The 173,293-nt window shown below is 53.7% G+C and carries 133 protein-coding genes and 1 tRNA gene; 68 read left to right on the top strand and 66 right to left on the bottom strand.

The window, feature by feature from the left end:
- The first annotated feature begins 725 nt into the window (after window positions 1–725).
- The 8 genes from SD69_RS07585 (at window position 726) to SD69_RS07620 (ending at window position 6,997) form a co-directional block, all read left to right on the top strand.
- The gene (locus tag SD69_RS07585) at window positions 726–1,322 is read left to right on the top strand and encodes a hypothetical protein (protein WP_157471630.1); all 597 of its coding nucleotides are present in this window, start codon (window positions 726–728) and stop codon (window positions 1,320–1,322) included.
- Window positions 1,323–1,376: 54 nt separating this feature from the next.
- Window positions 1,377–1,826, top strand: coding sequence for a hypothetical protein (locus SD69_RS07590; protein ID WP_157471631.1), 450 nt, complete (start codon window positions 1,377–1,379; stop codon window positions 1,824–1,826).
- A 124-nt stretch (window positions 1,827–1,950) separates the two neighbouring features.
- A complete protein-coding gene (locus tag SD69_RS07595) occupies window positions 1,951–2,307 on the top strand; it encodes a hypothetical protein (protein ID WP_041522739.1) in 357 nt (118 codons plus the stop codon).
- Window positions 2,308–2,405: 98 nt separating this feature from the next.
- A complete protein-coding gene (locus tag SD69_RS07600; protein ID WP_041522740.1) occupies window positions 2,406–2,744 on the top strand; it encodes a DUF3630 family protein in 339 nt (112 codons plus the stop codon).
- Window positions 2,745–2,845: 101 nt separating this feature from the next.
- A complete protein-coding gene (locus tag SD69_RS18735; RefSeq protein WP_157471632.1) occupies window positions 2,846–3,217 on the top strand; it encodes a hypothetical protein in 372 nt (123 codons plus the stop codon).
- A gap of 44 nt (window positions 3,218–3,261) precedes the next feature.
- Window positions 3,262–3,783, top strand: a complete 522-nt coding sequence (locus SD69_RS07605) for an outer membrane protein assembly factor BamE (RefSeq protein ID WP_232301163.1) — start codon at window positions 3,262–3,264, stop codon at window positions 3,781–3,783.
- Window positions 3,784–3,927: 144 nt separating this feature from the next.
- Window positions 3,928–4,206: a hypothetical protein gene (locus SD69_RS07610; RefSeq protein ID WP_041522741.1), complete on the top strand. Its 279-nt coding sequence runs from the start codon at window positions 3,928–3,930 to the stop codon at window positions 4,204–4,206.
- A 1,558-nt stretch (window positions 4,207–5,764) separates the two neighbouring features.
- Complete coding sequence (locus SD69_RS07620; protein ID WP_198144069.1) at window positions 5,765–6,997, top strand: Vgb family protein; 1,233 nt, start codon at window positions 5,765–5,767, stop codon at window positions 6,995–6,997.
- Window positions 6,998–7,165: 168 nt separating this feature from the next.
- Here the strand turns inward: SD69_RS07620 and SD69_RS07625 are convergent, their stop codons facing one another.
- Window positions 7,166–8,149 (bottom strand): GGDEF domain-containing protein, encoded by a 984-nt coding sequence (locus SD69_RS07625; RefSeq protein WP_041522743.1) that lies wholly within the window; start codon window positions 8,147–8,149, stop codon window positions 7,166–7,168.
- Between the two features lie 809 nt (window positions 8,150–8,958).
- Between SD69_RS07625 and SD69_RS07630 the strand changes: the two genes are divergently transcribed.
- Entirely contained in the window at window positions 8,959–11,295 is a 2,337-nt protein-coding gene (locus tag SD69_RS07630) for a beta-propeller domain-containing protein (protein ID WP_041522744.1), read from the top strand.
- 252 nt (window positions 11,296–11,547) lie between these two features.
- Window positions 11,548–11,862, top strand: a complete 315-nt coding sequence (locus SD69_RS07635; RefSeq protein ID WP_052480970.1) for a YciI family protein — start codon at window positions 11,548–11,550, stop codon at window positions 11,860–11,862.
- Window positions 11,863–11,880: 18 nt separating this feature from the next.
- Here the strand turns inward: SD69_RS07635 and SD69_RS07640 are convergent, their stop codons facing one another.
- A complete protein-coding gene (locus SD69_RS07640; protein ID WP_041522745.1) occupies window positions 11,881–12,150 on the bottom strand; it encodes a hypothetical protein in 270 nt (89 codons plus the stop codon).
- Between the two features lie 155 nt (window positions 12,151–12,305).
- On the opposite strand from SD69_RS07640, the gene SD69_RS07645 reads away from it, so the two are divergent.
- The 7 genes from SD69_RS07645 to SD69_RS07675 all read left to right on the top strand — a co-directional run bounded on the left by SD69_RS07645 (window position 12,306) and on the right by SD69_RS07675 (window position 19,189).
- A complete protein-coding gene (locus SD69_RS07645) occupies window positions 12,306–12,764 on the top strand; it encodes a hypothetical protein (protein ID WP_041522746.1) in 459 nt (152 codons plus the stop codon).
- Between the two features lie 47 nt (window positions 12,765–12,811).
- On the top strand, window positions 12,812–13,657 hold the full coding sequence (locus SD69_RS07650) for an MOSC domain-containing protein (RefSeq protein WP_041522747.1): 846 nt from the start codon (window positions 12,812–12,814) through the stop codon (window positions 13,655–13,657).
- 392 nt (window positions 13,658–14,049) lie between these two features.
- On the top strand, window positions 14,050–14,643 hold the full coding sequence (locus SD69_RS07655) for a PepSY-associated TM helix domain-containing protein (protein ID WP_157471633.1): 594 nt from the start codon (window positions 14,050–14,052) through the stop codon (window positions 14,641–14,643).
- A 25-nt stretch (window positions 14,644–14,668) separates the two neighbouring features.
- Window positions 14,669–15,175, top strand: coding sequence for a DUF2271 domain-containing protein (locus tag SD69_RS07660; RefSeq protein ID WP_198144070.1), 507 nt, complete (start codon window positions 14,669–14,671; stop codon window positions 15,173–15,175).
- An 18-nt stretch (window positions 15,176–15,193) separates the two neighbouring features.
- On the top strand, window positions 15,194–16,015 hold the full coding sequence (locus SD69_RS07665; protein WP_041522749.1) for a DUF4198 domain-containing protein: 822 nt from the start codon (window positions 15,194–15,196) through the stop codon (window positions 16,013–16,015).
- 6 nt (window positions 16,016–16,021) lie between these two features.
- On the top strand, window positions 16,022–17,533 hold the full coding sequence (locus SD69_RS07670) for a flavodoxin domain-containing protein (protein ID WP_052480971.1): 1,512 nt from the start codon (window positions 16,022–16,024) through the stop codon (window positions 17,531–17,533).
- Window positions 17,534–17,848: 315 nt separating this feature from the next.
- Complete coding sequence (locus SD69_RS07675; RefSeq protein ID WP_041522750.1) at window positions 17,849–19,189, top strand: DUF2130 domain-containing protein; 1,341 nt, start codon at window positions 17,849–17,851, stop codon at window positions 19,187–19,189.
- 48 nt (window positions 19,190–19,237) lie between these two features.
- Here the strand turns inward: SD69_RS07675 and SD69_RS07680 are convergent, their stop codons facing one another.
- The gene (locus tag SD69_RS07680) at window positions 19,238–20,335 is read right to left on the bottom strand and encodes a DUF481 domain-containing protein (RefSeq protein ID WP_157471634.1); all 1,098 of its coding nucleotides are present in this window, start codon (window positions 20,333–20,335) and stop codon (window positions 19,238–19,240) included.
- 754 nt (window positions 20,336–21,089) lie between these two features.
- The gene (gene ppnN, locus SD69_RS07685; RefSeq protein ID WP_052480973.1) at window positions 21,090–22,520 is read right to left on the bottom strand and encodes a nucleotide 5'-monophosphate nucleosidase PpnN; all 1,431 of its coding nucleotides are present in this window, start codon (window positions 22,518–22,520) and stop codon (window positions 21,090–21,092) included.
- Between the two features lie 442 nt (window positions 22,521–22,962).
- Here ppnN and SD69_RS07690 point away from each other — a divergent pair, with 442 nt between their 5' ends.
- The 9 genes from SD69_RS07690 to SD69_RS07730 all read left to right on the top strand — a co-directional run bounded on the left by SD69_RS07690 (window position 22,963) and on the right by SD69_RS07730 (window position 30,502).
- Window positions 22,963–23,886, top strand: a complete 924-nt coding sequence (locus SD69_RS07690) for an urease accessory protein UreD (protein WP_232301164.1) — start codon at window positions 22,963–22,965, stop codon at window positions 23,884–23,886.
- Window positions 23,887–23,965: 79 nt separating this feature from the next.
- Window positions 23,966–24,268, top strand: coding sequence for an urease subunit gamma (gene ureA, locus SD69_RS07695; RefSeq protein ID WP_041522751.1), 303 nt, complete (start codon window positions 23,966–23,968; stop codon window positions 24,266–24,268).
- Window positions 24,269–24,276: 8 nt separating this feature from the next.
- Window positions 24,277–24,582: an urease subunit beta gene (locus SD69_RS07700; RefSeq protein WP_041522752.1), complete on the top strand. Its 306-nt coding sequence runs from the start codon at window positions 24,277–24,279 to the stop codon at window positions 24,580–24,582.
- Between the two features lies 1 nt (window position 24,583).
- Window positions 24,584–26,287, top strand: coding sequence for an urease subunit alpha (ureC, locus tag SD69_RS07705; RefSeq protein ID WP_041522753.1), 1,704 nt, complete (start codon window positions 24,584–24,586; stop codon window positions 26,285–26,287).
- A gap of 10 nt (window positions 26,288–26,297) precedes the next feature.
- Entirely contained in the window at window positions 26,298–26,816 is a 519-nt protein-coding gene (gene ureE, locus SD69_RS07710; RefSeq protein WP_041522754.1) for an urease accessory protein UreE, read from the top strand.
- A complete protein-coding gene (locus SD69_RS07715; RefSeq protein ID WP_041522755.1) occupies window positions 26,816–27,484 on the top strand; it encodes an urease accessory protein UreF in 669 nt (222 codons plus the stop codon). The genes ureE and SD69_RS07715 overlap by 1 nt, the downstream gene beginning before the upstream one ends.
- A gap of 16 nt (window positions 27,485–27,500) precedes the next feature.
- Window positions 27,501–28,115: an urease accessory protein UreG gene (gene ureG, locus SD69_RS07720; RefSeq protein WP_041522756.1), complete on the top strand. Its 615-nt coding sequence runs from the start codon at window positions 27,501–27,503 to the stop codon at window positions 28,113–28,115.
- 23 nt (window positions 28,116–28,138) lie between these two features.
- A complete protein-coding gene (locus SD69_RS07725; RefSeq protein WP_041522757.1) occupies window positions 28,139–28,369 on the top strand; it encodes a hypothetical protein in 231 nt (76 codons plus the stop codon).
- A 204-nt stretch (window positions 28,370–28,573) separates the two neighbouring features.
- Window positions 28,574–30,502, top strand: a complete 1,929-nt coding sequence (locus SD69_RS07730; RefSeq protein ID WP_041522758.1) for an FG-GAP repeat protein — start codon at window positions 28,574–28,576, stop codon at window positions 30,500–30,502.
- A 77-nt stretch (window positions 30,503–30,579) separates the two neighbouring features.
- On the opposite strand, the gene mgrA is transcribed toward SD69_RS07730, so the two are convergent.
- The 3 genes from mgrA to SD69_RS07745 form a co-directional block, all read right to left on the bottom strand.
- Window positions 30,580–31,593: an L-glyceraldehyde 3-phosphate reductase gene (gene mgrA / locus SD69_RS07735; protein WP_041522759.1), complete on the bottom strand. Its 1,014-nt coding sequence runs from the start codon at window positions 31,591–31,593 to the stop codon at window positions 30,580–30,582.
- Window positions 31,594–31,729: 136 nt separating this feature from the next.
- Window positions 31,730–32,647 carry a cysteine synthase A gene (gene cysK, locus SD69_RS07740; protein WP_041522760.1) on the bottom strand — a complete coding sequence of 306 codons (918 nt, stop codon included), beginning with the start codon at window positions 32,645–32,647 and terminating at the stop codon, window positions 31,730–31,732.
- Between the two features lie 171 nt (window positions 32,648–32,818).
- Window positions 32,819–34,072 carry a hypothetical protein gene (locus tag SD69_RS07745; protein WP_157471635.1) on the bottom strand — a complete coding sequence of 418 codons (1,254 nt, stop codon included), beginning with the start codon at window positions 34,070–34,072 and terminating at the stop codon, window positions 32,819–32,821.
- Between the two features lie 245 nt (window positions 34,073–34,317).
- On the opposite strand from SD69_RS07745, the gene SD69_RS07750 reads away from it, so the two are divergent.
- Window positions 34,318–35,259, top strand: coding sequence for an HPP family protein (locus SD69_RS07750; RefSeq protein ID WP_041522761.1), 942 nt, complete (start codon window positions 34,318–34,320; stop codon window positions 35,257–35,259).
- A 78-nt stretch (window positions 35,260–35,337) separates the two neighbouring features.
- A complete protein-coding gene (locus tag SD69_RS07755) occupies window positions 35,338–35,838 on the top strand; it encodes a YgjV family protein (protein WP_041522762.1) in 501 nt (166 codons plus the stop codon).
- A gap of 97 nt (window positions 35,839–35,935) precedes the next feature.
- Here the strand turns inward: SD69_RS07755 and SD69_RS07760 are convergent, their stop codons facing one another.
- From SD69_RS07760 to SD69_RS18040, 7 genes are all read right to left on the bottom strand, one after another.
- On the bottom strand, window positions 35,936–36,502 hold the full coding sequence (locus SD69_RS07760; RefSeq protein ID WP_041522763.1) for an outer membrane beta-barrel protein: 567 nt from the start codon (window positions 36,500–36,502) through the stop codon (window positions 35,936–35,938).
- 634 nt (window positions 36,503–37,136) lie between these two features.
- Window positions 37,137–38,291 carry a pectate lyase family protein gene (locus SD69_RS07765; protein ID WP_041522764.1) on the bottom strand — a complete coding sequence of 385 codons (1,155 nt, stop codon included), beginning with the start codon at window positions 38,289–38,291 and terminating at the stop codon, window positions 37,137–37,139.
- An 86-nt stretch (window positions 38,292–38,377) separates the two neighbouring features.
- On the bottom strand, window positions 38,378–40,543 hold the full coding sequence (locus tag SD69_RS07770; protein WP_041522765.1) for a DUF1349 domain-containing protein: 2,166 nt from the start codon (window positions 40,541–40,543) through the stop codon (window positions 38,378–38,380).
- 73 nt (window positions 40,544–40,616) lie between these two features.
- Complete coding sequence (locus tag SD69_RS07775) at window positions 40,617–43,589, bottom strand: TonB-dependent receptor (protein WP_041522766.1); 2,973 nt, start codon at window positions 43,587–43,589, stop codon at window positions 40,617–40,619.
- Window positions 43,590–43,867: 278 nt separating this feature from the next.
- A complete protein-coding gene (locus SD69_RS07780) occupies window positions 43,868–44,917 on the bottom strand; it encodes a class I fructose-bisphosphate aldolase (RefSeq protein WP_041522767.1) in 1,050 nt (349 codons plus the stop codon).
- Window positions 44,918–44,944: 27 nt separating this feature from the next.
- Window positions 44,945–46,225 (bottom strand): 6-phosphofructokinase, encoded by a 1,281-nt coding sequence (locus SD69_RS07785; RefSeq protein ID WP_041522768.1) that lies wholly within the window; start codon window positions 46,223–46,225, stop codon window positions 44,945–44,947.
- Between the two features lie 464 nt (window positions 46,226–46,689).
- Window positions 46,690–51,465: a family 16 glycosylhydrolase gene (locus SD69_RS18040; RefSeq protein WP_052480974.1), complete on the bottom strand. Its 4,776-nt coding sequence runs from the start codon at window positions 51,463–51,465 to the stop codon at window positions 46,690–46,692.
- On the opposite strand from SD69_RS18040, the gene SD69_RS18920 reads away from it, so the two are divergent.
- A complete protein-coding gene (locus tag SD69_RS18920) occupies window positions 51,431–51,895 on the top strand; it encodes a hypothetical protein (protein WP_198144071.1) in 465 nt (154 codons plus the stop codon). The two genes, SD69_RS18040 and SD69_RS18920, sit on opposite strands and share 35 nt — an antisense overlap.
- An 850-nt stretch (window positions 51,896–52,745) precedes the next feature.
- Window positions 52,746–56,363, top strand: a complete 3,618-nt coding sequence (locus tag SD69_RS18420) for a di-heme oxidoredictase family protein (protein WP_198144072.1) — start codon at window positions 52,746–52,748, stop codon at window positions 56,361–56,363.
- 129 nt (window positions 56,364–56,492) lie between these two features.
- Here the strand turns inward: SD69_RS18420 and SD69_RS07805 are convergent, their stop codons facing one another.
- Window positions 56,493–59,636, bottom strand: coding sequence for a TonB-dependent receptor (locus tag SD69_RS07805; protein ID WP_041522770.1), 3,144 nt, complete (start codon window positions 59,634–59,636; stop codon window positions 56,493–56,495).
- Window positions 59,637–59,985: 349 nt separating this feature from the next.
- Here SD69_RS07805 and SD69_RS07810 point away from each other — a divergent pair, with 349 nt between their 5' ends.
- Window positions 59,986–61,140 carry an endonuclease/exonuclease/phosphatase family protein gene (locus SD69_RS07810; RefSeq protein ID WP_041522771.1) on the top strand — a complete coding sequence of 385 codons (1,155 nt, stop codon included), beginning with the start codon at window positions 59,986–59,988 and terminating at the stop codon, window positions 61,138–61,140.
- A 213-nt stretch (window positions 61,141–61,353) separates the two neighbouring features.
- Here the strand turns inward: SD69_RS07810 and SD69_RS19055 are convergent, their stop codons facing one another.
- Window positions 61,354–65,562, bottom strand: a complete 4,209-nt coding sequence (locus SD69_RS19055) for a pectate lyase family protein (protein WP_052480975.1) — start codon at window positions 65,560–65,562, stop codon at window positions 61,354–61,356.
- Window positions 65,563–66,556: 994 nt separating this feature from the next.
- On the opposite strand from SD69_RS19055, the gene SD69_RS07825 reads away from it, so the two are divergent.
- A tRNA-Pro gene (locus SD69_RS07825) sits at window positions 66,557–66,630 on the top strand.
- 47 nt (window positions 66,631–66,677) lie between these two features.
- The gene (locus SD69_RS07830) at window positions 66,678–68,081 is read left to right on the top strand and encodes a hypothetical protein (RefSeq protein ID WP_041522773.1); all 1,404 of its coding nucleotides are present in this window, start codon (window positions 66,678–66,680) and stop codon (window positions 68,079–68,081) included.
- On the opposite strand, the gene panB is transcribed toward SD69_RS07830, so the two are convergent.
- From panB to dksA, 9 genes are all read right to left on the bottom strand, one after another.
- A complete protein-coding gene (gene panB, locus SD69_RS07835) occupies window positions 68,078–68,899 on the bottom strand; it encodes a 3-methyl-2-oxobutanoate hydroxymethyltransferase (protein ID WP_041522774.1) in 822 nt (273 codons plus the stop codon). The genes SD69_RS07830 and panB overlap by 4 nt on opposite strands.
- A gap of 10 nt (window positions 68,900–68,909) precedes the next feature.
- On the bottom strand, window positions 68,910–69,596 hold the full coding sequence (locus SD69_RS07840; protein WP_084591515.1) for a deoxynucleoside kinase: 687 nt from the start codon (window positions 69,594–69,596) through the stop codon (window positions 68,910–68,912).
- Window positions 69,597–69,627: 31 nt separating this feature from the next.
- Window positions 69,628–70,131, bottom strand: a complete 504-nt coding sequence (folK, locus tag SD69_RS07845) for a 2-amino-4-hydroxy-6-hydroxymethyldihydropteridine diphosphokinase (RefSeq protein WP_041522775.1) — start codon at window positions 70,129–70,131, stop codon at window positions 69,628–69,630.
- 4 nt (window positions 70,132–70,135) lie between these two features.
- The gene (pcnB, locus tag SD69_RS07850) at window positions 70,136–71,467 is read right to left on the bottom strand and encodes a polynucleotide adenylyltransferase PcnB (protein ID WP_041522776.1); all 1,332 of its coding nucleotides are present in this window, start codon (window positions 71,465–71,467) and stop codon (window positions 70,136–70,138) included.
- Between the two features lie 783 nt (window positions 71,468–72,250).
- The gene (locus tag SD69_RS07855; protein WP_052480976.1) at window positions 72,251–73,657 is read right to left on the bottom strand and encodes a sigma-54-dependent transcriptional regulator; all 1,407 of its coding nucleotides are present in this window, start codon (window positions 73,655–73,657) and stop codon (window positions 72,251–72,253) included.
- 7 nt (window positions 73,658–73,664) lie between these two features.
- A complete protein-coding gene (locus SD69_RS07860; protein WP_041522778.1) occupies window positions 73,665–76,700 on the bottom strand; it encodes an ATP-binding protein in 3,036 nt (1,011 codons plus the stop codon).
- Entirely contained in the window at window positions 76,697–76,867 is a 171-nt protein-coding gene (locus tag SD69_RS18925; protein WP_198144073.1) for a hypothetical protein, read from the bottom strand. Before SD69_RS18925 ends, SD69_RS07860 begins: the two co-directional genes overlap by 4 nt.
- A gap of 14 nt (window positions 76,868–76,881) precedes the next feature.
- A complete protein-coding gene (gene gluQRS, locus SD69_RS07865) occupies window positions 76,882–77,781 on the bottom strand; it encodes a tRNA glutamyl-Q(34) synthetase GluQRS (protein ID WP_041522779.1) in 900 nt (299 codons plus the stop codon).
- 83 nt (window positions 77,782–77,864) lie between these two features.
- Window positions 77,865–78,308 carry an RNA polymerase-binding protein DksA gene (gene dksA, locus SD69_RS07870; protein WP_041522780.1) on the bottom strand — a complete coding sequence of 148 codons (444 nt, stop codon included), beginning with the start codon at window positions 78,306–78,308 and terminating at the stop codon, window positions 77,865–77,867.
- A gap of 273 nt (window positions 78,309–78,581) precedes the next feature.
- On the opposite strand from dksA, the gene sfsA reads away from it, so the two are divergent.
- On the top strand, window positions 78,582–79,301 hold the full coding sequence (gene sfsA, locus SD69_RS07875) for a DNA/RNA nuclease SfsA (protein ID WP_041524570.1): 720 nt from the start codon (window positions 78,582–78,584) through the stop codon (window positions 79,299–79,301).
- Here the strand turns inward: sfsA and SD69_RS07880 are convergent.
- The 5 genes from SD69_RS07880 to SD69_RS07900 all read right to left on the bottom strand — a co-directional run bounded on the left by SD69_RS07880 (window position 79,291) and on the right by SD69_RS07900 (window position 83,244).
- A complete protein-coding gene (locus SD69_RS07880; protein WP_041522781.1) occupies window positions 79,291–79,626 on the bottom strand; it encodes a Rieske (2Fe-2S) protein in 336 nt (111 codons plus the stop codon). The genes sfsA and SD69_RS07880 overlap by 11 nt on opposite strands.
- Window positions 79,627–79,631: 5 nt before the next feature.
- A complete protein-coding gene (locus SD69_RS07885; RefSeq protein ID WP_041522782.1) occupies window positions 79,632–80,720 on the bottom strand; it encodes a S1C family serine protease in 1,089 nt (362 codons plus the stop codon).
- Window positions 80,713–81,603, bottom strand: a complete 891-nt coding sequence (htpX, locus tag SD69_RS07890) for a protease HtpX (protein WP_041522783.1) — start codon at window positions 81,601–81,603, stop codon at window positions 80,713–80,715. The genes SD69_RS07885 and htpX overlap by 8 nt, the downstream gene beginning before the upstream one ends.
- A 403-nt stretch (window positions 81,604–82,006) precedes the next feature.
- Window positions 82,007–82,789, bottom strand: coding sequence for a cyclic nucleotide-binding domain-containing protein (locus SD69_RS07895; RefSeq protein WP_041522784.1), 783 nt, complete (start codon window positions 82,787–82,789; stop codon window positions 82,007–82,009).
- A 176-nt stretch (window positions 82,790–82,965) separates the two neighbouring features.
- Window positions 82,966–83,244, bottom strand: coding sequence for a TfoX/Sxy family protein (locus tag SD69_RS07900; RefSeq protein WP_041522785.1), 279 nt, complete (start codon window positions 83,242–83,244; stop codon window positions 82,966–82,968).
- A gap of 311 nt (window positions 83,245–83,555) precedes the next feature.
- On the opposite strand from SD69_RS07900, the gene SD69_RS07905 reads away from it, so the two are divergent.
- The 4 genes from SD69_RS07905 to cysE are packed head-to-tail and all read left to right on the top strand — an operon-like array spanning window position 83,556 to window position 87,366.
- Window positions 83,556–84,296, top strand: coding sequence for a M15 family metallopeptidase (locus SD69_RS07905; RefSeq protein ID WP_232301166.1), 741 nt, complete (start codon window positions 83,556–83,558; stop codon window positions 84,294–84,296).
- A 10-nt stretch (window positions 84,297–84,306) separates the two neighbouring features.
- Window positions 84,307–85,698: an MFS transporter gene (locus SD69_RS07910; RefSeq protein ID WP_052480977.1), complete on the top strand. Its 1,392-nt coding sequence runs from the start codon at window positions 84,307–84,309 to the stop codon at window positions 85,696–85,698.
- A 54-nt stretch (window positions 85,699–85,752) separates the two neighbouring features.
- Window positions 85,753–86,448 (top strand): HAD family hydrolase, encoded by a 696-nt coding sequence (locus SD69_RS07915; RefSeq protein ID WP_041522786.1) that lies wholly within the window; start codon window positions 85,753–85,755, stop codon window positions 86,446–86,448.
- A gap of 60 nt (window positions 86,449–86,508) precedes the next feature.
- A complete protein-coding gene (gene cysE, locus SD69_RS07920; RefSeq protein ID WP_157471637.1) occupies window positions 86,509–87,366 on the top strand; it encodes a serine O-acetyltransferase in 858 nt (285 codons plus the stop codon).
- Here cysE and SD69_RS07925 read toward each other — a convergent pair.
- Window positions 87,363–87,587, bottom strand: a complete 225-nt coding sequence (locus SD69_RS07925; protein ID WP_041522787.1) for a hypothetical protein — start codon at window positions 87,585–87,587, stop codon at window positions 87,363–87,365. The genes cysE and SD69_RS07925 overlap by 4 nt on opposite strands.
- Before the next feature lie 297 nt (window positions 87,588–87,884).
- Between SD69_RS07925 and SD69_RS07930 the strand changes: the two genes are divergently transcribed.
- On the top strand, window positions 87,885–88,592 hold the full coding sequence (locus tag SD69_RS07930) for a hypothetical protein (protein ID WP_041522788.1): 708 nt from the start codon (window positions 87,885–87,887) through the stop codon (window positions 88,590–88,592).
- Window positions 88,593–88,685: 93 nt separating this feature from the next.
- On the opposite strand, the gene ppa is transcribed toward SD69_RS07930, so the two are convergent.
- Together ppa and SD69_RS07940 are read right to left on the bottom strand one after the other, a co-directional pair.
- Window positions 88,686–89,216, bottom strand: coding sequence for an inorganic diphosphatase (gene ppa, locus SD69_RS07935; protein ID WP_041522789.1), 531 nt, complete (start codon window positions 89,214–89,216; stop codon window positions 88,686–88,688).
- Window positions 89,217–89,311: 95 nt separating this feature from the next.
- Window positions 89,312–90,142: an FHA domain-containing protein gene (locus SD69_RS07940; protein ID WP_041522790.1), complete on the bottom strand. Its 831-nt coding sequence runs from the start codon at window positions 90,140–90,142 to the stop codon at window positions 89,312–89,314.
- A 149-nt stretch (window positions 90,143–90,291) separates the two neighbouring features.
- Here SD69_RS07940 and SD69_RS07945 point away from each other — a divergent pair, with 149 nt between their 5' ends.
- From SD69_RS07945 to SD69_RS07970, 5 genes are all read left to right on the top strand, one after another.
- Window positions 90,292–90,597: a SelT/SelW/SelH family protein gene (locus SD69_RS07945; protein ID WP_052480979.1), complete on the top strand. Its 306-nt coding sequence runs from the start codon at window positions 90,292–90,294 to the stop codon at window positions 90,595–90,597.
- 112 nt (window positions 90,598–90,709) lie between these two features.
- Window positions 90,710–93,304, top strand: a complete 2,595-nt coding sequence (locus SD69_RS07950) for an efflux RND transporter permease subunit (RefSeq protein ID WP_041522791.1) — start codon at window positions 90,710–90,712, stop codon at window positions 93,302–93,304.
- A gap of 1,407 nt (window positions 93,305–94,711) precedes the next feature.
- A complete protein-coding gene (locus tag SD69_RS18930; RefSeq protein ID WP_052480980.1) occupies window positions 94,712–95,893 on the top strand; it encodes a hypothetical protein in 1,182 nt (393 codons plus the stop codon).
- Between the two features lie 143 nt (window positions 95,894–96,036).
- Complete coding sequence (locus SD69_RS07965; protein ID WP_041522793.1) at window positions 96,037–96,465, top strand: hypothetical protein; 429 nt, start codon at window positions 96,037–96,039, stop codon at window positions 96,463–96,465.
- 6 nt (window positions 96,466–96,471) lie between these two features.
- Window positions 96,472–96,798 (top strand): hypothetical protein, encoded by a 327-nt coding sequence (locus tag SD69_RS07970; protein WP_041522794.1) that lies wholly within the window; start codon window positions 96,472–96,474, stop codon window positions 96,796–96,798.
- 279 nt (window positions 96,799–97,077) lie between these two features.
- Here SD69_RS07970 and SD69_RS18045 read toward each other — a convergent pair whose 3' ends face one another.
- From SD69_RS18045 to leuS, 6 genes are all read right to left on the bottom strand, one after another.
- Complete coding sequence (locus tag SD69_RS18045; protein ID WP_052480981.1) at window positions 97,078–97,926, bottom strand: DUF3014 domain-containing protein; 849 nt, start codon at window positions 97,924–97,926, stop codon at window positions 97,078–97,080.
- Window positions 97,927–98,144: 218 nt separating this feature from the next.
- On the bottom strand, window positions 98,145–99,230 hold the full coding sequence (locus SD69_RS07980; protein ID WP_052480982.1) for an SGNH/GDSL hydrolase family protein: 1,086 nt from the start codon (window positions 99,228–99,230) through the stop codon (window positions 98,145–98,147).
- Window positions 99,231–99,232: 2 nt separating this feature from the next.
- Window positions 99,233–99,982 (bottom strand): GDSL-type esterase/lipase family protein, encoded by a 750-nt coding sequence (locus SD69_RS07985; protein WP_041522795.1) that lies wholly within the window; start codon window positions 99,980–99,982, stop codon window positions 99,233–99,235.
- 29 nt (window positions 99,983–100,011) lie between these two features.
- Window positions 100,012–101,061, bottom strand: a complete 1,050-nt coding sequence (gene holA, locus SD69_RS07990) for a DNA polymerase III subunit delta (protein WP_041522796.1) — start codon at window positions 101,059–101,061, stop codon at window positions 100,012–100,014.
- Window positions 101,042–101,560, bottom strand: a complete 519-nt coding sequence (locus SD69_RS07995) for an LPS-assembly lipoprotein LptE (protein WP_041522797.1) — start codon at window positions 101,558–101,560, stop codon at window positions 101,042–101,044. The genes holA and SD69_RS07995 overlap by 20 nt, the downstream gene beginning before the upstream one ends.
- Before the next feature lie 12 nt (window positions 101,561–101,572).
- Window positions 101,573–104,035, bottom strand: coding sequence for a leucine--tRNA ligase (gene leuS / locus SD69_RS08000; protein ID WP_041522798.1), 2,463 nt, complete (start codon window positions 104,033–104,035; stop codon window positions 101,573–101,575).
- Between the two features lie 294 nt (window positions 104,036–104,329).
- Between leuS and rplU the strand changes: the two genes are divergently transcribed.
- From rplU to proB, 4 genes are all read left to right on the top strand, one after another.
- The gene (gene rplU, locus SD69_RS08005) at window positions 104,330–104,641 is read left to right on the top strand and encodes a 50S ribosomal protein L21 (RefSeq protein WP_041522799.1); all 312 of its coding nucleotides are present in this window, start codon (window positions 104,330–104,332) and stop codon (window positions 104,639–104,641) included.
- Window positions 104,642–104,656: 15 nt separating this feature from the next.
- Window positions 104,657–104,914 carry a 50S ribosomal protein L27 gene (gene rpmA, locus SD69_RS08010; RefSeq protein ID WP_041522800.1) on the top strand — a complete coding sequence of 86 codons (258 nt, stop codon included), beginning with the start codon at window positions 104,657–104,659 and terminating at the stop codon, window positions 104,912–104,914.
- A gap of 162 nt (window positions 104,915–105,076) precedes the next feature.
- Window positions 105,077–106,291, top strand: coding sequence for an Obg family GTPase CgtA (gene cgtA / locus SD69_RS08015; RefSeq protein WP_041522801.1), 1,215 nt, complete (start codon window positions 105,077–105,079; stop codon window positions 106,289–106,291).
- A 36-nt stretch (window positions 106,292–106,327) separates the two neighbouring features.
- Entirely contained in the window at window positions 106,328–107,449 is a 1,122-nt protein-coding gene (gene proB, locus SD69_RS08020; protein WP_041522802.1) for a glutamate 5-kinase, read from the top strand.
- Between the two features lie 67 nt (window positions 107,450–107,516).
- Here the strand turns inward: proB and SD69_RS08025 are convergent, their stop codons facing one another.
- From SD69_RS08025 to SD69_RS08040, 4 genes are all read right to left on the bottom strand, one after another.
- Window positions 107,517–108,866, bottom strand: coding sequence for an alpha/beta hydrolase (locus SD69_RS08025; RefSeq protein ID WP_052480983.1), 1,350 nt, complete (start codon window positions 108,864–108,866; stop codon window positions 107,517–107,519).
- Window positions 108,867–108,880: 14 nt separating this feature from the next.
- Window positions 108,881–109,837, bottom strand: coding sequence for a hypothetical protein (locus SD69_RS08030; protein ID WP_052480984.1), 957 nt, complete (start codon window positions 109,835–109,837; stop codon window positions 108,881–108,883).
- Between the two features lie 67 nt (window positions 109,838–109,904).
- Entirely contained in the window at window positions 109,905–111,776 is a 1,872-nt protein-coding gene (locus tag SD69_RS08035) for a GMC family oxidoreductase (RefSeq protein WP_041522803.1), read from the bottom strand.
- A 15-nt stretch (window positions 111,777–111,791) separates the two neighbouring features.
- Window positions 111,792–114,338, bottom strand: coding sequence for a hypothetical protein (locus tag SD69_RS08040; protein ID WP_041522804.1), 2,547 nt, complete (start codon window positions 114,336–114,338; stop codon window positions 111,792–111,794).
- Window positions 114,339–114,817: 479 nt separating this feature from the next.
- Here SD69_RS08040 and SD69_RS08045 point away from each other — a divergent pair, with 479 nt between their 5' ends.
- The 4 genes from SD69_RS08045 (at window position 114,818) to SD69_RS08060 (ending at window position 118,810) form a co-directional block, all read left to right on the top strand.
- Window positions 114,818–115,570, top strand: a complete 753-nt coding sequence (locus SD69_RS08045) for a hypothetical protein (protein ID WP_041522805.1) — start codon at window positions 114,818–114,820, stop codon at window positions 115,568–115,570.
- A gap of 163 nt (window positions 115,571–115,733) precedes the next feature.
- Entirely contained in the window at window positions 115,734–116,702 is a 969-nt protein-coding gene (locus SD69_RS08050; protein ID WP_232301167.1) for a phosphoribulokinase, read from the top strand.
- A 30-nt stretch (window positions 116,703–116,732) separates the two neighbouring features.
- Window positions 116,733–117,590 (top strand): HAD-IIB family hydrolase, encoded by an 858-nt coding sequence (locus SD69_RS08055; protein WP_052480985.1) that lies wholly within the window; start codon window positions 116,733–116,735, stop codon window positions 117,588–117,590.
- Window positions 117,590–118,810, top strand: a complete 1,221-nt coding sequence (locus SD69_RS08060) for a glycosyltransferase family protein (protein WP_041522806.1) — start codon at window positions 117,590–117,592, stop codon at window positions 118,808–118,810. Before SD69_RS08055 ends, SD69_RS08060 begins: the two co-directional genes overlap by 1 nt.
- A 37-nt stretch (window positions 118,811–118,847) precedes the next feature.
- On the opposite strand, the gene SD69_RS18050 is transcribed toward SD69_RS08060, so the two are convergent.
- Window positions 118,848–119,642: a helix-turn-helix transcriptional regulator gene (locus tag SD69_RS18050; RefSeq protein ID WP_052480986.1), complete on the bottom strand. Its 795-nt coding sequence runs from the start codon at window positions 119,640–119,642 to the stop codon at window positions 118,848–118,850.
- Between the two features lie 66 nt (window positions 119,643–119,708).
- On the bottom strand, window positions 119,709–120,500 hold the full coding sequence (locus tag SD69_RS08070) for a helix-turn-helix transcriptional regulator (RefSeq protein WP_041522807.1): 792 nt from the start codon (window positions 120,498–120,500) through the stop codon (window positions 119,709–119,711).
- Window positions 120,501–120,692: 192 nt separating this feature from the next.
- Between SD69_RS08070 and SD69_RS18055 the strand changes: the two genes are divergently transcribed.
- Together SD69_RS18055 and SD69_RS08080 are read left to right on the top strand one after the other, a co-directional pair.
- On the top strand, window positions 120,693–126,350 hold the full coding sequence (locus SD69_RS18055) for an MBG domain-containing protein (protein ID WP_052480987.1): 5,658 nt from the start codon (window positions 120,693–120,695) through the stop codon (window positions 126,348–126,350).
- 3 nt (window positions 126,351–126,353) lie between these two features.
- Window positions 126,354–128,021 carry a ShlB/FhaC/HecB family hemolysin secretion/activation protein gene (locus tag SD69_RS08080; RefSeq protein ID WP_041522808.1) on the top strand — a complete coding sequence of 556 codons (1,668 nt, stop codon included), beginning with the start codon at window positions 126,354–126,356 and terminating at the stop codon, window positions 128,019–128,021.
- Window positions 128,022–128,084: 63 nt separating this feature from the next.
- Here SD69_RS08080 and SD69_RS08085 read toward each other — a convergent pair whose 3' ends face one another.
- From SD69_RS08085 to SD69_RS08095, 3 genes are all read right to left on the bottom strand, one after another.
- A complete protein-coding gene (locus SD69_RS08085) occupies window positions 128,085–130,073 on the bottom strand; it encodes an alpha/beta hydrolase family protein (RefSeq protein WP_052480988.1) in 1,989 nt (662 codons plus the stop codon).
- A 158-nt stretch (window positions 130,074–130,231) separates the two neighbouring features.
- Entirely contained in the window at window positions 130,232–131,983 is a 1,752-nt protein-coding gene (locus tag SD69_RS08090) for an alpha-amylase family glycosyl hydrolase (protein ID WP_052480989.1), read from the bottom strand.
- A 189-nt stretch (window positions 131,984–132,172) separates the two neighbouring features.
- On the bottom strand, window positions 132,173–132,712 hold the full coding sequence (locus tag SD69_RS08095; RefSeq protein WP_041522809.1) for a gluconokinase: 540 nt from the start codon (window positions 132,710–132,712) through the stop codon (window positions 132,173–132,175).
- Between the two features lie 125 nt (window positions 132,713–132,837).
- Between SD69_RS08095 and gntR the strand changes: the two genes are divergently transcribed.
- On the top strand, window positions 132,838–133,878 hold the full coding sequence (gntR, locus tag SD69_RS08100; protein ID WP_041522810.1) for an HTH-type transcriptional regulator GntR: 1,041 nt from the start codon (window positions 132,838–132,840) through the stop codon (window positions 133,876–133,878).
- 27 nt (window positions 133,879–133,905) lie between these two features.
- Here the strand turns inward: gntR and SD69_RS08105 are convergent, their stop codons facing one another.
- The 6 genes from SD69_RS08105 to pdsR all read right to left on the bottom strand — a co-directional run bounded on the left by SD69_RS08105 (window position 133,906) and on the right by pdsR (window position 141,642).
- On the bottom strand, window positions 133,906–136,263 hold the full coding sequence (locus SD69_RS08105) for a GH36-type glycosyl hydrolase domain-containing protein (RefSeq protein ID WP_041524586.1): 2,358 nt from the start codon (window positions 136,261–136,263) through the stop codon (window positions 133,906–133,908).
- An 80-nt stretch (window positions 136,264–136,343) separates the two neighbouring features.
- Window positions 136,344–137,735 carry an MFS transporter gene (locus SD69_RS08110; protein ID WP_041522811.1) on the bottom strand — a complete coding sequence of 464 codons (1,392 nt, stop codon included), beginning with the start codon at window positions 137,733–137,735 and terminating at the stop codon, window positions 136,344–136,346.
- A 173-nt stretch (window positions 137,736–137,908) separates the two neighbouring features.
- Window positions 137,909–138,196 (bottom strand): DUF413 domain-containing protein, encoded by a 288-nt coding sequence (maoP, locus tag SD69_RS08115; RefSeq protein WP_052480990.1) that lies wholly within the window; start codon window positions 138,194–138,196, stop codon window positions 137,909–137,911.
- Window positions 138,197–138,379: 183 nt separating this feature from the next.
- Complete coding sequence (gene rpsT, locus SD69_RS08120; protein ID WP_041522812.1) at window positions 138,380–138,646, bottom strand: 30S ribosomal protein S20; 267 nt, start codon at window positions 138,644–138,646, stop codon at window positions 138,380–138,382.
- Between the two features lie 99 nt (window positions 138,647–138,745).
- Window positions 138,746–140,950, bottom strand: coding sequence for an ATP-binding protein (locus tag SD69_RS08125; protein ID WP_041522813.1), 2,205 nt, complete (start codon window positions 140,948–140,950; stop codon window positions 138,746–138,748).
- Window positions 140,947–141,642, bottom strand: a complete 696-nt coding sequence (pdsR, locus tag SD69_RS08130; protein ID WP_041522814.1) for a proteobacterial dedicated sortase system response regulator — start codon at window positions 141,640–141,642, stop codon at window positions 140,947–140,949. Before pdsR ends, SD69_RS08125 begins: the two co-directional genes overlap by 4 nt.
- A 107-nt stretch (window positions 141,643–141,749) precedes the next feature.
- On the opposite strand from pdsR, the gene SD69_RS08135 reads away from it, so the two are divergent.
- The 3 genes from SD69_RS08135 to SD69_RS08145 are packed head-to-tail and all read left to right on the top strand — an operon-like array spanning window position 141,750 to window position 145,803.
- Window positions 141,750–143,504 (top strand): DUF3592 domain-containing protein, encoded by a 1,755-nt coding sequence (locus tag SD69_RS08135; protein WP_084591518.1) that lies wholly within the window; start codon window positions 141,750–141,752, stop codon window positions 143,502–143,504.
- Complete coding sequence (locus SD69_RS08140) at window positions 143,501–144,949, top strand: C13 family peptidase (RefSeq protein ID WP_052480991.1); 1,449 nt, start codon at window positions 143,501–143,503, stop codon at window positions 144,947–144,949. The genes SD69_RS08135 and SD69_RS08140 overlap by 4 nt, the downstream gene beginning before the upstream one ends.
- Window positions 144,950–144,963: 14 nt before the next feature.
- The gene (locus SD69_RS08145; protein ID WP_041522816.1) at window positions 144,964–145,803 is read left to right on the top strand and encodes a hypothetical protein; all 840 of its coding nucleotides are present in this window, start codon (window positions 144,964–144,966) and stop codon (window positions 145,801–145,803) included.
- Between the two features lie 164 nt (window positions 145,804–145,967).
- On the opposite strand, the gene SD69_RS08150 is transcribed toward SD69_RS08145, so the two are convergent.
- The 10 genes from SD69_RS08150 to SD69_RS08195 form a co-directional block, all read right to left on the bottom strand.
- Window positions 145,968–146,627: an NADPH-dependent FMN reductase gene (locus tag SD69_RS08150; protein ID WP_041522817.1), complete on the bottom strand. Its 660-nt coding sequence runs from the start codon at window positions 146,625–146,627 to the stop codon at window positions 145,968–145,970.
- Window positions 146,628–146,790: 163 nt separating this feature from the next.
- Window positions 146,791–147,150: a Na+/H+ antiporter subunit G gene (locus SD69_RS08155; protein ID WP_041522818.1), complete on the bottom strand. Its 360-nt coding sequence runs from the start codon at window positions 147,148–147,150 to the stop codon at window positions 146,791–146,793.
- 21 nt (window positions 147,151–147,171) lie between these two features.
- Window positions 147,172–147,441, bottom strand: a complete 270-nt coding sequence (locus tag SD69_RS08160; RefSeq protein WP_041522819.1) for a K+/H+ antiporter subunit F — start codon at window positions 147,439–147,441, stop codon at window positions 147,172–147,174.
- On the bottom strand, window positions 147,426–147,941 hold the full coding sequence (locus SD69_RS08165; RefSeq protein WP_041522820.1) for a Na+/H+ antiporter subunit E: 516 nt from the start codon (window positions 147,939–147,941) through the stop codon (window positions 147,426–147,428). Before SD69_RS08165 ends, SD69_RS08160 begins: the two co-directional genes overlap by 16 nt.
- Complete coding sequence (locus tag SD69_RS08170; RefSeq protein ID WP_041522821.1) at window positions 147,934–149,469, bottom strand: monovalent cation/H+ antiporter subunit D; 1,536 nt, start codon at window positions 149,467–149,469, stop codon at window positions 147,934–147,936. Before SD69_RS08170 ends, SD69_RS08165 begins: the two co-directional genes overlap by 8 nt.
- On the bottom strand, window positions 149,466–149,807 hold the full coding sequence (locus SD69_RS08175) for a Na+/H+ antiporter subunit C (RefSeq protein ID WP_041522822.1): 342 nt from the start codon (window positions 149,805–149,807) through the stop codon (window positions 149,466–149,468). The genes SD69_RS08170 and SD69_RS08175 overlap by 4 nt, the downstream gene beginning before the upstream one ends.
- The gene (locus SD69_RS08180; protein ID WP_041522823.1) at window positions 149,807–152,644 is read right to left on the bottom strand and encodes a monovalent cation/H+ antiporter subunit A; all 2,838 of its coding nucleotides are present in this window, start codon (window positions 152,642–152,644) and stop codon (window positions 149,807–149,809) included. Before SD69_RS08180 ends, SD69_RS08175 begins: the two co-directional genes overlap by 1 nt.
- A 419-nt stretch (window positions 152,645–153,063) precedes the next feature.
- Window positions 153,064–153,612, bottom strand: coding sequence for a DUF3833 domain-containing protein (locus SD69_RS08185; protein ID WP_041522824.1), 549 nt, complete (start codon window positions 153,610–153,612; stop codon window positions 153,064–153,066).
- 47 nt (window positions 153,613–153,659) lie between these two features.
- Window positions 153,660–154,691 carry a phospholipase A gene (locus SD69_RS08190; RefSeq protein ID WP_198144074.1) on the bottom strand — a complete coding sequence of 344 codons (1,032 nt, stop codon included), beginning with the start codon at window positions 154,689–154,691 and terminating at the stop codon, window positions 153,660–153,662.
- A 103-nt stretch (window positions 154,692–154,794) separates the two neighbouring features.
- A complete protein-coding gene (locus tag SD69_RS08195) occupies window positions 154,795–155,748 on the bottom strand; it encodes a hypothetical protein (RefSeq protein ID WP_041522825.1) in 954 nt (317 codons plus the stop codon).
- A 485-nt stretch (window positions 155,749–156,233) separates the two neighbouring features.
- Here SD69_RS08195 and SD69_RS08200 point away from each other — a divergent pair, with 485 nt between their 5' ends.
- From SD69_RS08200 to SD69_RS08210, 3 genes are all read left to right on the top strand, one after another.
- A complete protein-coding gene (locus SD69_RS08200; protein WP_041522826.1) occupies window positions 156,234–157,439 on the top strand; it encodes an efflux RND transporter periplasmic adaptor subunit in 1,206 nt (401 codons plus the stop codon).
- Window positions 157,439–160,579, top strand: coding sequence for an efflux RND transporter permease subunit (locus tag SD69_RS08205; protein WP_041522827.1), 3,141 nt, complete (start codon window positions 157,439–157,441; stop codon window positions 160,577–160,579). Before SD69_RS08200 ends, SD69_RS08205 begins: the two co-directional genes overlap by 1 nt.
- 99 nt (window positions 160,580–160,678) lie before the next feature.
- Entirely contained in the window at window positions 160,679–161,233 is a 555-nt protein-coding gene (locus tag SD69_RS08210) for an NADPH-dependent FMN reductase (RefSeq protein ID WP_041522828.1), read from the top strand.
- A gap of 57 nt (window positions 161,234–161,290) precedes the next feature.
- Here the strand turns inward: SD69_RS08210 and SD69_RS08215 are convergent, their stop codons facing one another.
- Complete coding sequence (locus SD69_RS08215) at window positions 161,291–162,208, bottom strand: response regulator transcription factor (RefSeq protein WP_041522829.1); 918 nt, start codon at window positions 162,206–162,208, stop codon at window positions 161,291–161,293.
- On the bottom strand, window positions 162,195–165,581 hold the full coding sequence (locus tag SD69_RS08220; RefSeq protein WP_041522830.1) for an ATP-binding protein: 3,387 nt from the start codon (window positions 165,579–165,581) through the stop codon (window positions 162,195–162,197). Before SD69_RS08220 ends, SD69_RS08215 begins: the two co-directional genes overlap by 14 nt.
- 542 nt (window positions 165,582–166,123) lie before the next feature.
- Here SD69_RS08220 and urtA point away from each other — a divergent pair.
- From urtA to SD69_RS08255, 7 genes are all read left to right on the top strand, one after another.
- A complete protein-coding gene (urtA, locus tag SD69_RS08225) occupies window positions 166,124–167,302 on the top strand; it encodes an urea ABC transporter substrate-binding protein (RefSeq protein ID WP_408606045.1) in 1,179 nt (392 codons plus the stop codon).
- Window positions 167,303–167,413: 111 nt separating this feature from the next.
- Complete coding sequence (gene urtB / locus SD69_RS08230) at window positions 167,414–168,340, top strand: urea ABC transporter permease subunit UrtB (protein ID WP_041522832.1); 927 nt, start codon at window positions 167,414–167,416, stop codon at window positions 168,338–168,340.
- Window positions 168,341–168,352: 12 nt separating this feature from the next.
- Complete coding sequence (gene urtC, locus SD69_RS08235) at window positions 168,353–169,513, top strand: urea ABC transporter permease subunit UrtC (RefSeq protein ID WP_041522833.1); 1,161 nt, start codon at window positions 168,353–168,355, stop codon at window positions 169,511–169,513.
- Window positions 169,510–170,259, top strand: coding sequence for an urea ABC transporter ATP-binding protein UrtD (urtD, locus tag SD69_RS08240; RefSeq protein WP_041522834.1), 750 nt, complete (start codon window positions 169,510–169,512; stop codon window positions 170,257–170,259). Before urtC ends, urtD begins: the two co-directional genes overlap by 4 nt.
- Before the next feature lie 10 nt (window positions 170,260–170,269).
- Window positions 170,270–170,959, top strand: a complete 690-nt coding sequence (gene urtE / locus SD69_RS08245) for an urea ABC transporter ATP-binding subunit UrtE (RefSeq protein WP_041522835.1) — start codon at window positions 170,270–170,272, stop codon at window positions 170,957–170,959.
- A 65-nt stretch (window positions 170,960–171,024) separates the two neighbouring features.
- Complete coding sequence (locus tag SD69_RS08250) at window positions 171,025–172,068, top strand: aliphatic amidase (protein ID WP_041522836.1); 1,044 nt, start codon at window positions 171,025–171,027, stop codon at window positions 172,066–172,068.
- A gap of 63 nt (window positions 172,069–172,131) precedes the next feature.
- Window positions 172,132–173,202, top strand: a complete 1,071-nt coding sequence (locus tag SD69_RS08255) for an AAA family ATPase (RefSeq protein ID WP_052480993.1) — start codon at window positions 172,132–172,134, stop codon at window positions 173,200–173,202.
- The last annotated feature ends 91 nt before the right edge of the window (window positions 173,203–173,293 follow it).

Consider the following 173,293-nt stretch of genomic DNA (forward strand, 5'->3'; position numbering starts at 1 on the left):
CACTTCGTTGCGCTGGACGTCGCTGACGCTCCGCCTTTTATGTGGGCGTTATAACTCTTTAGGACGATATGGACACTAATAACATTTGGAAAGCTTTTCTAGTTTTATGCTTGGCTCAGTTTGCCTTTCCGTTTATAGCTTCCAATATAAAGGGAAGGTTTCGCGAGCTTGGATATGAAATGAAGTCAGAGCCTTTCTGGTCAATATTAAATGTTACTAATTTTTGGTATGAGGCTAGAGAAAATAATAAAAAATATAATGACAAAAAAATTGCCAATATGCTTCATATACGTACTGGGTGGTGGTTTTTAGTTATAGCATGCTTTCTATTAATGGTAGTGCTAAATAACTAGTTATAACAAGTAAATCAAAGCGTCCATAAAAATACGTAGGCTAGGACGCGAAAAAAGCCGAGGATCATTTTTTAGGTGTTAGCTGTAATCGTACTTGGTCAGAAATATGGGAAGTTTTATAAGGTATCTTGGCCATAGTGCCAATAGTCTTATGCATATTATCTTTGGTATATCTATTACAAATTTCGGCAGGTGTAAGCGCGGAAGAATTTATGATTTCTAGCCAAGACAAAAACTATCTAAATTATATTGTAATAAACTTCAAATATGTTGCATGGCTTTCTTATGTGATTTCATCATTTTTGATTATTTTCTGTTTGAAATCAGAATCATTTTCCAAAGAAAACCGTCGTGGGTGGATAATCGCCTTATTTGTTGCTGCGCCAATTGTTAATCCAATATTCTGGTTTTGGTATGTTCCTAGTAACAGATAAAGCAGCTAACAAGCCGCAGAAGTCGTTGCCTTTGGCCGCTGGGGCAGACAAAGTTCCACACCTTTTTAGCATGGCTTCGGTATTTATAATTTTTCTATGTTCGTTTTCTCAAGCATTATCAGGAGAGCTGAGGGAGATAGACGGTGTGGCTGAGGCGTTTCATCACAATTTGCATAGCAGCGACGAAATGTACTTAGTAAGGGTCTTGGCCGTAAAGTCTGTATCCAGAATCTTTGATAAGGACACTCTAATAATCACGGGAATAATTGAGGAAGTGGTTTACGGGGAAAGAGACGTCGGTTCAGACGTCACTTTTAGACGGATCTACGATTTCGAAATCGGTGATAGAAGTGATCTTGTCGGGCAGCTATATTATGTTCCCTTTTATCGAGATGGTAATGGTGACCTTGTCGTGGATGAGCAAGATCCAGCCTGGGTAACTATTCATAGTAAGGAGATGTCTGAATATGTTGCAGCACATAGAAAATCACATAACAAGTCAAAGCAGCAAGGGGCTTCGCCCGGGACGCGCTGACGCGCGCCCCTGTTTGAGGCGTTATGGGGATCACCAATGGGGATCTGCTACCTGATGAAACAGGCGGTAATTTCAATTGTTTTTTTGTTGTTTGCAATAGAGGCTTCAGCAGATTTAATGCCACGCCAAAAGCCCCTTCAAGATACCGGCCAGTTCTTGGAGTGGCTTGAGAGTAAGGAGGATAAAGAAAAGGCTGTGGCGCTTTGGAATTTTGGTCAAATTTATACAGCCAGTGTTAATGGTCTTTGGGTCGGGATGCATTTAGACCAGCTGGGTTTTCCAGAGTTGAGTAAAATTCCATATAGTGACTCGTGCAATTACCTGCTTGATGAAGCTGGTGATCTGAAAAGTTTACTGGGTGAATTCAAGCTTTGGCTTATGGAGAATAAAGATTATAGAGATAATTTGATATCTAATTCAGTTTTGAGCTATGTTGCTAGTCGATGTTTTAAATCGATTAGAGAGGCCTCTACGGATACAAGTATCAATGAAAATGCCCCATAACAAGCGTAGACAGTGCGACATTTATTTCGGCGATTTTTGCGCGGCGGGCGCTACGCTGCCACACAAAATTAATCTACATAAATGCGCCTGCTACGGGCGTTATGTGCAAGGATAGATTCGAACATTGAAAAATTTAGAAGTCACGATTACAGCAATAGTTTTAATTATTACATGCCACTTCGGTGGTGTGTTTGGTTTTTTGTTCTGGTTCGGCGGTTTGTTTGCTCTTCCGGCGGTTGCAATGCTTATCCAGTATCGCTATTTGTCAGGCGGTTCTGGTAAAAAAATAATTTTAGCCGCATTGCCGTGGTTACTTTATGGCACATCTGGTTTGGTGGCGGTTCAAACCATAGAGCATGAAGGTGTTCAAACCATGAATCAAACTTACTATTCGGCACCAGTATACTCAGCAATAATGGGTAGTATTATTTTAGGCGTGTGGGCTGCTTATAAAGGTTATCTTAATGAGTCACAGCAGTAAGCACATAACAAGGCGGTCAATGTTCGCCTTCGGCTGGACCGCTAAAAGCGCTGCTTCGCAGCAACGCGGCCCATTACCTTGGCGTTATACGGAAATCTATGCATTTAATTAATCCTCCAAAATTAGAAACAATGAAAGATGGCCGTAAATCTATATATTTAAACGCGGCATGCTCTTGGAGCTCTTTTGAACAGTTTGGAGATGAGTTGGTATCTTATGTACCTGATATTACTGTTACTAAAAAAACGGGTTCGGTTTGCGAGCATTGGTGGTTCTTTACTTATGCCGGAAAAGAATTGCGCATGATTTACGATGAATGGCCAATTGAAGGTGTCTGGCTAGAAGGTAAATCTCCGAACGACGATGCTGCTGTTTCATCGCTCTGGGAGGAGATCCAAAAGCTAGAATTTAAGTACCCGTATAACAAGCGGTTGTAGGGTCGGCGCACAAAAAACGTGCGGCTGGGACGCCTTACGCTACGCTCCAGTCGCCCCTAAACCGGGCGTTAAATTTCTCTCGCATAATTTGAGAGCATCATATGAATGAAGCGCAAAAAGAACAATTTCAATCAACAATTGATGTCGGGCTACAAGTACTAAAAACGTCCATTCTAATAAATGGTGGTGCAGCTATAGCCTTATTGACATTTATGGGGAATAAGCATGAGCTTGTAAATCTGGCCACATTAATAACAGCTCTTAAATGTTTCGCAACTGGAGTGTTCATCTCAGCTCTTGGTGGTTTTTCCTGCTATGCAGCACAGAGGTTACATTTGTACTGCATTTCAAAGAATCTTAAATCAAGGTGGCCAGGAATTATTGCGGGCAATGTAGGTGTACTCTTAGTCTTCTTGTCATTATGCCTGTTTGCATTAGGTATCAAAGAGGCATCATTTTCATTCAAAACATAAATTTAACAAGACTATGCACCGGAAAACAAAAGCTACGCGTTTTTGTGCAACTCGCGCAAGCGCTCAAACAATATCACAAAAACACTCCGCTTTCGTTTCCGGTGATAGCGGCGTTAGTTGTCTTTATGGAAATCTTGCCAAAAATAGGAATAAGCCAAATTAAACTTGGCATGAGTATGGATCAAGTTAGAAGTGTGCTTGGTGATCCAAGCAATATTGAAACGTTCATACCTATAGAAGATCAACCTGAAGATCGAACAGTTGATTGGTTTTATGGGGATACCGAATATAGCTTTGGCTCAGAGGGCGAGTTCTTGCTTGGGAGTATTCAGTCATCATGTCCAAATCTAACTCTGAATAATTTACCAATAATTGGTATTTCGGTGAAAGAACTAAAAGTCCGATTCCCATTGGCTCAACTAGACGACGAATTTAATTTTTATATAGATGAGTATCGTCATTCGGAGTTGCAGTTATCATTCTGGGTAAGGGATGGGGCTGTCTATATGGTCACGGTTTACCCTGAATATAATAAAGAAGGTACGGAGGTTATATGGCCTCAGTAAACAACTAACAAGGTTATCAACCATCACCAGAAAGCTGGCTGGACCTACACTGCGTTGCTTCGTTTACAGTTTAACGCTACGCTACCGTAAACAAATCAACTCCGTTTCGGCCGGTTATAACGGCGTTATGTGTAAGGATGCATCGTGAAACTAACACACGAAGAAAAGGCCATTGTTGCGCACTATATTAATAGTGATCCCAGTATTTGGGGTGCTTTCAAAGAATATTGGCCATTTTTAATTCCAATATTCTGCATTGAAATCTACGGCTTGTTTAACTCAGATATTGTTGCCTGCGGTATGGGTTTTGTCTTTCTGTCTAGCTTCATTGTTTGGTTTTTTAAGCAGGGTGGTAAGTCAGGCCAGCACTTAAAAAGTGCCCTACAAAAATATGAATCAGAGGTTTCGGCCATTGATCAATAGTCAAACACATAACAAACATAGGCAACTCGCCCGCAAAAAGCGCGGGCTGGACGGCTTACACTTCGCTTTGCTCCGTTCCAGCCGCCGTTGCTATGGGCGTTATGTGTGGTCGAAAAAATATGTTTAGCGGTTACAAAAAGATCAATTCGAAGCGCAAAACTAATATAAGGTTTGTTGCAGCGGACCCGTTTCAAATTGAATTTTTTGAATTAGAGGGCGTAGAATATTTTGCAATCTATAAATTCAATTATGGAGGAGATGGCAACTTTCAGTATTATGTTGTTAATCTCAAAGAGACTGAGCTCAAACAAGTATCTCATACAGAATTTTATATGCGGCATGGTATAAGCACATATAGGCTACGTATCGACGACAACAAAAGAAAAATAGGCGTTACTAGATTGCTATGGGGCGGGCTGCCCTTTAGTAGGGTGGGGGGTAAGGCTACCAGCACGGGTTGCAATGCGTTGAGATTGGAGTTGGAGGGGTATTTGTCTAATGGGGCAATTCAAAACACATAACAAGGGTGGCCAATTCGCGGCTATCGCCGCGGGGCTCGCTTTCGCTCGCCCTTGCCACCGGCGTTATACGCTAAATTGAAGTCGTCACATGCATCATAGAATTTCTGGCATCTTAAGCTTATTTGGTGCTTTATCCTTTTCGGCAATATGGGGTGTTTATCTCTTTGGGGCTCAGCCGGACTGCCTTACTTCGCTAAAAGCAGCAACAGACTCTCTCATATATGCATTAACGCCGAGTGAATCTGGCTATTTTCTTATAGGTCTTCTGGTATCTATGTTAACTTGCATCTTGTCATCGATGCTTTTCTTTGTAAGTAAATACAAGAAAGTCGCGCTGGGTGTTGTTGCAATACATACATTGGTAGGCGTTTTTATCTATACAATAGAGCTTACGTTTACAATTGCATTGCCACTTCTATTTTGGCGTAAGATTTGGCGCGGCGTATAACAACCGAGTTACCCATAAAAAGTAGACACCTTCTATAGTTATATTGAACCTATATGGAGGTGTCCAAAATGACACGTAAAAAGCACCAGCACCAGCACCAGTACTACACTGAAGAATTTCCCAAAGAGGCCATTAAACGATCTGAGAATCCCGGGTCACTCAAGCCCGAGAGAAAATCTTTGGGGGCAGGTCCTAAATCGTGAACTGTTTAGCCAAGCAAGCGTTAACGAAAGGGCTAGGCGGCGAACGGAGAAGATGAATGCCGAAGGGAGATGCCGGCCTGGGCCCGCCCCGCCAAATCGTGCCTCTACAATCGGGCGTAAGGAGGAGGCCTTATGTGTATTTGGCTTTACTCCACATTCTGTCATCGAATAAATAAACGGCGTGTAGTGAAGCAATAGCCTATAAGAATGCACTGACACCTTCAGCCCTTTCTACCGGTCTAGTTGGGCGGTTTTTGGTGTTAGCTCATCTTTTTGTTGGCACGTTTTTATCGTGGTTGCAACTCCATGGGGCTGCACTGGCACTCGCGCTTAATGAGTGTCAAAATCTGTGTGAATCCACTGACTATAGACAGAGGTGATTTACGATGCGACTTTTCGGTGCCCGGGTAGCCGGGTTGATGTGTTTTCTCGCCGCCAGCTCAATGTCGGTTTTGGGTGCCAGCTTGCCGGATGGCGAGGGGCGCGATGTGGTTGAAGCCATGTGCTCTGGTTGCCACGGTGCCGACAAAATCACTAACAGCTTGGGTTACACCCGAGCGGGTTGGCTGACGTTGGCGGGAACGATGATTGATTTGTCGGCCGACCCCGAGCGGCAAGGCGCTATTGCTGACTATCTTGCCAAGCACTTTCCGCCGAATGAGCGCCGCGCGCCGACGCTTCTGGACGGCGATACTAGCATTAGCTTTCACGAGTGGGTGGTGCCGACCCTTGGTCAGCGCTCGCGCGATCCAGTCGAGGCGCCGGACGGCACGATTTGGTGGGTAGGCCAGTGGGGCGATATTGTCGGTAAAATCGACCCAGAGACCGGTAAGATGCGTGAATACGATCTGCCGGCCGGGAGCAAGCCGCATTCGGTAACGATCGCTAATGATGGCGGCGTCTGGGTGATGGGCAACAAGAATGCAACGATAGTGCTGCTCGACCCCGACAGCGGCGATATGAAGATCTACGATATGCCCGATCCAAAGGCACGCGATCCGCATACCGCAGTGTTTGATGCCAACGCCCAACTCTGGTTTACCCTGCAACATTCCAATATGATCGGTCATCTTGACCCTGAAACCGGTGAGATTCGTTTGGCGACCCTGCCGACGGAAAATTCGCGGCCTTACGGCATTAAAATTGATGCGTCGGGTACGCCTTGGGTGGCGTGTAATGGCAGCAACTGCCTAATAAAAGTCGACCCGAAAACGATGGCGCTGACAGAAATTAAACTGCCCCACGAGGCCACCACCGTACGGCGGCTTGATATCGCCGATGACGGCATGATTTGGTACGTCAACTCTGGCCGCGGGCGTTTGGGGCGCTACGACCCAGCTATAGGGGATATTAAAGAATGGCCTTCGCCTAGCGGCCCCACATCTCACCCCTATGCGATTGCCGTGCTCGACGGCGTGGTGTGGTATAACGAGTCGGGAATGCGCCCGGACCCATTGGTGCGTTTTGATCCGGCCACCGAGACTTTCCAGAGTTGGGCCATTCCCTCTGGCGATATTTTTTCGGGTATCGTGCGTCATATGCGTCCGACGAGTGACGGCGATATGCTGATCCACCAAAGTGCCACCAATCGCATTATACGGGTCGAGATAGACGACTGACCCAGGCATTGATGGGCGAGCCATGACTGTGCACAACGCGTGGCTTCGCCCTCTGGAGCACGGGTAGGTAAAAATACCGCTGCACGCTTAGGGCAGTTAAGCGGCACTTGCCGGACGATGGGTTATGCCTTTTGGGGTAGGTGTTTTTGGGCGGGAGTTTTGGAGGCGTTATGTTTTGCAGGCGCTGCTAAATATGGCGCGATCACGACCTTCCGCCTTGGCTTTGTAAAGTGCTTCATCGGCGCGCTTGAGCCAGGAGTGTTCTGTGGTCCCTGGTGTCCAAGGGGCGACACCCAATGATACGGTTATTTCCTCTCCGTCTGGCGTTTTTAGCGCTTGCTTGATCGACGATCTCAGGTTGTTGATAAACGTGTGGTGTTGATCGTGTATTTGGGGTATTAACAGTACAAATTCTTCGCCACCGAAGCGATAGAGCCGGTCGTATTGGCGAATATTGGACGTGGTAATTGCCGCGAAATTCTTTAGTACTTCATCGCCAATCGCATGGCCGTATTTGTCGTTTACGGCTTTAAAGTAATCCAGATCCAGAATCGCCAGTAATGGTTGAGTGCCATTGCGCTCTGCATTGGATAGAGCCGCTTTTATGTCGGCGCTCATGGCCCTGCGATTAAATGCTCCGGTTAGCGAATCAATGGTATTGAGGGCGTCCAGCAAACGAAACTGCTTTTCACTATGGCTGGCATAGACAAAGGTGCTTAGCGATAGCATCAAGATCGTGACCACATAGGATTCGACTGATACGGTGGTAAAGATGTCGGATGAGCTCGCCAGCGCAACGCCAGCGACCACGTTAATGCCGAGCGCCTCAGTGGGTCTTACGAGAATAAAAGTGCTGGAAAAGACAGGGTACACCCATAAAAAGCTGTCGATACCGTTGGCTTGTGCAATGGCTACTACACCGATATTAATAAATACGGCTAATATTGCACTTAGGGCCCGGATGTTTCTTGATTGGTGCGCGTAGGCGACTAGCACAAGAATGCCCAGCACCAGAGATATATCGATGATCGCTGCCGTAAGGTTCCCTTCAAAGTAGCGTATTACCGCAAACGGAAAAATCCCCACGATTGCGACAGCGCTGAGCAGCCATAATAATGAGAGTTGATATTTTTCCTGAAGCTGGTTGATCATGACGCTGCTCGCAGTAAAAGTAATGATTATGCCTACCAGAGCGATAAATTGACAGGCGGATATTTCATTATTTTTTAGAGGCAGTGTAAACCGTCGGTATGCCCTAAGTTGACGCCCTAAGCAGTGACCAGTCAATGTCACTGTATAGTACGTTCAGCGCTTCGTAGACAAATAATATATGGGGTGAAAGACGTTGCAGATCGAGCCTCCTTAAGGTCTACGGATAACGTTAATGAAATCAATAGCTTCGTGATTAGATCGATCATTTGTCTTTAGTGTGTCAGGCTACTTGTGAGCGGCTTGACGTAATTGGTGTCAGCAAGAAAATGATGCTTGCCAAGATTCAGGAGATTGATCTTTGCGACGGTAAACTCGATGGTAAGTGTGTTAAGCAGCACACTTGTCGCTCCTGCCATCGTCCGTTTGCGGCCAGGCATTTAACGTGTATGTATTGCGGCGTCTTGGTCGATAAGGCTGAGTTGTTGTAGCGATATAGGGTTTACAAGAATCTTGGGGCCAGCTTTAATATTTAACCGCTGCCCGGAACTCAAGGGTAGCGTAAGCGTGCCCGCCTTTAACAAAATAGCACAGAATCTCCGTTAAAAAGCGTTAAGCTACCAGTGTAGGCCGCCACTCATTTTATAACTTATACCGGCATCTTTTTTCGCCACGCATCGTTGCTTTTGTTTAACGTAGGCCACTATGCCTGCACAAAAGCGCCTTGATTGGCGAAAAATGCACTCACCATAAGTCACACGATAAGGAACGGCCTAAGCTAGTATCAATAACATTACCAGGAAAGGTGACGTATGAGAGCGCAGTGGTTAGTGGCAATTTTGGCGGTAGGGCTTGGTGGGTGTGGGGGCTCGTCATCGAGTGGCAGTGCTCCCCAGCCTAAAGTGCCTGACGATTCAGTTGATTATACCCAGCTTAAACCCAGCGAACCCAGTGAGGCGCCTTTGGCGCTGTTATCCGGTGACGACTTTGAGCGTCTGGTTAAAAATGGTCTGCGCCTGCAGTTAGCCAGCCGTTATGATTACGCCGATCGCGCCGAGTCGGACGATATCGATTTTTCCGCTTCGCCCGATGGTGCTAATGGTGGTGATAACGACCGCTATTCGGATACTAATGTTCACGTCGAGGGCGTCGGCGAGTCTGATGTCGCCAAGTACGATGGCCGCCACTGGTTTGTTGCCTATCAACCGCAACACCATAATGGTGAATTACCTGGGGTGCAGATTATTGCGACCGATCCAGACATTCCTGACGCCACAATCGCCGGCAACTACAGTTTTGCGGATGGTACCTGGGGGCCTGCTTATTCTCTGTATCTGCAAAAAGACAATGATGTCGCTTCGCACCTGATTGCTATGCGCAGCCATAGGGGCGCGATGGAGCCTGAGCTTCCAGGCTGGGGCATCGAGTTTTCGGCGGCGGACATGAGTATTTGGCCAGGGCCCGGAAACAGCGAACTTAAGATTGAGTTTATCGATGTCAATCAGCCTGCCACGCCCGCACTTGCCACATCTATTTCTTTAGACGGTACGTTAATCGACAGCCGCCGGGTGGGCGATACCCTTTACGTGATTACCCGCTATGACCCCTGGTTGGCATCTTTGCAGTTTGAGGAGCTTGATGGGCAAGCTCGCAGCGACAACGAGGCCGCGTTAAACGGTATCGAGCTTGCCGAACTGTTACCGCAATATCGGCAGGGCGATATGGCGGCTCCGTTAAGCGACGATTGTTACGCCCCGAGCGATACCCAGCCCGAGCACGGTTATTATTCTATGGTGAATATCACCGCTATTGATTTAACCGCCCGACAAGTGGTGTCCAGTGAGTGCTTGAGTACTGGCGTTAACTCCATGGCCATGAGCCCCAACGCACTCTACCTAACCTCTAATGACTGGCGCGAGAGCGAATCGCGCACTGTTATTCACAAGTTTGATCTCACCGATAGCGGCGCCAGTTACCGTGCTACCACCAGTGTGCTGGGCCATATTAACGGCGATGCCCCGTACCGGGTAAACGAATACAACGGCGACTTAAGGGTGGTGACGACTCGGGGCGACTGGAATCAGCCCTCGCACCACCTTAGTATTTTGCGCCAGTCGGGCTCGGGTTTTGACACAGTGGCTGAGTTGCCCAACAGCGCCCGTCCCGATCTCATCGGTAAGCCGGGTGAAGATATTTATGCGGTGCGTTTTTCGGGGGCCACTGCTTATGTGGTGACGTTTGAACGGGTTGATCCGCTCTATGTGCTGGATTTGTCCGACAGCGCCGACCCTAAAATCAGCGGTGAGTTAGAGGTGCCGGGTTTTGCGACTTACATTCATGCGCTTAACGATAACTACCTGTTTACCCTGGGGCAGGATGCCGATAACCAGACCGGGTGGACAAAAGGTATTAAGGCCCAGCTGGTGAAAGTGGACGCGGGTACACCTGAGTTGGTGGGCGAGATGTTAATCGGTGAGCGGGGCAGCCACAGCGATGCCTTACACGATTTACGCGCGCTTAATTTTTTGCCCGTGGGTGATGGTGATATGCGCGTGTCGTTTCCGGTGAGTGTGAACAGCGAACCCAACGTATGGCAGTACAGCGGCCTGCAGATGTTGTCGTTGACGGGGCTGGATGGGCCGGATGGTGCCATGATTGATAAGGGCACACTGATCGCCGAGACGGCGGGTAATAACCAGTACGATTACAGTGGCGGTGTCAGACGCGGATTGTTGCATGATGAGGCGGTTTACTACGCCCACGACAATCAGGTTTGGTTTAGCGGTTGGGGGGCTGCCGATGCCCCTCAGGGCCCCATCGGTGGCGAGCCTATCGCCTGTACCGAGGAGATTCGCTACGGCTTAAACATTGACCTCTGGGTGGATGATGAAAGCATCGACGCCTGCGCCGCCCAGGTGGTCGCCACCGATGGTGAATACTCGGAGGTACTGCAACCAAAAACAGGTCACTACGGGCCGGGCGGCTGCTATTTTTACGGCGCCCCCGAGCGGGCCGGTAGCTATACTGTTACCGCCACGCTTGATGGTTTTGCCACCCAGACCCAGACGGGCGTTGTCGTGTCGGAAGATGTCTGCCACGTGCAGCCGCGTTGGTTGTGGTTTAATTGGCCGATGAACAACGAGCCATAGTTTTACATCCAAAGGTTAAAAAATAGCGCTCGCTATTTGTCCGCTCGCCAACGGTTTTTGGCTTTATCGATTTGGTGATGAAGTGTTGGCGAGTTTTGCTCTCCTAATGGTGTGTTTCGGTGCCAGGGATGCCTGCTCGCCGGGGCGCACAGAGTCTTTTGAAGCCGGAGTCTTAGCCTTCTTGCTTGTCGAATTCCGATCGTGTCGGTCGACTACCTATTGTGGTTAATCACGCATTAGGAGGGTTAAAAGATGAAATTTCTGTGCCTTGCATTCGAAGATAAAGACGGTTGGGCTTCGCTAAACGATGATGAAAAATCGAACGTTTTAGCCCAGGACTCTGTCCTCAGAGGCAGCGGTGCGACCGTGGTTGCGCTGCGCCCCCAGGTAACATCGGTACGCAACTGCGGTAAGTATCTAGAGGTCAGCGACGGGCCACATCAGGCTGGTTTAGCGTTGGCGGGTTTTTATATTATCGAGGCAGAACGTGTTGCAACGGTGGTAGAGCTGGTGGCGAATACGCCCTGCGCGCGGGCTAAGGGCGTGATTGAGATTCACCCGTTTTAGAGTGCCGCATTAAGCTCATCACACATTCAGCCAAACTTGACCCACCACCACAAGCAGCACAATCAAACCCCAGCCGGTGTAAAGCAGCGCTTTGCGCGGTAACTGCTCGGCTTTGTACATCCGGAAGCCTATTAGCAGTAGCGAGGAGACGCCCAGTTGCATGGCCATAAGCCCCAGGGCTTTGCGGGCGGTGGTTACGGTGGGCTCCATGCCGGCCAATAGGGCGATGATGCCGACGATGCCGAAGGTAAATAAAAACCAGCTAAAAATTTTAAGGTAGTGCAGCACGTGTGCTCCAGTGGGGTTGTTTACGCTTGCGAGTTTTTCAGGTAACAGGTTAACGCAGCGCGATGGTGTGGGCAAACGTGAGGCGTGGCTTTAAAATACGCCCGGACGTTGCTCTGGCAGCCGGGTAGGTGCCCGTTATAGTTCAGGGAGGGGATATGGCGAATAAGTATTTGGTGGCGGCCGCGGTGTTGTTTGTAGCTGCCGCGTTGGCCCATGTGGGGTGTATTGTTTTTGGTGGCGATTGGTATCGCCTGTTGGGTGCCGGCGAGCAAATGGCTCAAATGGCCGAGGCGGGGCTTTGGTACCCCACGGTGGTTACCGGCGCTATCGTTTTGCTGTTGTTGCTCTGGGCGATGTTTAGTTTGTCGGGAGCGAATGTGGTTAAGCGGTTACCTTTTACGCGGGTGGCGCTGGTGGCTATTGCCAGCATTTTACTGCTGAGGGCTGTGGCTTTTTTGTGGCTTATGCCGATGTTTCCAGGCAATAGCATGACGTTTTGGTGGGTTAGCTCGGCTGTTTGCTTACTTATGGGAGCCTTAGTAGCGCTGGGCACTTACCAGCGCTGGCACTCAATGAGTGGCAACGACTACGTAACTCGACGTAGTGATCTGTAACGGCTTTGCGGTTATGGTTGGCTGATTATCAGGATAAAGGGCCACCCATGAAAATCGGCACGATTCAGTCTATCTGGCGCTATCCGGTAAAAGGGATGGCTGGCGAGCTGCTGCGATCGTGTTGGCTGGACACTAACGGCCTTGCGGGTGACCGGTTGTGGGCCGTGCAGGACGTAAAACGCCAAGAGATTCAAAGCTGTAAGTTTCGCCCGCAGTTGCTGCAATGTAGGGCTCAGAGTTTAGCCAGTGGCGGGGTGGTAATTCGGTTTCCCGATGGTGAGTTACTGCCAAGCCGCGCTGAAAAAACTAATCAGCGCATATCGCAACTGCTGGGGCACCCCAGCGTTTTACAGCCACTGCGCCCAGCGGACGATACTGACTTTTACCGCCGCCATAAGCAAGACGATGACACGTGGCTTGCTGAGCTAAAAGCCACCTTCGAGCGCGAAGCCGGCGAGCCTCTGCCGGATTTAGATAATTTGCCTCCCGCTATGCAAGAGTACGTCTCGGTGCTTGGCACCTTTTTTCTGGTGTCGCCCTTGCATTTGTTGACCACCGCCAGCCTGTTTCACATGCAGGCGTGCAATCCGGGCTCAGACTGGCATGTAGAGAGGTTTCGCCCCAATATTGTGATTAACACAGAGCCTGCGCTACAGGGGTTGGTGGAGCAGGGCTGGATTAATCACAGGCTCAAAATTGGCGATGTGACGGTGGCGTGTAACGGCGCGGCCCCACGTTGCGGGGCGGTAGTAAAACCCCAGGGCGAACTCGCTGAAGATAAAAGCATTCTGCGCAGTATTGTAAAAGAGGCGGATCAGAATCTGGGCGTTTACAGCGATATACAGAACGGCGGCACTATTAATGTCGGAGATGATGTGTTGTTGCTTGATTAAACCCCACCGGTGTTTGTTTATCGCAGGTCTGCCGCCTGCCTGGCGTAATGGTTCGCGACCTTCGCCGGTGGGTTACGAATGGGCGTAGTGACTAATCGGCGCATTAATGGCGCCAACCCTAACCCTTGAGCTCGCTCAGCTCTTACCATTCGCGATATTCCGCGTATCTCCGCATCCGTAAAAGTAATGCTATTGATTCGCTGGCGGCTGCATGTTGGCCGCGCCAGCTAGCCCCCAACTCGCTTTTAGCTATTGCACTAAAACCCTGTCGCCCTTAAAATGAGAATCATTATCGGAATTGGGGTTGGCGCTTAGCTCGCTCCAGTGTTGGTGTAACGCTGGGTTATGCAGCGGCCAGAATACACGGGCAGAGTTTTACAGGGTGGATAAGTTTGGGGTTCGGATCGTTAAGGCAGTGGCACTGGATCAGCTCGGCTGTGTGTCTGGTAGGTATGTTGTTGTTTGCCGTTACCGGCATCACGCTTAATCACGCCCATCAAATTCCTGCGCAAAAATCCATTGTTGAGAAACAGGGCCAGCTAGACGAGACGGTACTGGCAGCGTTAACCGTGCCGGATTCTGAGGTGGGAGCTTTACCCAAAGAGCTGCGTCGTGCACTGCGCCGCACGGTAGGTGTGAACGTGGCAGCGGGTATCGAAGCCGAGTGGTACGACGACGAAATTTACCTGGCGCTGCCCAGGCCCGGGGGCGATGCCTGGATGAGCATCGACCTGCAAAGCGGCGAGGTTATCTATGAAAAAACCACTCGCGGCGCGGTTGCCTATTTAAACGATTTGCACAAAGGCCGCAACACCGGTGTCGCCTGGAGCTGGTTTATTGATGTTTTTGCCGTGGCCTGTGTGATTTTTTCGGTTACCGGCCTGTGGCTGTTGTGCCGTTTGCAAAAAACTCGGCCGGCTACCTGGCCTGCGGTGGCTTTAGGGGTAGTGGTACCGCTCATCATTATTATTTTGTTTGTTCACTAAATGCCAATAAGGACATAAACCTTCTATGACATTGTTAAAGCGAGTTATTCCTGCCGCATTACTGGGCCTGTGCGGGCCGTTAGCGGCGGCCGATGTGTCGGTGAGCCTAGAGATACCCGAAATGAATGTAGCCGAATATCACCGGCCCTATATCGCGATTTGGGTGCAAAACAAAGATAGCAAAGCGGTGACCAATGGCGCCGTGTGGTATCAAATCGACGACGATGGTGAAGGCGAAAAATGGCTTAAGGATATGCGCCTGTGGTGGCGCCGCAGTGGCCGATCGTTAGAGATGCCCATCGACGGCGTTACCGGTGCCACCCGCAAACCCGGCGCTTACGAGGTTGATTTAACGCATGTGGCCGAGCAGCTTGAGCCAGGTGAGTATCAGCTGTACGTCGAGGCCTCACGCGAGGTGGGTGGCCGCGAGTTGCTCAATGTCGACTTCAATTGGCCGGTAGAGAAATCACAAACGTTAACTGCACAGGGCGAGACCGAGCTGGGTAAGCTTACGGTCAGCTTTAACCCTTAACAACCACAGGAGTTGGTTATGAAATTTAAGAAGTCTTTAGCATTAATGTTGGCATTGGCGCTGCCAATGGCGGCCGAAGCTCACCGTTATTGGGTGTTGCCGGCCGCGACCGTGTTATCCGGGGACGATCCGTGGGTTACCGTGGATGCAGCGGTATCCAACGATATTTTTTACTTTAATCACTACCCATTAAAAGCCCATTACCTGTCGGTAGTGCAGCCCGATGGAAGCACCGGCGAGATGCAGAACCTGAGCGAAGGCAAACATCGTACGACGTTTGATATTAACCTAACCGAGCAGGGCACTTATAAAGTGCTGATGGACAGCAGTGGCTTGCACGCAAGCTGGGAAACCGCCGATGGCGAGCGCAAGCGTTGGCCTGGTCGGGGTGAAAAGCCCGAGCCCGGTGATTTTGAAAAGAAAGTCCCACAAGATGCTAAGAACCTGAAAGTCGGCTATTCGTCCACCAAGCTGGAAACCTTTATCACCGCTGGTAACCCGACTGATACGGTGTTGGCGCTGAGCAACAAGGGTCTGGAAATGAAGTCTTCGGTGCACCCGAATGACCTGTTTACCGGCGAGCCGGTAACGCTGACCTTTTTTATGGATGGCGAAGCCATTGAAGGTGTGAAGGTGGTTATTATCCCCGAGGGTATGCGTTATCGCGACTCGCAGGAAGAAATAGCACTGACCACCGACGAAGCGGGCAAGGTAAAGGTTGATTGGCCTCAGGCGGGCCGCTACTGGTTAGAGGCCGAGTACGAAGACGACAAAGCCGAAGCGCCTGCCACCACGCGCAGCGGTAAATACATAGCGACGTTGGAAGTTTTGCCGCTGTAATTAACCATGAGTGAGTTTGAACGTATAGCGCTGGCACTTTTGCTGGCGCTTTTTTATGGCGCCTTTTGCTGGTACTGCTTTAGCCGCCGGCGGATTACCGCAAGGGTCACACTATCGCAAGCTGATGTGGTGGTGGCCTATGCCAGCCAGAGCGGCCGCGCCCATGCCCTGGCGGAAAAAGCCTGTGAAGCTTTTGCCGGCAGAGCGTCACTGTGCGCGTTAAATCAGCTTACGCCAAGCGCGCTGCAACAGAGTAAAACCCTGCTTATTGTGGCCAGCACGTATGGCGAGGGCGAGGCGCCGGACAATGGCGCTTTATTCGAGAAAAGGCTTATCCGGCAAACCCCCGACCTATCGCTTAACGATTCGCAGTTTGCGGTGGTCGCCTTGGGTGATTCATATTACTCCGGTTTTTGTGCGTTTGGACGGCGAGTGTACTCGGCGTTGCAGCAAAGTGAGGCGCGAGCGTTAGCCGATTGCATAGAGCTGGATGCCAGTAAGCCCGAACAAGAGCTTGAAGCATTAACGCAGCTAAAGGCGCTGATAAAAACGCTCGGTGGTCGCTTTGACATTGACACCGCCGAAGCCAGTGTTGTGCCCGATAGGTACTGGGCAACGTTGCAGCGGCGGCAGAAATTAAATGACGGCAGCCCTGGCGCGCCGCTGTATAGCCTGACGATAAACACGAGTGATACGGTTAATTACAGCGCCGGTGATATCGCCGAGGTTTACCCGCTGCACGATACGGCGTTGTGCAAGCAGCAGTTAGTGGCACTTGGGCTAACCGAGGATGCAACGCTTGAGCTTGACGGCCAAGCGGTTTCTGCCTGGCGGTGGTTGGCCTCTCGCCAGTGGCCGCTACCCGAAAAACCTGCGTCTCTGTCGGCCGAACAATGGCTTAAACATTTACCGGAAGAAGCGCCACGGCAGTACACCATCGCCAATGCCTATACCCCTAATAGATTGCAATTGGTGGTGCGCCAGCTGCGCAATACAAACGGCGAGTTGGGGGTAGCCTCGGGTTGGCTGACCGAGCGCGCCGATGTGGGCGATAAGCTGGAATTGGCCATCAGAGATAACCAGGAGTTTCATACGCCCCCAGCCGAGCAACCACTGGTTTTAATTGGTAATGGTTCAGGCATAGCGGGGCTCAGGGCCCATTGGCAGCAGCGGGATAACACCGGAGGTGAGGCCTGCTGGGTGCTTTATGGTGAGCGCGACGCCGACACCGATCGTCCGTTTGCGGACGAATTGGCGCAGTTGCAGACAAAAGGCGTTATCCAGGAGCTGGACTGTGTTTACTCACGTTCAGGCGAGTACTCTGAGTATGTGCAGCAGCGGCTTTTGCGCCGGGGCGACTTGCTAAAAAGTTGGCTCGAGCGCAACGCCTGTATTTATGTGTGTGGCAGCCGCGTTGGCATGGGGCAGGGCGTTCACGAGGCACTGCTCGAGCTATTGGGGGAGCCGGCATTGGACGAGCTGCAGGCGGCAGGGCGCTACCGGCGCGATGTGTATTAACGCTGCTGCCCCTCTTATTGGTTAATCTCGGTTGTTTTCTGAGCAGTAAAGTCTGCACCGTAAAGCCGGCGTTCTTTGTAACCACTTCTGTTAATTTTAACCTCCCGCTCTGTGCCCGGTTTATAAACGCGGCGAGTTAGGGCTAATTGAGGCAATCCGTCGGGCGTGAGAGAATCCATGTCATCGCCCAAGTGCCCCACACGGCCGCGGGGGTACCGCTGATGAGTGTAGGGCTAAGCAATAGCAAAACTTAACTCTACCCCGTTGTTAGCCGCGCCGTTTTGTCGCACCGGATTAGCTACAAGGATAAAACCTATGCATGAAATCAACTGTCCTCACTGTAAAAAAGCCTTTAAAGTCGATGAAGCTGGCTACGCGGATATATTGAAGCAGGTTCGCGATCACGAGTTTGAAAAGCAGTTGCATGAGCGCTTGGAGCTGGCGGAGCAAGATAAACAAAACGCGGTTGAGCTTGCCACCAGCAAAGTTACCCGTGAGCTGGATAAAGCGGCTGCCGCTAAAGATGCCGAAATCAAAGAGTTACAGGCGAAATTAGCCGCCGGCGAAGACGCCCAAAAACTGGCCGTGATGGAAGCGTTAACGGCGCTCGAAAAAGAGCGCGACAGCTTGGCAAGCGAGCTGAAACAAGCGGCCCAAGACAAAAAGGCGGCGGCCGAGCTTGCCGAGGTAAAGCGGGTAAACGAGCTGCAGCAGGCGACGGCGGCCAAAGATACCCAGTTACAAAACTTAAAAAGCGAGCTTGAACGCACGCAGTGGGAAAAACAACTCGAGGCCACTTCACTAAAAGAGCGCTACGAGGCACAAATTAAAGACCGTGAAGGGGAGATAGAGCGTCTGCGCGATATGAAGGCCCGGTTATCGACCAAGATGGTGGGCGAAACTCTAGAGCAACATTGCGAGACAGAGTTTAACCGGATTCGGGCCACCGCCTTTGCCCGCGCCTACTTTGAAAAAGACAACGATGCCCGCAGCGGCAGTAAGGGCGATTACATATTTCGCGACTATGGCGGGGCAGAGGGTACTGATGAAGCGGGCACCGAAACTGTCTCGATCATGTTTGAGATGAAAAACGAGAGCGATGAAACCGCCACTAAAAAGAAGAACGAAGACTTTTTAAAAGAATTGGATAAAGATCGCAACGAAAAGGGCTGCGAGTACGCGGTGTTGGTATCTTTGTTGGAGCCCGACAGCGAGTTGTACAACTCGGGTATCGTGGATGTATCGCACCGCTACCCTAAAATGTACGTTATTCGGCCACAGTTTTTTATTCCGATTATTACCTTACTGCGCAACGCGGCACAAAACGCCCTTAAGTACAAAGCCGAGCTGGCATTAGTAAAGTCGCAAAACATTGATATCACAAACTTTGAGAGTGACCTGGACGCTTTTAAAACGGGGTTTGCGCGCAATTACGAGCTGGCGTCTAAAAAGTTTAAAACCGCTATCGATGAAATTGATAAAACCATCGACCACCTACAAAAAACCAAGAATGCGTTGTTGGGCTCGGAAAACAACTTAAGGCTCGCTAATAACAAAGCCGATGATTTAAGCGTTAAAAAGCTCACTAAACGTAACCCTACGATGGCGGCTATGTTTGATGAGCTTAAGCGAGCAGATGAGCGGGACTCTGAATAAACGTATGCTCAGGTAAACGGCTAGCTGAGCGCGCGGCGCCCAGCAGGGTTAAAACTCGTAACTCACCCCTACGGTGTAACGGAAATCGTCTTGCTCGGGCAGTATGCCTTCACTGTCGGCTTGAGGGTATTTAACTCGGTCCCAGTAGGCGCTCATGCTTAGATCAAGCGAGTCGGTTAAATCGATGAACAAGCTGACCACCCCGTGATGCTTGTATTTACCGGAATCTTTGTTGGACGCTGTGATCTGGTAACTGGCGCTGACGTCCATGTAGTCGGTGAGTGATTGGTCGTACTGCGTGGAGAGATAGAACGCTCCGGAGTCGACCGTGCGGCTTTGCCCTTCTGGGGTTTCTTCGTAGCGGGTGTACATATAGCCCGGGCCCGCCGACGCTGTCCAGCTAATGTCGTCGGTATCAAAAATGTACACACCAGCACCCATACCGCCGGTCCACTGGCTTGCGATGTTTTGCAGCGGTGCGCTGTAGTATTCAAACTGCACCGGTTGCCAAAACCAGTTTTCAGAGCGGCGGATATACCAGCTACCATTGGCGCGATGCTCGTTACTGGTTTCTTCGCCATCGTCGTAAAAGACATCGGCAATGTAGCTAAGGCGCACACTTGAGCGTGCCGTGCGGCGCAGCAAGTCGACGTTGGCGGTAAAATCTTTTTGGTTGGTGTTGCCGGTACGGTAGTTGGCGGCAGCACCTACTTTACCGCTCCAGCGGTCGAGCTCGCTTTTACTGGTATTGGCAATACGCAACACGTCGCCAAACTCAATGGGCCCCTGGCCACCAATCATCAGTTTGCCGTCTACCGTCTCAAGCGTGCCGGAGTAAAGCAGCTGGCTATTGAGTAGAACATTGAGTGGGGTATGACTGTGAATGGCGGCCACCGAGTCCCAATCAATGTCTTGGTCGCCTAGCTCGTCACTGTCAAAGCTCAAGGAGTCTTTTTCCAGCGCGGTAATTTCACCTTTTAGCCATTCGCCTGAGGTAAGTTTTACCCAATCCCAGGGGGCGTTTATTTCGATGGTTATCGAGTCAGAGTTGGTTGGCTCCGCAGCCGTTGCCACAGTTGCGGTGGCGCACAAAAATGCCATAGGCACTAAGCCTAAAAAACGGAGGGGGCGAGTTTTGGTGATCACAACAAAGTCCTTGATATAACGTGTCCAGTTTTGGGTTGCTGCCGCCCTGTAGGGCTCAGCTTTAGCGCCGTAATTATAGGTGATCTGCAAGTTGAACACGAACTTTGCGAGACTTACGTGAACTTGATAGCGTAATAGAAGGCAACGGCAAGTACTGTAAACTGAAGGGGTGATGACACAAACGGCGGACAAAAAAAAGGCCCACTTTGCGTGGACCCCTTGTGCGATTAATGTCTGTGTTCATCCATGTAGACTCGGGTACGTCCTTTACGTTATTGATTGTCCCCTGTGGCGTCCTGCCTGTGCGTCCTTCAAACCCCTGTCGTGGAATTCTTAGTGTGTTCGGCTTCCTTGTGCCGAGTGACCAATCCTTGTCGCCTTACCTGTTGTTGTTGTGTTCTTCCCTGGCCAGTCCTTAGCGTGACGTCCGTGTAAATTAATCCTTTATTAGCATCCTGCTTAGCTCACATCCTGTGAGTGTCCCTGTCTTCCTTAAGCCTGCATCCTGCAGGATTCCGTTCTTGGCGCACCTGTTGGCGCAATTAGCGCAACCACATCCTGTGGTTGGGTACATCCTGTGAACCTTCCTGGCCCCTTAGTCGTCCGTGTAACGTCCCTGTAAGCGTAGTATCCCTAAAACGCTTATGTCGAGATAGTCGCCATTAACGTTAGTTTTTGTGAGATATGTCGTACACAGGATGTGATTCCTTCGTTACATATTGGTGTTATTGCTGTGACATTTTTGTTAATGGCGCTAACGTATTATGCGATAACAAGGCTTGTAGGTACTGCCGGGCAGCTTCATGCGGCCTTGATCCTGAAACGCCTGCAGCAGGTCATCCACGGGTTGCATAATGGCCGAGTCGCCGCAAATTTCAAATAAGCCATGTTTCTCAATGGCGCGAATTCCCTCGTCTTTAACGTTGCCGGCCACAATGCCTGAAAACGCGCGGCGCAAATTGGCCGCCAGGGTGTGGGCCTCTTGGTTTTTGTGCAGGGCAAGGGCGTTCATATTGGCGTGAGTCGGGGCGAAAGGTTGCTGAAACATTGGTGCAATTTTTAACTGCCAATTAAAGTAGTAAGCATCATCTGTGCTTTTACGAAAGGCGCGGACTTCGGCGATACCGTCAAGCATAGTGCGTGCGACTTTTTCCGGATCATCGATAATGATTTGGTAGCGCGCCTGAGCCTCAGTCCCCAAAGTGCTGGCGATAAACTCGTCGATTTGCTGAAAATAAGCGGCACTGGAGGCCGGTCCGGTAAACACCAGCGGGAACGGCAACTCGGCGTTATCCGGGTGTAGCAAAATGCCTAGTAGATAGAGAATTTCTTCGGCTGTACCTGCGCCGCCCGGAAACACCACAATACCGTGGCCTGCCCGGACAAAGCCCTCCAGGCGCTTTTCGATATCGGGCATAATCGCCAGCTCGTTAACGATGGGGTTGGGGGCCTCGGCGGCAATAATGCCGGGTTCGGTAATGCCAATATAACGGCCATGCCCCAAACGTTGTTTGGCGTGCCCGATGGTGGCACCCTTCATGGGGCCCTTCATGGCGCCGGGGCCGCAACCGGTGCAAATATCCATTCCGCGCAGGCCCATCTCGTAGCCCACCTTTTTGGTGTAATCGTACTCGCCCATACTAATGGAGTGCCCGCCCCAGCAGACCACAATATTAGGGTCGATGTGCGGGCGAATAATATGTGCGTTGCGCAGCATATGAAATACGGCGTCGGTGGTGGCTTCTGTTGAGAGCGCATCGCCTTTATTGATCGACTGCTGGGTTTCGGCCAGACGACTGTCACCACTGGCAAATATTACGTCGCGCAAGACGGCAAACAAGTGCTCGCTAATCCCGCGAATCATTTTGCCATCCACAAACGCGCTGGCAGGGGCACCTTTTACATCCAGCTTAATACCGCGCTCCTCCTGAATGACTTTTATATCAAAGTCGGGGTAACGCTCCAGCAGCTCTTTACCGTCATCCAACGAGTTACCGCAATTAAGTACCGCCAGCGAGCAGCTGCGAAACAGCTTATAGAGCCCGCTTTGGCTAACGTCCAGCAACTTGGCGGCCTCCGTTTTAGAGAGAATATTAAGTTGCTCGTGGGGGGCGATAATCGCGTCGGTAGTGTCGTAGTGGCCTGCTTCGTGGTGTGCGTGTTGGTATGGCTGATTGTGGGGCATTGAGTCTTGTTCCTTCTTGGCGCCTAGGCGGCGGTGACTACAGCGGCGGGCTTTGCCACCTCTGTCTACAATGGGTATATCGTACGTTTAAGTGTAACTCAGATTGGTTGAGTTGGGTGTTGCAGGCCGTAGGGCTTTATATTTTGCGTGGCCCTTTGTGAAGGAACGCTGGCCTTGGTTTTGGGGTGGCTGTTAGGTGTGTGGTGATACGGCTCGTTACTCGCATGCACAATATCGGTGCGCAATGTGGTGGCAAATTATTTGGCGGATCATTTTGGTGCATTTCGGTGTTTTGGCCCCCGCCCCGTGGGGCCTGTGGGCGCACTTTGGTTGGCATAGATCTTGATCTGTTCTCCGGATAGGCTGTTCCCTGGATAGTCAGTAGCCCGACCCATAAGACGATAAAGGCCATCATTCACTGGCCACTAAAGAGAGAGTATCTGTGCCCCATTCAACCAGCGCCGCTGGGTTATCTGCGCCCGAATTACCGGCGGATGACGCAAACCCTTTACCTCAGGTGTCGCGCCAGTGGTGTGCGTCTATCGATATCGAGCTGGCCGAGCGAGCCGGGCGCACCGCTTTGATGCGCGCCCGCCATCTGGGGCCACTGCGTATCCAACGGGTGTTTTACCCCGAGGCGGCCGGTTGCGCCCATGTTTACTTACTGCACCCCCCGGGGGGCTTGGTGGTTGGGGATGAGCTGAGTATCTCAGTGGCGACGGCCAAGGGGGCTCACGGCCTGTTAACCACGCCCTCGGCGGGTAAGATTTATACCGTTAACGGCTTGCGGCACAGCGATGCGGCGACCGAACAGACCCAGCGTGTGCGCTTAGTGCTACAGCCAGATTCTGTTTGCGAGTGGCTGCCGCAAGAAACGATAATTTTTAATGGCGCCAATGCCCGGCTTAATACCCAGCTTGAGGCGGCGGCCGACGCTCGCTTTTGTTTGTGGGATATCGTCTGCCTTGGTCGGCCGGCCAGTAACGAGGTGTTTACCGAGGGTGTTGTCGAGCAAACGTTACAGGTGCGCATCGATAATCGCCCGGTGTTGATCGAGCGCAACCGCGTGCGCGGCGGCGATCCCATGATGGAGGCAATGTGGGGCCTGCAAGGCGCCGGCAGTTTTGGCACTTTGGTGGCAAGCGTCACATTAAGCCGCGACCAGATTGATACCTTACTTGAGAACCTCGCCGAGCGTTGGCCCGATGCCAACTGGGGTATTACGCAAAAAAAACAGCTGCTAATTGCTCGCTACCTGGGTGCCAGCGCCGCCGAGTGCCGCTATGGTTTTGTGGTGATTTGGCAGACGCTGCGCCCGGCGATGCTCGGTTGCGAGGCGGTAGAGCCACGTATTTGGTATACCTGAATTAATAAGTGCAACAATGTAAATAGTAAGCTCGCGCTGTTGATGGCGCCACTAACAGACACATTCACAGGAGAGAGTTGTGGAACTATCGCCCAGAGACAAAGATAAACTGTTGCTGTTTACCGCGGCGCTACTTGCCGAGCGGCGCAAAAATCGCGGGGTTAAACTCAACTACCCCGAGTCGGTTGCGTTTATCAGCGCCGAAATAATGGAGGGCGCGCGCGACGGCAAAACCGTCGCCGAACTGATGGATTACGGGCGCCAGATTTTGCGCCGCGAAGATGTCATGGATGGCATCCCCGAGATGGTGCATGAGGTGCAAGTCGAGGCGACCTTCCCCGATGGTACTAAGCTTGTCACCGTTCACAACCCGATCGTTTAGGAGGCGCTATGATTCCCGGAGAGTACGACATTTTGCCTGGTGAAATCGAGCTAAACCCAGGCCGCGAGACGGTGACCTTAAGTATTTCCAACAGCGGCGATCGCCCCATACAAGTGGGCTCGCATTATCATTTTTACGAGACTAACGCCGCACTTAACTTTGAGCGAGATAAAGCCCGCGGGTTTCGCTTAAACATTGCCGCTGGCACGGCTGTGCGTTTTGAGCCAGGCCAAACTCGCGAGGTGGAGTTAGTCGCACTAGAGGGTGCTCGCACGGTATACGGGTTTCGTGGCGATGTAATGGGGGAGCTATAAGATGGCGACAATAGACAGGCGCGCGTACGCCGATATGTTCGGCCCCACCACTGGGGATAAAGTTCGCTTAGGGGATACCGAGTTGTGGCTCGAGGTCGAGCGCGACTACACCCGCTACGGCGAAGAGGTAAAGTTTGGCGGCGGTAAAGTGATTCGCGATGGCATGGGCCAATCGCAAGCCAGCTGCTTTGACACCCCCGACACCGTCATTACCAACGCCTTAATTCTGGACTATTGGGGTGTGGTAAAAGCCGATGTCGCGATTAACGATGGCCGTATTAGCGCCATTGGTAAAGCCGGTAACCCGGATGTGCAGTCCGAGGTGGATATCGTCATTGGCCCCGGCACCGAAATTATTGCCGGCGAAGGCCAGATTTTAACCGCAGGCGGTATTGATGCTCATATCCATTTTATTTGCCCACAGCAAATCGAAGAAGCGTTAATGAGCGGTGTTACCACGATGATTGGCGGCGGCACCGGCCCGGCGACGGGTACTAAAGCGACTACTTGTACCCCTGGCCCTTGGCACATCGGTAAAATGCTGCAAGCGGCGGAAAGCTTTCCGATGAACATTGGCTTACTCGGTAAAGGTAACGCCAGTTTACCGATCGCCCTGGAAGAACAGTTACAGGCCGGCGCGCTGGGTTTAAAGCTCCACGAAGATTGGGGCACGACGCCTGCCAGTATTGATAACTGCTTAACCGTGGCCGAAAAGTACGACGTGCAAGTGGCGATTCACACCGACACGCTGAATGAATCGGGTTTTGTTGAAGACACAATAGCCGCGTTTGCCGGTCGCACGATTCACACGTATCACACCGAGGGCGCCGGCGGTGGGCACGCCCCCGACATTATTAAAGCGTGTGGCCTGGACAACGTTTTACCCTCGTCGACTAACCCGACCCGGCCCTACACGGTGAATACCATCGACGAGCACTTGGACATGTTGATGGTGTGCCACCACCTTGACCCTAACATTCCCGAGGACGTAGCCTTTGCCGACTCGCGTATTCGTAAAGAGACCATTGCCGCCGAAGATATTTTGCACGACTTAGGCGCGTTTTCGATGATCAGCTCCGACTCGCAAGCCATGGGCCGGGTGGGCGAGGTGGTAAGCCGCACGTGGCAGACGGCGCACAAAATGCGCGTGCAACGCGGCGCATTGCCGGGCGAAACCAGCAGCGCCGATAACTTGCGAGCTAAGCGCTACATTGCAAAATACACCATTAACCCCGCGGTGGCGCACGGCATCTCGCACGAGGTGGGCTCGGTCGAGGTGGGTAAACTTGCCGACTTAGTTCTGTGGAAGCCGGCGTTTTTTGGCATTAAGCCCGCGTTGATTATCAAAGGCGGCGCTATTGCTGCGGCTCCGATGGGCGACCCGAACGCATCTATCCCGACACCGCAACCCGTGCATTACCGGCCCATGTTTGGTGCTTACGGCCGCGCCTGCACCGGCACCAGCGTTAGCTTTGTCAGCCAGGCGGCGTTAGAGGCCGGTATTGCCGGCTCGTTTGAATTAGAGCGGCGCCTGGTGGCCGTTAAAAATTGTCGCTCGGTAACCAAAGCCGATATGCGCCTAAACGACTACCAGCCCCATATGGAAGTCGACCCACAAACCTACGAAGTGCGTGCCGATGGCCAGTTACTGACCTGCGAGCCCGCCACCGAGCTGCCGTTGGCGCAGCGCTATAGCCTGTTTTAAGTGAGTTGTTATGTTAGAAGCCTTTAGCGTTAAACCCGAGGCAGCCCCCGGGGCTGTGTTGGAAGTAGAAGCCACTTTCGAGCAGCGGCAAAAAAGCCGCTATCGGACGACCACCCGTTGCGGCAAGCCGCTGGGGTGGTTTATCGAGCGCGGCCATGTGTTGCTTGATGGCGAGGTGCTGGAGTGTAGCGATGGCCAACAGGTTCGCGTGATTGCCGCACTGGAGCCGGTCAGCCAAGTAACCAGCGATGATGCCTTAGCGCTGACACGGGCGGCATACCATTTGGGTAATCGCCATATGCCGCTACAAATTGGCGCCGGTTTTTTACGTTATCAGCACGATCATGTCTTAGATTTAATGGTCGAGGGTTTGGGCCTCGCGGTTAACTTTGAGAAGCAGCCCTTTCAACCCGAAAACGGCGCCTATCACGGCAAAAGCCACGGTCATGCACATTCTCACGCTCATGGTCACAGTCATTCCCACGCCCATTCTAATAGCCACGATCATCACGCGGAGCACAGTCACTGATGTCCGGCTCGCTGCTGCACTTAATGCACTTGGTGAGCCCGGCGCTACCGGTAGGCGCTTATGCGTATTCGCAAGGGCTGGAGTACGCCATCGATAGCGGCTGGGCCGGCAGCGAGCCGGCGCTGCAAGACTGGATCGAGCAAGTGATGACCCACAGCCTGGGGCAGCTTGATGTACCGGTTTTGCGTCGGGTGTATAACGCGTGGCAAGCCGATGATTTAGCACAGGTCAATGATTGGAACGACTTTGTCCTGGCCTGTCGTGAGACCCAAGAGTTACTGCTTGAGGATGAACAATTGGGTTTGGCGCTCGGGCGTTTGCTCGAATCACTCGATATCTCGCAGGCGACGCGCTCAAACTTTAGCCGCTCACCCAGCTACGTAACCTTGTTTGCCCTGGCCGGTGTTAGGTGGCAGGTGAGTGTGGATGAGCTAGCGCGGGGTTTTGTCTGGAGCTGGCTCGAGAACCAAGTGGCCGCCGCCACTAAAATTGTGCCGCTAGGCCAAACCCGCGCGCAGCAATTACTGGTGGCATTAATGCCGGCGGTGGATGAGGTGTGTGAGCGGGCTAAAACATTAACCGACGACGAGTTGGGCCTGAGTTTACCGGGCCTTGCCATGGCCTCGTGTTTACACGAGCGGCAATACACTCGTCTGTTTCGATCATAAGAGGAAGTTAAATCGTATGAACAAACCAGCACTACGTTTAGGTATTGGCGGCCCCGTTGGCTCGGGTAAAACCGCCTTAGTCAAAACCCTATGTGCCCACTTAAAGGATGTCTACAACATCGCGGTGATCACCAACGATATTTACACCCGCGAAGACGCCGAGTTTTTGCAGCGCCATGAGGCGCTGGCCGACGACCGTATTATCGGCGTTGAGACGGGCGGTTGCCCGCACACCGCGATTCGTGAGGACGCCTCGATGAACCTATCCGCTGTGGCCGAACTGCAAGATCGCCACGCGGGGTTGGATGTGATTTTAATTGAAAGCGGTGGTGATAACTTAGCCGCGACTTTTAGCCCCGAGCTGTCGGATTTAACCCTTTACGTGATTGATGTTTCGGCCGGGGATAAGATTCCCCGCAAAGGCGGGCCAGGTATTACGAAATCGGATTTATTAATTATCAACAAAACCGATTTGGCGCCATTGGTGGGCGCCGATCTTGGGGTGATGGATCGCGATGCGAAAAAAATGCGCGGCGATAAGCCCTTTTTGTTTACTAACTTAAAAAGCGAGACAGGTGTTGCCGAGGTAATCGCCTTTATCGAAGAAGCCGGCATGCTAAAGCGCGCCTAATAAACATGTATCAGGAGATAGCTATGACTTTTTCTACCAAACTTAAACAGGGTGCTCTGTGGGCTTGCTCGGGGTTAGTGTTGGCTCCGTTGGCGTTGGCGCACCCAAATCACGGTGCCGAGCCGGCCGATCACGTGCATTTTTCTCTGGTTAGCTTACTGTTTGTGGGTGCCGCTTTGGTTGGATACTTTGCATTTGCCCGTAAAAGCCGGGCCCAATCGCGCCAGCGCGTCGAGCGCCAGTCAAAAGATTAAACCCTACCCAGCCAGGCGTTGATGCCTGGCTGGCGTATTGCGCTTGCCTCGCTCAAATCTAAAAATCCCTTGGTTTTTACTCATTCGCCGCCTTAGTCTGTAAAATTGTGTACCGGAGTTTTCTTAACCGTGCCCAACTTGGGTATACTCGGGGCCGATTCTCGTCACCGCAAGGGTGCGACGTAATAATATTAGGGAGATTGTATGAGCTATCGTGTCTTAACAGCATCTGTGCGCTGGAGCTTGCTGTGTGCCAGCGTCGCACTGGTGAGTGCTTGTGGCAGTGACGACGGCCAGCAGGAGTTAGAAACCATCCATGTAACCGCCAGCAGTGGTGAGGGCGGCACGGTAACCCCTACCGAGTCCGACGTGATCCGCGGCGCTTCGTTGCATATTAGAGCTAACCCAGAGCTGGGTTATAAATTGCTTAATATGACCGGCTGCGATGGCGCAGTCATCGAAGAAAATCACTACAAAACCGCCGCTATCGAAGCCCCCTGCCATATTCAGGCCACCTTTGAGACGGGTCCTATCGAGGAGCAGGCAGAACTCGAATTTAGTAACACGGCCATTGCCCGCAGCATTGGCTTAAAATGGAATCAAGTGCCATACGCGCTGCGCTACACGCTGTTTAAAAACATCGATGGCACGTCCGGCTTTACCCAGTTAGGGCCAGAGCTTGCAGGGGATGAGCTGAGTTATCAAAGTACTGAGACGCTCTACGATAACTTAGACGCGCAGTACATGCTTGAGGCCTGTAACGACGAGAGCTGTTTGGAGTCGGATTTGCTTATTACCGACAGCGGCATTAACCAGGCGATTGGTTACTTTAAACGCTCGGTCGACGATTCCAGCCTGCGTTTGGGTACGGCCTTAGCCTTCAGTGGCGATGGCGAAACGTTGGCCGCCAGCGCCCCGGAAAATTGCTCCGCCGATAACGATGGTCTGTGCAGTGGTGTGGTGTATATCTACCGCTTGGGTGAGACTCGCTGGGAGCTGGAAGCGAGTATTGAGCTTGACGATATTCGCAACGACTCGCGCTTTGGTGAGCGTATTAGCCTTAGCCGCGATGGCAATACCATCGCCATTAGTGCGCCGGGTGCTAACTCTAGCAACAATAGCGACTCCCAGGAGGGCGCGGTTTATATTTATCGCTTTGAGTCCAGCGCTTGGGGTGAGACGCACGAGATCAGTGGTGCAGATCAAGGCGAAAACGCCACCCGGATATTTGGCCTGGGTGCCGATCTGGCATTAAATGCTAGCGGCGATACCCTGGCGATTGTTGCCCAGCGGTCAATGACCAACGACGGACAGGCGCTGCTGTACCGCCTTAATGAAGACGACGAATGGGCGCTAGAGCAGCGCTTTGAGCCGGCCAGCTCCATAAGCCTTGATAACACGGGTAACTATCTGGCGATTGGTGCGCGCAATGCGCAGGGGGAGGCCAATGAGGACACCGGCGTGGGCGTGGCGGGCGTGTATCACTTCACCTTACCGGAGGATGAAGAGGAGGAAACGTGGGTGCTGCAAGATGAGTTGCGGGCCCCTGAGACGTTTGCCGGACAACACTTTGGCCACCGGGTATTGCTGAGCGGTAATGCGCGCAAGTTGTTGGTGGGAGTTAACTACGAGAGTACGGTGGTTAATGCACAGCAACTAGAGCAGCCAGAGGTGTATCTGTTTGAGCCCGCCGAGGACAACGAGTGGAGCTTGAGCCACACTTTTTCCCAGCTCGATCAAGTTGGCTCCGGGAAGTCAGGCGGAACAGGCCGATCACAATATGGTACCGCACTGGCTATGAGCCGCGATGGTAGCCGGGTATTGATTGGTGATTCGGCTGAAGACGGCAATGGCACGGGCTTTTTTGCCAACGATGGTAACAACGCCGCGCTATTGGCAGGAGCCGCCTATTTGTACAATTATGTAGACGGCAGCTGGCAGGAAGAGGTTTACCTAAAAGCTAAAAACACCGGTGCCGGCGATGAGTTTGGCAAAGCCGTGAGTATCAGTGGCGATGGCGATATTATTGCCGTGGGCGCTCCAGAAGAGGATGGTCCGGCGGTGGGTGTGGACACCGAGGTTATGGTGGACAGTGGCAACACCGACGCCAGCGGGGCGGTTTATTTGTACTAGCCGGCTCGTGCGGGTTAGTGACACGTGCAAAAAAGGCGCTGAATGTTCAGCGCCTTTTTTGTTAGCCTGCATTCAGCCTAGGCGATAATATCATCGATTTTTTTAAGCTCAGTATCGCTAAATTCAGTATTGTTAAGCGCCGCTACTGAGTCTTCAATTTGTTCCACCCGGCTGGCGCCAATAATGGCACTGGTGACGGTTTTGTTGTTTAGCACCCAAGCCAGCGCCATTTGCGCCAGTGATTGGCCCCGGTCCTCAGCCATGGCGTTTAAGGCGTTAATTTTAGTGATGCTGGTCGCATCAATATCGCTTTCACTTAAATAAATCTGTTCGCCCCGTGCGGCGCGCGAGTCTTTAGGGATACCGTTTAAATATTTATTGGTGAGCCTGCCTTGCGCCAGTGGTGAAAACACAATAGCGCCCACGCCTTCGTCATCGAGTACATCGGTTAAGCCGTCTTCAATCCAGCGGTCAAACAGGTTGTAACGCGGCTGGTGAATCAGCAGAGGGGTGCCTAACTCTTTTAAAATAGCGGCCGCCTGACGAGTTTGCGCTGGGTCGTAGCTCGAGATGCCCACATACAAAGCACGGCCCGAACGGACGATATAATCGAGCGCCTGCATGGTTTCATCCAATGGCGTTTCCGGGTCAAAACAATGCGAGTAAAAAATATCAAAGTAGTCGACGCCGCAGCGCTTTAAGCTTTGGTCACAGCTGGCTACTAAATACTTGCGTGAGCCACCAATACCGTAGGGGCCGGGCCACATATCGTAACCGGCTTTGCTGGAGATGATCAGCTCGTCGCGGTAGTAGGATAAACCCTCGGCCATTACCTGACCAAAGGTGGATTCGGCCGAGCCAAAGTTGGGGCCGTAGTTGTTGGCTAAATCGAAGTGGTTAATGCCCAAATCAAAAGCGCGGTGCAGCATGTTGCGGGCATTGGCTAGCGAGTCGACGGCGCCGAAGTTTTGCCACAGGCCCAGCGACAGCTGAGGCAGGCGTAAACCGCTTTTGCCGCAGCGCGGGTAGCTCATGGATTGGTAACGGTCGGGAGCCGCGACATAGCGCGGGTTTGGCTCGTGGGTAATCATTGTGTGGTCTCTTGTTAGCCGTCTTAGTTATTGAGTATCTGGCTTATTATGGGAGGTGCCAGTGGGTGTATTCTACGCAAAAGCCGGTCGCAAGCGACCGGCCATGACGAATCTTAACGAAGTTTGCGGGGTAGGCTTAGGCGCCGAATAAGTCGTCTATCGATAAATACCGCTCACCGGTATCGTAGCTAAAGGTTAAAATGCGGCTGCCGGGGGCAAAGTCTGCCTCGCGTTGTTTGATGGCCGCGAGACTGGCGCCGGATGAGATACCCACAAAAATAGCCTCTTTACGGGCGCACTGACGTGCCATCTCAAAGCTGTCTTCTTCACTGACGGCAATGGTGCCATCGAGGCTGTCGGTATTAAGAATGTCGGGCACAAACCCCGCGCCAATACCTTGCAAGCGGTGCGGACCTTTTTCTTTACCGGCAATCACTTGTGATTTTTCGGGCTCCACGGCAAAGGTTTGCAGCTTGGGAAAAGCGGCTTTTAACTCTTCCGAGCAGGCGGTAATGTGGCCGCCGGTGCCTACCCCGGTAATTAAATAGTCCAGCCCTTCGGGAAAGTCAGCCAGAATTTCTTTAGCGGTGGTGTTGCGGTGCGCGTCGAGGTTAGCTTTGTTGGTGAATTGTTGCGGAATCCAGCTATTGGGGAAATCGTCGTGGAGCTCGTTGGCTTTGGCAATTGCGCCGCCCATGCCCAGCTCTTTAGGGGTCAGCTCCAGCTCGGCACCGAGCGCTTTCATAATTTTGCGGCGTTCGATCGACATCGATTCTGGCATCGCTAAAATTAATCGATAGCCGCGCGCCGCGGCGACCATGGCAAGGCCAATGCCGGTGTTGCCACTGGTGGGCTCAATAATAACGGTATCCGGCTTAAGCAGGCCTTTTCGCTCGGCCTCTTCAATCATCGCCAGCGCGATGCGATCTTTAATACTGCTGCCGGGGTTAAAGCGCTCGACTTTCATCCAGACTTCGATGTCGGAGCGAAATAGATTGTTGATCTTGACGTGAGGGGTGTTGCCGATGGTGTCGAGAATACTGTTAACTTTCATTGTGGCGCTCCCTGATTAAGTTGACGGAGGTACCCGAGGCAATAATCTAACAGAAACCTCGGGGTTTGGGCAGAGTGGGTGCTGCGCGCCCTCCCGGCAAATAAGTACGCGCAGACTGAATGCCGTGACCACGTAAGTCGGATGGCGCTCGGTCTACGGTACCGCGCAAGCTCAATCCTTCAGCAGGTCGCTGGTCAGTACCTTAGAGGGCTCCCCGGTGAGATCTTCGACAATGTCACGCAGTTGCGTAAGGCTGACTTCGCCCAATTTCATCATGGCGCGGGTGGCGTTATCTAAGCTTTTGTCGCCATCGGTGCGCTCACGTATTTCGGCGTCTAGCTCGCCAAACAGCAGAGCGGCACGGGCTGTGCGCTCGCCGCTGGAGGAGCGACCACGCAGTTGGTCGATATCTTTGCTCCAGTCGGCCAGCCAGCTGTTAACGCGCTCTAAGCGCTCGTCGGTGAGACCGCCGGCGCGGTGTAACACGGTGTAAGAGTAGTACTCGGCCAGACCCTCAGCGATCCAGTCGTCATCTTTGGCGCCGCTAATGCGGGTAAGGGTGTGCATTAATTCGTGCAGTAAAGTACTGGTGCCGTTTTCACTGACCATGGGGCGGGCCGAGTGCACAAACAATGAGTTAGGGCCCGACAGGCCGCCGCGCCACATAGGGTCGCCGGCCATTACCATAAGAATTTTTGGCGGAGTTTCGCCCACTACCTCTTTCAGCGTGGCCCAATTAAGCATGACAAAACTCAGCACATCCATGCGGCGGATGTCCTCACCGGCGGGGCCGCTTACCGCGATATGCGTGTCGGGTAGGCGTTCACGGCGGGTGCCTAATTTACCAGCAATAAACCAGCCGGTGGGGCGGTCGAAGCGCCGTTCGGGATTGTCGATACGAAAGGTGCCATCGGCGGTTTTTTCCCAGCCGCTGTTAATGCTGTTCCAGCCCTTGGGAAGGGTAAAGTACAAGGTGGCGCGGCTTTCGGTGCCTTTGCGGCCGCGCACGCTGGCAGGCGGTATTAAATCGTCACCGCGAAAAATAGCAAAGTCGTCTTCACGTAAAGCGTCGTAGCCACCACTGTCACGTTTGTGTGGGATTTTTACCTCAAGGCTTAGCCAGGCATCTTTCGCCGGCGGCTGCCAGCGGGCGCGGCCGTCTTTCAGCTCCAGCTCGCCATTGGCGTTAACGTCGCTGTGAAACGTCTCATCCAGATTAAAATCTATCTCAGTCACACCACTGTCGTCACCGAGTTCAATCCGCACCAGGGCGTTTTCTTTCGAGTGATCGAGATCGACCCGGTAATCGAGGGTATATACGTCCTCGTCATCTCCGTAAGCCAAAGGCGCGGTTAAAACGGTGAGCGCGATGCTAAGAAGCATCAGCGGGCTTAGTAAGGTGCGGTGGTGTTTCACGGCTGGCATAAAAACATCATTCCTGAGGTTAGTGATTGGCTTGCTTGCGGCTTTGAGTGCCACAGGCGCTGCGGGTTCACCCTGATATCTTCTCGCGGGCTATATTTGTGGGCTGGTTGGGATAACACTTGCTGCGCATGTTACAGCTCACTATGATTGCACCTTTTTTGTGCAAGCTAGAATTAAAGCGTAAGAGTGTAACCTAAATTCGGTGTGAGCTAACACCGGATGCTCGGCAGACGAGGGGAGCGAGAGTGAAGAGCTGGTGGCAAGTGTGTTTGGCGTGGCTGGGGGTGGAATCCAATACCACCAGTCATCACGAAAAGTGGATCTCGGCGCTGGGAGGTGGCCTGGGCATTGCGGCTGTGTATGGATTGTCTCACTGGGCGCTTGATGGCGTGGCCGCCGGATTGATGGTGGCCTCGATGGGGGCATCGGCCGTGCTCTTATTTGCCGTGCCGCACGGCACTTTGTCGCAGCCGTGGCCGGTGATAGGCGGCCATTTAGTGTCGGGGCTGGTAGGGGTGACATGTTATTTGTGGCTGGGTAATTCGCTGTTAGCGGCAGGGGTGGCCGTGGGTATAGCCATTGGTGCTATGGCCTATTTGCGTTGTATTCATCCACCTGGCGGGGCCACAGCGCTGGCGGCCGTGATAGGCGGGCCAGCATTGCACGATCTGGGCTATGGTTATTTGCTTACGCCGGTAGCTCTCAACCTGATCGCCATTGTTACGGTGGCACTGATGTTTAATAACGTATTTCACTGGCGCCGCTACCCGGTGGCTTTTATGACACCGCGTAAAACTGAACCCAGCCGGCCGCATCTGGCGCTTTCGCACGAGGATTTTGCCGCAGCTATGCACTCACTGGATACCTACGTGGATGTGAGCTCTGAAGAGTTAGCTCAGCTGTTTGATCGGGCTTGGGAGCACGCCCGGGCGGCCGAGCAACAACCGTTAACCCTAACGCGCGGCCACTATTACAGTAACGGCGAGGTAGGGGAGCGCTGGTGTGTGCGGCAGGTGTTTGATTTGGCGCCCGAAGATACCGGTAATCCCAGAGCGCGACTTATTTACCGGGCGGTGGCGGGCGCACGGGAGGAGCAAACAGGTATGTGCCGGGTGGATGAGTTTTGTCGATGGGCCAGGTTTCGGGTTGTTAAGCAGGGCGAGCGCTGGGTTAAAGCGAGCGGATAGCGGCCGGTATTACGACAGTGGTACGAGGTGGGAATGTGATAAAATGAGCCTTTAGTAAACCTTTCCCCCGGGCTCTCCATGTTTGAAAATCCGCTGGCTCAGTTTTTTGGGCTGCTTAGCTATTGTCTTGGTATTTATTGTTTTTACCAGCGGGACGATCGCCGCCTTAAGATCATTATGTTTACCATGCAGGCCAATAACTGCATACATTTTGCGCTGTTGGGGGCCAAGACGGCACTGCTTAGCTCGGTGTTTTCGGTGGTTCGTACCGGTTTGTCGCTGCACACGAAATCGCGCATTGTGGCGTGGCTCTTTATTGTTGTGAGCTTTTGTTGGGGCTTGTACCTGACGGATGTGTGGCAGGATATGTTGCCGGTTGTTGGTTCGTGCTTAGGGACTTACGCGTTATTTTGTTTGCAGGGCGTGCGTATGCGCCTGATGTTTTTAGTGGGAGCCTGCTTTTGGCTGGCCAACAACATTTATGTCGGATCGCTCGGCGGCACGTTACTCGAGGCAACCTTGATTACGGTTAATTGCCGCACGATGCTTAAATTGCGTCGCACCGACGCCAAGCCGTAATCTTTTAACCTGGCAACAAAAAAGCCCGGAGAGCATCCGGGCTTTTGGCGCAATTATTAGTTATTGTTGGCGCACGTTATTATCGTGTGCGGCAGCCTTAGAAGGTCACGACACCGCCGATGGAGTAGAACGTCATATCGGCGTCATCCAGCTCAAAGATCTCATACTCTGCGCGCACGGCAAATGAGCCCAACTGGATTTTGGCGCCTATGCCATAGGCGGCATCAGTGCCAGAGTCTGATGTGTCAAATTCAAAGTTGGAGATGTCGCCATCCCAGGTGATAACCCCGGCTTTACCGAACAGGCCTACCGGGCCTAAGTCTACACCCACCAAGCCCGAGGCGGTCCAGCCGGTAACTTCGGTTTTTTGGTTGCCCAGTGCGTCGTTCAAAAATTGCTCTTGGGTACCAAAGTCCACATAGCCACCTTCTACAGCTAAATCCAGCAGCGGTAAAACACCAAAGTTGTAGCCGCCAAAAATTTTATAGGCCGTGTCATCGTCTTTAAAGTCAATGTCGTCAAAGTCAGAGAAACTGGCATCGTAATCGATCTCGGCGTTACCGAGCGAGCCGCCGAGGTAAAGACCGCTTTCGGTACCGGCGTGGCTGAATGCGGTGGCGCTGAGGGCGCCAGTGGCGAGTAGAGTACAGAGTAGTTTTTTCATGCGTTAGCCTCCTATGCTAATAATCGTACGCCGAGAAACAATAGCCCGATTTACGAATGGTGTCTATCGAGCAGCCGGCAAAAAGTGATCGGGTATTCAAGAATTTAGCTCGCGTTTGCGTAATTTAAAACGTATAAAAATTCATGCGCCACTCACCCAAACTAACTGGGTAATAGTATTAGGCAAAATGTGATAACCAGATAAAAAAAGGGGCCGCAATGCGGCCCAAGGGGGGAGGGTGATGTAAGCCACGGACGTGGCTCTCATCGAAGGGAATAAAAAGGGGCCTATTGGCGGCCCAACGAGGGTTCGGTGAAACGGTCACGACCGGAGCGGGTGCTGTTTAGTCGTTGTTGCTTGACGTTCATGCTGTGCTCCTGTCGTTGCCTTCGTTTACTGTTACTTAGACTATAGCGGGATGCGTGCCAGAATTTAAAAATATAATAGATTCAATAGGTTAGGTGTTTTTTGTGTTTCTGGGGCGAAAAAACCAGAAGCGAATAAGCGGTTCCAGTGTAGTTTTGGCAACAAGCGCTTGTAACTCTTACAGGCGTATAAAAAAACGGGCCCAGTGGGCCCGAAAGAAGGATCAGCTATAAAAGCTGTTGCCTAGAGGAGAAGCTTGTTGTGCAACTTAAGGTGTCGGCAGGCACTCGCTGATTTTGCCACTGCCAGCATAAGTGGTGACGTGAGACTTCGTATCGGCACCCGCCATGGCGGTGTAACTGTACTCAGGGGTATAACTAACGGTGGAGGTCAGGTCGGTGCCTGGGCCGGCAATTAAATCGCCATCGGCCGGATTGCTCCAGCTAATATTGTCGTAAACATTATCCGCTAAATCCCAAAACCCGACTTCTTCCGAGTAAAAGCTCACTATGGGGTTTTGTACGTTTTCAAAGACAGTACCCTCTACCCGGATATTGGCGCCCATACGCGAGTTAACGGCGGTGGACGATACGTCTTTGTAGTAGTTGTTTAAAATGTGCCCCTCGCCAAAGCGGAACAGCGGCATACGTGAGCTGGCGTTCTCCCAGAAGTTGGCGTAGAAAGTGATGCGGCGATGGCTGCTGTCGTCATCGCTGCTGCCCCACAGAGACGTCTTCCAGCTGTCGTGTAGGTAGTTGTACGAGATGGTGACATTGTCCACATCGCGCTTACCGCTCACTAACTCGTCGTAATAATCTTTGTCGCTATCGAGTGTGTTGTAGATCTCGTTGTGATCGATCCAGATATTGCTGGCCGGGCCTTCGAGGCTAATGCCGTCTTTCTCGCCGATGTCGACATAGCGAATGGTGAGGTTGCGGATAATAACGTTGTCCGCTTTGTTTACTTTAATACCAATACCATCGAGCATGGCGCTATCGCCCACACCAATGATGGATACGTCGGATATGTCTTTGATATCAAATTTATCGACGTTGGAATTATCCGGGGTAATGGTGCCGTCGACAAAAATGGTTAATGGGTTGCTGCCCTTACCCGACAACGCCGCGCTAAGCTCTGTACCGGTGGTGACGGTGACGGTCTCACCGCCGGCGCCGCCGGTGGTGCCATCGCCTAAGCTGGCAAAGCCCACAACGGTGTTCATGGCATCACAGTGGTTGGCCACTGAACTACTGGAGGAACTCTCGGTGGATGAGCTCTCGCTAGAGGCACTCGAGCTGGCTTCGCTGCTCGATGACGAACTCTCGGGGTAGGTAGGATCACTGCCAGTCGGGCCGCTGGAGCCGCCACAGGCGCTCAGGGTGGCGGTGAGCACCAAAATACTAGAAAAAGTGACTGTTTTCATGGAATGTCTCTCTGCATTACTTCATTGCGTCGTTTGCCGTTTTGTCGCTAAAAAGTCGCGGCGGTGTTAGCCACCGCGACTGTCACTTACGGGGCCAGCGGGTCGATACTGATGTTGTCGAATTCAACGGTGATGTTGTTTTCGCCCGGTGCCGCGTAAAGGCCTACATACCAGGTGTCACTGTCAGGTGTGGCGGCAAAATCGCTGGTGCTGTTGGCCTGTACAAAGTCGATACCGTCTTTCGAGTAGTAGCGCTTAACCCGTTTGTCATCGCCATCGTCATAGATCTCGATGCGCACGTAATCACCCACTTCTAACTCGGGGATATCCGAGCGCGAGCGGCTGCCGCTAGGTTTCATCTGCGCGCGTGAACCAATCAGCGCCGCCGGGTCACCATCGACATAAAAGCCGGCATCGGCCCAGCCGGGTAGCTCGGCAAAATCGGCGACCGGATCCATATTTTCAGTGGCCATAATGCCAAAGCGGTAAGCGTTACCCGTGGCAATGTCGGCGCCGCTTACCGAGCTGATTTGCGCGGTAAACATAAAATCGCTCAACTCAATTTTTTGGCTGGCAAAAAAGAAGTTATGGTTGGACGAAGACATATTGCCGCCCGTCGCATTTAGGGTGACCGAGAACGCGGTGTTTTCGGTAACTTCACCGGCAGGGGCAATATCCGATTCGCCGGCCAGGTTTAACGTGCTGGGCACCCACTCGGCATCAGCGCCAGGGGCGCCATCGGTGTATTCGATTTTAATGTTTTCGAGGGTGATGTTACCCACCCGGCTGTCGGCGCGCAGCTGCAAGAACGAGTTAGCCGTACCAAACTCTGGCTCTAGCACTAACTCATAAGGCAGCGAGTCGATGTCGTCGGGGGTGAGCTCGATAAACTTCGAATCGCCACCGTGAACCGAGTTACCGGAGCTGGTGGTGTTGTTATCGATGTAGATCTGAAATTTACCCGGGTCGGCGGCATCGACACTGCTGAAGTCGGTGATCATCATGCTGACGCGGTAGGGCGCGGTTAAATCGATATCACCCGATGGGTTAGTGGCCTCGGCACTTGGCACGCCGGTGTCGCCAATGGTGAAGCGCGCGTTGTTCATGCTGAGGGCATTGTTCTCGATTGTGATGCGACTGCTACCGCTGGTGACTTTATAAAACGGATCGGCACGGTTGGTCGAAATCGACACGAAGTCGGCGCCGTCGGCTTCGCCAAACAGTGTGTCGGCATCGCTTGATAAATCCACGGTTAGTGGCAAGCCGCCAAACGGCGTGCCTTCCACTTCGGGCTCGGGGGCGTTGTTGTCATCGCCACCGGTGGCGGGGTTAACAAGCTTGTAGTTGGAATCTTTACCGGCACAGTCGGGTTGTGGATTGTTGCCCACATCGCTTTGGTGCTCAATTAACAGATCGTCAAACACTGTCCAGCCGCCGCTGGATACACGCATGGCGATAAATGAGTTTTCGGTACCCACGCGCTCGGGCTTAGAGGCAACCAAGGCACCGCCGGGTGAGAGGGTGGTATCGCCTGGGATATTGATCTCGACTCGCTCGCCCGGCACCAGCGTGTTTACGGGCTGGTTAAAAATACGTGAGCCGACATTGCCGCCACCGTGAATAGAGCTGGCTTCACTGGTGGTGTTGTTGTCGACATAAATTTGAAAATCGCTGGAGCTGGCCGCGTCGGGTACCGCGACTACACAGAATGATATTTTATAATCCTGACTTAAATCCAGCTCGCCCCAGCTTAGGCCTTCGTCGATACCATCGCCTGGGGTAGAGTCTTTGCGTGGATCGGCGACATCACCTGCGAGCGACGATACCGTTTGAGCGATGGTAAAGCGCGCGTCACCTAAACGAATTTTTTGATCCGGGTCGGCGGTAATCCAGTTGCCGCCATCGGCATCAACTGTGCCGTCTTCCATAAAAACGCCGGCCATTGAGTAGTAAAAACCATCTTCACCGTCTTCGGCGTCGGTTGCCAGCGCTTTATAGGCAGAGGTAAAGAACCCGGCGGTATCACTCGCGCCAAAATCTTCCATCAAGGGGAGATCGGTATTACTGATTTCGGGCAGGTCGCCGCCGCCGTCGCCACCACCGTCTCCGCCGCCGGAATCGGGATTTTCGATGTTGATGATAATATCAGGGGCGCTGGAGTCGGGTTCGCTGCCGCAACCGGTCAGTACGCCGCCGGCGATAATCAGTGAGCTTAGAAGCGTTAGCTTAGTATTGATAAGCTTAGTGTTCATAGTTAGATACCTTCGTTATTGTAGATTCTTTGGTGGGCGCCATTGCTGGCGCCGTGACTATTGATGTAATGATTTACATAAAGCGGTAGTTCACGCCCACTTGGAACGAGGTGCCAAAGTCCTCTGATTCAAACATCATGTTGCCGCGCGAGTACTCGTTGCCCTCAAAATATTTAAAGCTCTTGTCTTCGGTTAAGTTGATGGCGTCAAAGTAGAACTGAATATCGTCGTTAAACTGATAGGTTGCCTTGGCGTCGAGACTAAAGGTGTCGTCGTCGTAAATGTCAGCCCAGGTGGCACAGTTTTGCGGTAGGCCAAGGGCGGCATCGGCGTCGATATCCGCCTGCGAGCACGAGCCGATACGCTCGAGCACTTTACTGCGGTAGTTACTGATTAAGCGCAGCGAGACAAAGTCGTTCTCCCAGCCGAGAGTAAAGTTGACCGTGGTGTCGGCTTGATCGGGCAGCTGGATCTCATCGGCGCGGATGGTGTCGCCGACGTTGGCGGTACTGTCGATTAAGGTCATGTTGCTTTGCACAAACAGGCCCGACTCAAAGTATTGCGAGTAAGACAGCTCGACCCCGTAAACGGTGGCCTCGTCACCGTTGGTGGTTAAGTTTACATCGTTGTAAACCTGCCCCGGCGGGAAGTAAAACTCGGTAACCTGATCGACCGGAATTTGTACCGGCATGTCTTCAAACGAGCTGGCTACACCGCTGACATCGACAATGAAGTCGGAGATGTCTTTGTAAAAGAACGCCGCTTGCAGGTATAAATCATCGCTGGCGTACCAGGTGATCGAGGTGTCGAAGTTAACCGACTTCATGGCGGTTAGGGTTGGGTTGCCCAGATTAATAACGTTATCGGGGCTGACGTAAAAGTTCTTGGATTCAGCCGATAAATCGTCCAGTGACTGCGCGCCAATATCAGTGGGGCTGTCGCTACATTCGCCGTAGTTGGCGCTGCCTTCGATATCGTTACACACTTCGATGCGGCCAGAGAAGTCGGCAAAGGCGCGGGCCTCATTAAACGATGGCCGGGTAAAGCTGGTCCACAGTGCCGCCCGTACTAAGATGTCCTCGCGGGGCTCGTAGCGGTAGTGCAGGCTTGGAAAGAAGTCGTCATAGGCACTGTCGGCGCCCTCCATGGGGACGGCGATATCCAGTACTGCGGCTTCATTGGCCACCTCAAAGCGGTCGTTGCGAATCGACAGGTTACCGGTCGAGGTAAAGTCGGTTTTTTCCCAGCGCACACCGGCGATTAAGGTGGAGTTTTCGCTTAATTGAAACTCACCCATAAAGTAGGCTGCGGCGGTGTCTTCGGTCAGCGTGTAGTCGTCTTTTACGCTGTCCTGCCCCGAGCGCAGCGGATCGGTGTACTTGGCAATGGGGGTGGTAATGTCGAGCAGGCGCTCGGCTTCATCGTAAGTAATAAAGTCCTGTTGAATGTCCGGGTGTGCGGGCGAGAAAGTGGCAAAGTCACCCAGGCGCGCACCGGCTAATTGCAAACACTCAGCATCGCCGTCACAGCCATTGGTGTAGTCGCCGGGTATCACACTCCAGCGGTCTTTGTTGCGGTAGCGGTCGCGCTGCTTAACAGTAAAGCCGGTTTTAACGTAATTAATAAAGTCGCTATCGGCGAAGTCTTTTTGCAGGTTAAGGCTGACCTGATCAATGGTGTCTTCGCGAAAGCTGTCTTCAATAAAGATGTTGTCGTAGAGCAAGTTGGTTTGCCGGCGCTCGCCCTCTTGGTAACCGTTTAGGCCACCGTAACCGCCCGATTGTGGCAGGCTGCTTGAGCCGCTGAGTGCTTCGAGCACATCGGGGGATACCACCTGGCCCTGAATGTAGCCCGGCCCGGCGACCCCCAGCATGGGTAAGTCGCGGGTGCGAAACTGCACCCGGCGGCCGTCTGGCTTGGTCCACTCGCCTATCGAGTGGGCAAAGTCGTAATCCAACGTCCAGTCGTTGGCAAAGCGATTTTCACCGCCAATGGAGAAAGCGGTGGTCTCTGAGGTGCCATCCTGAATAAAAAATTGTTGCTGCAGATCGGTATCCACTAAACCAAATAGGCCACTGTCGTTATCGATATACACGATATCGCCCGAGCCCGCCTGACCAAAGCGGTAGTATTCGCGCATGGCCATGTCCAGGTCGTCGTACTTGGTGTAGCTGGCTTTTGCGTAATACTCGGCGTTTTCGGTAGGGCGCCAGCCTAGATCGAGCGAGCCCGAGGTGCGGGTGCGCTCGGCATCCTCCTGGCGCGCTTCGTAGCGAAACGGAATCAACATCGGGTCGCCGACGTATTCTTCGGGTAGGGTTGAGACATCCGGGGTTATGTAGCGTGGCAGCGAATCTGAGTGGTGCTGCACTTGGTACACAACGCTGGAGCGATCTTCGTACGAGGCGGAGTAGCCCACGCCAATGGTGTCATCGGCAAATAAATGTGTACCGTTGATGGCGACCTTGGGGTTAAATTCTTCTTTGTAAGATTGGTAGTTGCCCTGCGCTTTAATTTTAACGCTGTCGCCTTTGCGGTCGAACGCCGATACCGTGTTGACGTTGACGGTGCCGCCAATGGAGTTGAGGTCCATGTCCGGGGTTAGGGCTTTAATGACTTCAATTGAGCCGAGCATGTCGGCGGGCAGGGCATCCAGAGCAAAGGCCCGGCTGTCTTCCCCGGCCGAGGCCAGCTCATTACCGTTCATGCTAACGGTGACAAAGCCGGGCCCAAGACCACGCACGGTAACGAACTTACCTTCACCTTCAGATTTTTGCAGGGTAATACCGGGCAAACGTTGCAGTGATTCGGCGACATTCTGATCGGCAAAGTTACCGACATCATCGGTGGCGATAATCGAGCTAAAGGCGTCTTTATCGCGCTCGCGCTCGCGGGCATTCAGTTCGGCCTGACGAACACCTTGAACGACGATTTCTTCCATGGCGGCACTGTCGAGGGCCTCTTCTGGCTGTGCAGTCTCCTGCGCCTGAAGTTGGCCGGCGGATGCCACGGCAATCAACGCTGAGAGAAGTCGGTACTTCGGCATGAGGGTACTCCGTTTTTTATAGATTATTAGAAATTTGTTTGGTATTACCAATTTATACCCGATAGTTGCACATTAAGCGCAACTTTTCAATATTTGGTTTTACCATTAAAGCATTTGGTCATACCTGCGCTGAAGCACAGGTTGCCGGGCGCTGCCCTTGCGTGGGCTCAAGGGGCTGTTGCCCGTAAAACAACGGGGTATTACCACTGGGTTTGATAGGTAATACCCCGTTGCAGAGCGCCTTGTGGGCACACAGGTTGATGTGGAGCTACCCGGGCTTACGCCAGGTCGACGCTCTTATCTAAATACACATCCTGAATCGAGTGGAGCAGCTGTACACCCTCGGCAAAAGGCTTTTGAAAGGCTTTGCGCCCACTAATCAAGCCCATGCCGCCGGCCCGTTTGTTAATTACGGCAGTGCGCACCGCTTGGGATAAATCATTGGCGCCCGAGGCACCGCCGGAGTTGATCAGACCAATCCTGCCCATGTAGCAGTTCGCCACCTGATAGCGCGTCAGATCGATTGGGTGATCGGAGGTGAGGGTGCTGTAGACTTTGTCGTGAGTTTTACCCACGTTGACCGCGTTAAAACCACCGTTGGTTTCCGGCATCTTTTGTTTGATGATGTCGGCCTCAATGGTCACGCCCAGGTAATTGGCCTGACCCGATAAATCCGCCGACACATGGTGATCGTCATCGTCGGTTTTAAAAGCGCTGTTGCGCAGGTAACACCACAGGATGGTAACCATCCCCAACTTGTGAGCCTCGGCAAAGGCGGCCGAAATCTCCTCGAGCTGACGGCGCGAGGTATCTGATCCAAAGTAAACTGTGGCCCCGACGGCGGCCGCGCCCATGTCATACGCCTGGCGTACACTGCCAAACATACGCTGGTCGTAAACGGTGGGGTGGATGAGTGCATCGTTGTGGTTGAGCTTAACCACAAACGGAATTTTATGGGCGTAATGACGCGATACCGCACCCAGTACACCGAGGGTAGAGGCGACCGCGTTGCAGCCCCCCTCAAGCGCCAGCTCGACGATGTTTTTGGGGTCAAAGTAAGCTGGGTTGGGGGCAAAGCTGGCGGCCGCCGAGTGCTCGATACCCTGATCTACGGGCAAAATAGACACATAGCCCGTGCCGCCTAAGCGCCCGGCATTTAAGATACTTTGAAAATTACGCAGCACCTGGGGTGGCCGGTCGGTGGCACTGAAGGTGGCACTGACGTAATCCGGACTGGGTGTAATCAAGGTGTTGGCCGGAATGGTTTGGCTTTTGTGGTTGAGCAGAGAGTCGGCTTCATCGCCGAGCAAACTCGCGATATCAGTCATGAGAGTTTCCTTTGTCAGTCGTAAGTTCTAAGCAGGCTCTTTTACGCCGTCTTTGCGGCCGAAATATTCTGGCAGTTTGCGCGGCACCAAGCGGTTGCGGCATTTGCGGTAATCGGGCAAACCATTGCGATAGGGTGGGTAGGCCTCGCCGGCAATCAGTGGTGCAAAGTAATCCAGCCCCGTCTGGGTAACGCTAAAGCCGTCTTTACTCATAAAGTGGCGCGGCATGTTTTTCTCGCCGCTGGCCACCTCTGAGATATGCACCGGTTTGATCTCCCACTGGTAGGGCACCGACTGGGTGCGGACAATGGCCGGCATTACCGATTGCAATCCGGCTACGGCGTACTCCACGGCTGCCTTGCCCACCGCATAAGATTGCTCGACGTCGGTTTGTGAGGCTAAGTGCCGTGCGGCGCGCTGTAAGTAGTCGCACACACTCCAGTGACATTTATAGTTAAAGCGCTGTTTTATAAAGTCCACCAGCAGTGGTGCCACGCCGCCAAATTGGGTGTGGCCAAACGGGTCTTGATTGGCCGCCGAGGCCAACAGCTCACCGGATGCATCGCGTATACCTTCGGCGGTAACCACCACACAAAACCCTTTTTTAGCCACCGTTTGTTTAACGCGCTCTAAAAAAGCGTCAGGGTCGAAGCTGATCTCGGGCACCAGAATAATATCCGGGCCCAGTTCGCGCTCGTCTTTGGCCAGGCCTGTGGCCGCGGCAATCCAGCCCGAACGACGTCCCATCACCTCCATGACAAACACTTTGGTGGAGGTTTTGTGCATCGAGGCGATATCAAACGAGGCCTCTAGGGCCGACACCGCGACGTACTTGGCGACAGAGCCAAAGCCCGGACTGTTATCGGTGACAGGCAGGTCGTTATCGATGGTTTTGGGAACGCCGATGCAGGTTAAGTCGTACCCCATCCACTCGGCGACCTGAGCGATTTTACGGGTGGTGTCTTGCGAGTCGCCGCCACCGTTGTAAAAAAAGTAACGAATATCGTGGGCGCGAAACACTTCAATTAAGCGCTGGTACTCATCGTGGGTGACATTGGGGTTTTGCAATCTGTGTCGGCACGAGCCAAATGCTCCGCCTGGTGTATGCAGCAAAAGCTCCAGTGTTTCGGCTGACTCTTCGCTGATGTCGACGAGGTTTTCGTGCAGTGCGCCAAGGATGCCGTCACGCCCGGCATACACCTTTTCAAACACCGTTGGGTGTTGCCGCGCCGTTGCAATGATTCCGGCGGCCGTCGCATTGATAACCGCCGAAACGCCACCAGATTGACCGTAGAATGCATTTGCCATGTCGCTGCTCCTCAAATTTGTGAGGGAGCATTAAATCATTTATTGGTCATACCGGGCAATAAAATTGGTAAGCCTTGTTTGATTTTTTTGGCAATAATTTAGTGGTTTTTTGGTCTGACAAAAATGACACCGCTGTCATTGCGGTTATGTATTCCAGTGCGAGGCGAGTAATAGCGGCGGGGTAATTGGTAATTGTATGATTTATTGGTTTTGTGCAAGGTACGCTGTTATTTTAACTGGTCATACCAGTGTGCTCTTGCGACTCCGCTGGGCGCACGGCCGAGAGCACTGCATTGATTGGCTTTAACCCTTATGTGCTGAACAACAGCGGTGCCAGCCCTGGCGGCGAGCGGTTGATAGCGCATGGGTTCTTGATAAAAGAAAAAGGCCTGCAAACAGCGTTTGCAGGCCTTGGTTAGATAACGAAGAGCCCTCTGTAGCTAGCGGGGCTCATGGTCGTGGGTTTAGTCTGCCAACTCCCAGCGCAGGTTGGCTATTTGAAAGGTGACTTCCTGCTCGCCGAATATCGGCCACATCGAGAAAGGAACCGTCACTTTTGTAAGGTCGAGCCCGGCGTTAGCCAAATCGGCAAAAGGCACGCTGACGGTGTGCCAATCGTTGTCCGCCGGCATGGCAACCGGAACTTCATTGCTGGAGGCACCGCCTTCCACTTTAACCAAAAAGCCCGAGGTGTTACCGGCATTGTTGCTAACAACTTTGAGGTCAAACACCAGGTTGCCGTCGGCAAAGGCGCTTAGATCTTTGGCGGCGGTGTCCTGAATGTAGAAAGTGCCCATGTTGTTTTGGGTGAACTCTGCCTGCAGTACGGTGCCCTTATCGGGGTCAGTTATTGTGGCATCCAGATTGATCACCTGTCCGTCGGCTTGCCACACACCAAACCCTGGGTTGCCCCAGTCGGCCGACAGCCCGCCGACAAAGACATCCATGTCTTCCGTCACGGTCACCGGTGCCAGCTTGGGCTGGATGTCGCAATTTTCCAGACAAACGATGCGCACGTTATTAAGCTGAACATGCGAGGCGCCGCCCACCAGCTCTACTTCAAAGGGGTGCATCACAGACGAGTAGTCTACGGTTGGCCCCCAGGACTCGTTAGGGTTGGCCCGCAGCGAGTAGAAACGTACAGCAACTGGCGTCCACTGGCCTACCATATCGGCGCTAAGCTCTATCTCGTCGAAGCTGAGGTTGGGGTACTCCGAGTTCAGTTTAACCTGCAGCTTGGCGCCCACATCGGCCGATTCCACCCAGATATCAAACTTAAACTCGCCCAAATTGCGCGGACGGTTGTGCAGTGGGTCGCTGCCGAAGTTAAAGCCATCTTGCACGTCGGGGTAGCTGCCCATATCGGCCGAGCGCAGCCAGGCCACGCCAGGACTTACGTTGTTAAACTGCAGATCCCAGACCACGCCGCTGGTGCCGCTGTCGATAGGTGTGGCGGCCGGATCAGACATGAGTGATCCATCGGGGTTATAGGTTTGATGTTGCAGCGTGTTGAGAACTTCGGTGCTGTTCACATCAAAGCTTAAGGTCTGAATGCCGCCCTCGGCGCCGTTATACAACACCACTTCATCGCGTACATCCGGCGGTGGCACATGGCCGGTAATGTCAGTCGGTGTTACGCCCGCGTCGGCGGTTGGTGTCTCACAGCCCTGGCCGGTTACCGGGTCGTTGGCGCACTCGTAAACGCGCACATAATCGACTTCCATGGTGCGGGTGTCGGTAAAGGTTGGCAGGTCAATGTACTGACCATTACCCAGTGCAACGTTCAGAATCATATGAAACGCCTGATCGAACGGCTGCGCCTCGGTGCCTACCTGGTAGCCAACTTCCTGGCCACCCCAGTAGTAGATAAACCAGTTGCCGCTGTTGCGGGCAAACAGGACATTGTCTACATACCAGCGGATCTCGCCTTCTTCCCACTCTACGGTGTAGGTGTAAAAGTCATCCCAAATGTTAGTGGGTGGCTCGTAAGGCGCGCCACTGTACTGGTTCCAGGGCCATGAATAGCCATAGTGTAACGTGCCGTGCATTTCGTTTTCGGTGCCAGTGGGGGCGGGCCCCGCTACGCCGGGCTGGAAGGCTTCAAAAATATCCAGCTCGCCACTGTGCGGCCAGCCGCCATAAATGCTGGTGTCACTGGGTAGCATCCAAATGGCAGGCCAGATGCCCACGCCTTGTGGAACCCGGGCGCGAATTTCCATGCGGCCATAGGTCCAGTCGGCTTTATCGCGGGTGCGCAGGCGGGCCGATGAATAGTCTTTACAGGTGTTGGCGCCGGGGTAGCCGGGGTCTTCCTGATTCAGGGATGGGCCGCACACCATGCCGGGGCCTTCGTAGATGGCCGATATGTGCAGCAGGCTATCGTCGACGTAGCTATTGCTGGCGCTGTCGGTGTAACACTGGGCTTCGTTGTTGCCGCCGCCCCAGCAGTTAACCTCGTGCTCCCAGCGGTCGCTGTCGATGCTCGCACCGTTAAACTCGTCGTTCCACACCAGCTCCCAGCCGGTGGCTAGCGTGGTAGGTGCGCTGCCGCTGGTATCGATGCCGGCACCCGAATCGCCACCGCTGCCGGTGCTGGACGAGCTGCCGGTGCCCGTGCCGGGATCAGAGCTGGAACTTGAGCTAGAGCTAGAGCTGGAGCTTGAAGAGCCGGTACCACCGGTGTCGGATGAGCTGCTTGAGGACGAGCCCGAAGCGGCGTCGAATACCCAGCGCACGTTATCCAGCTGCACGTGTACGCCACTTTGGTTGCCCCAGGCGGGCAAAAACACAAACGGCGTGGTAATGGACCCAAGTGTGAAGCCGCCCTGTGGTGCGACGATTAACTCGTCGATCGGGATACTGATGTGAGTCCAGGTATTAAGCGCCGGGGGCGTCAGAATGTAGTCGCCCGAACCCATGTTGGCACCACTTTCGGCTTTCACCACCAAGCTTTGTGGGTTGCTGCCGTAATCGAGAACCTTAATGTCAAACTCCAGTGCGCCGTTTGCCGCAAAGGCACTAACATCCTTACCGCTGGTCGCCTGGATGTAGACCACACCGTTGGCACCGGTGGTGCCAAACTGAACGTCCAGAACCTCGCCTTGGTCAGGGTCGGTGGCGGCCGAGGTGGTAACGTGAGCACCGCCGATTTCATCCCAAATGCCAATGCCAAAATCCCACAATGCGTCGGGGGCGGCATTGTCCAATACCGAGAAGGTGTCGGTCAGTACATCAATGGTGGGCTCGGTGGAGCCGCCGCCGTTGATCCACTCGATGTTATCGACTTGAATGTGAACGCCGCCCTGGTCGTCCCACGCCGGTAAAATGACAAACGGTGTGTTAAAGGCATCGATATTAAAACCGCTGTTGCCAGGGGCTGAGAGCAAATCGGCAATGTCGATGGTCAGGGTTGTCCAGACGCCAGTGGGTACCCGGTCGATAATGTAATCGCCGGTACCGACCCCAGGCCCGCTTTCGGCTTTTACCACAATGCCGCCGGTGTTGGTGCCGTAATCCAGCACTTTAATATCAAAGCGCAGCTGGCCACCTTCCGCAAAAGCGCGACCATTTTTAGGTGTGGTGGATTGAATAAAAGCCAAACCATTATTGCCGCTGTTATCGAACAGAATATCCAGCACATCACCGCGGTCGGCGTCGGTGGTAACTTCGGCGGTGACATGGCCTGAGTTGTTATCCCAGGTGCCCACACCAAAGTCCCAGTTGGGGCCGGGAATGCCGTTTTTAAATATCGCGAACTCGCCGGTTAAGGTGTCGCTAACGGCGGCCAATACCGGGTCGATGCCGCAGGGACTTAAACAACCGAGGCGAATGCCCGCCAGTTGCACGTGAGCGGTACCGCCAGAGGCCTCAATGACAAACGCATTGATTAACTGACCGAGGTTGGCCTCGCCCGTTTCGATGTTGTTGGGCGATAACTCGTTAATGGCCACCGCAACGTCGGTCCACTCGCCAATGGCAGGAGTGTCGATGGTGTGGAAGCTAACGTTGGGCCAGCCACTGTCGAGCTTAATATGCAGCTCGGTGGCCGGGTCGATGGCCTCCACCAACATCTTAAAGCGCAGCTCACCGTAGGCGGCGACATTGGTGAATTTTACACCGTCGTTTACCTCGGGGTAGGCACTCATATCAGCGGTCGATAAAAAGGCATTGCCCGGGCCATTAAATTCAATATCCCATACGGTATTACCCTGGCCATCGGTCGCTTGTGGGTTGCTGATGACATTGCCGGTGTTGTTGTCGTAAAAACCCGGCACCAGAGTGTTGGTGATTTCGCCGTCGATGGTGTTGAAGGTAAAGCTGGCGGCCCCCTCGTCGTATAAAGCAAAGCTCTCCGGCGTAGGAGGTGCAACACCCGCGACGTCTTTAGCGGCCGGGTCTTTTGCGGCGCAGCCTTTGCCCGTGACAGGGTCTGCTGAGCACTCATAAACGCGAACGTAATCCACCTCCATGGTTTGCGGGAAGCTGGCCGAACCATCGGGTGCGCCGGGCCAGTTGCCACCCACTGCTACGTTCAGCAGCATATGAAAGTTTTGATCGAATGGCGCATCGTCGGCGCCCAGCTGGAAACCTTGCTCCTGACCGCCCCAGTAATAGGTAAACCAATCGTCTTGAGTGTGAGTGGCAAAGTGCACGTCGTCGACGTACCAGCGAATTTCGCCTTGCTCCCATTCGATCGCGTACGTGTGGAATTCTTCCCACACATTGGCAGGCGGGATGTAATCGCTACCGGTATTTAAGTTATTGGGCCAACTCCGGCCGTAGTGCAGGGTGCCGTGCACTTCGTTGCCACCGCCGGCGTTAGGGTTGACGGCCTCCATGATGTCGATTTCGCCGCTCAGTGGCCAGCCGCCGTACGCCGAATCGGTTGGCAGCATCCAAATGGCGGGCCACAAGCCGTCGCCTTGCGGCAACTTGGCGTTAATTTCCATACGGCCATAGGTCCACTCGGCTTTATTGCGGGTGCGTAAGCGGGCCGAGGTGTAGGGCATGGTGGCGGAGGTGTCGGCGGGGTTGTAGCCCGGATCTTCATTGTTAACGGCCGGGCCGCTAAAAGTTTCTTGGCGGGCGACGATAAACAGCTTGCCGTCTTGCACGTAGCTGTTGTCGGCGCGGTCGGTGTAACACTGTTGTTCATTGTTGCCACCGCCCCAGCAGTTAACTTCGTGCGACCACTTACTGCTGTCGATGCTGCTGCCTTCAAACTCATCATTCCACACCATCGTCCAGTCGCCACTGGCCACCGAGCTTGAGCTCGAGGAGGCGCTTGAGGCGGGTGTGCTGGAGTTGCCGACACTAGAAGAGTTTGCCACAGAGGAGTTGGCGCTGCTGCTAGAACTGCTGCTAGAGCTGCTACTGATCTCGCTCGAGCTTTGTGATGATTCACTTGAGCTGCTAGAGCTGGAAACCTCTGACGAGCTGGACTCACTTGAGTTGTCTTGTGAGCTGGATGAGCTTGGCGGTGGTGGTGGCGGCGGATCCTCCGACGACACAGAAGAGCTTACCGAGCTGGCAACGCTGGAGGAGGTGTTTGTGTCGCCTCCGCCAGAGCCGCCACCGCAGGCGCTTAAGGTAAGCGCCATAACGCTTACCGTTGGGAGTAGGTATAGGTTTTTTATCATGATGGCCTCGTTTTATATCACTTTTTATTAAGGGTTATTCCGCGCGGCTGGTGTGCTCGGCGCAATAAACTGGCGCATTCGTCAGGACTTGTTACTGCATTTTTATGGTTATGGCGCGAACCTTTTCCTGTCATTAAGGGCCCAGCAATTAAAGCCGGCGTAGGTTTGGCGACCGAGCTATCATGTGATGCGCGTCTATGGCCCGTCGTCCCACTTTGCCGGCGCTACGAACGTGACCCGTGTCACTCTAAATGAGAGGGAACAGTGACACGGTCATCCAGTGCTGATTAACTGTTTCGCGGGGTTACGGTTATGCGGAGCGGTAAATGATGTTGTCGGGGGTGGCCCTGGCAAGTCGGAGTGCGGCGTGCTCGCCAGAGCGCGAAACGCTGGGTGCGCGAAATGATGCCGAAATAAACCATAGAGGCGCCTCACGGGCTTTTTTGGAGACATAAGCTCGTTGGTTTTTAGCGCACCTTTGGCGTGTTGAGTTGTTTCCCCCCCCAAAAACCAAATTGCATGAGTTTTTTAAAACAAACTTATTTCACATTTTTAAAAAGTTACCAGTAAGCCCACACCCCTTGCAGTTAAAGGGGTGTGGGCGATAGTCTCAATTTTTGTGGGGCAAATGTGGGAAAGAGTGACTTGTCACATTGGCCCTTGAAGGTTAGTGGGAAGACACCTTTATGGGGCAGGCATACAGTGCAAGCACTGGAACTATGCATGACTCTGAGTACTGCGCTTAGAGAGCCGCCCAGCTCCAGCACTGCAGCGCGTCGATTGCGTGACCGACAGGAAGGTTGGAATGATTATCGACGATGGAAGCCGTGCAGCGACACATTTACTCAACCTCACACAATGCTAATAATGAGGAGCGCTACATGATAGCCAAAACGTTTTCCCGAGGTGCCCTTGCGGCACTGGTCATAGCCGCCAGCAGCGGCGCCTACGCTCAGATAAGCAACCTATCTGGCTCGGCAACAGCGAGTGCGACAACCCAGGATTTACCCGCCAGTGCGGCCATTGACGGTGACGGTAATACCCGTTGGGCCTCTACCGCACAAGTTGACCCCTCGTCACTGACACTGGACTTAGGCGCTAGCTTTGCGCTGTCGGAAGTCATTATTTATTGGGAGGCGGCCAACGCCAACGAGTACGAAATTCAGGGCTCTAACGACGGCAACAACTGGTCGACACTTGCCACCCGCTCGGGCGGCGCTTTTGGCGACCGTACCGATACCGTCCCAGTATCGGGCAACTACCGCTATGTACGCATGCACGGTATTAGCCGCAGCGCCGGTAACAACTGGGGCTACTCTATTTGGGAGATGGAAGTGTACGGCGCGCCGGCCACTCAGGGCAGCGAGGTGGAGCTGACCAACCTTGGCGGTATCATCAGCTCGCAACACGCCGATTCGCCGGCGGGTGAAGGTCACGGTGACGCGGTTGATAACAATGTGAACACTAAGTACCTCACGTTTAACAATGCAGCTTGGCTGCAATACGAGGTGGCCGAGCCCTACGTGGTTACCCGCTACTCAATCAGCTCGGCCAACGACAGCCCAGAGCGTGACCCGGCAAGCTGGACGTTGCAGGGCTCAAACGACGGTAACAGCTGGACGGCCGTTGATGCGCGCATTAATGAAGACTTCCCCAACCGTTACCAGACCCGTGACTTTAGCTTTAGTAACAGCTCGGCCTACCGTTTTTATCGCTTAGATATGAGCAATAACTCGGGCACGATTTTGCAGTTGTCGGAGTTTGAACTGTTTGGCGTTGCTGCAAGTGGTGGCACCAGTGCGACACCCGTGCGCCTGGAAGCCGAAGATTATGATGCTTATTTTGATACCTCGGCCGGTAACAACGGCACCGCGTATCGCAGTGATGATGTTGATATCGAAGCCAATGGCGCCGGTTATAACGTCGGCTGGATGGAGCCGGGGGAATGGCTTGAGTACAACGTCAGTCTGGCCGCTGGCACCTACGATATCAGCACCCGCGTAGCGTCTGATACGGGCGGCGGTGCTTACAGTGTGTCTGTCGCCGGCGGCTCGGTCAGTGGCAATGTGCCTGCTACCGGCGGTTGGCAAGTGTGGCAGGAGCAGGGCCCCGGCGCTATTTCTGTGGCGCAAGCGGGCAATTACACCGTGCGCCTGGATGTTAATGCCGCGGGTATGAACCTCGATTGGATTCACCTGGAGCCGAGCGCCACATCTAGCTCCAGCTCCGTCTCGTCCAGTTCCTCCAGCGCCAGCGGTAACTGCGATAACGGCTGCTTGGAATTGGTTAATGGCCAAACCTTGCGCGCCACTGTCAGTGGCGGCGATACGGTAGACGTTCACTACACGATTAACGGCGGCGCGCAAAACAACGTGCGTATGAACGAAGCCAATGGCGAGTGGACCTACGACATTGCCGGGCTCAACAGTGGCGATGTGGTAAGCGTGAGCTTTACGGTGATTACCAACGGTGCCGGTCAGAGCCTGGCGTGGCGCGACTATACCGTAGGCGGCTCTAATAACTCGTCGTCTAGCTCGAACAGCTCATCAAGTTCAAGCAGTAGCTCAAGTTCCAACTCTAGCAGCTCGTCCAGTAGCTCAAGCACACCTGCCGGTGGCCCGGTAGTGCCTTTGTACAACAGTGGTACTTCACTTGAGCCCGTAATTCAGTTTGATCGCGGCGACGCTTTGGTTACACGCTTTTCCGATCGAGGCCGTGATCGTCACGCCAAAGAGGATCAGTTTCAGGCTTACGAGCACTATTTAAGCTTTTACTGGGAGGATCGCACGGCGGCCATCGAGATTGTCGATTACGTGGCCAAGGGCGGCGACACCATTCGCATGAACGTGGTGACGCAGTTTCGCTTAAACGATACCGAGGCCGAGAACCGCTGGTTCTATCGCGGTGTCGGCACCGTGGCCGAGTTCTGTGACAACGGCACCATGGAAGTTATCGATGATTTTAATTACTACAAAGAGCGTAGCTTTAACTGTCGCGAAGGTCGCGCGATTCAGATTGGCGATAAAATGGAATTTGAGCTGAGTCAGTTTCTGGATCATAGCGTACCGAATGGCCGCTCGGCCTACTACGGTTCAACCTATCTCTATATTGTGGGCGAGGGCTTAGTACCCTGGGAGGTTGGCGGAGCGACACCTGCCGGTGGTGTTAAAGATTCGGTTAAGATCCCTGAGAAGGCTTGGCTGGGCGGGCACACCACCGTACACGCCATGAGCTCAAACGAGCCCGACAATTTGTTTATGCAAATGGCAACCAACTTAGGCTTTGATAACGCGCAACCGTTTGTGGAAGGGCGCCGGGTGCTGCATAGCTCGTTTGTCGATGGCGTGCACGATGAGCGGCCAATTGAGAACCCAGCGTTTGGCCCCGCTATTGGACGCGCAGGTCCCCTGTTTGTAAAAGACAGCTGCGCTGGATGTCACGTGCGTAATGGCCGTGCGGCGCCTAACGCCGTGGGTGAGCATCTGGACAAATGGGTATTCAAAGTCGGTGATATCAACGGTAATCCACATCCGCAGTTAGGGCGTGTGTTACAACCCGAAGCCAACAGTGGTGCCGGCAGTGAAGGAGAGGTGGCTATTTCGTCCTGGACCGAGCAAAACGGTTTGCGCTCGCCAAACTTTGCGTTTAGCGGCGTAACGCCCGAGACTTTCTCGGCGCGTATTGCACCGCAGTTGGTGGGTATGGGTTTACTGGAGGCGATTTCTGAGTCGGATGTACTGGCTCAAGAAGACCCGAACGACAGTAATGGCGATGGAATCTCCGGGCGTGCTAACCGCGTGGCGGATCCTGTGACCGGAGAAACACGTTTGGGCCGCTTTGGCTGGAAAGCCGCTAAGGTCAGCGTAGAAGACCAGGTTGCCGGTGCTTTTAATACGGATATGGGAGTGATGAGCTCGGTGTTTCCCGATCCGGATTGTGGCAGCGCGCAATCTAACTGTGGGGCGTCTGGCTCTGAGCTTAGCGACACTCACCTCGATAATCTGGTGAAGTATATTTCGCTCTTGGGTGTGCGCGCGCAGCGTGACTACGATGATCCTGCGGTAGTGAATGGTGCGACCGTATTTGACTCAGTCGGTTGTGCCGACTGTCACACACCGTCGTACCAAACCAGCCAGTACCATCCACTGGGCGAGCTACGTGATCAGGCGATTCAACCTTACACCGACTTGCTTTTGCACGATATGGGCCCCGGCCTTGCCGATAACCTTGGCGAGGGCGATGCAACCGGTAGCGAGTGGCGCACCACACCGCTGTGGGGCTTAGGCTTAGCGGCTTGTGTTACCGGTGGTACTACCAATGCGGCGCAAGGACAGCAAGTGTGTACACCGGTACACAGCTACCTGCACGATGGTCGCGCACGCACTATCGATGAAGCGATTCGCTGGCACGGTGGTGAGGGTGAGGCCTCTAAACAAAACTACGAAGCGCTGTCTAATGCGCAAAGAGAGGATTTACTCGCGTTCTTACGTTCGCTGTAATTGGCAGTATGGGTAAAGGAGTACCCCAATCGTAAAAACGCCCGGTCAACGAATTGACCGGGCGTTTTTTTATGGCCGTTGGCGCCGCCTAAGCGGCTACCGAGGCCTGGGTGTTACGGGGTGTTGCGTTTAGAAGTCGTAACGGAAACCTACCCGCAGCTCCCACAGCGAGGCGCTACCCACACGGGTTGGTCCGGCCGGGTCGCGAAACTCTTCAAATACGTAACGACCCTGGTCGTCCATCGAGGCGTTAACGGCGGCTTGCGAACGAGGGAAGCTGGTCTCGTATTGCACACCCCAATCGTCATTAATCAGGTTACCCAGGTTCTCGATAACCATATAAATAGACGAGCGGTGCTCCTCCATAATACCTGGCAGCTCTTGTTCGACTTTTAAATCAAACTTAACCCACCAATCGCTGTTCAGCTCGTTGCGCTCCATAACCTGACCGCGGGCAAGGCCTTCGCCATCGGCAAATTCAAAAAAGGCGTCGCTGTCAAAGCCTGGATCGAACACCACGTTTGGATCGTCGGTGCCGGTGGGCACATACAACAGGTGACGGGAAATAAACCCGGTGGAATCACCAAACATGTAACCGCTGCCAAAGGTGTAGCTGTAAGGCCGGCCTTCGTTGGCGGAGCCAAACAATGTAAAGCGCGTATCGTAATCCCCAAAGAAGGCGTGCTCGTACGCGATCTTGGTGGTAAAGCGGTGCGGAATATTATAGTTAGAGGTAGCCGGGCCGGGGTTTTCCGGGTCGGCGGTGGCCAGGTTAGTGTAGTTAGAGAAAGCCACCGAGCTGGTCATAGGGTTGACGTCTTCAGCGTCGCTGTAGGCGTAACCGGCGGCCAACTCTAAACCAAAGTCAAAGTATTTGCTGGCGCCTACCGAGATGGTTAACGCTTCCCCACCGTCCTCAACGTTGGTCAGCATAAAGTCCTGGCTGCGGCCCTCGACGCTGCCGTAAATCGGGCGGCCGTCAAGCGCGGTACCGGTTTGCACACGAGAGATATCGGAGATTATGGCTGAGTTCTCGTACTGGCTGTAAAGAATGTCACCCGACAGTATCAGGTTGCCTGCAAACTCGTAGCTGGTACCAAAGGCGTACTTCCACACCGATGGCAGTTCAAAGTCCGGGTCCTGCAAGTTAACGCCGCCGTTAGAGCCTTGATTGTTGGCCACCTGATCGTACAGCGCTTGCGGGATGTCGTAGATCGGACGACCTTCACCGGTAAAGGGCATATCGAGAATTGAGTTGCCCGAATTATCTTGTACCTCAATTTGCGTTACGCCATCGTTAGAGTAGTTATTAGAGATCCATACGTTGGGGTTACCGCCCGAGTACAAACCTACACCACCGTGAATTTCAAATTGGTCGGCCAAGTCCCAGTTAAAACCTAAGCGCGGTTGTATAAGATCGAGGCCATCCAGATTTTGACGGGTATCAATTAGGTAGGTGCCCAGAATGTCGTAATTTTGGGTCGGGGTGTCGTCACTTTCGTAGTAGTCGTAACGCAAGCCGGCTACCACTTTTAGGTCACCGTCATTGAGGAAGATTTCGTCTTGCAAATACAGTGTATTAATAGCGTATTCAAACTCGGCCGCTGCATCGGCTTTGACATTAGTGCCAGCGGCGTTTTCGTAGATGATAACGTTCGGGGTGCCGGCCTCGAAATCTTCGATGGACGAGAAACGGTACTCGCCTTCCGATTCCTGAACGAACATGTTGAATACATCAAAGGTTTCACGCTCATAGCCGAAGGTGAAGGTTTGATGATCTAAGCGGTAGCTACCGGCAAATTTCAAGTTCAACGACTCGTAAGACAGCTTGTTGGCATGACGCGAGTCATCGGCGCCCAGGTAAACAGTCGCTTCTGACAAGTTACCGTCGTTGTCATGATCGTTCATGGTGGTGATTTGAACTTCACCAAAGTCGGTACCGGCAAGCGAGAGCTGACGGTTGTCCAGTTCTTGGTAACCAATTTTTATCTCTGTGGAGAACGCATCGGTCCAATCGGAGAATAACTGACCAACGTACGAGGTAAGCTCGGCACCGCGCTCGTAATAGTGGTTAGAGAACTCCAGCTCGTCAGAGTCGCCATCGGACTGCGCAATCGAGTAGCCATCATTGTAATTGTAGGTAAACGAGGCGCGCTGAGATGTGGTGATGTTCCAGTCCAGTTTAACCAGTAACTTTTCATCTTCTACCGGCAAGCTGGATGGGAAGCTACCCGGATCATAGTTATACACATCGTTAGCGATACGCTCGATCTCGGCGATTTGCGCGGCGGACACACCCTCTACCGGGGTGGCAACATTGGCGTCAGCGGTGCCTCGATCAAAGGTGTCTACGCCTTCGAGTTTTTCGTAGGCGGCAAAAAAGAACAACTTGTCCTGAATGATTGGCCCGCCCAGGCTAAAGCCATAGCGCTGCTCGTCAAACGGGGCGATATCGATACTGTCGCCTTCAAGTGAGTCGCCGCCCATGGAGTCGTCGGTGTAGTCGTAAAAAACTGAGCCGTGAAACTCGTTTTCACCGGACTTGGTGACAGCATTGATGTTACAGGCACTAAAACCGCCGTATTGCACATCAAATGGTGCCAGCTCTACCGCTACCTGCTCGATGGCATCATACGAAAAGGGCATACGCTCAGTAGGGTAGCCGTTGCTGTTTAAGCCGAAATTGTCGTTCATGCGAACGCCGTCAACCGTCAAACTGTTAAAGCGTGGGTTGGCGCCGGCACACTGAATCGAGTCATTAAAGGCTTCGTCGATGTAGATACGCGGATCTAGCCGCACAACGTCTTTTAAGTCGCGGTTGATTGCCGGTGCGGTTTCTAAATCGTGCAAGCTGAAAGTTGTGTTCGGGCCGACAGCGGCAAAGTTTTGCTCCTGCAGGTTACCAACCACCAGGACTTCCTCGGTGGCCATTTCACCCACAACCACTTCCAGCTGATAAGAGTCGCCCAACGACAGGTACACATCTTCGACCGTGCTGGTGCCTTCATCGGCGGTCACGGTAATGGTGTAAGGGCCGCCCACGCGCAGGCCGCGAGCGTTAAAGCGCCCGGCCTCGGTGGTGGTTAGGTCGCTTTGGCTGTTAGAGGGTGTATGGGTAATGGTAATGGTGGCGTCATCCAGTGGCTGGCCGCTGGTATTGGTAACCTGTCCCTGGATCGCAGAGGTGGTTTCCTGTGCGATGGCCGGTAGCGCGGTCCCCATAACCGCCGCTATCGAAAGAACTAAAGTATTCCGTGTTAATTGCTTTTGCATGGCATTTATTCCCGTTAGGTTGTTCCATGGTCGATTGTTCAATGCGTCTCATGCGCCCCATTTTTTGTGAGTGCATGCTCCCGCCCGCTATGGCGATTTAGCGCCATACGAGAGTTGGTTGTTATCCTGCGGTGGGAGATTATTAGAGTTGTTTTTACATTGGCCCGAGGACTCTAGCGAAAATATGCGAAACTTCTGTGACCGCGCTGTGACAAAATAAAGACAAAGGGGTGACAGGTCACGGATCGGTCACAAAGTTTGGGTAGGCTCACGCTTTTTGTGATCGAATGCATCATTAATAAGGTGGCGCTCCGTGCTAAAACATCGGCTAGTAAGAGTATTTTGGGGAATGTTATTGAGTATGGCGATTACCGGCTGCGCTGAGCGTGAGCACAAAGCGTCCCAATCCGTTAAAATCGCGACCTTTAACGTGAGTATGGAGGCGACTAACTATTTGCCTCGGGGGACCTCGCCTACACCTGACTCGGCGAGCCTATTGATGCGCGAGTTGGCCTCGGGGGAGAATGCTCAAATCGCGACTGTAGCGGCTATTGTGCAACAGGTTCGCCCAGACATTTTGTTGCTCAACGAGTTTGATTACACCGCTGATCCAGAGCGTGCGATTGGGTTGTTTCAGGAGAATTATCTGGCGCGCCCGCAGGCGGATAACGACGCTATTCACTACCCGTACTTTTATACCGCTCCTGTTAATACTGGTGTGTTGTTTCCCTTTGATTTAAACGGTGATGGGGAGGTTACGGCCCCCGCTGATACCTATGGTTTTGGCCACTACCCGGGGCAGTATGGCATGGTGCTGCTGAGCCGCTACCCCATCGATAAAAGTGCGGTGCGCAGCTTTCAACACTTTAAATGGATGGACATGCCCGGTGCATTAATACCGCAAACCGCCGGTGGTGCGGCTTATTACTCTGCTAGCGCCTGGGCTGAGTTTCGGCTGTCGTCAAAAAGCCACTGGGACATTCCGGTAAACGTAAATGGCAGGACCTTGCACCTGCTGGCGAGTCACCCGACGCCGCCGGTATTTGACGGCCCGGAAGATCGCAACGGCAAGCGCAATCACGATGAAGTGCGGCTATGGCTGGATTACATCGGCGGCAGTGCCAGTTATTTGTACGACGATCAGGGAGGCAAAGGCGGGCTGGATGCTCAAGCCAGTTTTGTCATTGTCGGTGACTTAAACAGCTCGGCGGTGGAGGGCGATGGCCGTAAAGACGCCATTAGCGCGCTGGTGACACACCCTCGTATTTTGGACCCTAACCCGGTGAGCGCGGGTGCGGCTGAGGCGCGTCCGGATAATCGTTACAGCCCTCATCACACCGCAGGCTGGGGCATGCGGGCTGATTACGTATTGCCCTCGGCGGAATTGACGGTAACGGACAGTGGTGTGTTCTGGCCCGGGAAAAACGAGGCGCACCGCTCGTGGGTTGAGAGTCGCGCGGTCAGCTCCGATCATCGGCTGGTGTGGGTGGATGTTGCATGGTAATTATTATCCTGATTCGCTAAAAATCATCCAGCTATCACAGCGGTGGAGCTTGGCTGGTAGGTCGGGTTCTGAGCGGGTGGTGTTTACGGTGTAAAGCTTAATAACCGACACTGTATTCATAGTTGTTTCTCTTATTGTTAAGTATCCGATAATAAAAAACCCACCCGCCTAAGGCGGGTGGGTTTAAGGTGGTTACCTGTCAGTGAGAAATCATTACTGACAAGCGACCTTACCTAAGCCTAATACATACCAGGGCTCGTAGCCGAGCGGCGAGTTAAACGGAACCTCGCCATTTTTACCGGCGGTAGCGCTGACGTAATCGGCCAGCTCTTGCCCGGAGCCTAAGTAGTTATCGCTAATGGCATCCCGTGAGGTTTGCGAATAGTTTTGTTTAAGGTCAGACACACTGCCAGAGGCATCGGTAATCAGGTACTCCAGTGATGGGTCGAGATTACAGTTGGCATCCGAGAACCATACGCGGGTGTTTTCTGAGCGGAAGTTACCGCCGTCTACATCCCGTGCCAGCTCTTCACCGCGCTCATTAAGCGCCTGCACAACGTCGTCTTTTTCCTGGAAGTCGCGGTTCATTAGCACCATGTTATCTTCCCACAGAACGGTGCCGCCGACACGCACACTTAAGATGTCTTTGCGGTAGTTCATAAAGAAGTTTTCAAACATGTGTGAGGTGCCGCGACGAATCAGCGGTATACGGCGAAGGGTGTTACCCAGGTTGTCGTACTGATCGTCCGTGGTGATAAACGCGTTGTGGTGCATGGTGGTGGTGATTTGCGAGTTGATTTCGCGGCTATCACTAGAGCCATGCAGTGCGGCACGCTTAACGTTGATCAGTTTATTGAACGATATGGTGATGTCATAGGCACCTACTTTCACATCAAACGCTGCGTCACCGGTGGTGTCGAAGGTGTTTTTGTGAATCCAGATGTCGTGTGACGCACCGGTATTGCGGATCATGTCTGGGTCCAGGCCGTGGTCTTCAGTATGACCCGCCCCGCGGAAGTCCAGATGAGTCAGAATCACGCTCTCCGCCGTTTGTACCGGCTGACCGGAGCTGTCGCTGCCGATTGCAAAACCGTTAAAGCGGAAGTAGCCGTTGCTCATGCGACCGTCGAGTGTTTTGTGTGAGCCGATCTTGGTGTTACGAATCGGCAAATCATTGTCGTTCAAACGGTCGTTGTAAAACTCGGCCGCGCAGTTCGCATCGGAAATGCCTTTGTCGTCGCACCACTGATGGTAGTCATTACACTGAGCTTCGCTGCCATCAATCGCGTCCAGTACATCAGGGTTAGAGCAGTGGTTGCGGTGCATGGAAATTTCAGTCTCATTAGCGAAGTCGACTTTATCAAACACAATCCAGTTGTGATCATCACCGGTAACCGCGTCCAGTAGCTGTTGCTCGACTGACGTTGCACTGTTTTTAGTGATAATGGTCAGTTGGCTGTTGCCGTTTGGATCAAAACCACCCAGAGCGTTCTCGCCGTAACCTACCGCACGACCGAGTGAGTTAGACAAACACTCAACAATTTCCTGGTCGGATTGCAGCGAAGTTGAGCGCCAGTTGACGTTCGGGTCGGTGGCGATGGCGACACAGTCGTCGGACAGATCTGTCTCGGGAGGTGGTGTCACCGAAGAGCTCGACGAACTGCTAGAGCTGGTTTCACTTGATGAACTAGCGTCCGATGAACTGCTTGAACCTTCGATGGGGCCGTTAGCGTTGTATACCTCAATCTCGGCGATTTGCGGTGCGCCGTTGGCCGAGTGGATCTCGAGGCTCACTTTACTGGTGGATACATCGCCAAATCCAGTAATAACCGCTTCACTACCCAGGCTGCCGCCGGTTGCCAGTACATCACCGTTGTCGTAGTTGATCAGAGACCAGCTGGTGGTGGCATTGTTAAGCTCGCGCACGATAACCGTGTTAAAGCTGCCCGCTATACCTTTTACTGAAATGGTCTCGTTGCTGGACGAGCCCGGCTGCCAGTAAGAGCTACTGTCACCGTCAACGACATTGCCGTAACTGCTGCCGCCGCCTTTACTGCTGCCGTCGGCGCCGGAGGCCTTGTTATCGCCCAGCTCTGGGGGCTCGGCGGGGGCACTTGACTCGGACGAACTAGACGCTTCGCTGCTTGAGCTAGACGTATTACCGCCCGCGCAATCGCCCGCCTGGGGCGCATTACCGGTAATGCTTACGCTGTCGATATTGGCAAGGCCCGAGCTTCCCGTGGCTTCTAAGCGCAAGTCGTTATAGCCGGCGTTGAGGTACACAGAGACGGTTCCGGTGCCGGTAAAGTCATTCCAGGCGCTGGTGGCTGGCATATCAACATTGGTTTGGCTGGCGCCGTTGATCAGTACATTACCAGGACGGTTATCGCCGCCATTGGCATAGTGCCAGTTAAGCTCGTACGCGCCCGCTACAGGAACCGTAACAGACCAGTCAATGCCGGCACCTTGGACGTTTTCGGTGTTGGCAAAACCACTGCCGCTAAAGCCCGAGTGGTTGTTGTCGATAGTGCCTTCGACATTACAGAAGCCGGCTGACTCTTCGATGGTGAGCGTAGAGGTTGCCGTGCTGATCGTGGCGTCATCGGCGTTAGAGTTAATGACTGTGTTGTTTTGATCGGTGATTTTAATCCAGTAGTAATACGTACCATCGGCAAGGCCGGTATCGGTATAGTTGTTACCAGCGACGCCAGTGGCAATGCGTACGCGTCCGGCAGGATCCGAATCGGTATCTCGATAAACCTCTTGATTGCGAGCATCGATATTATCCAGATTCCAGTTCAACTGAGCGGCATTGCCCGAGGTGGTTACGTTTAAGTTCACCTCGCCGGGTGCGCTAGACGAAGACGACTGCTCCGAGCTTGAGCTGCTGCTCACCGCGCCGTTGTACACTTCGAACTCGCCAATCTGTGGTGCGCTGCTGGCACTGTCGATCAGTAAGTTAACTTTCGTGGCCGTAGTATCGGCAAAGCTAATTACCGCTTCGGTGCCGAGCCCATTGCCTGAGGCGAGTAGGGCACCCGTGTCGTCGTTCACGAGCCGCCAGTTGCTGGTGGCGTTGTTGAGCTCGCGAATGACCACGGTATTAAAGGTGGTGGCGCCGTCCCATTTAATGGAGATGCGCTCATTGGAGGTGCCGTTTGGTTGCCAGTAGCTGGAGGTGTCGCCATCGCGGACATTGCCGTAGCTACCCGAGCCTTTACTGGAGCCATCGGAGCCGGCGCCAATAGACAAGTTGGTACCCGGATCAACCGGATCAGTCGAGCTGTTTGAGCTTGATGAGCTTTGTTCAGAAGAGTTCGAGCTGCTTGAACTGCTACTGCTGATAACGCAGCTGCCATTGGAGGTGGCTAAGTTTGTGTGGGCGCCTGCGGTACCTTGAATAATCTGTGGTACGCAGTCGGCATCGTCGAGTGCGTAGCTGTAGGGAATATTAATGCTGGTGGTCGAGGTGGGGTTAGGGCCCGCCGGGTGGTTGTCATCGTCGTCTGCGGTCCAGGTGATATTGTCCCAGATGTTGCCGCTGACGTCCCAGTAACCCATATCATTCGTGTAAAAGGTGCCCAGTGGGTCTTTGGAGTCCTGAAAGTAGTTGTGCTCGGCTCTAATCTGCCCGCCAATGCGCGGGTTCATGCCGGACTTTTGCAGGCCAATGTAGTAATTGTTGTAAGCGTGGGCGGTAGCGCCGCGCAACAAGGGGGTACGTGAGTCGATATTCTCGTACAGGTTGTGGTGAAAGGTGACGGGACCGTTGTTGGTGTCGCCATCGCTTGAACCTACCAGGCCGCCGCGGCCGGAGTTACGCAAAATACTGTAGGACAGCGTCACGTACTTGGTGTCGGCCTTCATATCAAACAAGGCATCGTAACCGGCGCTTTCACCGCCTTGGGCTTCCAGCGTCAAGTGGTCGGCCCATACGTTATACACGTCGCTCTCCATGCCAATAGCGTCGCCGCCGTTAGAGGTGGGAGAGCCGGATTTTTTAACATTGCGAACGTGAAGATTTTGCAGAATGATATTTTCGGCCCCGCGCAGGTGAATACCCAGCTCATCAAACAGCGCACCGCTACCGACACCGATGATGGAGATGTTGCTGACATCTTTAATTTCGATTTTGTCGTCGGCGGTGTTACAGCTATCACCGGAGACTTTGCTGGTGTTGCCGTGATTGATGGTGCCTTCTACGTGAATAATGACGGGGGTATCACTAGAGGGACGGTTACACAGAGCCGCGTGAATGTCGGTACCGCTGGTGGCGTAAACCACATCGCCGCCGGCGCCGCCGGTGGTGCCGCCATTGAGTGTTGCATACCCGCTAGGGGCCGCTAAAGTTGTGCCTGACGCGCCGGCAACGGCAAGCGCCAGCGTGCAGGGGGCAATTGTTTTGTGAAATATGTTAGTCATTGGACAATCCTGTTATTAAATTTTATGGATATGTCGCAGCTGGAAACCTGGAACTGGTATTACCTCTACCGACCAACCGCTACATTACCTTTGTTGTTGGCGGACTGGTAAAAGCACTCTCGACCGGGTCGTCACTTCCTCTGTTTTACAACAGTCCGCTGTGTTACGACTCGACTGACTTCGGATGCTTTTGGTACTGCTGGTGTTGCCTGTTGTGAGATAAGTTACCTGTCTGAGTTCCTAATTCCATTAGTGGTCAGACATATAATTGGGTTTTTGGTAAGGCCCAATTGGTAAGGCAATATAGTCCTGGTATTATTTTTTGTAAAGCCAATGTCGTCACAAAAAAGTAATGTATGCATTTTTGGCGGATTTTCTTACATTGCCGGGAGGCGAGTATCAGGAAGGGGTGTTAAGCATGGGCCATGAATACAGATGCTTTTATCTGTTAGCGGGGGGCGGAGGGTCGTGAGGCCAAAAGGTAACGAGATCATAGTTGGCCTGACAATTGAGGGCTGTTATAGGTCCGCTTTTATGGCTAAGCGCTTTGCGATACACGCAAGTACCAAGAGGCTAATAAGGTTGGTAGTTCGACAGGGTTTCATGGGCGATGGCCGGCGTCTCAATGCCGCACAGTCTACTCTTTTGCTTGCGTTGGTCAGCGCAGTGACGGTCAGGGGGCATCGGTGAATATAGCCAGATCATCTGCAACGAGCGCTCTCTATCTCCAATTGGTTTAAGGCGGGGGACGTGGATACTGGCATTTTTCGGGGACTGGGCAATACTTAAGTTACCAACGGTTGAGTCTAACCCGCATTCAACCAGCGGCTCGGCTTTTGCCGGCAGGATCTTTCCTTCATGTTACTCCTAGAATGGTCTTCTTTACCGACGCTTCCCCCAAGGCGTCGGTTTTTTTGTGCCTGTGTTTGGCGGATTTACATTGATTTTTTTGTTGCGCTATAATTTGCCGGCTCGGCAGTTGGCCACAGCAGCTCGGAGCGTAGCGCAGTCTGGTAGCGCACCTCGTTCGGGACGAGGGGGTCGGAGGTTCGAATCCTCTCGCTCCGATCATTCTTTAAGGCTTTTCAGCCCAATTTCAGTGGATGAATACGATAATGGACATTAGAGCGCGATGTGACTTTGATAAATCAAAACGCGCCGCGTGGTTTTGCTCGCACTGCAACGCCCATTACAGTGAACGCTGTATCCCCGATGGCCACAACCCGCTGTGGGGACGCCGTGGCCCGGTTTGTTTGCTGTGCTTTAGCGAGTTAACGGCCACTGATGATCCGGCGCTCGCGAAGCCCTTTTGGCATGTTCTGCCGTACCTGTTGTTGTATCCATTCCACCCTAATGGCTTGTTATTAATACTCACTGCCGTGTGTGGAGTGCTGATGCTTGGCGGTGGTACGCCGGCGGTAATTTTTGCCGTCATGTTTCAGGTGGTGTGTGTTAAATACTATTTTGCCGTGCTGGCCGCAAGGGCCGAGGGTAAGCGCTGGCCACCCAGTCTGTTAAGCCTTATTAAAAGCGATCGCGATCAGCTGTTGTTAAAGGCGGTGCTGGTGTATGTAGTGCAGGCCGCATTATTGCTGGGGCTGCTTTTTTATTATCCCGACAATTACCTCCCGCTGCGTTACCAACCGTTTATTCTGTACGGCTTATTGGCGCTGATGTTGTTTGCGTTTCCCGCGATTACCATGATTTTAGCGCGCGAGAAGTCTCTGTTGCGGGCCATTAGCCCCTTTGCGATTGGTGCGGTTATTGCCGGTATGGGGGTTTACTACCTGCTGTTGTGGGTGCTGTTAATCATGCTTGGGCTAGCGATAGACACGGCGTTACAGTTTGCTGTGCCGCTATTAGACGAGCCGTGGCAACTGACGGCGACTTTAGGTATCACCACTTATAGCTCACTGCTTAGCTATGGCTTGTTGGGGTATGCGTTGTTTCAGTTTCGCGCCGAGATAGGGCTTGAGCCCGACGAGCGGCCGGTGCTATCAGAGACCGAATTTGTCCGCGCCCAAGGGTTGGGCGCTGTGTTTGTGCTGCAGCAGCACGGTGAGCTGGAGCGAGCGTGCGAGCAAATGCGCGAACTGGCGAATAAGTATCGAGATGAGCCGGCGGTGCAGCGTCAGTACCATCAGTTGTTACTGCAGCTTGGTTCGCCCGATGCCCGTCGCGCACTGAGCGCCCACTCGGATTTCTTTATAGAGTTTTTGTTGGCTAAAAACAATAAACAGGAGGCGGCCCAGGTACTGCTGGCCACGCTGGATAAAGTACCGACATTCCGCCCATCCAAGCTTGGCACCACGCTAACGCTGTGGCCGCAATTGAACAAGCATTTAACACCCAGGCAGCGTGCGGCATTGCTGCTAAATGCGCACAAGCACTATCGCGACGATGCCGGTATAGCGGTGGCGTATCGCTATTTGGCCGAGCTGTTCGAGGGGCCTTTGGCACAGCCGGATAAAGCCCGTCAGTTACGGGCGTTTATCCAGCGCGAGTATCAGAGGGCTTAATTAAAGCTGTGAGTGGGCTCTGGGAAGGCGCCGTTCTTTACGTCGTCGCGGTACTTTTTTAGCGCGCCGGCAATCTCGCCAGTTTCAAGTAAAAAGTTTTTGGAGAACTTAGGTGGCTGCGGCGTTAAGCCGAGTATGTCGTTAATGACCAGCACTTGAGCATCGGTATCCGCGCCGGCGCCAATTCCTACCGTGGGGATGGTGACGGCCTCGGTAATGGCTTTGCCCAGCGCTGCCGGTACGCATTCTAGCACCAATAATGCAGCGCCCGCGTCGGCCAGCGCTTGGGCATCGGCGATCATTTGCTCGGCCTTATCGGCGTCGCGCCCCTGCACTCGAAACCCGCCAAACTTATGCACTGACTGTGGCGTTAAGCCCAAGTGCGCGCACACCGGGATACCTCGATCAGTCAGCATTTTTACCGTGTCTACTAGCCACTGGCCGCCCTCGATTTTAACCATATGGGCGCCGGCCTGCATAACCCGCGTGGCATTGACCAGTGCTTGCTCGGGGCTGGCGTAGGTCATAAAGGGTAGGTCGCCAATAATCAGGGACTTTTGGTTGCCGCGTGCGACCGCCTCGATGTGGTAAATCATCTGCTCCATGGTCACCGGAATGACACTGTCGTAGCCTAGTACCGTCATGCCCAGTGAGTCGCCGATTAGCACCGCCTCGATGCCGCATTGTTGAGCCATGGCGGCCATGGGTGCATCGTACAGCGAGACCATGACGAATTTTTCCTGGCCGCGCAAAGCGTGCAAGGTATTGATGGTGACCTTTTTTTCCAGAGCGGAATCGTTTGCTTGTGAGTAGGGCATGGTATCGACTCTATAAAACGGGCGTGGGGTTGTAGTAGTGACGACCACTTTTAATGGTGGTGATGTATTCAACCAGATGCTGGAAGTGGTCGCGATTGTGCGCGAGGTTTAAATCCTGCGCATTCACAATAAGCAGTGGAGCGCTGTCGTAGTAGTGAAAAAAGCTGGTGTAAGCTTCGTTTAATACTTTTAAATATTCGTCACTGATGTGCTGCTCAAACTCAACGCCGCGCTGTTTTACGCGCGCCTGAAGCACGTCTAAAGGTGCCTGGAGGTAGATCACCAGGTCGGGGCGAGGGGCATCCAGGGTGAGCTTTTCGTACACTTGCTGATAAATCGCCAGCTCGTCGTCGTCTAGGGTGACCTGAGCAAACAGCTGGTCTTTTTCGAGCATAAAATCGGCAATGCGGTGGGAGCTGAACATATCATCCTGCCGCAGCTGCTGAATTTGCCCAGCGCGCTGAAACAGAAAAAACAGTTGGGTTTGCAGTGCAACCGATTTGGGCTCTTGATAAAACCGCGCTAAAAATGGGTTTTCTTCGGGTTGTTCTAGCAGTAGGTCGTAATTAAACAGCTGCGCCAAGTTGCGCGCTAAGGTTGTTTTACCTACTCCGATGGGGCCTTCGATGGCAATGTAGTTGGGTAGCTCGACAGAGGTTAAGTCCAGTGCCAGCTTTTCGAACACGGCGTCTACCACATTAGGATCCTCAGTGAATGCTCCGCGCAGTTTAGCGCTGGGGCGGGAGCTTTATCAAACCTTCGTTGCCACAACGCTGTGCCAATGTGGCAATACGGGTGCCATCGGGCAGAGCTAAGTCGGGGGCAATTTCCATTAGCGGTAGCAAGACAAAATTGCGTTCGGCCAAGAAAGGGTGGGGTACGCTTAAGCGCTGGCTGTTTAACTGGAGGTTGTCGTACAGCAGAATATCCAGATCCAGAGTGCGTGGGCCCCAGCGTACCAGGCGTTTGCGTTGGTGCGCTTGCTCCAGTGCCTGCAGGGCGTTCAGCAGTGGCTCGGGGGCGAGTTCGGTACTGAGCTGGGCGACAGCATTGATGTAGTCGGGTTGCTCGCCTGGTCCCACCGGGCGCGAGCGATACAGCGATGACGCGCTGAGCAGTGTCGTATGCTCGAGCGCGGCAAGCTCTTGTAGTGCCTGGGTTACCTGCTCCAGAGGCTCGTCAAGGTTGCTGCCGAGGCCAATATAACAGCAGTGGCTAAGGGCATCGCTCACCGTGTTATTCCGGTTTAGGGGCCGGACTTTTACGGTTATTGCGACGCCGGCGCGGCTTTCTTGGGCCGCTGGGTTTGACGTTGCTAATCAGTTTGGCGCGCAGATCGTCATCAGCAGTTTGAAATTGTGTCCACCAGTTGCCCAGGCCGTCGAGTTTCTCACCCGCCTCTTCACGCAGAAGCACAAAGTCATAGGCGGCGCGAAAGCGCGGGTGCTCTAGCATGCTGTAGGCCCGTTGCCCGCCGCGCAACGTGAGCCGATGTTGTAAATCCCAGATTTCTCGCATGGGAATTAAGAAGCGCTTGGGAATGGCAATGCGCGCCAGTTGCGCACTAATAACCTGCTGGCAAGCATCGTTAAAGGCCTGACCTTTGGGCATGGTGCCCATGAGTTGTCCCAGTAGCGCCTGCTGAGGCGGCCACAGGAGCGCAGCAAAGATAAACGCAGGAGTAATGGATTTACCGGCGCGAATTCGCTTGTCTGTATTGGCCATGCACTGCTCGACCATCGCCAGTGCGATCGGGTCGCCGGTTTGCAGGTGTGCCTCAACCATGGGAAACAGTTGCCCAAACAGCTTGTATTCGCGCAGCAAGTGGAAGGTGGCGGTGGCGGAACCGGCCAGAAACAGCTTTAGCACCTCTTCAAACAAGCGCGCCGGTGGAATGTTGCTGAGCAAGTTGGCCAATTTGGGGATCGGGGCGGCGGTTTCGGGCGCCAGTGTAAAGCCCAGCTTGGCGGCAAAGCGGATCGCCCGCAGCATCCGTACCGGATCCTCCTGGTAGCGGGTGGTGGGGTCGCCGATCATGCGCAGAGTGCGTTTTTCTAAATCGTGGATGCCGCCGGTAAAGTCGTGTACCGCAAACCCATCGAGAGAGTAATAGAGAGCGTTGACCGTAAAGTCGCGGCGTACGGCGTCGGATTGTACTGAGCCGTATACATTGTCGCGCAGCACCATGCCGTGCTCATTGCGGGCGGCCTCGTGGTGGCCGCGAAAGGTGGTTACCTCGATGATCTCACGGCCGAAACGCACATGGACGATTTTAAAGCGGCGGCCAATAATACGGGCACTGCGAAACAGCCCTTTTATTTGCTCGGGCTTGGCGTTGGTGGCTACGTCAAAGTCTTTTGGCTGTTGTCCTAACAGCAAATCCCGCACGCCACCGCCGACTAAATAGGCCTCGTAGCCGTGATCGCCTAACTGCTTCATCACTTTAATGGCGGCGTGGCTGACCAGCTTGCGCGAGACGTTGTGTTGATCCCGGGGGATGACAATTGGCTGCTTGGGGGTGTTGGCGTTGGAGCGGGGGGTAATAAGTTTAAACAGCCTTTTCAGCATGGAGTAATCTGCACTTTGGAGTTTGAGCCGGCAGGCGGCTAAAATTTAATATAGCCCAAGTCTATCACGGGCCTGCAGGGTAGGCCAGAAAGCAAAACGGGAAAGCATAAGCTTTCCCGTGGGATGGGCGGCACAAGTAGTTTAATCTGCATCCCTACCCATTCCAAATCAGTTGCTATCCATTGGTGCCTAGTCAGTCGTTCCGCTTTATATTTTATTATCGTTATTTTTTTATTCTTACTTACTTATCATTATTGTTTGTTGTTATTTTTAAGCTTGTTTCTTTTCTTATTGTCTATTGTTCTTATTATGTTGTTACCCTTTCTTATTATTTCTTGTTGTTATTATTGAACTTATTCATTTTGTAATTGTTTATTGTTTTTATAAGCGGTTCTACGTTTCTTATTGTTTGTTGTTGTTATTAGTGTGTGTCGCTTTTTTATTGTTTCTTGTTGTTATGTACGCGGTATAAAGCACTTGCTGTGCCAGTTGTAAAAATTACAATAAAAACAAAGGCTTAATATTTTGGCACCACGGTATATTCTTTTTTGTTATTTCCAACGGTTACAGCTTTGCACGGGTATTGTTACGGCCGTGGGGTCGGGGTAACAGTTAAAACAGGTAACAGACCTGAGGTTACTGGTAACAAGTTGGCGCCTAAAACTCTATGGTGACGTAAAAGTCGTTATTTGCGGGGGGGGCGGAGCAATCTGTGAGGCAAAAACGAAACACGCCGCAGAAGCGGCGTGTGGTCAAGGTAGTGTGTTGGGTTATCTTTTGCAGTTACTTGGCGGCTGTGGTGCCGGATTTTCGTCTGGGTATACCAAACCGCTGACGACGCTCCCACAGACATTTACGACTTACCCCAAGCTTTTTCGCCAGCTCGGTCTCGCTCATGGTGTCCTGGTGCTCCAGTACAAAGCGCTGAAAGTAATCTTCCAGAGATAAATCTTCGGGCGGGTCCTGGTGGGTCGGGCGGCTGCGAGACAGGCTATTACCTACCTGCATGTAGGGGTTGTCGTCTTCCTCGTCCAGACGCACCAGGTCCAGATCAATGGCCAGTAGGTCGTGGCTGATCTCGCGCTCATCCTCACACAAAATGACCGCCCGCTGCATGGCGTTTTCCAGCTCGCGCACGTTACCGGGCCAGGTGTAGGTGGTGATGGCCTGAATGGCCTCGGGCGAAAGCTTCAGTGTTGGCTTGTTAAACTGGTGGCAGTAACGGGTGAGTAGCGCCTCGGCGAGCTGCAGTATGTCGCGGCCACGCTCGCGTAGGGGTGGTAGCTCAAGCTGGATGACGTGGATGCGAAAGTACAAATCTTCCCGAAACTTGCCCTCTTGAGCTAAAGTCCGCAAGTCCCGGTGGGTGGCGGCTACCAGACGCACATCAACCTTACGTGATTCCACTGAGCCCAGTGGGCGCACTTCGCCCTCTTGCAGTACGCGTAGCAGGCGCGCCTGTGCTTCCAGTGGCAGCTCGCCGATCTCGTCCAGAAACAGGGTGCCGCCATCGGCGGCCGCTACCAACCCCTCGCGAGTACTGGCGGCGCCAGTAAAGGCGCCTTTCTCGTGACCGAACAGCTCCGACTCGATCAGAGTCTCGGGGATGGCGGCACAGTTAACCGAAATCATAAGTTCTTTGTGGCGCCGGCTCTGCTCGTGCAGGGAGCGGGCTACCAGCTCTTTACCAGTGCCGGTTTCGCCGTGAATGAGCACCGTGGCATCGGTGGGGGCGACTTTGGCGATACGGCTGTAGAGCTTCTTCATGACGTCGCTGGAGCCAATCATGCCGGTAACTTTACTGCTGTCGTTGTTCGGCACCAGGTCTCGTTTGGCGGCGCTGGATTTGCCAATGACGCGTTTTACCGCGGTGACCATCTCATCGTGATCAAAGGGTTTGGCGATGTAGTCCACCGCGCCCATGCGCATAGAGTCTACCGCCGAGCGCAGGCTGGCGTAGCTGGTCATGATAAGGACCGGGATGTCCCCGGCGAGCTTGATGAGATCGGTCCCGGGGGCGCCGGGCAGGCGCAAGTCCGAGATGATCAGCTCAAAGTCGGTGAGCTGAAATTTACTGGTGGCCTCGCGTACTGACGGGGCCTCGCTCACCTCGTACTTGTTGCGCTCGAGTAGCTTGCGCAGCGCTGTGCGGATAATTGCTTCGTCTTCAACAACCAGAATCTTAGTCATAATTACTTCAATCGGCCTTGTCGGTCGCGTCACCGCGAATCATGTCGTCGATAGGCAGCATGGATTCCAGGTGGCGCGGCAATTTAATAACCAGTTGAGCTCCGCGATTGGTCGCGGTATCGACCGGGCTGATCACGTCCAAAGTACCGCCGTGGTCATCGATAATGCTGTAAACCATTGCCAGCCCAAGCCCGGTGCCTTCGCCCGGATCTTTGGTGGTAAAGAACGGTTCCAGAATCTGATCGATGTGCTCGGGAGAAATGCCCTCGCCTTGGTCCGTCACGGTAATTGTGATGTTGTCGTCATCTTCGTCGCTGTCTAGGATAACACGTCCTTCCGGCTCGCTGGCATCCCGGGCGTTAGACAACAGGTTGATAAAGACCTGAATCATCTGCTGGGTGTCGCCGGCGATGATAGCGTTGGCGGCAATCAGGTTGTCAAAGTACACCTGAGTTTTCTCTTTTTGCAACGATAACAGCCCGATAGCCTCGTTGGCGCACTCGCGTAGTACCACGGCCTCGAACGCGCTTTTTTTGTTTTGCCCGCTGTGGGAGTAACTTACCAGCGATTGCACAATTTTGCTCACGCGGTCGGTCTGACTCAGGATTTGGTCGGCGGTTTCGAGAATCTCGGGGTTGTCCGACTCGTAACGTAAATTTTGGCTAAGGCAGGCGATGCCGGTAATGGGGTTGCCGATCTCGTGCGCCMCCCCAGCCGCCAGCCGGCCTACCGAGGCGAGTCGCTCAGAGTGGATGAGCTCCTGCTCCAATAGCTGAGTCTCGGTGACGTCTTCAAGCAGAATTACCTGATCGTACTCGCCTTTGCGGAACGCGGCTGGCTGCACGCGGCGACCGGTAGCTGGCCCTTCAATGGCGGCTTTGTGTAAGCTGATCCAGTGTGGCCGGCCCTCCAGGCTGATCTCGTGGCGGTACAGGTGGGCGTCTTCGCCCTCGCTGAAGTTCAGCAGCAGCTCACACCAGGGCTGGGCCAGGTCGTCAAGGTGTGAGCCGATCACGACCTCGGAGGGAATATGGGTCAGGCTCGCCATGGCCCGGTTCCACATCAGTACTTCTTTATCGCGCCCCAGTGAGCACACGGCCATGGGCAGCTCTTGCAGAGTTTTACGGTGGTACAGGCGCAGGTTGTTGAGCTCGGCGGCCATCCCCGTTAAGTGGCTGCGGTACTGTGACAGGCGGTTTTCGATCAGGTTGATGTCGACGGTATCGCGGGCCTCGGCCAGCTTGTAGGGGAGGTGGTTGTCCATAATCTCGCCGGCCACGTGAATCCCCATCAGGCCCGACAGGTTGGCCTCCAGCTGATCGCGCAGGCGGCGCAGGGCGTATGGACGTCGCTCGGCAACATTAAGCCCGAGTTGCTTTAGGGCGATATCCACCTCTCGGCTGGCGGTTACTTTACCCAGTGGTTTGGCCAGCCGGGTTTTAAATTCGTCGGCCGAGTGCACATCCAGCGCCTGGCGCACCGGGTGGGACAGCTCATCGGCGGCACACAGTTCGGCGCTGTAGGATTCCTCTTCGGTTTGTCGCGTCAGTAGTGACACACCTACAAACAGCAGCGTGTTGAGCCCCAGAGAGTAGAGGGTAATTTCGCTCCAGTGCTCCATGCCCACGCCAAGCGTGCCATCGCCAAAGGGTACATTGATGGTGTCGATGCCGGTAATCAGCGGCATGAGTAAGCCCACCCCCCACACGAGAGTGCCGGCCGTTAAGCCGACAATCAGGCCGCGGCGGTTGCCCCGGGTCCAAAATACGATGGCAAATATACCGGGTAAAAATTGCAGGGTTTCGATAAAAGCCGCCAGCGCCAGATGAAACAGGCTTTGTCGGTTGTCCAGCATCCAGTAAAACAAGTAGGCGCCCAAAAACAGGGCGGCAACCACAACGCGGCGCAGCCAGACCAGCTGGCTGTAAATATCCTGCCGGCGGCGCAGACGCAAAAACGGCAGAATCCAGTGGTTCATGACCATGGTTGATAGCGCCAGAGTAATCACCACCATAGCGCCGGTAGAGGCCGACAGGCCTCCAACAAAGGCCAGTACCGTTAGTGAGTGGGAGCCAGCCAAAATGGGTACGCCCAGAGTAAAGTACTGCGCCGGCAGAGGCACAGATAACTCGAACCCCGCCCATAAGATGGGAAAGATCGGCAGCGCCAAAAACAGTAAAAACAGCGGGAACGCCCACGTGACGGTGCGGGTGTTACGCAGAATGGGGTTTTCGGCCACGCCCATGTGAAAGATGTGCGGCATGGTTACCGCTGTGGCCACAAACACCAGTAACAGGGTGTGGGCGGCGCCGTCGCGAATGGGCGAGTGCAGTAGGGCCAGGTTCTCGGGGTTGCGCTCAAGCCATTCATCCAGGCCGCTAAAACCATCGAACACGCCGTACACGGCGAGTAAACCGATGGCGCACAGTGCAAACACTTTAAGCAGCGATTCAAACGCCATGGCGGTTATCAGGCCGCGGTGACGCTCGCGGTTGGAGCCAAACAAAATCGTAAATAATGCCAGCATGCCGCAGTAGGCGAGTGCCATCAGATCTTTAAAGGTTAACCCGGTACCGACAATGGGCAGTGCCGGGTCGCGGCTAACCGTCAGGATGTGCATGGTGTCGGCAATGGCCTGAATCTGCAGGGCCATGAGCGGTAAAATGCCCAGTAACATGCACAAGGTGGTAAGCGCGCCGATCCCGTGGCTGTGGTAGCGAAACACCAGTAGATCGGCCAGTGAGTGTACCTGGTGCCGGCGGGCCAGCTCGGTGATTGGCTCGAGCGCCACCGGGGCAAACAAAAACAGGGCGCCTGTGCCCAGGTAATACGCCAGCGCACCATAGCCAAACTGAAACGCCAGATCAATAACGCCGTAAAAGGCCCAGGCGCTGGCAAAAATCCCCAGAGACAAAATGTAGGTCACGGGGTGTTCGGTGATGGCGCGGGGCAGCCAGCCGCGCTCGGTAATGGTGGCAATACCAAAAATCAGCAACAGGTAGCCGAGCCCAATAAGCGCAACGTGTACGAGTTCAAAAGTCATGAGGGTTTCTTGCGAGCCTGTATAACGTAAGCGATGGCGATAACCAAAATCCACATGATATAAGGGCGATACCAGGCGCCTTCCGGGTTCACAATCCAGGTGAATAAGGTGGGCGAAAATATATAGGCAATCAGCAGTAGCAAAATCACCAGGCGCTGGTTATTCATAGAGTATCCATTATTCAGGGCGTTGGCTGGGCGGCGATACCGGTCAGTGCTGAGATTTGCCAGTGCTGGGTAGCCCAGGCAAGTATCGTTGCAGGGGATTCGCGGCCGAGTGCCTTGGGTGGATTTTGCCTCAGAAAGACCAGTGCCTGCCAGAGGTTTTCACCAATTTGCGCTTTATTCAATGCCGGTGCGTGGTTTTGCTTGCTGAGCTTTAGGCCTTTTTCGCCGGTAGCCACCGGCACGTGACCGTAGTGTGGTGGTGGAGCGCTGCGCAACTCGAAAAAGCGTATTTGGCGGGCGGTAACGGGCAGTAAGTCGGCGCCGCGAATCACATGGGTAACGCCCTGGGCAATGTCGTCAATTACCACCGCCAGCTGATAGGCAAACAACCCGTCTTTGCGCAGCACGACGGCGTCTCCCACATCGCGGGCTAAATCTTGTCTCTGTGGCCCTTGCAGCAGGTCGGTAAATTCCACCGTATCGGCCAGTTGGCTAAACGGCGGCGGCAGTTGGTAAAGTTTGAGCCTAAGGGCTTGCTCGCCAGAGCCTACCGGTGGGTGATGGCGGCAATGGCCATTGTAAATACCGCCACTGGCGTTGATGTTACGCCGGGTGCAGTTACACGGGTAAACAAGGTCAGCTTGTTGCAGTGTAGCGAGCGCCTGGCGATAAGCCTCTGAGCGCGAGCTTTGCCATAATACCTCGCCGTCCCACTCAAGGCCGTGTTGCTCCAGTGTGCGCAGAATGTCGTCGGCGGCACCGGGCATTTCCCGGGGTGGGTCAATGTCGTCCATTCGCATCAGCCATTGGCCTTGATGGTGACGTGCGTCGAGGTAGCTGGCCAGTGCGCTCACCAGCGAACCGAAATGAAGAGGCCCGGAGGGCGATGGGGCGAAACGGCCGATATAAGGCATGAGGTGGCAGTGTGCCGGCTAGTGGTGGCTTTAATCGGGTGTAGCAAACGGGCGCCACGCTGGTGGCGCCCGCTCAGGCGAGATTAGCCGCCGATTTGCTTTTCTTTGATCTCGTCGAGGGTTTTGCAGTCGACGCACAGAGTCGCGGTAGGGCGAGCCTCCAGGCGGCGAATGCCAATCTCGACACCGCAAGCATCGCAAAAACCATAGTCTTCGTTTTCGATCAGCTCGAGCGTGCTGTCAATTTTTTTGATGAGTTTGCGCTCGCGATCACGAGTGCGCAGCTCTAGGCTGAACTCTTCTTCCTGACTGGCACGGTCGGCGGGGTCGGGGAAGTTGGCGGCCTCATCTTTCATGTGGCTCATGGTGCGGTCAACTTCTTCCATAAGTTCCCGGCGCCACGACAGTAGCAAGTTCTGAAAATGCTCCAGCTGCGCGGGGTTCATGTACTCTTCGCCTTTCTTTTCTTTGTAGGGCGAAAATGTGCGCAGCGTATAGCTTTCTGCTTTGGCTGAATCATTGGGCATAGTGCAACGCCTCTGTATCTCCTGGGGCTAACTCCGTCGCTTTAGTGGCTTCGGGTCAGTGTCTAGGTTACGGGGGTCGGGTTACCGACTCCGCGGATCTGCGCTTCTCGCCCAGTGGCTATTTGACCCACTATGGCGGAAGGAAAGCGAAGCTACCAGATTACAAAAAGCTGTGCCAGTTTTTTTTGCGAATTTGGTTATATATTAACCGGATGGGCGCAACTTATTGCGATGGTCACCTATAATGTCGCCTTTTCGCATTATGAGGTAGTTATGAGGGATGCTAAAAGTTGGCAACGTGGGCGTTTGCTTCGTCGCTACAAACGCTTTCTGGCCGATGTTGAGCTTAGTGATGGCCGCGAATTAACCATCCACTGCCCCAATACTGGCTCGATGCGCGAATGTCTGGCGCCCGGAGAGTATTGCTGGTTTTCTCACTCCGACAGCAAAACCCGCAAGTACCCCAATACCTGGGAGGTCGCTACTACCCCGGCGGGGGATTTGGCCGGTATTAATACCAACCGGGCCAATACGCTGGTGGCCGAGGCCATTGCCGCGGGTACCATTGCGGAGCTTACCGGGTACGAGTCGTGCAAAGCCGAGGTGAAGTACGGCGACGAAAAATCCCGTATTGATTTTTTGTTAACCGGTGGCGGGCCCGACTGCTACGTCGAAGTAAAAAACGTCACCCTTAAAGAGGGCGCCGAAGGGCAGGGGTACTTCCCCGACGCGGTCAGCACTCGCGGTAGTAAACATTTGCGCGAGCTGGCGGTAATGGCCGAGTCGGGCGCACGGGCGGTACTGTTGTTTTGTGTGCAACACACTGGCATCGAGCGCGTTGCGGCCGCGGAGCATATCGACCCGGCCTACAGTCAAGCGTTTTACGATGCGGTGGCACGTGGCGTTGAGGTACTGGCCTATCGCGCCGAGATACAGCCCGAGCACAGCGACATTACCCTCACCCGGCGCATTGACGTGCAGCTTAAGCGTTAATCACCGCGTAGAGCGCGCCATCGCGAATAACCGGCTCGATAGCCAGCAGCGATTGGCCGTTGCAGGGCCCGGCAATACACTGGCCTGACTCAATGGTAAACAGCGCGCCGTGATTGGCGCACTGAATCAAGCAGCTGTCGGCGGTTAAAAACTCGTGCTCAACCCACTCCAGCGGAATGTGTATATGGGGGCACAGGTTGCGGTAGAGGTAAACCTGCTCTCCCCGGCGCACGCTAAACACACTCATACCTGCCTCTGGCAGATCAAAGCCGCGGCTACCGTTGTCGGCCAGCTCATTGAGCGGGCACAGATAATGTTCGGCCACAGTATTTATAGCTCCGGTTGGCTAAGAGTAACGCGGGTTTGGTGTAATTCGCCGTCGCGTACAAAGTGTACGTCGAGCGTATCACCTGGTTTGCGGGTTTCCAGTAACGCGAGAAACTCATCGTAGTTACGCGTGGGAGTGTCGTCCAGTGCAATAATAATGTCCCCCAACTCAATAGTGCCCCAGGCGCCGCGTTTAGCGCCCTGCAGCCCGGCCTTAGCGGCGGGTTTGCCGGGGGCAGCGTGTAAAATCGCTACCCCTTCAACACCGGCACGGCGCGCCCAGCGGTCGGGGGCAAACTCGATACCAAACTGAGGCCGCACTAAACGGCCGTATTCAATCAGCTGCGGCACGATTTGTTTGACGATATTGACCGGAATGGCAAAGCCAATACCTGCGCTGGCACCACTGGGGCTAAAAATCATGGTGTTCACGCCAATCAGCTCACCGGCCGAGTTAAGCAGTGGGCCGCCCGAGTTACCGGGGTTAATCGCCGCATCGGTTTGAATGACGTTGTGGATTTTGCGTTGATTGGGGGCCTGAATCTCGCGCCCCAGGGCGCTTACCACACCGCTGGTTAGGGTGGCGTCCAGGCCAAACGGGTTGCCAATCGCCAGCACTTTACGTCCTACCGATAAGTCGGACGAGTCGCCCATGGGCAGCGCATGAAGTTTGTCTTTGGGGGCTTCGACTTTAAGTACCGCCAGGTCTTTATCGGGGGCCAGCCCCGCCACCGTGGCGGGCCAGCGAGTTTGATCGGGCAGGGTGATGGACAGTTGCTGCGCCCCTTCTACCACATGGTAATTGGTAACGATATAGCCCGCTTCGCTCCAGACAAAACCGGTGCCGGCGCCTTGCGGAATCGACAGCAGATCGAGCGAGCGGCGATCGCGCACGACTTGGTAGCGGTTGACGTAAACCACGCTGGGGCTGGCAAACTCGAACACCTCGATGGTGTTGCGTTCGTCGTCGGTGGCAAACGCCGGCGTCTCACGCGAGGGCTCGAGGGCCTCTGGGGCTGGTTCGGCGCTGCAGGAGGCAGCGCCGATAAAACTAAATAGTAAAGCGGTCAGTTGTACTAGCGTTTTAGGCATGGTTTCTTAGGGCAGCAATACGCTCATCTAACGGTGGGTGACTGGCAAACAGTTTGCCGGCGGTTTTGTGCCAGCCCTCTGAGATACCAAAGGCTTGCATGCTTTTGGGCATAGGCGTTGGGGCGCCTGCCTGGGTTTCGGCTTTTAGACGCTCCAGTGCTCGAATCATTCCTTCACGGCTGGCCAGTGTCGCGCCTGCGTGGTCGGCGCGATATTCGCGGTGGCGAGAAAAAGCCATCACAATCATCGAGGCAATAAACGCCAGCAGGATTTCGGCAATAAAGGTGACGATGTAATAGCCGATACCTACGCCGCGCTCGGTTTTAAACACCACTTTGTCTACGGTATAGCCAATAATGCGAGCAAAAAACATCACAAAGGTGTTCACCACCCCCTGAATCAGCGTTAGGGTGACCATATCGCCATTGGCGACGTGGCCGATCTCGTGGGCCAATACGGCGCGAGCTTCTTCACGGTCAAAACGTTGCAGTAACCCGGCACTGACTGCTACCAGCGATTTATTGCGGTTCCAGCCGGTGGCAAAGGCGTTGGCTTGGTTGGCCGGAAAAATACCCACCTCAGGCATGCCAATGCCGGCGCGCTCGGCTAAGTCGGCTACCGTTTCGACCAACCACTTTTCGTCAGGGGTACGTGGGTTGGTAATAATTTGCGTGCCGGTGCCGCGCTTGGCCATAAATTTGGACAAAAACAGCGAGATAAACGAGCCGGCAAAACCAAAGACGGCGCAAAAAATGAGAAGGTTGGTTAAATCGAGGCCGGTGCCAGATTCGTTAAGAATTTGCCCCACGCCCAGTAAATTGAGTGTGACGCTGGCAAGTGCCAGTACGCCTAGGTTTGTGAGTAAAAATAAGGCAATGCGCATCTCGGTGGTCTCTCCTGATAAACCGTAGCAGATGACACTATATGCGTGTTAGTGGGTAAAATTTCAATAGGCTAGAGAGAAAAATGGCCGCCCAAGGGGCGGCCTAAGCAACCGTGATTAGCCAGGGTACCTAAGTACCCATTGGCCCCAAAGGGCCAGAGGAGAAGATCAGACAATTGACTTGCAGGAGAATTGAATGATCACCGGGAGCAGCAAGCTGCCACCCGATAAGCGTAACGATAATAATTATCATTACATTTGTCAACGGTAGAGTTGAAATAAATGTGATGTGGCGCAATTTACACGCCCGGAGCGGACATTAGATTTTGGTTTTTCGCAGAGATAAAGAGGGGGCTCCTAACCACAGCGGCTATTGGCTATGGCTAGGTGAGCGGTAGTGAGGCTAGTGTTGGTCGCGCAGCTGGCTGTTTAAGCCTTTAATCTTATCGGCCATTTCTTCGATCAGGCCAATACAAATATGGGGTTGGTGTTCAACCAGCTCTATAAACTCTTCTTTGCGCACGGTCAGTACGGTGCAATCGCTGCTGGCGACTACGTCGGCCATGCGTCGCTGACCGGTAAAAACAGCCAGGGCACCAAAAATTTCGTCGCGGTTAATTTTCCCGACAGTGACGCCGTCACACACAGCGTCGGCATGACCTTCAAGTAGGGTGTAAACCAAGTCCGCCTCATCGCCCTGGCGGATGATCGTATCGCCGCTTTTAAAGTGTAAAAAGCCTGCGTTGGGGTGAAACTCTTTGCGAATCTCAAGCGCTAACGCTTGTTGATACCAACTTAGCCGGGCAATTAAATAATAGCTCCAGAGCTTTTGTCGGTTGGCATCAGAGCAGATGTGATTAATCAGCTCGTCGCGCTCGATGGGCTGTACAGTAATCGCTTCGCTGGCGCTAAAAACCGCACTGGGTAAGCTTAATGTGCGCGGTAACCCCAGCAAGTCGCCGGGCTCACAGCAGACGATGGTTTTGGCGGCCATTTGACACTGAACCTGGCCGGCGCGCAGTAAAAATACCTGCGAATTTTTTTGCTCGGCAAACAAGTCATCGCTCGCGGGTAAGGTAATCTCGTCGGCGCTTGGTGTGAGTGTGGTGAATATCTCAGAGGCGATATCGCGAATACGCTGACTGAGCTCGGCGAGTGATTCGGTGTGATTAGTAGGTAAGTGCATGTTAAATCTAACGGCCCGGCAGCGTTGGCAGCCGGCAGGAGCCGGCTCATAGTGTATGGTTTGAGAATACTATGGAAGCTTCAGTTAAGTCTATGGCGCAAAGGATGTAGCTGGCGATGTCAATTCGTCTCAGGGGGTAGCCGAGACGGTACGCTTTGCCCTAGCTTGCGCTGAGCTTAGGCGCTGGCGACCTGATCGCCTTCGGCCTCGCTCACTAAACTGGCTTTTAAATCGGGTGACAAATCGTTCCAGTGAACATCGAGCAGAGCCCCGTGCAGGGCGTATAGCATGACTTTTGACACGCTAATTTCCCGGTCTTTAATCCGGCGATAAGCGTTTACGGCCCCCAGGTGTTTTAAATCTTCGTAGCTATTAACCCCAATAGCCCGCAGAATATTGACCGAGGCCATCCCCAAATTTTTTAATTCAAGCAACTCGCTGTGCTGCGTCGCCATGTTTACTTCGCTCCGTTGTCACATTATCGTTATATTTTGTGGCTGGTTCCGTGTGTATATTTATAGCCTATGGTTATATTACATAAATGGCTAACAAGTGCAAACTTTAGCCAGTAAACTTGCGAATTACGCCACGCCAGACATATAAATCACTGTTTTTTGGCGCTTTTACGGCAGTCGCTCGCCTTTAGTAATATTCGTTGCCGTGTCTTGGTGGTGCGTACCTTGGGGAAGTGTGCCTTGGTTCTGTTACCAAGTAATGTTTTGCTTCAGGCATTGCGCTGACGTTTTGCCCGGTGCCCGGCTCGCACATGACTTATACGCGGCGCGGCACCCAGAGGTTTACCGCCACCGCGTTTTACGGGTTAATTTACTCTATGGACACAAAAGATATAAAAGCGCGAGCCGCGTTGGGGTTGGAGGAGTCTGCGTTGCGGCCATTGAGCGGTAACGTTTACCTTCACCAGGATGTGATCGCCCCCTACCAAATGCTGGCGGACGCGGCTCAGCGCGAGGGCTTTTCACTACAGGTTGCCAGTGGCTATCGCAGCTTTGAGCGTCAGCTGGCTATTTTTAATGCCAAGGCCAGTGGTCAGCGCCCGGTATTGGATGATTGTGGCGAGCCGGTTGATATGACAAGCCTGAGTGATACCGACAAATTGTGGGCAATTTTACGTTATTCGGCGCTGCCGGGTGCGTCGCGCCATCACTGGGGCAGCGATATGGATGTTTACGATGGCTCGGCGCTGCCCGAAGGCTATAGCCTACAGTTGACCCCCTCAGAGTGTTGTCAGGGTGGTGTATTCGCCGAGCTGCATCAGTGGCTTGACGACTACTTGCCCACCTGCGACTTTTATCGCCCCTATGCCCGCGACACAGGCGGGGTAGCCCCCGAGCCCTGGCACTTGAGCTACGCCCCGCTGGCCGAGACCTTTAGCGATTGTCTTACCCCTGACGTTTTGGCGCGGCAGCTCGCCGTTACTGACATAGCGTTACAATCCGCTGTGCTCGACAATATCACCACTATTTTTCAGCGTTACGTGCGCATATAGGGTCTTTCATATGCAGAAGCCTACAGCTGGCTCGGCAAACCTCGCCCAGCCGGCCACCCATAGCCAATTTCAGCTGTTGCGCGAGCGGCGTTTTTACCCGTTGTTTTGGACGCAGTTTGGCGGTGCCTTTAACGACAACTTTTATAAAAGCGCGTTAATGATGCTTTTTACTTACGGCGGAGTAGAGCGTTGGGGGTTGAGTATCGATATGCTCAACAACCTGGTTGCAGCCGCGTTGATTATCCCGTTTTTTTTGTTTGCCCCGAGTGCCGGTCAGTACGCCGACCGGCTCGATAAAGCGCGGGTAACCCGGGTGATCAAGTTGGTGGAGCTCGCGGTTATGGTCTGTGCCGCGGTAGCGATTATTCGCGGCAGCTTGGCCATGTTGTTAGCGGTAATCTTTGCCACCGGTATTCAGTCGGCCTGTTTTAGCCCGCTTAAATACGCCATTTTGCCGCAACATGTAAACCGTGAAGAATTAACAGGCGCCAATGCGCTGTTTCACACGGGTACATCACTGGCCGTGTTTCTCGGTTTAATTGCCGGCACGCTGGCTATGCAGTGGAGCTCAGGGCAATGGCTGGTGGCCGCCGGCGGGATTTTAATCGCCTGGGCGGGCTGGCGCTTTAGCCGGGTTATCCCGCCTGCGCCGGCACTGCCCAATGCGCCGCCTATCGAGCCCAATCCACTGCGTCAAATGGCGCGAACCATGGGCTATGCGCGGCAAAATAAAACCGTTTTTTGGTGTCTTATCGGGGTGTCGTGGTACTGGTTTTTGGGCTCGGTGTACCTTACGCAATTGCCCAATTTTACCCGCGAGGTGCTAGGTGGCAGCGCTGCGGCGGTAACCTGTTTGTTGGTGCTGTTTTTACTGGGGGTGATCGCCGGTGCACTTTTGTGCGAAAAGCTCAGCCGCCATAAAATTGAGCCCGCTCTGGTGCCATTAGGTGCGCTTTTAGTGGGGGTGGCCGGGATGGCTTTGGCGCTGGCCGGTGGTGGTTTTGATGCCGCACCCAGTGAAGCGTTATTAAGTATTGGGCAACTCGCTGTTATGCCGGGCTTTTGGGCGGTGGCGGCGGCGGTGTTAGCGCTTGGCAGCTCGGCCGGGCTTTACACGGTGCCGCTGCAAGCGTTAATGCAGGCAAACGCCAAACCCGAGTTTCGCGCTCAGGTTATTGCCGCCAACAACGTATTAAACGCCTTGTTTATGGTGGCCGCTGCTGTATTTGCGGTGCTGGTGTTGGGGGTGTTGGACTTTACAATTCCACACTTTTTTATGCTCACCATGGCACTGCACTGCTGCATAATTATATTAATTCTGGTGCGTGAGCCACTGTTTTTGTTACGTCTTAAAACACGCTTTTTTTCTCGGGTAAAAACCTCTCAAGAGCTGGGCGAATAACCGCTGGCCACTGTTCGCATCGGGCTACATTCTCATTACCGTAAAGGCCGACAAATGCTGGTGATTTTTGATTGTGATGGCGTGTTGGTGGACACAGAAACTGTCAGCGCCGAGGTGTTGCGCAACTGTTTGCAACCACTGGGTATCGATATTAGTGTGGCCGAAGTGTTTGGCTTATTTCGCGGGAAATCGATAGCCGTTTGTGCCGAGCAAGTCGCCGCGTTACTGGCCGATAGTGAGCCCTATCAGAGCTGGCCTGCGCCCGAGCGGGACGCTTTTGCCGCAGAGTTTTGGGGCAAAGTGCAACAGGAAACCCTAGTGGCATTTGAGGCGGGTGTTAAACCCATTACCGGCATTCGCGAGGTGCTCGATTGGCTCACCAGCCAGGGCATTGCTTTTTGTGTTGCCTCCAATGGCCGGCACGAAAAAATGCAAATGACTTTGGGTAGCACCGGCCTGCTGGATTACTTTCCCCAGTCAAATCGTTTTAGCGCTACCGATGTTGATCAGGGTAAGCCGGCCCCGGATTTATTTTTACACGCTGCGCGCACGATGGGCGTGAAAGCCTCGGCGGCAGTCGTGATTGAAGATTCTCCCAGTGGTGCCCGTGCCGCCCGTCTTGCGGGGATGTCGTTGCTGGGTTACTGCCCACACGACCCGCTGCTCACCCGCGACAATACCGACGCTTTAATGCTGGCCGAGGGAGCCCGTGTGTTTCGTCAGATGCGTGAATTACCAGAGTTATTGTGAGAGCATAAGCGCTCGCAAGGCTTCTAGAGCCTTTACAGCACACTGTGTACGGAGGCTTGGTTGAGCACAGCTCTTTTTTCCCACGATATTTGGCAGCATATTCGCCGCGAAGCCACTGAGCTTGCTACTCACGAGCCCGCCTTGGCGAGTTTTTACCATGCCAGTATTCTAAACCACGATACGCTGGCCGATGCCGTTAGCTATCACTTGGCAACACTGCTCGATAGCCAGGCGGTACCGGCGATGTCGATTCGCGAAGTGTTTTTGCAGGCAATGCAGCTAGATAGCAGCATTGAGGCGGCCCTGTGCCGCGATATCGAGGCCTACTGCGAGCGCGACCCGGCCTGCAATCAGTTTGTGATGCCACTGTTGTACTTTAAGGGCTTTCACGGCCTGCAAGCCTACCGCTTTGCCAACTGGTTGTGGCGTCAGGAACGCCGCTCTCTAGCACTGTACCTACAAAATCAAATCTCGCAGACGTTCCATGTTGATATACACCCAGCGGCGCGCATTGGCAACGGCATTATGATCGATCACGCCACCGGGGTTGTTATTGGGGAGACCGCCGTGGTGGGCGATAACGTCTCTATGCTGCATTCGGTAACTCTGGGTGGCAGCGGCAATACCAAAGGCGATCGGCACCCTAAAATCGGCAATTGTGTGTTGATCAGTGCGGGGGCAAAAATACTGGGCAATATCCAGGTGGGCGATTGCGCGCGAGTAGGCGCCGGCAGTGTGGTGCTGGACGACGTGCCGCCCCATCAAACCGCCGTGGGAGTGCCGGCCCGAGTCATTGATGGGCGCGGGCGCGACGAGCCGGGCCGGGAGATGACCCACGGTATGGACGACTCGCCACTGGGTGAGGCGGCGCTCGAGCAGCCGCCAGAGGGAGCGTTAAGCGTTAAGGCTGGTGATTAGTGCGGCTCGTTCCGCTCAAGGGTTTCGAGCAGGCAGGCCAGTACCTCGGTGCGGGTTTTAAGCATCAGCTGATAGGCGGCCAGCAGTTGGTCGTTGCTACGAGGTTCGCGCTCTAGTTGAAGGATTTTACGGTTTAGGCTGGCAATATCGGTCTCGACCCGGTGCAGTACCGAGAATTTGGCCGAGTCAGGCGGCAAGTTCGTTAAGGCAGCTCTTGGCATTATTATCACCCGTATCCTTTATCGGGGCCAATTTGCAGAAGGTGGGCGACGTGGGCATTGTCGGCCAGTGTTGCAGTCCCTCCCGAAAGCGGCGGCGAAACTTCAGTATGGGAGTTAAGAGCCGGCCGCTCCAGTTATGTTCCATAACGATTCTTCACAAGAGCGCCATGGCGATGAATAGTTTAATTCTTAGCCAGTGTTGCTGCGGCTTATCGCCCCAGGCGTTGTGGCAAGCTTGTGGTAATATGACTGAAGGATGAAAAAAATAGACCAACCGCTAGAGTCGGAGGTGGTGATATGGCCGAGGCCGAGAAAAAATTTGATATCGTTTTTCGCGGAGACATCGTTTTAGGTCATAAGCTCGAGGACGTAAAAGCGCGTCTGGGGCAGCTGTTTAAAGTCGATAGCGCCCGTGTGGACAGCTTGTTTGGTGGCCGCCCGGTGCCGCTCAAGCGCAATCTCGACGCAGCTACGGCACAAAAATACCAGGCGGTACTGACCAAGGCGGGCGCTGAGGTTAGTTTAGTGCCCGCCGGTAGCCAGGCAACGTCGCCTACGAAGCCGGCCAGAGGCTTTACGCTGGCACCGGTGGGGGCGAGCTTGCTGCGTGTTACCGAGCGCAGCGCCATAGTGCCGGTGGCAATCGACACCTCTGGGTTGAGTGTCAGCCCCGCCGGCGGGCGGTTGGTCGAGCACTCGGAGCTTGCCGCCGAGGAGCTCGCGCCGGTAACCGTGCCGGAGTTTGAGGTGGCCCCCGTGGGCGCGGATGTATTAACGGCTGGTGAGCGCCAAGCGCCCGTGACAGAGCCTGCTGTGGTCGCCGATTGGGGGTTGTCTGAGGTGGGCGATGATCTGCTAAAACCCGATGAGCATCAGGCCCCTTTACCGCTTATGGTGGCGGACTTGGAGGCTGATTTGGCGCCCGCGGGCAGCGAGCTTGGGCAAATTCCGGATACCCGCAAGCCGCTCAGCCCGGATACCAGCGCACTGCGCTTAGCCGATTGACCCCGGCGGTATTTTAGGCACAAAAAAGCCGGCCCTTTGCGGGGCCGGCTTTTTTAATGGCGGCCGGTAAAACGCCAGCCGCGCAGGCTAATGTTAGCCTTTGTTGTAGCGCTCTACCGATTCGTTGATTTCGGTGCGGGCCGCTTCTACATCTTCCCAGCCGTCAATTTTTACCCACTTGTTAGGCTCCAGGTCTTTGTAGCGCTCAAAAAAGTGCTCGATCGACTTGAGGGTAATCTCCGGTACGTCGGCAACGCTTTTAACCTTGCTGTAGAGCGGGGTGATTTTGTCGACCGGTACGGCGAGTACTTTGGCATCTTCACCAGACTCGTCGGTCATTTTTAACACGCCTACCGGGCGACAGCGGATGACTGAGCCAGGCATTAAGGCGTGGGTCATCAGTACCAGTACGTCAACCGGATCGCCATCACCACACAAGGTGTGAGGAACATAACCGTAGTTGCAGGGGTAGTGCATCGAGGTGCTGAGCACACGGTCCACAAAGATAGCATCGCTGTCTTTATCGACTTCGTATTTGATTGGCTCGCCGTTCATGGGGATTTCGATGATGACATTCATGTCGTCCGGCAGGTTTTTGCCGGCGGGGACTTTTTCAAAGCTCATAGCCAAGTTTCCACAGTAGATTGCTAAAGTTTGCTAAAAATAAGGTGTCTACTCAAAGAGTCGGATAATTCGGTGCGAGATTCTAGCATATTCCCCTAGCTCAGGTAGAGGTAGCCCGCCACCGCCAGTATGGCCGCCAAGGCGCTAACACCCACCCAGACCCCCCAGGCGGTAACGACCACTGGCGCGGGCTCGTCGCGATTACCGGGTGACGTGGGTTTGGTCTTCCAGCGCTTTGGGGTACTGATGGGACTTTTACGCTCTACGGGCTTAACGATATCCGGGATAGGTGTGCGAATACGGGTACGTTTTAAATCGTTATCGGGGCTGACGATACGAAAACTGTAAACATCAATTCGCAAGTGATCGCCGTTGTGCGCCAGGTCATCGTCCACCAGCTCGTCGTTTAGATAGGTGCCATTGGCCGAGTTAAGGTCGTGTACCCGTAGTGAGCTGCCCACTACCGTTAGCTCGACGTGGCGGCGGGATAAGTGCGAGCCGGCAATGGTAATGTCACACTCACTGCTGCGGCCCAGCACACAGCGTTTGTCGGCGGGGATAATAAAGGTCTGCCCGGTTAACCAGCTGCCATCGGCAACCAGTTGCCAGCATTGGTTGGTTTTCTCGGGTGCTTGTGGGTCAACCACAAAATCATGCACATCAAACTCAACATCAGCCAGGCGCAGTGTATCGCCTGCTTGCAGCATTTTTTGCGTTACGCGCTGACCGTTGACAAAACAGCCGCGGGCGCTGGTGTTGTCTTTTAAGGTAACGTGCCCGTCACTCGCCACTAATCGCGCGTGAATTGAATCAATGCCGGGCTCATCGAGCACCAAGTTGTTATCATTGGCGCTGCCGATGCTATAGAGTTTTTCCACCACCAGAATGGGGTCTTGGGGCTTGTCCTTACGCTGTAATTTCAGCATGATTCCCTACCACAGTGTTTCGGTCCGCTGTTGGGTGACAAAATGCCAGTGCCAACGCCGTGCAGATGCAGGCAATAGTACCATTTTTAGTCAGTTGTGCGCAGTGTTGCGGTCAGCTCTGGCCATTTAACGCGATACGGGTAAATAGTATGCCGTTTGACGATTTTAGTGCGCCTCCGGTGGCGCAAACCCGGGTAGTCATCCACTACTGTAATTTATGCCGGTGGATGTTACGAGCCGCTTGGCTCGCGCAAGAGTTACTTGGCAGTTTTCCCGACGAGCTCGACGAAGTGAGCCTGCATCCGGGTGAGGGCGGTGTGTTTGCCATTTGGCTGGGCGATACGCTGGTGTGGGAGCGTCAGCGCGATGGCGGTTTCCCCGAGGCCAAAGAGCTTAAACAGCGCCTGCGCGATCTGATTTGTCCCGAGCGCGATCTGGGCCACTCCGATCGTTAAACCGATGCCGGGCACACACATATAGCAAAAGCGGTAGCCGCCACGGGTGGTTAACCGCTCAATTATTAGCCGTGGTGTAAACCACAGCACTTACAGGAGTTATCGAGCCATCATGTCAGCTAAGCTTTTTGCGGCCTACCGTTATCTTATTACTCAGCGACCGCTGCTGGTTATCGCCGCTTTGGTGGCACTCACTATTTTTGCCGCCTTCGGCTTACCCAACTTTAAGCTGGATGCCTCGGCCGACTCGCTCACGCTCGAGAGCGATAACTCGCTCGATTACTTTCGCGAAATTAATAAGCGCTATCAAAGTGGCGACTTTTTGGTGGTAACCTACAGCCCCAAAGCGCCCATGTTATCCGATGAATCGCTACAAACCTTGCAGTCGTTGCGCGATGAGTTAGCGGCGGTTGAGGGCGTTAAGAATATTAATTCGATTTTAGATGTGCCCTTGCTCTATAGCCCGGTGCGCAGCCTGGCAGAACAAAAAGAGTCAACCCGGACCTTGATGACACCGGGGGTTGACCGCGAGCAAGCGCGCGAGGAGTTTTTAACCAGCCCCATTTACCGCGATACGTTGCTATCGCCCGATAGCTCCACCACGGCCATACAGCTCAACTTACAGGTTAATAATCACTACATTGAGCTGGTGCGCGAGCGCGACGCGCTGCGGGCTAAAATGCGCGAGCAAGCCCTAACGGATGCCGAGGCTGAGCGGCTAGAGCAGGTAAGTGCCGAGTTTTTGGCCTACCGCACGAAGCTAACCGCCCGCGACCATGAGCGGGTCGAAGAGATTCGCACGATCCTCAGTGGTTACGACGATAAAGCCGAGGTATTTCTTGGCGGCGTCAGTATGATCACCAACGATATGATCGAGTTTATCCGCAGTGATCTGGTGATCTTTGGCACCGCCATTGTGGTGTTTGTCATTTTGATGCTGGCTATTATTTTTCGTCAGCTGCGTTTTGTGGTACTGCCGCTGTCGGTGTGTTTAATGGCCGTAGTGATTATGCTGGGGCTGCTGAGCTGGGTGGATTGGCGGCTGACGGTTATCTCCTCTAACTTTGTGGCCCTGCTGTTGATTATGACGCTGGCTATTACCATTCATTTGGTTGTGCGTTACCGCGAGCTGCATGCCGCTAACCCCGAGTGGTCTCAGGCCGACCTGGTAATCACCACCGCCAGCCAAATGGTTAAGCCCTGTCTGTACACAGCGCTCACAACAATTGTCGCTTTCGTCTCGCTGGTGGTGAGCGATATTCGCCCGGTGATCGACTTTGGTTGGATGATGACCATGGGGCTGAGCCTGGCCCTCGTGCTGGCGTTTTTGTTGCTGCCGGCCGGGCTTATGCTGCTTGCCAAAGGCGAGCCTCGCGATAGCGGCGATAAAACAGCCGCTACCACCATGCGCTTTTCGCGTGTGGCCGAGTTTCACGGGCGCTTGGTTATTGCTGTGGCCCTGGTGGCCGCGATAATCAGCGGTTACGGAATCTCACTGTTAAAAGTCGAGAACCGGTTTATCGATTACTTCCACTCAGATACCGAAATTTATCAGGGTATGTCGGTTATCGATCAGCAGTTGGGCGGTACGGTTAGCCTGGATATTATTATCGATGCCCCTAAGGCAAGCGAGCCGGTTGCTGGCAATGAAACGTCCGCAACCAGCAGCGAGCCGGGCGCCAGCGATGATCCCTTTGGCGAAGGCGACCCATTTGCCGAGGCACCGGCGGAGCCATCTTTTGGTGACGACCCGTTTGGCGAAGACCCGTTTGGCGAAGACTCCGCAGGCGAGGCCGCGAGCGGGCAAAGCGAGTGGTTTACCACCGTGTCGCTCGATGCCATCGATCAGCTGCACCGCTACCTGGAGTCTTTACCCGAGGTGGGTAAGGTTCAATCTTTGGCAACTATGTACGAGGTGGCGCAAGACATTAACGGCGGCCGGCTAAACAACTTTGAGCTCGGTGTAATGCGCAATATGTTGTCTGATGATATTCGCGGTTTTTTGGTTGACCCTTATATCTCTGATGCCAATCAGCAAACGCGTATTACCTTGCGGGTAAAAGAAACCAGCAAAGATTTAAAGCGCGTCGAGTTGGTCGAAAAAATTCGCAACTACGCCATTAACGAGGTGGGCTTTGCACCCGAGCAAGTGCACTTTACCGGCATGCTGGTGCTGTACAACAACATGCTGCAAAGCTTGTTTCGCTCACAAATTGTGACTTTAGGTGCGGTATTTTTGGGCATTATGTTTATGTTTTTGGTGCTGTTCCGCTCGCTGACAGTGGCCATTATCTCGCTGCTGCCCAACCTACTGGCGGCCGGTGTGGTGCTGGGTGGCATGGGCTTAACCGGCGTGCCGCTGGATATGATGACCATTACCATTGCCGCCATTACCGTCGGCGTCGGCGTCGATCACGCGATTCACTATTTGTACCGCTTTCGCGATGAGCTGCGCCGCTGCGGCGACTATGTCGAGGCCATGCACCGCTCCCATGCCTCAATTGGCCGGGCAATGTATTACACGGCGGTGATTATTATTGTCGGCTTCTCGATATTGGCGTTCTCAAATTTCATTCCGTCCATTTATTTTGGTTTGCTAACTGCGCTGGCGATGTTTGCCGCGATACTCGGCTCGTTAACCCTGTTGCCTAAGTTGATTTTGTTGACCAAGCCGTTTGGGCCGGGAGTGGGGGATGGGGGGCGGTAGTGGGTTGGTGCTGCTAGTCGGTTTTTTCGGCATGCTGGCCTTGAGCCGGTATCCAGTGGCTTGGTTAGCTACGAAGTGATTCTGTGCTAAACGATTGCATTGGTTGACTACTGCCTTGTGTGCCCTCGGTCGCCGGGCGGGCGAGTGACTTTTCTGTTTGGCCAGAAAAGTAACCAAAAGAGGCCACCCCGGCATCTCAGCCCTAACGGGTCCCCTCGCTCCAGCCGATTTTAGCGGGCCGTCTCGACAGTGCGTCCCTGCACTGACGAGACTTGCGTGAGCGTCCTGCTCACTTACCCACTAAAATAGTCCTCCGCTCGGCTGGCTGCAGGGGATCTAAAGACGGTACTTCGTAGCTGACGGGGCCGGCCCGTGCTGCGTTTGTTTGTCTATTTCGTCATACCGGCCTTGAGCCGGTATCCAGTGGCTTTGTTAGCTACGAAGTGATTCGGTGCTATATGGTTGCTTTGGTTGACTACTGCCTTGTGTGCCCTCGGTCGCCGGGCGGGCGAGTGACTTTTCTGTTTGGCCAGAAAAGTCACCAAAAGAGGCCACCCCGGCATCTCAGCCCTTCGGGTCCCCTCGCTCCGGCCGATTTTAGCGGGCCGCATCGACACGCCGTCCATGGCGTGACGATAGCTTGCGTACGCGTCCATGCGTACTTACCCACTAAAATAGGCCTCCGCTCGGCTGGCTGCAGGGGATCTAAAGGCGGTACTTCGTAGGTGGCTTGATCGACAACGGCTACCTCAACTGCTCTACTTCGTCATACCGGTCTTGAGCCGGTATCCAGTGGCTTTGTTAGCTACGAAGTGTTTTGGTGCTATACGGCTGCATTGGTTGACCACTGCCTTGTGTGCCCTCAGTCGTCGATTGGGTATTCAGCGTTATCCCCGTATTCCCGGCTTGGCATAAAAATCATTATCGGTTAGTATCGGTGGATAAAAGCGCTTACATAATATCGACGCGTATTAAGACGGAGAGCAGTGTTTAAATGGAGGTTTGCTTTAAGTTCCTTTCTCCCTTATCACCAAAACGCGCAATCGCGCGCTTATTGCGAGCAGGATCACTTTTAAATTGCAAAAATAGCTCGCACTGGTTTTTAATTTAATTAAAAACAAAGGCTTACGTTGCGGATGCTGTGTTCATTGTTAATGAGTTGGGTTGCCAGCGACAAATAGTGCCGGCTTACTTTGACTTTTTAAGATAAGCGGTTTGGTGGTTTTTTCATTTTAAAGTCAGTGGGGTGTGTCTTGCTGCTAAAGTGTATTCTGAAAGAAATAGGTTGCCGGGCGCACTTTTCAACTCGCACACTAATAAACTGTTATCCAGATTTCCCATGAATCGCGCTTTTGCCTGTGAAGTGCACTCAAGAGGCAAACTGGATATACCGAAGGAATTCTAGAGATGACGCTATCGGATGACAAAACAGCGACTGTAGGTAGTGTTCGCAATATTGGTGAGCCGCTACGGTTTCATAATATAGAGTCACTGACTGGGTTTTCAGCAGAGCCTGCAAAGGGTGGGCAAAACATCAAAATATGGACTAGATTGGCTTTAACGTCGGACGAACCGTTGTTTCATCGGCTAGTTGATAGTCTTGCGGGTGTGATTAATCACATGGCCAATCAGGCTGGCATCGCCGTCAATCTTCGCAGCGCAGACACGGCGCTCCTTATCTTGAAGTCCGATAATAGCGCTGAACTATGGCTAGATAAGGCGGCGGTTAGCTTTAAATGTGTGGTTAATCGATCCATGAAAGCTGGCACCGTAATTTTTGAGCGTGACATCGCGGATGTGAGGGGCATGGGATTTCCATGTGTGGAAATTGGAGAGAAAGACAAGGTTCTTTGCTTGTTTCGGCAAGACTGGCGCTTTGGTTTCGCATTTGACATGAATCCCGATGAGAAGCTTGATCTGCAAGAGTTTGAAACTACGCTAGGTACGCTATACCGACAAATGCGCTACAAGCACCTATATGATGCTCTTGATAACGTAGCGCTTTTTGATCGATTGCTGCTTTCAGGGTGGTTCCCATTTGCAGAAATTATTACTTCTGAGTTTAAGGAGGTTCTTAATCACTGCGAAGCTGGCTTTGATTTAGAGGAGATAGAAGAAAAGCTTATTAAAAACTTTGATGAGAAGCGCATGGAGAGAATCCTAGAGCGTTGGCTTGCTAAACCACACTTTGGTGTTAAGCAAGAACTACTGAAAGCCGCAATAGCAGCCTTCAATAATCGTGAACCCATAGCTGTAATAAAGATTATTCTTACCGAAATAGAGGGTGTTCTCAATGAGGCGCATCGAGCCGCTCACAACGGGCAAGGGGCAAAACTCAAAGGTCTGCTAGGATTTGCAGAGCAATCCGCTGAAAGAAAAGCGGGTGGATCTAACACATTATTGTTCCCAAAAGCATTTGGCCGATATTTGAGTGAGTTTACATTTGCAAACTTCGATCCGGTTACTAAAACAGGAGGTTCGAACTCTCGTCACGCAGTTGGCCATGGTGCGGCAACGCAGGAAAGCTACACGATAACACGCGCACTGCAGGCTGTTCTCACTTTGGACCAGCTTGCCTTTTATACGTGAGATAAGTTGCCGCTGTTTATTAAGATTAAGGATCGGCGAATGTACAAGCATAACAAGGCCATTAAATCCGCTCCCTCTGGTCGCCGGACGCTCGCAAGCTCGCGCCGTTTATGGCAACGTTAATCGGACGTAAGGTACATCCAGTGAATAGAATCAGAAACGACTTTTTTGCAGGTCTCCTCCCCGGACTAACTCTCGGTGCCTTGAGCATTGTAGGTATAGGCTTTACGTCGGCAATAGCTGTCCCCAAGGCAGTTGCTAGCTCTTCTGTGCTACTAGTGCTCTGGCAAGTGCTGGTAGTTCAATTTATCGGCATAGGGGTTGGGGCCGCTCTCCTTTCTTATATCTCGATGTGGTCTTTTGGTAAGAGCTGGTTGATTACTGGCGGCTTGATCGTGCTTTCGACTTATGGATACATAATAGCTCGTCATGGCGTGCCTGATCTTGAAAGTTCTCTGGGGTCGGCTATTCATTTTGCTGTTTTGATAGCGAGCATTTTCGCGGGTACGTACCTGGCTCATCGAAAGCTTAACAAGTCGCTCAAAGGCGACGCCGAGGGCGGCGCGCGTTAGATTAGCATGAAATATCCAGTGACTCCCGATGGGCGGTACATGGTGGTTCGCGGGCGGTTGTGGCGCGTCGCCAATCCGCATCTTTCTGAGCCCGAGCGTGCCTCTTATGTCCAAAATCTGATGAGCGCTCGCCGCGAGGTCAAGGCGGCCAAGGCTGCAAGTGACGATGCCCGTCTGGCCGCAGCGCGACGCTCGGTGAATGATGCGAAGGTGGCTCTAGGTGAGCGCGGGCCTGTGTGGTGGCAAGACGGCACTAAGGACTTCAATCGCCATCTTGTCCAGAACACTCCCTACCGGGAGTGGCACGAGCGGCTTAACGAGCCGAAGGCCTAACAAGACAATATTGTCGGATAATATCTCCGCGGCTTCGCCACTCCAAAATTGCCGCAAATTTATGTCGTCTCTCACAATACTAAAAAATAATTTAATAAAAAGCGGTAGAGCAATGCACCCGCTAGGGCTGCTAAAAGCACTGATTTATTCGGTCATTCGGACGTATAAAGATTCGCGTTAGCTGGTAGCTCTAATAAAAAAGGGCCAAATCAAAACATTGATCTGGCCCTTTCGTTACCCGTTAACCATTCTCCGTTTCCCGTCAATCAACGCCCCCCGCTAATCAATCTTCTCCAACTCCACCTTCAACTCTTCCAAATACGCTTTAACCCGCTTGCGATTCTCGGGCCCCATGCGCAGCATGAGTTTTTGTGGGTCGGGTAGGGCTTCGAGTTTGGGGTCGGCGAAGGTGTACATGACCGCTGGGCGCTGTAGCGTTAGCGGTTTGTTTACCTCGGGGGTGGCGAGCATGTTATTGATCGCGTTTAGCGCAACTTCTTTAAAGTCGCCTTCAAGGCCTTGCTCGGCGTAGGCTTCGTTAAAGATGGGTGCCATTTCTTGGTACATGCTGGCGAGTGTCGCCGGTTCGATGGATTCCATCAGTTTTAAGTGGCGCTCGTAGCGTTGGTAATTGTCTTCGGTTAAGCGGTACTCGGCGTCGGGGCCGCTGGTGGTTTCGATTACCTTCATGGTGGGCAGGGGCGACATAACCGGGCGGTACTGGTTGACCAGACGATTGTCGGCCACGCCGATGACGGCGCGCACAGTTTTGCGCACGACTTCATCGGGCACGATCAGGCCTATGAGGGGCGCTTCGATTTCTGGGCTTAGTTGCTCGTTGACAAATTCGTCGCTGCTGTCCAGTGGCGGCAGCTCGATTTCGGGCTCGGGTGGCTCGACTTCGGCGACGGGTTCTGGTTCAGCCTGAGGCTCTGGCTCTGGCATGGGGGCCGGTTTGGGCTCGGGCGCGGGGGCGACAGGTTCGGGCGCTACCGCGGGGGGAGCAGGGGTTAATTCGGGCTCGGGGGCGGAGCTTTGATACCAGTAAATAAAGCCCGCCAGTAGCACTATAACGATAACCGCAATCACTAACACGACTGTGTTATTGGGTGCCTTGCTCTCACTCATATGTCCCACCTGATTATTACAACATTGTTGTTTGGTTTTATCGTTTAGCCAATAAGGGCAATAACTTACCTGCGATAAAAACCAAAAGGCTAGCTTAACTTTGCGTTACGCGCGCCACTATTACAAGTATTAGAAGGTGAATTAATGTGATGGTTCGAATTTTTGGCGCATTTTATTTCGAAGCGGAAAATAGCCCGAGATTGGTGCATCGCAGCCGCTTAAAACAGTGGCCCGATGAGCGGTTGCAGCTCGTGCGCCATGGCACGATGTTGTGCGCCCGTGGGGTGGGCATCGCACTTATCCCCTGGGTGATATTGTGATAAAACTTGTCGTACTCGTGGGCTGCCTAGTTGCTCTACGGTGGCGGCAATGTATTCGCGCAGCACGGTTTTCTGTGGGCGTTCGGGGTCGGCGTTATCATTGACGATGGCGCCCTCAGTAAGCGCTATTTCGGCGTCGGGGTAGAGTGCCAGCAGGCGTTGGGTAAAGTCGACGTAGGTGGACACAAAGTGCTCGCGCTCGGGCAGTGGGCCTATGCCAAGGCTAAAGTCGTTGGTGCCCAGCGAAATTAAAATCACATCGGGTACAAACGCTGTTAAATCGGCGGCTGGAGCCTCGCTGTCGGCGATGGCCTGGTAAAAAAACTGTGGCGCTTGTGCTTCATCGGTGCGGCCGTTCCAGCTGCGGGTTAAACCGCGCCCACCGTAGCACACCAGTTGGGTTTCGGCGTTAAGTTCGCGCCCCAGCAACATGCCGTAAGAGTTGTCCGGGTCGGGCCAGCTGGCTCCGGCTTCACAGTTGTTGTCCGCGGGGCGGTGCACGCCCTCCCCGCAGGTGACTGAGTCGCCAATTACCAGCAGTTTGCGGCTCGGGGCTTTGGGTGGGGCCTGTAGCTGGCCATTGGTGAGCTCAAAGTGGTCGACGGTGACGATGCCGCGCCAGGTTTCGCCGAGGTGGCTTAGGCGAATGTTGTGGGCTTTGCCATCGTCGGTGACCAGCGGGTACAGGCGCGGCTCGGTGGCGAGCTCGAAGCGGCGCCGGGGCTGGTCATCCACGGTAACCGCTAAGTAAGTGCCCGGCTTGCTGCTGTGCGCCATTACCGAGAGCGTGCCGCCAGTAATGGCGAGGTTGGCGCTAACACTGGGGTAGCCAAAGCGCACTCCGGCGCCTTCGGTGGCCGCAGTCCGGCCGCTCCAGCGGATTTGGGTGTCTTGCGGGGCAAACCTTTGGGTTGTGCTGTTGTTTTGTGAGGCGCAGCCGGCGCCTGCCAGAGTGGCCAATAGCAGTATTAACAGTGGCTTCATTGTTACTGCGCCTCGACATTGAATAATTCAGACACCACCGGGCCAAGCGCCTCGGCCCATATTTGATAGCCCTGTACCGAGGGGTGCAGGTGATCTGGCATTACCTCGGTGCTAATCCGGCCGTCGGCTTCTAGAAAAAGTGGGCCAAAGTCGTAGTAGTCAATCCGGTCGTTATCGGCCAGGGTTTTAATAAGGGTATTGGCCGCTTTGACCCGCTGGCGCTCGGGTGTATCCGGCATTTCGCCGTAGGGAAAGATGCCTTGTAATACGATGTGAGCGTTGGGGTAGCCGCTTAAAACGCGGTTAACCACGGCCTCTACACCGGTAAAGGTGTCTTGGGCGCTGGTGTTGTTGTGTAAAAAGTTATTTACCCCGATCAACAGCACTACAACCTCGGGGTTGAGGGCTTCTGTTGCGCCGTTATCCAAGCGCCACAACAGGTTTTGGGTTAAGTCGCCACCAATGCCAAAGTTGGCCGGGTGATACGCGCCAAACGTTGCCTCCCAAATCGAGGGGGCATTGCTCCAACCGTCGGTGATGGAGTCGCCTAAAATTACTATCCGCGCTTTTCCGGCCTCGGCCACTTTGACGTCGTCGGCGTGCTTTTGGTACCAAGTGGACAGGCTCATCCATTCAAATTGCTTGGTGCGCGGTACCGGCTCGGTGGCGGGCAGGGCGTTACCTATAGCGGAGTAACCGGTTACAACAGTAAGTAGAGCGGCGGTTAATAGGGTTTTTAGTGATTTCTTCATGGCATGAGGTCTTTGTTGCGTAGTTGTTTTTAGAGTTTTAGGCCAAGGCGTACATTGGCGGGCTTTAAGCTTACCACACCGGAAAAGCTTAGGACTAAGTCGAGCAGCTCGTCCCACGGGTTGGCGTTGCGCATGCCTTTAATGGCGCGGTCTATACCGTTGGCCTGGCGTAACAGGAGTTGCAGCTGAGCGCCGCTTAAGCGGTTAAGGGCGGTGCCCATAATGGCTTGGCGTTTGGCCCAGACGCCGGCTTGTTTCATGGCCCAGTCTTTGTGCCGGCCTTGGGCGATCAGTTGTGCGCATTGCAGCAGTTGGCGAATATCCCGGGTCAATGCCCAGAGTACGGCGGGTGCTTCGGTGCCCTCTGAACGGAGCCCGTGCAGGCTTTTAACGGCGCCGCGCGCGTCTCCGGCCAAGGCTTTATCGGCCAGGGTAAAAATATCGTAGCGGGCGCTATCGGCGACCACAGATGCCATCAACTGACTGCTGATAACGCCGTCGTCGGTGAGCAGCTTGAGCTTTTCGATCTCTTGCACGGCGGCCAGCAGGTTACCCTCGATACGCGATACCAGCAGGTCGATGGCACCGCTATCGGCACTGAGCCCGGCGCTTTGCAGGCGGGCGCCCACCCAGCGTGGTAGTTGTGCAGCATCCACCGGCCAAATGGCTAAGTGGGCGCCGGCAGACTCCAGGGCTTTGTACCATTTGCTACGCTGTGCGCTACCGTCCAGCTTGCCGGTTACAATCAGCAGTAGGGTGTCGTCCGGTGGAGCGCTGGCGTATTCGGTGAGCGCCCGGGCGCCTTTGTCGCCGGGTTTACCGTTGGGAATGCGCAGCTCAATGATTTTTTTGCTGGCAAACAGCGATAAACTGTTGGCGCTGGCGTGCAGTACCCCCCAGTCGAAGCTTGGGTCTACGTGGTGCAGCTCTCGCTCAGTAAAATCCTGAGCCCGGGCGGCGTTTCGTATGGCATCGCAGGCCTCTTGCACCAGTAGCGGCTCGTCGCCGCTAACCAGGTAAATAGGGGCCAGCGCACCGTTCAGCGCACGGCTGAGTTGTTCACTGCGTAGTTTCGCCATCGGCGCCGCTGTCGTCGTTCTGCAGTAAAATATAAGCGCGACGCATCATTTGTTGCACTAAGTCTATGCGCATTTCGCCCATCAGAATTTCTTCTTCGCGCTCCAGGCCAGTGGAGTCGGTGGCGTCGTAGGTGCGGGTGACACGCGCCTGCTCCTGCTCGCCTAACGGCACGTTGTCAGTGGTTAAAATCTGGTATTGCACCATAAGCGTAATCGAATAAGCGCTGGCGAGGGTGTCGGCCCCAATGCCCACCGTACGGCGACGGGTGGTTTCATCACCCAGGGCCAATATGTACTCGGGGTTTTCGTCGCGGTCCACAATATCGATATCCTGACTGGCGAGCGAGCGTTCTAGCTCACGCAGCAGCTCGGTGTGCTCTTCGGTGCTGACGACGTAAATTCGCTCGATATCCAGCGGAGGGTTCAGGCTGCCGCGCAAATGCCAGCCACAGGCACTGGTAAGCAGTAGCAGTGATAGGCTTAAAATCAGCGCTTTCATGAACAATTCCTTTTAATTGGCAACGATGTTGACGAGTTTGTTGGGCACCACAATCACTTTGCGTACCGTGGCGCCTTCAATAAAGCGCTGCACATTTTGTTGTGCCAATGCCAGTGCCTCGACATCGGCGCGCTCGGCATCCACCGGAGCTTGCACTTTATCGCGTACCTTGCCGTTGACCTGAACCACAATTTCGATGCTGCTGCGTTTGAGGGCAGCTTCATCGACGCTCGGCCAAGGGGCATCCAGCGGAATATCGCTGTGCCCCAGGGCTTGCCACAGTGAGTGGCTGATGTGCGGCACGATCGGGGCCAGCAGCAAAATAGCGGCGCTCAGGGCTTCACGCTCGACCGCTAATCCCTGGCCTGTGCTGCGATCGGCCAGCTTGCTGACGTCGTTCATCAGCTCCATCACGGCGGCGATGGCGGTGTTAAAGGTTTGTCGGCGGCCGTAGTCGTCGCTGACTTTATGGATGGTCTCGTGGGTTTTGCGGCGCAAGTCACGCTGGGTGTCGTCCAGGCTGTCGGCATCCAGGGTGTCGGGCGTGCCGGCGGCTAAGTGGCCGTGCAGGCTCTTCCACAGGCGACGCAAAAAGCGGTGTGCGCCCTCAACGCCAGAGTCGCTCCACTCCATGCTCTGCTCGGGAGGGGCGGCAAACATTGAGAACAAGCGCACCGTATCAGCGCCGTACTGCTCGATGAGTTCGGCCGGGTCGACGGTGTTGCCCTTGGATTTACTCATTTTGGTGCCGTCTTTAAGCACCATACCCTGACAAAGTAGGCTCTCAAATGGCTCATCGCACTCTACCAGGCCTTCGTCGCGCATCAGCTTGTGAAAAAAGCGCGCGTATAAAAGGTGCAAGATGGCGTGCTCGATACCGCCCACGTATTGGTCCACTGGCAGCCAGTAATTGGCGGCGTCGGAGTCGAGCATGCCCTCGGTGTAGTTGGGGCAGGTGTAGCGGGCGTAGTACCAGGATGACTCCATAAAGGTATCAAAGGTGTCAGTCTCGCGCTCGGCGGGTTGGCCGTCGATCTCGGTTTTGCGCCACTCGGGGTCGGCTTTAATGGGCGATTGTACGCCGTCCATGACCACATCTTCAGGCAGCAAAACGGGTAACTTGCTGGCCGGCACCGGAATTTCGCCGCCGTTCGGTAAGTTAAGCATTGGGATTGGCGTGCCCCAATAACGCTGGCGGGACACCCCCCAGTCGCGCAGGCGGTAGTTGGTTTGCACCTGGCCTTTTTGCGCGGCCTTTAAGGTTTGGGCGATGGCATCGAAGGCGGCTTTAAAGTCCAGTCCGTCGTATTCGCCCGAATTAACCAGCACGCCTTTGTCGACAAAGGCTTCTTTGCTAAGGTCGATCTCACTGCCGCCTTTGGGGGCAACCACTTGCTGAATGGGCAGCCCGTACTGCTGGGCAAATTCAAAGTCGCGTTGGTCGTGGGCAGGCACTGCCATCACTGCGCCTGAGCCGTAATCCATCAGAACATAGTTGGCGACCCACACCGAGACTTCGTCGCCGGTTATCGGGTGCTGCGCTTTCAAGCCGGTATCCATACCTTTTTTGTCCATGGCGGCCATGTCGGCCTCGGCAACGGATTGCTCTTTGCACTCATCTATAAAAGCCGCAAGAGCTGGGTTGTTGGCGGCAAGCTCGGCGGCAATCGGGTGCTCGGCGGCGAGGCTGACGTAGGTTACGCCCATAATGGTGTCGGGGCGGGTGGTATAGACGTCGAAGCCGGTGTGCTCGCCCACCGCCTGGGTCAGGTCAAAGCGCATATCAATGCCGCGGCTTTTGCCGATCCAGTTGCGCTGCATGGTTTTAACCTGCTCGGGCCAGTGGGGCAGCTTGTCGAGGTCTTTTAGCAGCTCGTCGGCGTAGGCGGTGATTTTAATAAACCACTGGGCCAGCTCACGGCGCTGTACGGTGGTGCCGCAGCGCCAGCAGCAGCCGTCTTCTACCTGTTCATTGGCGAGTACGGTTTGGTCTTCTGGGCACCAGTTAACTGCCGAGTTCTTTTTATACACCAGGCCTTTTTCGTACAGACGGGTAAAAAACCACTGCTCCCAACGGTAATAGTCGCTTTGGCAGGTCGCCAGTTCGCGAGACCAGTCAAAGCCAAAACCCAGCTGCTTAAGCTGGCCCTTCATGTAATCAACGTTAGAGTAAGTCCATTTGGCCGGTGCGGTGTTGTTTTTGATGGCGGCGTTTTCGGCCGGCAGGCCAAAGGCATCCCAACCCATTGGGTGCAGAACGTTTTTGCCCTGCATACGCTGGAAGCGGGCGATCACGTCCGAGATGGTATAGTTTCGCACATGCCCCATGTGTAGCTTGCCGCTGGGGTAGGGGAACATGGCCAGGCAGTAGAACTTCTCGCGGCTGGTATCCTCGCGTACTGCAAAGCTTTGGTGTTCTTCCCAGTGTTGCTGGGCGTTAGATTCTACCTCGGAGGGGTGATATTGCTCTTGCATTGGGGCCAAAATTCCCTGCGTTTGTGGGTTGATGATAAGTATACGATCATAAAAGACTCGGCATTATAGGGTCTCGCAGGCCATAACACCAAGGGGCGGCTCGGTCGCGCTCGGGTAGTATTTTCGTTGGCAATACAGATACATAATATACACTAAATAATTGCTGATAAGTCTTGCCATGGGGGGCGGTTTCGCCTAAAATCGCGGCCCCTAAAGCTGATGATACGGCGCAAGTCCTTTAAATACGTGGCAAAGCTGCGTAACTTCGTGCCGTCCAAGACGATTGGAGCATATATGTACGCTATTTTTGAAAGCGGTGGTAAGCAGCATCGCGTAGTGGAAGGTGAAACCCTGAAGCTCGAAAAAATCGAAGTCGCCACTGGCGAGAAGATCGAATTCGATAAAGTTTATCTGGTTGCCAACGGTGATGACGTCAAAATTGGCGGTCCGATTGTCGATGGTGCCAAAGTGACTGCCGAGGTAGTCAGCCACGGCCGTGCGGATAAGGTGAAAATCATCAAGTTCCGTCGTCGTAAGCACTCTATGAAGCGTCAGGGCCACCGTCAGTGGTTTACTGAAGTAAAAATCACCGGTATCACAGGTTAATCCAGGAGTTGACTCATGGCTCATAAAAAAGCAGGCGGTAGTACTCGTAACGGTCGCGATTCGGAAAGTAAACGCCTTGGCGTTAAATGTTTCGGCGGCCAAACAGTTTCTGCAGGTAGCATTATCGTTCGTCAGCGCGGCACCAAGTTCCACGCCGGCGCCAACGTAGGTATCGGTAAAGATCACACTTTGTTTGCCAAGGCAGACGGTCAAATTAAATTTGACGTTAAAGGTGAGCACAACCGTCGTTTTGTTAGCGTTGTAAGCGCTTAAAACGTTCGCACCTGAGACTCGGCTAAGGGGCTTTGCCCCGGCGCCGAACTGAAAAGAGCCCCGTCGTACGCGATGGGGCTCTTTTTGTTTGTTAGACCTCTTTATTTGTTAGAATAATGTTTTACGCCACGGGGCGTATAAGCCAATAGCGCGGGAGTTGCTGTGAAATTTGTCGATGAGGCACCCATTGTTGTCGAGGCGGGTAAGGGTGGTAACGGCTGCCTGAGTTTTCGCCGTGAAAAATACATCGCTAAAGGTGGCCCCGATGGTGGTGACGGCGGTGATGGCGGCAGTATCTTTTTAAAAGCCGACGAGAATCTTAATACGCTGATCGATTACCGCTACACGCGGCGTTTTCGTGCCCAGAGTGGTGAGGGCGGCCGCGGTAAAGATTGTCGTGGTAAGGGCGGCGAGGATTTAACCTTGCCAGTACCGGTCGGTACCACTGTGATCGATGTTGATACCGGCGAGACTCTGGGCGACTTAACCGAGGTCGGTCAAGTGCTGAAGGTTGCGCAGGGCGGTTTTCACGGGCTGGGTAACGCCCGCTTTAAATCCAGTACCAACCGCGCGCCACGCCAGACATCAAACGGCAGTGAAGGCGAAGTACGCGAAATCAAGCTTGAGATGAAAGTGCTGGCTGACGTTGGCCTGCTGGGCTTGCCTAATGCGGGTAAGAGTACCTTTATTCGCTCGGTTAGCTCGGCCAAGCCTAAAGTGGCCGATTACCCCTTTACCACTCTGATACCTAATCTGGGTGTGGTGAAGGTGCAGGAGCACCGCAGTTTTGTGGTGGCCGATATTCCCGGAGTGATTGAAGGTGCTGCCGATGGCGCAGGCTTAGGGATTCGTTTCTTAAAGCACTTAACCCGTTGTCGTGTTTTATTGCACTTGGTGGATGTAATGCCACCCGATGGCTCTGACCCGGTAGCAAATGTGCAAGCGATCTCCCGGGAGATTACCACCTTTAGCCCGTCACTGGCCGAGCGCGAACGCTGGCTGGTGCTCAATAAAATCGACTTGCTGCCCGATGATGAGCGCGAGCAGCGCTGTCAGGAAATTATCAGCGCGCTGGACTGGCAAGGGCCGGTTTATACCATTGCGGCGGCCAGCTCGCTCGGTACCGAGGCATTAACCTCCGCACTGATGAAACACCTCGAGGCACAGTGGCAAGCCGAGCGCGACGATCCAGAGCTGAAGCAAGCTGAGTATGATTTTCAGGATCGCATGCAGGCCGAGGTGCGCGAGCGTATCGACACCTTGCGTGAGCAGCACCGGTTGGCCCGTAAAGCGGCCAAAGCCGGCGAGGACAACGACGATGATGACGATTTTTACGACGACGATGATGATGACGTCGAAGTGGTGTACGTCCCCTGATCGACGCAGTAACGTAAACGTTGAGTGTAAGGATTCATGAGTCGACGCGATCAAATAAACACGGCCCGGCGCTGGGTAATCAAAATTGGCAGCGCGTTGCTGACCAATGACGGTAAAGGTTTAAACTACGCCGGTATCGCCCATTGGGCCGAGCAAATGGCCGAGTTAAAAAAGCAGGGTATTGAGCTTGTGCTGGTGTCCTCTGGGGCGGTAGCTGCCGGTATGACACGGTTGGGTTGGAGTGAGCGGCCCACCGAGTTACACCGCTTGCAGGCCGCCGCCGCCGTGGGCCAGATGGGGCTGATTCAAAACTACGAGGCCGAGTTTGCCCGCTTCGGTTTGCACACCGCTCAGGTGTTGCTCGATCACGACGATCTCTCGTCGCGCGAGCGCTACCTCAATGCCCGCTCTACGTTAATTACCCTATTAGAATTAGATGTCGTGTCCGTCGTCAACGAAAACGATACGGTGGTGACCGACGAAATTCGTTTTGGTGATAACGACACCTTAGGGGCACTGGTTGCCAACTTAATCGATGCTGATTTGCTGGTTATTTTGACCGACCAAGATGGTATGTTTGATGCCGACCCACGAAGCAATCCAGAGGCGCGATTAATTTCAGAAGTGGCTGCGGCCGATAAAACCCTCGATGCTATGGCCGGTGACGGTGGCAGCCTTGGTCGCGGTGGCATGATAACGAAAGTGCGTGCGGCTCGCGTGGCGGCGCGCTCCGGCGCCGATACCGTGATTGTCGGTGGCCGACAGGATAACGCGCTTAAGCGGTTAGCGGCCGGCGAAAACATCGGTACTTTTTTATGGGCCGATCAAGAACCACAAGCGGCGCGCAAGCGTTGGTTGGCCGGGCACTTACAAACTCGCGGTACGTTGGTGCTGGATGATGGCGCGGTAAAAGTGCTGTCCGGGCAGGGCAGAAGCTTGTTGCCCGTTGGGGTAAAAAGCGTGCAAGGCCAGTTTCGCCGTGGTGATATGGTGGTGTGTGTGAACTCTACCGGGCGCGAAATTGCCCGGGGCCTGGTTAACTATTCGGTGGACGATGCGCGCAAAATTATCGGCGAGCCAAGCAGTCAAATTGCGGCCTTACTGGGTTACCAGGGCAATGAAGAGCTGATTCATCGCGACAATATGGTGCTGAGTTAGCTGTATCAAAAATACCTCGTTATAAAAAAGCCCGCGAGCAACCTGCTCGCGGGCTTTTTTGTGGATGCTACAGCCGGTTTGGGGTGGGCATCTGCTCGGCCTGATCACCATCGGCGTTTAGATCGTTAAAGTTGTCCAGATAAAACTTAAAGCACTTATTAAATGAGAAGGTGTTGTTCTCGCTGCAGGGCTCCGTCAGGATGCCCGATTGCTGGTACATAGTGGACGATACAATGGCGATCATGTAAGCCGATACCTTGTCATTAAACACATCGCCATGATCTTTAATAAAACTTGGATCGGTGGTTAAAAATACCACGGGATCTTGCTCTGTGCAGGGCAGGCGAGCATTGGCCGAGTCGTGCGGATCGGGTTTAGGTTGTGCGCAAAAATCATGAAACTCCCACTCGCCCAGTGGCTGATCATAGGGGTCGGTTGCGTTGTTGGCACGTAGCTCTAACTTGTTTGTCCAAAAACGCTCGTAGTTACCCACCGTGTTAATGTCTAAGCTGTTTTCTTTGAAATGATAGGCATCCTCGTCGTAATAGCGGCTAAAGTCTATTTCGTTCCAGCCGAGCGCCGCTACCGATTGCCCAAGAGGAAAATACACATGGGTGGCCTTGTCGCCCTCAGAGCTAATCACATGCAGCAACTCTATTTGCGGCGCCTCGATAGACTTAAAGCGCATGCTTTGCTCTTTGAGCGAGAAGATCTGGTTGGCCTCAATGGCCGGATTAAGTAGCACCAGCCCCTCGGCCAGCGGCGCTACCGGCTCTCCTTTGGCCAGGCCATCGGCCATCCGGGTGAGTAGAATATTATCCACCGCCGAAAGCGTCATAGCGCCACCAAAACTGTGGCCGGCAATTAATAGAATATTCTCGGCTTTTTGTGCATCGATATCGGCGAGCTCTAAAATAAGCGGCGTGACGCCGTTGTAGCCGACGTGTTGCGCCACCGACTTGCGCCCCCAGTAGGTTAAGTACTCAGAGCCCGCGCCGTATAAGGATTTACCGCGCCAGCCCACATAGAGCCCCACCAGAGGTCGGTCTCCCATAATGTTAGAACTACCGATTTTGTCCAACACCTGACGAAAGCTTTTAACGTTGCGATCCTCGGCCGAGGCGTTGTGCAGCCAGCCGTGCACGAATACAACCACCGCAACGCCGTTATCCTCGTTCGAATAGTCGCGAATTTTTTGCATAATCTCGCGCGTGCGACGTCGGTCAAACTGGTTGCCGCGCTCAGAAAATTCGACAAACGCCAGCTCGTAGTCCTCGTGCCGCTCGATATAGCTGTTGTCACAGCCCGTGCTGCAGTCGGCCGGAGGCTCGACTCGCCACGCGGTGTCGCGAGTACATGAGGTAAAAATACTTGCCAGTAAGGCGATGACGGTAAGGGTAAACAATACTCTTAACATAGGGGTTCCAATGCCTACCAAGGCTCTGCCAAAAAGGGAAACTTAGTTAAAAATTCTTTGTCATTGGTGTCTTTGCGCGGCCAATCCCAGCTGCGCGTGTCAGCAAACGATAATTCCCACAGTAGACAGTCGCCGGTTTGGCAGGTGATTGCCGCCACATCATCGGTCAGTTGCCGCCCGTTGGGAAACTTAGGCGCAAAGCGGTGCGAGTAAATAAGTACATCGGGGAACTTGTCGTAATCGCGAATGGCAAACAAAGGTGCGAGCTTTGACATTAATATTTTTTGAATAAAGTTAGGGTCGTCGTGGCGCTTATTAATTGCCGCGAGATGCTCGCGAGGCTCCAACGTATTCAAAAAATCCAGCCGTGGTTGCATGGTGCGGTTAGAGCGCCCCACGTGATCGATTTTTTTACCATTTTTATAAATACCGCCCCAAACGATAAAGTCGCTTTGCTCTGGCGCAAAGGCGGTGAGCGGAATACTAGCCGCCATGGTGATAATGTTAGTGCCAAAAAACTTAGGAAAAATAAACGGGTCATCGCGTATGCCGGTGTATAGCTCGATTTCCGAATTGTCGATTGCCAAGCCCGTGGTGTCGAAGTGTGCGAGCTTTGTGTTTTTATCCAGCTGATACTCTAGGGTGGCATCGGTGTGAATACTGGCCGGTGTGTCGATGGTGCCGCCAAAGCGCAGTTTTTGCGGTTTGTCGAAAAAAGACACGGGTGTCGTTAAGTCAAAGTGCACCCGGTATTGGTACTCGTCCAGGTGAGCGATCGGCGGCTGGCTTTTTAGCCCGGGGKGAATATTTAGTATCACTATTAACCGGTCTTTGTGGGGAAATATAAATAGTCCGGCTAAACTCTCGACGGGCTCATCGTGAAAAATGGGGTCGGCGTGATCTGAGCCATAACTGTGGCCAGAAAAAAGCCACAGGCTGATAGCCAGCCAGCAGATGATATGACGTGACATGTGTGTACCTTTTTGTGTGGTTCGCCAGCGCTAAAGCGTGCCGCTGGCGAGTGGTTTAATCGCGATATTAGCGGTGTTGCCGGTAGATAACATCGGCGGCTTTTTCGGCGGCCATATAAATTGAGGTAACAATAAAAAATCCAGGGATACGGGGAAAAATTGAAGCGTCCACCACTCGTAACCCCTCTACACCGCGCACTCTAAAGTCGCTGTCTAGTACGGCCATTGGATCGTCGTCACGGCCAATGGGGCAGGTGCACGAGGCGTGATGACCCCACGCGTGGCTGCGCACAAAGTCGCGGATTTGCTCGTCGGTTTGCACGTCTTTGCCGGGCAGTTCCTCTTCGGCGATCGTGCCGTTGTTACGCAGTGGTTCAGTCATGCCACGTACAAACTTAATACCCTCGACCACCGAATCAAGGTCTTCACGGTGCTCGTCGTTACCCTCTTCAAAGTAGCGAAAGTTAATCTCGGGGGGCTCAAGCGGGTCGGCGGATTTAAGGGTTACATAACCTGCGGTATTGTTAGTGTGGGCTTTTAATATCGCCCAAGTTAGGTAGTTGAGCTCTTTAATCAGTTTGGAATAGCCGGGAAAGTAGCCTTTAAACTTTGCCAGTAACGCAAAGCAGAATAAGTCGGGCAGCGGGCGCTCGGGCTTAGAGCGCTTAATAACCGCCAGCACAGCACCGTTGGTTGTGTAAACGCCTTTACCCCTAAGCCATTCTTGATACTGCGGGTCGGTGGTGTCGTAACGCGCCCCTTTTAAGACCTCCCAGTGTTCAAAGCCCATGCGGTTAACCACGCCGACTTCGTAGCGATCTTGCAGGTTGCGCCCCACGCCAGGTAGATTTACTTTACAGGCAATGTTGTGCTTGTCGAGCTCGGCCTTTGGGCCTACACCTGAGAGCATTAATAACTGTGGAGTATTAAACGCGCCGCCCGATAAAATGACCTCTTTGCTGGCAAAGACTTGGCGAGTTTCACCTTGCTCACCACTGGGGTGCATAAAGGCGCGGTACAGTTTTTGGCCTTTGCGGTATTCAACCCCTACGGCGCGGTTTTGCTCGTTGATAATGACCCGCGATACCTGAGCATTCATCTCGATGGTGAGGTTTTCTGGGTAGCGCTGCGCAATATCCAGTAAGCGCTCTCGGGAACCGTGCCGGCGGTGTTTATCGGTGGCCAGCGGCGGGTAACGCAACCCGGTGGCGTTGTCTTTTACCAGGCGCCAGTCGTTGGGGTCACCGGCGCCGCGTTTAAACCAGCGCAGCCGCTGCCAAAAATTCATCAGCATGTTGATACTGACATGAGATGAGTCACCAATGGTGTCCAGCAGAGCGTGATCGCGAATCACATACTCGAGCGGTATGGCTTTTTCAGTGCGAAACCAACCCGAGAACCCATGCCGCGACGGGTTAATACGAAAAATTTTGGCGATCCAACGCCAGACGGGCCGATAGCGACAATCTTCCATTGCCTGAAAATAATTGCGCATGTTATCGGCACTCCAGCTGGAGTCGCCGGTAAGCTCGGCAATGTTATTCCAGTCATCATTGTGCGGGTACACGGTAATCATGGCGTTGTGGGCGGTGCAGCCGCCCAGGCAGCCGGCGCGCGGGTAAAGCACGCCGTTAACGGGTTTCCCCTCAAATGTTTCCGAATACTTGGGGTCTTTAATTTGTTGCGCCTGCTCAGAGTAGTGGCGCACAAAGTAATCCCAACGCATTTGCTCGTTTTCGGTCGAAAACGCATGAAATACCGGCACCTGATAATCCTCAGGTAAACGATTGTTATCGCTTACCTGATCAGAGCCTTTGGTGTTAACCGGATCTTCACCCGCTTCCAGTACCAAAACCCGTGCGCCTTTTTCGGCCAGGCGGGCGGCAACCGTGCCGCCCCCAGCACCCGAACCGACGACAATATACTCATAGTCATTCATGTTAACGGTCCTTGTTTACAGGGTTTTCAAGTAGCCAATCAAGGCGTGTTTTTCGGCGTCCGTTAACGGGGTCTCTTTCTCCGAGTCGGGCAGATAATCGGTACCAAAATAGTGGCCGCGATTAGTGACATAGTCGGGACAGGAGCTGACTTTGATTAACGGCTCAACCAAGTGTGCAAAGACTTTCTTGGCGTCCTCATCGGTGGCGCCGGGTGGAAGTTTTTTCAGATCTTTGATCAACTTCACAATCAAGTCGACTTTGTCCTTGGTTACTTCCTGCAGATCCATGTTGTAGATCAAGTTAACCGGGGTGCCGGCAGGGATAGGCCCTAAAGTGACACCTTCGGGGGTGAATACCGCAGGGAACCAGCGGCTCAGCAAGCCTTGAAAACGGTTGACGACATCGGGTAGATAACCGCGATTTAAACTCAACGAGCTGGTGCGGTTGCTTACTTGAATATAGCCGGGGTGAGTCTTGCCTGAGCGTGTCACTACGTCAAACGGAAAGTCATAATCGTAGTCTTCATCTTGCCCGGACGATACCCGGCGCTCGGGCCACAACAAGCGCTCGATCGATTCGTTAAAAGACTCCATGCGGGCATCTACCGTCCCTTGATACTTAAACGGCCCCACGGAGTTGTTTAACAAAAATGGCGCGCTGGTCCATAAACTAATTAATGAAGCCGGTCGCGTATAGCCGCGGCCACCGGCTGGCATTTTAAAGTCCGATACCTCCCCGGTGTAGGGGTTTTGTACTTGGACGCTGCCTACCGCAGGCAATGACTTATATGAGCTGGACGAGAAGTTATCCCATATATCMCCCGCCAATGCATTTCGGGCTAGCGGGCTACAGGCGTTAGTTTCAAGCAGGGTTACCGGTACGCGCAGCTCGTTCGACAAAAAGTTGTCTTGTTTAAAGTCGTCTTGTTTGACGATCTTGGTCATCGCTTGCTGAAACTTGGCGGTTTTGGTGTGTTGCCAGTAATCGTTCCAGCAGGTTAGGTAATTACTGTTAACACAACCTTTATCCGGGAAGAAATCGTTAAATACATACTCCGGTAATTTTGACGAGTGACAGCGCGCGCAGGTTTTGCCAAATACCTCCTTACCCAGCTCAAGTTGCTGTTCGTTCTCGGTAAGGTACTGCTCGGCGCCGGGGGCATCGGCCAAATAGTCTGGGCGGGCGCTCCCTAAAAAGAACAGCGCCACATCAGCGGTTTGGCTTTCATTGGCGCGCCAATAAGCTGAGTTCTTTTGTGCGTTGGCAATGGGGAAGGGGCTAATTTTTTTACCGCCAACCACGGGTTTAAAGTGGGTTAGCCACTCCTCGCTGAACAAACCAATATTTACATACACCCGGTTTAACGCCCCCAATGCGCCAACTGAATCGGAGCCATCTTTTAGTACGCGAGGCGTATAGACAGTTTCTGGCGGCTCATAAAACCCATCAAGCGGATGATCGTCTGGCAGGTAATCATTAAGCTGTTTGTTGTTGCGCTCGGGGCCTTTGAGTTTCTCTTTCCCCCATTTTGTACCAACCTCTAAACGCGCCGCCAGATTGTAAATGGCGTTCATGGTACGTGGGTTGTTGATATAGTCGGTGGATACCAAAGATGTGTCCAGAGCGCCCGGCTTAGAGGCATGGAACAGTTGCGATAAATAATTAGCCTCGTCTTTTTCCCACAGCAATATTCGGTCGACCCAAAAGTACTGCGCCCCTGGGTTTGAATTTAAGTTAGACCATTTGGGGTTTTCGAAGTCTTCTGGTGGGTTGGTGGGGCTTGGGCCCACGTGGCAAAAGGCGCACGACATACCTACCCGGTAGGGGCGCACCAGATTTTTATCGTTGTAATAACTTGGGTCGGTGTAAAACCGTACCGGATCCCACTTAGCCTCGGCCTCGGCATCAAACGCCGGGTTGGTAAATAAGCGCAGGCCCACAATACCGGTACCTTCGCCGTAGTAAGAGCCTACCTCGACGTTATCGCCGCGGGCTCCGATGGCGACACCGGGGTATTCTTTAGCATCGGCAAAAGGGTCGGGGCCGCAGCTGTCAGTGCGGGTATCCAGCCACAATCCAAAGCGGTCTGCTTGTGGTTCGGTGGATTTCTCATAGCAGGGTTCGTTAACTAAGCCTAAATACGACCAGCGGTTGTCCCGGCTGTAATTCAGTGAAGGGTGGTTAGAGATCGTTTTTAGCAGGTCTGTGTTGCCAAAAGTGTAAAGTCCGATCTCGTTCCAAAAGCGGTCGTTACCGGCGGTCCAGGCGATCCAGTTGTTGCGGCCGCGGGCAAACCGTTCTACCGCTTGCTTTTGGGTTATGCCGGGAAAGTAGGGCGCAAGGCGAGCTTGCAATTCGGCGGGACGTTTGGATATACCGCCGTCCATATCGGCGTAGTAATCGATGCTTGAGCCTGACATTTCATCGGCGCTTACGCCAGCGCATTGTGCCTCGTCCTGAACCTTACCGGCACCACTACCGCACGGGTCTTTTGCGCAACCACTGATTAGCACTAACGCCAGCAAAAAATTACCGCCGGCAAACAGCTTAAATGTGTTCATAGTTTCACCCTCCATGAGCTTATAGGTCGGCTTGCTCGGGGGCAGGGGCCACCAAGCGGTCACGATTGTTGTGAGATTTCACCGATATCAACTCGTTTAAACGAGCTATTTTTTTTATCGTCTTTACAAATGTAAACAGTGTTAAGCCCTGCGGCAATAGAGCTGTAATTGGGTGTAATGCTGTGCTGTACAAAAAATGTTGGATTTGGCGTCGCAATCTTTTTTGTGACCGGTTTCTCATATCTATTGCTATATTAGGCGTGGCTTTTATTAGCAATTAGACCATCGAGTTATAAGGCTTTGCGCGCCAGGTTGGGCTAATGAGGCTGTTGTATGTACTTGCGATCGCTGAATCTATAATAGATAATGAGACTCGTTATCGTTTGTGTGGAGTGAGGTCATGTGCACTAATGCAGTGGGAGGAGGAGGGTTGCCGGAGGCTCTCGCCGTGCTGAAATTAATGCCCAAATGGGTAAGCTATGAGTGAGTGGCTGGCACAAATTCAGCTTGAACGCCTTTACAGTCACGCCATTGCGGCTCAGCGTTGGCCCGAGCTTGGGTTTGTCGATAAAGCAGCCGGGCAGCTGTTGCGAATTGTCTGCCCTAATGATCAGCCGCCCGGGGTACGCGCGACGCCATTGGCGGTGGTACGCAGCCGCGCGCTGGACGAACACTGCAGACGTTTTTTAGCGCAGGCGCCAGAGGGGTTGGTGATTAACGTGGCTGGCGGCTTAAGTACACGTTTTCATCGGTTAAGCCAGCAATTGGATTGGCCCAGGTTTCACTGGCTAGAGCTGGATAACCCTAGTGTTGCCCGTGCCCAGCAATCCTATTTACCACGAACCGACCACTACCGCACCGTAGGTGCCAGCTCCACTCGGTGGTCGGAGCAAATTGCACAGGTCTTACAGGCGTGGTGTGGGCCGGTGTTGATCGTCGCCGAGAGCCCGGCTGCATGGTTAACGGGTGGTGAATGGCAGAGGTTGTTGCAGCTGGTGGGGCGCCGGCCGCGCACTACTCAGTGTGAGTTAGTGTACGATTATCTGTCCCCCATGGCCCGTTTACAGGCCAAGCTTTGGCACGCACTCTTGGCAAAGCTATACCCCAGGGTAAACTTTGTTAATCCCACGGTACCGCCACCTTGGCAGCTCATCCGGCAAACCGACTTGCGCTGTGCAGTCAGTGGTCGCCTGTGGGGCCACTGGCGTGTGGCTCACTTGGTTGTGGGCTAATATTGTGGAGTAATATGGAGGTGCTTTAATTTAATCCGGTAGCTAGCCCGGTTTGGCGTTTCACTCTTCTGTCACGCTTATGAACTATCCTGTTTGGCAAGCTTTGTGCTTTGCAGTGGTTACCCTTATGCAAACACTGCGAGGCAACTGAAAAGGAAGTGCTATGTCCAAACATTCTGAGTCTTTGTGGCCCACATCATTTCTTGAGCTAGGTAGCGCGCCGGGCAGTGACACCCCGGTGATAGACCTTATTGCCCGCGAGCTTGCCTTGCCGAATGATGTTGCCGGGCAATTGGTTCATAGTTACGCGCCGCTGGCGAGTTACTGCGCCGCCCGGGTTGAGGCAAGCCCTTACGCCCCGCTGGTGGTAGGTATCAATGGAGCACAGGGTACGGGCAAATCGACCGCCGCGCATATTTTGCAGCATTTATTGCAGCAGCAGTTTGATCTGTCGGTGTGTCAAATATCCATTGACGACTTGTACCTTTCCCACGCCAGCAGGCAGAAGCTGGCGCAGCAGGTTCACCCTTTATTGGCCACCCGTGGAGTGCCGGGTACCCACGATTTATCTCTGGCCATCGATGTATTTGCCCAGCTTTCCGGCGCTCAGCCGGGCACCCAAACCATGATTCCGCGCTTTAATAAAGCCGCTGATGACCGCTGCCCACCGGAGCAGTGGGATATTGTGGTGGGGCGGCCTCAGGTGATTATTTTCGAAGGTTGGTGCGTGGGTGCCCGGGCGCAGCGCAGCAGTGATTTAGCTCAACCGGTTAATGCCTTAGAGGCCGAAGAGGACGGCGATGGCGCGTGGCGCGAATTTGTTAATCAGCGCTTGCGTGAGTATCAACAGCTGTTCGATAAGCTGAACTTGTTGGTGATGTTAAAAGCGCCTTCATTTGATCAAGTGCTGGAGTGGCGCCAGTTGCAGGAGCAAAAGCTGCGTGAGACTTTAAGCACCGAGGAGCTTGCACATTCGAGAGTGATGACGGCCACCGAGATCGAGCGGTTTATTGCTCATTACGAGCGCTTAACCCGCTGGATGCTACAGGAGATGCCGGCGCGCGCCGACATTTTACTCAGCCTGCAGGCGGATCACAGCATCGCTACCATTGACAGTCATATCACCCAATAAAAACCGTGATCGACGCATTAGGAGATTGTTTTGAGTTCATCCTTTTCGGCCAAGGTTAATACGTTGGTCTTTACCGATTTAGACGGCACTTTGTTAAACCACGACGATTACTCCTATCAGGCGGCTTTGCCTGCTATTGAAAGGCTGCGCGAGCAGAATATTCCGCTGATATTGGTGTCGAGTAAAACCCGGGCCGAGATGGCCGAACTGTGCAGCGAGTTAAACATCACCGACCCTTATGTCTGTGAAAACGGCAGCTTAATTGTGATGCCCGATGCGTGGGTAAAAACAATGGGGTTGGATACCGATGGCTTTACCTTCAGTGACGGAGCCTGGCAATTTGTTCAGGGGGCCGATCGACAACACATCACCGCATTGCTAACCGACTTAAAGTCGCGCTTTGAGTTTACCGGGTTTGCCGATATGTCGGTAAATCAAGTGATCGACTGCACCGGCTTAAGCGAGCAGGGCGCTGCTCAGGCAAAGCAGCGCTTTGCCACTGAGCCTATGTTGTGGCACGACTCTAGTGCAGCATTGGATGAGTTTGCCCAACAATTAAGCATGCACGATTTGCGCGTGGTCAAAGGTGGGCGTTTTTATCACGTAATGGCCTATTGCGATAAATCCGATGCGGTACGCTATTTGCTGGACACCTATGAGTCCCATTATGGGGCGAAAGTAAAGAGCATTGCCTTGGGCGATAGCCCTAATGACCTGGTAATGCTCAAAGAGGTGGATCAGGCTGTGGTGATGCCGCACAAAGATGGAACCTATATGCACGATAACGAACTCCTTGGTGAGATTCGTGCACCACAAGAGGGCGCGAGTGGTTGGCGCGCCGGAGTTGAAGCAGCACTGCAAAAGCTGCGTAATGGCGAGGACGCGTAATGAGCGATTTTTTTCAGAATGGTCGTATCGGAACACTGCACAATCTTGGTGACCGCTCCATTGAAGAGTTAGAGGCCGAGTTGCTGGCGTGGAGTAAGCAAAAACCCATGTGCTTGGTGTTGCCTTGCTTGTACTCAGAATTAGAAGGTCCGGCAATGGAGAACATTGTCGACGAGTTGTCCAAAGTGCCTTTTTTGGATGAAATTATTATTGGCCTCGATCGCGCCGATGAAGAGCAATACAAAAAGGCTAAAAAATTCTTTTCCCGCCTGCCGCAAAAGCACTCTATTTTGTGGAACGACGGCCCCCGGTTAAAAGCCGTCGACAAAGTGCTAGAAGAGGTGGGCCTGGCGCCGCAGCAATTAGGCAAAGGCCGCAACGTTTGGTACTGCTTGGGTTATGCGCTGGCTAAAGGCCGCGCCCGCGCTGTGGCATTACACGATTGTGATATCGTCACTTACAAGCGCGATATCGTCGCCAAACTTTTTTACCCCATTGCCCACCCCACCTTTAATTACATGTTCTGTAAAGGCTATTACTACCGCGCCGCCGGCGGCAAGTTAAATGGGCGGGTGAGTCGGTTGCTGGTATCACCGTTAGTGCGCGCCTTACAAAAGGTCTGCGGTCACAACGATTACTTAGATTTTATCGACAGCTTTCGCTACGCCCTGGCCGGTGAGTTCTCTATGAGCATGGATGTGGTTAGCTCGATTCGTATCCCCAGCGATTGGGGGCTAGAGATTGGCGTATTGTCTGAGGTAAACCGCCGCTACTCCGATGAGCGGGTGTGTCAGGTAGATATTGCCGATGCGTACGATCATAAACATCAGGATTTGTCGGCCGACGACCCGGACGGTGGCCTGTCAAAAATGAGCACGGATATTTCTAAATCGTTCTTTCGCAAGCTCGCTATTAAGGGCGTGGTGTTCACCCCAGAGGTGTTTCGCACGTTAAAGGCTAGCTATTATCGTTTGGCACTGGATTTAATCGATCGCTACCATAACGATGCGGTGATTAACGGCATGGCGCTGGACAGAAATAAAGAGGAAGAAACCGTCGAGCAGTTTACCCAGTGCATTATGCGCGCGGGCGAGCAGTTTTTAAGCGACCCAACCGAAAAGCCCTTTATGGCTAATTGGTCGCGGGTATTAAGTGCGGTTCCAGATGTTTATCAGCGCTTGCTGGAGGCCGTAGATGCGGACGCGAACCAGGCAAGCTAATGATGAAGCCCGGCTTGCTATGAAGGTGTAGCTGGGACTATTGATCGTTTCCGAGCCAGAGGGCCGTGAGTCCAGCGCGGCCCCTCACCCCAAATTTGCGGAATATAGCCGTTACGTAACTATGAGTTGTCGAGACTTTTTGCTGTAGATGTGTCGCAATTTGTGCTTCGCTTTTATCGGTTAGTAATTGATGTAGTACACGGCGCTCCGTGGGCGTTAGTGGCTGGCTTGGTAGGTGAATTCCGTAAGATAAAATTAATCGACGCTGAAACCACTTTAGACCTCGCAACACGTGGGCTGCGTCGGCGAGTTGCTCGCGACTAAATATACCTGCTGGTAGGTGTCGCTCCAGCACAATATAACTTTCGATATCATCCCCGATTGGAGTGGTAATAAACAGCGCGTCACTGACGTTAAACATGTCTTGCTTGGTCTGGAAATGTTCGCCGGTACCCGTTACTTTCGTAATATCGGATTGGCTGCACGCGCGGAACCTTCCGGTGCGCTGAGTGTGGTAAGCAATGCTGGGGTCTACAGAGTTGTTGACACGGGCGACGATTTTTCGAAAGTGCTGATCTCGCTCTCCGTCGGGCTCTAATCGCACAATCTTTCTCGGGCGCCAACCGTTCAGCGGATCGTTTAAGTGCTGGGAGTCCACGCGAGTAACACCAAGCCAGTAGCCAGAGCTTGCCCCCGTCAAGCGAATCAGCTGGCTCAGTAAGTAATGTAGCGCCTCTTCATTTTTTGAAGAGCAGTAACTGGCGAGCGTATCCCAAACGGGAATCGCTATATCACTGTTGATGTCTGGTAAAAGTTGAACTGTTTGACTCATCGTAAGTTGGGTTCTCGTTTTATTGTGGTCGCCATTGGGAGGCCCTTTACGGAGACTGAGGCTTTGTTAGACAGTGGCTACCGCCTTCCCAAGCCATAGGGCTGTTAGTCCAGAGCGACTACTTACCTGAAATTTGCGGTAAATGTTGGTGACGTAGGAGTGGACCGTGTTGGTGGTGATGTTGAGCTCGGCGGCAATCGCTTTTTCGCTTTTATCGGTTAATAGCATATGCAGGACTCTGCGCTCGGCCGGTTGCAATGGCTCTTGGCTTATTTGTAAGCCAAACGATAAGGCCAGTTCGATATTAAACCATTTTATCCCACGCACTAAATAAGCCGCCGTATCTCTGGTTGCCTCGCAGTAGAGCGGGCTGTCTCCGGTGCGCTCAACCTGAAAGTAAGATTCCATATCCTCATTGATGGGCATAACGATATAAATAATATCGACCGAGCCCGACACTGCCTGCAGCTCGCGGTAATACTCGCTTTGCAACCACTCATCATCGACCAACTCGCGCATGCGGTGTGCGCGAAACTTACCAGCAAGACGAGTGTGTGCTTGGATGGAGGGGTCTATAGGTGCGGTTTCAATCTCGTTGATACGGCGGCGGCTGTAAGCCTCGATTTCGACTTTTTTGTGTAGGTGGTGAATCATCCGTGGCCGCCAGCCATTAAACGGATCGCTGGGGTCATTCGCCCTTACACGTAAGGCACCTAACCAATAAGCCTCTTGCGAGTTGGTTATCTGACACAACTGCGCCAACAAAAAATCCAGTGCTTCAATGGCACGTGAAGAGCCAAATTCAGCCAGACGATCCCATGTTTGGTAAATTTCATCGATACGGTTGTCGTTGTTCATTGCCCAATTTTTTGCCGTTGTCGGTGTTTTTTTTGTAAATACCCTCTGATTAGTAGGTTACCCGATGGCGTATAGAATTGCGATAATTTGGCTTTATAAGTGGCGGCGGGATGCTGTGCGGCGCAAAAAAATATGAGCGCATAAAAAGGCAGCCAGGAGGGCAATTACTGTAATTAAAAAGTGGGGACCCTCGTGATTTTAGCAAGTCAAAAGCGCCTATCACAGCGCGCCTCTCAGCCATACCGCCCACGTTTACTGGCGCTGACCATTGGGCTGCTGAGCGGCGTGGCTCACGCCGGGCCCACTGGCGGCGTGGTGATTGATGGCGACGCCAGTATCGATATTCGTGGCAAGCTCACCGATATTTTGCAAAACACCCAGAACACCACCATCGTTTGGGACAACTTTGACATTAACGCCGATGAAATCGTTAATTTTATTCAGCCCAATGACACATCCATCGCGTTAAACCGCGTATTGAGCGCCGACGGCACCCAGATCAACGGCCAGCTTAACGCCAACGGCCGGGTGTTTGTATTGGACGCCAACGGCGTATTGTTTGGCGAGAGCGCCCAGGTAAGCGTAGGCGGCTTGGTGGCCTCTACCCTGGACTTATCTCACCGCGATTACGATACCGACACCTTTACGTTTACCGGCAAGGGCGCTCCCGCCGCTGTCACCAACCTGGGTAAAATCACCGCCGCCGACACAGGCGCGGTGGCCCTGTTAGGTGGCCGGGTCAGCAACCACGGTGTTATTCAAGCCAAACTCGCCAATGTCGCCCTGGCCGCCGGCAACCAAGTCACTCTCGACTTTGCCGGCGACGGCTTGCTCAATGTGCAGGTGGACGAAGCCGCGCTCAATGCACTGGCCGAAAATCACGGCCTTATTCAGGCCGATGGTGGCCAGGTCCTGATGACCGCCCATGCCAGCGACGCCTTGCTGCAAACCGTGGTCAACAACGAGGGCGTAATCGAAGCGCAAACCCTGCAACAACAGGGCGGTAAGATCGTCCTCAGGGGCGGGTTTAACGGCGGCACCGTCCAGGTGGCCGGCACCCTGGATGCCAGTGCCCCTGAAGACGGTGATGCTGGCTTCATCGACACCTCCGGCGCCCAAGTCCAGGTGGCCGACGAGGTCTCCGTTACCACGCGTGCGGCCAGCGGCGACACCGGCGAGTGGCTGATCGATCCCACTGACTTCCACGTCAGCGAAGGCAGTGCCGCGCAAACCAGTAGCGGCATCGGCGCTGAGACCCTGAGTAACAACCTAGCCACCACCAACGTCACCCTGCAAACCGTGGCCTCCGGCAGCGAGGTCGGTGACATCTATGTGGACGGCGCCGTCAGCTGGAACGCCGGCACCACACTCACCCTAGATGCTCACAACGATATTTTTATTAACGCCCCGATCACCGTACAAAATAGCGGCGGTGGGCTGGCGCTGGAGTATGGCGGTAGCGGTTATGCGATCAACGCCCCGGTCAGCTTCAGTGCCGGCAGCGGCGGCCACTTCAGTGTCAACGGTAGCGCCTTCACCCTGATTCACGATGTGGTTCAGCTACAAGCCATGGACCAGGACCTGGCCGGTCGCTACGCCCTGGCCACGGATATCGACGCCAGCGCCACCGCCGGCTGGCATGGCGGGGCTGGCTTTGTCCCTGTGGGTAATTTAATCGACTCATTTAACGGGGAGTTGGATGGCTTGGGCCATGTCGTGGATGGCCTGACGATCAAGCGCCCCGGGGAGAACGCTGTGGGCCTGTTCGGGGTGGCGGGAGGGGCGCGCCTGGCCAATCTGGGGCTCACCAATGTGCAGGTGCAGGGTGATATCGAAGTGGGCGGGCTGGTAGGTCAAACCAGCGGCTCCACTATCGAGCGCAGCCACGCCCGCGGTAGCGTCACTGGTGGCGAAAGCACCGGCGGGCTAGTGGGTAGATTGAACCCGGGTGCCCGTGTCAGCGACAGCCATGCCGATGTTAGAGTCATCGGCGCGGGCACCGGCACCGGTGGGCTGGCGGGTTCTGCAAACAGTGCAGACATTCTTCGCAGCCACGCCTCGGGGGATGTGACCGGTGTCAACGAAACCGGCGGCCTGGTGGGAGATGGCGGGGGATTAAATAGCGTGCTGATCAGCGAAAGTTATGCCAGCGGGGCGGTTTCGGGCACAGTTTTTGTGGGCGGCCTGGTGGGCCGCAGTGCAGAGCGCAGCACTATCGAACTGAGCTACGCCACCGGCGCGGTGTCCGGCAGCGACAGTCTGGGCGGTCTGGTGGGGTCTATGGGGAAAGACAGCACCATCGACCGCAGCTGGGCCTCGGGCCGAGTGGGCGCCGGTGACTATGCCGGTGGACTGGTGGGTATCGGCGTGCTCGAGGCCACGGTCACCGATAGCTACTGGGATACCCAGACCACCGGTCAGGCCGAGGGCTGCTTCGCGTTTGCCGATTGCAGCGGCGGGGCCACCGGCCTGACCACCAGTGAGGCGCTGGACCAGAGCCAGTACGCCAACCTGGATTTCAGTAATGACTGGTTTATGCTCGACGGCGACACCCGCCCATTCCTGCGCTCGGAATACGCCACCACCATTACCAACAGCCACCAGCTCCAATTGATGGCCATGGATCTGTCGGCGGATTATCTGCTGGCCGAGGATGTCGATTTTGCCCCGGCGCTGCGCGACCCCAGCCGCTCGGATATGTGGGCCACCAGCGACATGGCGGGTAAAGGCTTTGCCCCGATTGGTGACGAAATCGACCGCTTTACGGGCACGCTCGACGGGTTGGGCTTTGTTGTCCAGGCCTTGACCATTGACCGTAGCGGTAGAGACTTCACGGGTTTATTTGGGGGGGTAGACGGCGCACGCTTGACTGGTATCGGGCTATCGTATGTTGACGTGACCGGAAAGAGCTATGTTGGTGCTTTGGTAGGGAACGCAATTAACTCGAATATTTATGATAGCTATGTGAGTGGTGGGGCGGTAACAGGAACGCTGTTGGGGGTTGGCGGCTTGATCGGGAGTGGATCCGGCCGCATCGAAAACAGTTACACGAATGTCGACGTGTACGCGGATTCTGGTATTGCGGGCGGGCTTATGGGAGGGGGGAGGATGGATATCTCCAGCAGTTATGCCAGCGGTAATGTAAGCAGCCCCCTGGGCCAGGTGGGCGGCCTGGTGGGACAGTACAATGGCGGCACTCTCAGCAACAGTTATGCTACGGGCCGCGTGAGTGGTTCTAACCCTGTCGGCGGGGCTGTAGGGAACCTGATAGGGTACGGCTCTATTAGTAATGTTTTCTGGAATCATGATGCCAACCCGGGTCTGAACGGTGTGGGTAGTGATGTATCAGCACTCGGTGTGACCGGCAAGACTCTGGCTGAGTTGCAAACCCTGAGTACATTTACCGGCGCGGGCTGGGATATTGACACCCAAGGCGGCACCGGCCGTGTCTGGCGCCTTTACGAAGGCCACAGCACTCCCTTATTACGCGGCTTTTTAACGGAGTTAAACATCAGCGCCAGCGATTCCAGCACAACCTACACAGGCGCCATGCAAACCGGCGACGGTGTCTGGGAGGTGGCTGGCCCTTATGACACGGGGTTGATTTTAGGCACCGCCACTAATACCGGCGGAGGCATTGATGCGGGTACTTACAGCCTGGGGATTGAGGGTGTGTACTCGACTCAGCAGGGGTATGACATAACGCTTGATACAGGCACCCTGACCATCAACAAAGCCCCGCTCACCCTAACCGCTAACAGCGATACCGTTACGTACAGCGGCGTCAGCCAAAGCGTAACCGGCTACACCGCCACAGGTTTTGTGGGCGGCGAAGACGCCAGCGTACTTACAAGCATTACCGCCAGCGGCGGTATAGGCACCAACGCGGGTAGCTACGCCCACACCCTAGGCGGTTCCGACGATAACTATGACTTAACCTTTGTGGATGGCGCACTGACGGTGTCCCCACGCGATATTACCTTGGCTGTCAGCGATGCCAGCAAGGTGTACGGAGAGCATGACCCGGGCTTTAGTGCCACTATTGAGGCGGGTAGCCTGGCACCGGGTGATAGCTGGAGCGCAGACTATTTCCGCGCCGCCGGGGAAAATGTGGGCCGTTATCGCACCCATGCCACACCCACTGGCGATCTGGCCAGTGGCAACTACACCGTTACCACCCTGCCGGGTGAGCTACGCATTACCCCCCGCGACATTACGCTAACTGTGAATAATACTAGCAAAATTTACGGTGAATCCGATCCGGTGTTTAGCAGCGCCATTAGTGCTGGAAGCTTAGCTTTTAGCGATGCGTTAACGGTAAGCTACAGCCGTACGGTGGGCGAAGATGTGGGCGATTACACTGTAAGCGCCACCTTTGCCGGAGCGTTAGCCAGCGGCAATTACAACGTCGCCTTAACATCGGGTACGTTGCAAATTGTGCCGCGCGATGTGGATGTGATTGTGAATATTGCCGACGCCACTAAGATCTATGGTGAGGCGGACCCGACCTTTAGTTGGGCCATTAGTGCCGGTAGCTTAGCACCCGGTGACTCGTTAGAGGGAGTGTTGAGTCGAGAGACGGGTGAGAATGTCGGCCACTACACCATCACGGGGGCATTAACTGGCGCACTGGCAACGGATAACTATACCGTAACCGTAAGCGAAGGGCTGTTTCGCATTTTGCCGCGCGACATCACGCTAACCGTAAACGATACCTACAAAACGTACGGCGATTTGGACCCGGCGCTAAGTGGCCGCATTACCCAAGGTTCACTCGCCTTTACTGACACGTTAAGCGCAGAGTATTCTCGGGCGCCGGGCGAGGACGCTGGCAACTATACCGCAACGGCTTTGTTGTCAGGCGCCTTAGCCGGCGGTAACTATAATGTCACGCTTATCCCCGGTACCTTCTCGATTACACCGCGTGAGGTGGATGTGATTGTCGGGATTGATAATGCCAGTAAGGTGTATGGAGACCTAGACCCAGACTTTACCTGGAGTATTACCTCCGGCGATTTAGCAGCGGGTGATACGTTAAGCGGTAACTTAAGCCGTGAGCCGGGAGAAAATGTTGGCCGCTACACGATTTATGGTGAGCTGTCGGGTGATTTGGCTAGTGATAATTATACTGTGTCGGTTAGTGAGGGAGAGCTGCGAATTATCCCGCGAGACCTAACCGTGACAGTCAGTGATGCCAACAAGGTGTACGGCTCTGCCGATCCAACATTTAACGCCGATGTGACTGTCGGAGCATTAGCATTTGATGATGTGGCGACCTGGCAGTTTGAGCGCCAAACGGGTGAAAATGTGGGTAACTACAGTCTGCAGGCAAGTGCTTCTGGTGCTATAGCGACAGCCAACTATAACGTTTCTTGGCAGATGGGTGAGTTAACCATTAATCCCGTAACACTGGAGGTGACTGCGCTCGATACATCACGTGTATGGGGTGATCTAACCGACTTTGAGTATCAGGTTAGCGGGCTAACCAATGGCGATACGCTGGACGATGTGCTTGATAATATTCAGGTGACCTACGCGATTAACGAGCCAATCCCTGGTGTTTATCCACTGACGCCACAAGGCGATTTACTTAGCGAGAATTATCACGTCAATTGGAATGTGGGCACTTTAGAATTACTTGCCGCTCGCGCAACCCAAGCGTATCACTCGCAGTTGACCGGCTTGCAACAAATGGAGCGGGAGGCGCAAACGGAGGCAGAGCGCAGTAACTACCGAGAAGGGCAACAAGCCCTCACGGGCCGTGTTGAGGGGTTAAACCTTTATGTGCAAGGCAGTGGCATTAATAACAATGTCAATGAATTAGCATCACTGCGCTACCACAAGGACTGATAAATGAAAACAATGACTAACACAGCGCTGTGTTGTTTAGGTTTGTTGTCAGCTTTACTGTCGAGCATGGTGTTTGCCCAGGTGGTGCCCGATGCCGGTACCTTTATTCGCGAGCTGGAAACCGAGACCACGATGGAGCCCGAGCGCGATAACCTAGATGTGCAATTGCCCGAGCAAACCCAGCCCGAACCGGCCGAAGGTGGCCAGGCCGTACTGGTCGATGAGTTTGAAGTCACGGGTGCGGTGACTTTTACCGCCGCCGAGCTTAAAGCGTTAGTGGATGATTTGGCCGGACAAACCCTAACCCTGGCTGAGCTGCAAGAGGCTAGTAATCGCATTACTCGCTACTACCGCGAGCGCGGCTTCTTTTTAACCCGCGCCTATTTACCACAGCAGGATGTTAGCGATGGCACCGTTACCATCGACGTGCTCGAAGGCCGCTTGGGCAAAGTGGATTTAAGCAACGACTCCCACACCCGTGATTTCGTTCTCAAGCGTCCTTTCCGTTCGCTTGAACCCAACCAAATGCTCACCGCCGATGACTTAGAAACCCCGCTACTGCGTTTGTCTGACTTACCCGGTATCGGTGTGGCTACTACCTTAGTACCCGGTGAAGAAGTCGGCACCAGTGACTTAAAAGTCGATGTCACCCAGGGGCCTTGGGTTAACGGCACCGTCGAGCTGGACAACTACGGCAACGAATCCATTGGTGAATATCGCCTGGGTGCCAGCTTACAGGTTAATAGCCCGCTGGGGTTGGGCGACCGGTTTGATATCCGTGCGCTGGGCTCCGATGAGGAGCAAGTGTTTTTTCGGGCGCAATACCAAATGCCCGTCGGCCCTTGGGCCACCGAGCTCGGTGTGGCTTACTCGGATATGGACTACACACTGGGCGGCAACTTTGAAGAGCTAGACGCGACCGGTAATGCGCAAATTACCACCGCCTTTGCCCGACAATCACTTATCCGTACCCGCAACGCCAACCTCAATGTGCAATTGCAGTACGACAGCAAAGAGCTCGAAGACAAAATTGGTGCCTTTGCCAGCAACAGCGATAAAGAGTCCGAACTGTACACCTTAACGGTCAGTGGCGACTGGCGCGACCAACTGCTGGGTGGAGGTGTCACTCAAGCGGCGTTGTCTTACAGCCGTGGCGAGCTGACCATCAACAGCTACTTAGACCAAGTGATCGACTCTGTCACCGCGCAAACCGCTGGCGATTTTGAGCGCTGGACGCCGTCGCTTATGCGCTTGCAAAACCTTGGCGGTAACTGGAGCTTGCACGCACAAATTCACGGCCAGTTTGCCAACAAAAACCTCGACTCCTCCGAGAAGTTTAGCTTGGGCGGTGCCTATGGTGTGCGCGCCTACGCTCAGGGCGAAGCCTCGGGTGACGAAGGTTATATCGCCAACCTTGAGGTGCGCTACGACCTCAACAGTCAGTGGCAAGTTTTTGCGCTGGCCGATCACGGTGAGGTGGATATCAATAAAAATACCTGGGAGGCTGTCACCGATAACGAGCGCAGCTTATCGGGTGCCGGTGTTGGTGCGCGCTTTAACACTCCGCACTGGAGCGCCAGCGCCACTGCCGCCGCTCCCATTGGCAGCGAAGACAGCAACGGCGATGACGACGATGTGCGCCTGTTTGCCCGGGTCGTGTGGAAGTTTTAACGGGCTGATAGGGTATTTTGTTAGGCCGTGTCGCCAGCGAAAAGGACAACGGCACCTTACGTATCATTGCGCGTTGATGGGCAGGTGTTTGCTGAGAAAGCGACTTATGGTGTTAAAGGTCATTACCCGGCTGTCTTCATTTGCAAGAAAGTGACCTTCATTCTCTAATACGATGTAGTCTACCGGTTTGTCTAATGCCTGCAGAGCATCGTACATGCGTTCGCTGTGTTCTGGGGGCACTTGTCGATCGGAGTCGCCGTGTATTAACAGTATCGGGACTTTGATTTTCTCGGCGTGATTGACGGGTGATACATCTTTTAACTGCTCGCCAAACTCACCGATCTGCTGATCGACAATGTTGTGCGCTGAGCGAAAGTCGCGGTTACCCCGAACCCACTCAAAAACATCGCTGACCCCGGCAAAGCTGATCGCGCATTGGTAAAAATCCGGTGTCTTAACCGTGCCCATTAACGCCGCGTAGCCGCCATAGCTGGCACCTGCGAGGCAAATTTTATCGGGGTCGGTAATGCCATCTTTAATCAATTGTAAGGCGCCGTCCTGGATGTCGTCTTGCATCTCTTGGCCCCACTTTTTTAACCCTGCATTGCGGTGGCTAAAGCCTTCGCCAACGGAGCCACGAAAGTTCATTTGTAAAACAGCGTAGCCTTGATTGGCAAAAAATTGGGCCCAGTAATCGAATGCGGCACGGTCCCTAGCCTGCGGCCCGCCATGGGGAAATAGGATGGTTGGGAGCTTTTTGGCTTTTTTGCCCTTGGGTAGAGTCAGCCAGGCTTCAATGCTCAAGCCGTCGCGGGCACTGTAGTGGTAATCTATCGTGCTGCTCAAGACTTCTGGCGGTAAGCTGCGGTAACGGTACTCTAGCGCCGTTAGTTTAGCCGGGTTGCGCTGACCTAAATAGTAAGTGCCTGATTCTTTGGCGCCGGTGGTATAAAGCAAGTAGCGGTTTTTGTCGTCTGTCAGGTCGTAAATAAAGTTCTGTGTGTCGGGCATTAGCTTATTGATGCTGTTTTGCAGTGCACTCAGTTTATCCGAGAAGTACACAGAGCCCTGATGAGAGGAGGAGTTAACACCAATAACGTCGGCGGTGTTCGGGTCGTAAATCAGCGAGCCCATGACATCGTAGATAGGGTCTGCGTAAACCAGCGTTTTTTCAAGTTTTGGGTCTGTTAAGTTGGTTTTAAAAATCGCAAGGCGGTCTTTGTAAGCGGCGCGTAGGTAAACAATATCAGGGTTTTTAGCAAAGCCGATAACAGAGGTTTGTGCTTTAGAGAAGGGCGTGTACGGCCAAAGTTCACGCCATTGTTTGGTGTTTAAGTCGTAAATTTGGCTGCTAACAACGCCGCCGTTGAAGCGTAGACCAACACGCACCCGGTGTTGCAGGTCGGTACCCCAGCCCATAATACTAGGCTCCGAGTTTTGTACGGCGGTGACGCGTTGATTGCGGATGTTGACTTTATAAACCACGTTATAAGGGCCGCCAGAAAAACCGGGCATTGCCATCAATAGGTGATCCGGGTCATCGGGTAAGAGGTCGACGATCTGGTCTTGAGATACGGGTAAAACCCGAAAGTCGTCGAGGAATGTGTGCTTAAACGGACGGGTGACGTCGCCGCTCTCGGTATTAATAATAAGCAGTCGTGTTTCCCGGGTGTCGCCACGTACTTGCCCCCAGCCGGTCCAGGTATCTCGGCGGGAGGGGTAGAAGGTGTGCACTAATAGAGTATTACTGTCTTTCCATTGGACTCTGGAAATAAAATATTTGCTGTTATCCGTAAAGAGGTGAAATTTCTTCTTTTGAGTGTTGAGGTTGGTTACCTGAACCGCAATGCCTTTTTGATCTTTTGCGTCTACGCGGACTAAAGCGGCAACCTTCTGGCCATCAGGTGTTAGCGTTAGCCCATCGGTATCAGGTAATTGCGCGAAATTCTCAACGCTAAGACTGGTGGCCGCACTGTAAGCGCTTAACGTGAATGACAGTGCGGCAATCGTGCTAATAAACAGGAGCGACAGGGCTCTTGAGTGTATGGGCATACATCATCCTTGTTTCGTTATTATCATCTAAACTAGCAGAGGCTGCTATTGGATGTATTTTTACCAAGCTGACGTTAAAATGCAAGTAAAGAGGCGCCGAGCTCAATCCACGACGGTTATGGTTTAAGCTCGGGTTGGGGTGAGTATTGATGGGTAGTCTATAAGGTCTCGTTGTAGTTGGTTAGCCACAGTGCTTGATAAGGGCTGAGCGTAATTTTCCCGTATAGATCAGTAATCGGTTGATCGCTGATTAAATCGAACCAGGTCTCGGTGCTGATTAGGTTTAAATCCGAAAGGCTCACGTCTTGCGGTTGGTCACTTAGATTGTAAATGCAAAAAATGCTTTGCGTGCGGCGCATGCTCTGCCGCCAAAAGGCAAAAATCTCTGGGCGTATGTGCAGAGTAAATTGTGTGGCATTGGGATGAAATGCCGGTTGATGTGAACGCAGCCGGATAAGCCGTCGCAGCTCATCAAAAACTCGCTGGCCTGGGCCGCCGGGTTCATCAATACGCGCCTGTAAATCGCTTAAACTCCAGTTGCGTCGATTGATTGAACGGTTGTGGCCGGTGGCTTCGAGTTTGTCTTCGTCATTGGGCGTCGCAAACAGCGTATGAATATAAAACGCGGGAATCCCTTCGACGGCAAGCATGATAGTTTGCGAGCAAATAAGCCGTTCGACTTGCCATTTGTCGGTGCCGTTATACGTGCCTTTAAAGGCATCAAACAGGGCGATGTTGGCCTCGTAGGGTTTCTCGTTGCCCTCGGCGTCGGTTCGGGTTGATATGCGACCGCCAAACGATTCTAGCGTGCCTAGCATTTGCTGCAGCTCGCCATCACTGAGTAACCCCTCGGCGGGTCGCAGGCCGATACCGTCATGGCTGGCGGTAAAGTTTAAATAAGTGCAGCCCACGGGTGAGGGGGGCATGCTCATCATCCAGCTTTTTAAGTAGGTGCAATCGCCCGCGAGCAGCGCGTGAATAACCAGTGGCGGCAAACTAAAATTATAAATGATGTGGGCTTCGTTGCTGTTGCCAAAGTAGGTGAGGTTTTCACGGTTGGGTACGTTGGTTTCGCTAATGAGCAGCGCGTGCGCGTTTTTGTACTCGGTAAGCAGGCGTACCAGTTTTACGACATCGTGGGTTTGCGGCAAGTGAATACAGTTGGTGCCCAGCTCCTTCCATAAAAAAGCAACGGCATCCAGCCGAATCCACTGCGCCCCTTCGTCTAAATAGCGGCCGATAATACGTAGATACTCCAGTAGCACTTGCTCGTTGCGAAAGTCCACATCAACTTGGTCGTGACTAAAAGTACACCACACATGTTTAATGCCTTCGGCGGTTTCTGTTTTGCGCAGCAGCGGGCTGGTACGTGGGCGTACTACGTTGCTTAAGTCGTAGTTGGGGTCGGCCTCGACAAAGTAGCCCCGGCCTGGGTCTTTACCGTACTGATAATTGCGAAACCACAGGCTCTGGCTGGAAACGTGATTAATCACCAAATCGGCCATCAGTTTAAAGTCGTGGGATAGTGCATTGATATCGTCCCAGTCGCCCAGCTCCGGGTCGACCTGGGTGTAGTCGATAACGGCAAAGCCATCGTCCGACGAGTGCGGAAAGAACGGCAGTACATGTACGGCGCTAAACACATTCTGGAGATTGTCGTGTAAAAAGTTTTGCAGGGTGTCGAGCGGTTTATGGCCCGCTTCACGAACCGAGTTGCCATAGGTAATCAAAAGGCTGTCTTTTTCGGACCAGAGCCGCTCGGGGGCCACCACGTCTTTATTTTGCCGCGGGCCAATAGCGTCCAGACAGGCTTTGGTAAGCTCGTCGGTATCCCGATTGGGGTAGAGGGTTTCGAGCAGTGCATGTACTTTGCAGTGCAGTTCATCAAGGGAGAGAAAATCGGTTGTCATTGCTGCGGACCTTTTGCAGTACCGTGAATACGGGGCTTAGACACTTATTTATTCACGCCGCCAATAGTGTGCGCGACGGAGTAACGATTCAATAACCGCTATTTGAGGATAGGCAGTCGTTCGGCGGTTTGCCGGGAAAATAAGTGTGCACCTAAGCGTAGTGTACGCAATTAATATGCCGGGTAGCCGTTAGCGGCTGTCGGTTTTACCGAGTGACTGGTCAATGCGGTCGATACAGTTGTCGATGACCTCAGCCAGCGCTGGCTCTATGGATACCTCGATGACGTCGGGCTCGGCCGAGGGCGACTGCAGGCTAGCTAGCTGGCTATCGAGCAGACTGGTTGGCATAAAGTGGTCTTGCCGCTGATTCATGCGGGTGGCAATGGTGTCTTTACGGCCGGCCAAAAACACAAATAAACGCTGAAAGGGTAGCTGACGTAACTGCTCGCGGTGATCATGGCGCAGGCCCGAAAACGCTAGGGTGCAGTTGGTGCCGTCGGCGGCACACTGGGTTAAGTGTGCACCAATATTGCGCACCCAAGGGGCGCGTAATGCGTCGGTAAGGGGCGTGCCTTGTGCCATCAGGGCTTTGGCTTCGTCACTGTGAAAGTCGTCGGCGTCCAGATAGCGATAACCATAGTGCTCCGCAAGGGCTTGAGCGACGCTGGACTTGCCGGTGCCGGATACGCCCATAACAATCAGTAAAACGGGTTGCTCCGCACTTGGCATTTTGTCTCTCTCTGTACTTTGGGTGTCTGGCTGTCGGCACGGCTCTCTGGTTATGATAGCGCAAACATTAGCGCCTGTGCTACCATGCCGCTTTGATCCAACGTAAATTTTATTAGGGATTTGTTATGGCTGGGCGCACTCGTAACACCAAGTCAAAACGGGCAACCTTGGCCGATGTGGCAAAGCTCGCGGGTGTTAGTGCCATTACCGTTTCGAGGGTGTTAAACCATCCCGATAAGGTGTCCGATGATTTAGGGCATCGGGTGCGCGAGGCGATTGATACGCTCGGTTATATTCCCAATCAATCGGCCAGCTCGTTGGCCTCGGCTCGCTCACAAGTTATTGGGGTGGCTATTCCGTCGCTTTCTAATATTGTGTTTAACGACGTACTGCGCGGAATTTACGATGTGGCCGGCGCCGGCGGTTACAAAGTGTTGATGGTTGACACGCATTACTCGCCCATCGAAGAAGAAAACATGATTCGCACGCTGCTCAGTCAGTCGCCCGAGGCGATGATTGTTACCGGGGGCGATCAAACCCGCGCCTGTCAGCGTATGCTTAGCTCTGCCGCGATTCCGGTGGTGCAGATGATGGAGATACTCGAACAGCCATTGGATATGAACATTGGTTTTTCGCACTTTAAGGCCGGGCTTGAGGTGGGTAAAAAATTAATGGCGTGTGGTTATCGGCGTATCGGCTTCATCGGTGCGCGTATGGATACCCGTGTGCAGCAGCGCATGGCGGGCTTTAAAGAGGCATTGCAACAGCGCGATTTGTACCATGCCGAGCTGTTTACCACTACGCCCTCGCCCTCATCGATTGCCCTGGGCGGAGAGCTACTGCGTGGCTTGCTTAGCACTTCTGGCGGCAAGCTTGATGCCGTGTTTTGCTGTAACGATGATCTGGCGCTGGGGGCACTGTTTGAAAGCCAGCGTATGAACTTAAACGTGCCTAAAGATATTGCCCTGTGCGGCTTTAATGATTTTGAAACCTCGGCGTTTGTGAATCCGTCGCTCTCCAGTGTACACGTGCCGCGTTATGAAATGGGTGTGCAAGCGGCGCAGATGATTCTGAATGTCCTTAAAGGTGTGCCCAATAGTGAGGCTCAGGTCGACATCGGCTTTGAGTTGCGTATGCGTCACTCGACCCGTATGCCAAGCGTGTAATACCTGCCCGGCATTGGCCCGCGCCGGTTAGCGCGGGCCAATGCTCACGTCCAATTGATAGCGTTTGCCCGCGACTAACCCAGTGATGGTCGGGCTGGTTTGCTGCACACCGTCAAGCCAAACGATCGTACCCTTGTGCTCAGTCGTGCGGCGATAGCTGACGCTTAGTGTGGCACCGCGAAACTCGCGGGTAACTTTAGCGCTCGGCCAATGGGACGGTAGCTGAGGGTTTACCGTTAAGCCTTCACTATTGCCCTGTAAACCACATAGTCCCTCCAGCAACGCGCGATACACCCAGCTTACTGTACCGGTATTAAATAGCTGACTGGAGCGGCCGGCGGTACGCGGAAACTGGTGGTAAGCGCCGCGATAATAATTGGGAATATAAATGGGCATTTGGCCGCGCTGTTTAAAATCGTCAGCATCAGGGCCGGGAATCATCTGTCGCAATAATGTATAGGCGCGATCGGTCTCGCCGATGCTGTACAAGCTGTAAATGTAAAAAATGGCTGCGTGGTTGTACACCGAGCCATTTTCGGCCGAGCCTGGATGTTTTTGTGTCACCCGGCCCACGTCATCGCGCATGGCCGTATAGGCAGGGGCGAGCATGGCAACGCCGTAAGGGGTTTCGAGTTGATCTTCGACCGCGTTGATCATTTTGTTGCGTTGCTCTGCCGAGCAGGTGCCCGCCAAAATGGCCCAGCTTTGCGGGTTCAGAAAAATACGCCCCTCAGCGTCTTGAGCAATACCAAACACCACATTGTCGTCGGTAATGCCGCGGCCATACCAATCACCGTCCCACAAGTGTTGGTTTACCGCGGTGTTTATGGCGGCGGCGCCGGCACGAAAATCTTCTGGAGTTTTTAGCGTGTTTTGTTCGCAGATATCGGCCCATAAGTTAAGGGCGTAAGCGGTGGCGACGCTCAGCCAGCCGGATACGCCTTTGCCTTTGTAGCCCACCATGTTCATGGGGTCGCACCAATCGCCTTGGGCAATGTACGATAGCCCGCGCTCGTCGCGCGAGCGCAACAGCCAAATCATGGCATTGCTGATGCGCTCGCTTACCGTGAGACTTTTGCCGTCTGTGCCGGTAATGACTTCGTTTAATAAGGCCGTATCGCCGGTTTCGTCGAGATAGGCTTTTAAGCAGACCGGCAGCCAAACACAGTGATCCGTATGCGGTACCTGATTGATGTACTTTAATTCCGCTTCATCGTGCAGCAGAATGCCGTCGGGCATGGCCCCGGAGGCCTCTTGCTGGCCAAGGGCGTGGACAAAGGCATGCCGGGCGATGGCGGGCTTGATATAGCTCATGCCCATGCTGTCTTGCAGGTAATTACGGGTTTGCGGGTCTGTGGTGAGCCGGTTAACGTCGCCGTGGTAGTAAACCTGGCGCGCCAGCCAGTGATTTACAAAATTATTTAAGCCTTCATCGGGAGTATCGATTTGCAGCACGCCGGCGCCTTGCGCGATGTAAGCGTCATACTCGGTCTGCGCCCGGCTGAAACCTTGGTCACTTAAATAGCGTTGGCGTATTTGTTTAATTTCGTCGTGATTTTTGGCAGGGCCAAAAGCAAAGCGAAAGCGCTGTGGCGCGTTAGCTTGCAGCCTTAAACGATATTGTAGCGCTGCCAGCGGTGGCTCGTAACGGGAGTCGTCGCACGGCAACCGTTCTTGCTGTAACGCGTCGGGGTTGTGCAAGCCGCCTTCACCCTCAAAGGCCTCGCGCTGTACTTGCCAGGCGTCGGGTTTGCGCTCGGCCAGCAAATAGGTTTTGTCTTTAAAGTGCTGGTTTTTAAAGTAGTCGGGGTATTTTTGGTAGGGGGTAACGCAGCTGGCAACCACCGCTTGCAGCTCGGGGTTGTACTCGGCGCTCTGATTCATCCAGCTCATATAACCCGGGGTAAAATAGGGGTAGAGGCTAATGTTGCGCGCTTGCCCGCTCAGGTTGTTTACCGTCAATTCCCACAGCTCGACGACATCGTCTACCGGCAGGGCGAGGCGCAGGTTCACCTCTATATCCTTGCAGGTGATTGTCCAGCGTATATCGGTTTTCCCCGGCGAGAAGCAAAATTCACTATTGCTGTTGCGCACCGGCTCATAGGGCGCCGAAAATATTTCGCCTGTGTCTTCATCCTTTAGGTAAAAAAAGCGGCCGGGGTGATGCGCGTAGTAGGGCTGCTCGGGTTGCATAAACGTCTTGGCCTCCAGGTTGGGGGCGTAGGCGTATTTGGCAGGCTCAGGTTGCATAAATTGCGCGATGGCGTAGCCGCGGCAGTTCATTTGGATCATCATTTTTTTATTCCACAAAAAACCCGCCGCGCGTGGCATCAGCGTGGGGCTTTGCAGGTGGTAATGTTGGCCATTAGGGGCGGCAAAAAGCATGGCGGTTTCCTTGTGTGAATAAAAAGTAACAATAAAAAAGGGTGCCCGAAGGCACCCAAAGCGCATCCCTCACACTACTATTAGGGCGTAGTGGGGGCCTTGCGGTCAGCTAGGTCTTGCTGAATTTGTGCCATGGTGGCTTCATCTAAAGAATAAAAACTGACTACGCCGGCGGCAATTAACGCGACAACCCCAGGCACTATGGTAAGCAATACAACAATGCCCATTTGCGAGGCATCATTCTGCGCCTGATTGGCAACGTAGCCGAGAGCGCCCAGAGTCCAGCCAATAACGGCAGAGGCGATCGCACCACCTAGTTTTTGCGAGAATGTGGCGGCCGCAAATGTCATGGCGGTGGCGCGTCGGCCGGTTTTCCACTCGGTGTAGTCAGCCGTGTCGGCGTACATCGAAAAGGCCAGAGGTGATTTGGGCCCCAGAGCAAAGCATATGATGGTGTTCACGGCAAACATTAGCCAGATCATGTCTTTGGGGATAAAGAAAAATAAAATCGACAAAATACCAACGATACTCATCAGCAGTACCATCAATTGTTTTTTGCCCAAATACATGGTCATAAGCGGTGTGCAGGCTGCGCCTATAGCCAGGGCCGCCGACTGTAACCCTAAGTAGGGGCCGATTAACTCGGGGCGCTCGACGAAGTAGGTAAAGTAATAAGCCCCGGTGGCGCCGCGTAAATAAATGGTGATCATAATAATCAGCGCCAGGCTAAACAGAATAAGCCAGGGCTTGTTGTCGACGAGATCTTTGATGTCGCTGGTAAAGTGGGTCTGTTGGCCGGCTGGTGGTGTGATTCGCTCGCGCGTGGTGGCAAACACCACGACGAATAAAACCGCTGCAATGACACCGTAGAGGCCCATGGTTAATTGCCAGCCGAGCGCTTCGTTGTCGCCGCCCAGCCACTTCACCATATCGGGCGTCAGCCAATTTACAATCATGGTGCCGACAAACGCACCGATAAACCGAAAGCTAATCAGCGTTGTGCGCTGTTGAGAATCGCCTGTCATCACCCCCGATAGGGCCGAGTAAGGAATACTTAAAATGGTGTAACACAGCATCATCAAGGTGTACGTGGCGTAGGCCCAGATGAGTTTGCCACCCTCGCTAATATCCGGGATGGTAAAGGTTAAGATGGCGGCGCCGGCCATGGGGATGGCACCAAACAACAAAAAGGGGCGAAACTTGCCCCAGCGCGAGCGGGTGCGATCGGCAATGGCGGCCATGGCCGGGTCGGTAAAGGCATCCACGATGCGGGTTAATAACATCATGGTGCCCACCGCTGCGGCGGAGATACCAAAGACGTCGGTGTAAAAAATCATCAGGTAGGATGACCAGGTGGCCCAAAAGAAGTTAAACCCCAGGTCGCCGGCACCAAAGCCGGCTTTCTCCCAAAAGCTGAGCTTGGCGGTGGATTGTTTGGCATGTGGGGTGTGTTCGGCGGCGGTAGTGCTCACAACGGGCCTCAATTTTTATCGTATGGTAGCGCTATCATATTGTGCTTTAGTAAAAAAATCTAGCGTTGTGAGCGCAATGCAACGTCAGTGGGCGTGGTGCAAGTGGTATATGGGGCTAGGGGGAGGGCAACGCGACCACCTGGCAGCTTTAGCCGTGATGGTCGCGCTAACGCTTAAGCGCTGCGCTTGAAGCGACGCTTGGGCTTTTGTTCGGCCAGCAGTGCCTCGTACTTGAGCCAGGCTTGCTCTACCGGGTTGGTGGGTGCGCTTTTTTGCGTAATGATTCGCACAGTACGCATATCGGCCAGCGTGGGGTTGAGTACTTCGTCATTAAGCAGCGCGGTAATCAGTGCGCCGTGCTTTTTGAGCAGGCGAGCCTGGGCGCTGGTGAGTGCCTCTGGTTTTTTCAGGTTGTTGTGGCCCTGAAAAGCTTGTTTAAGGTAGTGCTCTCTCGGCAGCATGGCGATTAATCCCTCTGTTGGTTGCCTGAACAGAGTTATACGTCAGCTTTTTGATACTTATATGCCAGTTTTTTGAAGGATTTGTGACACTAAAGCGGGGTGGGCTTGTGAGTAGGGGGTTAACTGAGTGGGCACAAAAAAGCCGGCATATAGCCGGCTTTTTTTGCTTGATCGGCTAATAAATTAGGCGGCCAAGGCTTTGATTTTGCTGTTCAGGCGGCTCTTATGACGAGCGGCTTTATTCTTGTGAATAATGCCCTTATCAGCAATGCGATCAAGAACTGGCACAGCAGCGGCGAAAGCTGCTTTTGCTTGTTCTGCGTCACCTGCTTCGATGGCTGCGTCTACTTTCTTCAAGTAGGTACGCGCCATGGAGCGCAGGCTGGCGTTGTGCTTGCGAGCTTTTTCGTTCTGGCGTGCACGTTTTTTGGCTTGAGGTGAATTTGCCACCGTGTTGCTCCTATTAATTACTGTGTAACTGAAAATACTACGAATCTGAAAGACGCGGCATTTTACCTATTTTCGGCCGCATGTCAATAGCCAAATACGCTAGCGGTATGTCTCTGGCCGCTTGGCCGACATTCCCGGGCTACGCGCGGGAAACTCGATCATAAAGCATACCCCATCGGCGGTATTGTGGGCCCGGGCCCGACCGTGATGGGCGTGTGCAATCAGCTCGACAATATAAAGGCCCAGGCCCAAGTGTACCCGGCTGGGCTGACCACTGGGGTTGACGCCGCTTGGGCCGCTGCGCAAAGACGTGAGTGAATTAAACAGCCGTCCCTCCAGCTCGGGGGGTAAGCCCGGCCCCTGATTACATACGCTAAGGCGATAGCTAAGGCCAAGCTCGTCATCCTGACACACTTGCAGCTGTAATTCGATGGTCGTGTCAGCCGGGCTAAAGTCCGTAGCGTTGTCGACCAGTTTGTCCAGCAGCTGCACCAGCAACTCGGGGGTAGCAAGGCTCTGATAGGCGCCTGTGCTGGCAGGCGAAATGGTTGCCGTAAAACGGTGGTTTGGGTAGGCGCTGTGGTAGGCGGCGGCCATGTCGTTAACCAGTTCGGCCAAGTCGATGACCTCAGGCTCGCTGGCTTTAATGCTCGCCTCAACCCGGTCGGCCTCGCTCATGGCGGTAATGATCGCGCTCAATCGTTCACTGCCGAGCCGGGCCCGCTCGAGGTACACCATTAGCGGCTCGTCGCTCGCTCGCGGCGTGTCGACGTTGGCAGCCATGTTGTCCAGCGACGAGCGCACAATGGCCAGAGGCGTACGCAACTCGTGAGATAACTTGCCGGTTAAACTTTTTAAATAATCGGTATGGCCGTGAACCTGGGTGAGCAACGTGCGGTATTGGCCCGACAAATCGGCCAGCTCGTCGTTTAGGCGGTAGTGTGGCCACTGTTTAAGTGCTTGTGGTAGCGGCAGTGATTGAGCCTCGTTGGCGGCGCGCGATAGCCGGCGAATACGCGCCGAAAGCCAACTGGCGTACCCCACTAATACGATGATCAGCAGTGCGCCACTGATGGCGCTGATCCACGTTAGGCGCGCGAGAGCGCTAGAGCCTAACCCTTGCCAAGGCTGCAGACGTTGCTCGATTACCACGGCACCGGCCAGCTGAGACTCTACCGCGCCGGCACTGGGCCAATCTAAGTACAAAGGCGCCGCCACGCTGGCGATATCGTCATTGCCGTTGCGGTACCAGTGGTAATCGACAGTACCATTTAGCGCAGCCGCCGCAGGCCCCTGCTGTAAACGCCCGCTGTGGCTCGGCTGCCAGGGGGGCAGGGCGTCGCGATTACCGGCAAAGTCTAATAGCCACTGCAGCAGCGGTTGGCGGCTTGGGGTTACGGCGTCCAGTTGGCCGGCTTGCGCAACCTGCCACCCTTGCCGGTCGGTAACCCACAGGCGCATGCCGGGGCGGGCAAACACGCTAAGGGCGTCGCCCAAAAGGGGTTGCTGCTGGATTAAACGGCCCTCGGTGCCCGGTAATACGCCCACATCCGGGCCGCCTGCCACCTCGGCCCAAGGGCTGGCGGTTCCTGCGGCACGCCGCTTGGCGCCTGACTGCTGAGATATAGCCGATACGGCAAAGCCCTCGCTTGCCATGGTCAGTGGCATACGCAACTCTACCTGGTAACCCTCGCCAGTTTCGCGCCAAAAGCCGCGAATGCGGTAATCCGTTTGCCGTTGTCCAACCGAGTCGCGGTACACCGCCTCGATACGTCCGGGCGCCTGCGCCCGAATGGCGTAGTAGCGGCTTCCCCGTAATTTTTGTTGATTGGCGATAATTAAATGATCGCCACTGGCGAGGTGAGTGCTGCCGCTGTGGTGAAAGCGGCGCTCGTGGTCGGTGACCTCGGCCAATATAAATAAGCTGTCACCGTAAACACCTGTGGATAGCTTAAATGTAAGGCTATCGTCAGTTGCTGTATTTACGTCACTGGTAAACAGCCGGGGTGTTAACGCGAGCACCTGCCAGTCTTGTCCGTCACCATCCACCATCGGTGGTGACGTCAGTGTGTGGGCGTAGATTTCCAGGTCGGCGTCAAGGCTTGCGCGATTGCTAAGCTGGGCGTTATCCAGCAGTGCGGTGTCGGCCCCTAAGCGGGCGGCGACAGCCTCGGCGGTGGCGCTAAGGGCGCGAATCTGTCCCTCGCGCAGTAAGCGGTCAAACACTTGCAGATACTGTCCTAGCGCCCAGGGCAGCACTAACGCGATTAAGCTAATTAAAGCCAGTTGGCGACGAAGCTTCACGGCGCCTCGCGCCAGCGATAGCCCATGCCGTAGGCGGTCTGTATCCGGTCAAACGAATCATCGCATTGGCTAAACTTACGCCGAATGCGCTTAATGTGCGAGGTGATGGTGTTGTCATCCAGCACCACGTTGGCGGCATCCATTAACTGCTGGCGGTTTTTAACATGTCCCGGGTGCAGCGCCAGTGAGTGTAAAATCCAAAACTCGGTGACGGTTAAATCGATGGGCTGCTCGCGCCAGTGCACACTCATGCGCGAGGTGTTAATACGCAGCTCACCGCGGGTTAGGGTGTCGTCGGCGCGGGCCGGCTGACGCAGAGCATCGATACGCCGAAACAGCGCATTGATGCGTGCCAGCATATGCGCCTGACCGATGTCTTTGGTGAGGTAGTCATCGGCGCCAAGGCGTAGCCCCGAGATCACATCAAACTCATCGCTGCGGGCGGTTAAAAAAACGATGGGCAGTTCGGGCGCGCGACTGCGCAGCTCGCGGCACAACTCAAAGCCGCCTTCTACGTCGTCTCCCAGGCCCACATCAATGATGGCTAAATCCGGTAGGGCTTGGTTAAAGGCCGCCACGGCACTGGGGCGATTTAAGTAGTGGTTAACGCGATAGCCAAGTCGCGTTAAGGCATCGCGGTAGTTATCGGCGATGGCCTGTTCGTCTTCTACAATGGCGATGGTGCGGGCCATGGGGGTCTCGCAGAGTTAAGGCCCGCCGATGCGGCAGGCAGCAGATAAACTATCGTGGCGAAAGATGGTATCTTAAAAACCTAAGATAATACAAAAAAGGACCTGGCATGACTCAGGGGGAAACGTACGTACAGGCCAATATCAAGGCATCTGGAAGCGTCTGGAAACGTATAAAAAAACGTTGGCTGGGGATGCTGTTTGGCCTGCCGTTTGCCGCCGTAGGGATAGGTATGGCGTTGTTTGGGGTGTTGCCTCAGTTTATCGATTGGCAACAAATGAAGCAGTGGCAAGCGGTGCCGGCGCAGCTGAGCCGGGCAGAACTAAAAGTCAGCCACGGCGACGACTCGACTACTTACAAGGCCACGGCCAGTTACCGTTACGAGTATCAGGGGTTAAGCTACAGTGGCGAGCGAGTATCTATTGATGATTCATTCGATAATATAGGCGATTTTAATTACGCCCTTGGCCGCAGGCTGGAGCGCGCCGCCGCCAGTAACAGCCCGGTAACGGCTTATGTGAACCCGGCCGAACCTTCAAGCGCTGTGTTAAATCGCGACCTGCGGCCAGAGAAGATCGGTTTTAAGATGATTTTTGTGGTGCTATTTGGTGGGGTGGGCATTGGTATTATTGCGTATTTATTATTGGCCCCTGTGGATGAGATAGAAGGCGCCGTAGCTGGCGATAAGCCCTGGCTAACTCGCCGCCGCTGGGCCAGTGCCACCATCAAAAGCAGCGGCAAAACCATCATGATTTTTGCCTGGTGTTTTGCCGCTTTCTGGAATGCGATTGCCATCCCCACCGGCATTAATTGCATCGTCGAATTTTTAGATGGCAATACAGTGGCGCTGGTTGGCCTGCTATTCCCGCTGGTGGGGGCAGGCATGGTATTTTGGGCGGTAAAGGAGACGGCCAAGTGGCGCCGCTTTGGGCCGGCGCCGTTGCAGCTCGACCCATACCCTGGCGCTATTGGCGGGCAGTTTGGCGGCACCATTGATGTAAATTTACCTTACGATCCGGCTCACGCTTTTAAGGTCACCCTGCAGTGCCTTGAGAGTTATTACACGGGCTCGGGAAAAGATCGCAAGCGCCGCGAAAACTGCGTTTGGCAGCGCGAGGGGTATGCCCATACCCAGCGCAGCAGTCACGGAACACTGTTGGAGCTTTTATTTGATGTGGCGGCCGGGCTCCCCGAGTCGGAGCCGGAAGCTAATCGCTATCACCTGTGGCGCTTAAACGTTGAGGCTGAGCTACCCGGGGTAGACTTCGATCGCAGTTACGAGGTGCCGGTGTTTGCGACCGGTGCAAGCGCTGCCGAGGTGCGTAACGCCAGTGAGCAGCACGAGCAAGCGTTGCAAGAGCGCGAGCGATTACTCGACAGCGCGCTGGATATTCAGCAAATACCTGGCGGCATTGCGATGCATTACCCAGCATTTAAAAGTGCCAGTGCTAAGGTGGTGGGTATTATATTTGGTGCGGTTAGTTTTACCGCTGGTTACTTTATCGATGCGGCTTTTATGGGGCCACTGTTTATGGGCATCGGCGCGGTGGTGGTACTGCCTTGTTTGTACTTTTTGCTTACCAGCCTTGATGTGACGTTTAATCGCCAGCAATTGATTACGCAGCGCAAATTATTTGGCATCACTTTGACCAGTACTCGCGTGGCCCGCTCAGAGCTAACCCACCTAGGTATTGCCGAGAGCTACTCCAGCCAGAGCGGTAACAACCATGCGACTTACTACAAGGTGCAAGCTCACCGGCGCCACGGTAGGGCTGTGACCATAGGTTACAGTTTTAAAAGCGAGGCAGTAGCCAAGCAAGCGTTGGAATCAATCAGTTTATTAACCGGAGTGCCCGAAGCATGAATCTAAGTATTAGCTGGCCGTTATGGTTGTTGTGCGTTTTGCTCAGCGCCGGTTGCGTCTCGGCCGATACCATAGAGCAGCCGCTAACCTTGCCCGATGGCTCGCGCTACAGCGGTGAACTACGCGAAGGCTTGCTCAGCGGTGAAGGGCGACTTGAGTGGCCGAACGGCGATGCCTACGAGGGCGAGTTTGCTAACGGAATGATGCATGGTAAAGGCACATTAAGCATGGCAACGGGTGATATTTACCAGGGCGATTTTATCGCGGGCCGTTTTACCGGCGAGGGCAGCGATACCGGTAGCGACGGGACGGAGTATCAAGGTGAGTTTGTCGACTACGACTTTACCGGTGAAGGGCAGCTAACCACGGCCGATGGTGATATTTATATCGGTGATTTTACGGCGGGGGTACTCGACGGGCAGGGGACTTTTACCGGCACCGATGGCAGTTACTACGCCGGTGAATTCGTCGACGGAGCCTACGAAGGCTACGGTATCTGGCACAACGATCAATGGCGTTACACCGGCGAATTTGCCATGGGCTACTTCGACGGTTTTGGCGAACGAGTGGATGTGGCCAGCGGCGAGGTGATGGAGTCCGGCGAGTGGCAGTTTGGACAGTTTGTGGGTGAGCGCGAGCCGGTAAATAAAGCCGAGCGCCGGCGCCAGCAGTTGGCTATCGAGAATGCGCTGTTTAATCAGCCTGAACGACTGCGCGAAACGCTCAATACATTGGCGCCGTCCGAGCCCGGCCAGGTTGATTTGTTTGCTTTAATTGGCGCGGGCGACGGCACGCAAAAAGTGTTCTCACTTGAGTCGCAAACCATTGCCGGTTTCCTCCAGCATGAGCTTGTGGCCCCGGGGCACTTAATAACATTAAGCAACTTTCCGGGCACGATGGATTCTGAGCCGTTACTTACTTTAAGCAACTTACAGCAGGCGGTGCAAGCGCTGGCCGAGCGTATGCAGCCCGAGGATGTACTGCTGCTGTATTTAACCAGCCACGGCTCGGCCGAGCACGAATTTGCGCTCGATGCGCCGGGCCACCGATTTGTGGGTATCACCCCGCAGGACTTGGTTGATGCCTTAACGCCGCTGGCGGATAATCCCAAGGTGCTCATGGTATCGGCCTGCTACTCCGGCGGTTTTATCGAGGCGTTAAAGGCGCCACAGCACCTGGTAATGACCGCTGCCCGCGCCGATCGCACCAGCTTTGGCTGTGGCGATGCTGACACCATGACCTACTTTGGTCGCGCCTACTTTGAAAAAGCACTGCCCGATAGTGCCAGCTTTATCGAGGCGTTTAGCGCGGCGCAAAAGTATATTGAAACTTGGGAGGACGAGCAGGACGTTGAGCACTCCGAGCCGCAGATATTTGTTGGGGCTGAGGTGGAGGCGGCACTGAATACCTTGGGGAAGAGCCCTGCAACCGATCACGCCCATTAATGTTGGGAGCTACCATGAAAGCGCTGATACCACTAATTTGTGCGTATGCCACTTTATTCGTGCAAAGTAGCCATGCCGAACAAACGGGTTGGATTCTTATCGACGACTTTGAATCCCCGCATGCGTTGAGCCACTGGAGTAAGGCTGACACCGACAACGAGACACAGCCGTACGTACAAAGCCCTCAGGTCACCGAGCGGCGTATTGAATTGTTAGGTAAAGAAAAGAACGCTTACTTGCTCAAGAAGCCCGCGGCCGAGGGCGTTGTCGGTAATCGCAAAGCGCTTACCTTTACACGTTTACCTCGTGAGGTAAACGTGGGCGAAACATACACCTTCTATACCCGTATTCAGGTAGAGTCTTTCCCCAATAATCATGCTTTTGGTATCAGTAATCTGAGTGCCGAAGAAATTAAAAAGCATGACTACAACGCTTTTGAGCCCACTTTACGCGTGACCGATAAAACGGAGTCTTCTGGGCTCGTCAATACCGGGGCATTAATGGTGAAAGTGGGTGCCGGTTACGCCAATATTATCGATCCCGTTCGTGCCGAAGAGGCCAAACCCCTTGAGCCTGGCACTTGGTATGAAATCTGGTATGTGGTGAACAACGCCCCTCAGAATCTGGGTGGCCAGAGCTACGATGTATTTGTCAGAGGTGGCGAATTTCTTCAGCAGACGCAGGTTTACCGCCAGGCCGACTTTCGCATGAAGCGTGAAGCACCATTAACGCACTTTTTGATGAACTGTAATACCGGCCCCCGTGGCGCACCCTATGGTAACGGCGGGTTGATGTACGACGACTTGTACATGAGCGCCGGAGTGAATTTATTGACCCCCAAGCCCGCTCATTAATGCAAGCGAATAGGGGCGCTTCTGTTTTCGGTAATAGCGAGGCAACAGAAGGGCGTTTCAACAACATAGTGACACGCTCGAATTGCTGCCAGAATACTCGATCTGTAAGCCAGTATTAAGTTGGGGGGCGGTAGGGCCTGAGTTTTGACTGGGGCGCCTGTTCGCTAGGGCGCGTTCCGCTGCGAGGGTGCTGTTTTAAAATCTCCCACCAGCTTATGTGGGTCTGCTTTGGTTCGCTGAACCTGTGTGGCCTCGGCCCACCACACTAACTGACTTAGCGTTCGCGCAAAATAATGAAACCAAGCTTCTTTATCCTCGCCATCTTGCGGCGCCCCGTCGGGCGTAAATACCTCTTGCGCCTTGGGGACGTGCACCATCGCTGAAACCGGCAAGCAACCCAGCTCAGCCAAATAGGTGCGCATGCCGACTGCCGCGCGCATCCCGCCCCACTGGCCGGCGGAGTAGGTGGCAATAGCACTCGGCTTATACGAAAACAAAGAGCTGCCAAAGTGGTTTAATAGGTTAGCCAGCGCCGGGCTCATGGAGTGATTGTACTCAGGGCTGATCATAATAAACCCGTCGGCTGCCTCAATTTTGTGCGCCAGTTCATCCAGCCCCGACGGTGCTCTGCCCTTAGCGTAAGCAAAGTGCGGCTTGAATACCGGCTCTAGCGGATAATCCAGGGCGTCTACTAACTCCACCTCATGCTCACCATAGCGGTTAGCGAAGCATTCAAGTATTGCCGCCGCTACGCGAGCGCCCAAGCGAGCGGGCTTAGGAGGAGTACTGTCGCGGACTGTGCCCAGAAAAACCAAAAACTTCATGGTGAGCTCCTTTTTGGGGTTCGATAGCTCTGTCACGAGTTGAGGGTGACCGAACGGTTGTTTTGGTACGGCGAATCGCTCAGCCTCGCATTTGAGTTGATATCGGGAGCCGTTGCGATTTAATAGCTTCCGTCAGCGATCTCCGTTGGCCGCGTGTCTTCTGCTAATTGATGTCCACTGAATCTTTCTCGCCGTCTCTCCAGMTCACATTGCGTGTGCGCTCTTCACAGGCAAGCTGCATATGCAGTGCGGCTTTGCCCACAATATGAGCGCTTACCGGGGCGGTAATAAACAAGAACAAAGCAATTAACAGCTCGTGCAAGCTAAGCCCTTGACCTTGATTTGAGAAAAAGATGATCGAGCCGACGATCACGCCGCCAACACCCAAGGTGGTGGCTTTGGTGGGACCGTGCAGACGCATAAAAAAGTCCTGAAGCCGCGCCAGGCCAATGGAACCCACTAAGGCAAAGCAGGCGCCGGCGATCAGCAATACACTGATTAATACTTCTAAGGCAAAACTCATAATCGGTCCTTACTCTGCTTGTTATTCAATGATGTCGCCGCGCAGTAAATACTTTGACAGCGCCACGGTGCCGACAAAGCCCATAACCGCCACCAGTAACGCGGCCTCAAAGTACAGGCTGTTGCGCTCGTGCATACCAAACAACACCAGCACGGCGATCGAGTTAATGTACATGGTGTCTAGCGCTAAAATACGATCGGGCAGTGACGGGCCGATACACAGCCGCCAGAGGTTAAGTGCCAGCGCCAGCGCCACCATAAATAACGTGATTTGGATTACCGAGTTGAGCATTCGAATATCTCCTTTAGAGGCGCTTCATAGCGGCTTTTGATTCCGGCGATAGCCGCCTCTATATCGGTGACGTGCAGGCCGTGAACCAACAAATACCCCTCGTCCATTTGTAAATCGACGGTGACGGTTCCGGGTGTTAAGGAAATGGTGTTGGCCAGCAGGGTAATGGTGAAATCTTGTTTTAACTCCAACGGTACCTTCATAAAAGCCGGCTGCAGTTTTTGCCGCGGGCCTAAAATCAGTAACGCCACCTGCATGTTGGCAATAATAATGTCCCACAGCACTAGCCCGACAAACCGCGTGGCCAATAAAGGGGAGGAGAGTACCATCGATTGCGGCCAGAATGACTGGGTTAAGTAGGGGATACCCCACGCCAGTATTGCACCCAGAATCCATTGTCCTGGGCTGATGCTGTTGGTGATTAGTAACCACAGCATCAGCATAAACAGGCTGAGCAGTTTGTGCGGAAACAGCGTTTTTTTGTTGGCCACCTCAGTCATGGGCACCTCCGGTATGAGCGCCGCTTAGGGTTTCGTGGCTAAGCACCGCATCGATATACAGTGACGGGGTTAGGGTTTGCTGTGCCAGCGCCTCGGTAAAACGCACCACCGGGTCGCCGGCAACACTTAACACCAGAGCTAAGCTCAGCATACTAATCACCGCCAGTAGCGCGCCGCGATCGGCTTTGTCGGCTTTGGCGACGCGGTTTTCGGTGCGCCAGAATAAGGTGCTGCCACTGCGGCTCAGGGCGGTGATCATGACAAAGCTTGCCAGTAGTAGTATCGCCCACAACCAAAAGGTTTGTTGGTCGGTTTGCGCCGCACTCAATATCATTAGCTTACCGACAAAACCCGACAGCGGCGGCATGCCGATAATGGCGGCGGCGGCGATAAAAAAGAGCCCGCCAAGTTTAACCGCCTGACGTACCGCCGGGCCGGTAATAATCCGATCGGCGGTGGCGCCGCGCTGGCGCATGATTAGATCGGCGAGTAAAAACAAAGCGCCGCAAATCCAGGTGGAGTGCACCAAATAGTACAGGGTGGCGCTTAGCGCCTGGACATTGTTAAGGGCGATGCCCGCCAATAAGGTGCCCACCGAGACCACCACCAAATAGGCAATTTGCAAACGCAGCTCTCGTGCCGCGAGTGCCCCGGTGGCGCCCAGCGCTAATGTTATCAGCGCTAATGGCCAGAGAAACGGCTGTGCGATATTGGCAAGCTCGCCAGCCTCGCTGCCAAACACCAGCGAGTAGACACGGATGATGGCGTACAGACCGATCTTGGTCATGATACAAAACATCGCCGCGACCGGCGCTGAGGCCGAGGCGTATGCCCGTGGCAGCCAAAAGTACAGCGGCACCATGGCCGCCTTTAAGCCAAACACGACTAGCAACAACAGGGCGCCGGCCGTAAGTAGCGGCGTTTGCTCGGGAGTGGCGTTGGCTACTTTTACGGCCATGTCGGCCATATTTAGGGTGCCGGTAACCCCGTATAAAATGGCCGCCGCCAACAAAAACAGGCTGGAGCCCGCTAAGTTGAGCAGCACATAATGCAGCCCGGATTTGATCCGGGCTGCGCCACCGCCGTGCAGCAACAGGGTGTAAGAGGCGATCAGCAGCACTTCAAAAAACACAAACAGGTTAAACAAATCGCCGGTTAAAAACGCGCCGTTTACGCCCATTAATAAAAAGTGCACCACACTGTGCAGGCTGTCGGCGGGTGTATCGTTACCACGCACGGCATACCACAAACTAAAAAAGGCCAGCACCACGGTGGTAAACACCATTAAGGCACTGAGCCGGTCGACCACGAGCACAATGCCAAAGGGCGGCGCCCAGTTGCCCAGCGCGTACACGGTTATTTCGCCGCCGGCGGCGCCAATAATCAGGGCGGCGGCCACGGCCACCTGAGCAAGAATGCTCAAAAAGCTGATACTGCGCTGAATGACCAGCGGCCGGCCGGTGCCGAGCAACAATAAGATCCCGGTTAACAGCGGGATTAAAACAGGAGCGATAGCCAAGTGACTCACGATTTAACATCCTCCACGCTGTTGCGGCCGTCTACGTGATCGTTGCCAAGCTCGGCCCGGGCACGTAGTGCCAGCACCAGCACAAAGGCGGTCATGGCAAAACTGATAACGATGGCCGTTAGCACCAGCGCTTGAGGGAGCGGATCGGCGTACTGTTCGCCAACCCCGATAATCGTACTGCTACCGGGGTTGAGCCGGCCCGAGATAAAAATAAACAAATTAACGCCGTAGGTGAGCAGGGTTAATCCGAGAATAATGGGAAAGGTGCGCCCACGCAGCAGCAGGTAAACCCCGCAACTGGTGAGTACGGCAATGACGGTTGCCATTAAAATTTCCACTAGTCCTCTCCTTTGGTCAGTTCTGGGCTGCTATAGGGTTTGCTGGTAGCAGGGCGAGGTGAGTGGCTGCTTTGGGCCAATTTGCCCAAGTGGGCAAGAATGAGCATGGTCGCCCCCACCACGGTGATGTACACGCCAATATCAAATGCCATGGCTGAGGCTAGCTCGAAGTCGCCTACCACGGGCCAGTGAATGTGGCTAAAGGTGGAGGTTAAGAAGGGGTAGCCGAAGACCCAGCTGCCAATGCCGGTGAGGGTGGCGATCAACACACCCGAGACAGCGACACGACGATAGCGCCAGCGCAGCCGCTGCTGCATCCACGCGGTGCCAGAGGCAACGTACTGCAAAATGAGCGCGACACTGGTGACCAGCCCCGCGATAAAGCCGCCGCCGGGAGCGTTGTGGCCGCGCAGGAAGATAAACATGGATACCATCAGCGCCAGGGGTAAAAGAATCCGTGCCATAACCGCCAGAATCGGGGGGTGTGGTTCTTTGTCCCAGCGGCGGCCTTCGCCATCGGCTTGCGGTAGGGGTAGGTGCAGGCCATTGAGCATGGCGTAAATACCTACGGCCGCAATCGCAAGAACAGTGATTTCGCCAAGGGTGTCAAAACCGCGGAAGTCCACCAAAATTACGTTGACCACATTGGCTCCGCCACCACCGCTGACGCTATTGGCCAGATAGTAATCGGAGATGGATGAGAATGGCTGCGTGAGTATCGCCAGCGTGATCAGGCCCATACCAATACCGGCGGCACCGGCCAGCAGGATGTCGCGCGCGACGCGCTTATTGCCCGACTCGTTGGGCGTTAGCTGCGGCATAAAGTACAGCGCCAGCATCAGCAAGACGATGGTGACTACCTCGACCGACAGCTGCGTTAGCGCCAAATCCGGCGCCGAGTAGCGTACAAAAATCAGCGAGACAATCAGCCCTACAACGCTCAACAGTAACAGCGCGGCCAGGCGGTTGTGGTGCAGCAATACCGTGCCAAAGGCACCGATAATAAGGATTACCGCCCCGAGTAAACTGACGGGCTCAATATCGCTGATGGCGACGGGGCCAAGCAGTTGCGGCATAGTCCAAAGCGCGTAACCAATGGCGGCGACGGCCGTGGCAATTAATAGCGCCATGTAGCGCTGCAGCGAGTTATTTTGGATAAAGTCGGTAAAGCGCTGCGCCACCCGCACCGAAAACTGTACCCGGGACTCAAACACAATTTTTTCATCGTGGCGGAATTTGCGCTCGTAAAAGGCAAACAGGCCGGTGCGCTGGCTGTACATAATCAGCCCGCCGGCCATTGCCACCATACTCATAATCAGCGGCAGGTTAACCCCGTGCCAAATAGCGATGTGGTACTCAGGCATTTGCTCGCCCAGCACGGCCAGGCTAGCGGCCTCTAAAAACGGTGCTACTGTCAGGTTGGGCACAATACCCACCAGCAAGCACAAGCCCACTAATACTTCTACCGGTACTATCATGTAGCGCGGCGGCTCGTGAGGCGGAAACTTGGGCAGGTCGATGGGCTCGCCGTTAAAAAATACATCGTGAATAAAGCGCACCGAGTAGGCCACCGAGAACACCCCGGCGAGTGTCGCCAGCAGCGGGAAAATCCAGCTGAACATTCCCATAGACTCAAGGTGCAGCGCCTCGGAGAAGAACATCTCTTTACTTAAGAAACCGTTAAGCAGCGGCACCCCGGCCATGGCCAGTGCGGCTACCATTGCCAGCAGCGCGGTGTGCGGCATGTACTTCCACATGCCGTTAATTTTGCGCATATCGCGGGTGCCGGTTTCGTGGTCGATAATCCCGGCGGCCATAAACAGCGAGGCTTTAAAGGTAGCGTGGTTGATGATGTGGAAGATACCCGCCACCACGGCCAGCTGGGTGCCAAAGCCAAACAGCATGGTAATCAGCCCCAGATGGCTGATGGTGGAGTAGGCCAACAGGCCTTTTAAGTCGTGCTTAAACAGTGCGTTGTAAGCGCCGAACAGCATGGTGGCCATGCCGGTAAAGGTCACTAAATAAAACCACCACTCGGTGCCCGCCAGTGCCGGATACATGCGCGCCAGTAAAAACACCCCGGCTTTAACCATGGTGGCCGAGTGTAGATAGGCCGATACCGGCGTGGGCGCGCTCATGGCGTGGGGCAGCCAAAATTGGAAGGGGAATTGCGCCGATTTAGTAAAGGCGCCCAGCAGTACCAGAATCAGAATAACCGGATAACTCGAGTGGGCGCGAATTTCGTCGCCGGCGGCAAAAATTGCCCCCAGCTCAAAGCTGCCGACAATACGCTCGATAAGCAGCGCCCCGGCTATTAAACACAAACCGCCAGCACCGGTCACGGCCAGCGCCATGCGCGCGCCTTTGCGTGCGTCGGACTGATTAGACCAATAGCCAATTAACAAAAATGAAACGAGGCTGGTGATCTCCCAGAATACAATCAGCAGCATTAAGTTGTCTGACATAACGATGCCCAGCATCGCCATCATAAACAGCTGCAGCAGGGCGTAGAGTTTTGCCAGAGAGTCGCGCTGCGCCAGATAGTAGCGAGCGTATAGAATCACCAACAGGCCGATGCCGACAATCAAAAAGCCGAACATCAGGCTCAGGCCGTCGAGGCGTAAGTTAAGGTTTAGCCCCAGTGACGGAAGCCAGCTGGTTTGGCTGTAAAGCACTTCGCCGCCAAAGATGGTGGGCGCGCTGCTGACTAACAGCCCCAGCGCAATTAACGGGCCGATGGCGGCGGAGTAAGCACAGAGTGTGCGCCCCATACGCTCGGTCATAAAGGGCACAGCGGCGCCAATCATGGGCAGCAGGATAATAGCTAATAACATCATGGTGTGAGAACACCCCAGTTGCTCGGCGCGGTTATTCGCGGCGCCGGTATTAAATAATATTTAGGTGACAATACTGGGTAAGCAGACTGGTGGGTCGAGAGAATAAGGTTGGTAGCGTCTGCCCTGACGGCGGTGCGCATGCCCTTGTGCATCCGTGTAAGCGGACTGCCACAGATTAGCGCATATTTGTCGGTTATCCTGATGTACTGCCATAAGCTCGCACGGATTATGTATGACTCAAATCGGCCTTAATGTGCATGGAAGGATGACCGCTGCTTAGGGTAAATGTCGCTATGGGCAACTGGTCGATCCACGACAACTTTATACACAAAGTCGTCTCTAAGTGCCAGCCCTGCCGCGGCTAAGTCTCTGTTTCATTTACAGAGTTTTGCTTGCTGCCCATGCAAAAAAGGATAGCTTTAAGGATCTTTACGAATCACCAGCTGAATGCTGCCCACGTTAAAGCCCCATTTGCTCAGGCTCGAGTGGTTAATCACTGTGTTCTCATCCACCCGCCACATCCAGTCGTCGACGTTTAGTTGTAGTTTACGCTCGTTGTAGTCGACCTCTAATACATAGTTAAGGTTGAATGCGTTGCCGGCCGTCTTAGCAGTGCCCGTGCCGATCACGTCGCCCGCGGTGGCGTTAAAGCTTGTCTGTGAGGTGGGGGTGAGAGTCCAGGTGCGAAACTGGATTTCGCCGTCGTTAAACACAAAGCGCTCTTTTAAGGTCCCAACGCCGTCATTCCAGCTGGCATTGATGGTGGCATTAAAGTAACGGGTGACCTCACCGGCACGGTTTTTTAGTACACCGTGCGCGCTTAGCTCCCCCTGAAAAAACTGCCGGGGCGCAAAGGCGGGTTGATTGTTTTGATACTGATCAACGCTGGGGCCGGCGCAGCCGATTAAGCCCGCAAGGCAGGCCCATAATAAGGTGGTGGTTGCAAACAAACGATGGTGTCGGCGCATGGGGCTCTCCTGTGGCTGGGTTTATTGCAACAGTTACGCACCAAGCGCTAGAACAGATCGGTAAAAACCACCCCAAGGCCTAACGATTCGGTTTTGACGTTGTAGTCGATTAAGCTCGCCCCGTAGCCGTTAAAGTATTTTACGTAGCCTCGCACCGTCGAGCGCAGCGGAAAGCTCCAGCCGACCTCCAGCGAGCCCTTAGCACTAAAGGGCCGGCGGGTCATTACGTCAAATATGTGGTTGTTGTAGCTGTAGGCGCCCCCGAGTTCATAGTGGCCGAGGTAGTCTTCTATATCGGGGTTGTCGTCGTCCTCAATGTCTTCGGGGATGCGGTACCAGGGGGAGAACGCCAGAGCTAAATTGCCTCGCTCAAAAATGGTTCGTGCCCGGATGCGATTCCAGCTGCGAGACAGGCTACCCGACTGACCGTTGGATTGGTGTACCAGGCCAACTTGATTCACCACATTGCGAAAGCCAAAAATCTCCCAGTTGCTGGTGGCCGAAAACAGCAGCTCCGGCTCGTGGTTGGTTTCGCGAAACGGACGCGAAATGTCGCTGTTGTAGGCTTGCCAGAACGAGTTGTTGGTGTAGGCGAGGTACAGGTTGCCATTGTCGTGCAGTAAATCTTGCGCTATCAACACCTTTAGGCTGATTTGGAAGTCAACTTCGGTGTTTTGTAAATCGACTGGCTCGCCGACCGCCTCCGCAAAGGGGGCGCTATTGGGCTGGCGGGTATAGGTGGCGGGCAGCAGGTAGTTACGGTTGTGGGGCGTTAATACAAATCGGTTGGCACCGGTAATGGTTTCGACTTTCATCCGCGTGTCCAGCACGCCGATATCTTGCTCTTGTAGCCCACTCGTAGGCGGGGACTTCAGCATGGGCTCGCAGGATTGGCGCAGCTGAGCAATGGTCATGTCGGGGGAGGCGTGTAACACACGTTCTGCCAGACACTGCTCCATGGACGGATAGTGAGGTAAGTCGGGGGTGTCGCGGGGGGCAGTGTCATTGGCGTTGCAGCAGAGGCTAACGCCAAAAACAAGGCTAAAACTCGTCGCCCGCAGGTGTTTGTGCCGTCGCATACCACTCATCCACTTCGCTAACGCATTGGCTGCTTATTGTGCCCGAGCTGGGCGAGTGGTGCCACCCATGACCGCTCACATTGGCCCCAGTCGGCCAGTTTTGTTAGTGCTCTGAGGGCTGGCCGATTAACCACTGATCCATATCGGCGTCGTGCCATTGGCTAATAAGGTCGACCCCGTTGTCGACGATGGACAGGTAAACGTCGATGATGTCGGTCGCTAAGTTGTAGATGCGGTTGCTGTCGGCGTTTTGCGCGCCTTCGTGCAGTATGTCGGTTTCTACCATGTTGAGTAAAAACATAAGCTTTAGCTCGTAGCTTTTAAGCTGGCTTAACAGACCGATGTCCTGCTCGAGGATGCCCTCCAGTCGCTTAATTTGGTGGCGTAGTTTTTCATTGTTTACCCGGGTGCACTGAATCACATAGCGCAATTTGCTGTCGTGGTGCGCATCCACGTAGCCCGCCGCCGCCGAGTATGTGCCCAGCGCCCGGATGCGGCCAATTTGCTCAACCACGGCGGGCAGCAACCGGGTGGTAAAGTGCAGCACCTCCAGGTGTTTAAAGCGGCTCGGGTAGCTGGCAGATTCATTGTTGGTTTGCGGCTCGCCTAAGGCCTCGGCGCATGGTTGCTCCATTTGTCGCGACAAGCCAGCCAGCATGGCCAGCGACTGCTCAATTAAATGGCAGTGCAGCTCGTAGTTATCGATGACACTGTCTTCTTGCCAATCGCGGCTAATGGTAACCCAGGCGCTGTTTAGATTTTGCTGGTCGCGCTCGGTGAGCAGCCCTTCGCTGGCTTGGGCCAGTGCTAGTAGCGCCAGAATACGCCGCTCCAGCTGGCGCTCCAGTTGGTAAAACTCCTCCTGAAACAGCTCATTGCCGCCGAGCATACCCATGCTCATACCGCGATGGCGCTGGGCCGCTTTAATGGTGCGGTTGAGTTGTCGGATAAGGTTTAAGGCGTCCTGACGCCGGCGGTAAAAATCATAAAAGGCCGTAAAAGCGGCCGATTCGGTGCTGACTTGTGGTGCGGTGTGCGCGCTGGTTTGCCCGTTCATAGTGCTAGCCTTTCATCCTGTTACGTGACCCTGAGCAATATTTGATCGAGGATCGCTAAAACATGGGTGTAAATGGTGCATAAATCGGCTCACAGACGAATATTTGAGTTGTTAGTGGCATTTATAGCTAGAGCAGAGCAACAGCTATGCCAACTGGGGGCGCGGGGAGCGTTTAGTGGGCTAAGGTGAAGGATTGACCCAGTCATCAGCGCTTAAGCAAAACAAAATGAGATGTGGCGCAACTTTTTTATAAGCTTTGGCGTCAAGAGCTTGGTGTGATGGGGGCGATGGCCTCAGCTAGCCGAACAAAATAAGGGCATAGGGCTGCATGGGCGCCTGTTTCTGGGTCATGGGCCTGTGGTACATGCTAGTGCCGGGTGGCACGTAACGTTGTATGATAGCGCAACCTTTAAGTGGAGCTTGATGCCGACCTCCCGGCATAGTAAGCCCGAACAGCCGCAAGCGGACTCAGGAGTAACAGCTACATGGCAAACCCCGGTTTTTATGCAAGAAACAAGCGTTGGCTATTGCCTGTACTGATACTACTTGCGGCCGCTGTGATTGTGGCGGGTTTGGCAAAGCTGCGCCCGCCGCCGCCCATTAAAGATACCGGCGATAACGCTTTGTTGGTAAGCGTTGAGGAAGTTGAGCTTAGCGCGACGCCCCTTCAGGTAGCATCCCGCGGTTTGGTGCAGCCAAGGTACAGCACTGAATTAGTGGCTCAGGTGAGTGGCGAAATCGTGGCATTGGATGAAGCGTTTGTTCGCGGTGGTATTGTTAAAAAGGGCGAGGTGCTGGCTCAGATTGACCCCACTAACTACGAGGTACGACTCGAAGAGGCCCGTGCCGGGCTTGCCAGCGCTTCGGCGGCGCTGGAGCTGGAGCAAGCTCAGGGCGAGGTGGCCCGGGTCGAGTGGGAGGGTATAAGCGAGCACCCAGCTCCGGCTCTGGGGTTACGTAAGCCGCAACTAAAACAGGCCCAGGCTCAGGTGGTGGCCGCCCAGGCGAGCCTTAAACAAGCGCAAAAAGATCTCGAGCGCACCAAGATCATCGCCCCTTACGATGCTCTGGTGGCAGAGCGCGCCATTAGTCTAGGCTCTTTCGTTAATGTCGGCACCATGATGGGCAAAGTGTTGGACGTCAGCAGTGCCGAGATTCGTCTGCCCATCGCGAACAGCGAGTTGCAGTTTTTAGAGAACAACGGCGAGGGAGCCTCCGTCGAGCTCAGCGGCAGTTCCATGAGCGGACGCAACAGCTGGACAGCCAAAATCGTACGCAATGAAGGGGTGATCGATGAGGACACCCGCATGAGCTATTTAGTGGCGCGGGTGGAGGATCCCTACAACCTGGCCAATGCGCGCCCCGGACAAGCCGAGTTGGCCTACGGCAGCTTTGTCGTGGCGCATATTGCCGGGCGTGAATTGCCTCAGGCGGCGCGCATCCCCCGCAGCTTAATACACGATAATAAAGTCCCTATTTATCAAGCAGGTAAGCTAACGCTTAAGCCGGTGACGGTGGCGCGGCATCTGTCGGGCGAGAGCGTGATTACCGATGGGTTGTCTGATGGAGACTTACTGGTTACTACCCCACTTGAATACCCCGTGGCCGGTGTGGCGCTGCAGCGGTCAGATCAGCAAACTGAGGCCGCCGCAGATACAGACGCAGATGAGTCCGTCGCAGGAGAGCATTAATGGAGCGCGCCGAAGACACCCGCAAAGGGATTATTGCCTGGTTTTCCCGCAACAGTGTGGCGGCCAACTTGCTGATGATTGTGATTGTGCTGATGGGGCTGTACAGCGCGATGACTATTCGCAAGCAGATGTTTCCACAAGTCGAGATTAACTGGATCAATATCGATATTACTTACCATGGTGCCGCACCCCAAGACGTGGAGGAGGGGATCACGGTTAAGCTGGAAGAGGCATTGGCCTCGGTGCAGGGTATCGAGCGGTTAATTACCCGCTCCAATCGCGGCAGTGCCAGTGCCAGTATCGAGGTGATGGAGGAGTACGACGCCCAAGAGGTACTCGACGAGGTTAAAACAGCGGTGGATTCCATTTCGAGCTTTCCCGATGGAATGGAAAGCCCGAGGGTAAGCCGCGCCAAATTTCGTCAAGAAGTAATGTACGTTTCTCTGTATGGCGATGTGGATGACGTTACGCTTAAACGCATGGGCGAGGAGGTGTACAACGAGCTGCGCTCGTTGCCCGATGTGAGTATTGTCGATTACTACAGTGGGGCCAATTACGAAATCGCCATCGAGGTAAGCCGCGATAAACTGTACGAGTACGGTTTTACGTTTAATGAAATCGCTCAGGCGGTGCGCAACTGGTCGACGAACCAATCCGCCGGCCAAATTCGCACGCAGGATGGCTTTATTTCTGTTCGGGTCGAAAATCAAGCCTACGTGGGCCCCGAGTTTGAGCGGCTACCCCTGCGTACCCGGGCCGATGGCACGACTATTTATTTGGGCGATGTGGCCGAGGTTAGTGATGGCTTTGAGGAGGGAATTAACTACACCAGACTCAATGGCCACAATGCGGTTACTTTTTTTATTGGCGCGACTAACGATCAGAGTATTACCGATGTCTCGGCCACCGTGAACGAGTTTATCGCCGAGCGTAACAATACCTTGCCGGCTGGTATTACGCTGGACCCCTGGGTAGATTTAACCTATTACCTGAACGGCCGTCTGAACATGATGCTGAGCAATATGTTTTGGGGCGGCTTGCTGGTGTTTGGGATTCTCGCGCTATTTTTACGAATGAAGCTTGCTATGTGGGTAATGCTTGGCTTGCCGGTGAGCTTTTTAGGCGCTATGGCCTTGCTGCCTAGCAGCTGGATTGACGTAACCATAAACGTGGGCAGTTTGTTTGCCTTTATTATGGTGCTGGGGGTGGTGGTGGACGACGCCATTGTCATTGGCGAAAGCGTGCATACAGAGGTGGAGGAGAAAGGTCAGAGTATCGACAACGTTATTCGCGGTGCGCAAAAGGTGGCTACCCCGGCGACGTTTGGTGTGCTGACAACCTGTGCGGCGTTTGTGCCTATGGTCTTAGAAACCGGGCCGGACTCTGCTTTCCCGCATGCTATTGGCTATGTAGTCATTTTATGTCTGTTGTTTTCGCTGGTCGAATCTAAACTCATTTTGCCCGCGCATTTGGCGCATATGAAACCCGTCAAAGCCAACCCGTCTAACCTGATTTACCGGGTGCAGACGAGTGTGTCGAATACCTTACAGGGTTTCATTGACCGCCGTTATACGCCTGCCCTGCAGTGGGCACTGCATTACCGTTATGTGGTTATGGCACTGTTTACGGCGGTTATTTTTATTACCGTGGGCATGTTTGCCGCCGGCTTACTAAAGTTTGTCGGTATGCCCAAAGTGCCCCACGACTTTGCCATCGTGAAACTAGAGATGAATGCCAGTGCCCCCGAGCAGAGCACGCTTGAGGCGCTGCTGGCCGTTGAGCGGATGATCAAGGAGGTGGAGGCCGATATCGAGCAGGAAACCGGCAGCCCCCTGGTGGATAAGCTGTTTGTTTCAATGCAATCGCGCACCACTGCTGAGATTCAGGCCAAGTTAGTCGACCCGGAGTTTCGCCCGATGGATACCTTCGCGCTTTCGGCCCGTTGGCGTGAAAAAATGCCCGAAATTAGTGGTTTGAAAAGTCTGACGATTATCGATCAGGTGATGGGCGGTGGCACAAACGACGGCGACGTCAGCTTTCGGGTGATAGGCAACAACCTCCCGCAGCTGCGCGATGCGGCTGCGGATATCCGCGCCGGGCTGAACAAAATAGACGGCGTATTTGAAATACAAGACAGCGAGCAGCGCGGTGTGCGTGAGGCGCGTTTTACGCTAAAACCAGTGGCCTATAGTTTGGGGCTAACCACGGCGGATGTGGCAAATCAGGCCGCGTTTAGTTTGTACGGTATCGAGGCGCAGCGAATTGTGCGTGACAGTGAAGAAATTCGCGTGATGGTGCGCTACCCTGAGTACCAGCGTAACGTGCTGGGAGCTGTGAGTGAGGTGTTAATTCAAACCCCGGACGGTGCGCGCGTGCCCCTGCAAGAGGTTGCCGATATCGAGCTGGTGGCGGGCATCAACCAGATCTATCGCGAAGACGGTAAGCGTACGATTACCGTTTGGGCGAACCTGGATTTCAGTAAGATTCAGCCTCTAAAAGTGGCAGAGATTTTACAAGATGGTGCGTTTAAGGAGATTGCCGAAAACTACAAAGACGTTGAGATCGAAGAGTCAGGCAGCCTTAAAGACGAGCGCGAAACCTTCACCAATTTCTTTATCAATATCGCTACCATTTTAATGATGATTTACGTGTTGTTGGCGCTCCCGCTGCGCTCCTACACACAACCGTTAATGATTATGTCGGTGATTCCCTTTGGTATTATCGGCGCGATCTGGGGCCATATGATTATGGGATACGATTTTAGCAGTCTCTCGTTGTTTGGCATTTTTGCCGCTATTGGTGTGGTGGTGAATGACTCGCTGGTGATGGTGGACTATGTGAACGGCGCTCGAGAGCGGGGCGAGAGTTTGCATGATGCGGTGTTGCAGGGCGGGCGCCGGCGCTTTCGCGCGGTGATCTTAACGTCCCTAACGACGTTTATCGGCCTGCTGCCTATTATGTTTGAGTCGTCGCTGCAGGCTAAAATTGTCATCCCTATGGCCATCTCGCTTGCCTATGGTGTGCTGTTTGCCACCTTGGTGACGTTGGTGCTGGTGCCTATTTTGTATCTGGTTATGGATGACCTTAGCCGTATGAAGCGCAAAACTAAGCACTTTTTATTGCCGTACGCGTCGCGCTAGGGGCGTCGGTGCGGCTAGCGAGCATCGTAGCAACGCCGAACTTACAGGGCAGGGGCTGGTTTGTCTCACGCTGTTTCAGCAAATAGTAAGGAAGGTATTATGAAAGTAGTAGCCATTAGTGGCAGTTTGCGTCAGGCGTCTTTTAACTCGGCATTGTTGGCCGCTGCACGGCCGTATTTTGGCGAAGAGGTTGAGTGGGTCGAGGCCGATATCGCTTCGATCCCGCTGTACAATCAGGACATTGACGGCGAGACCAAGCCCGCACCCGTGGCCCTATTGATGGATCAGATTGCCGGTGCCGATGCGCTGGTAATCGCCACGCCGGAATACAATTATGGTATTCCCGGGCCGCTAAAAAACGCCATCGACTGGGCGTCGCGCCCGGCCTACCGCTCGGTGCTCGCTCATATCCCTACCTTATTAATGAGCGCCTCTATGAGCCCGATGGGCGGCGTGCGCGCTCAGGGTCAGTTAAAACAAGTGCTTGGCGGCACCCTGACGCCACTGTTTCCGTGCCCCGAGTTTGCCGTGGGCAGTGCTCACGAGATTTTTAAAGACGGCAAGCTTGGCGACGAGGCAACCGCGCAAAAACTTGAGCGGTTGGTGAAAGACTTTACCGCCTGGGTTGCCGCCGAAGTCGATTTTGAAAATTAAAACGTGTGCCCTAACTCGCTTGTTAGGGCGTTGTTTATAACGCTGTAAATATAAGCGTTAGGCCAGCTCGGCCAGCGCCCGGATCGCTTGCGCCGCGGCCGAGGTGCGGTTCTCGACGCCGAGTTTTTTAAATACCTGCTCAAGGTGTTTGTTGACGGTACGTGGGCTCATATCCAGGATCTGGCCGATTTCCCGATTGGTTTTGCCGTTGGCGATCCAAAGTAATACGTCGGCCTCACGCTGGGTGACAGAAAATTTACGCCGAAGTACATCGGTGTTGGTTTCGTTGCTAGGGGTGTCTATTAACCGCAGTAAGTACTCGCGCTGATCGACCAACGCCAGAAACTCGACCGTTAATGGGTTGCTAAGAAAATCCAGGTTGAGCTTGTGGCCGGGCTCGGGGTTGTGAGCAAACCAGCTGCTGAGCGCGTCGGTGATTTTGCTTTGCTGGCTCGATTGTGTGTCGCTAGCCCCGGCCAGTTGCGCGTGCACGGCAGGTGTTGCCCACAAAGATTGCCCGCGAGCGTCAGTGGCAAATAAGTTTTGCCCCGCTAAATCTAACGCGGTGCGAGCGCTGCGCGTCATGCGTGCATTGGCCAAATGTACTTGCATGCGCGCCACCAACTCGTCGGCGTTAATCGGTTTGGTGATGTAGTCTACCCCGCCGGATTTAAGGCCCATCACTACATGCTCGGTGTCGCTTAGCCCTGTCATAAAAATAATAGGTACGTCCATCAGCTTGGGGTTTTCTTTTAATGCCCGGCAGGTTTCAAATCCATCCATGTTGGGCATGATGGCATCCAGCAAAATAATATCCGGGGTGATGTTGCGGGTAATGGTAATCGCCTGTGCCCCCTCCAGCGCTACCAGCACGGTCATATCGGCGTCTTCTAACACGTCGTTGAGCATTCGAATGCTGTCAATGGCGTCATCGACAACGAGGGCGACGGTTTTACCGCTATTAGCCGTGTTCATTGGGGGTTCCTTCTAAAAGCACGATAAGTTGATCAAATTGAAAGTCATTGGCCAGCTGGTTGGCGGTGTCAAAAAACGGCCGCCCGCACTGGCCGGTGGCCATTAAATTATTGAGATACTGGGCAATACCAGATTTATGGCCGATTAAACTAAGCTCTTGCAGTTGTTGGCAGTGATCTTCCGCTGGCAAGGCAAATACTTCGTCAGCGTTTTGCGCCAGCGTGGCAAGCGACGCTGAAGAGGCGAGCGACTGGTTATCGTGTAGCCACTGTAAATTGAGCAGGGCACCAATTTTGTCCAGCAGTGCCCGCACATTAATAGGTTTAACCAGATAGGCGTTGTGGGGCGCCGCGCCGGTGTTAATGGGCCGGTTTTCGCGCGCATCGGCCGACACCATAACAATGGGGGCGGTTTGCCGGGCGTCGCGCAGTGTGTGTGCCAGCTCCCAGCCCGATAGCCCCGGCATGTTGACGTCGAGCATAATCAGGTCGGGGGACTCTTGCTCGGCGATTTTCTGTGCGCTCAAAGCGTTGTCGACAAACACTAAGTCAAACTCAAGCGGCGTTAAAATGGCTCTTATTAACTCTCTGTGGCTGGCTTCGTCATCCACCACTAAGAGCTTTTTTCGTGGCCCTTGATAGCCGGTTATATCCTGGGCGCTATCGTCGCGGGGTTCGGCCAGCGAGGGGTGAATACTCGACAGCATTAATACCACCTTAAATTCGCTACCTTTACCGGGCGTACTGGTGAGGCTGATATCGCCTCCCATGATGTCTGTGAGTAGGCGCGTGATAGTAAGCCCAAGGCCGGTGCCAGCGATAGTGCTGCCCGGGCGCTTGACGCGCTCGAAGGGCCGAAAGATACGCTCGACGTTTTTCTCGGCAATGCCCTCGCCAGTGTCTGTAATGATAAATTCGGCTACCTGGCTGCGATAGCGAACCCGAAAAGTGATTTTACCCCGTTCGGTGTATTTGATGGCGTTGGATAGCAAATTGATCAGTACCTGACGCAGACGTTTTTCATCGGTTTTAACAAACTCGGGTAAGTGGCTGGCGCACACGTATTCAAACTCTAAGCCTTTGGCCTCGGCTTCGGGGCGAAACATGTACACCAATTGCTCTAGCAGTTGCGGCAGGCGGACTTGCTCTGTATGTAAATCGAGCTTGCCAGCTTCGATTTTTGAGATATCCAGCAAGCCCTCAATCAGGTCCCCCAAATGCTCGCCACTGCGGCGAATAACCGAAATAGCGTCCCGTTTTGGCTGGGGGATAATCGGGTCTTTTTCTAATAGTTGGGCGTAACCCAAGATGGCGTTTAGCGGCGATCTTAGCTCGTGACTGATACCCGTGAGGTAGCGGCTTTTGGCTTGGTTGGCGGCCTCGGCGGTGTCTTTGGCGCGCTGTAACTCTCGGTCAGTTTGTTCGTGAGCTACAATTTCTTCGGTTAACAGCCGGGTCTGGCGCTGGGTTTCTTCTTGGGCGACGACCCGGCTTTCGTGGGCCAACACAAACAACCAGCTAACAATGCCGGTAATAATGACCAACAGAAAGAATACCTTCCATAGCGTGGTAGCGGTATTGGGGGTAGGGCTTTGAAAATAAATTAACGACAGTAACAGCGCCGAAAACCCATTAATAACCAGCAGTAGCCCTAAAAAATGGCTGATTCTGGTGTTTAGGTTGGGGATAAAGCGAGCGGGTAGAAAACGGGTAAAGAACGCACGTATCTGATCACTATAACCGGCCCCCGGTTTACAGTAATCGCCACAGCGCGCGTCCAGCGAACAGCACAGTGAGCAAATATTGCCGGCGTAGGCGGGGCAGTGGCTTATATCTTCGCGTTCGAAACGAAGCTCGCAAATACAGCAAATGGCGGTGGCTTGGTCTGGGCGGTCGAACTCAATATCGCTAGCGATTAGCTCGCGCGCTATGTAATAGCGGCCTTTGGTTAACCAGGCAATAAAGGGCACGAATACGAGAGCGCTGCCGAGCGTGATGAAATGGGAGAGTGCCCGGCTGGTCTCGCCGAATAAACCGCTGTAGCTGAGCATGCCGATTATAGTGGCCAGAATCATCGAGCCGCACCCGACCGGGTTAATGTCGTAGAGATGCGCGCGTTTAAATTCAATGTGCTTCGGCGACAGTCCCAAGGGTTTGTTGATGGTGAGATCGGCCACTAAGCAACCCACCCAAGCCACGGCGACAATGGCGTAAAAGCCCAGCGTTTGCTCTAGCGCTTGATAGACTCCCAGCTCCATTAACAACAGAGCAATCGCCACATTAAAAATCAGCCAGACGACCCGGCCGGGATGCGAATGGGTTAGCCGCGAAAAAAAGTTAGACCAGGCGATGGAGCCCGCGTAGGCATTGGTGACATTAATTTTTAACTGACATAAGACGACAAAAACACCCGCCACGGCCAATGCCACTTCTGGAGTGTTGGTAATATAGCCAAACGCAATCATGTACATACGGGTGGGGTCGGCCGCTTCGCTGGCACCAACACCGTGGCTTAACGCCAATACCGCAAGAAACGAGCCCGCCAACATTTTTATCACGCCGATGACAATCCAGCCCGGCCCTGCTGCCATCGCACAGATCCACCAGCGCTTGCGGGTAGTCGGGGTTGCCTCGGGCATAAAGCGTAAAAAATCCACTTGCTCGCCAATTTGCGCAATAAGGGCAAACATAACCGCGCAGGCGGCACCAAATAGGATTAGGTCAAACTGGCCGCTGGGGGCCGCGCTGGTGGTGTAGCGCGTCCAGTCGGTCACGGCGCTGGCATCGGCATAAATAATAAACGCAAAAGGCAGTAGCTGTAGCGTTAGCCAGATGGGTTGGCTCCACACCTGAAAGCGGCTGATAAAGGTGATGCCGTACACCACCAGCGGAATCACCAAAACCGCGCTGACTAAATAGCCAATGGCGAGCGGTAGGCCAAAGAGCAGCTTTAACGCCATCGCCATAATGGCGGCCTCAAGGGCAAAAAAGATGAATGTAAAAGAGGCGTAAATAAGCGAGGTGATGGTCGAGCCGATATAGCCAAAGCCTGCACCGCGGGTTAGCAAGTCGATATCAAGCCCGTACTTGGCCGCGTAGTAACTGATGGGGGTGCCGGTAAGCAAGATAATTAAACCGACCGCAAAAATGGCTGCGATGGCATTGGTAAATCCGTAGTGCAGGGTCACCGTGCCGCCGATTGCCTCAAGCGCTAAAAAGGAGATGGCCCCCAGCGCGGTAATCGCCACCCGGCTGGTACTCCAGCGCCGCGCACTTTTGGCGGTAAAGCGAAGGGCGTAATCTTCCAGGGTTTGGTTGGCCACCCACTGGTTGTAATTGCGCCGGACTCTAAAAATGTGTTGCTTAGCCGTCATGGCGGCGTCGCTCGTGGTCACTTACTTGTTGTTGTGATTCGCTGGTGCACAAGCGTCTTGCGTTTACGGCGTGATGGCTGATGTTGTGGTGATACTGATACAAAGTGCTGCCTCTAATGGGTGCACCTCGCTGTGCAGGGTTTCCTTTGTGGTGCGTTTACAGGGTGTGACTCGGACCACCCCCGTTGTTGTTGCGCGAATATTGCGGCGTGTTTTTGCAACAGATCTTATTACAGTCAAAAGCCATACCAATTACACGCAAGGTGTGCATTTATCGAATGCGCACGACCTTACGCCTGGCGCTGCTCAAACCCTATGCGTCAAATGACGTAGCTTCATGGTGCGTTTGGCGAATAGTGCCTAAGCGCGAGTTTCCTGAGAATAAACACCGTAGGCACAGCGTGTCTGTTGCTGGGCTAACCCACTTCTGGGATAACCAACGAGGAAAGAACATGGGAACTTTAAAGAATGCACAGGCCGGCCTTGGGGGTCGACTGCCAAGCTTAATGAAGGGCATCGCCTCTGCCGTCGCTGGGGCGACAATGGTGTTGTCTGCAGCGGTTAACGCGGCACCGGCGACGTCCGAGGTCAACACCACGGGTCTTGCGGTGACCGACGATACAGTCACTGTCGGTATCTTACACTCGGTAACCGGGACCATGGCCATCAGTGAGACTGGCTCGGTTCAGGCAGAGAAGCTGGCCATTGAGCAGATCAATGCCATGGGTGGTGTGCTAGGCCGTCAAATCGAATACGTACAAGAAGATGGTGCCAGCGATTGGCCAACCTTCGCCGAAAAATCTCGTAAGCTGTTGCTGCAAGATAAAGTGGCCACCGTGTTTGGTTGCTGGACCTCGGCTTCGCGTAAAGCGGTATTGCCCGTGTTTGAGCAGTATAACGGCATGCTGTACTACCCCACGTTTTACGAGGGTTTGGAGCAATCACCTAACGTCATTTACACCGGTCAGGAAGCCACTCAGCAAATTTTGGCGGGTATTGACTGGGTAACCAAAGAGAAAGGCGCTAAAACCTTTTACTTGCTTGGTTCGGATTATATCTGGCCACGTACCTCTAACAAGATTGCGCGTAAGCACATCGAGAAGCTGGGCCTGAAAGTTGTGGGTGAAGATTACTACCCACTGGGCCACACTCAGTTCAACTCGATCATCAACAAGTTCAAGCTGAAAAAGCCTGATGTCATTTTCGCCTCAGTGGTGGGTGGTTCTAACGTTGCCTTTTATAAGCAGCTTAAAGCCGCTGGTATCGATATGACCAAAGAGAAGCCGCTGGTGCTGACCATCTCTGTGACCGAAGACGAAATCTTGGGTATCGGTGGTGAAAACATTGAAGGCGCTTACGCTTCAATGAAGTACTTCCAGAGCTTAACCAACGACAACAACCAGGCTTTTGTTAAAGCCTTTAAAGAGCGTTGGGGCGATGACATTGTTATCGGTGACGTAACTCAAGCCGCTTATCTCGGACCTTGGTTATGGAAAGCAGCGGTCGAAAAAGCCGGATCATTTGATGTGGACAAAGTACGTGAAGCATCGCCTGGTATCGAGTTAACCACTGCGCCAGAAGGCTATGTGAAGGTTCACCCGAATCACCACTTGTGGTCTAAAACCCGCATTGGTAACGCCAAAACCGATGGTCAGTATGAAATCGTGTACGAAACTGACGAGCTGATCGAGCCAGATCCGTTCCCAGAAGGTTACCAATAAGCCGCATTACCGGCCGCGCGAGCGGCCACCAGAACCCACTGCCACAGGCGGTGGGTTCGTCCCTTTCGCAAGATGAAGTTTCTTTTGAGTTTTCTGCACGAGGATTGAGCGATGTTCGCCGATTACACGACCTCTGAGTTAATGTCGATATTTGCTATGCAGGGCTTTGCAGGATTAATTTTATTTTCTGTTTTTGTCCTTATGGCGTTGGGGCTGGCTATTATTTTTGGCCAGATGGGCGTTATCAATATGGCGCATGGCGAGTTTATGATCCTCGGTGCGTACATTACCTATTTGACCTCTAATGTGTTTGCCGACTATATGCCCAATTTGTTTGGGGCCTACTTTTTTATCGCCATGATACTGGCGTTTATCGCCGCGGGCGCGCTGGGCATGCTAGTGGAGTGGGCAATGATTCGTCATTTGTACCACCGTCCATTGGATACCCTGTTGGCGACCTGGGGCTTAAGTCTAATTTTGCAGCAGTGCTACCGCACCATCTTTGGCGCCCGTGAAGTGGGTGTAACCTTACCCGATTGGCTGATGGGATCATTTCAGTTAACGGACATTATCGAGGTGCCGATTAACGGTATCTTTGTAATGACGCTGGCGGTGGGTATCTCGGTAGCGATTGCAGCGCTTATGTACAAATCACGCTGGGGCATACAGGTGCGCTCAGTGGTGCAAAACCGCCCTATGGCGGGCGCGGTGGGCATTAATACCGCACGCGTAGATAGACTGACCTTCGGCTTAGGCTGTGGTATTGCCGGTGTTGCCGGTAGCGCATTCACCATGATTGGCTCAACCGGGCCCACGTCGGGGCAGTTGTACATTGTTGATACCTTCCTGGTTGTGGTGTTTGGTGGCGCGGCAAGTTTGCTGGGTACCATCGCTTCAGCTTTTACTATTTCGCAGGCGCAATCCACTATGGAGTTCTTCCTGAGCGGGTCAATGGCCAAAGTACTGACGCTGTTGTTTGTTGTCTTCATTCTGATGTTAAGACCACAAGGTCTTTTCTCACTGAAAGTGCGTCGCTAGGAGGGTTAGCGTATGTCTTATGCAGGTTTACGATCTCTATTGCCTAAAAATGATCTCATTAATTTTGCGGTACTCGCGTTAATTTTGGTGGTGGTCTTACCTTTAAGCCTTGATATTTTCCGGCTTAATCTGGTGGGTAAATACCTTACGTACGCGTTTGTCGCGCTTGGTTTGGTCTTGTGCTGGGGCTATGGCGGTATTTTAAGTCTAGGTCAAGGGGTGTTTTTTGGTTTGGGCGGTTATGCCATGGCGATGTTTTTAAAGCTTGAGGCATCGTCACCGGAAAACACCGCAATTCAGTCAACACCTGGGATTCCGGACTTTATGGATTGGAACCAGTTGACGGAATTGCCTTGGTTTTGGCAGCCGTTCCATAGCCTGACCTTTACCGTGATCGCCATTATTGTTATTCCGTCGATCTTTGCTTACATCATCGGTGTTGCCATGTTTAAGCGCCGGGTGGGCGGGGTGTACTTTGCCATTATTACCCAAGCAGTGGCGGCAATCTTGACGATTCTAATCATCGGTCAGCAGGGCTATACCGGCGGCGTGAATGGTATTACAGACTTGCGCACATTGTTTGGTTGGGATATCCGTACCAACGAAGCCAAGTATGTATTTTACTTTTTGTGTGTGTTTATGCTGTTTTTGTGCCTGGGTGTTGCGCAGTTTGTACGCAAAAGTAAGTTGGGCCGTTTGTTGGTTGCCATGCGAGAAATGGAAGACCGTGTGCGCTTTTCAGGCTACGACGTAGCCAATTTTAAGATCTTTGTGTTTTGTCTGGGGTCGGCCTTTGCCGCAATCGGTGGCGCCATGTTTACCCTTCAGGTTGGTTTTATGTCACCTACCTTTGTGGGTATTGTCCCTTCGATTGAAATGGTGATCTTTTGTGCCGTGGGTGGCCGCCTGTCAATCTTTGGCGCGGTATATGGTGCGCTGGTGGTTAACTGGGCTAAAACGACTTTCTCCGAGAGCTTTCCTGAGTTGTGGTTGTTTGCCATGGGCGCGCTGTTTATCGGTGTGGTTATGGCGTTCCCCAATGGTTTGGCAGGGCTGTACACCAAATACTGTGAGCCTAAGGTCAATCAGTTGATTGCGCGCTTTACGGGTAAGTCAAACGATACGTCAGCGGAGCTGGCTCCTCAGATGAAAACCGAAGGGGGTAACCCATGAATTCGAGTAACACAGATTTCGTGCTGGCGGTTGAAGGGCTAACGGTTTCATTCGATGGTTTTAAAGCGGTTAACGATTTGAGTTTTTACGTTGATAAAAATGAAATACGGGTAATTGTGGGGCCTAATGGAGCGGGTAAAACCACGGTGCTGGATTTGGTGTGTGGACGAACCAAAGCCACCGAGGGATCGATTAAGTTTCGCAACAAAGAACTCACCAAAATGAAAGAGCACCAGATTGTGCGCGCGGGGGTGGGGCGAAAGTTTCAAACTCCGTCAATCTACGGTGACTTAACGGTGTTTGAGAACCTGGAGATCTCGTTTCCTCGCGGCCGTTCTGTATTGGGTGCGCTGGCGTTTAAACGAGATGCGGAGGTTCTTCAGCGTGTCAACGAAGTAGCCGGCATGATCTTTTTGGATGAGCGGTTGCACACCCGCGGTGACCTACTCAGTCACGGTCAAAAGCAATGGTTGGAAATTGGTATGTTGCTGATTCAAGACCCAGAGCTTTTGATGCTGGATGAGCCGGTGGCGGGCATGTCGGTATCCGAGCGACGCAAAACGGCAGAGCTGTTGCGCACCATCACCAAAGATCGTTCGGTGATTGTGATCGAGCATGATATGCAGTTTGTCGCCGAGATTGCCGACAAGGTTACTGTTTTGCACCAGGGTAAGATCTTGGCCGAAGGTTCGGCCGAGCACGTAAAGCAAGATCCTAAAGTCATCGAAGTGTATTTGGGTCATTGAGGAGACAACCATGCTGAATGTATCTGATTATCGAGTCAGTTATGGCCAGAGTAATATTATTAGTGGTATGAACTTCTCGGTAGCGCCCAACGAAATTGTGGCGGTTATGGGGCGTAACGGGATGGGTAAAACCACCCTGATGAAATCCTTGATGGGTGTTATTCCATCCGAGAGTGGTAGCGTCAAGCTGGAGGATACCGAGGTATCTAAGATGAAAAGCTACCAGCGGGTTGAAGCCGGTTTTGGTTTTGTGCCCCAGGGGCGCATGATTTTTTCCAGTATGACCGTTAAAGAAAATATCGAGACGGGACTGACTACCACAAAATCGCGCAACGTACCGCGCGATCTTTACGATATGTTTCCGGTGTTACTGGAGATGCGCAATCGTCGAGGCGGTAACTTGTCGGGTGGCCAGCAACAGCAGCTGGCTATTGCCCGGGCACTTGCCAGTAACCCTAAGATGTTGTTGTTGGATGAGCCCACCGAAGGTATTCAGCCTTCTATTATTCGCGATATGGCGCGCACGCTTAAAGAGATTCGCGATCAGCGCGGCCTGTCGATTGTGGTGTCAGAGCAGGTGTTGAGTTTTGCCTTGGATATTGCCGACCGCATACTGGTGATTGAAAAAGGCGAGATTGTCCACGAAGAGCTCAGATCGAGCGTGGACGAGGCGAAAGTCGCCTCGTACCTCTCGGTGTAATTTTCTAAGATTCGTTTTGGTGTAACAGCCTCACGGTTGTTGCACCGGTTTTATAGGAGTAAATCATGCGTCACGGTGATATTTCCAGCAGCCCTGATACGGTCGGTGTTGCGGTGGTCAACTACAAAATGCCTCGGTTACATACTAAGGCCGAAGTGATGGACAATGCCCGTAAGATTGCCGATATGATTCTCGGCATGAAAAAAGGCTTGCCGGGGATGGATCTGGTGGTCTTCCCCGAGTACAGCACCATGGGCATCATGTACGATAACGACGAGATGATGGCTACCGCTGCCACTATCCCGGGCGATGAGACCGCTATCTTTTCCGAAGCCTGTCGGCAGGCGGATACGTGGGGTGTTTTCTCACTGACCGGTGAGCAACACGAAGATCACCCGAATAAAGCGCCTTATAACACCTTAGTGTTGATTAACAACCAGGGTGAAATTGTACAAAAATACCGTAAATGTATTCCCTGGTGTCCGATTGAGGGCTGGTATCCCGGTGACAAAACCTATGTCACCGAAGGGCCTAAAGGTATGAAGATCAGCCTGATTATTTGTGACGACGGCAATTACCCCGAAATTTGGCGCGACTGCGCCATGAAGGGCGCTGAACTGATCGTTCGCTGTCAGGGCTATATGTATCCAGCCAAAGAGCAGCAAGTGATGATGGCGAAATCAATGGCCTGGGCAAACAACTGCTATGTGGCTGTTGCGAATGCCTCGGGTTTTGACGGGGTTTATTCCTACTTCGGGCACTCGGCCATTATTGGGTTTGACGGTCGCACCTTGGGTGAATGCGGTGAAGAAGATATGGGCGTACAGTATGCTCAGTTGTCTGTCTCGCAAATTCGCGATGCACGTAAAAACGATCAATCACAAAATCACCTGTTTAAATTACTCCATCGCGGTTATAGCGGTGTACATAACTCCGGTGATGGCGATAAAGGCATCGCCGAGTGCCCGTTTGATTTCTATCGTAGCTGGGTGCTTGATGCCGAAAAAACTCAGGCCGATGTGGAAGCTCTAACACGATCGACCATTGGTGTGGCGGATTGCCCGGTAGGGAATTTGCCGGTGGACGGAAAAGAGAAGTCGGCGGATTAACCGTTTCGCTCGCCGTAACAGGCTAACCTGTTACGGCGTTTTTTTTAATGTCTTGAGGTAGTTGTGCCTTTTATTAATGATATGTTAGCCGAGCAAGCACAAGGTACACCAGAGCCGGCTGTAAATACCCGCCCAGCGGCTACTCGATTAGGGCAAACCCGGTTTCGTTTTGACTTGCCTAAAGCCAAAGAGCGATTGCGCGAGCGCATTGTCGGGCAGCCCGAGGCGATGGCGGCACTTGATGATGCGTTAGATGTGATCAAGGCTGATATAGCCGACCCCGATCGACCCTTGTGGTCGGCACTACTGGCGGGGCCTACTGGCGTAGGCAAAACAGCAACGGTAAAAGCGCTCGCTGAAGTACTAACGGGTAGAGCGGATAATTTTTGTCGTATCGATATGAACACCTTGTCGCAGGCTCATTACAGTGCAGCGCTATCTGGCGCCCCACCGGGGTATGTTGGCAGTAAAGAAGGGCACACCTTATTTGATGCGGCGCAGATCGCCGGTGATTATTCTACGCCCGGTATTGTATTGTTTGATGAGGTCGAGAAAGCAAGCCCAGAAGTATTGCGGGCCTTGCTAAACGTATTGGAAGATGGCCACCTGCGTTTAAGCGCCGGTGAAAAAAGTCTCGATTTTCGCAACACCCTGCTACTAATGACCAGTAACCTGGGCGGGCGTCAGTTAAGCGCCTGGCTTAAACGTTCAAGCTGGTGGCCAGGGAGAGGTGGTACCGATTTGCCCCGTCGTGTTCAGCGGCAAGTGCACGAGCAAATAGAAGCATTTTTTGACCCGGAATTTATTAACCGGTTGGATCGGGTGCTTATTTATCGCCCCCTGGGAGACACTCATACCCACAGTCTTTTAGAGTTGGAGCTAGATCGATTAAATCGGCGACTCAACAAAAAAGGTTGGCGCCTAACGCTGACGGCTGAGGCTTATGAGGGGCTCGGTAAGAACGCTCTGGACAACCGTTACGGCGCCCGCTCAGTAAGACGGCTAGTGCGCGATGCTGTTGAAGCGCCGTTGGCGAGCTTTTTATTGCAGGCGGGCGCTGAGTCTGCTTCTCCTGAGTTGTGCCTGGCCGAAGGGCACTGGCAATCGGGCCAGCTTATTTTTATCGCACGTTAATATTAGTTGCTATAAGCACGGCGCTGGCAATCCGACTGGCGCCGGGCTTATGCTATGTTCCGTCATCCGTCATCCGTCATCCGTCATCCGT

It is taken from the genome of Gilvimarinus agarilyticus, from assembly GCF_000832015.1.
GTDB lineage: Bacteria > Pseudomonadota > Gammaproteobacteria > Pseudomonadales > Cellvibrionaceae > Gilvimarinus > Gilvimarinus agarilyticus.

Excerpts from the sequence above, each read along its gene's own strand:
- SD69_RS08085 (WP_052480988.1), bottom strand. The coding sequence starts at position 130,073 with ATGCCCATACACTCAAGAGCCCTGTCGCTCCTGTTTATTAGCACGATT.
- SD69_RS18040 (WP_052480974.1), bottom strand. The coding sequence starts at position 51,465 with ATGGTGTGGAATGATGAGTTTGAAGGCAGCAGCATCGACAGCAGTAAG.
- SD69_RS08135 (WP_084591518.1), top strand. The coding sequence starts at position 141,750 with ATGACTCAGGGGGAAACGTACGTACAGGCCAATATCAAGGCATCTGGA.
- ureC (WP_041522753.1), top strand. The coding sequence starts at position 24,584 with ATGGCGACAATAGACAGGCGCGCGTACGCCGATATGTTCGGCCCCACC.
- SD69_RS07765 (WP_041522764.1), bottom strand. The coding sequence starts at position 38,291 with ATGAAAACAGTCACTTTTTCTAGTATTTTGGTGCTCACCGCCACCCTG.
- SD69_RS07700 (WP_041522752.1), top strand. The coding sequence starts at position 24,277 with ATGATTCCCGGAGAGTACGACATTTTGCCTGGTGAAATCGAGCTAAAC.
- SD69_RS08050 (WP_232301167.1), top strand. The coding sequence starts at position 115,734 with ATGTCCAAACATTCTGAGTCTTTGTGGCCCACATCATTTCTTGAGCTA.
- SD69_RS08250 (WP_041522836.1), top strand. The coding sequence starts at position 171,025 with ATGCGTCACGGTGATATTTCCAGCAGCCCTGATACGGTCGGTGTTGCG.
- SD69_RS07715 (WP_041522755.1), top strand. The coding sequence starts at position 26,816 with ATGTCCGGCTCGCTGCTGCACTTAATGCACTTGGTGAGCCCGGCGCTA.
- SD69_RS07725 (WP_041522757.1), top strand. The coding sequence starts at position 28,139 with ATGACTTTTTCTACCAAACTTAAACAGGGTGCTCTGTGGGCTTGCTCG.
- SD69_RS07630 (WP_041522744.1), top strand. The coding sequence starts at position 8,959 with ATGAGAGCGCAGTGGTTAGTGGCAATTTTGGCGGTAGGGCTTGGTGGG.
- SD69_RS08195 (WP_041522825.1), bottom strand. The coding sequence starts at position 155,748 with ATGAACGGGCAAACCAGCGCGCACACCGCACCACAAGTCAGCACCGAA.
- mgrA (WP_041522759.1), bottom strand. The coding sequence starts at position 31,593 with ATGATTACCCACGAGCCAAACCCGCGCTATGTCGCGGCTCCCGACCGT.
- SD69_RS07910 (WP_052480977.1), top strand. The coding sequence starts at position 84,307 with ATGCAGAAGCCTACAGCTGGCTCGGCAAACCTCGCCCAGCCGGCCACC.
- SD69_RS07930 (WP_041522788.1), top strand. The coding sequence starts at position 87,885 with ATGGCCGAGGCCGAGAAAAAATTTGATATCGTTTTTCGCGGAGACATC.
- SD69_RS07830 (WP_041522773.1), top strand. The coding sequence starts at position 66,678 with ATGGACATTAGAGCGCGATGTGACTTTGATAAATCAAAACGCGCCGCG.
- SD69_RS08165 (WP_041522820.1), bottom strand. The coding sequence starts at position 147,941 with ATGACTGAGGTGGCCAACAAAAAAACGCTGTTTCCGCACAAACTGCTC.
- sfsA (WP_041524570.1), top strand. The coding sequence starts at position 78,582 with ATGAGGGATGCTAAAAGTTGGCAACGTGGGCGTTTGCTTCGTCGCTAC.
- holA (WP_041522796.1), bottom strand. The coding sequence starts at position 101,061 with ATGGCGAAACTACGCAGTGAACAACTCAGCCGTGCGCTGAACGGTGCG.
- SD69_RS08070 (WP_041522807.1), bottom strand. The coding sequence starts at position 120,500 with ATGAACAACGACAACCGTATCGATGAAATTTACCAAACATGGGATCGT.
- SD69_RS07925 (WP_041522787.1), bottom strand. The coding sequence starts at position 87,587 with ATGCCAAGAGCTGCCTTAACGAACTTGCCGCCTGACTCGGCCAAATTC.
- SD69_RS07950 (WP_041522791.1), top strand. The coding sequence starts at position 90,710 with ATGTCAGCTAAGCTTTTTGCGGCCTACCGTTATCTTATTACTCAGCGA.
- SD69_RS08185 (WP_041522824.1), bottom strand. The coding sequence starts at position 153,612 with ATGCGCCGACACCATCGTTTGTTTGCAACCACCACCTTATTATGGGCC.
- SD69_RS08045 (WP_041522805.1), top strand. The coding sequence starts at position 114,818 with ATGAGTGAGTGGCTGGCACAAATTCAGCTTGAACGCCTTTACAGTCAC.
- SD69_RS07755 (WP_041522762.1), top strand. The coding sequence starts at position 35,338 with ATGTTTGAAAATCCGCTGGCTCAGTTTTTTGGGCTGCTTAGCTATTGT.
- gntR (WP_041522810.1), top strand. The coding sequence starts at position 132,838 with ATGGCTGGGCGCACTCGTAACACCAAGTCAAAACGGGCAACCTTGGCC.
- SD69_RS07805 (WP_041522770.1), bottom strand. The coding sequence starts at position 59,636 with ATGCAAAAGCAATTAACACGGAATACTTTAGTTCTTTCGATAGCGGCG.
- SD69_RS07590 (WP_157471631.1), top strand. The coding sequence starts at position 1,377 with ATGAAACAGGCGGTAATTTCAATTGTTTTTTTGTTGTTTGCAATAGAG.
- SD69_RS07985 (WP_041522795.1), bottom strand. The coding sequence starts at position 99,982 with ATGAAGAAATCACTAAAAACCCTATTAACCGCCGCTCTACTTACTGTT.
- SD69_RS08205 (WP_041522827.1), top strand. The coding sequence starts at position 157,439 with ATGGAGCGCGCCGAAGACACCCGCAAAGGGATTATTGCCTGGTTTTCC.
- SD69_RS07650 (WP_041522747.1), top strand. The coding sequence starts at position 12,812 with ATGAAAATCGGCACGATTCAGTCTATCTGGCGCTATCCGGTAAAAGGG.
- SD69_RS18930 (WP_052480980.1), top strand. The coding sequence starts at position 94,712 with ATGACGCTATCGGATGACAAAACAGCGACTGTAGGTAGTGTTCGCAAT.
- SD69_RS08080 (WP_041522808.1), top strand. The coding sequence starts at position 126,354 with ATGAAAACAATGACTAACACAGCGCTGTGTTGTTTAGGTTTGTTGTCA.
- SD69_RS07780 (WP_041522767.1), bottom strand. The coding sequence starts at position 44,917 with ATGACTGATATCGCGAGTTTGCTCGGCGATGAAGCCGACTCTCTGCTC.
- SD69_RS07600 (WP_041522740.1), top strand. The coding sequence starts at position 2,406 with ATGCATTTAATTAATCCTCCAAAATTAGAAACAATGAAAGATGGCCGT.
- proB (WP_041522802.1), top strand. The coding sequence starts at position 106,328 with ATGAGTCGACGCGATCAAATAAACACGGCCCGGCGCTGGGTAATCAAA.
- SD69_RS08210 (WP_041522828.1), top strand. The coding sequence starts at position 160,679 with ATGAAAGTAGTAGCCATTAGTGGCAGTTTGCGTCAGGCGTCTTTTAAC.
- ppa (WP_041522789.1), bottom strand. The coding sequence starts at position 89,216 with ATGAGCTTTGAAAAAGTCCCCGCCGGCAAAAACCTGCCGGACGACATG.
- urtC (WP_041522833.1), top strand. The coding sequence starts at position 168,353 with ATGTCTTATGCAGGTTTACGATCTCTATTGCCTAAAAATGATCTCATT.
- SD69_RS08090 (WP_052480989.1), bottom strand. The coding sequence starts at position 131,983 with ATGACAACCGATTTTCTCTCCCTTGATGAACTGCACTGCAAAGTACAT.
- SD69_RS08180 (WP_041522823.1), bottom strand. The coding sequence starts at position 152,644 with ATGATGTTATTAGCTATTATCCTGCTGCCCATGATTGGCGCCGCTGTG.
- urtD (WP_041522834.1), top strand. The coding sequence starts at position 169,510 with ATGAATTCGAGTAACACAGATTTCGTGCTGGCGGTTGAAGGGCTAACG.
- SD69_RS07620 (WP_198144069.1), top strand. The coding sequence starts at position 5,765 with ATGCGACTTTTCGGTGCCCGGGTAGCCGGGTTGATGTGTTTTCTCGCC.
- SD69_RS08215 (WP_041522829.1), bottom strand. The coding sequence starts at position 162,208 with ATGAACACGGCTAATAGCGGTAAAACCGTCGCCCTCGTTGTCGATGAC.
- SD69_RS08095 (WP_041522809.1), bottom strand. The coding sequence starts at position 132,712 with ATGCCAAGTGCGGAGCAACCCGTTTTACTGATTGTTATGGGCGTATCC.
- gluQRS (WP_041522779.1), bottom strand. The coding sequence starts at position 77,781 with ATGCCTTATATCGGCCGTTTCGCCCCATCGCCCTCCGGGCCTCTTCAT.
- SD69_RS07775 (WP_041522766.1), bottom strand. The coding sequence starts at position 43,589 with ATGCCGAAGTACCGACTTCTCTCAGCGTTGATTGCCGTGGCATCCGCC.
- rpmA (WP_041522800.1), top strand. The coding sequence starts at position 104,657 with ATGGCTCATAAAAAAGCAGGCGGTAGTACTCGTAACGGTCGCGATTCG.
- urtA (WP_408606045.1), top strand. The coding sequence starts at position 166,124 with ATGGTGTTGTCTGCAGCGGTTAACGCGGCACCGGCGACGTCCGAGGTC.
- ppnN (WP_052480973.1), bottom strand. The coding sequence starts at position 22,520 with ATGCCCCACAATCAGCCATACCAACACGCACACCACGAAGCAGGCCAC.
- SD69_RS08140 (WP_052480991.1), top strand. The coding sequence starts at position 143,501 with ATGAATCTAAGTATTAGCTGGCCGTTATGGTTGTTGTGCGTTTTGCTC.
- SD69_RS08200 (WP_041522826.1), top strand. The coding sequence starts at position 156,234 with ATGGCAAACCCCGGTTTTTATGCAAGAAACAAGCGTTGGCTATTGCCT.
- SD69_RS07645 (WP_041522746.1), top strand. The coding sequence starts at position 12,306 with ATGGCGAATAAGTATTTGGTGGCGGCCGCGGTGTTGTTTGTAGCTGCC.
- SD69_RS07760 (WP_041522763.1), bottom strand. The coding sequence starts at position 36,502 with ATGAAAAAACTACTCTGTACTCTACTCGCCACTGGCGCCCTCAGCGCC.
- SD69_RS07635 (WP_052480970.1), top strand. The coding sequence starts at position 11,548 with ATGAAATTTCTGTGCCTTGCATTCGAAGATAAAGACGGTTGGGCTTCG.
- SD69_RS07980 (WP_052480982.1), bottom strand. The coding sequence starts at position 99,230 with ATGAAGCCACTGTTAATACTGCTATTGGCCACTCTGGCAGGCGCCGGC.
- SD69_RS18735 (WP_157471632.1), top strand. The coding sequence starts at position 2,846 with ATGAATGAAGCGCAAAAAGAACAATTTCAATCAACAATTGATGTCGGG.
- SD69_RS08145 (WP_041522816.1), top strand. The coding sequence starts at position 144,964 with ATGAAAGCGCTGATACCACTAATTTGTGCGTATGCCACTTTATTCGTG.
- SD69_RS08220 (WP_041522830.1), bottom strand. The coding sequence starts at position 165,581 with ATGACGGCTAAGCAACACATTTTTAGAGTCCGGCGCAATTACAACCAG.
- panB (WP_041522774.1), bottom strand. The coding sequence starts at position 68,899 with ATGCCCTACTCACAAGCAAACGATTCCGCTCTGGAAAAAAAGGTCACC.
- SD69_RS18420 (WP_198144072.1), top strand. The coding sequence starts at position 52,746 with ATGATAGCCAAAACGTTTTCCCGAGGTGCCCTTGCGGCACTGGTCATA.
- SD69_RS07670 (WP_052480971.1), top strand. The coding sequence starts at position 16,022 with ATGAGTGAGTTTGAACGTATAGCGCTGGCACTTTTGCTGGCGCTTTTT.
- SD69_RS07810 (WP_041522771.1), top strand. The coding sequence starts at position 59,986 with ATGTTATTGAGTATGGCGATTACCGGCTGCGCTGAGCGTGAGCACAAA.
- SD69_RS07770 (WP_041522765.1), bottom strand. The coding sequence starts at position 40,543 with ATGAACACTAAGCTTATCAATACTAAGCTAACGCTTCTAAGCTCACTG.
- SD69_RS08105 (WP_041524586.1), bottom strand. The coding sequence starts at position 136,263 with ATGCTTTTTGCCGCCCCTAATGGCCAACATTACCACCTGCAAAGCCCC.
- urtB (WP_041522832.1), top strand. The coding sequence starts at position 167,414 with ATGTTCGCCGATTACACGACCTCTGAGTTAATGTCGATATTTGCTATG.
- leuS (WP_041522798.1), bottom strand. The coding sequence starts at position 104,035 with ATGCAAGAGCAATATCACCCCTCCGAGGTAGAATCTAACGCCCAGCAA.
- maoP (WP_052480990.1), bottom strand. The coding sequence starts at position 138,196 with ATGCTGCCGAGAGAGCACTACCTTAAACAAGCTTTTCAGGGCCACAAC.
- pdsR (WP_041522814.1), bottom strand. The coding sequence starts at position 141,642 with ATGGCCCGCACCATCGCCATTGTAGAAGACGAACAGGCCATCGCCGAT.
- SD69_RS08025 (WP_052480983.1), bottom strand. The coding sequence starts at position 108,866 with ATGTTAAGAGTATTGTTTACCCTTACCGTCATCGCCTTACTGGCAAGT.
- SD69_RS07895 (WP_041522784.1), bottom strand. The coding sequence starts at position 82,789 with ATGCACTTACCTACTAATCACACCGAATCACTCGCCGAGCTCAGTCAG.
- SD69_RS07940 (WP_041522790.1), bottom strand. The coding sequence starts at position 90,142 with ATGCTGAAATTACAGCGTAAGGACAAGCCCCAAGACCCCATTCTGGTG.
- SD69_RS18925 (WP_198144073.1), bottom strand. The coding sequence starts at position 76,867 with ATGAATAACCAGCGCCTGGTGATTTTGCTACTGCTGATTGCCTATATA.
- SD69_RS18050 (WP_052480986.1), bottom strand. The coding sequence starts at position 119,642 with ATGAGTCAAACAGTTCAACTTTTACCAGACATCAACAGTGATATAGCG.
- SD69_RS07660 (WP_198144070.1), top strand. The coding sequence starts at position 14,669 with ATGACATTGTTAAAGCGAGTTATTCCTGCCGCATTACTGGGCCTGTGC.
- SD69_RS08160 (WP_041522819.1), bottom strand. The coding sequence starts at position 147,441 with ATGCTCAACTCGGTAATCCAAATCACGTTATTTATGGTGGCGCTGGCG.
- urtE (WP_041522835.1), top strand. The coding sequence starts at position 170,270 with ATGCTGAATGTATCTGATTATCGAGTCAGTTATGGCCAGAGTAATATT.
- SD69_RS07915 (WP_041522786.1), top strand. The coding sequence starts at position 85,753 with ATGCTGGTGATTTTTGATTGTGATGGCGTGTTGGTGGACACAGAAACT.
- SD69_RS07785 (WP_041522768.1), bottom strand. The coding sequence starts at position 46,225 with ATGGCAAATGCATTCTACGGTCAATCTGGTGGCGTTTCGGCGGTTATC.
- SD69_RS07855 (WP_052480976.1), bottom strand. The coding sequence starts at position 73,657 with ATGACTAAGATTCTGGTTGTTGAAGACGAAGCAATTATCCGCACAGCG.
- SD69_RS18045 (WP_052480981.1), bottom strand. The coding sequence starts at position 97,926 with ATGAGTGAGAGCAAGGCACCCAATAACACAGTCGTGTTAGTGATTGCG.
- SD69_RS07665 (WP_041522749.1), top strand. The coding sequence starts at position 15,194 with ATGAAATTTAAGAAGTCTTTAGCATTAATGTTGGCATTGGCGCTGCCA.
- SD69_RS07945 (WP_052480979.1), top strand. The coding sequence starts at position 90,292 with ATGCCGTTTGACGATTTTAGTGCGCCTCCGGTGGCGCAAACCCGGGTA.
- SD69_RS07745 (WP_157471635.1), bottom strand. The coding sequence starts at position 34,072 with ATGCCAGCCGTGAAACACCACCGCACCTTACTAAGCCCGCTGATGCTT.
- SD69_RS07905 (WP_232301166.1), top strand. The coding sequence starts at position 83,556 with ATGACTTATACGCGGCGCGGCACCCAGAGGTTTACCGCCACCGCGTTT.
- SD69_RS08035 (WP_041522803.1), bottom strand. The coding sequence starts at position 111,776 with ATGAATGACTATGAGTATATTGTCGTCGGTTCGGGTGCTGGGGGCGGC.
- pcnB (WP_041522776.1), bottom strand. The coding sequence starts at position 71,467 with ATGCTGAAAAGGCTGTTTAAACTTATTACCCCCCGCTCCAACGCCAAC.
- SD69_RS07730 (WP_041522758.1), top strand. The coding sequence starts at position 28,574 with ATGAGCTATCGTGTCTTAACAGCATCTGTGCGCTGGAGCTTGCTGTGT.
- SD69_RS07625 (WP_041522743.1), bottom strand. The coding sequence starts at position 8,149 with ATGATCAACCAGCTTCAGGAAAAATATCAACTCTCATTATTATGGCTG.
- SD69_RS07885 (WP_041522782.1), bottom strand. The coding sequence starts at position 80,720 with ATGCCTAAAACGCTAGTACAACTGACCGCTTTACTATTTAGTTTTATC.
- htpX (WP_041522783.1), bottom strand. The coding sequence starts at position 81,603 with ATGCGCATTGCCTTATTTTTACTCACAAACCTAGGCGTACTGGCACTT.
- SD69_RS07970 (WP_041522794.1), top strand. The coding sequence starts at position 96,472 with ATGAAATATCCAGTGACTCCCGATGGGCGGTACATGGTGGTTCGCGGG.
- cysK (WP_041522760.1), bottom strand. The coding sequence starts at position 32,647 with ATGAAAGTTAACAGTATTCTCGACACCATCGGCAACACCCCTCACGTC.
- ureE (WP_041522754.1), top strand. The coding sequence starts at position 26,298 with ATGTTAGAAGCCTTTAGCGTTAAACCCGAGGCAGCCCCCGGGGCTGTG.
- dksA (WP_041522780.1), bottom strand. The coding sequence starts at position 78,308 with ATGCCCAATGATTCAGCCAAAGCAGAAAGCTATACGCTGCGCACATTT.
- SD69_RS19055 (WP_052480975.1), bottom strand. The coding sequence starts at position 65,562 with ATGACTAACATATTTCACAAAACAATTGCCCCCTGCACGCTGGCGCTT.
- rplU (WP_041522799.1), top strand. The coding sequence starts at position 104,330 with ATGTACGCTATTTTTGAAAGCGGTGGTAAGCAGCATCGCGTAGTGGAA.
- SD69_RS08190 (WP_198144074.1), bottom strand. The coding sequence starts at position 154,691 with ATGCGACGGCACAAACACCTGCGGGCGACGAGTTTTAGCCTTGTTTTT.
- SD69_RS08060 (WP_041522806.1), top strand. The coding sequence starts at position 117,590 with ATGAGCGATTTTTTTCAGAATGGTCGTATCGGAACACTGCACAATCTT.
- SD69_RS07675 (WP_041522750.1), top strand. The coding sequence starts at position 17,849 with ATGCATGAAATCAACTGTCCTCACTGTAAAAAAGCCTTTAAAGTCGAT.
- SD69_RS07900 (WP_041522785.1), bottom strand. The coding sequence starts at position 83,244 with ATGGCGACGCAGCACAGCGAGTTGCTTGAATTAAAAAATTTGGGGATG.
- SD69_RS07995 (WP_041522797.1), bottom strand. The coding sequence starts at position 101,560 with ATGAAAGCGCTGATTTTAAGCCTATCACTGCTACTGCTTACCAGTGCC.
- SD69_RS08150 (WP_041522817.1), bottom strand. The coding sequence starts at position 146,627 with ATGAAGTTTTTGGTTTTTCTGGGCACAGTCCGCGACAGTACTCCTCCT.
- SD69_RS18920 (WP_198144071.1), top strand. The coding sequence starts at position 51,431 with ATGCTGCTGCCTTCAAACTCATCATTCCACACCATCGTCCAGTCGCCA.
- ureG (WP_041522756.1), top strand. The coding sequence starts at position 27,501 with ATGAACAAACCAGCACTACGTTTAGGTATTGGCGGCCCCGTTGGCTCG.